Origin of the sequence: Blautia parvula (assembly GCF_020215665.1) — a bacterium.
Taxonomy (GTDB): domain Bacteria; phylum Bacillota; class Clostridia; order Lachnospirales; family Lachnospiraceae; genus Blautia; species Blautia celeris.
On the sequence record NZ_CP084061.1, the window covers coordinates 921,908 to 1,152,593 of the forward strand.

215 protein-coding genes, 3 pseudogenes and 1 riboswitch (1 of these 219 only partly in view) are annotated in these 230,686 nt (G+C 46.8%); of the genes and pseudogenes, 81 read left to right on the forward strand and 137 right to left on the reverse strand.

What is annotated here, in order from left to right:
* The first annotated feature begins 64 nt into the window (after window positions 1-64).
* The 10 genes from LC508_RS04445 to LC508_RS04490 all read left to right on the forward strand — a co-directional run bounded on the left by LC508_RS04445 (window position 65) and on the right by LC508_RS04490 (window position 10,799).
* Window positions 65-1,144, forward strand: coding sequence for a LacI family DNA-binding transcriptional regulator (locus LC508_RS04445; protein WP_103732666.1), 1,080 nt, complete (start codon window positions 65-67; stop codon window positions 1,142-1,144).
* 698 nt (window positions 1,145-1,842) lie between these two features.
* On the forward strand, window positions 1,843-2,616 hold the full coding sequence (locus tag LC508_RS04450; protein WP_103732665.1) for a DeoR/GlpR family DNA-binding transcription regulator: 774 nt from the start codon (window positions 1,843-1,845) through the stop codon (window positions 2,614-2,616).
* A 45-nt stretch (window positions 2,617-2,661) separates the two neighbouring features.
* On the forward strand, window positions 2,662-3,330 hold the full coding sequence (locus LC508_RS04455) for an AAA family ATPase (protein WP_118594132.1): 669 nt from the start codon (window positions 2,662-2,664) through the stop codon (window positions 3,328-3,330).
* A gap of 189 nt (window positions 3,331-3,519) precedes the next feature.
* Window positions 3,520-4,863, forward strand: coding sequence for a sn-glycerol-1-phosphate dehydrogenase (locus LC508_RS04460; protein WP_054353225.1), 1,344 nt, complete (start codon window positions 3,520-3,522; stop codon window positions 4,861-4,863).
* A gap of 71 nt (window positions 4,864-4,934) precedes the next feature.
* Entirely contained in the window at window positions 4,935-5,828 is an 894-nt protein-coding gene (locus LC508_RS04465; RefSeq protein ID WP_118594131.1) for an aldose 1-epimerase family protein, read from the forward strand.
* A gap of 295 nt (window positions 5,829-6,123) precedes the next feature.
* Window positions 6,124-6,798: a response regulator transcription factor gene (locus LC508_RS04470; RefSeq protein ID WP_103732034.1), complete on the forward strand. Its 675-nt coding sequence runs from the start codon at window positions 6,124-6,126 to the stop codon at window positions 6,796-6,798.
* Window positions 6,786-8,015 (forward strand): HAMP domain-containing sensor histidine kinase, encoded by a 1,230-nt coding sequence (locus LC508_RS04475; RefSeq protein ID WP_054353226.1) that lies wholly within the window; start codon window positions 6,786-6,788, stop codon window positions 8,013-8,015. The genes LC508_RS04470 and LC508_RS04475 overlap by 13 nt, the downstream gene beginning before the upstream one ends.
* Window positions 8,016-8,081: 66 nt before the next feature.
* Window positions 8,082-8,960, forward strand: a complete 879-nt coding sequence (locus LC508_RS04480; RefSeq protein WP_054353227.1) for an ABC transporter ATP-binding protein — start codon at window positions 8,082-8,084, stop codon at window positions 8,958-8,960.
* Entirely contained in the window at window positions 8,960-10,216 is a 1,257-nt protein-coding gene (locus LC508_RS04485; RefSeq protein ID WP_103732032.1) for an ABC transporter permease, read from the forward strand. The genes LC508_RS04480 and LC508_RS04485 overlap by 1 nt, the downstream gene beginning before the upstream one ends.
* Entirely contained in the window at window positions 10,179-10,799 is a 621-nt protein-coding gene (locus LC508_RS04490; protein WP_103732031.1) for a hypothetical protein, read from the forward strand. Before LC508_RS04485 ends, LC508_RS04490 begins: the two co-directional genes overlap by 38 nt.
* Before the next feature lie 25 nt (window positions 10,800-10,824).
* Here the strand turns inward: LC508_RS04490 and LC508_RS04495 are convergent, their stop codons facing one another.
* A complete protein-coding gene (locus LC508_RS04495) occupies window positions 10,825-11,571 on the reverse strand; it encodes a helix-turn-helix domain-containing protein (protein ID WP_033139588.1) in 747 nt (248 codons plus the stop codon).
* Between the two features lie 132 nt (window positions 11,572-11,703).
* Between LC508_RS04495 and LC508_RS04500 the strand changes: the two genes are divergently transcribed.
* The 7 genes from LC508_RS04500 (at window position 11,704) to abc-f (ending at window position 17,907) form a co-directional block, all read left to right on the forward strand.
* Entirely contained in the window at window positions 11,704-12,195 is a 492-nt protein-coding gene (locus tag LC508_RS04500; protein ID WP_103732030.1) for a sporulation initiation factor Spo0A C-terminal domain-containing protein, read from the forward strand.
* A 76-nt stretch (window positions 12,196-12,271) separates the two neighbouring features.
* The gene (vanR, locus tag LC508_RS04505) at window positions 12,272-12,967 is read left to right on the forward strand and encodes a VanR-ABDEGLN family response regulator transcription factor (RefSeq protein ID WP_054353234.1); all 696 of its coding nucleotides are present in this window, start codon (window positions 12,272-12,274) and stop codon (window positions 12,965-12,967) included.
* The gene (locus LC508_RS04510; protein WP_103732029.1) at window positions 12,945-14,105 is read left to right on the forward strand and encodes a sensor histidine kinase; all 1,161 of its coding nucleotides are present in this window, start codon (window positions 12,945-12,947) and stop codon (window positions 14,103-14,105) included. The genes vanR and LC508_RS04510 overlap by 23 nt, the downstream gene beginning before the upstream one ends.
* Before the next feature lie 134 nt (window positions 14,106-14,239).
* Window positions 14,240-15,202 (forward strand): D-alanyl-D-alanine carboxypeptidase family protein, encoded by a 963-nt coding sequence (locus LC508_RS04515; RefSeq protein WP_225305316.1) that lies wholly within the window; start codon window positions 14,240-14,242, stop codon window positions 15,200-15,202.
* 159 nt (window positions 15,203-15,361) lie between these two features.
* Window positions 15,362-15,565 carry a helix-turn-helix transcriptional regulator gene (locus tag LC508_RS04520; protein WP_033139591.1) on the forward strand — a complete coding sequence of 68 codons (204 nt, stop codon included), beginning with the start codon at window positions 15,362-15,364 and terminating at the stop codon, window positions 15,563-15,565.
* Entirely contained in the window at window positions 15,562-15,993 is a 432-nt protein-coding gene (locus LC508_RS04525) for a hypothetical protein (protein WP_033139592.1), read from the forward strand. Before LC508_RS04520 ends, LC508_RS04525 begins: the two co-directional genes overlap by 4 nt.
* 390 nt (window positions 15,994-16,383) lie before the next feature.
* Window positions 16,384-17,907, forward strand: a complete 1,524-nt coding sequence (abc-f, locus tag LC508_RS04530) for a ribosomal protection-like ABC-F family protein (protein WP_103731652.1) — start codon at window positions 16,384-16,386, stop codon at window positions 17,905-17,907.
* Here abc-f and LC508_RS04535 read toward each other — a convergent pair.
* Together LC508_RS04535 and LC508_RS04540 are read right to left on the reverse strand one after the other, a co-directional pair.
* Window positions 17,904-18,866, reverse strand: a complete 963-nt coding sequence (locus tag LC508_RS04535; protein WP_033139594.1) for a phosphotransferase family protein — start codon at window positions 18,864-18,866, stop codon at window positions 17,904-17,906. The genes abc-f and LC508_RS04535 overlap by 4 nt on opposite strands.
* On the reverse strand, window positions 18,863-20,188 hold the full coding sequence (locus tag LC508_RS04540; RefSeq protein WP_103731653.1) for an MATE family efflux transporter: 1,326 nt from the start codon (window positions 20,186-20,188) through the stop codon (window positions 18,863-18,865). Before LC508_RS04540 ends, LC508_RS04535 begins: the two co-directional genes overlap by 4 nt.
* 169 nt (window positions 20,189-20,357) lie before the next feature.
* On the opposite strand from LC508_RS04540, the gene LC508_RS04545 reads away from it, so the two are divergent.
* Window positions 20,358-22,805, forward strand: coding sequence for an ATP-binding cassette domain-containing protein (locus LC508_RS04545; protein ID WP_103731654.1), 2,448 nt, complete (start codon window positions 20,358-20,360; stop codon window positions 22,803-22,805).
* 59 nt (window positions 22,806-22,864) lie between these two features.
* On the opposite strand, the gene LC508_RS04550 is transcribed toward LC508_RS04545, so the two are convergent.
* From LC508_RS04550 to LC508_RS04565, 4 genes are all read right to left on the reverse strand, one after another.
* Window positions 22,865-23,515 carry an ABC-2 transporter permease gene (locus LC508_RS04550; protein WP_033139597.1) on the reverse strand — a complete coding sequence of 217 codons (651 nt, stop codon included), beginning with the start codon at window positions 23,513-23,515 and terminating at the stop codon, window positions 22,865-22,867.
* Window positions 23,512-24,375 carry an ABC transporter ATP-binding protein gene (locus tag LC508_RS04555; RefSeq protein ID WP_103731655.1) on the reverse strand — a complete coding sequence of 288 codons (864 nt, stop codon included), beginning with the start codon at window positions 24,373-24,375 and terminating at the stop codon, window positions 23,512-23,514. Before LC508_RS04555 ends, LC508_RS04550 begins: the two co-directional genes overlap by 4 nt.
* A 2-nt stretch (window positions 24,376-24,377) precedes the next feature.
* Window positions 24,378-24,755 carry a GntR family transcriptional regulator gene (locus LC508_RS04560; RefSeq protein ID WP_033139599.1) on the reverse strand — a complete coding sequence of 126 codons (378 nt, stop codon included), beginning with the start codon at window positions 24,753-24,755 and terminating at the stop codon, window positions 24,378-24,380.
* 70 nt (window positions 24,756-24,825) lie between these two features.
* Complete coding sequence (locus LC508_RS04565; RefSeq protein WP_225305317.1) at window positions 24,826-25,710, reverse strand: LysR family transcriptional regulator; 885 nt, start codon at window positions 25,708-25,710, stop codon at window positions 24,826-24,828.
* A 112-nt stretch (window positions 25,711-25,822) separates the two neighbouring features.
* Between LC508_RS04565 and LC508_RS04570 the strand changes: the two genes are divergently transcribed.
* The 8 genes from LC508_RS04570 (at window position 25,823) to LC508_RS04605 (ending at window position 34,281) form a co-directional block, all read left to right on the forward strand.
* Window positions 25,823-26,392 carry a chromate transporter gene (locus LC508_RS04570; RefSeq protein WP_054353238.1) on the forward strand — a complete coding sequence of 190 codons (570 nt, stop codon included), beginning with the start codon at window positions 25,823-25,825 and terminating at the stop codon, window positions 26,390-26,392.
* On the forward strand, window positions 26,385-26,948 hold the full coding sequence (locus LC508_RS04575; protein WP_033139601.1) for a chromate transporter: 564 nt from the start codon (window positions 26,385-26,387) through the stop codon (window positions 26,946-26,948). Before LC508_RS04570 ends, LC508_RS04575 begins: the two co-directional genes overlap by 8 nt.
* A gap of 194 nt (window positions 26,949-27,142) precedes the next feature.
* A complete protein-coding gene (locus LC508_RS04580) occupies window positions 27,143-28,594 on the forward strand; it encodes an NAD(P)/FAD-dependent oxidoreductase (RefSeq protein ID WP_033139602.1) in 1,452 nt (483 codons plus the stop codon).
* Window positions 28,566-29,234 (forward strand): response regulator transcription factor, encoded by a 669-nt coding sequence (locus LC508_RS04585; RefSeq protein ID WP_033139603.1) that lies wholly within the window; start codon window positions 28,566-28,568, stop codon window positions 29,232-29,234. Before LC508_RS04580 ends, LC508_RS04585 begins: the two co-directional genes overlap by 29 nt.
* The gene (locus LC508_RS04590) at window positions 29,231-30,241 is read left to right on the forward strand and encodes a sensor histidine kinase (protein WP_033139604.1); all 1,011 of its coding nucleotides are present in this window, start codon (window positions 29,231-29,233) and stop codon (window positions 30,239-30,241) included. Before LC508_RS04585 ends, LC508_RS04590 begins: the two co-directional genes overlap by 4 nt.
* A gap of 68 nt (window positions 30,242-30,309) precedes the next feature.
* Window positions 30,310-31,077, forward strand: a complete 768-nt coding sequence (locus tag LC508_RS04595; protein WP_033139605.1) for an ABC transporter ATP-binding protein — start codon at window positions 30,310-30,312, stop codon at window positions 31,075-31,077.
* A complete protein-coding gene (locus LC508_RS04600) occupies window positions 31,067-33,106 on the forward strand; it encodes an ABC transporter permease (RefSeq protein ID WP_158587356.1) in 2,040 nt (679 codons plus the stop codon). The genes LC508_RS04595 and LC508_RS04600 overlap by 11 nt, the downstream gene beginning before the upstream one ends.
* A gap of 77 nt (window positions 33,107-33,183) precedes the next feature.
* The gene (locus tag LC508_RS04605; RefSeq protein WP_103732431.1) at window positions 33,184-34,281 is read left to right on the forward strand and encodes a glycerol dehydrogenase; all 1,098 of its coding nucleotides are present in this window, start codon (window positions 33,184-33,186) and stop codon (window positions 34,279-34,281) included.
* Here the strand turns inward: LC508_RS04605 and LC508_RS04610 are convergent, their stop codons facing one another.
* A complete protein-coding gene (locus LC508_RS04610; protein WP_158587355.1) occupies window positions 34,282-35,490 on the reverse strand; it encodes an AraC family transcriptional regulator in 1,209 nt (402 codons plus the stop codon).
* A 150-nt stretch (window positions 35,491-35,640) separates the two neighbouring features.
* Between LC508_RS04610 and LC508_RS04615 the strand changes: the two genes are divergently transcribed.
* The 5 genes from LC508_RS04615 (at window position 35,641) to LC508_RS04635 (ending at window position 41,574) form a co-directional block, all read left to right on the forward strand.
* A complete protein-coding gene (locus LC508_RS04615) occupies window positions 35,641-36,810 on the forward strand; it encodes a glycoside hydrolase family 5 protein (RefSeq protein ID WP_103732433.1) in 1,170 nt (389 codons plus the stop codon).
* A gap of 45 nt (window positions 36,811-36,855) precedes the next feature.
* Window positions 36,856-38,253 (forward strand): MFS transporter, encoded by a 1,398-nt coding sequence (locus LC508_RS04620; protein WP_052098955.1) that lies wholly within the window; start codon window positions 36,856-36,858, stop codon window positions 38,251-38,253.
* 11 nt (window positions 38,254-38,264) lie between these two features.
* Window positions 38,265-39,899, forward strand: a complete 1,635-nt coding sequence (locus tag LC508_RS04625) for a glycoside hydrolase family 43 protein (RefSeq protein WP_103732434.1) — start codon at window positions 38,265-38,267, stop codon at window positions 39,897-39,899.
* 170 nt (window positions 39,900-40,069) lie between these two features.
* Complete coding sequence (locus tag LC508_RS04630) at window positions 40,070-41,365, forward strand: HD-GYP domain-containing protein (protein WP_103732552.1); 1,296 nt, start codon at window positions 40,070-40,072, stop codon at window positions 41,363-41,365.
* A gap of 53 nt (window positions 41,366-41,418) precedes the next feature.
* Window positions 41,419-41,574 (forward strand): hypothetical protein, encoded by a 156-nt coding sequence (locus LC508_RS04635; protein ID WP_156120802.1) that lies wholly within the window; start codon window positions 41,419-41,421, stop codon window positions 41,572-41,574.
* A gap of 46 nt (window positions 41,575-41,620) precedes the next feature.
* On the opposite strand, the gene LC508_RS04640 is transcribed toward LC508_RS04635, so the two are convergent.
* The 3 genes from LC508_RS04640 to LC508_RS04650 form a co-directional block, all read right to left on the reverse strand.
* Window positions 41,621-42,004: a BlaI/MecI/CopY family transcriptional regulator gene (locus LC508_RS04640; protein WP_033139611.1), complete on the reverse strand. Its 384-nt coding sequence runs from the start codon at window positions 42,002-42,004 to the stop codon at window positions 41,621-41,623.
* Between the two features lie 94 nt (window positions 42,005-42,098).
* Window positions 42,099-43,892, reverse strand: coding sequence for a BlaR1 family beta-lactam sensor/signal transducer (locus LC508_RS04645; protein ID WP_158587354.1), 1,794 nt, complete (start codon window positions 43,890-43,892; stop codon window positions 42,099-42,101).
* A 212-nt stretch (window positions 43,893-44,104) separates the two neighbouring features.
* Window positions 44,105-45,295, reverse strand: coding sequence for an MFS transporter (locus LC508_RS04650; RefSeq protein WP_103732550.1), 1,191 nt, complete (start codon window positions 45,293-45,295; stop codon window positions 44,105-44,107).
* Between the two features lie 540 nt (window positions 45,296-45,835).
* Between LC508_RS04650 and LC508_RS04655 the strand changes: the two genes are divergently transcribed.
* The 3 genes from LC508_RS04655 to LC508_RS04665 are packed head-to-tail and all read left to right on the forward strand — an operon-like array spanning window position 45,836 to window position 48,021.
* Window positions 45,836-46,699, forward strand: coding sequence for an AraC family ligand binding domain-containing protein (locus LC508_RS04655; protein WP_054353251.1), 864 nt, complete (start codon window positions 45,836-45,838; stop codon window positions 46,697-46,699).
* Window positions 46,692-47,615: a DMT family transporter gene (locus LC508_RS04660; RefSeq protein WP_054353252.1), complete on the forward strand. Its 924-nt coding sequence runs from the start codon at window positions 46,692-46,694 to the stop codon at window positions 47,613-47,615. The genes LC508_RS04655 and LC508_RS04660 overlap by 8 nt, the downstream gene beginning before the upstream one ends.
* Window positions 47,599-48,021, forward strand: coding sequence for a DUF2000 domain-containing protein (locus LC508_RS04665; protein WP_033139616.1), 423 nt, complete (start codon window positions 47,599-47,601; stop codon window positions 48,019-48,021). The genes LC508_RS04660 and LC508_RS04665 overlap by 17 nt, the downstream gene beginning before the upstream one ends.
* Before the next feature lie 225 nt (window positions 48,022-48,246).
* Here the strand turns inward: LC508_RS04665 and LC508_RS04670 are convergent, their stop codons facing one another.
* Window positions 48,247-49,452, reverse strand: coding sequence for an IS110 family RNA-guided transposase (locus LC508_RS04670; protein ID WP_186971215.1), 1,206 nt, complete (start codon window positions 49,450-49,452; stop codon window positions 48,247-48,249).
* Between the two features lie 473 nt (window positions 49,453-49,925).
* On the opposite strand from LC508_RS04670, the gene LC508_RS28225 reads away from it, so the two are divergent.
* Both LC508_RS28225 and ltrA read left to right on the forward strand, forming a co-directional pair.
* Window positions 49,926-50,051 carry a hypothetical protein gene (locus tag LC508_RS28225; RefSeq protein WP_255611085.1) on the forward strand — a complete coding sequence of 42 codons (126 nt, stop codon included), beginning with the start codon at window positions 49,926-49,928 and terminating at the stop codon, window positions 50,049-50,051.
* Between the two features lie 56 nt (window positions 50,052-50,107).
* Entirely contained in the window at window positions 50,108-51,499 is a 1,392-nt protein-coding gene (ltrA, locus tag LC508_RS04675; protein ID WP_225305318.1) for a group II intron reverse transcriptase/maturase, read from the forward strand.
* Between the two features lie 67 nt (window positions 51,500-51,566).
* On the opposite strand, the gene LC508_RS04680 is transcribed toward ltrA, so the two are convergent.
* Together LC508_RS04680 and LC508_RS04685 are read right to left on the reverse strand one after the other, a co-directional pair.
* Window positions 51,567-53,594 carry a HelD family protein gene (locus LC508_RS04680; RefSeq protein ID WP_103731375.1) on the reverse strand — a complete coding sequence of 676 codons (2,028 nt, stop codon included), beginning with the start codon at window positions 53,592-53,594 and terminating at the stop codon, window positions 51,567-51,569.
* A complete protein-coding gene (locus tag LC508_RS04685; RefSeq protein ID WP_033142254.1) occupies window positions 53,578-54,438 on the reverse strand; it encodes a helix-turn-helix domain-containing protein in 861 nt (286 codons plus the stop codon). Before LC508_RS04685 ends, LC508_RS04680 begins: the two co-directional genes overlap by 17 nt.
* A gap of 300 nt (window positions 54,439-54,738) precedes the next feature.
* Here LC508_RS04685 and LC508_RS04690 point away from each other — a divergent pair, with 300 nt between their 5' ends.
* The 4 genes from LC508_RS04690 to LC508_RS04705 are packed head-to-tail and all read left to right on the forward strand — an operon-like array spanning window position 54,739 to window position 59,744.
* Window positions 54,739-55,380, forward strand: coding sequence for a TetR/AcrR family transcriptional regulator (locus LC508_RS04690; protein ID WP_054352651.1), 642 nt, complete (start codon window positions 54,739-54,741; stop codon window positions 55,378-55,380).
* A gap of 1 nt (window position 55,381) precedes the next feature.
* On the forward strand, window positions 55,382-56,674 hold the full coding sequence (locus LC508_RS04695; RefSeq protein ID WP_103731374.1) for an MFS transporter: 1,293 nt from the start codon (window positions 55,382-55,384) through the stop codon (window positions 56,672-56,674).
* The gene (locus LC508_RS04700) at window positions 56,664-58,982 is read left to right on the forward strand and encodes an FtsX-like permease family protein (RefSeq protein WP_118594113.1); all 2,319 of its coding nucleotides are present in this window, start codon (window positions 56,664-56,666) and stop codon (window positions 58,980-58,982) included. The genes LC508_RS04695 and LC508_RS04700 overlap by 11 nt, the downstream gene beginning before the upstream one ends.
* A 3-nt stretch (window positions 58,983-58,985) precedes the next feature.
* Window positions 58,986-59,744, forward strand: a complete 759-nt coding sequence (locus tag LC508_RS04705; RefSeq protein ID WP_033142258.1) for an ABC transporter ATP-binding protein — start codon at window positions 58,986-58,988, stop codon at window positions 59,742-59,744.
* Window positions 59,745-59,817: 73 nt separating this feature from the next.
* Here LC508_RS04705 and LC508_RS04710 read toward each other — a convergent pair whose 3' ends face one another.
* The 4 genes from LC508_RS04710 to LC508_RS04725 form a co-directional block, all read right to left on the reverse strand.
* On the reverse strand, window positions 59,818-61,749 hold the full coding sequence (locus tag LC508_RS04710; protein ID WP_158587341.1) for an FtsX-like permease family protein: 1,932 nt from the start codon (window positions 61,747-61,749) through the stop codon (window positions 59,818-59,820).
* Window positions 61,739-62,506, reverse strand: a complete 768-nt coding sequence (locus LC508_RS04715; RefSeq protein WP_103731371.1) for an ABC transporter ATP-binding protein — start codon at window positions 62,504-62,506, stop codon at window positions 61,739-61,741. Before LC508_RS04715 ends, LC508_RS04710 begins: the two co-directional genes overlap by 11 nt.
* 94 nt (window positions 62,507-62,600) lie before the next feature.
* On the reverse strand, window positions 62,601-63,611 hold the full coding sequence (locus tag LC508_RS04720) for a sensor histidine kinase (RefSeq protein WP_033142261.1): 1,011 nt from the start codon (window positions 63,609-63,611) through the stop codon (window positions 62,601-62,603).
* A 14-nt stretch (window positions 63,612-63,625) separates the two neighbouring features.
* Window positions 63,626-64,312, reverse strand: coding sequence for a response regulator transcription factor (locus tag LC508_RS04725; RefSeq protein WP_103731370.1), 687 nt, complete (start codon window positions 64,310-64,312; stop codon window positions 63,626-63,628).
* A gap of 377 nt (window positions 64,313-64,689) precedes the next feature.
* Here LC508_RS04725 and LC508_RS04730 point away from each other — a divergent pair, with 377 nt between their 5' ends.
* Window positions 64,690-65,763, forward strand: coding sequence for a tyrosine-type recombinase/integrase (locus tag LC508_RS04730; RefSeq protein ID WP_033142263.1), 1,074 nt, complete (start codon window positions 64,690-64,692; stop codon window positions 65,761-65,763).
* A gap of 225 nt (window positions 65,764-65,988) precedes the next feature.
* Here the strand turns inward: LC508_RS04730 and LC508_RS04735 are convergent, their stop codons facing one another.
* Window positions 65,989-67,227, reverse strand: coding sequence for a chloride channel protein (locus LC508_RS04735; protein ID WP_103731376.1), 1,239 nt, complete (start codon window positions 67,225-67,227; stop codon window positions 65,989-65,991).
* A gap of 83 nt (window positions 67,228-67,310) precedes the next feature.
* A riboswitch (Fluoride riboswitch) is annotated at window positions 67,311-67,384 on the reverse strand.
* Between the two features lie 274 nt (window positions 67,385-67,658).
* Between LC508_RS04735 and LC508_RS04740 the strand changes: the two genes are divergently transcribed.
* Window positions 67,659-68,543 (forward strand): LysR family transcriptional regulator, encoded by an 885-nt coding sequence (locus tag LC508_RS04740; protein WP_103731369.1) that lies wholly within the window; start codon window positions 67,659-67,661, stop codon window positions 68,541-68,543.
* 114 nt (window positions 68,544-68,657) lie between these two features.
* Here the strand turns inward: LC508_RS04740 and LC508_RS04745 are convergent, their stop codons facing one another.
* The 7 genes from LC508_RS04745 to LC508_RS04775 all read right to left on the reverse strand — a co-directional run bounded on the left by LC508_RS04745 (window position 68,658) and on the right by LC508_RS04775 (window position 72,805).
* Window positions 68,658-69,077 carry a pyridoxamine 5'-phosphate oxidase family protein gene (locus LC508_RS04745; protein ID WP_033142265.1) on the reverse strand — a complete coding sequence of 140 codons (420 nt, stop codon included), beginning with the start codon at window positions 69,075-69,077 and terminating at the stop codon, window positions 68,658-68,660.
* Window positions 69,078-69,187: 110 nt separating this feature from the next.
* Window positions 69,188-69,544: a winged helix-turn-helix transcriptional regulator gene (locus tag LC508_RS04750; RefSeq protein WP_054352656.1), complete on the reverse strand. Its 357-nt coding sequence runs from the start codon at window positions 69,542-69,544 to the stop codon at window positions 69,188-69,190.
* Window positions 69,528-70,052: a hypothetical protein gene (locus LC508_RS04755; protein ID WP_054352715.1), complete on the reverse strand. Its 525-nt coding sequence runs from the start codon at window positions 70,050-70,052 to the stop codon at window positions 69,528-69,530. The genes LC508_RS04750 and LC508_RS04755 overlap by 17 nt, the downstream gene beginning before the upstream one ends.
* A 34-nt stretch (window positions 70,053-70,086) precedes the next feature.
* Entirely contained in the window at window positions 70,087-70,584 is a 498-nt protein-coding gene (locus tag LC508_RS04760; protein WP_103731368.1) for a GyrI-like domain-containing protein, read from the reverse strand.
* A 177-nt stretch (window positions 70,585-70,761) separates the two neighbouring features.
* Entirely contained in the window at window positions 70,762-71,544 is a 783-nt protein-coding gene (locus LC508_RS04765; RefSeq protein ID WP_118594112.1) for a class I SAM-dependent methyltransferase, read from the reverse strand.
* 250 nt (window positions 71,545-71,794) lie between these two features.
* A complete protein-coding gene (locus tag LC508_RS04770) occupies window positions 71,795-72,274 on the reverse strand; it encodes a flavodoxin (RefSeq protein WP_118743696.1) in 480 nt (159 codons plus the stop codon).
* 18 nt (window positions 72,275-72,292) lie between these two features.
* A complete protein-coding gene (locus LC508_RS04775) occupies window positions 72,293-72,805 on the reverse strand; it encodes a nitroreductase family protein (RefSeq protein WP_054352659.1) in 513 nt (170 codons plus the stop codon).
* A gap of 184 nt (window positions 72,806-72,989) precedes the next feature.
* Between LC508_RS04775 and LC508_RS04780 the strand changes: the two genes are divergently transcribed.
* From LC508_RS04780 to LC508_RS04800, 5 genes are all read left to right on the forward strand, one after another.
* Window positions 72,990-73,553: a TetR/AcrR family transcriptional regulator gene (locus LC508_RS04780; protein WP_033142271.1), complete on the forward strand. Its 564-nt coding sequence runs from the start codon at window positions 72,990-72,992 to the stop codon at window positions 73,551-73,553.
* Window positions 73,537-75,570: a DHA2 family efflux MFS transporter permease subunit gene (locus LC508_RS04785; protein ID WP_103731771.1), complete on the forward strand. Its 2,034-nt coding sequence runs from the start codon at window positions 73,537-73,539 to the stop codon at window positions 75,568-75,570. The genes LC508_RS04780 and LC508_RS04785 overlap by 17 nt, the downstream gene beginning before the upstream one ends.
* Window positions 75,571-75,677: 107 nt before the next feature.
* Window positions 75,678-76,277 carry a TetR/AcrR family transcriptional regulator gene (locus LC508_RS04790; protein WP_033142272.1) on the forward strand — a complete coding sequence of 200 codons (600 nt, stop codon included), beginning with the start codon at window positions 75,678-75,680 and terminating at the stop codon, window positions 76,275-76,277.
* Entirely contained in the window at window positions 76,274-76,681 is a 408-nt protein-coding gene (locus tag LC508_RS04795) for an FMN-binding protein (protein WP_225305319.1), read from the forward strand. The genes LC508_RS04790 and LC508_RS04795 overlap by 4 nt, the downstream gene beginning before the upstream one ends.
* A 3-nt stretch (window positions 76,682-76,684) precedes the next feature.
* Window positions 76,685-77,164: a flavodoxin domain-containing protein gene (locus LC508_RS04800; protein ID WP_033142273.1), complete on the forward strand. Its 480-nt coding sequence runs from the start codon at window positions 76,685-76,687 to the stop codon at window positions 77,162-77,164.
* 54 nt (window positions 77,165-77,218) lie between these two features.
* On the opposite strand, the gene LC508_RS04805 is transcribed toward LC508_RS04800, so the two are convergent.
* Window positions 77,219-77,839 (reverse strand): DUF4317 family protein, encoded by a 621-nt coding sequence (locus LC508_RS04805; protein WP_225305320.1) that lies wholly within the window; start codon window positions 77,837-77,839, stop codon window positions 77,219-77,221.
* Between the two features lie 102 nt (window positions 77,840-77,941).
* A complete protein-coding gene (locus LC508_RS04810) occupies window positions 77,942-80,578 on the reverse strand; it encodes an EAL domain-containing protein (protein ID WP_052099574.1) in 2,637 nt (878 codons plus the stop codon).
* A gap of 367 nt (window positions 80,579-80,945) precedes the next feature.
* Here LC508_RS04810 and LC508_RS04815 point away from each other — a divergent pair, with 367 nt between their 5' ends.
* Window positions 80,946-81,272, forward strand: coding sequence for a winged helix-turn-helix transcriptional regulator (locus LC508_RS04815; protein WP_033142275.1), 327 nt, complete (start codon window positions 80,946-80,948; stop codon window positions 81,270-81,272).
* Window positions 81,273-81,367: 95 nt separating this feature from the next.
* Here the strand turns inward: LC508_RS04815 and LC508_RS04820 are convergent, their stop codons facing one another.
* The 3 genes from LC508_RS04820 to LC508_RS04830 form a co-directional block, all read right to left on the reverse strand.
* The gene (locus tag LC508_RS04820; protein ID WP_054352664.1) at window positions 81,368-81,763 is read right to left on the reverse strand and encodes a pyridoxamine 5'-phosphate oxidase family protein; all 396 of its coding nucleotides are present in this window, start codon (window positions 81,761-81,763) and stop codon (window positions 81,368-81,370) included.
* 145 nt (window positions 81,764-81,908) lie between these two features.
* On the reverse strand, window positions 81,909-83,099 hold the full coding sequence (locus tag LC508_RS04825) for a M28 family peptidase (protein WP_033142277.1): 1,191 nt from the start codon (window positions 83,097-83,099) through the stop codon (window positions 81,909-81,911).
* 131 nt (window positions 83,100-83,230) lie between these two features.
* Window positions 83,231-87,460, reverse strand: coding sequence for a DEAD/DEAH box helicase (locus tag LC508_RS04830; protein WP_103731772.1), 4,230 nt, complete (start codon window positions 87,458-87,460; stop codon window positions 83,231-83,233).
* A gap of 226 nt (window positions 87,461-87,686) precedes the next feature.
* Here LC508_RS04830 and LC508_RS04835 point away from each other — a divergent pair, with 226 nt between their 5' ends.
* The gene (locus tag LC508_RS04835; protein WP_033142278.1) at window positions 87,687-88,502 is read left to right on the forward strand and encodes a MerR family transcriptional regulator; all 816 of its coding nucleotides are present in this window, start codon (window positions 87,687-87,689) and stop codon (window positions 88,500-88,502) included.
* Window positions 88,503-88,569: 67 nt separating this feature from the next.
* Entirely contained in the window at window positions 88,570-89,919 is a 1,350-nt protein-coding gene (locus LC508_RS04840; protein ID WP_103731637.1) for an MATE family efflux transporter, read from the forward strand.
* On the opposite strand, the gene LC508_RS04845 is transcribed toward LC508_RS04840, so the two are convergent.
* From LC508_RS04845 to LC508_RS04890, 10 genes are all read right to left on the reverse strand, one after another.
* Entirely contained in the window at window positions 89,908-92,379 is a 2,472-nt protein-coding gene (locus tag LC508_RS04845) for an ABC transporter permease (RefSeq protein ID WP_103731638.1), read from the reverse strand. The genes LC508_RS04840 and LC508_RS04845 overlap by 12 nt on opposite strands.
* Window positions 92,376-93,050: an ABC transporter ATP-binding protein gene (locus LC508_RS04850; RefSeq protein WP_103731639.1), complete on the reverse strand. Its 675-nt coding sequence runs from the start codon at window positions 93,048-93,050 to the stop codon at window positions 92,376-92,378. The genes LC508_RS04845 and LC508_RS04850 overlap by 4 nt, the downstream gene beginning before the upstream one ends.
* 137 nt (window positions 93,051-93,187) lie before the next feature.
* Entirely contained in the window at window positions 93,188-94,342 is a 1,155-nt protein-coding gene (locus LC508_RS04855) for a sensor histidine kinase (protein WP_054352705.1), read from the reverse strand.
* Window positions 94,315-94,992: a response regulator transcription factor gene (locus LC508_RS04860; protein ID WP_033142281.1), complete on the reverse strand. Its 678-nt coding sequence runs from the start codon at window positions 94,990-94,992 to the stop codon at window positions 94,315-94,317. The genes LC508_RS04855 and LC508_RS04860 overlap by 28 nt, the downstream gene beginning before the upstream one ends.
* Before the next feature lie 91 nt (window positions 94,993-95,083).
* Entirely contained in the window at window positions 95,084-95,935 is an 852-nt protein-coding gene (locus LC508_RS04865; RefSeq protein WP_054352706.1) for an AraC family transcriptional regulator, read from the reverse strand.
* A gap of 120 nt (window positions 95,936-96,055) precedes the next feature.
* Window positions 96,056-97,231, reverse strand: coding sequence for an ABC transporter permease (locus LC508_RS04870; RefSeq protein WP_054352707.1), 1,176 nt, complete (start codon window positions 97,229-97,231; stop codon window positions 96,056-96,058).
* A complete protein-coding gene (locus LC508_RS04875; RefSeq protein WP_033142284.1) occupies window positions 97,228-98,862 on the reverse strand; it encodes a biotin/lipoyl-binding protein in 1,635 nt (544 codons plus the stop codon). The genes LC508_RS04870 and LC508_RS04875 overlap by 4 nt, the downstream gene beginning before the upstream one ends.
* 14 nt (window positions 98,863-98,876) lie before the next feature.
* Entirely contained in the window at window positions 98,877-99,716 is an 840-nt protein-coding gene (locus LC508_RS04880) for a carbohydrate ABC transporter permease (protein WP_033142285.1), read from the reverse strand.
* A 5-nt stretch (window positions 99,717-99,721) separates the two neighbouring features.
* Complete coding sequence (locus tag LC508_RS04885) at window positions 99,722-100,567, reverse strand: carbohydrate ABC transporter permease (RefSeq protein WP_033142286.1); 846 nt, start codon at window positions 100,565-100,567, stop codon at window positions 99,722-99,724.
* 6 nt (window positions 100,568-100,573) lie between these two features.
* Window positions 100,574-102,934: an extracellular solute-binding protein gene (locus LC508_RS04890; RefSeq protein WP_103731641.1), complete on the reverse strand. Its 2,361-nt coding sequence runs from the start codon at window positions 102,932-102,934 to the stop codon at window positions 100,574-100,576.
* Between the two features lie 187 nt (window positions 102,935-103,121).
* Between LC508_RS04890 and LC508_RS04895 the strand changes: the two genes are divergently transcribed.
* Both LC508_RS04895 and LC508_RS04900 read left to right on the forward strand, forming a co-directional pair.
* Complete coding sequence (locus LC508_RS04895) at window positions 103,122-103,793, forward strand: response regulator transcription factor (protein ID WP_033142288.1); 672 nt, start codon at window positions 103,122-103,124, stop codon at window positions 103,791-103,793.
* The gene (locus LC508_RS04900; protein WP_103731642.1) at window positions 103,794-105,110 is read left to right on the forward strand and encodes a sensor histidine kinase; all 1,317 of its coding nucleotides are present in this window, start codon (window positions 103,794-103,796) and stop codon (window positions 105,108-105,110) included.
* A 162-nt stretch (window positions 105,111-105,272) separates the two neighbouring features.
* Here the strand turns inward: LC508_RS04900 and LC508_RS04905 are convergent, their stop codons facing one another.
* From LC508_RS04905 to LC508_RS04915, 3 genes are read right to left on the reverse strand one after another with little or no spacing between them, the layout of a single operon-like run.
* Complete coding sequence (locus LC508_RS04905) at window positions 105,273-107,795, reverse strand: peptidoglycan DD-metalloendopeptidase family protein (protein ID WP_158588602.1); 2,523 nt, start codon at window positions 107,793-107,795, stop codon at window positions 105,273-105,275.
* Between the two features lie 10 nt (window positions 107,796-107,805).
* Entirely contained in the window at window positions 107,806-108,255 is a 450-nt protein-coding gene (gene dtd, locus LC508_RS04910) for a D-aminoacyl-tRNA deacylase (RefSeq protein WP_103733114.1), read from the reverse strand.
* Window positions 108,252-109,550 (reverse strand): AI-2E family transporter, encoded by a 1,299-nt coding sequence (locus LC508_RS04915; RefSeq protein ID WP_033142404.1) that lies wholly within the window; start codon window positions 109,548-109,550, stop codon window positions 108,252-108,254. The genes dtd and LC508_RS04915 overlap by 4 nt, the downstream gene beginning before the upstream one ends.
* A gap of 135 nt (window positions 109,551-109,685) precedes the next feature.
* On the opposite strand from LC508_RS04915, the gene LC508_RS04920 reads away from it, so the two are divergent.
* Window positions 109,686-110,414, forward strand: a complete 729-nt coding sequence (locus LC508_RS04920; RefSeq protein WP_033142405.1) for a tRNA 2-thiocytidine biosynthesis TtcA family protein — start codon at window positions 109,686-109,688, stop codon at window positions 110,412-110,414.
* Between the two features lie 81 nt (window positions 110,415-110,495).
* On the opposite strand, the gene LC508_RS04925 is transcribed toward LC508_RS04920, so the two are convergent.
* The 8 genes from LC508_RS04925 to LC508_RS04960 all read right to left on the reverse strand — a co-directional run bounded on the left by LC508_RS04925 (window position 110,496) and on the right by LC508_RS04960 (window position 117,399).
* Complete coding sequence (locus LC508_RS04925) at window positions 110,496-111,131, reverse strand: cytidylate kinase-like family protein (RefSeq protein ID WP_033142406.1); 636 nt, start codon at window positions 111,129-111,131, stop codon at window positions 110,496-110,498.
* Between the two features lie 139 nt (window positions 111,132-111,270).
* Window positions 111,271-112,185 (reverse strand): RluA family pseudouridine synthase, encoded by a 915-nt coding sequence (locus LC508_RS04930; protein WP_033142443.1) that lies wholly within the window; start codon window positions 112,183-112,185, stop codon window positions 111,271-111,273.
* Entirely contained in the window at window positions 112,182-112,703 is a 522-nt protein-coding gene (gene lspA, locus LC508_RS04935; RefSeq protein WP_181014525.1) for a signal peptidase II, read from the reverse strand. The genes LC508_RS04930 and lspA overlap by 4 nt, the downstream gene beginning before the upstream one ends.
* 16 nt (window positions 112,704-112,719) lie before the next feature.
* A complete protein-coding gene (gene aroB, locus LC508_RS04940; protein ID WP_033142408.1) occupies window positions 112,720-113,811 on the reverse strand; it encodes a 3-dehydroquinate synthase in 1,092 nt (363 codons plus the stop codon).
* A gap of 16 nt (window positions 113,812-113,827) precedes the next feature.
* Window positions 113,828-114,580: a YlmH family RNA-binding protein gene (locus LC508_RS04945; protein WP_033142409.1), complete on the reverse strand. Its 753-nt coding sequence runs from the start codon at window positions 114,578-114,580 to the stop codon at window positions 113,828-113,830.
* An 18-nt stretch (window positions 114,581-114,598) separates the two neighbouring features.
* Complete coding sequence (locus LC508_RS04950; RefSeq protein ID WP_033142410.1) at window positions 114,599-115,195, reverse strand: cell division protein SepF; 597 nt, start codon at window positions 115,193-115,195, stop codon at window positions 114,599-114,601.
* A 16-nt stretch (window positions 115,196-115,211) separates the two neighbouring features.
* Window positions 115,212-115,907, reverse strand: a complete 696-nt coding sequence (locus LC508_RS04955; RefSeq protein WP_033142411.1) for a YggS family pyridoxal phosphate-dependent enzyme — start codon at window positions 115,905-115,907, stop codon at window positions 115,212-115,214.
* Between the two features lie 13 nt (window positions 115,908-115,920).
* A complete protein-coding gene (locus LC508_RS04960) occupies window positions 115,921-117,399 on the reverse strand; it encodes an HlyD family efflux transporter periplasmic adaptor subunit (protein ID WP_103732764.1) in 1,479 nt (492 codons plus the stop codon).
* Window positions 117,400-117,530: 131 nt separating this feature from the next.
* Between LC508_RS04960 and LC508_RS04965 the strand changes: the two genes are divergently transcribed.
* Window positions 117,531-117,743 (forward strand): DUF378 domain-containing protein, encoded by a 213-nt coding sequence (locus LC508_RS04965; protein ID WP_033142413.1) that lies wholly within the window; start codon window positions 117,531-117,533, stop codon window positions 117,741-117,743.
* Window positions 117,744-117,822: 79 nt separating this feature from the next.
* On the opposite strand, the gene LC508_RS04970 is transcribed toward LC508_RS04965, so the two are convergent.
* From LC508_RS04970 to LC508_RS05085, 24 genes are all read right to left on the reverse strand, one after another.
* The gene (locus tag LC508_RS04970; RefSeq protein ID WP_033142414.1) at window positions 117,823-118,248 is read right to left on the reverse strand and encodes a hypothetical protein; all 426 of its coding nucleotides are present in this window, start codon (window positions 118,246-118,248) and stop codon (window positions 117,823-117,825) included.
* A 141-nt stretch (window positions 118,249-118,389) separates the two neighbouring features.
* Window positions 118,390-119,439 (reverse strand): D-alanyl-D-alanine carboxypeptidase family protein, encoded by a 1,050-nt coding sequence (locus tag LC508_RS04975; RefSeq protein WP_033142415.1) that lies wholly within the window; start codon window positions 119,437-119,439, stop codon window positions 118,390-118,392.
* On the reverse strand, window positions 119,423-119,818 hold the full coding sequence (locus LC508_RS04980) for a methylglyoxal synthase (protein WP_225305321.1): 396 nt from the start codon (window positions 119,816-119,818) through the stop codon (window positions 119,423-119,425). The genes LC508_RS04975 and LC508_RS04980 overlap by 17 nt, the downstream gene beginning before the upstream one ends.
* Entirely contained in the window at window positions 119,815-120,945 is a 1,131-nt protein-coding gene (locus tag LC508_RS04985; protein ID WP_033142417.1) for an FtsW/RodA/SpoVE family cell cycle protein, read from the reverse strand. The genes LC508_RS04980 and LC508_RS04985 overlap by 4 nt, the downstream gene beginning before the upstream one ends.
* Before the next feature lie 43 nt (window positions 120,946-120,988).
* Window positions 120,989-121,240, reverse strand: a complete 252-nt coding sequence (gene minE / locus LC508_RS04990; protein ID WP_033142418.1) for a cell division topological specificity factor MinE — start codon at window positions 121,238-121,240, stop codon at window positions 120,989-120,991.
* 23 nt (window positions 121,241-121,263) lie between these two features.
* A complete protein-coding gene (gene minD / locus LC508_RS04995; RefSeq protein ID WP_033142419.1) occupies window positions 121,264-122,052 on the reverse strand; it encodes a septum site-determining protein MinD in 789 nt (262 codons plus the stop codon).
* Between the two features lie 120 nt (window positions 122,053-122,172).
* Window positions 122,173-125,067, reverse strand: a complete 2,895-nt coding sequence (locus LC508_RS05000; RefSeq protein WP_033142420.1) for a penicillin-binding transpeptidase domain-containing protein — start codon at window positions 125,065-125,067, stop codon at window positions 122,173-122,175.
* Window positions 125,052-125,585, reverse strand: a complete 534-nt coding sequence (gene mreD, locus LC508_RS05005) for a rod shape-determining protein MreD (RefSeq protein ID WP_081960454.1) — start codon at window positions 125,583-125,585, stop codon at window positions 125,052-125,054. The genes LC508_RS05000 and mreD overlap by 16 nt, the downstream gene beginning before the upstream one ends.
* On the reverse strand, window positions 125,586-126,443 hold the full coding sequence (gene mreC, locus LC508_RS05010) for a rod shape-determining protein MreC (RefSeq protein ID WP_033142445.1): 858 nt from the start codon (window positions 126,441-126,443) through the stop codon (window positions 125,586-125,588).
* Between the two features lie 59 nt (window positions 126,444-126,502).
* On the reverse strand, window positions 126,503-127,492 hold the full coding sequence (locus LC508_RS05015) for a rod shape-determining protein (RefSeq protein WP_054353440.1): 990 nt from the start codon (window positions 127,490-127,492) through the stop codon (window positions 126,503-126,505).
* Between the two features lie 61 nt (window positions 127,493-127,553).
* Window positions 127,554-128,252, reverse strand: coding sequence for a RadC family protein (gene radC, locus LC508_RS05020; protein WP_033142422.1), 699 nt, complete (start codon window positions 128,250-128,252; stop codon window positions 127,554-127,556).
* A 95-nt stretch (window positions 128,253-128,347) separates the two neighbouring features.
* A complete protein-coding gene (locus LC508_RS05025; protein ID WP_118594110.1) occupies window positions 128,348-129,940 on the reverse strand; it encodes an NAD(P)/FAD-dependent oxidoreductase in 1,593 nt (530 codons plus the stop codon).
* Between the two features lie 15 nt (window positions 129,941-129,955).
* Window positions 129,956-131,155, reverse strand: a complete 1,200-nt coding sequence (locus LC508_RS05030; RefSeq protein ID WP_033142424.1) for a BaiN/RdsA family NAD(P)/FAD-dependent oxidoreductase — start codon at window positions 131,153-131,155, stop codon at window positions 129,956-129,958.
* A 4-nt stretch (window positions 131,156-131,159) separates the two neighbouring features.
* The gene (locus tag LC508_RS05035; RefSeq protein ID WP_033142425.1) at window positions 131,160-132,458 is read right to left on the reverse strand and encodes a methionine gamma-lyase family protein; all 1,299 of its coding nucleotides are present in this window, start codon (window positions 132,456-132,458) and stop codon (window positions 131,160-131,162) included.
* Window positions 132,412-133,401: a tRNA (adenosine(37)-N6)-dimethylallyltransferase MiaA gene (gene miaA, locus LC508_RS05040; protein ID WP_181014467.1), complete on the reverse strand. Its 990-nt coding sequence runs from the start codon at window positions 133,399-133,401 to the stop codon at window positions 132,412-132,414. Before miaA ends, LC508_RS05035 begins: the two co-directional genes overlap by 47 nt.
* A gap of 9 nt (window positions 133,402-133,410) precedes the next feature.
* Window positions 133,411-135,762, reverse strand: a complete 2,352-nt coding sequence (gene mutL / locus LC508_RS05045) for a DNA mismatch repair endonuclease MutL (protein WP_103732161.1) — start codon at window positions 135,760-135,762, stop codon at window positions 133,411-133,413.
* Window positions 135,756-138,431, reverse strand: a complete 2,676-nt coding sequence (gene mutS, locus LC508_RS05050; protein ID WP_103732160.1) for a DNA mismatch repair protein MutS — start codon at window positions 138,429-138,431, stop codon at window positions 135,756-135,758. Before mutS ends, mutL begins: the two co-directional genes overlap by 7 nt.
* Window positions 138,432-138,437: 6 nt before the next feature.
* Window positions 138,438-139,895: a tRNA (N6-isopentenyl adenosine(37)-C2)-methylthiotransferase MiaB gene (gene miaB, locus LC508_RS05055; protein ID WP_103732159.1), complete on the reverse strand. Its 1,458-nt coding sequence runs from the start codon at window positions 139,893-139,895 to the stop codon at window positions 138,438-138,440.
* A 235-nt stretch (window positions 139,896-140,130) separates the two neighbouring features.
* Window positions 140,131-140,352 carry a DUF896 domain-containing protein gene (locus tag LC508_RS05060; RefSeq protein WP_033142430.1) on the reverse strand — a complete coding sequence of 74 codons (222 nt, stop codon included), beginning with the start codon at window positions 140,350-140,352 and terminating at the stop codon, window positions 140,131-140,133.
* 39 nt (window positions 140,353-140,391) lie between these two features.
* Window positions 140,392-141,234, reverse strand: coding sequence for a glutamate 5-kinase (gene proB, locus LC508_RS05065; RefSeq protein WP_033142431.1), 843 nt, complete (start codon window positions 141,232-141,234; stop codon window positions 140,392-140,394).
* Window positions 141,235-141,309: 75 nt separating this feature from the next.
* A complete protein-coding gene (locus LC508_RS05070) occupies window positions 141,310-141,801 on the reverse strand; it encodes a hypothetical protein (protein WP_103732750.1) in 492 nt (163 codons plus the stop codon).
* Window positions 141,802-141,913: 112 nt separating this feature from the next.
* Window positions 141,914-143,161, reverse strand: a complete 1,248-nt coding sequence (locus LC508_RS05075) for a DUF3048 domain-containing protein (protein ID WP_054353435.1) — start codon at window positions 143,159-143,161, stop codon at window positions 141,914-141,916.
* A gap of 17 nt (window positions 143,162-143,178) precedes the next feature.
* Entirely contained in the window at window positions 143,179-143,673 is a 495-nt protein-coding gene (gene ybeY, locus LC508_RS05080) for an rRNA maturation RNase YbeY (protein ID WP_033142433.1), read from the reverse strand.
* A 55-nt stretch (window positions 143,674-143,728) separates the two neighbouring features.
* A complete protein-coding gene (locus LC508_RS05085) occupies window positions 143,729-144,730 on the reverse strand; it encodes a PhoH family protein (RefSeq protein WP_033142434.1) in 1,002 nt (333 codons plus the stop codon).
* Between the two features lie 40 nt (window positions 144,731-144,770).
* On the opposite strand from LC508_RS05085, the pseudogene LC508_RS28850 reads away from it, so the two are divergent.
* Window positions 144,771-145,520 (forward strand): annotated as a pseudogene (locus tag LC508_RS28850) (helix-turn-helix domain-containing protein); the annotation flags it as partial.
* A 265-nt stretch (window positions 145,521-145,785) separates the two neighbouring features.
* Here LC508_RS28850 and LC508_RS05095 read toward each other — a convergent pair.
* Entirely contained in the window at window positions 145,786-147,324 is a 1,539-nt protein-coding gene (locus LC508_RS05095; RefSeq protein WP_054353433.1) for a PucR family transcriptional regulator, read from the reverse strand.
* Window positions 147,325-147,733: 409 nt separating this feature from the next.
* Here LC508_RS05095 and LC508_RS05100 point away from each other — a divergent pair, with 409 nt between their 5' ends.
* From LC508_RS05100 to LC508_RS05120, 5 genes are all read left to right on the forward strand, one after another.
* Complete coding sequence (locus LC508_RS05100; RefSeq protein ID WP_054353432.1) at window positions 147,734-148,723, forward strand: uroporphyrinogen decarboxylase family protein; 990 nt, start codon at window positions 147,734-147,736, stop codon at window positions 148,721-148,723.
* 25 nt (window positions 148,724-148,748) lie between these two features.
* A complete protein-coding gene (locus LC508_RS05105; protein WP_118594109.1) occupies window positions 148,749-149,996 on the forward strand; it encodes a uroporphyrinogen decarboxylase family protein in 1,248 nt (415 codons plus the stop codon).
* Window positions 149,997-150,136: 140 nt separating this feature from the next.
* On the forward strand, window positions 150,137-151,303 hold the full coding sequence (locus LC508_RS05110) for an MFS transporter (protein ID WP_158587340.1): 1,167 nt from the start codon (window positions 150,137-150,139) through the stop codon (window positions 151,301-151,303).
* A gap of 51 nt (window positions 151,304-151,354) precedes the next feature.
* The gene (locus tag LC508_RS05115; RefSeq protein ID WP_158587339.1) at window positions 151,355-152,716 is read left to right on the forward strand and encodes an MFS transporter; all 1,362 of its coding nucleotides are present in this window, start codon (window positions 151,355-151,357) and stop codon (window positions 152,714-152,716) included.
* Window positions 152,717-152,780: 64 nt separating this feature from the next.
* Window positions 152,781-153,173 (forward strand): NimC/NimA family protein, encoded by a 393-nt coding sequence (locus tag LC508_RS05120; RefSeq protein ID WP_054353425.1) that lies wholly within the window; start codon window positions 152,781-152,783, stop codon window positions 153,171-153,173.
* 453 nt (window positions 153,174-153,626) lie between these two features.
* Here the strand turns inward: LC508_RS05120 and LC508_RS05125 are convergent.
* From LC508_RS05125 to LC508_RS05135, 3 genes and pseudogenes are all read right to left on the reverse strand, one after another.
* Window positions 153,627-154,055 (reverse strand): annotated as a pseudogene (locus LC508_RS05125) (flavodoxin).
* A 156-nt stretch (window positions 154,056-154,211) separates the two neighbouring features.
* Complete coding sequence (locus LC508_RS05130) at window positions 154,212-154,592, reverse strand: flavodoxin (RefSeq protein ID WP_054353424.1); 381 nt, start codon at window positions 154,590-154,592, stop codon at window positions 154,212-154,214.
* A 243-nt stretch (window positions 154,593-154,835) separates the two neighbouring features.
* Window positions 154,836-155,423: an iron chaperone gene (locus LC508_RS05135; RefSeq protein WP_225305323.1), complete on the reverse strand. Its 588-nt coding sequence runs from the start codon at window positions 155,421-155,423 to the stop codon at window positions 154,836-154,838.
* A 366-nt stretch (window positions 155,424-155,789) separates the two neighbouring features.
* On the opposite strand from LC508_RS05135, the gene LC508_RS05140 reads away from it, so the two are divergent.
* From LC508_RS05140 to LC508_RS05160, 5 genes are all read left to right on the forward strand, one after another.
* On the forward strand, window positions 155,790-157,271 hold the full coding sequence (locus tag LC508_RS05140) for a helix-turn-helix transcriptional regulator (protein WP_103732951.1): 1,482 nt from the start codon (window positions 155,790-155,792) through the stop codon (window positions 157,269-157,271).
* Window positions 157,213-157,827 (forward strand): GyrI-like domain-containing protein, encoded by a 615-nt coding sequence (locus LC508_RS05145; protein WP_225305324.1) that lies wholly within the window; start codon window positions 157,213-157,215, stop codon window positions 157,825-157,827. The genes LC508_RS05140 and LC508_RS05145 overlap by 59 nt, the downstream gene beginning before the upstream one ends.
* Window positions 157,828-157,963: 136 nt before the next feature.
* A complete protein-coding gene (locus LC508_RS05150) occupies window positions 157,964-158,266 on the forward strand; it encodes a DUF1330 domain-containing protein (protein ID WP_054353421.1) in 303 nt (100 codons plus the stop codon).
* Window positions 158,267-158,384: 118 nt separating this feature from the next.
* Complete coding sequence (locus LC508_RS05155; protein ID WP_103732952.1) at window positions 158,385-158,807, forward strand: DUF3788 domain-containing protein; 423 nt, start codon at window positions 158,385-158,387, stop codon at window positions 158,805-158,807.
* Window positions 158,808-158,865: 58 nt separating this feature from the next.
* Entirely contained in the window at window positions 158,866-160,107 is a 1,242-nt protein-coding gene (locus LC508_RS05160; RefSeq protein ID WP_225305313.1) for an IS256 family transposase, read from the forward strand.
* Between the two features lie 228 nt (window positions 160,108-160,335).
* Here LC508_RS05160 and LC508_RS05165 read toward each other — a convergent pair whose 3' ends face one another.
* Entirely contained in the window at window positions 160,336-160,533 is a 198-nt protein-coding gene (locus LC508_RS05165; protein WP_146051841.1) for a hypothetical protein, read from the reverse strand.
* Window positions 160,534-161,039: 506 nt separating this feature from the next.
* Between LC508_RS05165 and LC508_RS05170 the strand changes: the two genes are divergently transcribed.
* From LC508_RS05170 to LC508_RS05190, 5 genes are all read left to right on the forward strand, one after another.
* Window positions 161,040-161,453 (forward strand): GNAT family N-acetyltransferase, encoded by a 414-nt coding sequence (locus LC508_RS05170; protein ID WP_054353835.1) that lies wholly within the window; start codon window positions 161,040-161,042, stop codon window positions 161,451-161,453.
* 47 nt (window positions 161,454-161,500) lie between these two features.
* Window positions 161,501-161,677 carry a DUF6440 family protein gene (locus LC508_RS05175; protein ID WP_186971213.1) on the forward strand — a complete coding sequence of 59 codons (177 nt, stop codon included), beginning with the start codon at window positions 161,501-161,503 and terminating at the stop codon, window positions 161,675-161,677.
* A gap of 210 nt (window positions 161,678-161,887) precedes the next feature.
* The gene (locus tag LC508_RS05180) at window positions 161,888-162,712 is read left to right on the forward strand and encodes a nitroreductase family protein (RefSeq protein WP_103733208.1); all 825 of its coding nucleotides are present in this window, start codon (window positions 161,888-161,890) and stop codon (window positions 162,710-162,712) included.
* A gap of 303 nt (window positions 162,713-163,015) precedes the next feature.
* Complete coding sequence (locus LC508_RS05185) at window positions 163,016-163,510, forward strand: hypothetical protein (protein ID WP_033139789.1); 495 nt, start codon at window positions 163,016-163,018, stop codon at window positions 163,508-163,510.
* 47 nt (window positions 163,511-163,557) lie between these two features.
* Complete coding sequence (locus LC508_RS05190) at window positions 163,558-163,902, forward strand: class I SAM-dependent methyltransferase (protein WP_118594232.1); 345 nt, start codon at window positions 163,558-163,560, stop codon at window positions 163,900-163,902.
* A gap of 134 nt (window positions 163,903-164,036) precedes the next feature.
* Here the strand turns inward: LC508_RS05190 and LC508_RS05195 are convergent, their stop codons facing one another.
* The gene (locus LC508_RS05195) at window positions 164,037-165,278 is read right to left on the reverse strand and encodes an IS256 family transposase (RefSeq protein ID WP_225305313.1); all 1,242 of its coding nucleotides are present in this window, start codon (window positions 165,276-165,278) and stop codon (window positions 164,037-164,039) included.
* Between the two features lie 1,084 nt (window positions 165,279-166,362).
* Here LC508_RS05195 and LC508_RS05200 point away from each other — a divergent pair.
* Both LC508_RS05200 and LC508_RS05205 read left to right on the forward strand, forming a co-directional pair.
* Window positions 166,363-166,821 (forward strand): YbhB/YbcL family Raf kinase inhibitor-like protein, encoded by a 459-nt coding sequence (locus LC508_RS05200; RefSeq protein WP_033139790.1) that lies wholly within the window; start codon window positions 166,363-166,365, stop codon window positions 166,819-166,821.
* Between the two features lie 28 nt (window positions 166,822-166,849).
* A complete protein-coding gene (locus LC508_RS05205; RefSeq protein WP_054353642.1) occupies window positions 166,850-167,311 on the forward strand; it encodes a hypothetical protein in 462 nt (153 codons plus the stop codon).
* A 121-nt stretch (window positions 167,312-167,432) separates the two neighbouring features.
* On the opposite strand, the gene LC508_RS05210 is transcribed toward LC508_RS05205, so the two are convergent.
* From LC508_RS05210 to LC508_RS05260, 11 genes are all read right to left on the reverse strand, one after another.
* The gene (locus LC508_RS05210; protein ID WP_081960136.1) at window positions 167,433-167,654 is read right to left on the reverse strand and encodes an NADPH-dependent FMN reductase family protein; all 222 of its coding nucleotides are present in this window, start codon (window positions 167,652-167,654) and stop codon (window positions 167,433-167,435) included.
* Window positions 167,642-167,971 (reverse strand): hypothetical protein, encoded by a 330-nt coding sequence (locus LC508_RS05215; protein WP_033139792.1) that lies wholly within the window; start codon window positions 167,969-167,971, stop codon window positions 167,642-167,644. The genes LC508_RS05210 and LC508_RS05215 overlap by 13 nt, the downstream gene beginning before the upstream one ends.
* Complete coding sequence (locus LC508_RS05220) at window positions 167,968-168,558, reverse strand: P-loop NTPase fold protein (RefSeq protein WP_225305325.1); 591 nt, start codon at window positions 168,556-168,558, stop codon at window positions 167,968-167,970. The genes LC508_RS05215 and LC508_RS05220 overlap by 4 nt, the downstream gene beginning before the upstream one ends.
* 101 nt (window positions 168,559-168,659) lie before the next feature.
* Window positions 168,660-169,418: a carboxymuconolactone decarboxylase family protein gene (locus LC508_RS05225; protein ID WP_103732346.1), complete on the reverse strand. Its 759-nt coding sequence runs from the start codon at window positions 169,416-169,418 to the stop codon at window positions 168,660-168,662.
* Window positions 169,419-169,469: 51 nt separating this feature from the next.
* Window positions 169,470-170,099: a TetR family transcriptional regulator gene (locus LC508_RS05230; RefSeq protein ID WP_033139794.1), complete on the reverse strand. Its 630-nt coding sequence runs from the start codon at window positions 170,097-170,099 to the stop codon at window positions 169,470-169,472.
* Between the two features lie 157 nt (window positions 170,100-170,256).
* Window positions 170,257-170,466 (reverse strand): tautomerase family protein, encoded by a 210-nt coding sequence (locus tag LC508_RS05235; protein WP_033139795.1) that lies wholly within the window; start codon window positions 170,464-170,466, stop codon window positions 170,257-170,259.
* A gap of 28 nt (window positions 170,467-170,494) precedes the next feature.
* Window positions 170,495-171,529: an aldo/keto reductase gene (locus LC508_RS05240; RefSeq protein ID WP_103732345.1), complete on the reverse strand. Its 1,035-nt coding sequence runs from the start codon at window positions 171,527-171,529 to the stop codon at window positions 170,495-170,497.
* A 94-nt stretch (window positions 171,530-171,623) separates the two neighbouring features.
* Window positions 171,624-172,211: a sugar O-acetyltransferase gene (locus tag LC508_RS05245; RefSeq protein WP_103732344.1), complete on the reverse strand. Its 588-nt coding sequence runs from the start codon at window positions 172,209-172,211 to the stop codon at window positions 171,624-171,626.
* 182 nt (window positions 172,212-172,393) lie between these two features.
* Window positions 172,394-173,278, reverse strand: a complete 885-nt coding sequence (locus LC508_RS05250; RefSeq protein ID WP_054353639.1) for a LysR family transcriptional regulator — start codon at window positions 173,276-173,278, stop codon at window positions 172,394-172,396.
* 149 nt (window positions 173,279-173,427) lie between these two features.
* Complete coding sequence (locus LC508_RS05255; protein ID WP_033139799.1) at window positions 173,428-174,000, reverse strand: DUF305 domain-containing protein; 573 nt, start codon at window positions 173,998-174,000, stop codon at window positions 173,428-173,430.
* Between the two features lie 113 nt (window positions 174,001-174,113).
* Window positions 174,114-174,815 carry a GGDEF domain-containing protein gene (locus tag LC508_RS05260; RefSeq protein WP_081960138.1) on the reverse strand — a complete coding sequence of 234 codons (702 nt, stop codon included), beginning with the start codon at window positions 174,813-174,815 and terminating at the stop codon, window positions 174,114-174,116.
* A gap of 78 nt (window positions 174,816-174,893) precedes the next feature.
* Here LC508_RS05260 and LC508_RS05265 point away from each other — a divergent pair, with 78 nt between their 5' ends.
* Window positions 174,894-175,082, forward strand: coding sequence for a hypothetical protein (locus tag LC508_RS05265; protein WP_054353637.1), 189 nt, complete (start codon window positions 174,894-174,896; stop codon window positions 175,080-175,082).
* Window positions 175,083-175,086: 4 nt separating this feature from the next.
* On the opposite strand, the gene LC508_RS05270 is transcribed toward LC508_RS05265, so the two are convergent.
* From LC508_RS05270 to LC508_RS05300, 7 genes are all read right to left on the reverse strand, one after another.
* Window positions 175,087-175,491, reverse strand: a complete 405-nt coding sequence (locus LC508_RS05270) for an ACT domain-containing protein (protein ID WP_033139802.1) — start codon at window positions 175,489-175,491, stop codon at window positions 175,087-175,089.
* A gap of 241 nt (window positions 175,492-175,732) precedes the next feature.
* Window positions 175,733-176,968, reverse strand: a complete 1,236-nt coding sequence (locus LC508_RS05275; protein ID WP_103732343.1) for a sporulation protein YqfD — start codon at window positions 176,966-176,968, stop codon at window positions 175,733-175,735.
* A 20-nt stretch (window positions 176,969-176,988) separates the two neighbouring features.
* Entirely contained in the window at window positions 176,989-177,264 is a 276-nt protein-coding gene (locus LC508_RS05280; protein WP_033143400.1) for a YabP/YqfC family sporulation protein, read from the reverse strand.
* Window positions 177,265-177,389: 125 nt separating this feature from the next.
* Window positions 177,390-177,926 carry a DUF2284 domain-containing protein gene (locus LC508_RS05285; protein WP_033143408.1) on the reverse strand — a complete coding sequence of 179 codons (537 nt, stop codon included), beginning with the start codon at window positions 177,924-177,926 and terminating at the stop codon, window positions 177,390-177,392.
* 107 nt (window positions 177,927-178,033) lie between these two features.
* Window positions 178,034-179,689, reverse strand: a complete 1,656-nt coding sequence (ilvD, locus tag LC508_RS05290) for a dihydroxy-acid dehydratase (protein WP_103732941.1) — start codon at window positions 179,687-179,689, stop codon at window positions 178,034-178,036.
* A 140-nt stretch (window positions 179,690-179,829) separates the two neighbouring features.
* Window positions 179,830-182,541, reverse strand: a complete 2,712-nt coding sequence (locus LC508_RS05295; RefSeq protein ID WP_103732940.1) for a hypothetical protein — start codon at window positions 182,539-182,541, stop codon at window positions 179,830-179,832.
* Window positions 182,538-184,655, reverse strand: a complete 2,118-nt coding sequence (locus LC508_RS05300) for an efflux RND transporter permease subunit (protein WP_186971210.1) — start codon at window positions 184,653-184,655, stop codon at window positions 182,538-182,540. Before LC508_RS05300 ends, LC508_RS05295 begins: the two co-directional genes overlap by 4 nt.
* A 241-nt stretch (window positions 184,656-184,896) precedes the next feature.
* On the opposite strand from LC508_RS05300, the gene LC508_RS05305 reads away from it, so the two are divergent.
* Window positions 184,897-185,499, forward strand: a complete 603-nt coding sequence (locus tag LC508_RS05305) for a TetR/AcrR family transcriptional regulator (RefSeq protein WP_033143403.1) — start codon at window positions 184,897-184,899, stop codon at window positions 185,497-185,499.
* A 67-nt stretch (window positions 185,500-185,566) separates the two neighbouring features.
* Here LC508_RS05305 and LC508_RS05310 read toward each other — a convergent pair whose 3' ends face one another.
* The 9 genes from LC508_RS05310 to LC508_RS05350 all read right to left on the reverse strand — a co-directional run bounded on the left by LC508_RS05310 (window position 185,567) and on the right by LC508_RS05350 (window position 193,678).
* Window positions 185,567-186,346, reverse strand: coding sequence for a GNAT family N-acetyltransferase (locus tag LC508_RS05310; protein ID WP_103732625.1), 780 nt, complete (start codon window positions 186,344-186,346; stop codon window positions 185,567-185,569).
* A 20-nt stretch (window positions 186,347-186,366) separates the two neighbouring features.
* Window positions 186,367-187,071: a 3'-5' exonuclease gene (locus tag LC508_RS05315; RefSeq protein ID WP_033143404.1), complete on the reverse strand. Its 705-nt coding sequence runs from the start codon at window positions 187,069-187,071 to the stop codon at window positions 186,367-186,369.
* A gap of 53 nt (window positions 187,072-187,124) precedes the next feature.
* Window positions 187,125-187,595, reverse strand: coding sequence for a hypothetical protein (locus LC508_RS05320; protein WP_054353632.1), 471 nt, complete (start codon window positions 187,593-187,595; stop codon window positions 187,125-187,127).
* Window positions 187,596-187,637: 42 nt separating this feature from the next.
* Window positions 187,638-188,234, reverse strand: coding sequence for a sce7726 family protein (locus LC508_RS05325; RefSeq protein WP_054353631.1), 597 nt, complete (start codon window positions 188,232-188,234; stop codon window positions 187,638-187,640).
* A gap of 2 nt (window positions 188,235-188,236) precedes the next feature.
* The gene (locus tag LC508_RS05330) at window positions 188,237-189,226 is read right to left on the reverse strand and encodes a DUF4003 family protein (protein WP_054353630.1); all 990 of its coding nucleotides are present in this window, start codon (window positions 189,224-189,226) and stop codon (window positions 188,237-188,239) included.
* Window positions 189,223-190,125, reverse strand: coding sequence for a damage-control phosphatase ARMT1 family protein (locus LC508_RS05335; RefSeq protein WP_225305326.1), 903 nt, complete (start codon window positions 190,123-190,125; stop codon window positions 189,223-189,225). The genes LC508_RS05330 and LC508_RS05335 overlap by 4 nt, the downstream gene beginning before the upstream one ends.
* Before the next feature lie 379 nt (window positions 190,126-190,504).
* A complete protein-coding gene (locus LC508_RS05340; protein WP_103733272.1) occupies window positions 190,505-191,230 on the reverse strand; it encodes an alpha/beta fold hydrolase in 726 nt (241 codons plus the stop codon).
* Between the two features lie 42 nt (window positions 191,231-191,272).
* Complete coding sequence (locus tag LC508_RS05345; RefSeq protein ID WP_118594159.1) at window positions 191,273-193,285, reverse strand: M56 family metallopeptidase; 2,013 nt, start codon at window positions 193,283-193,285, stop codon at window positions 191,273-191,275.
* Between the two features lie 3 nt (window positions 193,286-193,288).
* Window positions 193,289-193,678 carry a BlaI/MecI/CopY family transcriptional regulator gene (locus tag LC508_RS05350; RefSeq protein ID WP_033140284.1) on the reverse strand — a complete coding sequence of 130 codons (390 nt, stop codon included), beginning with the start codon at window positions 193,676-193,678 and terminating at the stop codon, window positions 193,289-193,291.
* 536 nt (window positions 193,679-194,214) lie between these two features.
* On the opposite strand from LC508_RS05350, the gene LC508_RS05355 reads away from it, so the two are divergent.
* Window positions 194,215-195,582: an MATE family efflux transporter gene (locus LC508_RS05355; RefSeq protein WP_103732806.1), complete on the forward strand. Its 1,368-nt coding sequence runs from the start codon at window positions 194,215-194,217 to the stop codon at window positions 195,580-195,582.
* Window positions 195,583-195,727: 145 nt separating this feature from the next.
* On the opposite strand, the gene LC508_RS05360 is transcribed toward LC508_RS05355, so the two are convergent.
* The 4 genes and pseudogenes from LC508_RS05360 to LC508_RS05375 form a co-directional block, all read right to left on the reverse strand.
* Window positions 195,728-196,369, reverse strand: a complete 642-nt coding sequence (locus LC508_RS05360; protein WP_103732805.1) for a Dph6-related ATP pyrophosphatase — start codon at window positions 196,367-196,369, stop codon at window positions 195,728-195,730.
* 332 nt (window positions 196,370-196,701) lie between these two features.
* Window positions 196,702-196,902, reverse strand: a pseudogene (locus LC508_RS05365) (helix-turn-helix domain-containing protein); the annotation flags it as partial.
* Between the two features lie 11 nt (window positions 196,903-196,913).
* The gene (locus tag LC508_RS05370) at window positions 196,914-197,393 is read right to left on the reverse strand and encodes a hypothetical protein (RefSeq protein WP_033140286.1); all 480 of its coding nucleotides are present in this window, start codon (window positions 197,391-197,393) and stop codon (window positions 196,914-196,916) included.
* A 259-nt stretch (window positions 197,394-197,652) separates the two neighbouring features.
* Window positions 197,653-198,177, reverse strand: coding sequence for a DUF3877 family protein (locus LC508_RS05375; protein ID WP_033140287.1), 525 nt, complete (start codon window positions 198,175-198,177; stop codon window positions 197,653-197,655).
* A 331-nt stretch (window positions 198,178-198,508) separates the two neighbouring features.
* Here LC508_RS05375 and dapA point away from each other — a divergent pair, with 331 nt between their 5' ends.
* From dapA to LC508_RS05390, 3 genes are all read left to right on the forward strand, one after another.
* Window positions 198,509-199,471, forward strand: coding sequence for a 4-hydroxy-tetrahydrodipicolinate synthase (dapA, locus tag LC508_RS05380; protein WP_054353624.1), 963 nt, complete (start codon window positions 198,509-198,511; stop codon window positions 199,469-199,471).
* 29 nt (window positions 199,472-199,500) lie between these two features.
* Window positions 199,501-199,779 carry a hypothetical protein gene (locus tag LC508_RS05385; RefSeq protein ID WP_033140289.1) on the forward strand — a complete coding sequence of 93 codons (279 nt, stop codon included), beginning with the start codon at window positions 199,501-199,503 and terminating at the stop codon, window positions 199,777-199,779.
* A 334-nt stretch (window positions 199,780-200,113) separates the two neighbouring features.
* Window positions 200,114-201,232, forward strand: coding sequence for a winged helix DNA-binding domain-containing protein (locus LC508_RS05390; protein WP_330425255.1), 1,119 nt, complete (start codon window positions 200,114-200,116; stop codon window positions 201,230-201,232).
* 5 nt (window positions 201,233-201,237) lie between these two features.
* Here LC508_RS05390 and LC508_RS05395 read toward each other — a convergent pair whose 3' ends face one another.
* Both LC508_RS05395 and LC508_RS05400 read right to left on the reverse strand, forming a co-directional pair.
* On the reverse strand, window positions 201,238-201,918 hold the full coding sequence (locus LC508_RS05395; RefSeq protein WP_103732860.1) for a YjjG family noncanonical pyrimidine nucleotidase: 681 nt from the start codon (window positions 201,916-201,918) through the stop codon (window positions 201,238-201,240).
* 30 nt (window positions 201,919-201,948) lie between these two features.
* Window positions 201,949-202,827 (reverse strand): carbon-nitrogen hydrolase family protein, encoded by an 879-nt coding sequence (locus tag LC508_RS05400; protein WP_054353623.1) that lies wholly within the window; start codon window positions 202,825-202,827, stop codon window positions 201,949-201,951.
* Between the two features lie 269 nt (window positions 202,828-203,096).
* On the opposite strand from LC508_RS05400, the gene LC508_RS05405 reads away from it, so the two are divergent.
* Window positions 203,097-204,260 carry an IS110 family RNA-guided transposase gene (locus LC508_RS05405; RefSeq protein WP_033139523.1) on the forward strand — a complete coding sequence of 388 codons (1,164 nt, stop codon included), beginning with the start codon at window positions 203,097-203,099 and terminating at the stop codon, window positions 204,258-204,260.
* 152 nt (window positions 204,261-204,412) lie between these two features.
* Here the strand turns inward: LC508_RS05405 and LC508_RS05410 are convergent, their stop codons facing one another.
* The 15 genes from LC508_RS05410 to LC508_RS05480 form a co-directional block, all read right to left on the reverse strand.
* Window positions 204,413-205,744 (reverse strand): sensor domain-containing diguanylate cyclase, encoded by a 1,332-nt coding sequence (locus tag LC508_RS05410; RefSeq protein ID WP_103732722.1) that lies wholly within the window; start codon window positions 205,742-205,744, stop codon window positions 204,413-204,415.
* Window positions 205,711-206,274, reverse strand: coding sequence for a GNAT family N-acetyltransferase (locus tag LC508_RS05415; protein ID WP_033140294.1), 564 nt, complete (start codon window positions 206,272-206,274; stop codon window positions 205,711-205,713). Before LC508_RS05415 ends, LC508_RS05410 begins: the two co-directional genes overlap by 34 nt.
* A gap of 262 nt (window positions 206,275-206,536) precedes the next feature.
* Window positions 206,537-207,016 carry a 23S rRNA (pseudouridine(1915)-N(3))-methyltransferase RlmH gene (gene rlmH, locus LC508_RS05420; RefSeq protein WP_103732721.1) on the reverse strand — a complete coding sequence of 160 codons (480 nt, stop codon included), beginning with the start codon at window positions 207,014-207,016 and terminating at the stop codon, window positions 206,537-206,539.
* On the reverse strand, window positions 207,013-207,729 hold the full coding sequence (locus LC508_RS05425) for a DNA alkylation repair protein (protein WP_225305327.1): 717 nt from the start codon (window positions 207,727-207,729) through the stop codon (window positions 207,013-207,015). The genes rlmH and LC508_RS05425 overlap by 4 nt, the downstream gene beginning before the upstream one ends.
* Before the next feature lie 61 nt (window positions 207,730-207,790).
* A complete protein-coding gene (gltA, locus tag LC508_RS05430; protein WP_103732720.1) occupies window positions 207,791-209,185 on the reverse strand; it encodes an NADPH-dependent glutamate synthase in 1,395 nt (464 codons plus the stop codon).
* Window positions 209,185-210,072 (reverse strand): sulfide/dihydroorotate dehydrogenase-like FAD/NAD-binding protein, encoded by an 888-nt coding sequence (locus LC508_RS05435; protein WP_033140297.1) that lies wholly within the window; start codon window positions 210,070-210,072, stop codon window positions 209,185-209,187. Before LC508_RS05435 ends, gltA begins: the two co-directional genes overlap by 1 nt.
* Before the next feature lie 122 nt (window positions 210,073-210,194).
* A complete protein-coding gene (locus LC508_RS05440) occupies window positions 210,195-211,322 on the reverse strand; it encodes a chitobiase/beta-hexosaminidase C-terminal domain-containing protein (protein WP_033140298.1) in 1,128 nt (375 codons plus the stop codon).
* Between the two features lie 33 nt (window positions 211,323-211,355).
* Window positions 211,356-213,890 (reverse strand): FtsK/SpoIIIE family DNA translocase, encoded by a 2,535-nt coding sequence (locus LC508_RS05445; protein ID WP_103732963.1) that lies wholly within the window; start codon window positions 213,888-213,890, stop codon window positions 211,356-211,358.
* 36 nt (window positions 213,891-213,926) lie between these two features.
* On the reverse strand, window positions 213,927-214,802 hold the full coding sequence (locus tag LC508_RS05450; RefSeq protein ID WP_033140300.1) for an undecaprenyl-diphosphate phosphatase: 876 nt from the start codon (window positions 214,800-214,802) through the stop codon (window positions 213,927-213,929).
* Window positions 214,803-214,949: 147 nt separating this feature from the next.
* Entirely contained in the window at window positions 214,950-215,654 is a 705-nt protein-coding gene (locus LC508_RS05455) for a ClpP family protease (protein WP_033140301.1), read from the reverse strand.
* 122 nt (window positions 215,655-215,776) lie between these two features.
* Entirely contained in the window at window positions 215,777-216,355 is a 579-nt protein-coding gene (locus LC508_RS05460; RefSeq protein ID WP_054351230.1) for a hypothetical protein, read from the reverse strand.
* A 528-nt stretch (window positions 216,356-216,883) separates the two neighbouring features.
* Entirely contained in the window at window positions 216,884-217,612 is a 729-nt protein-coding gene (locus tag LC508_RS05465) for a YebC/PmpR family DNA-binding transcriptional regulator (protein WP_118594087.1), read from the reverse strand.
* Window positions 217,582-218,928, reverse strand: coding sequence for a hemolysin family protein (locus LC508_RS05470; protein WP_225305328.1), 1,347 nt, complete (start codon window positions 218,926-218,928; stop codon window positions 217,582-217,584). The genes LC508_RS05465 and LC508_RS05470 overlap by 31 nt, the downstream gene beginning before the upstream one ends.
* A 150-nt stretch (window positions 218,929-219,078) precedes the next feature.
* A complete protein-coding gene (locus LC508_RS05475; protein WP_033140306.1) occupies window positions 219,079-220,311 on the reverse strand; it encodes a M17 family metallopeptidase in 1,233 nt (410 codons plus the stop codon).
* Window positions 220,312-220,411: 100 nt separating this feature from the next.
* Window positions 220,412-221,629: a helix-turn-helix transcriptional regulator gene (locus LC508_RS05480; RefSeq protein WP_118594088.1), complete on the reverse strand. Its 1,218-nt coding sequence runs from the start codon at window positions 221,627-221,629 to the stop codon at window positions 220,412-220,414.
* 161 nt (window positions 221,630-221,790) lie between these two features.
* On the opposite strand from LC508_RS05480, the gene LC508_RS05485 reads away from it, so the two are divergent.
* Entirely contained in the window at window positions 221,791-222,762 is a 972-nt protein-coding gene (locus tag LC508_RS05485) for a uroporphyrinogen decarboxylase family protein (RefSeq protein WP_158587324.1), read from the forward strand.
* Here the strand turns inward: LC508_RS05485 and LC508_RS05490 are convergent.
* The 4 genes from LC508_RS05490 to LC508_RS05505 all read right to left on the reverse strand — a co-directional run bounded on the left by LC508_RS05490 (window position 222,755) and on the right by LC508_RS05505 (window position 226,636).
* Window positions 222,755-223,105: a type II toxin-antitoxin system PemK/MazF family toxin gene (locus LC508_RS05490; protein WP_018594007.1), complete on the reverse strand. Its 351-nt coding sequence runs from the start codon at window positions 223,103-223,105 to the stop codon at window positions 222,755-222,757. The two genes, LC508_RS05485 and LC508_RS05490, sit on opposite strands and share 8 nt — an antisense overlap.
* Window positions 223,106-223,256: 151 nt before the next feature.
* On the reverse strand, window positions 223,257-224,393 hold the full coding sequence (gene alr, locus LC508_RS05495) for an alanine racemase (protein ID WP_033140309.1): 1,137 nt from the start codon (window positions 224,391-224,393) through the stop codon (window positions 223,257-223,259).
* On the reverse strand, window positions 224,390-225,892 hold the full coding sequence (locus LC508_RS05500; RefSeq protein WP_103732646.1) for an NAD(P)H-hydrate dehydratase: 1,503 nt from the start codon (window positions 225,890-225,892) through the stop codon (window positions 224,390-224,392). Before LC508_RS05500 ends, alr begins: the two co-directional genes overlap by 4 nt.
* A gap of 99 nt (window positions 225,893-225,991) precedes the next feature.
* Window positions 225,992-226,636 (reverse strand): redox-sensing transcriptional repressor Rex, encoded by a 645-nt coding sequence (locus LC508_RS05505; protein WP_033140311.1) that lies wholly within the window; start codon window positions 226,634-226,636, stop codon window positions 225,992-225,994.
* A 172-nt stretch (window positions 226,637-226,808) separates the two neighbouring features.
* Here LC508_RS05505 and LC508_RS05510 point away from each other — a divergent pair, with 172 nt between their 5' ends.
* Window positions 226,809-228,716, forward strand: coding sequence for an ABC-F family ATP-binding cassette domain-containing protein (locus LC508_RS05510; protein WP_118594089.1), 1,908 nt, complete (start codon window positions 226,809-226,811; stop codon window positions 228,714-228,716).
* Window positions 228,717-228,778: 62 nt separating this feature from the next.
* Here LC508_RS05510 and LC508_RS05515 read toward each other — a convergent pair whose 3' ends face one another.
* The 3 genes in view from LC508_RS05515 to LC508_RS05525 are tightly spaced (each overlapping or abutting the next) and all read right to left on the reverse strand, a layout consistent with a single transcriptional unit that may run on beyond the window.
* The gene (locus tag LC508_RS05515; RefSeq protein WP_181014383.1) at window positions 228,779-229,576 is read right to left on the reverse strand and encodes an ABC transporter permease subunit; all 798 of its coding nucleotides are present in this window, start codon (window positions 229,574-229,576) and stop codon (window positions 228,779-228,781) included.
* Window positions 229,573-230,472, reverse strand: coding sequence for an ABC transporter ATP-binding protein (locus LC508_RS05520; protein ID WP_033140314.1), 900 nt, complete (start codon window positions 230,470-230,472; stop codon window positions 229,573-229,575). The genes LC508_RS05515 and LC508_RS05520 overlap by 4 nt, the downstream gene beginning before the upstream one ends.
* A protein-coding gene (locus LC508_RS05525; protein ID WP_052099203.1) for a TetR/AcrR family transcriptional regulator crosses the window boundary here: on the reverse strand, window positions 230,459-230,686 show its final stretch. 432 nt of this gene lie beyond the right edge of the window; 228 of the gene's 660 nt are visible here — the last part of the coding sequence; the start codon falls outside the window, past its right edge — the gene reads right to left on this strand; the stop codon is at window positions 230,459-230,461. The genes LC508_RS05520 and LC508_RS05525 overlap by 14 nt, the downstream gene beginning before the upstream one ends.

The following is a 230,686-nucleotide window of genomic DNA, read 5'->3' on the forward strand; positions in this document are numbered from 1 at the left end:
AGACAAAGTATGACACAGAAAAGAGCACAGTATAAAAAGAGCTGACGAGTACAGAGGAAAGTTTATGAATCGAAAGAAAGTGACATCAACGGATGTGGCAAAGAGAGCAGGGGTTTCTCAGGCCACGGTATCTATGGTTCTGAATCAGAAGTATAACGTTTCTTTTTCCAGGGAGACAATTAAGAAGGTGGAACAGGCAGCAAAAGAGCTGGGATATACCAATGAGAAAAAGCCGCGTACCTCCAGAATACGCATGCGCGGTACCATATTTGTGGTCTGTCCGAACTTTACGAACCCCTACTATTTTTCTCTGATACAGGGGATTGAAAAAACGGCACAGAAAAATAAATTTGATGTTTTTTTGTGTAATACCAGAAGGGATTACCAGACAGAGGAGAAATATCTGAAAAAAATAGAAAAGCTGAATCCTTCAGGGGTTATCTATACATTTGCCCCCACTTTTCCGGAATCGCTGCAGCATGTGGCAAAGAAAATACCTGTTGTTCTGATTGGTGAGAAGGATGTGGTTTCCGGGATAGATACCGTGGAGCTCAACAGCGAAAAAATGGGACGTATGCTTGCCGAGTATTTGCTGGGATTAGGGCATAGGAAGGTTGGCTTTATTTCCACACCCTTGACAGAGCGCCAGTCTGCCAGGAGGGCAAGGATCAAAGGGTTCTGTGATGCTTTTGCAGATGCGGGCTGTTCTGATGGTGTGTATGTGAGAAGTCTTCCAAAAGAGATGGATATTATGTTCCAGGAAATTGATATGGAGTACAGGACCGGATATGAACTGACGCTGGAGCTGATTCAGCAGGTGCCCCAGATTACAGCTATTGCAGGGACAAACGATATGGTCGCTCTCGGTATCAGGGATGCACTGCTGAAGGAAAAGTACAGAATACCGGAAGATATTTCAATCATAGGCTGCGATAATCTTCTTTTTTCCGGGTTTAGAGGAATTGATCTGACGACAGTGGAACATTATGTGTCAAAGAAGGGCGAGGATGCCTGTGAGATCCTGATTCAGGAAATGGGGGAGCAAAAAACGAAAAAGAGCAGCAGTGAAGAGAATATGGTCCATCACATAGAATATGAACCAAGGCTGGTTGTGAGAGGGAGCAGTTCCTATCCGAAAGTATAGAAATGTCTGTAACTGCCTGAAAAGATTCCGTTGTTAGAATGACTATCCATATAGTAATGAATGATTCGTACATGAAATATATCTTATATTATAAATGAGCATTTTCCAAACCGGATTTTCTGCATTATATTTTATGAATGCAGAAGGGTAGGGTTGGAAGATGCTTTTTGTTTTTGGAGATTTCATATTTGTTTGGATATGGAAACAAATTATTTATACTGCAATGCGATTTGTGGTGATGGAAATCGATTGGTGATTGATGATTTACAAATGAACACGATGAATTTAAATTTTGAAAGAATTTGGGATGATTCTTATTTGTACTTGAAAACGAATAAGATAAGGCGTATGATATTCTTATAATTATTCATTAATAAGGATAAAACAGCATAAACAAGTATAAACGAGAATGCATCAATTAAAACAAGATGCAAACAAGTACAAACGAGAAAAAATACAAACAAGAATGCAAATAATAAACCAGAGCCAATTATAACAGGCAATTATAGAAAATAGCAAGTGGAATCGGTATCATATAAAATTAAGTCACTTCATTTTTTATTCTGCAGCCAGCATTACCCAGGATGTGAAGCATGTATTCAGGTATCACAGGGAGGTATCACATGTAGGTACCACATGGCAGAGATATGCCGGATATGGTTTCCTGCCTGCAGAATCACAGAAAGGAGCGGTAAGGCATGTTTATGGAAGAACGGCAAAAGCTGATTGTGGATATGGTTAATACGTCCGGTCACATTACAGTGGCGGAAATACAGGAACGTTTTCAAATATCTTCGGACTGTGTCAGAAGGGATCTGCGTTCTTTGGAAAGCAGAGGGCTTTTAAAGAGGACGCATGGCGGGGCGATCAGTGCCGGTCCCAAGGGAAAGTATCCCAAAGAGCAGTACAATCCCAAAGAGAATACAGATACGGATGAGGCATGTCTGGCGGCAGCTAAAAAAGCGGTGGAGTATATTTCGGAAAATGACGTGATATATCTGACTACCTCTGCAGTCGGCTATTACATGGCAAAATGTCTGCCCACAGAGTTTTCAATTACAGTTGTGACGAATTCCATGACGGTGGCCGATGAACTGCGGAAACATCTGAATGTGTCCACGATTTTACTTGGGGGTGAGATGTCTCACCGTGGACACTGCCATGATTACTATACAATGCAGATGATGAAAAATATAAGTCTGGACAAAGCGTTTCTGTCCCATACAGCGCTGTCCATCGAAAATGGTGCTTCCATACACAACAGTGCCGGTGTGGAGCTTGGAAGACTGATCATGAAAAACAGTTCCATGAATATAGGGGTATATCCGTCCGAGAAATTGGGAAGAAAGTCTATCCACTCAGTCTGTCCGATCACAGCCTATGATCTTCTGATCACGGATGACCAGGTTTCTGAGGATTTTGTTATGCAGGCGGAAAAGTTGAAGGTGAAAGTAGATATTGCCATGCTATAAATCGGCTGATTCACAGAAACACACTCTGATATGAGGAGGAGGAAAATGTATTGTATATTAGTGACCGGGATTCCTGCATCCGGCAAAAGCACCATGGCAGAGTACCTGTCTGAGGCTTTGTGTATTCCTATGCTGTCAAAAGATAAAATCAAAGAAATTTTGTTCGATACCATCGGATTTCACTCCAGAGCAGAGAAAGTGGCGCTGGGAACCGGGGCGATGGAAATTATGTATTACTTTGCCGAACAGATGATGAAGACCGGGCAGCCCTTCATACTGGAGAATAATTTTGAAAATGTCTCAAAGCCGGGTATCCAAAAGCTGCTCAGCAGATACGGCTGTCAAGCAGTGACCGTACGCCTTTCTGGTGACGACTCTGTCCTTTATAAAAGAATGGCAAGAAGAAATGATTCCCCGGACAGACATATGGGCCATATTGTCAATGACTGTTACCCCAGACCGGAAGGGGAAACGGGCAGTATTATCCATCCGGTCCCCGCACAGGAGGACTTTATCCGTGGAATCACAGAGCGGGGCATGGTGGATTTCCGGCTTCCGGGTCCTCTTGTGGAGATTGACACCACGGATTTTTCTAAAGTAAATCTGCAGAATATCGCAGAGGAGCTGCGGGGGATCATCTCCCATCTTTCACTGTCAGAAAACAGCAGCGAAGAAGAAAGAAGAGCCATGGGCATTAATAATTTAAAATATTAATAATACTATAAATTAATAATTTGATTCCCGGTTTGACATTCTGTTGGAATCTGCTATAGTAAAAACAGAAATGAAGTGTCCTGCAGTCTGTGTTCCGGCTGTAAAGGATGACTTTTTATCCAAAGCCCTAATAATATAGAACCAGACTTTCAAAAAAGAGAATCTGACGGAAAGGATTAGAACAAAATTATGGAAAAGACAAATTGGAAAAAATACCTGGAGAAGCCCTATCACTGTTCCTGTGGGAAGACCCATGTGTGCAGCATAGAAGATATTATCATTGAGGAGAACGCAATTGAGCGTCTGCCTGAAATTCTCGGCAGGCACGATTATAAAAAACTCTGCATTGTCTGTGACATCAATACAAAAAAGGTGGCAGGGGATAAGGTCTGCGCAGTGCTGGATGAGACCGCGTATACATATCAGACAATCGTCTTCCAGGACAGGGAACTTGTGCCGGATGAGGAGGCAGTTACCTATTTTCTGACAGAGATTGACAGGGACTGCGATTTGATCATTGGGGTAGGCTCCGGTACGATTAATGATTTGTGCCGTTTTATCAGCTACAAGATGAATCTGGATTATTATATTGTGGGTACCGCACCGTCCATGGACGGCTATGCATCCAATGTATCACCGCTTATTATAAAGCATCTGAAAACCACATATGAGGCACATACGGCCAAAGTGATCATCGGAGACCTGGATATTCTGGCTCAGGCACCTTTATCCATGATCGCGGCAGGTGCCGGCGATATCCTGGGAAAATATGTATGCCTGACAGACTGGCAGCTTGCCCATATCATGAATGGGGAATATTATTGTCCGGAAATGGCAGATATGGTGAGAGAATCTATCCAGAAGGTAGTGGACAATGCAAAAAAAGCGGCCGAAAGAGATAAAGAGGCCGTTGCAGCCATTATGGAAGGGCTTGTTCTGAGCGGTATTGTCATGAGCTATATCGGCAATTCCAGGCCGGCGTCCGGCAGTGAGCACCATATGTCACATTACTGGGAAATGATGTTTTTACTGGATCAGCAGCCGGATCCCCTTCACGGTACAAAAGTAGGGATCGGAACGGTAGCAGCCATTAAAATGTATGAAAAACTGAGAGTTCTTGGCAAAGATGCAGTGCCGGACAGTGCTCCTCATTTTGACTACAATACCTGGAGCGGTGAAATCGAGGCAGCTTACGGACCGGCAGCACCCGGTGTGCTGAAGCTGGAGCAGTCCATCGGCAAAAATAAGGATGAGGAAGTCGCAAGAAGAAGAGAGGCGTATCTTGAGAATCTGGATAAGATCCAGGCACTGATCGATGAACTGCCAAAGGCTGAAACCATCATGGATATTCTGAAGTCCATGGATGCACCGTATTATCCCGATCAGATTAAGGTGACAGCAGATGTTTTCAAGAGAAGCATCTATTATGCAAAGGATTTGAGAAACCGGTTTGGTCTTCTGCAGCTCTTATTTGACCTGGAGCTTCAGGAGAAATTCAGCAGCAGGCTGATCGAAGAAATATATCAGGCATAAATCACATTGCACGGTCCGTCCTGTTTGTGATAAACTGTAAGCAAAGAACTGGAAAAAGGAGCTTAGAGTTTATGAGACAGGTTTTAGAAAATGAATATCTGAAAGTATCCGTGGAAGACCATGGCGCTGAACTGGTCAGTGTATATGATAAGGAAAATGAAAGAGAAGAACTTTGGCAGGCAGAGCCTCCTTACTGGAATCGCCATGCCCCCATTCTCTTTCCGAATGTGGGAAAACATCATGACAATACATATCGTCTGAACGGAAAGGAATTCCGCACCAGCCAGCACGGGTTTGCCAGGGACAGAGAATTTGTATGCATCAGCAAAACAGCATCGGTTCTCACCCACAAACTGGTTTCAGATGAGGAGACCAGAAGTTACTTTCCTTTTGATTTTGAACTGTATATCACCCACCGCCTGGAAGAAAGGCAGCTTTCGGTAGAGTGGAAAGTGGTGAATACGAGCGGAGAAATCATGTATTTTACCATTGGCGGCCATCCCGGTTTTCGGGTTCCCATATGGGAGGGCAGCAGACAGACGGATTATTATCTTCTGTTTCAAAAGGGACCGGCACTTAAGTACAAACTGGTATACGGTGACAGCGGTACAGCAGACGCTGCCAGAGAATATACACTGAATCTGGAGGAGGCGGATGGATATTACAGATGCCCCATCACAGAGCATATGTTTGACAGGGATGCCCTGATTTTTGACGATACCCAAGTTGAATGGGTGGGAATCGGTTATCCTGACGGGACGCCTTATGTAGTTATGGAATGTGAAGGATTTACAAATTTCGGAATCTGGACAATGCCGGGAGGACCTTATATCTGCCTGGAGCCGTGGATGGGACGCTGCGATGATTATGGCTTTGCGGGAGATATTTCCGATAAAAAGGATGTTATCACCCTTAAAGAAGGGGAGACTTTTGATAAAAGTTATCGTATGACATTTTATAAGTAGACCCGCTTCATGAACAGACAGAACCGTAGAAAAAAGCATAAACCAGAAATGAAAAAGCTGCAGAGCAGAAATGTTCGGCAGCTTTTTTAGTCCGGCAGAAAGTGCGAAAAATTTGTAGGGATTTTATAGAGAATTTTTTGTTATCCTTATTACAATATCTGTGTATCGCGAAACGTGTTGCCGGGCATGCATTGTCTGTGCATCGCGAAGCGTGTTGCCGGGCATGCATGGAACAGTAACCATACCGGTTCCGGATGAGATACAGGCAGACAATAAGTACAGGATGGGAGGAAATATGGCTGAGAAAATTTTGATCGTGGATGATGAAAAGGATATCCGCTGTATGCTGAGAGATTATTTTGAACTGCAGGGATATGAGATTTATACTGCAGCAGACGGGGAGGAAGCTCTGGATAAAATGAAGATACAGCCGGACATGATCCTTCTGGATATCAATATGCCGGGTATGGACGGCTATGAGGTGTGCAGAAGGATCAGGGATTACGTGAGCTGTCCCATTCTCTTCCTCACAGCAAGGGTGGAGGAACAGGACCGGGTCAATGGCCTGATGATCGGCGGAGATGATTATATTATGAAACCGTTCAGCATGGATGAACTGGATGCCAGGATCATGGCGCACCTGCGGCGGGAGAAGCGTATGGCATCCAGAGAACAGCTTCGATTTCAGGGAAAACTGGTTATCAACTACTCGCAGAGAAAAGTATTTTATGACGGGGAACAGATTTCCTTCACCAAAATGGAGTTTGACCTGATAGAATTTTTGTCCATGCATAAAAAGCAGGTCTTCAGCAAAGAACGCATATATGAAGCAGTTCGAGGCTATGACGGGGAGGGGGACAGCAATATTATCATGGAGCATATCAGAAGAATCCGGCAGAAACTGAAAAAACATACAAATCATGACTATATAGAAACCGTTTGGGGAGTGGGATACCAATGGATTGGATAGAGGAATACCTGGAGAATCTGGGAACAAGGATCAGAAACCTGAATCTGAGAAAGTCTCTGCGCCTTTATATCTTTGTGGCTGTGCTGGCAATCTGCCTGGCTTCTGCCATGACCATACAGACCTGTAATGGATGGAAACGGATCATCGAGACACCATATGGGCATAAGACATCAGAGAACGTATTCAATAAAGACCAGAATGCTGTCTTTACTTTGGAATATTTTGTACCGGAAAAAGAACTGACGAAAATGGATGTCATCCTTCTTGAAATCATGAATCTTCTGCAGTATGGATGTGTGCTGCTGTATTCCGTTCTGGCTATCGCCTTTGTGTCCAGGCTGTACTACAGAAATAAATTGAAGAAGCCCATTACCATCATGACCAATGCAGCACAGCACATATCCAGAAATGATATGGGGTATTCCTGCAGATATGACAGTGCAGATGAAATGGGGCAGCTCTGCAGATGCCTGGATGACATGCGTCTGAAAATCATCTCATATCAGGAGAATCTCTGGAAACAGGCGGAAGATCAGAGAACACTCAATGCGGCGTTTGCCCATGATCTGCGCACGCCTCTGACGGTTATGCAGGGCTATGTTGACCTGCTGCTTCGCTTTTATCCGGATGGACGTCTGCCAAAGGAGAAGGTCATAGAGATTCTTAAGACCATGCAGGAACAGCTTGGACGGCTTAAAAACTTCGGCGGAACCATGAAGGAAATCCACAGTATGGAGGAGCGGGCTCCCCAGTTAAAAAAGATACCGCTTTCCCTACTTTACGACAAGACCCGTGAGACGGCAGCTGCGCTTGAAGAGACCGGCGGTATGGAGATTGAGGTGAAGCTGAAGGGAAATCCCGCAGCAGAACTGCTGGCAGATGAGTTTTTTGTGCTGGAAGTGGCCGAGAATCTTTTGTCCAATGCGCTCCGTTATGCGGATAAGAAGATAGAAGTGCTTCTGGAAGCAGAACGTGAGGAAGGACCTCTCAGGCTGTATGTAAAGGACGACGGAAGAGGATTTTCAAAAGAGGAGCTTACAAAGGCTGTCTCCCCGTATTACAGGGAGAAGACAGAGGACGACGGTCAGGACAGCAGCCATTTCGGCATAGGCTTGTCCATCAGTGCCCTGCTCTGCAAAAAGCACGGGGGAGAGCTGGAGCTTGCCAACAGCATTCACGGAGGTGCCATTGTCTGTGCAGTATTTTCCTGTATGTAGGGAAAATATAGAGATTTCTCTTTTATGATAAGACGCAGACAAGAAGAAAGGAAGTAGGGATATTGTATGGATACGAAGATCATGATCAAAAATCTGAGTAAAAATTATGGGAAAAAGCAGGCTCTGAAAAATGTGGACCTTACCATCCGCCAGGGTATGTTCGGCCTTCTGGGACCTAACGGTGCCGGCAAGACGACGCTTATGAAAATCATAGCCACTCTGCTGCAGAAGACAGAAGGAGATGTGCGCGTATGCGGCATTGATATTAACAATGACAGGGAAATCCGGCGGATCATCGGGTATCTGCCCCAGGACTTTTCCATGTACGGAAACATGTCCGTGTACGAGGCCATGGATTATCTCGGCGTATTGTCCGGGCTGTCCAGGCAGCAGAGAAAGGATCGAATACCGTCTCTGCTTGAACAGGTGAATCTGACAGATGATGTAAAAACAAAAGTGCGCGCCATGTCAGGCGGGATGCGAAGAAGACTCGGCATTGCCCAGGCGCTGATTCATGATCCTAAAGTGCTGATCGTGGATGAACCCACTGCGGGACTTGACCCGGAGGAGCGGGTGCGTTTCCGCAATCTGCTCAGTGAGACGGCAAAGGACAGGGTGGTCATCCTGTCTACACATATTGTAGGGGATGTGGAGGCTACCTGTGAGGATATCGCCGTTCTGAACCGGGGGTGCGTGCTTTTCCAGGGGACAGTCACAGAGCTTCTGGAGGAAGCCAGCGGCAGGATATACAGCGCCCAGGTGTCCAGAATGGAACTGGAGAGTATCCGGAACAATTATACAGTCACCAGTATAATGATGCAGGGAAATCATGCGTATGTCCGCCTGATCTCTGATGAAAAACCTTTCGCTGATGCACAGATATGCGATGCCAATGTGGAGGATGCCTATATGTATCTGATGCAGGAGGAGAGGAGGGGAAAATAATGTTTTTTAAACTCTTTGCCAAAGAATGCGGACAGATGTTAAAAAGCCTGATCTATTACCTGTTTCTGGCTGCAGTCGTGTTCTTCTATGTAAGTCAGGTGGGAAGCTTTACCACCTATTCGGAACCTTTAAAGGGACAGGAGGAGAGCTATGGTATAAAAGCAAGTTCTGATAAGCAGCAGATCATGGGAGCCACGCTGGCCTTACTTGCGGGAGAGTATGAGGCGAACAGTTACACGGCTTATCCGGTGGGATTTTATAAAAATGTAGTTCTGACAAAAGAAAAACAGGAGAAGATTCATCAGATTCTCATGGACTGTACCGGTCTGGAAGAAGGCTACACAGATGCCATACGTGAGTCATCAGAGGAGGCGCCGCAGACAGAGGACAGTTCTTATATACAGATCGCAGGAATCAATCCGCCGCTTCTGCCGCCCGCAGAGGATCTGTCCTATGACAGGTTTTTGAGATATATGACAAAAGCGGATAAGATCATCGGAGGAGGTTCCAGCTACGCTTCTGATAATGTGAAAAATAATGCCAAGACGTATGCCACATACGAGGATGCGAAAAAAGTATATGACGCCAGCCTGTACACGGACCGTATTTCCAGAGGAAAGGCAAGGCTGTTCTGTGATTATATGGGCATTGTCCTGGGACTACTCCCTGTATTTCTGGCGGTTACCAGAACACTCCGTGACAAACGTTCCATGGCACAGGAAGTGATCTATGCCAGGAGAGCGTCCTCTGTGACCATTATCGCGGCCCGGTATTTTTCAGCCATGTTCTTGACGATCATGCCGCTGTTTCTGCTGTCTTTGACACCTATGCTGCAGTGTATCTACTATGGACACCAGCTTGGTGTGTCCGTGGATGTGCTGGCCTTTGGAAAATATATTCTGGGATGGCTTCTTCCGGAAACCGCCTTTGTACTGGCCTGCGGATTCTTCCTGTCTGAGTCAGTGGGAGGGCCTGCAGCCATACTGGTGCAGGTGGTCCTCTGGATGGTGAGCATCAGCACAGGCGGAACCAAGCTTGTCGGCACGGTAGGATGGAATCTGATACCCAGGTTTAACAATGACCAGGCCACAGATGTATGGCTGTCCGTGTTCGGGCAGATGGTCAGGAACCGGCTTCTGTATGCCGGGCTTGCTCTGCTTTTTATGGCAGGTACGGTGTTTATTTATCACATGAAGCGGAAAGGAGTGCTGGGCGGACGTGGAAAGAATTTTATCCATAGAAATAGAACACTTTAAAAACCATTATGCGGGGCATTTGGCAGCAGCTCTTCTGCTTAGTCTGCTGGCTCCCGTGATCATGGGAATGGAGGCGCTGAACCAGTATCAGGCAGGCCAGATTCTGGATGTGTACTTTTCCCTGCTGGGGATCGTGCTTCTGACACCGCTTTTTATGCCGGAGCAGAATAAGGATATCCGGGATCTGCTGGCGAGCAGGGAGTATCCGCTGAGAAACATCCAGCTTCTGCGCCTGCTGCAGGCAGTTGTCATTCTGGCAGTGCTGAACCTGCTGGTCTTATTTCAGATGAAACTGGGGGAGTGCACCTTTCCTTTTGGAACTTATTTTTGGTGCGCCATGGCGAACTGTCTCTTTCTGGGGGGCCTTGGCATCTTCACTTACGGGATCACGGACCATCTGGTGATTGCCTATATGATACCGGTATTTTATTATATCTGCTGCTACGGCGCAGGACAGAAATATCTGGGTAAATTTTATCTGTTCTCTCTCATGACCGGTGATCTGGAAAATAAGATATGGCTGGGGACAGCAGGCATTTTGCTGACTGCAGCAGGTATTGTGATAAGAAACAGAAAGAAATAGAACTGTAAAAGCCGCTTCTGACAGGCTAATCCTGTTGGAATGCGGCTTTTTCTGTTGTCAGTTCAGGGACATCCATACATCCTACATAGCGGCCTACGCGGCGGTATTGGTAATAATCTGTGACCGAAATATCGTCAATTGTCCCGTTTAAGGATTTCAGGAGGACATTTTTATGATTTTTATAAAATCTTCCGATGAACAGCAGGCCGTTATGGAGCACCATCCATATTTCGCCGTTTTTGGGGCGGAGGCAGTCATTGCGGTGGAAGCCTAGGACAGAATTTCTGAAGAATTTAGGCTCCAGCAGATCGGTTCGTATCCAGACAAGAAAGGTGCAGTCCTCTGTCAGCGGATTTTTATCTACCGTCACGTTATGCGTCTTAACACTGTCAAATTCGGCCCAGCCGTTAACAATATTGGTGAATTCATAACACCTCAGGGTCATCTTTTCATTGGTTTTCAGACGTGTCATACGGTCGTATTCCAGATCAATGACATATTTGATATATTCCTTCTGACAGACGGGCAGTTGTTTGAAACGGCGGAGATATTCTTCGTAATCATAGGGAATGGTGACAGGCCGCCCTGAAAATTCATCCAGTGAGCAGTTGAGGGCCGTGGCTATGGCAGACATGGTTTCAAATCCCGGATTGGCGGTGATGCCGCTTATGATTTTTGAAAGTGTTCCCACAGGGATATTACTGATAAGGGACAGCATCTCAATGGTATAACCCTGTGCCTTCATGATTTCTTTGATTTTTTTATTGTTCATGTTCCGTTCCTTCCAAATATGGAATAATATGGCAGCAAGCTGCGTTGACAAGTATATGCCGGTTTCATATAATAGAAACATTCGTGTTTTACTGAGCCACTGAGAAATATTCTATTTGGGAGGAAATATACCATGAATCGTGAAAATTTTCAAGAACTGATGTCTGAGGGAAGGCTGCTGGAGATAGCTCTGCAATATCTGCTGGAGTCAGAAACCCAGGAGAAAAAGGAAAGGCATACAGAACATATAACCGGTTACATTCAGGAACGAATGGAAAAGGATGTGGGGGCATGTACAGGGGTCCTGCTGAACAGGCTGGGTATCACTCCGAATCTGAAAGGGCATACATATCTGAGGAAAGCCATCGAACTGGAGGTGGAAAGCAACAGCAGCATGGAGGGTATGATGAAATGTCTGTATCCCCAGGTAGCTGCTGACTGCAACGCGTCACCAGCCAGTGTGGAGCGGAATATCCGCCACGCCATAGAGGTGATGTGGGAGCGGGGCAACCAGGAGCTTTACCGGGAAATTACAAACCATTATGTGCAGAAACGTCCCAGCAACGGACAGTTTATCACTTCCATTGCCGCATATTTCCGGGACGGACGGATATTTATACACTGAAAGACAAAAACTTAGTATAAACTTAATAAATTCTCAACGATTTCCTGGTATGATAGCGAAAGGAGGAGGATTAGAAATGACAGAAAAGATACTGGTAGTGGATGACGAGAAAGAGATTGCTGATCTGGTAGCGCTTTATCTGGAAAATGAGAATTATCAGGTCTATAAATATTATACAGCAGAGGAGGCAGTGGCCTGTATTGAAAGGGAAAAGATAGACCTGGCCCTGCTGGATATTATGCTTCCCGGTATGAGCGGTCTGGAAATATGCAGAAAGATCAGGGAAACATACACATTTCCTGTGATCATGCTGACCGCAAAGGGGGAGGAACTGGATAAGATCACCGGCCTGAGCCTCGGAGCTGACGATTATATCACAAAGCCATTCCGGCCTCTGGAGCTGGTGGCAAGAGTGAAGGCCCAGCTCCGCAGGTATAAGAGGTACAACTCCGGTTATGAAGCGGATGCAGATATTCTGGAGCATTCCGGCCTTGTGCTGAATATCAGGACACATGAATGTACACTGGATGAAAAACCTCTTTCCCTGACACCTACAGAATTTTCGATCCTGCAGATTCTGTGCAGGAAGAAGGGAAAAGTGGTGAGCGCGGAGGAATTGTTCCATGAGATCTGGGGTGATGAGTATTTCAGCAAGAGCAATAATACCATAACAGTGCATATCCGCCACCTGAGGGAGAAGATGAATGACTCTTTTGAGAGTCCGAGATATATCAAGACAGTCTGGGGGTATGGATATAAAATTGAAGGATAAGATTTTGTTTCTTTTAAAAATTATCATTGGCGCCTGTGTGATATTTATGATATGTTTCGGTATTTTTTATGTTGTGGATATTTACGGGAACGGCCTGGTGCTGGACTGGATCGCTGACAAATTTGTATCCACTTCCGTGCAGACCAATACAACGACAGGAGCGGAGTTTTACAAACAGGAGATTTCCTGGTTCGCGGTGAAAGATTTTCTGCTGAAGTGTTTTTGTATCGTTTCGCTATTTATTTCAGCAGTTATCTATTTTACCATTCATTTCTATACAAAGCGTAAAGTGGCAGACACAGAAAAAGAAGCGGGAAAGCTGATCCGCAGGTATATGGATACTGAAAATGCCCGGGCGGAAGATGTGTTTGCACAGCAGTACGCAGAGATCGGAACGGAGATGGAGCGTGTAAAGTCGGTCATGCGGCATCACGAACAGGTATTGAAAGAGGAAAACAGGCGCAAGAGCGATCTGCTGACATATCTGGCCCATGACCTGAAGACTCCGCTTACCTCTGTGATGGGGTATCTGAGCCTACTTAACGAGGCGCCGGATATGCCGGAGGCACAGAAGGAAAAGTATGTGGGGATTGCTTTTGACAAGGCCTGCCGTCTGGAAAGCCTTTTAAATGAGTTTTTTGAGATCACCCGCTACAACCTACAGGAGATACCCCTGGAAAAAGAGACCATTGACCTGTATTATATGCTGGTGCAGATGATGGATGAATTTTATCCGATTCTCACTGCCCACGGAAATACAGCAGAGCTGCGCGCAGATGAGGAACTGAAACTGTACGGAGATTCGGAAAAGCTGGCAAGGGTCTTTAACAATATCCTGAAAAACGCTGTGGCGTACAGCTATCCGGACACAGTGATCCGGATCACTGCCCGGGAGGCAGGGGAAAATATGGAGATTTCTTTTGCAAATAGGGGAAAAACCATACCAAAGCAGAAGCTGGAATCCATCTTTGAGAAATTCTTCCGTCTGGATGAGGCTCGGGGCAGCAACACAGGAGGCGCAGGGCTGGGACTGGCGATCGCAAAGGAGATCGTGGAACAGCACGGAGGAACCCTGCGGGCAGAAAGCAAAGATGAACTGACGGTATTCTATGTGTCACTCCCTCTTCGCCAATCCTGAAAAATGGCAGCATCTTAGGATTTTCTTAGGAAAATATCAACTGAATATTAAAGTAAAGAACTCCCCGGACAGATATAATGTCATTAAGAACAGGGGAGTTCTTTATATATACGCAGAGAGGAAGTGCTGACCTAATGGAAAAGAGAGAGAAGACGGCCAAAAGGATGACAAAAAGACAGAGGAGGAGAAGGCAGAGAAGGAGGCGGATACTGGCGGCAGTGATGCTGTCCGTGGTTTTGTTAGGCTTTTCTGCATATTTTGTTTTGGGACAGGACAAAGGGGAGATGTCTTCATGGACAGAGCAGACTGATACAGAAAGCCTGAAAGGGATCAACAGCAGAAATGCCATTCTGGAGGAGCTTAAGACAGGGAAGATATTGGCGGATAAAGGGGCAGATGACAGAATCTATCCGGCATCCCTGACCAAGATCATGACAGCGGTTCTGGCAATCGAAAATATTCCGGATCTTAAGGAGAGCATAACAGTCCCGGAGAGCATATTTCCCGGCCTCTACGCGGAAGGGGCGTCCATGGCCGGGTTTTGCCCGGGGGAAGAGGCTGTGGGGACAGATCTTCTCTACGGGGTGCTGCTTCCCTCAGGTGCGGAATGCTGCCTGGCTTTTGCCGACCGAATCGCCGGTTCGGAGGAGGATTTTGTGAAAATGATGAATGATAAGGCCGGAGAGCTGGGAATGGAGCATACGCATTTTACCAATTCCACGGGGCTTCAGGATGAGAACCATTATTCCACAGTGAGGGACATCTCTGTACTGCTTCGGTACGCTCTGGAATCGGATACCTTCCGCCGGGTATTTACCAGCAGCAGCCACAGCACCAATCCATCGGCATGCCATCCGGATGGATTTACCTTTGTCAGCACCATGTTCCGGGAGATGAACAGCGCGGCAGTGTCAGGCGGCGAGATCCTGGGAGGAAAGACAGGATACACCAAAGACGCGGGACTCTGCCTTGCCAGTCTCGCAGTCATAGACGGAAAAGAGTACATTCTTGTGACGGCTCATGCAAGGGGAGACCATGAGACGAAGCAGTATCATGTGGAAGATGCGGTGAAGATATACAGTCAAATAGGGAAATGAAGTATGGTTCCCAAAGTGCAGAAAAAATCAGAGAGTGTAAATTCTCTGATTTTTTCTGCATTTCATAATTAAATAAATATGGAAAGTAAACTTGACATTGTGGGAAAGAGTGCTATAATTAATGCATGGAAAGCAAACTTTCCATATTGAGGTGATAACATGAAAAACCGGCTGGAAGAATTGAGAAAACAAAGGGGAATCAAACAGGAAGAACTGGCGGAGGCAGTGCAGGTATCCCGTCAGACAATAGGTTCTCTGGAAAATGGACGATATAATCCGTCTATCCTGCTGGCATTTAAGCTGGCAGGATATTTTGGAGTCACAATTGAAGATATTTTCATATATGAGGAGGATGCAGAATGACGAAAAAAGAAAGAAACAGACATTTTATTAACATTTCAATCGGATGTGTTCTTTTTATCCTCGGAATTACCGGAATATCGGATGAATATTATGCGTTAATGGCATGTGTCGGGGGAGCCACATTTTTTGCAAACGGAGTACTTCCCTTTTTTTCAAATTTTTATTATCGGTCGCCGAAGCGAAGAAAGAAGTATGAAGAACGGCTTCATAAAAGAAAGATTAACTACATTGACGAACGTAAAAAGTTTCTTCGTGACAAAGCAGCCCACGTGTCGTATATGTTCATGTGGATGATTTTACTTCTTCTGGCCTTCATACTCACTCTGTTGAAGGTGGAATGGTGGGTGGCGGCAATGCTGGCAGGGCTCAGTGTACTGCAGTATCTCATTGCCAGTGTGGCCTTTTTCTATCTGGAGCGAAAAATGTAAAGAAAGGCTTGAAATGTATATCCGGCTGTGATATGCTGTCACCAGTATATAAAGAGAGGTGCTACGATGAGAAAATAATCTATTTTTTAAAAACATGCGGAACTGGAAGAACGATACCATGGGTATCGGAGGTTTGTCATGTTATCAGAAGATAGATTATATTCATCCAATACAAGCTTAGCTGCAGTGACAGCAGGAGAGAAATCGATACTCTTACTGTCTGCATAAGGTTATGCTGCGCGCCTTTTTAAGATGTGGTCATATTCCGTAAATTGATTGAGCGTGTATGGAAAGCATGGATATAAAAAATCGTCTGGTAACAGGCGATTTTTTTATGGCGGCAGAATGGCAGAGAGCAGCATTCTGCGCCCACTGGGAGAGTGATCTATTATGGCAAAAATAAGCGCATCGGGATTGACTTTTTGTTACGACGGAAGTTATGACGACATATTTTATGAGGCATCCTTTATCATGGATACCAATTGGAAACTTGGCCTGATCGGACGAAACGGCAAGGGCAAGACCACACTGCTCAGGCTTTTGATGGGGCAGTATTCCTACAGGGGAAGTATCAGCAGTTCGGTTTTATTCGATTATTTTCCTTTTCAAATACAAAAGGAGGATATGGAGCGTGATACGATAGAAGTGATCGAACGCATACAGCCTGACTATGAGCTGTGGAGAATCTGCAGGGAACTGGAACTTCTGCATGTGGAGGCAGATATTCTCTACCGTCCGTATCAGACACTGAGCCACGGAGAGCGAACAAAGGTCATGCTGGCAGTGCTTTTTTCCAGGGAAAATTATTTTCTGCTCATTGATGAGCCGACGAATCACCTGGATATGGAGACCAGAGAGCTGTTGTGTGCGTACCTGAACAGGAAGAAGGGATTTATACTGGTATCCCATGACAGATGGCTGCTGGATTCCTGTATTGACCACGTGCTGGCCCTGGAGCGGAATCAGATCGAGGTGGAAAAAGGAAACTTTACTTCCTGGTGGGAGAATAAGCAGAGAAGAGACCAATATGAGATATCAGAAAACGAAAAGCTGAAACAGGAGATCAAAAAGATGGAGGAATCCGCCAGAAAGGCTTCTGCCTGGGCAGAGAAGGCGGAAAACACCAAGATTGGTTTTAATCCTTTGAAGGAACATGACAGGTTCCTGGACACAAGAGCTTACATCGGGGAAAAAGCCAGGCGCATGCAGCAGAGAAGAAAGAACCTGGAGCGCAGGCAGCAGACTGCCATCAGAGAAAAGGAACAGCTTTTAAAAAATCTGGAGCAGCCCGCACAGCTCAGACTGACACCCCTTACCCATCACAAGGAGACCTATATCAGAATAAAGGATGCTTCTGTTTCTTACGGCAGCCATCAGGTGATCCGAAACTTCAGTATGGAGCTGAAACGTGGAGAACGCATTCTGCTGCAGGGAAAAAACGGCTGCGGAAAATCCAGTATTCTGAAAATGATCCTGCGCGACGCAGGCATGCGCCTTCCCGGGGAAAAGGATTTCTGTGTACAGGGACAGCATGAGCTGGCAGCGGGGCTGGAAATTTCTTATATCAACCAGGATACTTCCTTTTTAAGGGGCAGTCTGGATGCGTATATAGAGCGGGAATCCCTGGACGGCAGCCTTTTCAGGGCAATTCTGCGGAAGCTGGATTTTGAAAGGATACAGTTTGAAAAGCCCATGGAGGAGTATTCAGAAGGCCAGAAGAAGAAAGTCCTCATAGCCTCCAGCCTTCTGAAGCCGGCCCATCTCTACATTTGGGATGAACCTATGAACTACATTGACATATTTTCCAGAATGCAGATTGAGGAACTGATCCTGGAGTATGAACCAACCATGCTGTTGGTTGAGCATGACAGGGATTTTGGAAACCGCTGTGCCACGCAGGTGGTCACAATCTAGAGCCTGAGATTCAGCTCGGCAAACTTTTCTGTGAGTATTCCTGTGGACCAGTCGTACATCTGGGTGGTTTCATACTGCCTGTAGGTGTACTCCTGGGCAACCAGTACCATCAGATAGATATCATACCAGAGGGCCCGGAGCTGTTCCTCTGGTGTTAAGCATTCCTTACCGTACCCCTGAAGAAAATCCGGGTCCTGTCCGTAGGTGCGGAAGCCCACTTCCATAAGCGGGTCAGCCCAAAGACTGCGTTCCCAGTCAATGAGGCCGGAAATCCTGCCGTTTTTCACGAAGATGTTGCCGTCCCATAAGTCCCAGTGAACCAGGCAGGGTACCGTAACCTGTTCAAACAGGGACCTGCTGTTTTCAAGAAAGCTTCTGAGGGTTGGGACGGGGATTTTCAGATCCACAGACATGGCCTTGGCGTCGGAAAAGGCCATGTCCATCATGCGGCAGAAGACCGTGTACCAGTCGTTGCCCTGCATTTGGGGCTGGCCGATATAGCCGAAGGACTCCCCGGTGATGCTGTTTATTTTGCGGTTGAGCATTCCGGTATCCCTGCGAATCTGTTTTTTGACGGATTCCGGTACGGAATCTGCCAGGGAGAAGAGACTGTTTCCTTCCAGTTTTTCCATGAAAAAATAGGGGGAGCTGCACAGGGTGAGACTGTCATCAAAAAAGAAGATTTTTGCCACAGGCACATCTGTTTTCTCGGCGGCAAGTCTCATAGCAGCCACTTCACTGTACATGATATTCTTTTCGTAGGACATGATACAGGCATCCCTTGGGGGTGCTATTTTTAAAACGGATTCCCGTCCGCTGTCAAAACGCAGAAGATAAGCCACATTAAAATATCCTTCCGTAAGTTCCAGAATCTCTGTACAGGTTTCACCGGGAAAGGCTTTTTGTGCCATTTGATTCAGCGTTTCAGCGGACTGTGTGTTTTTTGTCATACTTTTCATATTGATACCTCACATTTGTTTTTTTGGTATATCCGGACGGCCCAGGCAGCAGTCACAAGATCACCTGCCGCGCATGCAGCCCAGAGAACGGTTATATTTCCTAAAAAGCCGGCAGCAAGCAGGATGGGAAGCTGGATCAGGCAAATACTTCCGATGGAAAGAAGGAAGGCCGTCCTTGCATTTCCGGTTGACTGGAAATAAGCTGCGGCTGTCTGGACAAAGCCTTTCACACAAAAGGAAAGGCTCATGATCCGCAGAGCCTGCATTCCGATCCTGCGGATTTCTTCCTGGTCTGTGAAGAAGCGGAAGATAAGGCCTGCTCCGGCCAGGGAAAGCAGGGTGATGGCAAGGCCATAGAAAAAGTCAGCCTTCAGGGCACACCGGACCGTATCCCGGACTCTTTTGTAGTTTCTGTCCCCGTAATTGTAGCCGATAATGGGCTGGATGCCCTGCATGATACCGGTAAACGGTGTGAAGAGGACAGAGGTGATGCGGCTTAAAATAGAGTAAGCGCCAAGGGCCATGGCACCGCCTGCTGCAACCAGCATATGGTTGAATACGGCAATGATAAAGCTGCTGCCCAGGTTATTCAGAAAGGAGGGCAGGCCCACAGAGACGATTTCCCCTGCCAAAGCTCTGTGAAAGCGGATATGGCGTAGGGAAATCCTGCAGGGTGTCTTCTTCCGTATAAAGAAATAATACAGGCTGGTAAGCATGGAAACAGCCTGGGAGGCCAGAGTTGCCAGGGCAGCTCCGGATATTCCCATATGAAAGACATAGATGAAAAGCGGGTCCAGCACCATATTCAGCAAAACAGGTAGAGACCACTGCAGGGTGGAATAGGAGATGTCTCCGTTGGCCCGCATTACGCCGGAAAATCCGGTGCTTATAATGGTTCCTGCCAGCAGAATCCTGCCGTAGTCACGTATGTAGGGCAGAATCTGCCCGGAGGCGCCCAGAAGTCTGACCAGAGGCTCGAACAGGCCAAGGCCCGCAAGCGTGACCAGCCCGGCGCAGATGAGCCAGAGAAAGAACATGCAGCCAACAGCGTCGGCAGCCTTCTCCTTTTCCTTTGCACCAAGCTTTCTGGACAGCACAGAGCCGGTTCCTGAGCCGACTGTGGTGGTGATGCCCCCGATCAGGACGGTCACAGGGGAGAAGACGCCGACGGCTGCGCTTGCATACCCGCCCACACCCCGGGACACATAGAAGGCATCGGTCAGGCCGTACATGCTGTATAAGATCAGGGAAAATGTGGTCTGGGAGCACATAGTGAGCAGCAGGCTTTTCAGCGGCTGCTGTCCCAAACGGTTTTCTGTCAATCATATCACCGCCTTAATAGGATTTTTTGTAACTGTTCAGCCAGGTCTGCGCATTTACTGCGCTGACCGTGTATAAGACCGGTTACGTTCTCTTTATGGTATCAGTATACAGAAAAATATTTAAAATAGCTATAGCCTGTACAACCAATCTGCAAAAAAGGAGGTATTCATGAATACGATCAAGATAACAGGCGCCTGGGAGGGCTGCCTGAAAAACATTTCCCTGGAAATACCGAAGAATAAACTGGTGGTTTTCACCGGATTGTCAGGATCCGGAAAATCCACGCTGCTGATCGATGTCCTGTACAATGAATGTCAGAGACAGTATCTGGAAGCCATGGCCTTTCAGGGAATAAACAAACCGAAAGTGGAGCGCATACAGGGCGCGTCCCCCGCCATTGTGATACAGCAGACAGCCTCAAACCGCAATCCGCGCTCCACAGTGGGAACCATGACAGATGTCTATACTGACCTGCGGATGATCTATGAGAAGCTGGGGGTCAGGACTTGTCCCCACTGCGGCAGCGTGATCTCCTCCTCTTCATGTAAGGAGGAGACTGAGAAAAAAGGAAATGATTTTTATGTTTATATGTACTGCAGTACGTGCGGCAGAAGGATGGATAAGATCACACGCACCTATTTTTCTTTTAACACCAGGGAGGGCGCATGCCCGGCCTGCGAAGGCCTGGGGAAGATACATTCCATAAAAAAGGAACGGGTGACAGACGAGTCCCTGTCCCTGGAGGACGGAGCGGTACGTTTTTTTGAAAAACAATATGGAAAATACCAGTGCTCTGTACTGAAAAAGGCCTTTGCCCACTATGGGCTTGACCAGGACTTAAGTGTACCTGCAGAGCGGTTTAGCCGGGAACAGAAAGCGGTTTTGTACGAGGGAGCTGACAGCAGCGCGGTAAAAGCGCTTTTTCCGGACCGCGAACCGCCGAAAAGTGTCACGCAGGGCAGGTTTGAGGGGATTTACCCTATTTTGTGGAGACGTCTGGCAGAAAAAAACGGAGATACAAAGCAGCTCGGGGAATATTTTGACGTGGTGGAGTGTCCCCGGTGTAAAGGAGAAAGGCTTGGAGAGATCAGCCGGAAGGTGACTGTGCGGGGCATCCGTCTGCCGGAGCTTTCCCTCTTTTCCCTGGAAAAATTATACGGATGGGTGCAGGAGCTGCGGAGTTTACTGACAGAGCATGAAAAAGAATTTGTAGATGCCTATCTGCTTGATATAGAGACAAAGCTTGGACGTTTTATGAAGGTGGGGCTTGGATACCTGTCCTTAGATAGGCAGATCCTTACACTGTCCGGAGGGGAGATGCAGCGTCTCCGGCTGGCTGCAGCGCTGGATTCGGAGCTGTCCGGTATTCTATACATTCTGGATGAACCCACTGCAGGACTGCATCCGAGAGATACAGAGGGGCTGCTGGCAATCCTGAAAAGGCTCCGTGATATGGGAAATACGGTGCTTGTCATAGAACATGATGTGGATGTTATGGCAGGCGCGGACTATGTGATGGATATGGGTCCGGGTTCAGGGAAATACGGCGGGGAGGTGATCGCCGCAGGTACTATCGCTGAGATCATGCAGCAGAGCGCCTCTGTGACCGGAACCTATCTGCAGAACCCCCAGCCCGGGAAGATGAGATTCAGGGCGCCTGACGGAGCTGTCCGGATCGAGAATGCGGATATTTTTAATCTGAAACATGTGTCTGTGGAGATTCCCACAGGGTGCCTGGTCTCCGTCACCGGCCCTTCAGGTTCGGGAAAATCCACGCTTATCTTTCAGGTGCTTGCAAAGGGGAGAACCGATGCGCAGCAGAACCGTGTCACAGGGCTTGAGCAGTTTGACAGGATCGTGGAGACGGACCAGTCGGCACTTGCCAGAATGAAACGGTCCAATGTGGCAACATTTTCAGAGGTTTATACAGAGATCAGGAATGTTTTCGCCGGCACGGAGGATGCAAAAAAGGCCGGTTTCTCAGCAAAACATTTTTCCTTTAACACACCGGGAGGCAGATGTGAAAACTGCGGAGGGATGGGATATGTGGAGAATAACATGCTGTTTTTTGCTAACACGGAAGTGGTCTGCCCGGTGTGTAACGGCAACCGGTTTGACAGGGATGTGCTGGCTGTGACTTACCGGGGATATTCCATTAAGGATATTCTGGATATGTCCGTAGATGAGGCGCGCCATGTCTTTGCAGACCATAAAAAAATCTTAAGGATATTGGCGCTGCTGCAGGATGTGGGGCTTGGTTATCTGCAGCTTGGGCAGTCGCTGACCACCTTGTCCGGCGGCGAAGGGCAGCGGCTGAAGCTGGCTAAGGAGCTGATCGAAAACCGTGGGAATAACCGGTGTCTGTATTTAATGGATGAGCCTACTACTGGGCTTCATCCGAGAGATATTGAACATTTTTTGGTACTTTTAGAACGGCTGACAGATGCCGGGAATACTGTCGTTGTGGTGGAGCATAACCAGCAGCTCATCAGAAACAGTGACTGGGTGATCGACCTTGGGCCGGAAGGCGGGGAAAAGGGCGGATTCGTGATTTTTGAGGGAACGCCGGAGGCCATGAAAGCCTGTGCTGCCAGTGTTACGGCAAAATATCTCTGAATTAAAAAAATCCCCTGAAAGCCGGTAGAATACAGCCGGTTTTCGGGGGATATGGTATGTCAGAATTCTGCTTTTTTAAAGATGCCGAAGCTTATCCGGTACATGGCTGCCGTCCACAGAAGGAGGACAAGAGGAGAAATGCAGGTGAGCAGAAGGACAACGCTGTCTGTAAGCTCAATACCAAAACTTCTCAGAAGATAATACAGTCCCAGGCAGAGCAGTACGGGAAGCAGAAAGGCGGCGAGCATAAGTGTGCGGGCTTTTTCCGCTCCGAATTTAAAAAGCAGGGGAATGACAAGACTGCCGAGAAAGAAGGAAATCGCCACGCCCGCAAGGCAGACTGCCAGCAGTTCCTGCCATTCAGATGCGGAGGTGATATGAAATCTGCCGATTATGGCGCTGCCTGCGATTCCCAGGACACCGCCGAATACCGTGCCAAACAGACAGAAGCAAAGAAGGATCACAAATTTGCTGAGGACCAGGTCTTTTCTTGAGATTGGCATGATCATGGCGTATTTTTCCCATTTGGCGTTCTCATCGAAGCTGAATGTGGTGACAACCATCATGGCGCAGAGGATGCAGCATGTGATGACATAGGCCGCGGCGCCGCCCTGCGGGATCGTGATGAACAGAAAGATAAAGAGCATCAGGACCAGGGCTTTCATATTATGCATGATATTGTATATATCTTTTAAGATCAGACTCTTCATGACAGGACATCCCCCTTTACATACAACAGAAGTATATCATCAATAGTTGCGTTGTCTATGACAAAATCTTTATATCTGCGCGCAGCTTTCTCTCTGTCGGCAACCAGTACATCCCACTGGTAATCCTTCTTTCTGCAGGCTAAAATGTCTTCTTTATCCAGCTTTTCAAACTGGGAGGAGCTGCAGCGGATGATACCGTAACGGTAGATCAGTTCGTCCTTTTCTTTGTCGAAAATAATTTTCCCGTTGTGTAAAAATGCAATATAGTCAGCCACCTTTTCCAGGTCCGTGGTAATATGGGAGGACATGAGAATGGAATGGTTCTCATCCTGGACAAAATCCAGGAACACATCCAGGATATCATCCCGCATCACCGGGTCAAGACCGCTTGTGGCCTCATCCAGAATGAGGAGTTTTGGGTCATGGGAGAGGGCGGCTGCGATGCTGAGCTTCATTTTCATTCCTTTTGAAAAGGTTTTGATCTCCTTATCTGCAGGGAGGGCAAACTGTTTCAGGTAGTCATGGTAGGTTTGGGTATTCCATTTTTTATAGGCGGCTGCGGAAATTTTTTCAATCTTGGCCGGTGTGAGGGATTCGTGGAAATGGATTCCGTCAAATACAACCCCGATATCTTCTTTCATGTCTTTTCTGTCTTCCGTCAGCTCTTCTCCGAAGAGGCGGACGGTTCCGTCATCCTTTCGGATCAGATCCAGGATCCCTTTCAGAGTGGTGCTTTTTCCCGCGCCGTTTTCTCCGATCAGCCCCACAATGGTTCCCCTTGGAACCGAGAATGATATATGGTCCAGCGTAAAATCAGGATACTGTTTTGTCAGATTCTCCACTTGTAAAATTGGCTTCATAGTTATTCCTCCTCCTCATAAAAAATAGATAAAAGTTCGGTCAGTTTGTCAAGCGGGATCCCGCTTGTGCGTCCGATATCCGCGGCAGCCTTCAGGTGTTCCTCTGCCTGGCGCTGCTGTTCTTCCTGATAAAAATCTTTGTTTCTGGCGGACACAAAGCTTCCTCTGCCTACCGTTGTCTCAATAAAACCGTCTCTTTGAAGATCTTCATAGGCTTTCTGAACCGTAATGACACTCACATGCAGAGATTTCGCCAGTGCCCGCATGGAGGGGATCGGCTCGCCGGTCTCTAATTCCCCGCTCATGATCAGAGCTTTTATCTGGGAAGTAATCTGTTCATAGATGGGCTTGCTTGTATTGCTGCTGATAATGATCTCCATGTATCAGGTCCTTTCTGTTTTATAGTGTACTTGTTGTATAAGTACATTATAGACACATGATAACATACTGTCAAGCATTTTCTGAATCGGACGCAATACAGGATAGAAGCGCTTTCTGGGGTGCAGGCAGAAACTTGTCCCTGTGCCATACAGCAAACAATTCATTTTCCAGAGAAAGCCCATCTACGTGAAGAGGAATCAGGGTACCCTTTTCCAATTCATCCCTTACCAGAAGATCGGGAAGGACCGTGATGCCAAGCCCGGCTTTAGCCGCTTCTATGAGGGCAGGGGAATTGACGCTTACCCACAGAGGGTGTACGGAATGGCCCAGGAGCAGGAGCGTGCTGTCCAGCACATCGCGGATGGCACTTCCCTTTTCTCGCAGAAGCAGATTTTCTGAACAGAAGGTTTCCATATCCATGGAGGTATGTATACAGGGATATTGGGGAGCGCAGACGATCTGAAGCGGGTATCTGTCAAAAGAAACGTGGGAAAATGGCCCCTGGGGAACAAAGCCTTCCAAAAGAGCCAGGTCCGCCTTTCCGCTTCGCAGAGTCTCCAGTGCGTTGGCAGCGCTCACCACCTCCACCTGTACCGTCACATCGGGCCACTGCTTCCGGAAGGAGGCAAGGATGGACGGAAGCCAGTGGATCGCAATGGTGATGCTGGATACCACATGGATGGGAGCCTGTTTTTCCAGGCTTTTTATGCGGCTGTCCAGGGACTCACAGGCAGCCAGTACTGGAAGGATTTCTTCCAGAAGCAGTTCTCCGCTTCTGGTGAGCTGGACACGTTTGGAGAGCCGGTCAAAAAGTGCGGTCTGGGCGTATTCCTCTAACTCCCGGATGGCGTGGGAGACGGCGGACTGGGTGATGTATAGTTTCTGTGCGGCTTTTGTGAAATTTTTTGTTTCGCATACAGTCTTGAAGATGTAGAGATGGCGCAGTGTCATCATAAAGTGTTCCTCCCTGTTTTATCATGAATAAAATTAATGATTATGACAATATTATATCGTTTTACAGATTGCTGTACAAGGGTTATACTGTCTTCTTAGGGAGGATTTCAGTATGAGAGAGAAAATAAAACTATGGCTGTGGCTGGCCTGTATCAATCTGTTTATCAGCGCCTTTACCTTTGGAGGCGGATATGTGGTCGTGCCCATGATAAGAAAATATTTTGTTGAGAAAAAGCATCTGTTTGATGAGGAGGAGCTGATCCGCATGGCTGCCATTGCCCAGTCCACCCCGGGGGCGATCGCAGTCAATATGGCTTCTCTGGCGGGATACCGGGCGGCAGGGATGGTAGGGCTTGTCATCAGCGGTATCTGCTCTGTTATTCCGCCTCTGGTCATTTTATCGGTCGTCTCAAAATGGTATGCGGCGGTGGCAGCCAATACCGTCATAGCTGCTGTACTGAAAGGAATGCAGGCAGGTGTTGCCGCTCTTATTGTGGATTTTGTGGTGGATATGACACGGGCGGTGCTGAAGGAGCGTTCGCCGCTTTTGAGTACCATGACCGCTGTGGTATTTGCCATAAGCTTTCTGACAGATACCAATATTGCGGTGATACTGCTGGTGTGCTGCGGCCTTTGTGCCGGGCGTGTATGGTTCCGGAAGAGGGGTGAGATATATGGGTAGACTTCTGCAGCTTGCAGTGACATTTTTCCAGATTGGGCTTTTCAGTATCGGAGGCGGCTATGCCATCATTCCGCTCATACAGGAACAGGTGGTAGAGCGGTTCGCATGGGTTTCCCAGAAGACATTTACTGATATCATCACCATATCCCAGATGACACCGGGACCCCTGGCTGTAAATACATCCACATTTATCGGCATACAGATAGCCGGTATACCGGGAGCGGTTCTGGCAACCTTTGGGTGCGTGATTTCCGGCATCAGCATTTCCGCCTTTTTGTACCGGCTGTTTCAGCGCTATCATAAATCAGAGTATATTATGGAGATACTAAACGGACTGAAGGCGGCTTCTCTGGGACTGATCATCTCTGCCGCCCTGACCATCCTTCTTCTGTCCTTTACCGGTACATCAGTTATATCAGAAATAAAAACAGCGGACTGGACAGCAGCGGTAATCTTTCTGTGTTCCTTTTTCGTGCTGCGCAAATGGAAGGCAAACCCCGTAGCAGTCATGATCGGAACGGGAATCGTGGGAGGCGTAATCTATACACTTTTCTAATGCCGGGAAGAATTTTCAGACACACGCTGACGCAAGTATGATATAATGACAGCAACGAGCCAAGTGGGAGCTCGCTCACATTTGGCGACTGCGACAAGATCGTGATGCAATCACGATATAATGACAGCAACGAGCCAAGTGGGAGCCTGCTCACATTTGGCGACTGCGACAAGCGTTAGCAAGGGAGGCAGAATATGGATAAAAATTATGATGTGATCATTATCGGCGCAGGCCCTTCGGGAATCTTCTGTGCCTATGAATTAAAGCGCCAAAATCCGCGGCTCAAGGTCCTGATGATCGAAAAGGGAAGATGCATAGAAAAACGCCGCTGTCCCAAACGGACCACCAATGTCTGCGCAGGCTGCAAACCCTGCTCCATCACAACAGGGTTTGCCGGAGCAGGGGCATTTTCAGACGGTAAGCTCTCCCTGTCACCGGATGTGGGCGGCACGCTGCCGGAAATCCTGGGCTATGAAAAGGCGGAGAAGCTGATCCATGAGGCGGATGAGATCTACCTGAAGTTCGGAGCGGACAGGAAGGTATACGGAATAGATGACCAGGCAGCCATATGGGATATCCGTACAAAAGCCATCCGCGCCAATTTAAAGCTTATAGAATGCCCCATCCGCCATCTGGGTACAGAGGAAGGCTATAAGATCTATACACGCCTGCAGGAGCATCTTCTGGCGGAAGGCGTGGAAATTCTGTTTATGACCATGGTAAAGGATATTCTCATTGAGGACGGGAAAGTAAAAGGTGTGGTGACAGACAAACAGGAGACCTTTTACGCGCCCCAGATCGCAGCCGGTGTTGGCCGGGAAGGTTCGGAGTGGTTTGCAGGTGTCTGCAGCGGACATCACATAGAGACGAGAAACGGTACCGTGGATGTGGGTGTCCGTGTGGAAGTCCGGGATGAGATCATGAAGGAATTAAATGAAAAGCTGTACGAAGCGAAACTGGTCTACTATACCCCAACCTTTGATGACAAGGTGAGGGTTTTCTGTACAAACCCCTCCGGTGAAGTTTCAGCGGAATACTATGAGAACGGCCTGGCCGTGGTCAATGGTCATGCGTACAAATCCAAGGACAAAAAGACGCACAACACAAACTTTGCCCTGCTGGTTTCCAAGAATTTCACAGAGCCTTTCCGCTCTCCCATCGAGTACGGCAAGCACATTGCACAGCTCGGCAACATGTTAAGTGACGGAAAAATCCTGCTGCAGAGATACGGAGACTTTAAGAGAGGCAGGAGAACGACCGCTGAGAGGCTTACAAGAAACAATATTATCCCCACACTGAAGGATGCGGTTCCCGGGGATTTATCTCTGGTACTTCCCCACAGGATCATGGTGGCAGTGGTGGAGATGATCGAGGCGCTGGATAAGGTGACACCGGGGATTGCAAGCGATGAGACTCTGCTCTATGGGGTGGAAGTCAAATTCTATTCCAACAAAGTCCTGGTCAACACAGAATTTGAGACAAATATCAAAGGGCTGCGTTCCATGGGAGACGGCGCATCCATTACAAGAGGACTGATGCAGGCATCTGCCAACGGTCTGAGTACAGCGCGTGCCATATTAAAGACATTTGGGGAGCAGCAGGAAGGAGACAGGGCCAATGATGAGACTTCTGATCGCGGAAGATGATGAGGTGCTCAGAAGAGAGTTGTCCAGGGACCTGGAAAGCCATGGATATGAGACGGCGGTGCCTGAGCGCTTTGAAGATGTGGAGGATATTGTAAAAGAAGGGAAGGTCCATCTCGTTCTCCTGGATGTAACGCTTCCGGGAAGGGACGGATATGAGATATGCAGAAGTATCCGGCGCTTTTCCAGAATCCCCATTCTCTTTCTGACCAGCAGGGATACGGATATGGATGAGCTGTACGGCATGACCATGGGCGGGGATGACTTTGTCCGCAAGCCTTATAAAATGCCCATACTGCTTGCCAGAATTGAAGCCCTTATTCGCCGCAGCTACCCGGATGCGGGGACAGAGAGAGAAATCCTGTGGCAGGACTTCCGCTTACTGCCCGCCAAGGGAAAACTGTGCAGGGGAGAGCGGGAGGTCATACTGACCAGGCAGGAGACACTTCTCTTATCCTGCCTTTTTGCCCGTCCCGGTGAAGTGATCCGGAGAGTGGATTTTATAGAGGAGCTGTGGGACAACCAGGTTTTTATTGATGACAATACGCTCAGCGTCCATATGACCCGGCTCAGAGGGAAATTAAAGGAACTGGACGCAGGAGACCTGATCGTTACCCGGTACGGGCAGGGGTATTTGATATGAGCGGGCGTATGTATTGGCGGCAGCAGGCAGTACCTGTATTGGTGCAGGTGCTCTGCCTGTGTGCTGCCTCTTTGTATCTGCGGGCCCTTGGTCTTACATGGCTGCAGCTCATCCCTCTTGCAGGGGCCTATATGGGTGGTATTGTGCTGTGGAACCTGCTGCATTTTTTGAGAAAACGAAAGTATTTTCATAAAATGGCAGTTTTAATGGAAAGCCTGGATAAAAAGTATCTCTTTCCCATGGTATGGAAGGATGCGGATACCTGGGAGGAGGCAGGCTATTACTGTCTGATGAAAGAATGTACGAAATCCATGCTGGAGGAGACAGAGGAGGCCCAAAGGCTGCAAAAGGAATACCGGGAACGGCTGGAAACCTTTGTCCATGATATGAAGCAGCCTATTTCTGTAGTCTCTCTCATTGCGGGAAGGGAAAAGACGCAGGATAACAGGGCCATACTTCTGGAACTGGAAAAAATGAACCACCTCTCAGAGCAGATCCTGTATTTCGGGCGCAGTGAAAGCTCCCACTCGGACTTTCGGATACAGAAGGTGGATACAGGGGCGGTAATCCGGGAGTGCCTGTCCATGAACAAGCAGCTTCTGATACAAAACCGGGTTTCTCTGGATATTCCGGAGGACATACCAAAAGTCTATGCAGATGAGAAGGCACTTTTATTTGTTTTAAACCAGATCGTTTACAATGCGGTCACTTATAAAAAGGCAGGGGAGGTTCCCAAAATAGCCTTCTCCTTTCTCGCCGCCGGAGACAATAAGCTGCTCCTGCACATCCGGGATAACGGCTGCGGCATTTCTTCGGAAGACCTGCCCAGGGTTTTTGAGAAAGGATTTACAGGAAAAAACGGCAGGGAGAATCGCCGCTCTACAGGTATGGGGCTTTATCTGTGTAAAAAAATATGTGACGGGCTCGGCATTGGCCTTAGTGTCTGTTCCGAGGAAGGGGTCTATACCCGGTTCACCATCTGCCTTTCGATTCTTACGGAAAAGTAAGATTTCCGCAAGAATGTAAGATACATTGAAAAAAGCAGATATGATATTCTGTACCTGAGGTGATAAATATGGAACCATTACTGAATATTACACACGTCTCCAAATATTATGGGGAGAACGCAAATGTGACCAAGGCATTGGATGATGTCTGCTTTACGGTGGAACCCGGCGAATTTGTGGGGATTATGGGGGCCAGCGGCTCCGGAAAGACCACCATGCTCCAGTGTATCTCCACACTGGATGAGCCAACCGGCGGACAGATCCTGCTGGACAAAAAAGATATTACAAAGCTGACAGAGCGGGAGATCGCGCATTTCAGAAGCAAAAACCTGGGCTTTGTATTCCAGGAGTACAATCTTCTGGATACCCTGACTTTGGGGGAGAACATTGAACTGGCCCTGACCATACGCAGAGCGCCGAAGGAAGAGATCGGAAAGAAGGTGGAGGCGGTTGCCGGCAAGCTGGGAATCCTCTCTGAGCTGAACAAATTCCCCTATGAGGTTTCCGGAGGACAGAAGCAGCGCTGTGCCTGTGCCAGAGCCCTGGTCAATGAACCACGCCTGCTGCTGGCAGATGAGCCTACCGGGGCCCTGGATTCCGCATCCAGCGCCATGCTTTTGGAGACCATGGAGGAACTGAACCGGGATATGGGGATCACGATCCTCATGGTTACCCACGATGCATTTACAGCCAGCCACTGCAGCAGGATCCTTTTCCTTCGGGACGGGCGGATCTTCACAGAGATGCGGAAGGGGAAAAAAGACAGAAAAGCATTCTTCCAGGAAATCCTGGATGTGATGTCCATGTTAGGCGGTGATGTTGCCCATGTACGCTAAACTGGCTATACGAAATGTAAAACGGAGTATGGGGGACTATGCCATCTATGTGCTGACCCTTGTCCTGAGCATCACCCTGATCTTTGCCTATAACTCCCTGCTGTTTTCCGATGCCATAAATTCCTTCAGCAAGCTGATGCGGCCTATGATGTCCATTCTCGTATGCGTGACGGTGATGGTGGTGCTGATTCTGGGATGGCTGATCACTTACATCACTCATTTTATCTTTGAGCAGAGAAGCCGGGAATTTGCCTGTTATATGACCATGGGGATGGAGCGTCCGGCCATGAGCCGCCTTTTTCTCATTGAACAGCTTTTGATCGGCAGTGCGGCGCTGGCAGCAGGCATTCTGCTGGGAAATGTCTTTTATCTGGCACTTAGCCAGGTGATTTTTAAAATGTTTGACAGATCCTATTATATGGACCTGTCCTTTCAGTTCCCGGCGATTGGTCTGACAGTCCTGTGCTTTTTTCTTATGTTTGTATTCTGCCTTTTCAAGCAGAACCGGATTCTTAAAAAAGTGAAAATAAAGGAACTGATGAATTACAGCAGGCAGAATGAAGGCGGAGGGGCAAAAAGCGGAAAACACATCCGATTAAAAATGACAGGAGCCGTGGCCCTGGGATTACTGGGCCTGATTTGTCTGTATGTGGCGTTTACTGTAAGAATTGATGTATTTTCAGGCTTTGCCAACATGTTTCTTATGGCAGCAGGTATTATTCTGCAGGGGGCAAGTCTTATGCTTTTTTACCGGCATCTTGCCAACTGGATACTGCTTCGGTATAAAAAGAGCAGAAAGAGGCTGCATCATCTCAATATCTTTTTCTACCGCCAGCTTACGGCCCGTCTGAACACCAACGGCAGACAGTTGGGGGTCCTATCCATTTTGCTGCTGTTCACCTTTATGGGGCTGGGAGGCGCCTCCTTTATGGCAAATGCCTATGAGGACGCCCTGGAGAAAACGGTGCCCTTTGACGTGGAAGTTACACAGCATTACGGCAGACTGGATGCAGAGACATGCCGGAGTTTTGTGGGAAAACACAGCGAGATTACAGAAGACCTGGCCTATGACATCTATCAGATGGAGGACAGCACCATCATCGTGGAAATGCTCGGCCGCAAGCAGGAGGAAGTGGAGGGATTCGAGGATTGGGCGGCGGAGACCAATATGGACCGCTGCATTCGATTATCGGATTACAACAAACTCAGGGAACTGCTCGGGAAGAAGCCCATCTCTCTTTCTGAGGATGAATACGCGATCCAGACCCAGGAAACCTATTATAAAAAGAAGCTGGAGAAGGCAGAACGCACCCTTTTAACAGGGGGCAGAAAATACCGTCTAAGCGAAGTGCTGGAAGGGCCTTTTGCGCAGGCTAATATGAATGAGAGCGGATTCGGCACGAGCACTATTCTGATTCTGCCGGATGCTGCCTGTGCTTCCATGACACATTCCAGAGGATGTTATGTGGCAATGGTAAAGGACAGAGAGGACACGGATTATCAGGATGCCCTTCAGAAAACCATAGAAAAGACCGCAGGCCACGACGGCCCCAGCTTTATTATGGCGTGTACCTATAAAGGCCAGAAGCAGGAGCTGCAGTCTATCTATATGATGACAGCCTTCATCTGCTGTTATGCTGCATTTATCTGCATCTTTATCTGTGCCACAATTCTGGCAGTACAGCTTTTGAGCAGCAGCAGGAAATACCGTTATCAGTATGACCAGTTAAGAAGAATGGGGACCACAGACACCGAGATCCGAAAACTTACGGTAAGGCAGAGCGCCGTGTATTTCTTTCTTCCCATGGCACTTCCCCTGTTTTTCCTGTTTCTCTATATGGCCGGCATCGGTTTGGCCTTTCCGGTTCAGCGTAGTATGCTCATTGCCTCCTTTGGGGCAGCAGTGGCGATCTTTCTGGTGGTGTACGGGTGTTATCTGCTGGTCACCTGTCTGCAGTACCAGAAAAATGTGCTGAAAGGCACAAAGCAGTACCACCTCCGTGATTTTGTTCTGAATGACAGGAAATAGATTGTATTTTCTGCGGAAAAAAGTTATAATGAATCTGTAGTATGTTAAATTAATGACAAACAGGAGGTATGTAAGATATGGCAAAAATATTGAGCAGTCCCGGAAAATATGTGCAGGGCGCAGGAGAGCTGAAAAAGCTTGGCACCTATGCGGAAGGTCTTGGGAAAAACGCGCTTATATTGATCAGTAAGGGCGGCTATAAAAGAATCGGCAAAGAGATTGAGAAGAGTTTTGCGGATGCTGACTGTACCCTGTATTTCGACTATTTTAACGGGGAATGCTCCAAAAACGAGATCAACCGTCTGAAAAAGATCATGGAAGAAAAAGGCTGTGACCTGGTCATCGGTATCGGCGGAGGCAAGATTTTTGATACCGCCAAAGCTGCCGCGTATTATGAGAACACGCCGGTGATCATCTGCCCGACCATTGCCTCCACAGATGCGCCCTGCAGCGCATTGTCAGTGATCTATACAGATGAAGGGGTATTTGAGGAATACCTGTTCCTGCCAAAGAACCCGGACATGGTGCTGATGGATACAGAGGTCATCACAAAATCCCCGGTGCGCCTGACCGTAGCCGGCATGGGAGATGCCCTGGCTACATATTTTGAGGCCCGTGCCTGTGCCGCAAGCGATGCCCAGACCTGTGTAAATGGCAAATCCACAGGCGCAGCCATGGCTCTGGCAAAATTATGCTTTGACACACTGATGGAGGAAGGCGTGAAGGCTAAAATCGCTCTGGAGGCAGGTGCCTGCACAGAGGCAGTGGAAAAAGTCATTGAGGCGAACACACTGCTCTCCGGTATCGGTTTTGAGAGCGGCGGACTTGCAGGCGCCCATGCCATCCACAACGGATTTACCGTACTGGAAGAATGCCATTCCATGTACCACGGGGAGAAGGTGGCTTTCGGCACCATCACACAGCTTGTGCTTGAAAACATCCCTGCAGAGGAGCTGGAGATGATCATTGACTTCTGCATCGAAGTGGGCCTGCCTGTCACCCTGAAAGAGCTGGGCGTCAAAGAGGTGACTCCTGAAAAAGTCATGGCAGTGGCGGAGGCTGCCTGCGCAGAGAACGATACCCTCCATAACATGCCTTTCCAGGTAACACCGGAGACCGTGTCCGCTGCGATCCTGGCAGCCGATGCCTATGGACGCTATTTCCTGGGAGAGTGATCAGGAGGTAAACTGCCGGACACCGTATGTGTTCCGGTACTCACTGAGGGTGAAGCCGGTGAGCTTTTTGAACTGCTTTCCAAGGTGGCTCTGGGAGGAAAAACCCAGGTATGCGGCAATTTCGATATAGGAATATCCGGAATAGGTCAGCATATTTTTAGCCAGACCGATCTTCTCACGCAGAATAAAATTTTTGATGGACATTCCCTCGCATTTATGGAACAGTTCAGAGAGATAGCCCGGGTTCATGCCCAAAAAGTCAGCTATCTCCTGTATAGTGATCCTGTCGTGCAGATGGGAAAAGATATAATCTTTGCAGCGGCGGACATGGGGATTCTTTTCTTTGTTCCCTGTGCCGCTTAGCTGCTCTTTCTGTTCTCTCACCATATTGGTATACTGGTACTCAGCCTGCCGCAGCAGATGGGTGATGGAAGCCATATCAGAAGCCTCCTCCACTTTATTGATATAAATATCACTCAGGGAAAAGGAGATTTCAGGCAGGATGCCGCCGCGTATGGCCGCCCGGCTTGCCAGGGTGATCACCACGATACCGATATTTTTCCAGTTGCGCAGCTTGTCTTTTGCCAGAACACCGACATTTCCCGTGTAATCCTCAGCCCAGCTTTTTTCCAGCTGTTTTACATCTCCGTTCTCAATGCTGGAGAATTCCCGCAGCTCCTGGTCATAGGGGTTATGTCCTATGGAAGCCTCCTGATTCTCAAACAGCAGATCTGAAAAATGTCTCTGAATCTCTGTATCCAGGGTTTCGTCAATACAGTTAAATACGATCAAATCCCGCTCATTCAAAGTCTGTTCCCAGAAAAGATTATGTATAAGAAGAATATTTACCGATAACTCCGCAAAGTCACAAAACGGCACCGTATCCAGGAAACTCTCATCATAGACAGGCTGTTTATCACAGTGGATGAGACGCACCGGTGTCTTGAGCTTAACCGGGCCGATGATAAACCGGTGTCCCGGAACCGTAACTTTCGCATAGACCAGTTTATCTCCGGCAGACAACAAAAGCGGCAGCGTCCCGGAATCCCCAAAGAGCAGATATTCTTCCAGAGAACCTTCATAAAAACTGCTGTCCGTAAAGTCAGGACGTCCGCAGAATCTCTCCGTCACTTCCTCTTTTTCCCCGTAATCCCGCACGATGGTGTGCAGGCTGTATGAAACGTGCCGCATCAGATAAGGGATATTCATAACAAAGTACCTCCTGTATGGGAATCTATATCCATTATAACAGATAATCCGGGAAAAGTGATAAAAAACCGAAAAAAGTGATATATAAACCGCTGATTTTGTCATAAAATCAAGGCAAATAAAGACAAAGTCCGAAAAGGAGAATGGATTATGTATGTAAAAGGCGTAAATCTGGGAAACTGGCTGGTACTGGAAAAATGGATGAGTCCGGCGCTTTTTGAGGGAACCACAGCGGAGGATGAATACTATCTTCCCAGGCAGCTCTCCAAAGAGGTATATGAGGCGAGAATAAAGATCCACCGTGCGGAATATATCACGGAGAGGGATTTTACAAGGATCAAATCCATGGGGATGGATGCGGTCAGGATTCCGGTGCCGTATTTTATCTTTGGCGACAGGGAACCTTTCATCGGCTGTGTAGAGGAGCTGGACAAAGCATTTTGCTGGGCAGAGAAATACGGGCTGCAGATATTGATCGACCTGCACACTGCGCCGGACAGCCAGAACGGATTTGACAACGGGGGAATCTCCGGTGTCTGCAAATGGTCCCAAGAGCCGGACGAGGTGGGATTTGAGTTAAGCGTTCTGGAACGGCTGGCGAAGCGCTATGGAACCAGACCGGGTCTGTGGGGCATTGAAATTCTCAATGAGCCCATCCTGGAGGATATGTGGACGACCATGGATGTGGCAAACCGCTATAAACCGGCCGACCCGGAAAAGGCGCGGGGCAGCAGGCCGAACACCATGGAATTTATCCGCAGCTTCTATCTGGAGGCATATGACAGAATCAGAAAATACATGCCGGATGAAAAATATGTGGTGATCCATGACGCCTTTGAGTTAAAAGCCTGGAAAGAGTTCATGCGCGAAGACAAATACAAAAATGTGGTGCTGGATACACACCAGTATCTGATGGTGGCGGAGGCCCTTGGCTGTGAACAGACCGTGGAATCCTACACTGCCTACATCCGCGGGACACTGGCAAAAGACATAGAGGAAATGCAGCAGTATTTTCCGGTCATCTGCGGAGAATGGTGTCTGTTCAACTCTCTTGCCTGCGGTTGTGACACAAAGGGCGGCCAGAGTGTGTTAAACGGTGTGGAAGGAGCACCTGCGGAGGTTGTAAGCCCGGAGGAAAAAAAGCGTATCTACAGTGCGCTTGCCAAAGAACAGTTAGATGCCTGGAAAAAAGGCTCCGGATATTTTTATTGGAGCTATAAGCTTCTGGTGGATACCGTGAACGATGCCGGATGGATCGGATGGGACAGCTGGGATTTCGGAAGATGTACGGATTTCGGATGGTTTCCTAAGGAAGGATAAGCCTTTTGGATAAAATAAAATGCAGTTAAAGGAGAAAAACAGATTATGAAGACAGATATGAATCCCAATGCAAAGTTGTCATTTGTGGAGCGGTTTGGTTACGGAGTGGGAGATTATGCGGGGAACCTGGTGTACTCAGCTATCAGTGCATTCCTGCTTGTGTATTATACCAATGTAGTGGGTGCAAACGCGGCGGCAGCGGCTTCTATCATTGCTATATCGAAAATATTTGACGGGATCTCAGACCTGGTCATGGGATATATCATTGACCATACACACAGCAAATGGGGCAAGGCCCGCCCCTGGATCGCAAGACTCTGTATTCCCCTGGCGGTCTGCACGGTCCTCATGTTCAGTGTGCCTTCCTCCTTTGTGGGAAAAGCACAGCTTGCCTATATGTTTTTGACTTATAATCTGGTTTCCACCATTTTCTATACCGGAATCAACGTGCCTTATGCCACCATGAACGGCCTGATGACTACCAACCAGTATGAGAGAGGGCTTCTGGGCAACTTCAGGATGCTGCTGGCAACAGCAGGGACCATGACCATCAACACAGTGGTACTGAAACTGACCACAGCCTTCGGCGGCGGTGACGCTTACAGCCAGAAGGGATGGACACTGACCTTTGTGCTCTTGATGCTGGTATTTGTAGGGCTGAACCTTTTCATGTTCGGTGTCTGCAGAGAACGCGTGGTGGAACAAAAGAAGACAGAGCAGGCCGAAAAGGAGCAGGTGTCTTTTGTAAAAGGGCTGGCAGGCCTTGTGAAGAACAAATACTGGGTTTTACTTGTCATTGCCCTGTTTGCCATGTATTTCATGATGTCAAGCTTCTTTGGCTCCGCTGTATACTATGCAAAATACAATATGGGGGATGAGAGCTATTATGCGTCCATCTCCAACTGTCTGTCTGTGGCGCAGATCGCCACCATGTTTGTGACGCCTTTTATCATGAAAAAGACAGGGAAACGCAATGTGTTTCTCATGGGCATGCTCATATCCATGGCAGGTTTCCTGCTGACAGGGTTTACCACGGATCTGACGCTGGTATGTGTGCTTTCCGTTGTAAAAGGAATCGGGTTCGGGTTCGGCGCCGCCACTATGTTCGGTGCCCTGCAGGATGCCATCACCTACGGGGAGTGGCTGAACGGCTACGGAACAGCCGGCATGGGAAATGCAGCCTCCTCCTTCTGTATGAAGGTGGGCTCCGGTTTCGGAACCGCGGTTCTCGGATGGGTGTTAAACGCCGGCGGATTCAAGGCGGAGGCAGCCGTACAGTCTGCGGCATCACAGTCCGCGATCACCTGGTCTTTTGTATGGATACCCGCTGTATCCGTCCTGATCGCAGCCATCTGCCTGTGTTTCTTTGACCTGGATAAAAAGTACGAAAAGGCAGTAACAGACCTGGCAAAAGGAATACATAAAAGTGATTATGAAAAATAGGAGGGAATGCTATGATCCAAAATCCCATACTTCCCGGATTTCATCCGGACCCCTGTATCTGCAGAAAAGGGGATGATTACTATCTTGCGGTTTCCACCTTTGAATGGTTTCCGGGTATTCCCGTATACCATTCAAAGGACTTAAAGCACTGGGAACTGCTAACACACGTATTGACAGATGATGAGAAAGTGGATTTGAAAAAACTGCCCTCGGCAAAGGGCATCTGGGCACCCTGTCTGACTTACTGTGAAGCGGAGGACATGTTCTATGTGGTCTACGGGGTGATGAACTCCATGAATGCCAGGTACTTTGATGTGGACAATTACCTGATCTGTGCCAGGGACATAGAAGGACCCTGGAGTGAGCCGGTCTATCTGCACTCCGCCGGTTTTGACGCTTCTTTGCTGCACGATACGGACGGGCGCAAATGGATCGTCTCCCTGGAGTGGGAGACCAGAGAGGGCTATGAGAAACCGGGCGCCATCTGTCTGGCAGAGTATTCCCCGGAAAAAAAGGCAGTCATCGGTTATCCAAAACGTATCTGGAACGGCGGGACAGACAGGGGATGTATCGAAGCGCCTCATCTTACAAAAAAAGACGGGCGGTATTATATCATGTGCGCGGAGGGCGGCACGGGATACAATCACTGTGTGACTATGGGAAGGGCAGAGAATGTCTGGGGACCTTATGAGAAAGATCCTGAAAATCCCATTGTGACCTCCGCTCCCGGTGTATCCAATGAGCGTCATGACCCGGACCACTTAAAGCCCCAATACTATAACCCGGATTCCGTACTGCAGAAATCAGGTCACGGAAGCTATGTGGAGACCCCAAATGGGGAAGTGTATCTGGTGCATCTGACCGCCAGGCCGTTTGTACCGGAGCTTCGCTGCACACTGGGCAGGGAGACGGCTGTCCAGAAAATGGTATGGACAGAGGATGGCTGGCTTCGCATGGCTGACGGCGGCAGGCTGGCAAAGATGCAGGTGCCTGAGAGCGGCCTTCCAAAGTGTGAGATGCCGAAGATACCGGATTACGACGACTTTGATGCGGACACCCTTGGAAACTGGTATTACGCACCCAGGATCATGCCCCAGTCCTTTGCGGATGTGACAGCCAGGCCGGGATATGTGCGGCTGAGAGGCCAGGAATCCAGAACCTCCTTAAACCGCGTCAGCATTCTGGCAAGAAAGCTCACCTCCCTTCACGCGCGCATCACCACGAAAATGGAGTTTCATCCTGAGATTTACCAGCACAGCGCAGGTCTTATCCTCTATTATGACAATATGAACTATATCAATCTGAGAAAGTATTACAGCCAGACCCTGGGACAAAGTGCCCTGTCTGTTATTTGCCTGGAGAACGGGGAGAAGATGGAATTTACAGATACCAGAACACCTGTGGGGGAAGGACCGGTCTATCTGCGGCTGTATGTGGAGCAGAGGAAGACATGGTTTGAGTGGAGCTGTGACGGAACGGAGTTTCAGAAGATCGGCCGGGTATTCGATACCTCCCATTTTTCTGATGAATACTGCAGGTACGGGGAATTTACCGGAACCATGGCAGGTCTGACCTGTGCGGACAGGATGTTTCACAGACATTACGCGGATTTTGATTTCTTTGAATACACGGAATCCTATTCCTGATAAAGATAGATTCACTGCCACATGGGCGTCCGGTCTGCCGGGCGCCTTTTGACGGTTTTCTTTTGACTGTGTGTAAGGTATTCATTGTAATTACAGAATAATTATATTATAATAATATCATATTTTTTGGTAATGCGCGCGGTGGAGAAAGCGTATGTTGGAGGTTTTATATGGAGGCAAAAGCAGTAGTCAACAGTAATAATATCAGCGGTCTGATCGAACGGACGCTGAACTATGTGGACCCGAGGCTGGTGGACCACGGAAAAAGGGTGGCATCCCTGGTCTACGGAATGCTGGCAGTGCAGAAAAAGTATTCTGCAAAAGATATCCAGGACATTTGTATCCTTGCCATGCTGCATGATATCGGCGCTTACAAGACCGAGGAGATCAACCGGATGGCCCAGTTTGAATCCGAAGATATCTGGGAACATTCCATCTACGGATATGTGTTTCTTGATAATCTCTCTCCCTTAAAAAACTGGGCCAGGGCAGTCATGTTTCATCATGTGGCAGCAGTCCATCTGCCGGATACGCTGGAAGACAGAATAAGGGAAGCAGCCCAGATGATCAGCCTTGCTGACCGAGTTGACATATACCTTCAGGAACATCCGGATTCCCATAACCTGTTTGGATATCTTGATCGGGTAAGAGGAAGCAAATTTGACGGCAGCATTCTGGATCTGTTTTATGAGGCGGATAATCAGTTCTCTATGCTTGCATGTCTGGATGAGGAGAAAGACTTTCATAAAATCCTTCCGGATGTCCGTCTGTCAGAGCAGGAATGTGAAGATTATTTGAGAATGATGATATATGCCATTGATTTCAGGAGCCAGCATACAGTGACCCACACCATCACAACGACACGCATAAGCTGCTGTGCTGCCAGACATATGGGACTGTCAGAGGAACAGATACATAATATTTTCTATGGGGCGCTTCTGCATGATCTGGGGAAGATCGGAATCCCGGTGGAGATACTGGAGTACCCGGGAAGGCTGAGCAATCAGGCTATGGCTATCATGCGGACCCATGTGGACCGGACGGAGGAAATCCTGGGAGGCACCATAGAGGAAGGGATAACAAGAATCGCCCTCAGGCATCACGAGAAGCTGGACGGAAGCGGATATCCCAGAGGGCTTTGCGGGGAGGAGCTGACCATAGAGGAGCGGATCGTGGCGGTATCGGATATTGTCAGTGCGCTTTTGGGGACCCGCAGCTACAAGGAGGCATTTTCCAAGAACAGGACTCTGTCTATTATAGAGGAGCAGGCCCGGGAAGGAAAGATTGACAAAAGTGTGGTGGAGGTTCTGAGGGAAAACTTCGATGTGGTTCTGGAGGAAGTGGAAGAAAGCTGCAGACCGATTCTGGATACCTATTACGGCCTGCGAAAGGAATACCAGTATCTGCTTGGAAAATATCTGTATGACGGTGCCAAAACCGCAGATAAGGGCAGGAAGGAGTCATAATGCATTGGGACAGGACATAGAATATACTATTCAGAGAGAAGGAGGCACTGCCCATGTCCGTAAATTATAAAGTATCTTATTTTCTCGACCGCTTTGATTTCCCGGTTCCGCAGCAGCTTGTGGAGAAGTATTACAGGTATAAACTGGGACACCCCTGTTTTCTGATGAAACAGAACGGAAGATGGACGATCGTGCCTGTCCGGCAGTAGCAGACAAAAACGGGAGACAGCCATCAGCTGTCTCCCTTAAAATACTTTATTTTTCATGTAAAGACCGCTGTGCCAAAAGCTCCTGGAGATTTTCAATCTCCTGTTCGCTTAATCGGTCTTTTTCGATAAAATTGGCTAGCATGGAGGACAGGCTTCCGTTATAAAATCGTTTTAAAAAGGAACTGTTCTCATGATCCAGATATTCGTCCTTCTGAACCAGCGGTGTGTAGACAAATACGCGTCCTTCCTTTACATATGTCAGAGCACCTTTCTGGACCAGCCTTTTGATCAGTGTCTGGATGGTTTTGGGGCTCCAGCTTGTAGTCTTTAACAGCATTTCTGTGATTTCATTGGTGTTAATGGGAGCATTCTTCCACACAACCTTCATAACTTCATATTCGGCCTCAGATATCTGGGGTAAATCTTTCATGGTTCAGCCTCCTGGTTTGATAAAGAGATTATAAATATTATATTCTTACGGCATAAGCTTGTCAATCGCAGACGCGTATGGCGATCCTGCCCTTCTAATCCGGCAGAAGCTGCATCTGAGCCAGAATCTCAAGGGCGATCCTGCTGGCAGTTGCCCCGTCAGCGTGGTCTTCCCCCCGGATGTTTACGGCAAAGAAGCTTGGAACACCATGGGTCTCCACATAGCCTGTGAACCAGCCGTTTTTGTCTTTGCCATCAATATTGCCGGTCCCCGTTTTCCCGTAGAGCGTATAGCCGTTTTCCTCTGCAATACACAGGGCATCCTTCACTGCCTGTATGGAGGATTCCTGAAATCCGAATGTATTGTCATAGAGATCAGCAAGCAGTCTGACCTGCTCAAGGGGTGAGATTTTCAGGGAGGATTCCATCCAGAAGGTTTTGGGACCTGCCGACACATCGCTGTTTCCGTACCCGATCTGATCTAAAAAGCCCTGTATGGAAGATAGACCGGCTCTGCTGTCTAACTCCTGAAAATACCAGTTGACTGAATTTTTCATAGCAGATTTTAGATCCTGGTCCTGATTCCAGCTCTCAAAAGGATACACCTCTTCCTTCCAGGGCAGGATTGAAGAATCCGGGGTGATGGTTCCTTTTTCAAGGGCGAGCAGCGCGCTGTATATTTTGTATGTGGAATCCGGAGATATACGTGTACGGCTTTCTTCCTCCCCATAGATGCTCCAGGTATCCGAGGAGGGCTGATATAGCACGAAACTGCCTGCATAGCCTTCAAAGAAAGTATCCAGTTCCAGGGCTTTCGTTTTGCCCTTGGGGGATGTGGAAACGGTCTCTCCCCATGTGGTCACAGACAGGAAAGGCGTGTTTGCCAGTACAAGTATGGCTGCCAAAAATAAAAAGGCAGTGTTCTTTATCCGGACGGTTCCTGTTTCTTTTCGATAAGTGACAATGCCCAGGATTCTTTTCTTCATCTGCTTTTGATTCTCCGCGAATCCGGTGGTCATGGAATATTCAGAGCGGGAGGCATTTGCCGTGTGATGTAAGAGCACAGAGCCATATTCCCGGTAACACCCCTCCTGCAGGATTCCCAGCACGGACGCATCGCAGGCCAGTTCCCTGTCCGCCCGCATCTTCCTGCCTGCCAGCCATACTGCGGGGTTAAACCAGTAAATGATACAAAACAGATTCATAAAAAGATTTACCGCGTGATCCCTGCGGCGGCAGTGCTGGATCTCATGCAGCAGGATATAAGAAAGCGCTTTTGAATCTTCCTCTGACAGATACGCCATGGGAAGAATGATACAGGGGCGAAAGGCCCTGGCAGATACAGGAGATTGGATAAAAGCGCTGGCAAGCAGAGGGAACGGCCTTTTTTGGCCGCATTGCTTCAGGCATTTTTTATAAAGCGTGCGTACCGCCTTATTTTGCACAGGGAGGGCGGTTTTGAAAAGCTGATGCAGCTTTTTTGCTGAACGTGCTGTATACCAGAGTATCAGGCACGCACCCAGGAGCCAGACAGCAGATAAAACCAGCAAAAGCGTACTCCCACCGGATTTTTCTGCCTCCAGCGCGTAATCCTGTATCTGCAGGGTGCTTTTTGCTGCAGGCGCGGCAGCGGCAGTCAGAGATTCCACAGCTCTGCCTGCATTTGAAGATAATCTGTTCAGAAAGCCTGCCGGGAAAAAGGTCCGGTTCCGAAATGGCAGAAAAGGAATCGTGAGCATTATAAGATAGATGATCCAAATCTGATATTGTCCCCGTGCCGGAATCTGCTTTTTAAAAAGGCGTTTCATAAGGAAAAAGACCAGGGTGACCAGCATAATGATCACATTGCTGAGCAGAAAACGGAAAATAAATGCCTGTGATATCACCATAATTTCACTCCTTTCGGGGTGCCCGTAAATCATAACGGAATCCTGTTATATTACATTCGTAATAATAAATCTGACTCTATTATAATATAAATGCCGGAAAAGTCAAACGGCATCTGCGGCCAGGTGTTTTTTTACGGTTCAGTGCCCTCACAGTTACAGGCAGTCATCCATGCAAAACGCCCTGGTGCCATGGGATGACAGCTACACCTTTTCTACTTAAAACATCGAAAGAGTTTAAAGCAGACAGAGATGGTAAGAACCAGAGCGCCTGCGGCCACAAGAAGATACTGTACCGGAACATAATCTGCCAGAGGGCCGAAAAAGGCCATACCCAGAGGCAGCGCGCAGGAAGTGGAGATCTGCATGAAACTGAAAATCCTGCCATGCATGCCTGGTTCCACTTTTTCCTGGATGGTTACATTGATGGGGGTGTTGTAGCAGGGGGAGGTAACGCCTATCATGGTATTCATGACCAGGTATATGAAAAATACAGGCGCCGTCCCCAGACCAATCATGATCGCCCCGTACACACCTCCGGCCAGAAGAGTGGTCTGCAGATGGTTTTTAAATCCGCCCCAGGAGGCGATGAGGATGCCGCCCAGGACCATGCCGAGGCTGTAGGTCATTTCACTGACCGTGAGCCGCCATACCTCCGGTCCGAAGGTCCTGCTCACCATAAGAGGTGTGAGGAAGGCGGAGGGGCTGATCAGAAACAGGATGATGATCTGAAACAGCATCAGTCTTCTGATAAAAGCATGGTTCTTGATGTAGGAAATACCGCCTGTTATTTTCTGCAGACTGGATTCCTCCCCGGCAGATGATTTTGCGTAGGGCGGTATTTTAATGGTAAAAGTGATACTGATGCCGATCATGGCTGTGATCACGTCAATAAAAAGTGCCGCCTCCAGAGGCGCTGCGGAGAGAACGGCACCTCCGGCTGCCGGTGATAAGAACATCATGAAGGAGGACAGGGTACTGTTGATTCCGTTCATCCTCATGAGATGTTCTTTGGGAACAAGCTGCGGAAAGATGGCGTTCACCGCAGGTGTCTGGATTCCGGTGCCGGCTGAACGGATGATCAGCACAGCAAACAGAAACCAGATGTTCTTATGCCCTGACAAAAAAGCCAGAGCCAGTATAAGCGTGGAACAAGCAATAACGCCGTCTGAGAGCATGATCAACAGCTTCCTGTCATAGCGGTCAATCCATACCCCCGCAAAAAGGGAAATGATGATCTGGGGAAGGAAGCCGCAGAGGGTGGAGATGGTGAGCATTTTTCCTGAAGATGTTGTCAGTGTAATATACCAGACGATCGCGTACTGAACCAGGGAGGAACCGAACAGGGAGATAGTCTGGGCTGTTAAAAATCGAAAGGTCTTTCCTTTCCATGTATTCAAATTCATATTGTAAATACCTCTTTCTGTAAATGATAAAATCTGCTGCCACCCGCATACGGGTACTGTACAGATGCCTCTGCCGGGCAGCAAAAAAGGCAGAGGACATCATAAGCCTCTGCCTGTCAGTCTGCAGACAAAAGGCTGCGGCGAACACATCGCCGCAGCCAGATACAGAACAAGGGTATTCACGGAAAACAGGTACACAAACAAACCCATCAGATAATCCGATACGCACCATACCTGTTTCCCGGTGAATACAGCAGCTCTGCCGCTATCTGAACTCCGTACAATGTTTCACCGGAAACGTTATCTGTACGGAGCTGATTCGTCTTCTCAATTTATCAGTCAAAATAAAGTTCATAAAAGCCACCTCATTGGGATGATTTGCTTGTCCTAATGATTACTATAGCATGTAAAAAAGTTCCTTGTCAATGAAGAGTTCGTATATGTTATAATGGACGAAAACGGACACCAGGTGTCATATCGTTCAAGATTTCTTTTTTCCGAAATGCTACAATAGTGAAAATGAAAGGAGGAGGACAAGAAATGCACGCGGAACAAGAACAAAGGCATGTGTATTATGACCATGACCTGGGAATCGAAGCATATAATTTGAGCGGGATTGTCCAGAAATTTCCAAACCATTTTCATGATTATTATGTGATTGGGTTTGTGGAGGGAGGAAAGAGGCATCTCTGGTGCAAAGGAATGGAGTATGACCTGAATGCCGGAGATTTGATCTTGTTTAACCCCAGAGACAATCACTTCTGTGCGCCCATCAATGGTGAAATTTTAGATTACCGTGCGGTCAATATTAATATGGATGTGATGCAGAGAGCTGTTAAGGAAATTACGGGAAAGGATTTTATCCCGCATTTTACTGAAAACGTGGTATATCAAAGTGACATTACGCAGTCCATCGGAGATCTGTATGATGCCATTCTCGCTCACGAACCCAAACTGAAAAAGGAGGAGGCATTTTTCTTCCTTCTGCAGCAGATCCTGCAGGAACACGCAGCGCCTTTTGACGAGGCGGATATATCAGAGCCGAATCAGCAGATCAAGACGCTCTGCAGTTATATGGAGGAGCATTTTTCGGAAAATATCACGCTGGATGATCTGCTCTCCATGACCAGTTTCGGAAAATCGTACCTGCTGCGTTCTTTTACCAAACAGGTGGGAGTTTCTCCGTACCGCTATCTGCAGACTGTGCGCCTTAAGAAAGCCAAGGAGTTCCTGGAACAGGGTGTGGCACCCATTGACGCGGCAGATATGGCCGGTTTTGCGGACCAGAGTCATTTTACTAATTTTTTCAAAGAATTTATCGGATTGACACCAAAACAGTATCAGAAAATCTTTACAGATAAACCGCTGCCTGTCACTCCGGCAAAGGAGTGGCCGAATGAATAAGACAATACATGGGCATATAGCAGCCTTTCTTACCATTTTGATCTGGGGAACTACGTTTATCTCCACAAAAGTGCTTCTTATAAGTTTTAAACCGGTGGAAATATTATTTATCCGTTTTATGATCGGGTATTTTGCGCTCTGGTGTGTCTGCCCCCGCAGGCTGAAGGTACGCAGGAGAAAGCAGGAATGGTACTTTGCCGCAGCAGGACTCTGCGGTGTGACACTGTATTATCTGTTTGAAAATATTGCGCTGACCTATACGCTGGCCTCCAATGTGGGTGTCATCATCTCTATTGCGCCTTTTTTTACAGTGATTTTTTCCTGTCTGTTTCTGCATGACAGGAGGCCGAATATACGGTTCTTCGCCGGGTTTTTGATTGCCCTTGCGGGTATCTTTCTGATCAGTTTCGGAGGGGAGAAGAACCTGCAGTTAAATCCTGTGGGAGATTTGCTGGCTGTGATAGCGGCAATGATCTGGGCTGCGTTTTCGACGATCACGAAAAAGATCAGTGGGTTTGGATATAATACCATTCAGACTACAAGGCGTACGTTTTTCTATGGGCTTATCTTTATGGTCCCGGCCTTGCTTCTGATGGATTTTCATATGGAACTTCAGCAGTTTGCCAGCTTGAAAAACGTGCTGAATCTGCTGTTCCTGGGATTCGGAGCTTCTGCGCTCTGCTTTGTGACCTGGAATCTTGCGGTTAAGATTCTGGGTTCCGTGAAGACCAGTGTCTATATTTACATGGTTCCTGTCATCACGGCAGTGACGTCGGCTCTTATCCTGCATGAGAAATTAACACGGACGATCGTCTCAGGCATTGTCCTGACACTGATCGGCCTGTTCTTATCTGAGGACAGAAAAACTGAGAAGAATACAGCAAAGGAGTATAAGGCATATGCAGGCACAAAGTGATAAATGCGTCATGGTACTGGACAAGGACCTGCCCCTTGGCATTCTGGCCAACACAGCGGGAATCATGGGAATCACACTGGGAAAACACATCCCGGAGACAGTGGGGCCGGATGTGATGGATAAAAGCGGGAAGGAACATCTTGGGATCATAGAGCTTCCTGTTCCGATTCTGAAGGCAGATCAGGAGAAGATCAGAGAGATCAGGGAGCAGCTCTACCGGCCGGAATACGCGGACCTGGTGGTGGTGGATTTTTCAGATGTTGCGCAGAGCTGTAACGTCTATGAGGAGTATATAAAAAAAGCAGCAAGTGTGGCAGAAGAGGAAATGACTTACTTTGGCATCGGTATCTGCGGTGCCAGGAAGCTGGTCAATAAACTGACAGGCAGTCTGCCGCTGCTGAGATAAATAGAAGACAGAAGATAATGAGCCGGTCACGTCTGCGCGGACCGGCTCGTCTGTTATGTGCGCCTGGCGGCGCACGTTTCCAACGAGTGAAAGTCTCGAATCCGCCCGGTAGCCTGCAAAGAAAAAGTCAATAGTTATTTTTAAAATAAGTTATATTAAAAAATTGGTATCACAATAAAGCCGCCAATTATTGCCGGCTGAAAAGGGAAAGATGAAAAACTACTATTAAGAAGTCAATGATGAGAGGTATTCATTGACTCGTCCGTAATAAATACGGAGAAATTTGTTTGCACCAGCGGTCATATAAACGTAATAATCTTTGCCTTGAGCACGTTTTTTCATCATAAATCCGTATACCGGATCATCTGGAGGTGCCAGTTTCATAAGTGAGTCCATAATTAGAAATAAGGTTTTTCTGAGTTGTGGAGCTCCTCGCTTTGATGTTCGAACACTTTGTTGCTCATAGTCACCAGATTGATTGGCACCTGGATCAACCCCGGCATAGGCAGTTAGAGCACCTTTATGAGAAAAACGGGATAGATCACCGATTTCAGCTATCAGTTGCGGGCCGAGTGTAGTTCCTACCCCAGCCATATCAAGTACTATTGGGTATTCTGGAAGTTTAGCGGCAGTCTGGTTCATAAGGAGACGAAGTGATTCCACATTTTTTGAGGCTATATTTAGCTGATCAACTGCTTGCTGAATCAAAAGTTTCGTTACATTATCTTTTGACAGTGTTGCGATAAGATCGTGACTAAATTCATATATATCGTTAGGCTTTTGGGACTGAAAATTATATTTTTTCTTTTTACACCAAGATTGATACCGCTCAGAGAACGAAGAAATAGAATGTCTACGTACACAGTCAACGTGCCAGAAGATAGTGACAAAATCCACCCATTTTTGGCTTCCATCATTTCTTGCAGGGCTGTCAAAGAAGGTATTTATACCTGGAAATGTTTCATCAAGAAGAGCAATAAGATTATTCTTCATGGCTGTTTTCTGTTTCATGTAGAAATCAAACTGGCGGTTCATGTTTTTCAGTTGTCGGCGTAATTCATCCGTGTTGTTGTATGGTTTAAGTTCACACCAGTTATCAAGAGTGTAGCGTGCGATTTTTATTGCATCAGCTTTGTCTGTTTTTACTTTACGTAATGTATTATTACCAAAGTCTTTTATTAGTTTAGGATTAATGGCACTTACGAATAAACCAGCGTCTGATAACCACTGCGCCATGGGCTCATAGTATCGGCCAGTATGTTCCATAACAATTCGAGTATCGCCATTTAAGCTTTTCAACTGGCTAATTAGATATGTTATGTCAGAAGATGTGTGTTTTACATCAAATGGTTTAGCAACAATCTCTCCGAATGGGCGGAGGATAGCGATTGTACTTTTGTTTTTTGATACGTCAATACCTACTGCATTCATTGTATTCTCCTTGTTTTGTATTTTGCCAATGGTAAGGTCGGCTTTACTCATTGCTTATTCTAACTACTGGCTGACACGAACGTAATAGCTCTACCTGCGTAAAACGAATGCTGCGAATGAGGGCAGGCTGACATTCTACCGGACGGACGCGAAGTCCAAGTGGGAAGCAGTCATACCATTGTTCCCTTCATTCTAACAGCTTGAGCAATAAGAAGGATATGGACATGGTTGGTTGTCATGTACCTTATCCATAATTCTATTGTAGTAGTGGGAAGGATATAGCCGAAAGCAAGGGTGTCCGCCGTGAGACGGAATCGGAAGGAAGCTGGATATGGGGAACATACTAACCCATGGGCAAATCTCCGGTCTGACGAACAGAAATCACATAAAAGGTTATGCATGAGGGTAAGGCTGCATAACAAGTCGAAGCCCAATAACTACACGGAATCATGCATGATAAATGTGGCAGATAGATGGAGAGAAGGAAACGTGTGGTACCCAGGGAGGTCTGTGTGGAATGCTCTGAAAGGAGTAACCATAACTGTAAGGTTATGCTGAACGCACAGAAGTCAGCAGAGGTCATAGTAGTCGAAAGATGAAGGACCGAATCAATAGGAGCCTTGAGTATGACCGAGAAAGGGAGGAATGACTTACAATGACAGAAAACATGAACAATGGCTGTTCGCAAAGAGATAGTGCGGAACATGAAGGGTATGCGAAAGCGTCTAGGTCGTTCAATCGGATATGGAAAGAAAGAGACAGTGCACAGCCGAAACTCTTAGAGGCGATACTGTACAAGGGCAACATGAACAGAGCGTACAAAAGAGTAAAGGCAAACAAGGGAGCGGCGGGAATTGACGGAATGACCGTTGAAGAAGCACTCCCATATTTAAGGGAACATCAAAAGGAGTTGACAGACCGAATATTAAGAGGGAAATATACTCCGTCTCCAGTAAGGAGAGTTGAAATCCCAAAAGCAGATGGTGGTGTGCGAAAGCTAGGCATACCGACAGTGATAGACCGAACCATACAACAGGCAATAGCACAACAGCTAATGCCAATCTATGAACCACTCTTTAGCGAAACGAGTTACGGATATCGCCCGAACAGAAGCGCAAAAGACGCAATCCTTAAGGTAAAAGAGTATGCAGAACAAGGCTATACCTATGCGGTATCGCTGGATTTATCGAGATATTTTGATACGTTAAATCATGAACTGTTATTAAACCTTTTACGCAAGAATGTAAAAGATGAAAGAGTAATCCAACTCATAAAACGATATCTGAAAAGTGGTGTAATGGAAAATGGAGTGGTAATGGAAACGGAAGAAGGTTCTCCGCAAGGTGGAAATCTTTCGCCGTTACTGGCAAATATCTATCTGAATGAGTTTGACCAAGAGTTCTTTAAGAGAGGTGTGCCTTGTGTCAGATATGCTGATGACATAGTGTTGTTAGCAAAGAGCAAGCGAGCATCAGAAAGACTGTTGGAAAGCAGTACGAAATATCTCGAAGAGAAACTGAAACTAACAGTGAACAGAAAGAAAAGCCGTACTGTCAGTGTGTTTGCAATCCGAAAATTTAAGTTCCTTGGCTTTACGTTGGGAAGGAATGGTAGTGGCATATATGTCCGAGTTCATCCAAAGTCATGGAAGAAATTTAAGTCAAAACTGAAAACCTTATCTTCCCGTAAGAAGTGTCAGAGCATAAAACCGAGTCTTGAAGAGATAAAGGTGTATGCTAGGGGCTGGCTGAATTACTACGGAATGGCAAGCATGAAGAACAACATAGAAGATATCAACGGATGGCTCTATCACAGAATACGCATGTGTATATGGAAACAGTGGAAGCTGCCTAAAACGAAAAAGAGAAATCTAATCAGAATGGGAATTCCAGAATACTATGCACATATAGCGGCTAACAGTCGAAAAGGACATTGGTTCTCTTCAAATCTTACGACAGTAAAGAGAGCTATGTTAAAAGAAAGACTGATAAACAGTGGCTTTTATGATTTAGCCACAGCCTATCAGTCTGTGCATGTCAACTATTGAAACCGCCGTGTACCGAACGGTACGCACGGTGGTGTGAGAGGACGGGAGCTAGTCACTCCCTCCTACTCTATTTCGGAAGGAAACAACAGGGTTCTTTTGTATGGAGGAGTGTAAGACTGTGCATGGCTCTTGTGCAGGCAATATAGAGCAGGCTGCGGTCGTATTCCGAAAAATACGTTTCCTTTCCCGCATCCGGTATGAGGACCGCGTCAAATTCCAGCCCTTTTGACATGCGCACAGAGGTGATGGATATCCCGTTTTTAAAGCTTGTGCTGTGGGGGGATATCAGCTCTACAGGGTATGTGGGATGCAGGTGTTTAAAGAGCGCTTCAGCGTCTTTGTCCGTCTTCAGGATTATGCCCATGGAGGCGTCTCTGCCTTGTAAAAAATTTCGGATCTCCGATTCTATTTTCAGGAGTTCTTCCCCGGGAGTCTGACAGAAGATGACAGACGGAGCCTTTCCATGGCGCTTTACAGGCCGGATTTTTGTATCTTTCAGGATGGATTTGGCAAAGTTCATGATTTCCCAGGTGGAACGGTAACTGGTGTTCAGCTCGGTAAATTCTGCCTTTTCATACATGGCCCGCAGGTCATCCAGAGTATGGCTGTGGTTCGGGTTCAGTATCTGTCCGAAGTCGCCCAGAATGGTTTTGGAACACGGAAAAAGCAGATTTATCACTGCGTACTGGATGGGAGCGTAGTCCTGCATCTCATCAATCACCAGATGTCTGGTGATCCTGCTCTCTTTCAGGCCCTCAAAGGCAGCGTGAAGGTAGAGAAAGGGATATACGTCTGCCCATTCCAGTGTCTTTTTGGAAGGCATGACAAACAGATGAGGGATGCCGGAGTCTTGGCAGAATTTTTTATATAAGGCCAGTGTGCTGCGGACGGCAAGCATGGAGGTGAGGCTTTTTAGGATGGCACGCGGCTGCGGCAGTTCTTGTTCCATGATATTATCATCCTCAAAGCTGCGGCATATATCATCTGCAATCATGGGAAGCCTCTGTTTTATGGGATAGTTTCCATAGGCTGCAAAGCGTTTTGCAATCCAGTCTCTGTCTGCTTTGAAAGGACCGAACGTGTAGTCAGAAGGAAGAAAAATTGTGTCATTCAGCTTTTCTATATAGGAGTCCAGCATTCGTACAAATTCCAGCGTTGATTTAAAGCGGACTCTCCGGGACCATTTTTCATCCGGAACATCCGGAGGACTGCTTTCTTCCTCAAAACCAATAATACCTTCCAGCTGAATCTCTGCAATATCGGAAAAGCTGAGTTCATAGATAGGCTCCTCCCCAAGTTCCGGAATGACATTGGAAATGTAATCCCCAAACACTTTGTTCGGGGAGAGAATCGTCACATTTTGGGAAGAGAGACGGTCTTTGAAGCGGTAGAGCAAAAATGCGATCCGGTGCAGGGCGATGGAAGTTTTGCCGGAGCCGGCAGCGCCCTGGATGATCAGTGTGCCTGTATTTTCATTCCGGATAATTTTGTTCTGCTCCTTCTGGATGGTGGAGATGATGGATTTCATCTTCTCGTCGGAAGTGTGGGAAAGTTCTTTTTGAAGCACATCATCCTGGATATTGGCAGCGCTTTCCAGGGCATATTCCATGATGCAGTTTTTGATCTTAAACTGTCTTTTTCTGGTCAGATATCCCTCAATCCTTCCGGCAGGGGCATCATAGCCCGCCGGGCCTGTTTCATAGTCGTAAAACATACCGGATACAGGGGCGCGCCAGTCATAGATCAGCATTTCACCCCTGCAGCGGAAGGTAAAGCGGCCGATGTATACAATCATTTCTTCCCCGTCATCGCATTTAAAATCAATCCGGGCAAAATAAGGGGAGTCTTTTAGTTTTGCCAGCCTATCCCTTGAGGCTGCGGCAATGGTGCCGGTGTGGTCTGTCTGCTTTAATAGCAGTTCGTTTTGAAACATTTCATGGGGATCTAATTCGCCCCGGTACTGTGCCATATAACGTTTGGCATTCTTATAGTCTGTGTCAATCCTCTCCACATCCGCGTCGGCTTCCTGTAAAGCGGCATCCAGTTTCTGGAGGATTTCTGCAAGGTGGGCTGTTTCATCAGGAAATGGATGCATCGGGTCCCTCCTTTGGCAGGATAAAACGCTGGGTGGGATAGCCGAATTCCACCAGCAGTTCCGCTTCGGCAAATCCCAGATTTTTGATCTCCCTGCGGTGCCCGGTATCGGCCCGGTCCCCCTCCCGGTATGTTGTTATGCTGATCTCTTTACCAGCGGCAAGCTCCTGCATTACCTTATCCAGAAACGCTTTGGGAATGCCTTTTTTCCTGTATAAAGGATGGGTGCCCATAAAGTCTATGCTTCCTGTCTCCCTGGAAAAAAGCAGGATGCCGATGGCGGTTTCTTGGTCCTTCAGGATAAGGGCCTGTCTGTCGGCAATGCTTTGTTTCAACACCTGTAAGTAGTCCTCTTCCCTGAGATGCGGAAAACCGTCTATGACCAGCCGCACAAGATCCATCCAGCACGGAATGTCGGAATCCTGGGCAAATGTGATTTTTTCTGAGGCATTTTCATAACTGTCCAGCATGTGATAGCTCCCTTCTAATTCAAATTTTAACTGCAGGGGGTAGAATTTCTCATTCTCCCGGTATCTGCTGGGAGGCTGCTTGTACATGGCGGTGAATATTTTGGTAAAAGCCTGCTGGCTTTCATATCCGGCCCCAAGCGCAATGTCCAGAACCGGTCTGTCGGAGAAAACAAGAAGCTTGGCAGCCTCTGTCAGACGACGGCGCAGAACATATTCATGTATGGTCATACCCACAGTATTTGTGAACATGCGGTGCAGATGGTATTTGGAATAGTGAAGTGCTTCCGCAACCGTATCCAAATCTGTTTTTTCCATCAAATGTGTTTCAAGATATTGAATGGCTGCGGTGATTTTTTCTATGGTTTGATTTGGCATGGTGAACCTCCTTTCAGACAGCTATTATATCCTTTCCGGATGGATCATGTTTAATCGTTCTTGCGGTTTTATACTGCGTTGCGTTTGTTCTTGAAATCGCACTTAAGGTCTTGTAATTTCTTAAATTCTATGGCGCTGACTTTTCGGTTGGCGCTGTCTGTCTTTGATTTGTTCCCATGATAACATCCGCTCTATGGATTGTGAAGAAAAATATTTCCTGTTTTGGTTGACAGAACCCGCAGGGGATGATAGTATGAACATATACAGACAGACAGTCGGTCTATAGGAGGGAAGAATGGTATGCGGGTAGTAAAAGAAGCAAATGAGAGAAAAAATGAGATATTAGACGCAGCAGCAATGCTGTTTGCAGAGAAGGGTTTTGATAATACCAGCACAAATGAGATCCTGGAGGCGGTAGGGATTGCCAGAGGAACGCTTTACCACCATTTTAAATCAAAAGAAGATATTATGGACGCGATTATAGACAGACAGAGCGGGCGGATGCTGGCACGGGCCCGGCAGATTGCAGAGGATGACAGTATCCCTGTTGAAGAACGCATGATTCGTGTTGTTATGGCTCTTCGCCTGGAAGAGACGGAAGGAGCGGGAGGGAAAGACATGATTGAACATCTGCACCGGCCTCAGAACGCATTGATGCATCAGAAGTCAAAAAGGATCATTATGAATCAAGTGCCGCCTATTCTGGCGATCGTGTTGGAGGATGGCATCAAACAGGGACTTTTTGACACGCCCTATCCTCTGGAATGTATGGAGATGGTGGTGGCGTATCTGAACACTATATTGGATGACGGTCTCGTTGTACTGACAGAGGAAGAGCGTCTTATGCGGATAGAAGCATTCATTTTCCATATGGAAAGGCTTCTGGGCACAGAGAAGGGGCATCTTGATTATATTGTAAAAATGTTTGAAAGCGGGGAATAGCATGAAACAGACAGACAGCTCTTTCAGAAAGTTTCTGACACTCTGGGCAGGGGATTTTATCTCCTCAGTAGGAAGCGGGCTGACATCCTTTGGTCTGGGTGTCTATATTTTCCAGCAGACAGGGAAGGCGTCCTATATGGCGCTTGTCACTCTGCTTGCGTTTCTTCCGTCTCTTTTGCTGAGTGTACCAGCAGGCGTGCTGGCGGACCGGTATGACCGCAGGATACTGATGGTACTGGGTGACAGTCTTTCCGCAGCCGGACTGCTGTTTATTCTGGCCTGTCTTATGGACGGGGAGGCACAGGTGTGGCAGATTTGTGTGGGTGTGACGATCAGTTCGGTATTTACTTCCCTGTTAGAACCGGCATACAAAGCCACCATCACGGATCTGCTGCGGCCGGAGCAGTACAGCAGAGCCAGCGGCATGGTCCAACTGGCAGGTTCGGCGAAATATCTGATCTCCCCGGTGCTGGCAGGATTTCTCCTTGGAATCGCGGATATCCGCCTTCTGTTACTTTTAGATATGGGTACCTTTTTCGTGACAGTGGTGACGACTCTGGCGGTGCGCAGAGGAATCGAAAGCCGGGTGTCCGGAGGACGGATATCATTTCTGCCGGAAATCAAAGAAGGATGGAAGGCCCTTACGGGCAGAACAGGAATGCCTGCCCTTGTTTTCATGGGCGCACTGATTACGTTCTGTCTTGGGATGATCCAGACTTTAGCGTCCCCCATGGTGCTCAGCTTTGCAGACAGTACATCCCTTGGGACACTTATGACAGTCATTGCTTTCGGAATGCTGGTATCCAGTATGATATTGGGAGGCTTCTCCATAGAAAAAGGGTATGTCAGGCTTCTTTCCGCGTCTTTGTTCGGGGCGGGGATTTTTATGGCACTGTTCGGACTGCGTGAAAATATGGTATGGATCGGAGCGGCCGGATTTTGTTTTTTTGCCATGCTTCCCTTTGCCAATACCTGTCTGGACTGCCTGATACGCGGTAATATAGACAATAAGATACAGGGCCGCGTGTGGGGGCTTGTGGGACTGATCTCCCAGCTTGGATATGTGGCTGCCTATGCCGTTTCCGGTGTATTGGCAGATTACCTTATGACCCCGCTGCTGCTGCCCGGAGGGAAACTGGCAGGGAGTGTGGGGAAGATACTCGGAACAGGCGACGGCAGGGGAATCGGATTGCTGATCATACTGTCAGGACTGCTGCTCTGTGTGACAGCGGCCCTTCTTCCCGGTATAAAATCTATTCGTCTGCTGGAAAACAGAGGTGTATATGAATCGTAAAATTATTCAAAGAGACATTGCAGGAAATAAAGCAGTATCCTTTCTTACCGTATTATTTATTACCGCCGCGGCTATGCTTTTGTCCCTGGCCGGAATCCTTGTCACCAATCTTTTCGGTTCTATTGACCGGCTTATGGCGGATGCGAAGACGCCGCATTTTATGCAGATGCATACAGGAGATGTGGATTTTGAAGAGCTGGAAGCATTTGCGGAGGGAAACAGCGCAGTAGAGGATTTTCAGGTTCTGGAGTTTTTAAATGTGGGCGGAGAAAAAATCAGGCTGGGAGAAAATTCCCTGGCGCTAAGTGTTCAGGACAATGGATTCAGCGTACAGAGCAGCCGCTTTGATTTTTTGCTGGATGAGAACAACAGGCCCGCACAGCCAAAAGACGGTGAACTCTGGGTCCCGGTCTGCTATAACAGGGATTATACCGTACAGGCGGGGGATAAGGCTGTCATAAACGGAAAGACCTTTGTGGTAACCGGCTTTGTCCGGGATTCCCAGATGAATTCCACACTTGCCTCCTCCAAGCGGTTTGTTGTAAGTGCGGGAGATTATGCGCAGTTAAAAGAAGTGGGAAGCGTGGAGTATCTGATAGAATTCCGTCTGAAGGATTTGTCAGACTTAAGTGAGTTTGAGAGTGCCTACAGTGCATCCCAAATGCCGGCCAACGGGCCGACTCTTTCCTGGCCGCTGTTCCGGATGATCAGCGCGGTCTCCGACGGGATTATGATCGCTGTGATCCTGCTGGTCAGCGTGATCGTTATACTCATAGCCCTGCTCTGCATCCGGTTTACCCTGCTTGCAAAAATAGAAGATGACTACCGGGAAATCGAGGTTATGAAGGCAGTGGGAATCCGTGTGTCTGACATACAGAGTATTTATCTGGCGGTCTATGCCGTTCTCGCCGCAGCCGGATGTATCATGGGATTTCTTCTGTCACTGGCGCTGCGTGGTCCGCTGCAGGAGAGTATACGCGCTAATCTGGGGGAAAGCGGGAATGATGGGCTGTCTTTCCTTCTTGGTATGGCAGGAACCCTGCTTCTGTTCTTTTTTATCCTATTCTTCATCAGACGGATCCTGAAAAGATTCCGCAGGATATCACCGGTGCAGGCAATCCGCCAGGGAAGCGAACAGGAAAATGTCCGCGGAGGAAAAAGCCTCAGGCTTTCAAAGAACAGATGGTTAAGCGCCAACCTGTTTCTGGCTGTGAAAGATATAGCTGCGCGGAAGCGTCTCTATTTAACCATGCTGTTTGTGATCATTCTGGCGTGTTTTATCATGGTGGTGCCTCAGAATCTGTATCATACGATCTCGGACAGCAGTTTTGTCACTTATCTGGGTGTGGGGCGCTGTGATCTGCGGATGGATATACAGCAGACAGAGGAGCTGGAGGAAAAGGCAGGCAGTGTGGGAGAATATCTGAAACGGGATTCAGCGGTTGAGACGTATGCTGTTTTCGTAACAGAACTTTTTGACCAAGAGCAGGAAGACGGAACGACAGAGCAGATCAAAGTGGAGCTTGGGAATCACGGTGCTTTTCCCCTTCAGTATGTGGACGGAAAGCTGCCTTCCCGTGACAGTGATATTGCATTGTCTGTGTTATACGCAGAGGAGATGGACAAAAAAGTCGGTGATAAAATGATTCTGCTTACGGACAAAGGGGAAAAACAGCTCACAGTCTGCGGTATTTACTCAGACATTACCAATGGAGGAAAAACTGCAAAGGCGGCCTTCCAGCCGGGTACCCGGGAAGCCGCCTGGAGCACGGTCTGTGTGAATCTGAAACAGCCCGGTGTGCTGGCGGAAAAGACAGAAGAGTACAGCCGAAAGTTTCCGTATGCAAAGGTTTCCGGTATGGAAGACTATGTGACACAGACTTTCGGACAGACGCTTCGCGCAGTTCGGACAGCGTCGGTGGGAGCCGGTTTTGTGGCTGTTGTTGTGACACTTTTGGTCATATTGCTTTTTATGAAACTGCTGACAGCAAAGGACCGGTATTCCATAGCTGTGCTTAAGTCTGTTGGATTTACCGGCTCTGATATTTCCAGGCAGTATATATGGCGTTCGGTACTGGTTGTGATCCTGGGGATTCTTCTGGGAAGCGTACTTGCCGGGACGCTTGGAGAAAGGATAGCGGGAGCTGCCATTTCCTCTCTGGGGGCAGCAGCCTTTCAATTTACAGAAGACCCTCTGTCTTCCTTTGTCCTGTCACCGGTTGTTCTGCTCTTTACCGCGCTGGCGGCAACCATAGCAGGAACGGCAAAAGCGGGGAACCTATGTATATCACAATCAATAAAGGAGTAAGGTATGGAACAGTTATTAGACGGAAAAGAAATCGTAAAATCATATGGGGAGGGCAGGGAAAAGCAGTTGGTGCTTGACCATGTATCTCTGGAAATGGAGAGAGGAGGCTTCGTTTCCGTGATGGGGCCTTCCGGGTCCGGTAAATCCACCCTGCTCTACACACTGAGCGGCATGGATTCTGATTACAGCGGAACCGTAGTTTTTGACGGCAGCACCATGTCCGGTCTTAAGGAGGAAACTCTGGCGGACCTGCGCAGGACCAAAATGGGATTTGTCTTTCAGCAGCCGGCCTTTTTAAAGAATCTGAACCTTCTGGACAATATCATTCTGCCTGTCATGCGGGAAAACAGAAAGAATGGAAAAGCGATAACCGTAAAAGCCAGGGCGCTTATGAAAAAGGTGGGAATAGAAGGACTGGAAGAGCGGGATATCGCCCAGGTATCAGGGGGGCAGCTTCAGCGCGCGGGCATATGCAGGGCGCTTATGAGCGAACCGGAGATTATTTTCGGGGATGAACCCACAGGTGCGCTGAACTCCAGGTCTGCTCAGGAGATCATGGAGCTTTTAAAAGAAATCAATGAGGAGGGCACTGCGGTCCTGGTGGTTACCCACGACGCGAAAGTGGCAGCAAAAACAAAACGTGTGCTGTTTATGCAGGATGGGAAGATAGTCAGTGAGCTGGTATTCGGAAAAGAGGAGGGGGATGACCTGGATATACGGGCAGAAAAGGTTATGCGGCGGATGCGGCAGATTGGAATTTAAAGGCATAGTTTCCATTGGAATGATGGATTTTGCACAGGTGCACTTCTGCTGTATAGGAAGTGCACCTGTCATGCTAGAACGTGTTTTGCCGGCAGCCAACATAAGTAGCTGTAAAATATAAAAGGTAAATCAGCAGAAACAGTCCCAACCCGATGGATACGGAGGTCCAGAAAACGGCAGTCGTAATCATTTCCAACAGGATATTCTTTACACAGGCAGCAATAAATACGGACAACGGGATGGGCAGCAGCAGCGGAATTCCGAAATAAAGAAGAAGCTGACGAAATATCAGTTTATGGATCTTTCTGTCGGATACGCCTAAGTTGGACAGAATCTTATAGCGGAAGCGATGTTTGGATGCTTCGCTTAACTGCTGGACTGCCAGTATGGTTGCCGCGGTGCAGACAAAGATCAGACCAGTATAATACAGACAGAAACCAAAAATCAAAATAGAAGCACGGCTGTCAGAGACGATTTTTCCCTTCGTGTTCCAGTTGTTAGCTCTCCGATTTTGAAAATCTTCGTCACTGCTATACAGAGAGGTCAGATAGTCATAGTCCTCCACAGTTGTCTCTTGTTCTGTTTCAATCACCAGAGTGGTTTGATCTGTAGGAAGCCCGTCGATAAGATGGTCCGGGAGAACAATAATACAGCCGATACCAATGTTCCCGCTTTGTGAAAGTGGAGAATCATATACGGCCTGAAGGTCCAGGGTAGTGCCGTTTATGGTGTAGGGCAGGCTGTCTTTGGTATCCACGATTTTTTTGATGTTGGAATATGCGTGGATGATGTAATGGCCGTCTGTAAGGTTTACCGGTTCATATCCAAGCATTTTGCGGAGTCCGGCATAGTCACTGTAGGAAATGGCGTAATCGTCAACGGCATAGGACTGCTGGTCTAATGCTTCATACAGCGCCATCTGTCCGCATTGGTAAATGGGAACCTGCAGACTGGATTTTATTCCGCGTGTCTTCTTGAAATAATCTGCGGCTTCTGTGAGCACAGCCGGGTCCTCTGCCGACACCTGGGCATCGAAGGTACAGCGGTTTAAGGCGGAAAGTTCAAAAAACTTGTTGAAAAGCATAGCGCTTTGAATACAGGCCAGGGTGAGGGTTAAAAGCATAGCCAGCGTTCCCATGGTAAAACTCATGGTTTTCAATTTGGCGGATAGATTCCGATAGAGAAAGAGAGTATCCTTTTTAAATTTCCGTTCATTTTTTCCAAGGAATATTTTGATCAGGAAACCCGCCAGTGTAATATAAGCTCCATAGAGTCCGATGATGACCAGCAGAAAGCCGGCAAGGAGCAGGAACGGTGAAAAATTGGAGGTATTATGGAAAATAACGTATAAAATAATGCATCCGGCTGCCAGCAGGCCCACTGAGGCAGCACAAAATACCCAATGGCTTTTCTTGTTGGAGATGATCGCGGCTTCATTTTGCTTCTCAGCGTACATGAGATCGTATATTTTAGTCTTTTTCAGTTTCTTTCTCATCCGCAGCATGGAGAAAGTATAGATCAGGATAACATAGAGTAAAGTTAACAGGACAGCAGGAAAGGAAATATCAGCCTTGACAGAAAAACGTACTTCAAAGAGATTCATGATGATCAAGGTAAGAATCTGATAGATAAAAGTTCCTGCAAGCAGGCCGGCCAGAAAAGCGGCTGTTCCCATTATGCTGTTTTCCAACATGATCATCCGGGAAATCTTACGGCTGCTGATACCCAGAAGCATATAAGTGCCAAGCTCCCGGCTTCTTTTTTCCAGCATGAAGCAGTTCATATAATGGACCAGCCATTCGATCACGGCGATCACGATCACAGAGATGAATGAGATCATGATTGGCAGACTGTCCATCATCTGGTTAAGGCTTTTGATATCCTTAGAAAATACGACCATATTGAAAGCGTACATAAGGGAAAAGGAAATACTCACAGTGAGGAGATAGACGGCATAATCCCTCATGGAGCGTTTGGCATTGCGCAGAGCCAGTTTACTGAGCATTGGAAACATCACCTCCCAGCAGAGTTACTATGTCCAGGATCTCAGTGAAAAAAGCACGTCTGGCTTTGTTTCCCCGTGACAGTTCGCTGAAAATTTTTCCGTCCCGCAGAAAGAGGATTCGGCTGCAGTAGCTGGCGGAAAAGATGTCATGGGTAACCATTAAGATGGTTGCCTGCATTTCCCGGTTCATCTGGGTGAAACATTCCAACAGCATACCTGCGGATTTGGAATCCAGGGCACCTGTAGGTTCATCAGCCAGTATAAGGCTGGGGTGGGCGATCAGAGCCCGGGCGCAGGCACACCGCTGACGCTGCCCGCCGGATACTTCATAAGGGAATTTGGCGAGGATATCCTGTATGCCGAGACGGGCGGCCACATTTTTTACCTCGCCGGCGATTTTTTTGGGGGAGGTCCCCTGGATCACAGGTGCCAGGGCAATGTTCTCTTCAATGGTCAGGGTATCTAAAAGATTAAAATCCTGAAAAACAAAGCCCAGGTTCTTTTGGCGGAACTCTGCCAGTTTATCTTCCTTTAGCCCGGTGATATCTGTATCCCGCAGGTAAATGTGTCCTGCTGTTGCGGTATCTATAGTGGAAATGCAGTTGAGAAGAGTAGTCTTGCCGCTTCCCGAGGCTCCCATGATGCCCAGGAATTCTCCTTTTTCCACCGAAAAGCTAATATTGTCCAAAGCTTTTGTGATGAGTGTCTTTGCTCCGTAGTATTTTTCCAGTTCTTCGATTCTGAGCAGAGTTTCCATATTTTACTCCTTCTATGATGATGTTTGATTTGGTTTTTATGATGTTATCATAGCAGGGGACAGGGTATTTTTGTACTTACAAAATTGTAATGCCTTATTCTGGACGTATGTAAGTTCCGGTAGGAAAGTCAATTGTGATCTTAGTTCCCTCCCCGCATACAGAATCTGCCCGGATGGAAAGGCCCAGTTTCAGGCAGAGTTTACGGCATAGATACAATCCCATGCCTGTGGACTGCCGATTTGTGCGGACAGTGCCGGTGAATCCCTTTTCAAAGACACGGGGCAGGTCCGCGGCAGGAATGCCCCGGCCGTTGTCCTCAAGGATCAGTGAGACACTGGATCCTGTATGGGCGGCGGAGATTTTAATGCAGGCGTCCTTTGTTCTGTGGTATTTTATGGAATTGGAGAGAATCTGACTGATAATGTAAGTGAGCCATTTTTCATCTGTATAGACAATGTCATCGGTCTCTTCAATCTGCAGCGCGATTTTTTCTTCCAGAAGCAGGGACCTGTTTTCCAGAAGGGCAGGACGGATAGCGTCAAATAGTTGAAATTCTTTGACAAAGTAATCTTTTTCCACGTTCTCACTGCGGGCATAATACAGGGCCTGCTCCACCAGATAGTTGATTCGGGACAGTTCTTTTCCGATGCGTTTGTTTTCCGTTTCCGGATGGTTTTTGCAGATCAGGTCAATGGCAGTGATGGGGGTCTTGATTTCGTGAATCCATTCCTCAATGTATTCTTTGTACTGATACTGGGATTTTTTCAGGTGGTTTATCTTCTCCAGCATGGATTTGCAGGCTGTGCGAAGCGTTTGCTGGAAAAGCTGTTCGGAACAGGTCTTCGGTTTATCCAGCATCTCGCAGATAAGATATTTCTGGTCCAGCAGGTCTAACTGTCTGGTGATCTGTTCTGCTTTTTTCTTCTGTTTATAAAATCCGTTTCCCCAGACAATGAAAAGGATAACTGCCCAGATTATAAGTATGGGCAGGACAGAAGAGAAGCTGTTTCCGAGTAAAGCTAAATAGATCGTCATAGCGATCGCACAAAACAGATTCAGAAAAAGCAGCATCAGTTTTTCATATAGATAGTTTGCAGGCGTCATAGCAGTTTCCTTTCTCAGATGTTGACCATCAGTCCTTTTTTGGGGATTGTCACAATTAAATCGCCCAGGTTCAGCTCTTTCAGACGGCGGCGCAGCCTGGAAAGATTCACATTTAAAATATTCTCATCCACATAAAATTTATTTTCCCACAGATATTCGATCAATGCGTCTTTTGTCACAATGTGCCCTTTATTTAAAAAGAGATAGTAGAGAATCTTGACCTCATTTTTGGAAAGGTCCAAGGTCTGTCCCTGGTATGTGATCTGTCCCATCAGAACATTGAGTGCGGCGCCGGACGCGCAGATGGATTCAGAAAGGGCAGTATTCCGGCGGGCCATGATTCTGCCTATGCGGGCCAGAAGTATGGGCAGGTGGTAGGGTTTGCGTATAAAGTCATCACCTCCCATGAGAATTCCGGCCAGTTCATCTTCATCGTGGGTGCGCCCGGTAACAAAGATGACAGGTACATTTGTCTGCTCTCGAATATCGCGGCATAGCTCCAGGCCGTCACAGGCGTCCAGATTGATATCCAGAAGAATAAGCTCAATGGGAGATGAGAGCAGCAGGTTCTTTACATCCGCCGTTAGTTTCTCCTGGGTACAGCAGCGGCATTCCGGGCAGATGCATGGATAGCCGTTTGCCTGAAGGTAAACAGATAGTTCCTGACGGATATTTGGATTGTCTTCTATGATTAATATCATGGTATCTCCTTATATAAATTTTCTTTGTTGTGAGAGTCGCCTTCTCTTAGGTGTAATGATGTTGTATGTATACCACACTCCAGTTATTCTTAACTTTCCACAAATCACAAATGTTGATTTTTAACCATTTGACAGCATATATATATTATCACTTAAAATCTACATTTAGCAAATCCAAATCTGGAATAAATGAGAAGTGGTTTGTTTATGCGTTACCATTAATGTAAAATTATTTAAAATCGAAGGAGTCATTGAAGAGTCCACAACTATTCGCGAAATGTCCATTTTACGAATAGTTGTGGACATTTTCCTCCAAATGGGCTATAATCAGGCTAAATGCAACGCTTTATTACGAATCCTATTGAGGTGCAAAATTCATGGAGAAAAAAAATATCAGCTATCACGAGAAAAAATATATTGATAATAATATCCGGCTCAGAAATATTCTGGCGGAGCTTCCGCCGTATGTACAGGATTTCTGCAGAGGCCGTCAGACAACTTTGAGCATGCAGACCCAGATTGCTTATTGTTATGATTTAAAGATTTTCTTTCAGTTTCTTACAACCGCAAATCCCACTTTGAAAAATTCGGCGCTCCGTGACATTTCCCTTGATGTCATGGAAAATCTTCGTCCCACAGATATTGAAGAATTTCAGAATTATCTGAAAGTTTACGAAAGCCAAAATACAGGTGAGGCAATGACAAACGGCGAAATCGGCATTTCCAGAAAGATTTCCGCTCTCAGAAGCCTTTTTGACTATCTGTATAAGCATGAAATGGTAAAAAATAACCCTACTCGTATTGTGGATGTTCCGAAAGTCCATGAAAAAGCCATTATTCAGCTTGATCCAGATGAAATTGCCATGATCTTGGATTCCATGGAGGAATTCAGCGACAATTTGACACCCCACCAAAAGGGCTACTATCTGAAAACAAAAACACGTGATATTGCTATTATAACACTTTTTCTCGGAACCGGGCTGCGTGTGTCTGAATGTGTGGGGCTGGATATTTCTGATGTCAATTTTAAAAACAGTGGTCTCCGCGTGATACGAAAAGGTGGAAATGAGAAAATTGTTTATTTTGGCGAGGAGGTGGAAATTGCCCTGCTCAATTACCTGGAAGAAAGAGAAAACATGGAGACAAAGCCGGGCCATGAAAACGCACTTTTCCTCTCCCTCCAGGGAACCCGCCTGAGTGTCCGGGCAACAGAGAAAATGGTAAAAAAATATACACAGCCAATTATTACAAACAAGAAAATCACTCCCCATAAGCTGCGTTCTACATATGGCACGGCTCTTTACGAGGAAACAGGTGATATTTATCTTGTGGCAGATGTTCTGGGCCATAAAAGTGTCTCTACCACGCAGAAGCATTATGCGAAATTAAAGGATTCCAGAAGGCGTGCAGCCGCCAGTGCTGTCCGCCTCAGAGAAAAAGAAAGTGACTAGGCAGGACAGGAAAACAGCGGCCAAAACAGCGCTTCTCTCCTCTTCTTCTGTCATATAAGTAATTTTTGATACAGGCCAACAGCCGGAAAAACCATACGAGGAAGACCCGGAAGATATCCGTACAATCACAATCTCACCAAACGGGGATGCGCTTGGTGAGAACGTGTATCGTACAGATATTTTGGATATTCTAAGGCATTACGGGCCTGAAAAAATGCATTTCGTTTAAGGCTTCTGATATCTGTTATGCCCATCCATGATCTTCTGTAACGAATAGATAGATTTGTTCAGATTAAATAAGTAGGCAAATGCGCAGACCACAAAGAAATGCGGAAGGTAGGAAAAGCCAAACACCTCCGTGCCGATCAATACCGGAGCCAGAAAGGTATTCGTCGCGCTTCCGAATACGCCTGCATAGCCCAGTGCCGCGGCAATTTCTACAGGAACACCGAGGACAGGGGCAATTACAGCTCCAAGACTTGCTCCGATAGAGAACAGGGGTGTAACCTCCCCGCCCTGAAATCCCGCTGCCAGTGTTACTATGGTAAGCAGGAATTTCAAGATCCAGTCATAGCTGAGAATATCTTCCCCGTAAAAGCTGGCGTGAATCAGATTGGTACCGAGTCCTGCATATCTGCCTTGATATAGGAGGAGCAGGAGGACGCTTAAAATAAGCCCTATGATAAAAATACGAATTACCGGCTGCTTCCATGTCTGGGCAAATTTCTTTTTCATACATTTCAGAGTCCATGCAAATGCGCCGCCCACAACGCCGAACAGTATGCCCAGCAGGATCATTTTTCCCATATTAGGAAAATTCATATCTATTTTTCCTGTAAGCGCAAAGGAAAATTTCTCCAGTCCTAAGAACTGTGATGTGGCGCTGGCGGTAAAGGCGGCTGTGATTGCGGGAAGCAGAGCCTGGTATTCCAGGGCTCCTGCGACCAGAACTTCCATTGCAAAGAAAACAGCGGCAATGGGTGTTTCAAAAAGCCCTGCAAAACCTGCCGCCATACCTGTTACGAGAAAAATATGGGAACTGTTTTTCAGCGGTATTTTTCTTCCGACCCAGTGGGAAAAGGTAGCGCCGATCTGCACAGCCACGCCTTCTCTGCCGGCACTTCCCCCGAATAAATGTGTGATCCACGTTCCGGTTATAATAAATGGAATCAGTTTTAACGGAATCACTTCCTCTTCCCCATGCCCTGCTTCAAAGATCAAATTCATGCCTTTACTGCTCTTCCCTCCGAATTTCAGGTAACAAAAAGCAATAAGCGCACCTGCCAAAGCCAGAAACGGAATGAGCTGCATGGGATGCCCGTTTCTGAAATCCGTGATCGCCAGCAGTACCCTTCCGAATACAGCATCAATCCCTCCGACAACCAGGCCAATGGGAATTCCCAGCAGTCCTAATAGCAACAGTTCCTTATACGTTTGAAATGTTCTCTTCACTCTTCCGTACATATCTCTTACTCCTTCCTTTTTCGCATCCTGCATTCTCATTCGTACTTTTTCATATTTTCGCATAAAAAAAGCTGATACCCCTGTTTGAAACAGAAGTCATCAGCAAACATGCGCTTTTGGAATATTTCCACGGGAGAACCTCATTCCCTTAAAATCCTACGCTAGAATCATATCATGAGTAACGTGTCTTGTCAATGTGCTGTTTCCGTATTTTGGCTCTAAATATACAAGTATACATAGTGTACTATGGTGTCAGGAACAGCGTGAACTTGCATGTTTCCTTGAAAAGAAATATAATGAATTCCAGAGAAAGTCACTGCGAAAAATCATCCTCAGGGATGTTCAGTTTTCTCCGAAGTAAACAGAAGCGGAGCTATATGATACATTTAGACCAACAGCCGCCGACGGCGGCGTTCAAGGAGGAATATAAAATGGAATTACGCGTACTGCAATATTTTCTCGCCATAGCCAGAGAGCAGAGCATTGTGCGTGCTGCTGAATCGCTTCATCTCTCACAGCCCACCCTCTCCACCCAAATCAAAAATATGGAGCAGGAACTGGGCAAACAGCTTTTGATCCGCGGGACAAAAGGTTCCAGGAATGTAACCCTTACAGAGGAAGGCATGATCCTGCGGAAACGTGCAGAAGAAATTCTCGATCTGGTGAAAAAGGCGGAAAAAGAAGTTACCTTGTCCGACAGTGTTGTAATGGGGGATGTCTATATTGGAACAGGGGAGACAGACGCGGTCCGGCTGATCGCGAAAGCAGCCCGGAGTCTGCAGCAGACATATCCGGATATCTGCTATCATATCTCCAGCGGCAATGCGGAATTTGTATTGGAACGTCTGGATAAGGGACTGATTGACTTCGGCATTGTGTTTGGCTCCGTAGACACGGCAAAATACAATGCTCTGAAAATGCCGTCAAAAGATATATGGGGTGTACTGATGAGACGTGATTCACTGTTGGCGGAACAGGACTCTGTTTCACCGGAAGATTTGTGGGATAAACCCCTGATCATTTCCCATCAGAAAAACCAGGGCGGAGCACTGAACACATGGATGAAAAAGGAAATGTCGGAACTAAATATCGCAGCAACCTATAATCTGCTTTTCAATGCCTCACTTATGGTTGATGAGGGATTGGGCTATGCTGTCTGCTTTGATAAGATCATCAATACGGCAGATAACGGTAATCTCTGTTTTCGTCCCCTGTCTCCCAGGCTGGAAGTGGAAATGAGTATCATATGGAAAAAATATCAGGTATTTTCAAAACCTGCTGAAAAACTTTTGGAAAAGTTAAAGGAGACGTTCTGAAGATTTGCTCCGGGGGCGGTCAAACAGTCGTCCCCGGAGCCGGCTGTTAAATGACTGGGCTATGCTGTAACCACTCCCCGGCAGCCAGACACCGAAAATCTTCTGTATGGCCTGTTATCCTATGTCAAAATTTTCAGAACTGAAATTGCTGTAAAACCGTCCTTGTTCTGCAGTAAAGCGCAACACACAGTAGTCTGGATCTGTCACGCCTTCCGGATAATACATGGTATCGCCCTCCTGCCACAGCATCTCTTTACTGGCCGGATCCTCAAGCACTTCCATGGTCCCGGTCAGCATGACACCTTTAAAGAACCGCTTATCACAGAAATAAAGGCAGGCTTTTGGATTCTTTCTGTATTGCTGTACCCGCATAGAGGATGTGTTGGTATGAAAATAAATCACCCTGATACCCTCTCTTTTCCGCGGTGCCAGCATTGCCTTTGTATTTGGCATACCGTTTTCATCGACGGAGCTTATGAAAACCACACTCTGCTTATCAAGAATCGCTCCTATTGTTTTAACCGGATTTGTCATAATTTACCTCCCTATGTAATTTTCGGATTTTATTTTTCGCAGCAGCCTTTTGTTGCTGCTTTTATTATAAGCCTATATAGAGGTGTGGTAAATTAGTTACTTTTTGGTGACTATAAAAGCCCTTTGTCTCTTAAAAAGTCCTGGCGGCCGTCCTCGATCATCATTTCTATGCCAATGCTCTGCATGATGGAAACTGCTTCAAAAAGCCGCTTTCCCCGTTCTGTGAGAACATAGTCTGATTTCAGCGGATACCCCTCACCTTTTGATTTATGGATTATGCCGCATTCCAGCAGTTCGTTTAAATGCTGTATCAGCATTTTCTGGCTGATGCCGTTGATTGACTTTTTCAGTCCAGATAAAGAATGGCTGCCTTTATTAAGCTGCCATAGTATGATCGGCTTCCATTTTCCCCGGATTATGTCATGGGTCATTTCCAGTGGGCATGTATATTCATTTCTCATCTTCATTTTTTGACGCCTCATTGGTGAAAGCAGTGCAGCCTTCATTCCATGCTTTAACTTCGCTTAATAAGAACGACTGTATGAACGGATTGTTTTGAGGGCAGACCAAGAACATAAATGCACTGTTACGGCATTTTTGATAATGTTCGCCCTTTAACCAAAAATCATATCCCTTAGAACATCTGGGATTGCAGGCAGTTGGGTCAGCCAGACGTTTACAGATGGGGGCTTTCTGTATTGCACTGATCATTTCGCCGGGCAGTGTTTCCAGGAATTTTTCATACTCGTTTACGTGGACCCCATAGATACGGACAAGCATGCCTTTTTTCCGAAATACATAATTTGCGACAGTTTTTTTATGATAAAGGTAAGACACCATGTAGCCGCTTTTGGCTGTTTTAATTTCTATTTTACAGCCAAGTTCCATTAATTTGTTGTGCAGTTCCTTCACAAAATCCTGATTCTCAATCGGTACAGAAGTAATAAAATCCTGAAATTCTATTTTCTTATCCATTGTTATCCTATCCTCCGCTTTTTTCATTTTCTCTTTATTTTTCTCTTACGGCAATCCAGACTTCAACCCGGCCGTCTTTTTTGTAATATTCAATATCCGGTGCTCCGGATTTCATTCTGCCTGTGATGTACCCTTTATTTAACGGTCTGTATTTTGATTTTGGCAGCCATTTTGTGATTGCCTGGGCCTCTGTTCTCCCTATGGTTTCCCGTGTGCATGGAAAGACTGCCCAGGTCATGGCCGGAACCGTGTATTCGGCAAGATCATCCGGTGCGGCGTGGTCACTTGAGACGGCTATAATATATTCAAAAATTCTGGTATCTCCCGGGTCTGTATTATAAATATTTATGCCGAATAACCCGTCTGTCTCCCGGTCTGCCAATTTTAACAGGGATGAATCCAGATGGTTCTCCCGGAACTTTGACCAGTGCAGAGGAATCACTTTTCTGCCCTCTCCCTTCTGGTTCGTTGTCTTGATCAAATAACCGACAACGCGAAAGCTGTCTTTTTTTTCTATACGAAAAGGTTCCATTTGTTTTTCCTCCTGCTTTTTCCTATAAGACGGTTTCGTCCTTTATTGATTATATCTTATTTGCCGGAGGAATTCCTCTCTTTTGGTGCACCGTTTGGATAGCATGACTGTATGTCTGTTATCTTGCAAAAGTCTATGGCGGAGGATTGGTGAATGATTTCTGGAATGGGGATAACATCATTTTTTGCATCTTAAAAAATAATGAATCATACCTACATCATCATAGATTCCATCTTTTTTCTCTATTTCAAAATATTGTTGTAATATATTTTCAAATTCATAAGGCAATATGTTAAACATATCGGGTCTGCCTATATATTCTTCGATTTGCATCATAATACGACCGACAGAACTATTTATATTCGGAATATCTATAACAAACTTTCCAGATGGTTTTATTATCCGGTGTGCTTCAACGATTGCCTTTTGAACAAACTCCTTTTCAAAATATTCAAGAACCCCGATACATGCTCCTATATCAAAACTGCTATCTTCAAAAAGAGTTTCATGTATGCTACCGCAAAACAATTCTCCAATAGGCAGCTTTTTATTTTCCACATATTTATATAATAATTGAATGGTTTCTGGACTAATATCAACTCCATGGTACAGCGAGGGCCATGTATCATATCCCTTGAACATAAGGTTCAGAGCGCAACCAAGGTCAATAAATTTTTTATCCGCGTCAGGCTTTAGATATTCTTTGATTTCAATGTATTCACTGCCTCCTTTACCACTTTCTACTGCTGCTATGTATTTGGGATAATCAGGGTTATTTGTAATGTAATCCGGCAAGTTGTCATAATTGGGGAAATCGTGTTTCCCATGTTCACGTATACTTCTGTCGTAAGATTTTGCAATTAAATCTAATTGATTTTTCATTGTATTCAGCAGTTCCTTTTTTTGAAATATTGTATAAATAATCTCTGTTACAGTTACTAAATTCTCTCCCGGTTTCATTCAGCAATCATTCCCTGCTTTCACCTCGGTCAATTCAAGTTTGTCTTATTATACAGTATTTCAGTTCAGAAGTATAGCAATGCATATATACTTAAAAGGACTTGGCCTACAGCCCAAAGCATGCGTAAAAGAATACTGCTTATGGCAGAGCTGACACAAAAAAGACTTACTTGCTTTTATACAAATAAGTCTTTTCCACATTTAAAGTCTGTTTATCACGATAAAGAGCTGCTGGCTTTTCAAACAGGCTCTAAACTCTCAGACTTTCAAACCATGCTTTTATTTCTTTTTCACTCACATTTACATCAAATCTCTTACCATCCTTTAGTATCGCACCCGGACAGGAGGACTCCAATTCAGCGTTGGTATTACCCATACCACTGCTTCCGGATGTTGCCACCGGAATAATAATCTTGTCATTCCAATCATATTGTTCCAAAAATGTATTGATGATTGTCGGGGCTATGTACCACCAGATGGGAAAAGCGAGAATCAGAATTTTGATATTTTCTGTACTCTCCAGTTTATTCGCTATGGCCGGTCGGAATGACTTATCATTCATCTCTACACTGCTCCGGCTATTTTTATTCATCCAGTCAAGATCTGCAGCGGAATATGGTATCTCCGGATGAATTTCATGTAAATCCCCATCTACTACGTTCGCAATCTTCTTTGCCAGTTTCTCTGTTATTCCTGTTGCTGAAAAATACGCTACTAATATTTCACTCATAGTTCTATTCCTCCCTTTTTACATATATGTAACGGTTTCTGAAAGCTCCCTGCGCTGTGTATGGGTGGCAAGCGGTTTTGCATCCTCTGCTGCATAGCCGATATCCAGGATCATGAGCACTTCCTCGTTATCAGGCAGTCCCAGTTCTTTTGCCGCAGCTTCGGGGTCAAAGAAGTTGATCCAGCAGCTGTCAACGCCCACGGCTTTTGCGGCAAGCATCATATGGGTGGCAACAATGGAAGCGTCCTCGATTCCGGAATCACGCTGTTCTCCTGGGTATACAAACACGTTGTTTTTATCAAATGCCACGACTATGGCAGTGGGGGCTCCGTATCGGCAGGGTGTCACCTTATCAATTTTAGCAAGTCCTTCCTCAGATTGGACAACATAGATACGCTGTTCCTGCAGGTTCTTTGCCGTAGGTGCCAGCCTTCCCGCTTCAAGGATCACGTCCAGATGTTCTGCTGCCACCTGGCGCCCATCAAATTTCTTGCATGCATAACGGTTTTTTAATACTTCCCAAAAGTCCATTCTTTTTTCCTCCTGTTTTAGAATCGGTTCTATAATGACTATAAACCTTAAACCTAACTTCAGGTCAATACTTTTTTGACGTTTCTGACATTTTTTAATAAGAATACAAAGCATATAAGGAAAAAACTTTTACATTTGTAAAACTTTTGCAGTCGTGCTATAATCATTTATGAGGTGAAAAACAATGATCAATAAAAACGCAACAAACCCAGCAGCACTCCGTTCCCGAAAGGCTCTGGCTACAGCTTTGGTAAGTCTCCTTCTGAATCATCCGTTAAAGGATATCAAAATTGAAGATATTACCAGAACCGCCGGGTTATCCCGGCAGACTTTTTACACGAATTTCAGCCAGAAAGAAGATATCCTGGAGCATGCCTTAAATGAGCTTTTTTTAATGTTTACCGGAAGTCTCCAAAGCCTGCCGGAAACAATAAATAAAATGCTGGCAGTCTATTTTGAATTCTGGAGCGGACACAAAAAATTTCTGTCAGTACTATTTGACAATCAGCTCTCTTACATTTTCGCAGCCAATAATATGTATCTTTTCAAAAATGAGTTTTCCTTCTATGCAAAGAATGTATCAAACTCACAGGAAGAACTGCCCTATTTGGAAAATTATCTGGCCGGACTTACCTTTCATATGCTCCGTACCTGGCAGCAAAACGACTGGAATGAAGATACCGAAATGATTGTACAAATTGCCTGCCGACTTTTGAAAGGGGATATTTTTAATGGAAAAGAATTATAAAAACAGGAAACTGATTATTGGAATTATCATTATTGGAGCTTTCATCAGTTCCCTAAACCAGACAGTCATGACTGCATCACTGCCTAAAATTATGACGGAATTCAATATAACTGCAGGCGTTGGGCAATGGCTTACAACAGGCTATCTGCTGTTTATGGGCGTCATGATACCTTGTACCGGATTTCTTATGGAACATTTTTCTTCTAAAAAACTATATTTGGTATCTGTTTCTTTATTTTTTATCGGGTGTGCGGCGGCCGCCTTTTCTCCCAATGTCTATCTGCTCCTTCTCTCCCGTATTATACAGGCTCTGGGAGCGGGGATTCTTCTTCCTCTTCCACAGGTGGTAGCATTTCGGCTGTATAAACCGGAAGAACGTGGGACAATTATGGGAATCGTAGGACTTACCACGGGATTTGCACCGGCTTTCGGTCCTACCTTTGCCGGATGGATCGCAGATCTCTTCGGATGGCGGACAATTTTTTATATTATGTGCGCTCTGGCTGCTTTCGGAATTATTTTGGCCATTGTCAAACTTCCAGGTGAAAAAATGCATGCCGAAGGGAAACTTGATATTATTTCCGTTATTTTATCTACGATTGGATTCTGCGGCCTTCTTACAGGTGTATCCAACCAGGGGAATTATGGTTTTTCTTCTCCTTTAACCATCGGTCCGCTGTTAGTGGGAATTATATGTGTTGCACTCTTTGCTGTCCGGCAGTTAAAACTTTCCTCCCCCCTTCTTGAGTTAAGGATATTCAAAAGTCACAATTTCACTCTGGGCACAATTCTTTTGATCTTTGCCTATGGTTCCATGCTTTCAGTCTCCACACTGATTCCTATTTATATTCAGAATTTAAGGCATTACTCTGCCACCATATCCGGTTTGGTTCTGCTTCCGGGTGCTCTTTTCTTAGCTTTCTTAAATCCTCTCTGCGGCAGAATACTGGATAAGAAAGGCCCTTATATTCTTTCTCTTGCAGGTCTTGCCCTTTTAGGGGGTGCAACATTGGGGCTTTCTTCTATCGGAGCAGAAACACCGCTTATAACAATCATAATTATCTATGCCTTCCGCATGCTCGGTGTTGTAGCTCTTCTGCAGCCCCTGCAGACCTGGGCTGTAAATTCTGTACAGTCTAAATACGTTGCCCACGGAACAGCGCTTATGAATACAGTACGCCAGGTAGGCGGCTCGATCATCAGTGCCCTTCTGGTAACTGTTATGTCTTCCTCTGCAAAAAGTCATGGAGATATAGCTGGAATTAAGACCTCTTTTCTTGTAACTTCCATTATTGTGTTTATTTCTTTTGCTGTCTGTGCTTTTTTAATGCACCCGAAAAGAACAGCAGGGAAAGAAACCGAAAACAAAGAAAAAGTTTCCTATGCACCAAAAAATCCACCCGAACATACGATCATTACCATCGCAAGGGAATATGGAAGCGGAGGCAGGGAAATCGGGCTGAAAACTGCCCAGGCTCTCGGCATACCCTTTTACGACAGGGAACTGATTGCCATGGAGGCAAGAGAATGCGGGTTGTCTGATAATTATGTAGAATCCTTTGAAGAAGGTGTCTCTTTCAGAAATACTGCGTGGGACTGGGCTGCTCAAAGCTATGGCACTTTCGAGACCCATCTTTTTAATACCGGAAATTTAAGCGAAGTAGACCTCCTCTATCAAGCTCAGAAAAGAGTTATCCAGCGGATTAGCCAGGAAGGTTCCTGTGTTATCATTGGTCGGTGCGCAGACTATATCTTAAAAGATTATCCCGGCTGCCTCCGTATCTTCATCTGCTCAGATTTAAATCAGAAAAGGCAGCGTATACAAAGTGAATATGGAATTGCTCCTGAAAAAACAGACATAACAATGAAAATAAAAGATGGGCAAAGAGCTTTTCACCACAAACGTTACACAGGCCAGGTCTGGGGAAATCCGTCCAACTATCATATGGTACTAAATAGTTCTCTGTTGGGAATAGACAGATGTGTACGGTTGATATTGGAAGGGATACATCAATAAACCGGTCAGAAAACTGTAATTGTAAACCATAATTCCATTGACAGATTCCCAAACGTATCATATAATTACGTTGTAAATATAATTAACACTGTTAATAGGAGGCGTATATGGGAATTAAAGAACGGCGTGACGTGGAAAAAGCGGAGATGAAGCAGAAAATCATGACTGCGGCCATAGAGATCATTGAGCAGGAGGGATATGAGAAGCTGTCCATCAGAAAAATAGCTTCCAGAATTGAATACTCTCCCACTACGATTTATCTCTATTATAAGGATAAGGCGGAGATCATCAAAGATATGGCCCAAAAGCTCTACGGCAAGGTAATGGATAATCTCTCCCAACAGGATACTGTGGTGTCTGCAGACCAGAAGGTACATAAGATGATGCGGATCTTTATCCAAACGCTCTGTGAGGAACCGGAAATGGTAAAAGCTGTCATGTTCAGCGGAGTGAATGTTATATTTGCAAATGACAGTACAGATGGAAAGCCCACCAACTCCGGAATCGCCATGTTCGACGAACTTCTTGCAGACGGAATCAAACAGGCAGTCTTCAGACCTGTGACCGCCGGACATTCTTGGATGATCGTCAGTGCAATGCTGGGATTTGTCATGAGCGCCATTGAAAATCAGACATATCTGCTCGCTGGTTTTGAACAGCTTACAGAGGATTTTGTGGGAATTTTATTAGGAGGTATAAAACTGTGAAAGCATCTTCCAAAGCCCGCAGGGGCATTTTACCAAAGCTGCTTGCAGGGGCAGGTATTGTGTTCGCTGTACTTCTGGGCATAATTTTTATTGTAATGCTGACACAAAAGCCTGAGAAAATGGAAATATCAAACATGGATATCTCATCTGTCAGTGACGGTACCTATGTTGGACGCGCTGACAATGGATTCGTTAAGGCCGCTGTTTCTGTTGAAGTCAGTGATGGGAAACTAAAGAGCATCACCATACTGGAACATGATACATTGTTGGGCAGACCGGGCGAAAAAATCATCGACGACATTGTCGAACAGCAGTCACTGGAGGTAGATGCGGTCAGTTCTGCCACATACAGCAGTGATACTATACGAAAAGCTGTAGAAAATGCTTTGAAAAAAGGAGAATAAGAAATGAATACAATGATTATTTACGCAAGCAGATATGGGTGTACCGCGGACTGTGCGCAGCAATTGAAATCCAGATTATCCGGTTCTGTATCTCTTACAGATATCGACCGGGTTTCCAAGAGCCCTGCTGACCTTAAAGATTTTGACACCATCATTTTGGGAAGTTCCATTTATATCGGCGCGGTATCAAAGAAAATGAAAGCATTTTGTAAGGCAAACGAATCATTGCTGAGCAGTAAAAAAATAGGAATTTTCCTCTGCTGCGGATTCCAGGAACAGTTTGAGGAATACCTGTCTTCAAATTTTCCGCCTTCCCTCAGAAAGAACGCGGTAATAAAGTGTTTTGGCGGTGAGGCCAGAACAGAGAAAATGAAGGCTTTTGACAAGCTGATCATGAAAGCGGCCATGAAGAGACGCGGGGAAACCCTGAAGATTTCTTCTGAGAATATAGAATGCTTTTCAAAAGCCATTCAGGTCCTGTAAGAAGAATACCCGCCGCGTTCTCTAAAGAAGGCCGGAATTCTGTAGCGGCAAAGATCACAGACCTAATATTTTCAACAATTCTAAATGGGGATGTCCGGTATCTGACTGAAATACGTCAATGTGGTCCACATCTGCGCTTCTGTCTGCAAAGGCAGGGAAAAGAAACCCACACTCCGGTTTACCCGGCTCATAGTCGCCCTCTAATGGGCAGATGGCGCAGATGATGTATTCAAACACTTCTTCTGACTCCCCTACCCTCTCATGATCCGCAGCTTTTACAGGCACATCATAACGGTCGTGGTAGACAAGGACCACGTAACCGTCGTTTGATTCATAGGATTCCGCGATCAGGTCGTAGAATGTCTCCATCAGCACGTCGTTTTTCAGACCGCAGGATTTCATTCCCATGAGGAGCTGGCGCATACTGCCCGCTTTCATGGAATCCTCCGGAAATCGGTATCGCTTTAGATTTTTATTGGTGGCGGAAAAGGGAATGGCCTTTGCGATTGCCAGGTTTTTCCCTTTATCGGATGGGGAAAGCTTCAGAAAATTTGTATTAAAAGTGCCGTCTATATCACCGTCCGCATCCATATAGCTGCCGGCAGCTCTTGTCATGGACGTTCTGGCTGGTGTCATGCGTCTGGTCAGTTCCAGCATATCCTCTCTGTTTATCATTTCGGTCTCCTTGTGAAGAATATATTTTCTATATATTCATATCACAATCCTGGTTTGTTCACAAGATGTTTTTTGAAGAAAAAAAGGAAACGGTCCGCAGGGTTAATCCCGCGAACCGTTTTGCCTGTCGTTCGATGAAGCCGGCAGGCCCGACTGGTGTCTGACGCAGCAGCCGCCTTTACCGTTTAGTTTAGCCTGGTATAAGGCTTTATCGGCCTGTGATATGATATTGTCAAGGGGGACATCATTGTTCCAGATGACTGCTCCGCAGGTACAGCTTATGGGTAACTGGTCTGTAAGCGCCGCGTTCTGGAATCCGCCGCAGATTTCCTCACCTTTTTTCAGCGCTGTCTCTTCAGAGCCCATCTGTCTCATGATGACAAGAAATTCATCGCCGCCGAACCGGGCCAGAATGTCATTGCTTCTTGTCCGGGCGTGGAGAAGGTCTCCGAATTTTTTCAAAAGACGGTCACCGAGGCTGTGTCCAAGCGTTTCATTTACCTGTTTTAAATTATCAATATCGAATAAAAAGACTGCCATGGGGGCATCTTCTTTTTTCATGATCCTTACCGCGGCATTGAGACCGCGGCGGTTTAGCAGTCCTGTCAGATAATCCCGGCAGGCATCCTCATGTAAGGTCTGCCTGCTCTCGTAAGACAGAGAGCGCTCCATGGCGTTTATGAGCCGTCTTTCTATTATTTTTGCAGAACAGGGTTTATATGCGAAGTCATCGGCACCCATCTCAACTGCCTGATCTTCTGTCCGTGGATCAGGCGGGGCTGTGGCGACCACAGGGATATTCCAGACCGCCTTTTCCCTCTGCAGAATTTCCAATACGGAAAAACCGCTGAGTTCCGGTAAGGTGAGGCTTAGAACGACACCGGAAAGCTCACGCTCATAGCGGACGATAAATCCCAGAGCTTCCTTTCCGGTAACCGCTTCTATGATCTTAAATCTGTTTCTCAGCAGACTGCAGATCTGGTTTCGGTACGCATCATCCTCCTCTGCCACGAGAATATATCCGGACAGGGATGTGCTGCCGAGGGAAGACGCTTCCGCCTCTGTTTCTTCCTTCGTGCTGTCCTGTCTCTTTAAGAGGGATTCAAATTCTTCACTGGGCATGGGCCGGGCAAAATAGTAGCCCTGTACATAGTCGCATCCGATTTCCTTCAGACGCTCCAGTTGTTCCCTGGTCTCCACGCCCTCTGCCACCACCCGCAGATCCATCCAGCGTGCAAGCCCCATGATAAAACCGAGAATGCCCTGATCCATGGGCTTTGCTGTCTCGCTTTGGATAAATTTCATATCCAGCTTCAGGATATCAAGCGGGAGCTGGTTCAGCATGTTCAGGGAGGAGTAGCCGCTTCCGAAGTCATCCATCTCGATAATGAATCCCAGTTCACGCAGATGGCGGACTGTGGAGATGATCTGGTCAGGATCCTCCGTATAGGCACTCTCTGTGATCTCCAGATGAAGGCGTGAAGGCGCAAGACCGTATCTGCTGACCATCTTCAGGAGGACATCAGCCAGATCCACCTGATAGATATCTGCCCTGGATACATTGACTGAGACAGGAATGGGCGGATAACCTATGCTGTCCCATTTCTGTAAGATGGCACAGGTCTTTTCCCAGACATACTGGTCAAGGTTGGTGATAAAGCCGTTCCGTTCAAAGAGCGGAATAAATGCCGCCGGGGACTGAAAGCCCCATTTGGGATGTTCCCAGCGCACGAGAGCCTCCGCGCCGGCCAGCCGCTCTGTGCTGATGCTGTATTTCGGCTGCAGATAGACAATAAACTGCTCCTCTGCCAGCGCGTTTTCCATAACATCCGTGATAGCCTGTTCGTGGAGCATTTGGTTGCGCAGGTCATCGTCATATTTGGAATAATACTTTCCGTATTGTCCTTTGATTTTCCGCGCAGCCAGAAGGGCGCGGTCGCACATCTGTTCCACCGGCAGTAAGCGGTCTTCAACCGCATAGATACCCCATTTCATCACAATGCTGCGCATACTGCCGGTTTTACTGATCTGTGCGCCTGCCTGTATGAAAAATTCATCCCGGTAATCCTCCCGGTGTTTCATCAGACAGGCAAACTGGTCCGCGTGGAGACGGCCGCAGATTCCTTCCTCTCCCACCAGTCCTGTGTACATATCAGCCACGCTGCACAGCAGTCTGTCCCCGGCAGGTGTTCCGAATATGTCATTGACCAGTTTGAAATTCTCAATATCGGAGCATACGATATCGTACTCCTGGTCAGGGGTCTGTTCCAGGGTTTCTCTGACCCGCTGATAGAAGAATTCTTTGCTGTATAGACCGGTAAGCCTGTCGAACTGAAACTGATTGATGATAGCGGCAGTCTCCCGCAGACGGATGATGCTTGCGACCCGGCGCAGGATCGCCTGGGGATTATAGGGCTTTGTCACAAACTCCGTTGCACCGCTGGAGAGGGCCGCGATCTCATCTGTCTCGCTGTCACTCTGTGTTGCCACGATCACGGGGATGGACGCGTAGGAGGGATTTTTTTCTATAATGGAAAGGAAGGTATGCCCATCCATGACAGGCATAATGATATCCAGCAGAATCAGGGAAATCTCCTCTTTGCATTCCTGCAGAACCCCAAGCGCCTCTTGTCCGTTCTCTGCTTCCAGGACCGTATATTCAGGAGTCAGAATTTCACATAACATCATTCGATTGATAGCATTATCTTCTACTACCAGTATATTTTTTTTGGATCTCATTCCATCGTTCCTCTTACCTCTCCGGCTGACTGCCTATCACAACAGTTATTATATTAGTATTGAGCAGTCTGTGGTTTCTGCAGAATGCGGTCCACTATGCTCACGTGTGTTCCAGATTATTTTAACATGTGACCATTTCTTTATCAAGAAAATAATCAGAGGTTCTTCGTTTTGACAGCAAAAAAAGAGCGGTACTGTCCAGTAACAGTATAACTCTTTGGAGCGGGTACCGTCAATTGCGGCTGGTATCTTTTTGATACTAGAATACTTCCCGGTGCCTTCTTGCATTTTCCCGGGGGCAGTATATAATGAAAATAAATATTGATTAATGTCTGTACATACTTTTACATACCAAGGAGATGTTTCCATGAATCAGGAAAAGAAAATACCGGACTGTCCGGTGGAAATGACGCTGCAGCTTATTGGGGATAAATGGAAGGTGCTCATTATCCGGGATCTGCTGACAGGAACAAAAAGATTTAGTGAACTGATGCGTTCGGTTTCCGGTATCACCCAGAAAGTGCTGACCAGCCATCTGCGCAATATGGAGGCGGACGGGCTTCTCACCAGGAAGGTGTACCCGGAAGTTCCGCCCAAAGTGGAATATACCCTCACGGAAACGGGATACAGTCTGAAACCGATTCTGGATTCCATGGTGACCTGGGGGACAAATTATAAGAATCATCTGGATTAGGTAACTGCGTTTTTCAGAGACCAAAAAAGAGCCGTTTTATCCGAATCTTTTTTGATCTCTGTTAAGGCAAAAGCGGAGTCTTGTCAAAGAAATTTTCAGAATTCATAAGGCGGATTGCCGGAGAAGTCCGCGATCACGCCATGGGGTTCTTCCAGATAGAATACCACGAAGATCGGATTGTCCGCAGTATTGTACTGGCCTTTTACAATGGGATTGGCCATGCAGGCCTCTTTTACTTTCATATTGTTCTCAAAGACTGCTTTGCCGTGCAGGCGGAGCCAGGTGTATGACGCGTCGGAGACAGTAACCTCTATCTCAGGGTTCGCCTGCATATCTTTGTACACTTCTTTTGTAGTGTTGGTGCAGAACCAGAGTTTTCCCTTTTTCTCAAAGCAGAACATGAAGGGGCGGCATTTTGCCTTGCCGTCTCTGCCGACAGTTGCCAGATACTGTACCGGGTTTGCCTGTAAAAATTCCACTACTCTTTTCATTTTGTTCCATCCTCTCTGAAATGTTGTATTTGCCGGATTGTTCCTGTCCTTTGTTTGAAGCGGCCGCTTCTTATATGTTTATCATAAGGCAGTGAAAGGATTTTGCAAAGTATGCACTTTAAAGTGGGATAGGCACCGGGAGGTGTTATAGTATCTGTTCGATACTGCCGCCGCAAAGCAGGGTGTGGAGAAAATTTACAAGAGCCTCCAGTTTATTGGTATCAATCAAGTCCGGCGTATCGTGTTCCGTGTGAAGAATGCGCTCTGCCAGTCCGAATATGTTGCCGGAGGTAACAGAGACTGCGGGAACACCGGAAAAAGAAAACAGGGTGTGGTCTCCCTGAGGCCATGGCTCGATCTGTTCAAATCCATCAAGGTCTGCCGCGCAGCCGGAAATACAGCTCATCAGATTTTGGGGACACTCGTAAAACGAGTATGCAGTGCTCTGCCCTTTCGCGCCCACGCCGTCCAGATTGAACGCGCAGATATATTCCTTTGGAGAAGAAAGGTAAGAGGAAAGATACATCATTTCTCCGGGGGTGGAATAATAGTCTTCACCGTTAAAGAGTACAAATTCAATGCGGTATGGCAGCTCCTGCCCTGAAAGATGCTCTGCCAGTGCAAGAAGCACAGCCACTCCGGATGCGTTGTCCAGGGCACCCGGGGTTCCCGGCCTGGTATCAATATGTGCTGAGACACAGACCTTTTGTCTGCCGCCTCCGTAGACGGCAAGGATGTTGGCGGCCTTTGCGGAGTGTCTTTTTGTGTTCAGAGTCAGTGATACAGAAAGACCGCTTTTAAGCAGCGGAAGGTGTTTCGGAAGGATCACGGCACATGGAACCTGAAAGTCTCCGTCCTCAATAACCGGAACGAATTGTTCAGGGGAAAGGCTTAAGGTCAGCACAGCTTTTGCTCCGCCCCTTTCCAGCAGGGAGATAGTTTCTCTGTGCTCGTCGGGATTCCAGAACACAAAGCTTTTCGGCATCAGCGGCTCTGCTGCCAGCTCACCGCACAGTACCACTATTTTCCCGGCAGCAGGTGCGCTGCGAAGCTCATCCAGGGAGCGGATGCAGAGAAGTTCTCCCTGCACGCTGCAGGGAAGTGAAAACGGTGCCGGGGCTGTGGGGATATCTTGTCCGTCAACTGTGAGCGTACTGCCGTTTTCTGTCCAGTCCATACAGTCAAATTCCTGTTTTGTAACGTTAAGGCCGGCGTCAGCGAATACTCTGCCGGCATATGCGGCTGCCTTCTGATTGGCCTTTGAGCCTGTGGGTCTTGCGCCGATTTCTCTGCAGAGTGTGTTCAGGTGACCTTCTATCTTTTTTTGTATCTCCATTTCTGTGACCTCCTCGTTTTTCGTTTGATCCATTTGCTTTGTCAAGTGTAACATTTTCATAAAAAAATGCCTCGACTTTATTTGCTGAATCTGCCGGCAGGATAATGGTTCTAAGAGGTCAGGAATATCCCTTATCGGTATAAGACATAGTCCATCATTTCCCGGCTAAAGCCTGCATCTTTTAAAGCGTCACCTGCATATGCCGGGTATTCTTTTATGAGAAGCCTTTTCTTTTCCGGAAAGACGGCCTTTTCCCTGAACGCGCGGACAAATTCTTTCAGTACAGCAGCTATATCCGCATGCTCCAGTATCCGCAGGATTTTTCCCTGCCGTTCCAGCACCATGACGGGAATTCCGCCGCGAAGCGCCACGGCAGTGCCGGGAACATTGAGAAAAGAACGGCCCTCCGGATGCTCCAGCACCTTTCCCCAGAGCTGTGCGGGGTCTGATGCGTTCAGCCAGATGATCTGCTCTTCCGGATGTGCCAGAGCCTGTACGATCCCCTTATAATCCTGTTTTCGTATAAACTGGGCGCCGGAGAGTCCCCGCACAAAATACCCTCTTCTCACCTGGCCCGTGAACTCCCAGATACGGAGCACCTCCAGCGCCTGTTTCCAGTCAGGCGCGGATTCCTGGCAAAGGTCTGCGTGAAGAGAGAGGGAACGCCGGAAGGTTTCCCTGCACAGAATGATATTTTCACGGAAAAAGGTTTCCAGAAGTTCTTCCGTGGACGGGGTCTTCAGGGGGTGAATGATATCCCAACGTCCTGCGGACAGAGCGGTGATCCTGGCATTGACACGCTGTCTTGCCGCTGCCTTTTGGATCTTATCCCTGTTCAGCCACTGTCTTACCGGGATAAAGCTGTCCGCGCACACCAGTCCCTTTTGGGCCAGCTCCATGAGCAGGCTGCGCACATCTTTGGATACAGAGATATTGGTCAGTGCTTTTAGAAAGCTGGCACCGCGGCGGCGCAGTTCCCGGTAAAGGATTTGTTCCTCCTGGTCTTCGGAAGAAATCTCTTCAGCAGGCGGGGTGTCCCAGTCAATCTCATCATATTTGAGGAAACAGAGCATGCCCTGAGGCAGCATCTTCCAGAAGTAGTCCCCTTCTGTCAAGATACGGTCAAGAAGCCCTTCGCTGTATCTGCGGACTCTACCGGCTAGGATAATGTTCTCCCAGAAGGTGACCGGGAATCCCTGACCGCAGAAAAGTTCTATGGTCTGCTTCAGCTGCTCTTCCGGTGAGGCATTTATGAGGATTCTGCCTGCCGCCAGTGCCGCGTAATGTTCCGGCGGCTGTGTGACCGCCTCTGTGCGTAAACTGCGGATCGTAGCATTTCTGGCCCGGTCATAGAGTTTGGCGTGGTAATACAGGCCCTTGTCCTCTGTCAGCTCCTTCTGGCTGCACAGTGTTTCCAGCCACTTCAGAATACAGTCCTGATCCGGCAGATAACGCTCCTGAACCTGTGCGGCGGTCTGGGGTCCCCGGTAGTACAGCATTCGCCGGATGATATGCATCCCTTCCTCTTCGTCCAGTTCAAGGAGTGTACGTTTATATTCCTCAAACTGTTCTGCCGCAATCCACAGTCCCGGTTCCAGATATTCCGCCAGTCCCCGGGCTGCCAGCTCCTCCAGCCAGACTGATATGCTGCCGGATTCAGGTGTCCCTGTGTATAGATCATGCAGCTCAGGGGCTGTTATATCACCTTCCATCATCAGAAAGGTATGCAGCTCTGCGGCGTCACCGGGCAGTTTTCTGCGCTCCTGTACTTTTTTGAGTGCTTCTGCCGAGGGCTTCAATTTTTCAATATAGCGCAGTTCATCGTACACAGCCTGCCGGATGCCCGGTGTGGTTGGGGAATATTCGTACATCTCCTCAGCCTCCACGCGCCACTGCATGGGCAGAGACATGGGGGAAGGACTGTCCAGATATACCTCTCTTACAGCAATCTGCCCGCTCTGCACAGCATGGAGGATGTCAAGCATGCCTTGTATATCCCACTGATCCTCCAGGCATTCCCTCCGGGTTTCACGGATCAGGGGATGGTCTTTTTCCTGTATGAGAGATTCCAGCATTTCCGTACTGCGGAGGCGCTGCATCCAGAGCGGCTGCCTTCCGTTTCGTCTCATCCCCATCATCAGGGCCCTGGCCGCATTATAACGGAATGTCATGTTAAAGACAGGGGTTGCCGGAAGCATGGCCTCCAGGATCTCCCGCACCTTATTCACGTCTACGGAAAAAAGGAGTCCCTCCGGCAGTACATTTTCCCCATAGGGATACAGAAGGATGCCGTCTTCCTCCTCCACACTTCCCACAGGATTTCCCGTTAATTTCTGTGCGGTATCCTGCAGAAGAAGAGAAAGGGGGGTGTTGATCCTTTTTCCGAAGAGCGCGTGCAGCATGATCTGACAGCTTCCTGTGGAATCCCTGAAATGTTCCACTACGATAGTCTTATCGTCGGGCAGGATTCCGGTGGCTTCAAGCTGACGCTGTAAAAAACCGGAAGTATTTTCACAGGCAGCCCGGTCAAGTCCCAGATGTTCCAGTTCCTCCGTCAGTGTTCCCCTGCGCTCCGCCTCTGCCAATGTTCTCATGATCCTTCCGAATGCCAGGCTGGTCCCAAGGCTGCGTCCCCTGATCTCTCCCTTCCAGAAGGGAAGCCTTGCACCCTCCGTACCTGACTGGGTCACCACCACGGTATCCTTATCCTGGCTTACGATCTTCCAGGCAAAGGAGCCCAGCAGGAACCGGTCGCCAAGCTGTGATTCGTAGACAAACTCCTCATCCAGCTCGCCTACTTTAACACCGTCCTCCGTCCGGGCTGTGTACATGCCCTTGTCCGGTATGGTGCCTCCTGCTGCCACGGCCAGCATTCTGCTGTAGGTATCAGCAAATACCTGCTCATGCAGCCTGTCGTACAGAATCCTGGGACGCACGGGGATCTCTCTTCTGTGTTCATAATCACCTGCCAGCATGGCCAGAACGGCTTTTACGTCCTCCCTGGTGACAGAGCGGAAGGTATAAGTGCGGGCAAGGATCTCCATCACTTCATCAATAGTATACGCCGTACAGGGAATCCCGCCGGAGCCCTTGCCTGGCTCCTGATCTTTCGCTGTGGCCGCCATGGAGACCAGATGCTGTGCCAGTACATCCAGGCACATGCAGGGAGGGCTGGCCTGCTCGATGCCTCCCTGTCTGGCAGCCTGGGCAGTCATGCCGCAGTACAGGGTTTCAGAGGCAGTACGGGGGTACATATACATGACACTGACCCGCCCCGGATTGTGCCCGGCGCGGCCAAGGCGCTGCATGGTACTGGATATGGTGCGGGGACAGCCAATCTGCAGTACCTGGTCAATGTCACCCACGTCAATGCCCAGCTCCATGGAGGAGGTAGCGCAGAGCAGGCGCAGATTTCCCCTGCGCAGGGCATCTTCTGATTCTGCCCGCTGCTCTTTTGACAGACTGCCGTGGTGTACACGGGCAAAATCTTCACCCCCAAGCTGATTTACATAGTAGGCCAGCTTTTCTGCGTATCTGCGCCCTTCGGAGAAGGCAATGACACTGCGGCACTGCATACAGCGGCTGTATACCTTCTCCGCCAGTTCTTCCCAGACGGGGTCTTTTCTTCTTCCCGGGGCCTGGGTAATGCCGATCACCTCGATCTGTACCGCTTTCGGCATATGGGGCGCAACCATATGTGCCGGTTCGGGAGACAGATAATCGGCTGCCGTCTGCAGCGGTTCTATGGTGGCGGACAAGCCAATCCTCTGCAGAGGCGCTTTACAGAGACGGTCCAGTCTGGCGGCAGACAGCATCAGGTGGGCGCCTCGTTTTGTGTCAATGAGAGCATGGAGTTCGTCGATGACCAGTGCTCTGGCTGTCTTAAGAACCGTCCGCCCGGTCCGGCTGGTCAGCATCAGATACAGGGATTCCGGTGTGATGATGAGGATATGGGGCGGGTGTTTTACCATGCGCTGCCGTTCCTTCTGGGGTGTGTCCCCGGTCCGGATGCCCACGTTGATCCTGCCGGCGCCCTCGCCGCCCGTAAAAGCGCTGATGCCGTCCAGGGGTCTGTTTAAATTCTCCCGTATATCACCGGCGAGAGATTTAAGCGGTGAGACATAGATCAAGTACAGCTCCTCTTTCAATTCCCCTTTTCCTGCCAGATCCTGCAGGCGGTCGATAAATACCAGAAAAGCCGACAGTGTCTTGCCGGTACCTGTGGGTGCGCTGATCAGAACAGGACCTCCGCTCTGTATGGCAGGCCAGGCTTCCTGCTGCACTTTTGTGGGCTGTCCGAAGGCCTGTCTGAACCAGGAGGCTGTGGGCTGTGTAAATATATGCAGGCTGTCTTGTGTCATATCGTTCATCTGTTTATCCTCTCAAATCCCTGTTTTTAACCGTAAGCGTATATAAATGTATCAGTCTTCTGCTGTGATTGTACACCAAAATGGGATGCAGGTGTAGGGTTTTAGTGGCTTTTTTCTGTAGTTTTGATATATAATGGTTACGGTTCCTGTGCACAAAAGGAACAGGATAGATACCATACACGTACACGTGCAGAGAAAAAGGATAAGGAGAACAGATTTGAAAGAAGGATATTATTTGATCGGTGAGGTGAGTAAGATCACCGGAATATCAAAGGACACCCTGCATTTTTATAACAAGATCGGTCTGCTGGTCCCGGATTACATAGATGAAAAGAATCAATACCGCTATTACTCCCGCTGGAATCTGTGGCAGCTTGACATCATAACCACATGCCGTAAATTAAGTGTGCCGCTTGATAAAGTAAAGCAGATCCTGGACTTTCATGACAACGGCAGGATCACGCAGCTTCTTTTGGATTACAGAAATGAAGCCCTCCGTCTGAGCAGATATTATCAGCAGGTAGCAGAGGATATCCTGTGGTATGACGAGGAAAACAAAAGGGTTTCCGCTGCCATCCATTCGGATAAGGTACAAAAGAAGTGGCTGAAGGGGGAGACCGTGATCGCGGGCACTATGACAAGGGACGGCACCTCCTACCATGCAAACCTTCAGGCAGCCGCCAGGGATGAACTCAGGTATGCAGATACCATACAGCGGAAATACGGATATATCCTGGATATAGACGAGATGAGGGCCGGAAATATATACAAATGCAGTGAGTATCTGAAGATTGCGGACAGCAGCTATTCCCATGTAAGCCCGGAAAACCTCCATGTGATGCCCTCAGGGGAATATGCGGTCTGTATAGTCCGTATCATACGGGAGTCTGCGGATTTCGGCCCGCTTTTTTCCTGGATGAAAGAAAACGGATACACAACGGATGCGGTCTATGCAGATGAGCTGGGGCTGCAGCTTTTTGACTATATCGACGACTATTACTGTGAAATAAAAGCCCATTTGAAAAAAATATAAAATAACACTTGACTGTGTAGTTACTCCATCCTTTATTCTTTTTTTCGTTAAGAAAGGATGGTTAAATATGAAACAGACACCTGTATGGAAACTACTGCTTAAACTGTCACCCCCGGTGATGCTGGCTCTGCTGATCCAGTCCGTCTATAATATTGTGGACAGCTATTTTGTGGCAAAATATTCGGCGGAGGGCCTGACTGCCCTGTCTATTATATTTCCCATTCAGCTTTTGATGACTGCTGTGGCAACCGGAACGGGAACAGGGATCAACATTCTGGTATCGCGTATGGACGGGGCCGAGGCATCAGGGGCCCAGAATGATATGATTAAGAGCGGGTTGTTTCTCGGAATTGTGAATTTTGCCGTTTTTACGGCAGTGGGCCTGCTGGGATTAGATGTTTACTGCCGTTTTTCCTCTGACCAGCCCTTAGTGCGGGCAGGGGGAATGCAGTACGGTACCATTGTTTTTCTTTTTTCCCTGGGCATGTTCGTGGAGGCAAACTGCACGAAAATACTGCAGGCCAGAGGGAATATGGTACTTCCCATGTGCGCGCAGATATTCGGCGCGCTGATCAACATAGTGCTGGACCCCCTTCTGATCTTCGGAAAGTTCGGATTTCCTGTAATGGGAATCCGAGGAGCCGCCATTGCCACAGTGATTGGCCAGTGGAGTGCCATGGCGGTGGTCCTGCTCTCTGTGCTGAGACACTGTCCGCTGAACGGCAGGTTCAGAGCCGGAAGCTGTATACAGATCTATAAAGCGGGAATGCCGGCCATTGTCATGCAGTCTCTCTACACCCTTTATATGGTGGGCCTGAACCTGATACTGAAACAGTTTACAGAGGACGCGGTCACAGTGCTGGGCATCTATTACAAGCTGCAGACCTTCTTCTTCATTCCGCTTATGGGACTGCAGCAGGTAATACTGCCTGTCATGAGCTTTAACTATGGGGCAGGGGATTTCAAGCGCGTGAAGGAGACACTGAAATGCTCCATTGCCGTTTCTGTGACCGTGATGGTCCTGGCCTGCGGCATCTTTTTGGCAGTACCGGCGGAGCTTGTGACAGTCTTTTCCGGAAAAAAAGAGATTCTGGAGATTGGCTGCACAGCGCTTCGCATTATTTCCGTCAGCTTTATTCCCGCGGCTTTTGTGATCATGCTGACAGTCTATTTCCAGGGGGTAAATATGGGAAGAGCCAGCATCAGCGTCACTGTTTTAAGGCAGATCCTTCTTCTGGTCCCCCTGGCATGGGTCTTTCATTTTCAGGGACTTTCCTATGTATGGCTGACTTTTCCCGTCACAGAGATGATCGCCCTTCTGTTCTGTGCCCGTCTGTATGTCAAATACCCGCCGGAACATGTATGGGATAGGAAAGATACATACAACTGCAAGGCAGATGCCGTATCAGGCTTCTGAGAGCCGGATGCGTTCTATCATGCTCTGTTTCCTGAAGTTTTTCATGATGAGATATGTCAGCAGCAGCTGTATGGTCAGGATGACGATGATCAGGACCACTGTCTGCGCAGCGGGATAATGATAACTCAGGATACCGAACATCCGGTTCTTTTTCGCATAGAGAAAGACAAGGTATCCCAGCAGATTTCCGAATCCGAGAGACAGGAGCAGAGTTCCCGCTGTGTAAAAGATTCCTTCTAACTGCAGCATGCGCACCAACTGTTTTTCGGAAAGGCCGATGGCCTGCATGATGCCCAGCTCTCTTCTTCTCACATAGATACTGTTGACCATGGTGTTGATCAGGTTCATGATGCCCACACCGCCCAGAACGATCATGAAGACATAACAGAGCTGGGATAAGAAGCTTGTATTTTTTTCGTTATAAGCCACCTCATCTTCATAGCTTTTCAGTTCCAGAAGCTCGTTTGTTTTTATAAGGGATTTCAGTTCTTTTTCCACACTTTGGAGCCTTTTTTGATCAGCGGCTACGGACCAGTAGTAATCCATTTCAAGTCCTGCCAGTTCATGGATGACAGAGTTTGGAAGCACCAGAAAGGATAAGTGGTTCATGCCGTAGGGCATATCGGCAATGGCCGCGATCTCAAATTCTTTTGGGATCAGATTATTTCCGGAGCGGATCACAACACGGAGGGTATCACCGATTTTGGTGCCGGGTATATAACTCAGCATATTTTCATCAATCAGGATTTTATCTCCCTGCTGCAGTTCCTCATAGGTACAGGATCCCTCTTTGACGGTCTGCTGCATTTTATCGGCATATTCCTCCGGAATACCTATAATGCCGGTCTTCCAGGTCTCATCCCCATCCATCAGGTCGGGAAGCTCAACCTGAAGCAGGCTTGCTTTTGTTATTTTTTCCACACCCGGGATATTCATAACCTGTTTTTCAAAATCTCGGTTCAGAGGGTTGTTCTTACACAGGACGGACCACTCAAGCTCCGGATGCATCTTGTCCCCGGTGCGGCTGTTCACAGATATCTGAAATTCATCAAAGACACTGTCCCTGGCTATCTCCTCCGGGTCCGCGCAGGACAGTACCGTGGAGATGACCATGAAAAGAATGCCTGTGAGGCTCAGGGTGACAATGGTCATAACCGTTCGTTTTTTATTTCTGGATAGATTGGCTCCGGTCAGGCGGAACAGGGTCATTTCCGGGCAGCCTCTGCGGAGCTTTTTCTTTGTTTTCATACTGCCGTCGTAGCGCATGGCCTCCACAGGAGAAATCCTGGCAGCGATCTGCATGGGGCGGATCAGTGCGCATACCACGGTGAGCAGGGAGACGGCTGCTGCCATGACGTATATCCACGGCTTCAAAAGAGTGACTTCATGGTTTTCAATCAGCTCTATGACTACAGGACGCAGCGGGTTTTCGGTGCCATATGCAGATAGGAGAAAACGATACCCGATACTGGCTGCAATACTTCCGGCGATCAGGCCCAGGGGAATGGCAATACAGGAAGTCAGCATTCCCTCCCGAAAGACAATCTGACGAATCTGCCGTTTGGTGGCTCCCAGCGCTTTTAGCTTTCCGAATTCCTGTACCTTGTAGATCATGGTGATATAGTAGAGGCTGTAAATGGTCATGATACCGGCCAGGATAACAATGAGCATAATACCCGCAATGCCCGCGTATAAAGACGGGTCTCTGTAGTTGGCAGAAAGGTAAATAGAGTTATCTGCAATATCTGCCTCGCTAATCCCCATCTCCAGGGCAATCTGCTTATAAATATCTTTGATCTCGTCTGTAGTCATGCTTTCAGCACCCGCTACCCGAAGCATGACTCTGTATCTGCGGACAGACGCCGGCTGTTCCTGCTCCACAAAGTCCCTGGTGACCATGGCGGAATAGATTCCGGAATCATCGCTGTCCTTTTGGGTGGGAAGCAGGCCGGTGATGACAAATTCCTGCTTTTTCTCATATCCGACGCCATCTGCCTCCACGGGCTGATAGGGAAGCTCTATGGTATCCCCTATGCCTGCTGTGATTCCCATTGCTTTTAACAGGCCGTTTGAAACAGCAATTTCATTTCCGTTTTTCGGAAAATTCCCTTCCTCCAGTTTTGTTTTATTGAGCTTCCGGGCTGTGTCATCCATGTACACCATCCATCCGGTTCCATCCGGGACGGGAATCATGGCGGGGTCCTGTCGAAGTCCTGCGGTTTCCACTTCTGCGCGGTGGGAAATCGCCTCCGCGGTATCAGGCTTCACGTTGCGGTACATCACATGAAAGGTGGGATATACCTTGTTGGCAGCCGCCATGTCAATTTCTACAGTTCCAAGGCCAATCGCCGGAATGACAAAGATGAGAAGCGTGGTCAGAAGGATGGCTATGCCTGCCATGATATTTCTTCCCTTATTCAATTTCAGATTGGAGAATGCAGTACGGTTTATTGTGTTCATTGGCTCACCACCTTACCGTCCTCAATGACAAGGATCCTGTCAGCCATCTGGGCGATGGTCTCGTCATGGGTGATCATAACAAGCGTCTGTCCGTATTCATTTACACAGGCTTTTAAAAGGGAAATCACCTCCAGCTCTGTTCTGGAGTCCAGGTTGCCGGTGGGCTCATCTGCCAGTATAATGGCAGGTTTGGAGGCAAGGGCACGGGCAATGGCAACCCTCTGCTGCTGCCCTCCGGAGAGGGTGCTGGGAAGGGATTTCAGCTTGTCTGTGATCCCGATGCGCTCTGTCAGGTTCCTGACAAAGGTCTGGTCAACCTTCTTTTTATCAAGCCCCATGGGAAGAACAATATTTTCCCAGACATTTAGGGAGGGAATCAGATTATAATTCTGAAAAATAAATCCGATCTTTCTTCTTCTGAAGACAGCCAACTCCTCATCTTTCAGTTCAAAAACGTTTTTGCCCTCTATCCGTACCTTTCCGCTGTCCGGGCGGTCCAGAGCGCCCAGCATGTGGAGCAGGGTACTCTTTCCCGAACCGGAGCGTCCCACAATGGCAGTGAACTCTCCGCGCTGTATGTCCATGGTGGTATGGTCTATGGCTTTCACCAGATTTTCCCCGCTGCCGTAATATTTGCATAAGTCTTCTGTTTCCAATAGCATTGTTTTCATAGGGGTTCTCCTTGTCTTATCTGTTATTTTATCTTATTGTCTTTATTGTACCTGTGTATTCTTACAAAAGGATTTCAAGAAGAATAACAGATTTGTAAGAAATGTGAAACGTATTCGCCCATGCAAAAAGCTGCCCTTTAGGACAGCCTGTGACTGGTTTTGGGATATGTGATTTGAAATATACATCCCTTCCTGCCGCTTTTTACACAGATGCTCCCACCCTGTTCTTCCAGAATCTTTCTGGTTAGATACAGCCCCACACCGGAGCCGTCTGTCTCCTGGACAGCAGAGGATCTGCCCCTGTAAAAGCGTTTGAATATCTGGTTTTTCTCCTCTTTCGGGATTCCTATGCCCTGGTCTTCGATTTCAATGAGATAATAACTGACCATGGGTTCCACCCGGATCTCCACTGCGGTATTCGGCGCGGAGTATTTTACGGCGTTGTCAAGTATATTCACCAGTGCCTCCTGGGTCCAGCGGGGGTCCTGCAGGACATTCTCATCCTCAAATTCACTGACGGAAATGGCAATATTTTTCCGGTAAGCTTTCATGTAGACACTGCTGACAGCACCCTGAAGCGTCTTTTTCAGGCTTTCATATACAGGCTCCAGGCGGATCATGTTGGTTTCCAGCCGGGATAATTGTATAAGGGATTTTGTCAGGTTCTCCAGCTTGAACACCTCATTTTTCCCCTGCATGAGGAAAGAATGCTGCTCTTCTTTCGTAAATCTACTGGTATCCGCGATCTCATAGCACATTTTCAGGGAGGCAAGGGGTGTCTTCAGCTGATGGGAAATGTCTGTGACCAGTGTCTTTGTCTCCGCAGCCTCCCGTTCAATCCTGGATTTTAAAAGGCTGTTCTCCTGCGTAAGCTGGACAGCTTTGTCTTCCAGCTCGAAGAGTTTAAGTTCCGTCCGGTTTTGCAGCTTTTTCTGGTGTAAAATAAGAAATGCCAGCAGAAGGACGAAAAAGGAGGCAGCCAGTAACAATACAGGCAGAAAAGAGGCAACCGCAGGGGATATGACCGCGTATCTTCCGCTGTAACCATATGCAGCTTCTGCTGTCTGTCCGGCAGCAAGGGCCTGTTCGCGGTCAATCTCCTCTTTTCCTTCCACTGCGCTGACATAACCGCCTTCTGTAGTGGGTTTTGTGAGAAGAAGTCTTCCCAGAAGTTCCTGGTTTTCCATGTGCACCGTGTCTATCCATCGGACAGCCGTGTATAAAGTGCCGGACAGAAGCAGAACCAGCAGGCCCAGAAACACCATTATTCTTTTGTTACGTCCTTTGTCCATATGTATCCCATCCCTCTTACATTCTGTACAGCGTCTATCTCCAGCTTTGCTTTCAGGCGGCTTATATTGACCGGTACGGTATTGTCATCCACGAACTGGCCGTCAATATCCCATACCGCCTCCGCAATCTGTTCCTTTGAAAAAATCTGCTGGGGATTTTCCAGAAAGAAGATCAAAAGCTGCAGTTCTTTTTTGCTGAGTGACAGAGGCTCTCCGCCTTTCCAGACTTTCATTTCCTTAAGGGATACGCGGATGTCACTGCATTTTAAAGTGGAGGTCTTTTCTGTACCGACCCGTTTCATCAGCGCGTGAACTTTGGATACGAGGACCATCAGACTGAAAGGTTTGGTGATGTAGTCATCCGCCCCCATGTCATAGCCGGTCACTATATCAATCTCCTGGTCAAGCGCGGTCAGGAAGATAATATAAACATTGCTCTTTTCTCTTATTTTCCGGCAGAAATCAAGTCCGCTGCCCTCACTCAGGTTGATGTCACTGATAATCAGGTGGACCTCATTTTTTTCAAACAGGTCTTCCGCCCCGGAAGCGGTGAACGCAGACAGGACGCGAAAACCCTCTTTTTCCAGACGCATGGAAATCCCCCGGTTCAGGTTCCTGTCATCTTCTAGAAGTAATATGGTCTTTTTCAAGGGAGTTCTCCTTTTTCATTTGATAGTCTGATTATAGTGTACTTTCTGCCGGATTGTCAAATGAAAGGCAGCAGCCCGGAAAACAGTATGTTCACGCTTTTTTTACGATCGGTATCCAGACCTCGTACAGGGCGTTCTGCTGGTCCTGGTTTAAGTAGACTTCTATGTCCGGCCTGTCTGCGTATTCATACCCGGAGGTGGGAAGCCATTCTGTGACGATCCGCTGCTCCAGCTCCTGAATGGACAAATGGGTGCCGGAACCGGAGAAAATCGCCCAGGCGGAAGCCGGAACTTTATATTCCTCCAGATTCTCAGCTGTCGGAAGACTGCTGGCAACCGCGATAAAATATTTCCATTTTTCTTGGTCATTGCAGGCACTGACACCTAAGAGGCCCATGGGCTGCCGGTTCATCATGGCTGCCAGTTTCGGTATGGTGCCGTCGGCTGCCGCTTTGCCCCACATCCCGGGAACGATTTCAAAATTTTTTTCCACTTCCCTGTGCATGGGCTGCGAAATGCCTACAATGCGGAAGGCTTCCTTTTCTTCAATCCGATAATTCAACTCTTCCACTCCCTTTATGGTGATCGTAAAGCTGATGGGAGGATAAGATTTCAGGCAGGTGCCCGCTTTTTTGGCTGCGGAGGGTGTGATGCCGTGTACATTTTGAAAGGCACGGTTAAAGGCAGTGGGGGAAGCATAGCCGTATTTCAGGGCAATGTCCATGATTTTCGCATCGCTTCTCTGCAGGTCCGCGGCAGCCAGGGACATGCGTCTGCGGCGTATGTACTCTGAAAGGGGGATTCCTGCCATGTAGGTAAACATTCTCTGAAAGTGATAGGTGGAACAGCAGGCTATTTTCGCTGCCTGCTCATAATCGGTTTCCTCTTTGATATGTTCTTCCAGATAGCTGATGGCTTTATTGAGACGTTCGATCCAATCCATTTGTTATAGGCTCCTTTTTTTCATTATAATTGTCTCTGATTTTAATGTATTTTCTGTTGGGCTTCCTCTCCTTTTGTGCACAAAAAAGAGAGGTAATTTCAGTATAATGGAAAAACAGGTTTAGGACAATGGCGGTTTCTTCCAATGCGGCGGGGACTGGATACCGATATTCGTTTTCAGATATGTAAGCCACAGGCAGAACGGAAAAAACAGCCAGAGAATCCGTTCCTGTATAAGTGCGCTGCTGTTCTGTCCGTGCAGAATACAAAAAGAAAAGGAGAGCAGCAAAAAGAATCCTGTCATCATAAGAAGAGATGAAAGCTTTCTAAGCCGGAGGCTGCGCAGGAAAAAATATCCCGGCAAAACAGAAAAAATACTGAACAATCCGGAGATGAAAGCGGATGTAAAATAAGAAAGCTCCATCCCGCTTTTTTCGGCTTTAAAAAGCAGAGCAATCTCCCTGGCCTTTTGTTCTGCCGTCTCTGTCCAGAAAGCAAAATCGGACCATTGGGAGGGAAGCATATCTCCCGGAATCCGGATGCGGATATCTAAAATCCAGATACATGCCGCTGCACTCAGAATACCGACCAAAAGGGGGAAGAGACCGTCCGCCTTCCTGAATATGCCGGACAGGAGATAGAGCAGGAAAAACGCGGCAGTGATACGAAGCAGTGCCTCCGAAAAAATCCCGTACAGATGCAGAGGAAGCAGAGTACCCTGTATTCCCGTACTGCCTGAAAACCGGCGGACAGCCTCCTGCCTGCTTTCCTTTCCGGTAATGTGAAGTGTAACACGGTTAATGACAGCCTTTGTATCCCTGTCCGCCTGTATGAGGGCAGTGCCGCTGCTGCCGGGGAGAACTCCCAGAATTTCATATGGTCTTCCGTCAATCATCAGGCTCTTCCCCTGTATCTTTGTACTTCCGAAGAGAAGCCCGGACAGTTTTTCATCGATCATGCAGCCGCCGGTATCTGTCACTTCCAGTGTACGGCTGCCCGGCAGAATAAGGCCGGAGCTGCCTGCTGCTGTGATGAGGCCGGCATTGGCCTTTCTGTTCAAATCGGGTGCGGCAACCTGCACATTTTCAGACTCTCCCCAGAGGGTAAAAGACAAATCACCATCTTGGCTGTCACGGGACAGGGAAAGAGCCTGGTTCCCGTCTATCCGGTTTTCTGTCTGTATGACACAGGTGGTTTCATCTGCCTTTATGGTTCCATAGAACAGCGCCTGGGCAAGACATATGAAACAGACGGCTCCCAGCAGAAGCTGTTTCATATGCCCCCTTTTCCCCCTCATTCTTCCTCCGGGCGTATGCGGTCGCCTGCCTTCACGGTCTTTTGGGAGGAGAGAATGATCTGGCTGTCTGCGTCTAATCCATCCGCCTTCAGAGCTGCCATGGTATTATTTTTCTCCAGAACCTCCACATTGATGCGGACAGCAGTGAGCTCATTTCCCAGAATATTTTCCGTTTCCTGTACGGTGAGGACAAAATACTGGTTGTCCTCCATGCGCAGTGCTTCCAGAGGAACTACGCAGGGATAGACAGCCGAGTTCATTTCTGCATAAAGCACAGCGCTTTCATCTGCGTCAAATTCGCCTTTTTCTATATCTGCCGTGATGTCTGTCAGGTCAGGATTTTCTTTATTCTCAGTAATGGATTGGATGGTGAGGCCCTCCGCCGTTTTTTTACCGTCAGCGGATTTTAAAGTGACCGCATCTCCGTCTGTGATGATTTCTGCCTGTTCCTTTGGGATGGATGCCGTATATCTGTATCCGGAAGATAAATCCGCCAGGGTGACGGAACTTCCCTCTCCCGTTGCGCTGCCGGCTTCCACATGGACTTTTCTTACGATTCCCTCTGCGGGGGAAAGAATCTGTCCGCCTGCTTTTTGAAGGGCGGTGTATTTGTCCAGTTCCGTCTGCAGTGTTTTCATCTCCATCTCCGTGGTCTTCGGTGTACTATCGGGTACGGTGGGTTTCCGGGTATCCTCCATCTTTCTCTGGGCATCAGCAAGTCCTTCCTCTCTCAGCCTGAGAGCGTCCTCATAGGCGTTTTCAGCCTGTGTGCAGGCATCAGCAAGCACCTGGCGCTGTTCGCCCGCAGACTGGTTTTCCAGGGCTTCTTGGGACGCCTGCCAGGTTTCCAGGGCTTCATCGGCTGACGTGCAGGCATCTCTTGCAGACTGCACCGCGTTTTCGGCCTCCTCTGCGTCCTTTTCCAGTGCTGCCAGAATCTCCTGGGGCTTTTGCTCCGTTTTTGCCTGCTCTAAGAGCGCTTTTTTCTGGTCTGCGTCTGCCTCCGCCTGTTCCAGGAGCTGATGCTTTTCATCGCTGGCCTGTATAAGCGCCTCTTCCACAGAATCGGGAAGGTTCTCCTGCTCGCCGCTGCTTTGACTGTCAAATTCTTCCAGCCGGTTCTGCGCTTCTGCCAGGGCCTCATAAGCCTGCTGAACTTTGGCATCCAGGCTTTCTTTTGTTCTGCTGTAATCTTCCTCTGCCCTGCTTTGCTCCGTATTCTTATTTTGCTGTTCCAGACGGCTTTTTTCCCTGCTGTCCTTAAGGCTCAGCTTTAATTTCTCCAGTTCCCGGTTTTTTAACAGGATCTTTTCTTCCAGATCCTCCATGTCCACTTCAAAGAGTACGTCCTGTTCAGAGACATGGTCTCCTTCACTGACAAGCACCTTTTTTACGCGGATGCCGGGTACAGTATTGACTGCCTGCTGCTGTTTCTCCTTCACGGTCCCTGTGGCAGTCACTTTGTATTTCAGGGCTGTCTTTTGCGGCGCGGTACATGTGACTCTGGGGGTTATGATGTTGGCTGCTGCCCGCGACAGAACCGTGAGCAAAGCCATGACCACCAGAAATGCGCCCAGAGCCTTCCCGGCTTTTTTCTGAATATCAGGTAATTGTTTTTTGTTATGAATCATGGTGTCTATCCTCTCTACTCTTTGACCGCTGCTGCAACGATCCCCTGTTCCAGATAATCCTGCCCGCACAAAAAAACCATCAGGGCAGGGAGCAGGGTTACCACAGATGCTGCAAAGGAAATTCCCGCGCGCTCCGGACTGATATTGGGCAGATACAGGGAAAGCGGCCAGAGTTTTTTACTTTTTAAGAAGGTCAGGGGCTGTTCGATCAGATTCCAGGATTCCAGAAATCCCAGTACAACGGCAGACACAATGCCTGAGGAACCAAGGGGAATGCCTAAATGCAGAAAAATGTCCCTCTCCCCCGCCCCGTCTATCCTTGCCGCGTCCATGAGCGCCTGCGGAATCCCACAGAAAAAGCGGTACATGATAAACACGGGGAATGTAGAGAAAGCACCCGGAAGAATTACCGCCGGAAGCGTGTCTGTGAGCTGCATTTCGGAGAGGACCAGATAGCTGGAAAGCATGGTGACCTGGAAGGGCATCATCATGAGCAGTATGTATAAAGTAAACAGCAGCTTTTTGAAAGGGAATGCATATCTGGCAAATCCCCAGGCAGCCGGAACTCCGGCCAGTAACTGTCCGGCCAGGATTCCGGCAGTGAGTGCGGCAGAATTCCAGAACATATGAAAAAATTCCGGGGAGTCCAGCAGAAGTTGCACATAATGCCTGAGGGTAGGGGTGAGGGGAAGAAGGCTCCATGACATAGGCTGTTCTCCAAGCGACAGGGCTGCCCCCAGGTGATTTTGTAATTCCCCGGTTCCCATCAGAGAACCGGTAAAAAGAAAGAAAATAGGATAACAGACAGCGGCTCCTAAAAGAAGCAGCAGAAATCCCGCTATTTTTTTGCTCATTTTATTCACTCCTCCAAATCCCAGGAACGCTTAAGCAGAGAGACAAGCCCGAAGATGACAAGAACCATCAGCACAGCCGCTGCTGCCAGCTTATCAAAATCCATTTCCCGGAACCAGTTATTGAACAGATGCTGCAGGAGATACATACTCTCATCAGGATAATCCCCTGCAGCCAGGTATCCCTCCCGGAACACCTTGAAAGAATTCAAAAATGACAGAACTGTGATGGTATAGAGGACCGGCTTCAGGCTGGGAAGGGTGATTTTAAAGAAGCAGGTCCACTCTCCTGCCCCGTCAACCCTGGCAGCCTCATACAGATTGTATGGAATACCGGACAGTCCTGCCATCCACAGCACGATATCATACCCCAGGTTCTTCCAGATATAACTGAACACCAGCACCCAGAAAGCATATCCGGAATTCATCCAGTCCACTGCCTCATGGCCTGTACTGACAGCCAGAAGGCTGAGAAACCCGTCTTCGTGAAAGGTCACTCTCCAGAGCAGGACCACAGATGCCACCGGAACAGCCATGGGAAGCAGAAATGCTGATTTTAAAAGGCTGCCCAGTCTTTTCAGCCGCTGCAGAAATACACTGATAAAGAGTGACATGCAGATAAGAAGCGGAATGCAGATACCGGTGAAGCGCAGGGTATTTTTGACTGCCAGCCGAAAGGCCGGAGTCCGGAACAAGATACGGTAATTGTCCAGACCCGTCCATGTCCTTGTGACCGCATTCTGGAAGGAACGGAGTGTTACATCCAGAAAAGGGATGAGGACAAAGATACAGACTCCGGCAAGGCTGGGCAGTAGGAACAAAATTCCTGTTAAGGCATGTTTTCTTCTACCCATAGGATATCACTCCGCCAGGTAGAGATTGATCTTTTTTAGAATGGCATCCACAGTATCGGAAACGGACACCTCCCCGGAAAGGCATTTTACCCCTTCTGCCATGACGGTTCTGTTTATGATCTCATCTGTGACTGCAGGCGTTTTCAGTGTTTTTATCATTTCCTTGAGTGCGTCGTAATCCTCCTGGGCAGGCGGGATCATTTCCAGATCAAGTACACTACCATCCACATCACTTTCCATATGTGTCATCCCCAGAGGGAAATTGGAGGGAAGTGTAAGCCTGCCATCAAAAGCCGTCCGGCTCACCGGCCAGGAAGCCGCAGCAGAACTGTACTGCCCCTCTGTCAGAAGAAAGCTTACAAATTCTCTGGCAGTCTCTTCGCTGCCGGTCTTGGAACTGATCCCAACAGGTGACAACGGAATAAATACGTTTTCCGACTGACCCGGCGTGCTTTTATATCCGCCGCTTCCGAAATATTTTGCCATGGAGAGGATATGAGAAAGCCCCTCTGCACTCATGAGGTTGCCTATGGTCATATGGGAATCCGTATACCCCATCTCAATGGTATTGAGCTGTGCGCTTGTCATAAAGGGAGACAGTTCAAATGGCTGGGATTCTGTGTCGGAGTATTCCATACTGTCCGGCGCATTCTGGGCGTCTGCTATCTTTTTTGCGTTTTCAAAAAACGCTGTCAGTCTTTCTTCATCCAGCGTTCCGTCCTCTGCCATCCAGGATGGGGAAGAAGAAGGAATCAGAGTCAGTAAAAGTGTGGAATTCGTCATACTTCCCAGAACATGGCTGACCTCCGGACGGTTTTCCCTGTTCGCTTCCGCTGCCTCTGCCAGCTCTTCCAGACTGCCGATCCGGTCCAGCACGGACTGTTCACCTACGAGGACCGGTATGGAAAAACCGGTGGGCACTGCGCGGAGTGCGCCGTCTTTTTTGTAAGCGTTTACAATATTGTCAAAGAATTTTTCCTTCTGATCTGCTTTTTCCACCAGATCCCCAATATCCATGAGCAGCCCTTTTTCTATGTAGGAAGAAATGGGCAGGCCGTCCAGGATCAGCACATCCGGTCCCTCGCCGGCCATGATATTCGTATTCAGTGTCTTCAGCGCGTCGGATCTGGTCACAGCATCCTTTCCTGTCATGCCGGTTTCATACTCCACCATCACATCAGAGTGCCGGCCCTGAAAGGCTGTGATGGACTGGCGGATATTCGGGCTGTCATACAGTGAATACACGGTGATGGTATGCTCCGGCTGAAGAGATGCCTCGGTATCGAACATATAGCGGAACAGGCGTCCCTGCTCATCCATATAATAGGGGATGAAAATGGTTCCGTCCGTCAGGGCAGCGGATATGTCGGCAGAAAACGAATTGCTGTTCATCTGTCCCATGGAGCCATTGAAAATTTTCTCTATGGCAGTTCCGTCTGTTTTGTAGCGGTAAATACCGGACTGGCTGACAAAATACAGGGATTTGCCGTCAGCACCCGGCAGTATGGAGAAATCCATGGATCCTTCCTGCAGGAAACTGCTGAGGGCCTCCTGCTCTCCCTCGGGTTCCTGTGTCTGCAGATCGTATGATATGACTTTTATATTTTCATATTTGAGAGAGCCATCATCCAGAACACGGATATCACTGGAAAATTCAAAAAGCCTGTCGCCCACACAGGCGTACATGGCCATCCCCTGGATTTCCTGTCCCTCTGCTGTCTCCTGGCCATAAGTGTGTTTCAGCGAAAAGGTTTCACCGTCCAGTTGATAAACATTTGTGTCATCCATACACAGAACATCACCGGAATCTGTAAAAACGGCATTTCTCACTATATTGACACTGCCTGAGTCTTCAATGGACGTCTGGGGAAGTTCCGGGTCAACTGTGCGTACGCTTCCGTCCGCTGTCACCATCTTATACCGGCGCTGCTCACTTCCCATACCGTAAAAGATATCACCTTTGCCGGAGATAGCAAAAAATGCGGAGCTATCTTGGGATGCCAGATCATCCCTCAGTTCCTGAGGCGTTTCCGCCCAGGAGACCCAGCTTTCCCCCTTGTCGTCAGAGTCAAAGATCCCGTTGGCAGAAGCTATTCTCAAACTGCCGTCTTCCAGCCCCTTCATTGCCAGAAGCAGGTCATCGAGAAAAGGCGCGTCTGCGCCGTTTGAATCTGCAGGTTTTAAAATATCTGTGTCGTGGAGCTTTATTTCCTGTTCCGTATATCTGCCTTTTGCGGCGCTTTGGCTGCCTGTATCCTTCTCCTTCTCTTTCTCATCCTGCGCTTTCCCGCATGAGGCAAGCGTAAATACGAGGCAGAGGGAAAGCACGGCAAGAATCCGTTGTGTCCATCTCTTTTTTTGGTTCATTTCATCTATCCTTTCTCTCAATACTCCCTTGTAAGACCGGTCTTTTTACATGAATCAGTATAGCATAGCAAACCTCTACGTTACATCTATTCAATCTCTAATTTACCTCTAAATTACTGGAAATAGTGTCGAATGTTCCTATAAAATGTTATACTGACCAGAGCAGATATGAAAGGGGATATATATTATGCGGATTCTGATCATTGAGGACGATATACAGCTGTGCCAGACACTGGCCTATCGGCTGAAAAAAGAAGGAATTCATGCGGATCACTGCCATGACGGCGCAGAAGGACTGATGGCTGCAAGAGAAAATGCCCATGATCTTATATTACTGGACCGTATGCTGCCGTCTCTCTCCGGAACGGAAGTGCTCAGCCTCCTTAGAAAAGAGGGAAACAGCACGCCGGTGATACTGGTCACAGCTCTTGGGGAAGTGAAGGAGCGTGTGCAGGGGCTGGACTGCGGTGCAGACGATTATCTGGTCAAACCGATTGCGTTTGAGGAGCTGATGGCCCGGATACGGAGCATTGGACGAAGGCCGAGGAAGATGGACAGTGGAATGGAGCTGCATTATCTGGATTTATCTTTTGATATCCGCTCAAAGGTTCTCTCCTGCGGGGAAAATACCTGCAGGCTGTCGCGCACAGAAGGGGATTTGATGGAAGTTTTTCTGAAAAATCCCGGGCAGGTGCTGGCAAGAAAGAATATTGTCACAAAGGTATGGGGAATTGACACGGAAATTGAGGACGGCAATCTTGACAATTTTATTCATTTCCTGAGAAGAAGGCTGAAATCTGTGGGAAGCAGCCTGTCCATCCGGACCATTCGCGGCGTGGGCTACAGTCTGGAGGAATAGATGTATAAAAAACTCCGAAGAAAAATGACCCTGTTCTGTACAGCGGTCACCGGGATCATTCTTCTGGCTATGACATTTGCCGGGCTTCTGGCTTTTAAAAACCTGCTTGAGGCCAATGACGCGGCAGTGCATGACAAGGATATCAATTCTGTGCTGACTTATCTGGAAAACGGGGGCATGATCGATTATGAAAAGATCAGTGCAGTGGCAGACCCGCGTTTCTACACAATAGTTCTGTATGAAAACGGTGTGAGCTATACTTACAGTCCAGAAAAAGAAAAACAGAAGCTGATGGAAAAGGTGATTCAGAGGGCAGAGAATGCCTACGGATTTGACGTGTATGATCCGCCTGCAGGCAGAGGAAAAGAAAAACCCCTGGAATTTTCCATGAAAATAAATCATACAGAACATATGATAACGTTTGCGACAGTACCCTACCGGCACGGTACTTTCTGTGTCGCGGTCTCCTATGCAAGAGAGACACTGAATCATCAGATTTGGTACCTGTACCTTGTTTTTGCCGTCATAGATCTGACGGCCCTGGTACTTCTGCTTCTCTTTTCCTGGTTTTACACAGGCCGTATGCTGTCTCCTATTGAAAATAACAGAACAAAGCAGATGCAGTTTGTGGCATCTGCCTCCCATGAACTCCGTTCCCCGCTGGCTGTGATGCTGTCCAGCGCAGACGCCATGGCTGTGGCTGATGAGGAGGACAGACCCGGGTTTCACGAAATGATAAAGGCAGAGGGACAGAGAATGTCCCGGCTGGTGAATGATATGCTTTCTCTTGCAAGTGCGGACAATCAGTCCTGGTCCATGCATTTTGAAAAGGTTTCTCTGGATACCCTGTTCTCAGAAGTATATGGGAGGTATCATATGCTGGCAAAGAAAAAGGGTCTTAAGCTTCACATCAGCCTTCCGGAATGTGAGGAGAATCCAATAGTCCTCTGTGACGGGCAGCGTCTGGAGCAGGTACTGGACATACTGCTGGACAATGCTGTCAGTTATACACCGCAAGGCGGAACGATTTTGCTGGGATATGAAAAGGATGGGACAAAGTGGAAGTTCTTTGTGGCGGACAGCGGCCCCGGAATCCCGGACAAATGGAAGGAACGGATTTTTGACCGTTTCTTCAGAGGGGATGCCTCAAGAAAAGAGAAAAAGCATTTTGGCCTTGGCCTCAGTATTGCAGGGGAGATTGTCAGGCTTCATAAAGGAAAAATCTGGGTGGAGGACAGAAAAGGAGGAGGGAGTGTTTTTTATTTTACGGTTCCGGGATACAGAAATGGTTCAGAAAAAGCAAATGGTTTACTATAAATATATTATGTAAACTATATTGTGCTTATATAGGTAAGCGTCACGGCAGCGAGTATTTGATGATTAAAAAAACACACTGGAGAATTGTCACGGAAATCTCCAATGTGTTTTTTGTTTATATGAATAGAGATATGTCAGAGCATATTTTCTATTCTTTCTGTCTTACATGCCGTTTGGTCTGTGGATATAATCCCATGGATTTTTGTAAACACCGTTTACGCTTACGCCAAAGTGCAGATGATATCCTGTGGCAGCCCCTGTCATGCCCACATAGCCGATGAGCTGGCTTGCCTTGACTGTCTGTCCTTTTTTGACAACCGGATTGGAGATCATATGCATATAGATGGTGTGAAGGCCGTTTCCGTGGTCAATCTCCACGTAATTGCCTTCTCCGCCCCAGCCGTACCCTGCGTTGACCACTGTGCCTCCGGCAGCGGCAAGAATCCTGGAGTTGGCAGGTGCAGCCAGATCCACGCCCTTGTGATTGGTGGAACCAATTCCGCCCGGGCTGTCACGGTTCCCGAATTCACTGGATACATAAGTGATACTCGGACAGGGGAAGCACCACTCCCCGTTGCCATATTCCACTTCTGTGCGGACACCGTTTTCATCCAGGTAGTAGCCGTCCATGTAGGTATTCACAGCCATGGCACCGTTTGATTTGAAATAGTAGTAATTATCACCGATTTTCTGCCAGCCGGTCTGCATGACACCGTTTTTATTCAGATAATATTTGCTGCCTCCGACCGTAACAGAGCCGGTCTGCATGACACCGCTATTGTTAAAATAGTACCACTTTCCTCCTATTTGCTGCCAGCCGGTAAGTGTGATTCCGCTGCTGCTGAGATAATACTTCTTTCCTTTGATCGTCACCCATCCTGAGGACATGGCGCCGCTTGTGGGATTAAAGTAATAGGAGCAGCCTCCGATCTTCTGCCACCCTGTAAGCATGGCACCGCTGCCGTTCATATAGTACCAGGTATTCCCTAATCTGAGCCATCCGGTCTGCATGGCACCGCTGCCGTTAGAATAATACCAAGTTTTTCCCACTTTGTACCATCCGGTCTGCATGGCACCGCCTGAGGGATTCAGATAATACCAGGTGCCGCCCAGATTCAGCCAGCCAGTAGCCATGGCACCACTGCCGTTCAAATAATACCAGGTACCGCCCAGATTCAGCCATCCGGTCAGCATGGCACCGCTGCCGTTAGAATAATACCAGGTTTTTCCCACTTTGTACCATCCGGTCTGCATGGCACCACCTGAGGGATTCAGGTAATACCAGGTGCCGCCCAGATTCAGCCAGCCAGTAGCCATGGCACCACTGCCGTTCAAATAATACCAGGTACCGCCCAGATTCAGCCATCCGGTCAGCATGGCACCGCTGCCGTTAGAGTAATACCAGGTTTTACCTATCTTGTACCATCCGGTCTGCATGGCACCGCCTGAGGGATTCAGGTAATACCAGGTGCCGCCCAGATTCAGCCAGCCGGTCTGCATAGCACCACTGCCGTTCAAATAATACCAGGTACCGCCCAGATTCAGCCATCCGGTCTGCATGGCACCGCTTCCATTGGAGTAATACCATGTTTTACCTACCTTGTACCAGCCTGTTTTCATAACTCCGTCTGAGGGGTTGAGATAATACCAGGTACCATTCAGATTCAGCCATCCGAGAGCTGCCGCACCATTTCCCTGCAGATAATACCAGCGATTATTGATATACCGCCATCCGCCGGCTTCCATGGCACCGCTGCCGTTTAGATAATACAGACCTCCGCCTATTTTCTGCCATCCGGTGAGCATCACGCCTTTTTTGTTGAGATAATACCAGGTGCCGTTCAAATTCAGCCAGTTATTAATATGCAGAGAGCCATTTGGATATATGTAATACCATTGCTTGTTGTATTTTGTCCAGCCATTGCCGGTCAGCATGGCACCGTTTGATTTTAAAAGATATTTCTTTCCGTCTGCACTTAACAGGCCTGTCTTCATCTTTCCGTCTGTGCCCAGATAATACCAGGCACCGTTTAAATTCAGCCAGCCTTTGTTGTAAAGGGTTTGATTTTTGTTTACATAGTAATATGTCTTCCCACTTTTCAGCCATCCGGTTTTTGTATACAGACTGCCGTCGTCTGTTATATAATACAGCTTGCCGGAAAGTTTCAGGATAGTCTTTTGGTACATCAGGCCATCTTCCTGAAAGTAATATTTCTTTTTCTCTATGGTCTGCCAGCCTGTAGTTTTCAGACCCTGTTCATCCAGGTAATATGTGCCCTCTTCTAATGTAAGCCATCCGGTTGCAAGAGTACCGTCTTCCCTGTAGTAGTGAGTGCCATCCTCCTCCTCTATCCAGCCTGTTTTCACAGGAACAGCCTGATTGTTCTCATCCGTGGGGACTTCAGGTGTTGGTTCGTCAGAAGGGGAATCCGCATCCTCCTTTTTTTCATCCGGGTCCTCCGCGGCATCACTGTCCGGATTGGGATCTGGCGGCTGTTCTTCATCTTTTATGATATCTTGTTCTGCACCGGGTTCGGGGACATTTTGGGAGGCTTCCTTTTCGCCGGTCTCGGCGTTTATGATATTCTCTTCCTGGGCTGCATAAATATTCTGCTGGCTCACCATCAAAGAAGCACTCAGTATCGCTCCGCACACCGCTGTCTTGATCAGTTTCTTATTCCTCATATTCTCCCCCTTACGCAAATGTACTTTCATCCAATATAATGGTAAAAGGTCCCTCGTTTACAAGCGATACCTGCATCAGGGCACCGAATCTGCCGGTTCTGACTACAGGGACTTGTTCTCTTGTCTTCTCGATGATATATTCATAAAGCGCTTCCGCCATCTGAGGTTCTCCTGCGCCAAAGAAGCTGGGCCGGTTGCCTTTTCTGCAGTTGGCGTACAGTGTGAACTGGGATATCAGAAGCACCTCCCCGCCCACATCGGCCAGAGACAGGTTTGTCTTTCCTTCTGCATCCGTAAAGATCCGGAGATTGACCATTTTCTTAATGTACTGGTCTGCAGTCTCTTTTGTGTCCTCCCTGCCGATTCCCACAAAAACAAGAAATCCGCGGTTGATCCTGCCTATGCACTCCCCTTCCACATGGACAGACGCCTCACTGACTTTTTGAATTACAAATTTCATTTACGCAAAAAACTCCTTTTTTTCTTTTCTTTCTCGTCTTTCTCTTCCTCAGGAACCATTTTTACCGGCTCCAGGGTTTCCGGATTGATAAAATCCACATTCTGATACCTATTCTCCTCTGTAGGCAGATCCTTCTTTTTCAGCCAGGAATTGCGCAGGTATTTAAGGCCTGCCACAATAACAGCCCACACCGGCACACCGATGATCATGCCCGGAATGCCAAGCAGTCCGCCGAACAGCAGAATAGCCACAATGACCATAAAACTGGAAAGGCCTGTGGAGCCGCCCAGAATCTTTGGGCCAAGAATATTACCGTCAAACTGCTGTAGCAGCAGGATGGTGATCAGGAAGTACAAACACTGCATGGGATTGACCAGCAGTATGATAAAGGCACTGGGTATGGCGCCCAGGTACGGTCCGAAGAACGGGATCACATTGGTCACACCAACGATCACACTGACCAGGATCGCATAGGGGGTTCCGATGATGGAGGTAAGGATATAACACAGAACACCGATAATGGCAGAGTCTACGATCTTACCGTTGACAAAACCGCCGAAGGTCCTGTTCACAAAACGGCAGCCTTTGATGATGTCATTGGCTCTCTCCGCATCAAACGCAGCGTAGATGAACATTTTTCCCTGTGTGAGAAATCCTTCTTTGTCAGCCATCAGATAGACGGAAATAATGGCACCGATCAAAAAGTTCTTGATAAAGACCAGCGCGCCGAACACACCTGTGGTAAACTGCTGCAGAACCTCTTTCACCTGGGGAAGAAGCTGGACATTCATCCAGGTCTCCACCTTAGAGGAATAGCTGTTGAAGAAATCAATGGCTGTGGAACGCAGCTCCGGATTGTTCTTCAGAATGGAATTCAGCCAGTTTCCCACATTCTGCACGTATCTGGGCATGTCATTGATGATGCTGATGATACTTTCCACAATAGACGGCACAATCATGGCCATCAGGGAATAGATGATCAGCAGCGCAAACAGCAGCGCAAAAAAGACAGAGATATAGCGGACTGCTTTTTTCTTCTTTTTATTGATATCCATCTTCTTTCTCTTCATAAGAGGAAAGAAGATCTTCCGTTCCTGAAAATTCACAACCGGTGTCAGCAGATAGGCGATGACCACTCCGAAGATTACCGGCATCATGACACTGCTCAGAATACGAAATCCCCGTATGAGCACGTCCATATGAAAAATCCCAAAATAAAAGAGCATACTGGCACAAATAACTGCAAATGCTGTAACGCCCCAATACAAATATTTTTTATCCCAACGAAACTTCATGTTAAGCCTCCGATTATGCATAAACTGGAATCATTATAACATGAAATTTATTATTTGTGTCATAATTCTGTAAAAAAGTTATTTATTTTTTTAAATTTCTATGATATATTCAATTATGCTACGGAGGATAATGATATGAAATTACAGAAATTACTGAGTCTCACCAGAAAAGCGGTGGATGAGTTCTCCCTCATAGAGGACGGGGATAAGATCGCTGTGGGTGTATCAGGAGGAAAAGACAGCCTGACCATGCTCTATGCACTCCACGGGCTGATGCGCTTCTACCCCCATCCCTTTTCCATAGAAGTGATCACTGTGGACCTGGGGCATCCCGGGTTCCATGTGGAGAAAATAAAAGAACTGTGTGATTCCCTGGGGCTGCCGTTCACGGTGGTGAAGACAGACATCGCGCAGATCATCTTTGATGAGCGGAAAGAGAGCAATCCCTGTTCCCTCTGCGCAAAGATGCGGAAAGGAGCCCTCAACGAGGAGGCGAAGAAACTGGGCTGCAATAAGGTGGCGTATGCCCATCATAAGGATGATGTGGTGGAAACCATGCTCCTCTCCCTGATTTTTGAGGGAAGGTTCCACACTTTCTCGCCCAAAACCTATCTGGACCGCATGGATTTGACGGTGATCCGTCCGCTGCTCTATGTGGAGGAGGCAGACGTCATTGGATTTAAAAATAAATATGACCTGCCGGTGGAGAAAAGTCCCTGCCCGGTAGACGGATATACCAAAAGGCAGTATGCCAAGGAACTGCTCCGGGACCTTACAAAAGAACATCCGGGGACAAAAGAGCGCATGTTTACCGCCATTTTAAACAGCAATATAAACGGATGGGATAAAAGAATACCGAAATAAACACAGAAAATAAGGAGCTGTGCAGAATTTATGTTCTGCACAGCTCCTTCTAGATAGTATCGGCAGAAATCGGAATCTGCCTTATTTCGCTCTTCTGCCTTCTTTGATCTCAATGGCTCTCTTGATCATTTCCACACAGCCATCAATGCCCAGTACGCCGCTGTTCAGGCATAAGTCATAACTGGTGGCATCTCCCCATTTTTTGCTGGTGTAGTAATTATAGTAGCTGGCTCTTCTCTTGTCTGTCTTCTGGATTCTGTCTTTTGCAGCGGAATCTGTCAGTTCATGCTTTCTTGCGATCCTCTTGATCCGTTTATCCAGATCAGCATGTATAAATACGCTGATCGCACCTTCATAATCGGAAAGCGCATAATCCGCGCAGCGGCCCACAATCACGCAGGGCGCTTCGGAAGCCAGCTTTTTGATGGTGTCAAACTGTGCCAGGAATACCTTGTGGTTGATGGGCATATCGGTAAATGCCGCAGAGGAATAGCCAAAGGAATATGTATCCATGACCAGGGAATACAAAAAACTGTTGGTTGGTTTTTCATCGTTGTTCTCGAATAACTCCTGACATAATCCGCTGTCCTTGGCTGCCCTGTCAAGAAGCTCCTTATCATAACATTTGATGCCCAGTTCTTCAGCCAGACGCAGGCCCACTTCTTTACCGCCGCTTCCGTATTGTCTTCCAATTGTAATTACCGTATTTGCTGCCATAATCAAACACTCCTCTCTATTCGATAATCCCCTCTCTCTGACATTGTTGTAGCAATGCATCAGACAAATGTGGAATTATTATCTTACTATAACTATTATAATCTATTTTATCCAATCTGTATATAAAATTTATATTATTTTATCGGAATTTTATGAGAAGTTTTTCAAAATATTCCGGCAGAGGTGCTGTAAACTCCAGGTACTCTTTCGTGGCCGGATGGATAAAGCCTAAAACCATAGCGTGCAGTGTCTGGCCTTCCAGTCCGGATACCGGACATTTTCTGGGGCCATACACCAAATCTCCTAAAAGGGGATGCCCGATGCTGCTCATATGCACACGGATCTGGTGGGTACGCCCTGTTTCCAGGCGGCATTCGATATACGTGTAGTTTCCGAAACGCTCCAGCACCCTGTAATGGGTGACAGCCGGTTTGCCGTTTTTCTGGTTGACTGCCATTTTTTTGCGCTCCGTGGGATGACGGCCGATGGGGCCCTCTACAGTACCCTCATCTTCTGTCAGGTTTCCGTGTACGATCGCCCGGTACCGCCGTGTGATGCTGTGGTCTTTTAACTGCTGTGCCAGATCTCTGTGTGCCAGGTCTGTCTTGCACACAAGAAGGGCGCCGGTAGTGTCCTTGTCAATGCGGTGTACAATGCCGGGACGGAGCACGCCGTTGATACCGGATAAATTACCTCTGCAGTGATACAGGAGGGCATTCACCAATGTGCCGCTGTAATGGCCCGCACTTGGGTGCACCACCATTCCCTTTGGCTTATCCACCACAAGCAGATGCTCGTCTTCATATAAAACGGACAGGGGAATATCTTCCGGCAGAATATCCGGTTCTCTGTTGTCCGGGATAAAGACACAAATCTCGTCATCCTCAGCCAGTTGGTAGCTGGACTTTACCGGTTTATCTCCCACTGTGACATTTCCGTCTTTTAACTGCTTCTGAAGGAAGGAACGGGAGTAGCCGTCAAGTTCCAGGGCCAGATATTTGTCAATACGCTCCCCTGCCTGTGAGGGGTCAGCCAAAAGGCAGATTCTTTTCATTTTACATTCCCTTTCCATGATAAAAACGCAAAATCTTCCTCCTTGTAGAGGAACAAAAAGGAGATCAAAAATAACGCCATGGAGACTACCACATAGATATCCGCCACATTAAAGACAGGAAAATTAATGGGGGAAAAGTAAATAAAATCCACAACATAATTCAGCCGGACACGGTCAAGGAAGTTTCCGATTGCCCCGGCGGAGATGACAAAGCAGATTATCCGCAATAGCAGATACTTTCTTTTTACAGGCATACGCCAGAGGACATAGAGCACAGCGCACAGTATGACAACGGTTATAATGCCAAAGAAAATAAACTGGTTCTGGAAAAGGCCAAAAGCAGCGCCCCTGTTTTCCAGATAATGCAGATAGAGCACATTGGGGATCAGGGGAATATCCGTCTGGTCCTTCAGATGCCGGACAGCCAGGTATTTTGTCCACTGGTCCAGTCCGGTCAAAAGAGTTACGCTGATGAGAAACTGCACCAGCACAGTTATTTTTTTTGTTTTCTGATTCATGTTCATCTCCCTGCGGCTACTCCAGTATTTCCCGGATAGCGGTGAGCAGTTCTTCATCTGTCACGGTCTTATCCACCACCGCGTATCCCGGTTCTTTCATAAGAATGAATTTGATCCTGCCCTGTTCCATTTTTTTATCGGACTTTGTGACGCTTAATACTTCCTCTGCGCGCAGCCCGTCTGTGGAAACAGGCAGGCCAAAAGCCTCCAGAAGCTGCTTTACATTTTCATACTCCTCCACTGTGATCATGCCGCGCCGCATGGATAAGTATGCGGAGGCCACCGTGCCGACTGCCACGCACTGACCGTGGAGCAGGCGGAAATCCTTTAGCTTTTCAACTGCATGGCCAACTGTATGGCCCATATTCAGAACAGCCCGTTCTCCCTGTTCTGTGGGGTCATTTTCAACCACAGTCTTTTTGATGACACAGCTTCTGCAGATCATCTCGGAAAGGGTATCCGTGTCAAGGGCAAGTATTTTGGCACGGTTTTCATACAGCCAACGGGAATAGGAGGCGTCACGGATAAATCCATGTTTCACAACCTCCCCCATACCGCAGGAAAACTGCTCCAGGGGCAGCGTGCACAATGTGCTCACATTCATATATACCATGCGGGGCTGATGGAACGCACCCACCATATTTTTGTATTTTAAGAAATCCACACCTGTCTTGCCGCCGATACTGCTGTCCACCTGGGCCAGAAGTGTGGTGGGTACCTGAATAAAGTCAATTCCCCGCAGATAGGTAGCCGCCGCAAATCCGGTCATATCACCTACCACACCGCCCCCGAGGGCAACCAGAAAATCCTTCCGGTCAAAGTGCATTTCGATCAAATGCTGGTATATCCCCTGGACCTGTTCCAGTGTCTTATTCTCCTCCCCGGCGGGAAGCACATGGGAAGTCACAAAGCAGGCACACCGTTCCAGCTCTTTTTTCACGGTATTTAAATACAGCGGAGCAACCGTGCTGTCCGTCACAATGCAGAATTTTCTCCCGGAGAATTCCAGTCTCTTAAGCTGCGCGGATAAATCCGAAAAATCCTTGCGGAATATAATGGGATAGGAAAAATCCCCGTCTCTTCTAACCTGTAATATGTCTGCTGTCATTCTTTTCACTCCTGTCTTAACAATATCTGGCCAGGCTTATATGATACCTGTTCTTTTTTGTGATGCCTCCTACTTCCTCAAAACGGAATTTTCCTCTGCCGCGCACAGACACAATATCCCCTTCCTTCAGGTTATATCCGTTGGAGAGGATGTTTTTTCCGTTCACAAATACCTTTCCCCCTTCGATCAGAGAGATGATACTGCTTCTGGAAGTGGAAAATGCCAGTGCGATGACACTGTCCAGCCTCACAGAGGAAACCGTACCGGAAACTTTTTCTGTTTTCAGGACAGGCACATCCTCCAGCGCATCAAGAAGCTTTGGCACTACGTTCGTATGGCGGACGCGGCACAATTCCTGCATGAGAAACGGCGCCATGTTCTCATGGCAGAAGACATGGGCTGTCTTCCCGTCCACCAGGATATCCCCGATCTTGCTTCTCTCAATACCCAGGTTTAATATGGCTCCCAGATAATCCCTGTGCGTCAGGCTCTCTGCGAATTTCTCCGCCGCAGGCCGGATCTGGATGCAGGAGATGGGATAATCCTGCTGAAAGAAAAGAGCATCAGGGATGAATGCTGCCATCTGACGCTCTGCCAATGCATAGCCTCCGAAGGTCTCCACTTTGACCCCTGATTCATTCTTTGGCAGGCTGTGCAACATATGCAATTCATTTAAGTCCAGAAAATCAGAGAAAGTAAGAACACCGCGGTAATAGGCATTCTTACTTAACTCTTTCATACGTTTTTCAAATAAAACTTCTTTTTCCATGGTTTGTCCACTCTGTCCTTAATATTCGGTCCGTATGGACGGGATGTCAAAAGCACCGCTTAATATCTGCTGATAGTCTCCTGTAATGTCCACGCTTGCCGGTGTCAGAATAAATATGTAGCTGGACACTTTCTGCAGGCTTCCGCCTATGGAATAGCAGGAACCTGAAGTAAAATCAATGATCCTCTGTGCAACTTCCATATCCAGGCCTTCCAGGTTCAGGATAACGGTGCAGTTGGCGATCAGTGTATCTGCAATCTCTCTGGTATCTTCCATATTGGTGGGCTTGATCACGCAGACTTCCATCGCGCTGCCTGTTCTTTTTACCTGACGCATCGGGGTAACCTTGGAGGAGGAAGCGGAAGCTGAAGATGGGGACTTGACCGTCTTTTGCGGTTTGGCTGTCTTGGCAGCTTTGGGAGCAGGCTGTTTCTCCGCTCTTCTGCGCGGTTCGTAGTCATCTAAGTCGTCATCATCTTCCTCTAATTTTTTGAAGAAACGTCTCTTGGGTTTTTCGTCATCGAAGTCGTCATCGAACTCATCATCCAGAAATTCGTCATCGTCGTAATCGTCGTTCACTTTGATTGCATCTAAAAACTTATCTAAAACACCCATGATAAAATCTCCAATCTTATTTGCTATAATCTCTTTCTCCGAAGATGCCGGTTCCTACACGGACCATGGTGGCACCCTCTTCAATGGCAACCTCATAATCACCAGTCATGCCCATGCTGAGCACGGCCATAGTAACATTATTAAATTTTTTCTCTTCAATGTCAACACTTAATTTTCTTAAATTTCTAAAAACTTCCCTGTTTTCTTCAGCATTTTCAACAAATGGTGCGATGGTCATCAGGCCCTTCACCGAAATATTCGGAAGTTTTGAAATGGCCTCTGCCAGTGCTGCCGTCTCTTCCGGGCGTACACCGAATTTGCTGTCCTCACCGGCCACATTGACCTCAATGAGAATATTGGCTGTGACATTTTTCTTTCCGGCTTCCTGGCTGATTGCCTCTGCCAGGCGCAGGGAATCCACGGAGTGGATCAGAAAGGCTTTGTCCACAATGTATTTTACTTTATTTCTCTGCAGATGCCCGATCATGTGCCAGCGGATATGGGAGGGAAGTGCCTCCTCCTTGGCGGTCAGCTCCTGTACCTTATTCTCGCCGAAATCCACTACGCCCAGAGGGAGAAGCTCCTCTATCATGGACATGGGTTTTGTCTTGCTCACTGCGATCAGGGTAACCTCATCCCGGCTCCTTCCGGCACGCCGGCAGGCTTCTTTTACTTTTTCTTCCACTGCAAGATAATTTTCACATACACTCATGTTTCATCTCTCCTTACTTTCCTGTCAGTATATCTTCTTCTTTTACGCTCTCTCCGTCCTCCACAATTCTGTCAAAGGCTTCCAGACCGTAAGAAGTGTTGGTTTTTACAATACAGTATTCTTCATTCTGGTCAATGATATCAATCTGCCGGAACACCGCGTATCCTTTGTTCATGCTGTAGACGCCCTCCAGATAATCAATCTCACCGACCACAAAGGTTTCCTCTGTTTCCGGCTTACGGAGTACGTCCCCGTCCTTAAAGGTCTGCTTGTCCACATAACAATAACCGTCCTTGGAGCCGGTGTCATCGGTGTTTTCGGATACCTCTGTATCCTGACTCTCTTCCGCTGTATTTTTATAAATCGTGGCTGATACAAACTCTGTTGTCTTTTCGCCGCCCTTGGTGACTGTCTCCCGGAGAAATCCGGCGGAATCCTCGTTGCCGCCTTTCGTCAGAAAAGAAGAGGGAATCATATAGAATTCTTTGGTGACAATAGAGCTCATGGGTATTTTTAAACCGCTCTGGGTGTTGATGACCAGTTCTATCTTCAGAAACCGGTCAGCAGCATAGCGCACCATGCCGTTTTTCAGGGCGATCTTCGCCACTTTTTGGCTTCCCACATTCATTATGGAGAGCTGTCCTGTCTGTGTCTCGCCGTCCTTTAAAAACTTCACTTTGATGCTGCTGCGGTCTGCAAGCTTGGCAGCCAGTTTATCGGAGAGAGGGACCATAAGGGTCCAGTTATCATCCCGGATCAGTTTATAGACCGGGTCTCCGGCCTTGATCTCTTCGTCTGTGAGAAGGTCATTTTTCTCGTAGGCTTTCTGGCTGAAATCTTCCTCCGTCAGATCCTCCACGGTCTTTCCCTCATACCCGTCTGTGGAATACACCACAAGACCGGCATTCGGCGCTGTATGTACCACCTGGTTTCCAAAAGTCTTGGACCCCTGGATGACAGTTACGCCGCTCTCCTCTTCGTCATCCTCCACAGCGTCAGCCGGCGCTTTCTGGGAAGATAATGCCTGTTGGAAGATAAGACCCTGCATCTCATATTTGAAGCTGTAGGTATCGTAGAAATCCGTACCGCTGAAGTTGTTGGAAAAATCCGCGATCCCAGCGCGTACTTCCTCCAACTGGTCTTTGGACAGTGTGATGTCAGCCTTGACATTTTTGGTATCACTCAGAGCATAGACATTGCCGTTCTTGCGTACTTTCATTCCCTCCCTGGCATAGTAGCGCACATATCCGGGGCTTTCCGCAGTGACGATCTCCTCATCTCTGACAGCTAAGGCTGTGCTGACCGGGTTCCTGGACAAGGGTCCGGCTGTCACCTGATAGGAAGTGACATGGGTGGAGGTGATATAGAGCAGAACCGTTATCAGCATATAAATGAACAGTGCCCCGAAAAGCAGTGTGGCGATATTAAAAGTAAAAATCTTTTTTATGATTTTCAGCAGGTTTTTTATGAATGTCAATATTTTTTCTCTCAATTGGAATGAAAATCTCCTTTCATTATCGTTTTCCATTTTAACATTTTCAGCATTTAAGTACAATAGCCAATTTTATTGTATAAAAATTATAAATAATGCAGAAAATAGAAAAAGATAAAGGAGGAATTATCATGAAATCAAATGGATTAGATTATACCGCATTGGTTATTACCGTTATCGGTGCCCTCAACTGGGGATTAATCGGACTGTTCCGTTTTAATCTGGTTACATTCCTGTTCGGAGACATGACATGGCTTTCCAGAATTGTATATGTCATCGTAGGAATCTGCGGACTCTATCTGCTGAGCCTCTTCGGAAGGATCACATCTCTGGGTGACCGCTGAGCACGCACAAAAAGAAGCCGCCGCACGCCTGGTTTTTTCAGGGTGTGCAGCGGCTTTTTGCTCTTTTGTTTTGTTTATTTTATAAGGATGTAACGATCATATGCTTTACATCTTCAGGAAGATCCTTTTCGTCTTTTGAAAGGCTGATAATAAAGGAAATCTTATAAGTCTCTGAAATCTTTTCAAGGCTGGCCATAACTTTTGAAATATTCTCCGGACAGGATTCCAGTCTGGAAATCTTCAGGAAACCATCCAGGTACATCTGCTCCAGATCATGATCCTGGGAAACAATACCGCGGATAAAACCAACGAATTCATCACTGTTCTCAATACCGTATTCCATCACATCAATCAGACGGATTTTATTATTCAGCTCATACATGTGCTTTGTACTCTTATCTAAGTAAACAACTGAGCCGTTCGCGTTCTTGACCTCAGCATTAGCCTTGTCTAGAAGAATTTTTGTCTTTCCTTTACCTTTTTCACCTACAATTAACTGAACCATCGCATTTTCCTCCTTAGCCGCACGTAATATGTATATTTACTAAAAACGTGGTTATCTTGGAATTAATTATAGTGCATTTCGTTCAAAAATACAATGGTAAAATAAAAAATTTCTGCTATTTTTTGAAATTTCATTTTTTCTTCAGGAACGGTTCACTTTCTCCAGAAGCTGGTTCATTCGCTCATACAAAACAGGTTTGTTTTCTGCATCCAGAACGATGGACACATATGGTTCCCCATAGTTATTCTGTACCATTAAAGCCAGGCAGGCGCCTGCTTTTCCCGTGGTACCGGTCTTGCCGCCCAGGATGGTAACGCCCTTTGGTGCGCTGGACTCGCCTGTCAGATACTGGTCTGTGGCATCCAGCCACTTCTGCATGGCAGTTCCGTCCGCTGCTTTGTAATTAATGGTATAATTGCTTAACTGGGTGATATCTGTGAACTCCTGATGTTTCATGGCTTCATTTAACATCAGATAAATGTCGTAGACCGTGGTGTAATGGTCATCATCGTGAAGACCGTGTGGGTTCACAAAATGTGTTCCCGTCATACCGAGACGCTGGGCCTCCTCATTCATCATATCCACAAAGCTTTCCACACTGCCGCCTACGGTTCTGGCAATAGCCATGGCCGCGTCATTGGCGGAATAGACAAGAAGCGCATGGAAGAGCTGGTCCATGGATATCTGGTCTCCCTCCAAAAGCCCGCAGACCTGGGAATCTGCCTCAAGCTGGACGTCCTGTGCCTGAATGGTCACAACCTCATCCATGTTGGCCTTATCAAGAGCTACCAGTGCTGTCATGATCTTGGTGATACTGGCCGGATAGGATTTCTCATACAGAGATTTTGAAAAAAGCAGTTTTTTATCTTTGATGTCAAAGAGCGCTGCCCTCTCCTCCCCCTGAGTCTCGATCCCTTCCAGAGGTGTGTCACCTGCGCCCACGCACAAATCCGCTGCCACGCCTTCCGCCACCAGGGAATCCTCGCCTATGGTCTGACCGAATACTTCGGTGGTCAGCTTAAAAGCCATGGGTGCATCCACCGCCTGTTTTCCCTTCAGCATGAAAATCCCCAGGACACCTGCAAGAAGCAGGATGACGAAAAACATACTGAGAAACAGGGTGCGTCTGATCTTACGTTTTCTCTGTGCTTTTTTGGAAAGCCTTTTTTTCGGTTTATTTGTACATTTCACGCCAGTCTAACTCTCCTCTGTCAAGTGATTTGATCATCATTTCTGCTGTTGCAAGATTGGTTGCCAGCGGGATATTATGTGTATCACACAGATGAAAAATCCGTTTTACATCCGGATCATGCTTCTGCAGTGCCAGCGGCTCACGCAGATAAATGATAAGGTCCATCTGGTTCTGCTCGATCAAAGCGCCCATCTGCTGTTCACCACCCAGGTGTCCGGCCAGGAATTTGTGTACTGTTAGATTGGAAGCCTCCTCAATGAGCCTGCCTGTTGTGCCGGTGGCGTACAGGTCATTTTTTGACAGGACGCTCCTGTAGGCAATGCAGAAGTTCTGCATTAATTTTTTCTTAGAGTTGTGTGCGATTAATCCGATGTTCACGATTTTTCTACCTCCCTGTAGGTTCTGTTTTTCTGAAGACTGACATTTAACACCAGTCCCATACCGATATAAAGGCTTACCATGGAAGAAAGCCCATAGCTGACAAAGGGAAGCGGCGTACCTGTGTTGGGGCCAAGTCCCGTTGCCACGCAGATGTTGATAAAGCTCTGTACTGCTATTATGGAAGCCATACCGTAGCATATAAGGCTGCCGGATAGATCCTTGGCCCTCCTGCCCGTCCTCATACATTCAAAGATGATCAAAAACATAAGCAGCAGCAGCGCCGTACAGCCCAGAAATCCCAGTTCCTCACCCGCAACGGAAAAGATAAAGTCTGTCTGGCTCTCCGATACAAAGTTTCCCTTGTTGGCAGTTGCCACCTCATTGTTGTTTAATCCTTTTCCTGTCAGTTTTCCGGAACCGATGGCCATGATGGAATTCTGCTGCTGGAGGACATCGTCGGAATACTCCTCCTCCTCCGGATACAAAAATGTCATGATTCGGTCTCTCTGGTAATCTTTTATGAGCTTCTGGTCCGGCTGTATGACGATGAACAGAAATACAACCACCAGAGGTATGGCGATCAGCAGCGCCCCGCCTATAATTTTATAACTCAGTCCTGCGAGATACAGCAGTATACAGAAAAGTATAGCAATTGTGATGGTATTTTTCAAGTCCGGCTGGTTATAAATCAGAAGCAGAGGTATGGCGATCAGCACCACTGTCTTCAATATTGTCTTAAATGTATTCAAATCTTCCTCGTGTTCCATTAAGTAGCGTGCGAGAAACAGAATGATGATGATCTTCGACAGCTCTGTGGGCTGGAACTGGAAACTTCCGATACTCAGCCATCTGGCGGCACCTTTTGATTCCGTACCGAACAGCCGTACCAGAAGAAGCATGAGGATATTGCCCACATACATGATCCAGTAAAAGTTCAGGATCCAGCTGAAATCCATCAGGGATATGATCACCATGACGATAAACCCCAGCATCATACCGAAGAACTGCTTTTTCTGCAGATCCGGTTCCGCACTTCCTACCAGCAGCACTCCCATAAAGGTGAGCACAACCAGAAACAGCACCAGTCTGAAATTATAGTCGCGTAGTTTATATTGTTTAATCATGAAAACACCTAGTTTTATCCTTAAAGTCCTTTTTTACCTGTTCCTAAAAACCGGGATAGGATTCCTGTATATCTGCTTTCAGAGGAATCTTTGCCAAAACGGTGGTGGTATCCTTCAGATAACGGATTTCCACTTTCTGTTCCTGTACGGTGAAATATCTGCTCACTGCACGGATCATATCGTTTTGAAGCATGGTCATCATTTGTGGAGAACAATCCAGCCTCTCGGATACGAGGAGAAGCTTCAGCCGGTCTTTTGCTACATGACCGGAACGTTTATTCCGAAAATGAATCAACACGCAGGCCCTCCCTTACCTTATTATTTTTTAAAGATACCGGACAGCCTTTTGAATACACCCTGCTTTGCCTGGAAATTCAGGAAAGGTACATCCTCTCCCGCTATCCTGCGGCAGATGTTCAAAAATGCCTGTCCTGACATGGAATCCTGCCCGCAGAGAGGTTCCCCCTGATTCGTGGCAATGACCACAGCCTCGTCATCCGGGATCGCGCCCAGAAGCTCCACTGCCAGAATCTCCGTGACATCTTCCACGGACATCATCTCCCCGCGTCTTATCATATCCATGCGCAGACGGTTGATGATAAGCTGTACTCTTGGCATTTCATTTGCCTGGAGAAGCCCGATGATACGGTCAGCATCACGGATGGCGGAGACTTCCGGTGTGGTTACCACAATGGCCCGGTTCGCCCCTGCAATGGCGTTTTTGAAGCCCTGTTCAATACCTGCAGGGCAGTCCAGCAGAATATAGTCAAATTCTTCTGACAGATCATCTGTCAGCTTAATCATCTGTTCAGGCGTGATAGCTGTCTTGTCTCTGGTCTGGGCCGAGGGCAGAAGGCAGAGATTGTCACACTGTTTGTCCCGGATGAGCGCCTGCTTCATACGGCAGCTCCCCTCAATGACATCGATCAGGTTATAGACAATCCTGTTCTCAAGCCCCAGAACCACATCCAGGTTCCGAAGCCCGATGTCTGTGTCCACCACGACAACCTTTTTGTTGAGCTTTGCAAGTCCAAGGCCCAGATTTGCCGTAACGGTGGTTTTTCCGACCCCGCCTTTTCCGGAAGTCACTACAATAATTTCACTCATATCCTATCCTCCTAAATCCTTTTTGAAACCGCGCAACAGTTCAGACAAGCTGAACCGCTGCGAAACTGCGGTATTAACCGCCTTTACTTTTCATGCGTATTTTCAAGACTCAAAAAAGGTTTAGTCTGTCTGCTGTGTACTTCCGCCTGCGGATGCCGTTCCGGTCACGATCGCATCTTTATCCACAAGATTGTACTTATAGCTGATTACATCTTTTGCTACTGCTGCCGCATTGGTGGAACTGTAACCATTGGCAATGCGGACTGCCATGGCGATCTCCGGATTGTCCGATGGAGCAAATCCGATGAAAAGTCCGTGGCTGGGCCGGGTCGTAACCTCCTGGGCGGTACCGGTCTTACCGGATACCGGGTAATCAAAATCCTGGAAGGCATCATTGTTTTCTACTACTTCCCGCATTCCTGCGTGGATGATATCCCATTCATTATTGGGAATATCCATAGTAGCCTTCAGCTCCGGTGTGTAGTCTTCGATGAGGTTTCCTTTGGAGTCTGTAACTTTATCAAGAAGGGACAACGAATAAATGTTTCCCCGGCTTGCGATTGTGGTGGCGTAGCGCGCCAGCTGTGAGGTTGTGTAGTTGTTGGTACCCTGTCCGATGGCAGATGCCACGGCAGCCTCGTCTGTGATCTGCGGTTCGGCTTCTGTGATCTCAAGGCCCGATTTCTGGTCAAGCTGGAACAGTTCTGCATATTTGCGGAGCTTTTCAAGTCCCAGAGAATCCGAGAAATTCCCGTCGGAGTCCGTGCCCAGGTCATAGACCACCTGGTTAAAGAAGGTATTACAGGAATTCTTGATGGCCCCCTGTATTCCCAGATAGCCGTGTCCTGTATGCAGCCAGCACTTGATGGGCGGCGTAACTTTTGTAAATTCACCGGTACAGGTCACACCATAATTATCGTCCACAAGTCCCTCTTCCATTCCTGCTACTGCCGTCACAATTTTAAATGTGGAACCGGGTGCAGTCTTCTGCTGTGTGGCCTTATTAAAGAAGGGCCTTGAAAGGTCAAGGGAAAGCTTCGCGTAATAATCTACATCCATCTGATTGGCCAGACGGTTATTGTCATATCCGGGATAGGTGACACAGGCCAGCACTTCCCCGGAATTTACATCTGTCATCACAAGAGAGCCGGAGCAGGGATCAAGGGCCAGCTGTGCCGGCGTGATCTCCAGACTGCTGATCTTCTCCTTCAGAAAATCATAGGATTTCTTCTGTCCGGAGGCAAGGGCGTTATAGGTCTCCTCGTCAGCCTCAAGAATTCCCTGGTCAAAGAGAACCAGACAGAGCTGGTTTCCGGATATGGTATCCGACAGGATCATGTATTTATATATGATCTTGGAGAATTCCGAATCATTTGTCAGGGACTCTGTCAGATATTCGGAAAGTGCATTATACACTTCTGTGGAATCCAGATAATCTCCCTCCGCGTAGAACTGGGAGATATCGATCCAGTTCTGGCTTGCCGCGTAAGTCAGAAATTCTTTTAAGCTGATGGAACTGTCTTTTGTCCATGCGATATAGGTCGGGTCCGAAGCATCTATGGCGTCCAGAGAGAGGATTCCCTTTTTGTTCATAAGGAAATCGTTGACAATATAACTCTGATACTCCTGCATTTCTTTTGGAAGGTCCTTATAGGCCTCCGGTGCAGCAGCGGTCAGCTCCTGCCGGATGGATTCAAAGACCTCTGCCTGTTTCTGGGTGAACAGGCCGTAGATGGTCTGCTCAGTCTCAGAGGCATCTTCTTCCTTAAAGTGACTGGTATCTATGACGCTGTTGCCGATCAGGGCATTATATACATCATAGATCGGTGTCCGGATGTTGCTGGTATCATTGTTGGTGGAATCCTGGTCGAACTCCTTAGCCATAATAATATTATCGGAAAGGATACCTGCGATCTTCTGCTCCAGTACATGATAAGCCAGCTCCTGCAGGTCCTTGTCAATGGTCAGGTAAACATCATCACCGGATACAGGCTCAATCCTGGAATCCTCATTGATCTGCAGTACTTTGCCCAGGTTGTCAACCGTTACCTGCTCCTGCCCGTCTTTTCCCTGCAGGGTGGTCTCCATGTACTGCTCAATTCCTGTTTTGCCGATCACAGCATCTGTGGAGTAGTCCGCATTATCTTTTTTTAACTCTTCCAATTCCTCTGCGGAGGCTTTGCCGGTGTATCCGATAATGGGGGCAAAATACACGCCGTCGTCATACACGCGGATGGAGTCTTCCATAATATCAACGCCCTGCAGCTTGTCCTTATTCTCCATTACCATGGCAACGGTCTCCTCGCTCACATTGGTAGCGATGGTGGCCGGCACATATTTTTTGAAGCTGTTGGCAGACAGCGCATAACGGATGCGGACAATGGCCAGGGTTTCCTCCGGGGTGAAGGATTCCGGCAGGTCATGTTTTTTCAGCTCTTCCGCTGTGTACGGGTCATCTTTATTTACAAGGCCGAAGCGCTCCGCGCTGCACAGATAATCCATGATCTTTTTGGCGGAAGCATTCAGCTGGTCTTCTTCCAGGGAATCGATCTTAGCCTGTCCGTAGACATCGGCCTTAAAACGGTTCAGTGTGAAATCCGTGGCGTCGAAGGCATATTCCCCGTTCTCATCCACCACAATGTGAAAGGAGGTGTCCAGGGACTCGCCGTTGGCCTCCAGAATCTTCATCAGGGAATAGGCCACATAATTGAGGGTCAGGTTTTTCTCCCGGTTGGAGTCATAGGTCCCGTTATCCTCCAATATAATGGAATAGGACAACTGGTTATGAGCCAGAAGCTGGCCGTTCCGGTCACGGATATTTCCGCGGGTGCTCTTGATGGTACGTGTTTTTGTGGTGCTCAGATTAAAGTTGTCGGCGTATTCGTCTCCCTCTATGATCTGTAGTTTGAAAAGATGCTGTATCAGGATGAAAAACATAAGAATGAATACCAGAAACAGCACAGTGGTACGTTTGATACAAATTTTCTTTAAAAAGTTTTTTATTTTCTTAACCAAATAGAATCTCTCTCCTTCATTTCCAGTTCTGTCAGCCGCTTGTTAATGTTAAAGAGTAACCTGTAGAGAAGAACAGTCATAAGAACCGTATAGATCATTTCCGGGATGATGATCCTTCCGAAATAATAGTAAAATTGTACGCGTCCCCGCATCAGATACTGCATCCCGTAAACCAGGCCGCCGTAAACCAGATCGCCTGCAGCCGTGAGTATGATGGGAACACGCAGCTCCTCGTCATAAAACAGCTTGCAGCAGCAGCCTGCCGCGTAGCCGATACACAGATAGACTAAGGCGTAAAAGCCCAGCAGTCCGTCCGAGAGCAGATCCTTCAGTAAGCCACAGCAAAATCCAATCCAGATGCCGTTTTTCTTTCCCCGCATAAAGCCAAAGGAAATGGTCAGAATCAACAGCAGGTTCGGCGAAATGGAGCCGATGGAAAGGGCCTTGAAAAGGGTTCCCTGAAGGATGGCACAGATCAGAATCAGAAGGAGGGTTACCACTTTCCTTTGAATTCTCATTTATGAATCTCCCTTCTGCTGTTTCAGTTCTTTGATCACAAGTACCTCCTGCAGATGTTCAAAGTCCACCGCAGGTGTCAGAGTTCCTGTCTTAGTAAGATTGTTGGGGTCTTCTTCTATCTCACTTACATATCCTATCAGAATTCCCTTCAGAAATTTGTCGCTCACTGCGGATGTAACAATTTTTTCGCCTTCCTGTATTTTATCGTCCTGGTCTTTGAGATGGATAAACTGCAGTTTGCCCTCATCGATCAGACGCATGTCACCTGAAACAATGCAGGTGTCGGAGGTGGTCATGGTCATGGCACCCACGTTGCTGGTGTCATCAATGATGGACCGAACGGTTGCCCAGTTTTTCCCCACCTCTGTGACTATGCCGACCAGTCCGCTTCCTGCAATGACATTGCAGTCTTTCTGGATGCCGTCATCGCTGCCTTTATTGATGGTAAAGGTGGAAAACCAGTTGCCGGAATTCTTGCTGATGACCTCAGCACCTACCTTGTCGTACTCGCTATACTCTTTGTCAAGGTCGTAAAGCTTTTTCAGACGGTCCAGTTCACTGATGGACTGGGTCAGGCGGCTGTTCTCAGCGGTGAGTTCATCCACCTTGCTCTGAAGCTTTTTATTCTCCTCCACCAGCTTTTTTTTATTGCGGAAGCCGGAGGTCATATCGCTTAGGGCGGTTCCTACTTTATTGATGCCGTTCTGGAAAGGTACAACGGCGTAGCTGGCTGCCTTCCTGACCGGTGCGGCCGGAAATTTTCCTGCGAAGGTGAGGAGCATCAAACTGATGCACACCAGAATCATCACAACCAGGATGTGTTTACTTTTTATGTTCCAATCATGCTTTTTTTTCATTCTATAAAACCTCAGCTTTTTATTCATGTCAGCAGAAAGTCCACGGGATGTGCTTTCTGTTATTTCACCCATTTTCTGAGAGACTTGCTTCCTATGATCTCCTTAATACCGTATATGGTGCACAGATCATAGAACCGTGACAGACAGACTTTTTGTCCTGTCTGTCTGCTGATGAACCATTCGATATCCGGAATTTTTGTAGTGCCTCCGGTGAGATTGATGCCTTCCCTGGAAATGTTCTGGCGAATCTGGGGCGGCGTCCGCTCAAGAAAAAAGCGTATTTCCTCGCAGATAGTGCCAAGAGGCTCTAAAATGGCCTCATAAACCATTCGGGAGGACACGACACCCTCCTGGGGCAGACCCGTGAGGCTGTCCACTCCCACCACTTTCCTGGCCTCTTTTTTGTCTTCTTTTAAGTAGGCCAGGGAGAATTTCAGGCGCCTGGCAGTACGGCTTCCGATATTCAGATTGCACCGGCGGCGAACCATATTTTGTATAGATTCATTTAACTGCTTACCGCCGATCTCCACAATTTTACTCAGAACCACTCTGCCCTTTTCAATGACAGAGATCTCACAGCTCTGTGCCCCGATATTTACCACCATGGAGCCTTTTGTCTTGTTGATGGGTATTCCCAGCGCTACCGCATCGGCGATGGTCTTTTCTACCATATATATCTTATTTTTTCTGCTGGAATTTCCTATTGTATAGTAGGCCCTCTTTTCTATCTCGGATAAATCCGCGGGAACTGCAAGGTACAGTGTATTTCCGAAAACCGTACCGGCGCCCGCTTTCTCCAGAAGCGAATGCAGAACCATCTCCGTATGGTTGATATCTGCAATTTTGCCGAATGTCATGGGAGTGATGACCGAGACATTTGAGGGGTTTTTTTCAAAAATCTCATAAGCATCATTGCCTGTGGCCAGAATCTGTTTTCCGTTCCGAATGGCAATCATGTTCTTTTCCGTTAAGATGGTGTCCTGCTGGCAGGAATAGATTTTCACCATACTGGTGCCTAAATCCACACCGAACGTTTTATGAAATGGCATATTGTGCTCCCCTTTATTTATGACCAAGAAAGCCCGCTGTGCGTTCTTTCTATATATCTATTTATTCAAATAAACCCTGCTCCCGGAAGCTTATGTAACGGCAGTCTCCGATAATGATGTGATCCAGAAGCGGGATGCCCAGCATTGCGCCGGCATTCTGAACTCTCTTCGTAATGTTAAGATCCGCCTTACTTGGGGTCGGGTCTCCGCTTGGATGGTTGTGTACCAGCAGGATTCCCACCGCGTGATAGGAAAGAGCGGCAAGAAAAATTTCCCGCGGGTTTACCAGGGACATATTTACAGTCCCCTTAAAAACAGTTTCTTCCCCCAGGCGATGATTTTTGCAGTCCAGCATCATACAAAGCAGCAGCTCCTGTTCCTGATGGCGGAGCTGCTCCATGTAGAAATTGGCAATGGATGCCGGATGATCAAAGGAAACACCCTTTTCTGCCACAGAGACTGCAATCCTCTTGGAAAGTTCACCGATACATTTGAGCTGTACGGCTTTCACTGTTCCGATTCCCCGTATACTTTTTAACTGCTGGAGGCTCAGCTGGTGAAGGCCGGGCAGGCCTTCTTTGTCCCGGGAAAGGTGCAGCACCTCCCCTGCAAGCTCCAGTGAGGAGCTGCCGCTTGAGCCGGAGCGCAAAAGCACTGCCAGCAGTTCTTCATCAGTCAGTGCCTGGGCTCCAAGCTTCAGACACTTTTCGTATGGCCGGTTTTCATTTGGTATTTCTTTGATTTTTCTATTGTCATTCATATGATTTTCCACATACTCTCTTCAGCATGGTATGGGCATCATAAAAAAATTTAGCAGATTTAATTGTAGCACAGATTAAAAACGATGTATATGCCTTAACAAAAATTTATCACTTTTTTCACAATTACTTCCCCAATTTTTAAGCCGTCCATGGCTGCTGAGGTGATTCCTCCCGCATATCCGGCACCCTCCCCACAGGGATAAACACCGCGGATACTGCTCTCCATCTCTGCATTTCGCTCTATGCGCACAGGGGAGGAGGTACGGCTCTCCACACCGGTGAGAATTGCGTCATCCCTGGAAAAGCCGGGGATCATGCGGTCAAAATATGTGATTCCCTCCTGCAGGGCGCTGCTGATACCGGCGGGCAGAAGTTCTCTTAGATTGGCAAAGGACCAGTCTCCTTTCAGGCAGGGCGTGACCTGTCCAAGTCCGGTACTCTTCCGGTTCTCTTTAAAATCACCGAAAAGCTGAAGGGGAATTCTGCCTCCGCCCAGACGCCAGGCGGCCCGTTCCAGCCCTCTTTGAAATTCCACGCCGGAAAGGGGGCCGGTATTTCCGTAGTCGTCAGGTGTAACGGTGACGATTATGGCACTGTTGGCGTTTTTTGAGGCGCGGTCCTGATAGCTCATGCCGTTGACGGCCAGCATCCCCTCCTCTGAGGAGGCATTGACCACATAGCCGCCGGGACACATGCAGAAGCTGTACACCCCCCGGCCTCCCGCTGCCTTGTGAGTCAGCTTGTAGGCTGCCGCTCCTAAGGTTTCATGTTCTCTGCAGCCGTACTGGTACTGGTTGATGAGCGTCTGGGGATGTTCAATGCGCAGCCCGACTGCGAAGGCTTTGGCCTGCATGGAAAATCCGCTTTTCTCCAGAAGAGAAAACGTATCCCGGGCGCTGTGCCCCACGGCGAGGACCAGTGTGGAAACAGAAAGCTGTTCTCGGTGATTGATCTCAATGCCCGTAAGCTGTCCTTTTTCTGTATGGATACCGGTCAGTGCGCTTCGGAAACGGATCTCACCGCCCAGCGCTTCGATTTTTTTTCTGAGATTTTTTACAATCGTCACCAGAAGATCCGTGCCCAGATGGGGTTTCTGCACATACAAGATTTCATCCGGTGCTCCGCATTCCACAAAGAGACGGAGGACCTCCAGGTTTCTGCCTGCAGGGTCCTTGACCAGGGTGTTCAGTTTTCCGTCAGAAAAGGTTCCCGCACCGCCCTCCCCGAACTGCACGTTGGATTCTGTATCCAAAGCTTTGCCGTCCCAGAAGGACTGTACTTTTTTCATGCGGCTGTCCACATCGTCCCCCCGTTCGATGACAAGGGGAGAAAGACCTGCACGAGCCAGATAATAGGCACAGAAAAGACCTGCCGGACCGCTGCCCACAACTACCGGGCGCTGCAGTCTGTCTCTGTTGTCCGTGTGCAGATAGGTATAGGGCACTCTTTTGGTTGACATAACAATTTTATGGTCAACTCTTTTAAGGACAGTGCTCTCTTTTTTTACCTCTGCGTCAATGGTATATACGAAAAAAAGATCCGGCTTTTTTCTGGCATCCAGGGATTGTTTCCGGATGGACCAGGAAAGAAGCTCTTCTTTTTTTATTTTCAATGTTTTTATAATCTTTTTTTCCAGTTCGTTTTCAGTGTGTGAGACCGGAAGCTTTAATTGTTGTATGGTGAGCATGTATCTACCTTTCTGTTATAAAGCGGCATGAGTGCCTGCCATGGCTGCACTGGACCAGGCCCACTGCAGGTTATATCCTCCGCAGATACCGTCTGTGTCCACCACTTCCCCCGCGAAAAAGATACCGGGATGAAGGGAAGATTCCATGGTTCCTGCGGATAACTCCTCTGTGGAAACGCCGCCGGAGCATACCTGCGCCTGCCCGAGGGAACGAGGCCCCTTGACATCCAGTTCCAGGCATTTGATTTTCTGTACCAGAGATGCTGTGTCAGTCTTGTCATCCTGAGTCAGCACATCAATGAGTTTTTTCGGAAAAAGTCCCACAAGGCTTTCCTTCAAAGTCTTGTAGGGGCAGTTATCCATACGGGTTTTCAGAAATGCCTCCAGGGCTTCCTCTGTGAAATCCGGCATAAAGTCAAGCAAAAGCCGTACGGGCACACCCTCATCCAGAAGCCGCACCGCATAGCCGCTCAGCTGGAAGACCGGGATTCCGGAGACGCCGTATTCTGTGAGCTGCAGCTCGCCTCTCTCCTCCCGGAAAATCCGGCGGTCAACGGCAAGGGAGACGCAGCCCTCTGCGCGGACGCCTGCCCACTTTTTAAAGAAGCTGCCTTTGCAGACCAGAGGCACCAGTGCGGGGAGCGGTTTTATAAGCGTATGGCCCAGCTTTTTTGCAAGCTCGTACCCGAAAGTACAGGAGCCTGCAATCTCAGATGCCGGTGAACCGCAGGCGATGATCACACTGTCGGCGGGATACTGCCAGGACGCGGTTTTGACCAGCCATCTGCCCTGCTCCCGGTCCGGGCATGCACAGATATCTGTTACCTGTTCTCTGCATTTGATCTTCACCTTCAGATAACGGGCCTCCGCTTCCAGAACCTCCAGCACACTGGATGCCTGCAGACTCGCGGGGTAAAGGTAGCCGTCACGGTTCCTGGTGTAGATACCCAGCTTGGAAAAAAAGGCCACTGTCTGCTGCATGGGAAACTGCTGTATGACCTCCCAGGCAAATTCCGGGTGCCTGCCGTGGTAGCAGGAGGGGTGCTGGTAAGTGTTTGTCAAATTGCATCTGCCGTTTCCTGTGGCCAGAAGTTTTCTTCCCGGCTTTTCATTTTGTTCCAGCAGAATAACGGATGCGTGGTTTCTGGCGGCGAAGATGGCGCTTACCAGTCCGGCAGCGCCTCCGCCGATGATGCAGACAGTTTTTTTCTCCATGGATCTATGCCTCCTGTATTGGCAGTACCGCTATTTTTTTATCTATGAGTTTCTGTAAGGACATGAGGATTCCCAGTTTTGCGTGGTACCAGGTAAGACCGCCCTGAAAATATACGGCGTAAGGAGGCTTAATGGGGCCGTCCGCGGACAGTTCAATGGAGGAACCCTGTACAAAGGCGCCTGCCGCCATAATGACATCGCTGTCGTATCCGGGCATAGCCCAGGGTTCCGGCTCCACATAGCTGTCCACAGGTGCTGCCGCCTGAATGCCTTTGCAGAATTCTATGACGCCTTCCGGTACACCGAAGGTAACTGCCTGAATAATATCATGGCGGCTTTCCGTTCCGTTCGGTACCACTCCAAAGCCCAGGCGCTCATAGATATTGGCTGCAAAGACAGCGCCTTTCAGCGCTCCGGCCACCACGGTCGGTGCCAGGAAGAAGCCCTGGAAGAAGGGCTGGTTCACGCCAAGAGTGGCACCGACCTCTTTTCCGAGACCGGGGGAGGTGAGACGGTAAGCCGCATTTTCCACATATTCTTTTTTGCCCGCAATATAACCGCCGATGGGGGCCAGGCCGCCGCCGGGGTTCTTGATGAGGGAACCTACGATCAAATCCGCACCTACGTCAGTGGGTTCTATGCGTTCCACAAATTCTCCGTAGCAGTTGTCAACCATGCAGATGACATCCGGCTTGATATTCTTTACAAACGCGATCAGTTCTCCGATGCGTTCCACAGACAATGTGGGACGGGTCTGGTATCCTTTGGAGCGCTGGATCGTGACCAGTTTTGTCTTCTCATTAATGGCCTTTTTGATGTTTTCATAATCAAAGCTGCCGTCAGGAAGCAGGTCCGTCTGTCTGTAGGTGACTCCGTATTCTGCCAGGGAGCCTCTGGACGGGCGGATGCCGATGACCTCCTCCAGGGTGTCATATGGCTTGCCCACAGGGGAGAAGAGTTCATCACCGGGGCGCAGGTTGCCGGAAAGAGCAACCGCAAGGGCATGGGTGCCGCAGGCGATCTGGGGCCGTACCAGTGCTGCCTCCGCGTGGAATGCGTCTGCATATACATCTTCCAGGGTATCTCTTCCCAGATCATTGTATCCGTAGCCGCTGGAGGCGTAGAGACATGCCTCGCTGACTTTGTTTTTCTGCATTGCCAGGAGCACCTTCATCTGGTTATATTCCGCGTTATCGTCGATGGCTGCAAAGCGTTCCTTCAGTTCCTGTTCTATTTTATTTCCATATGCCAGTACCTCACTGCTGATTCCCAGTTCCCGGTACACTGCATTCATTTCCTGCATCACAAATTCCTCTTTCCTTACATATTTTCAGCATGTATTCCAAAATGGCATTCTCATTGTAGGAGAATTCCGGTTTGTTTACCCATATCACGTCTTTTTCCCTGCGGAACCAGGTAAGCTGCCGCTTGGCAAAATGGCGGGTATCTCTTTTCAAAATGTAGACTGCCTCCTCCAGGGTGATCTCTTCGTCCAGATAGGACAGAATCTCCTTGTATCCAAGGCCCTGCATGGAGACCATATTTTTGGTGTAGCCCATGTTTTTAAGTTTTTTTACTTCAGGGACCAGCCCGGCATCCAGCATTTCATCTACCCGCCGGTCAATGCGGGCATAAAGTTTCTCTCTGTCATCGTTTAAGACAAAGTAGGCTGTATTGTACGGGGAAGTTTTCTCTGCCTCCCGCTCATTGTGTTCGGAGATGCGTTCTCCTGTCAGTTCATAGTATTCCAGGGCACGTATGACACGTTTTATATTGTTTTCATGTATTTTTATGGCGGAGGCAGGGTCGACTTCCCGGAGGCGTCCGTGCATCCAGGCGGCTCCTTTTTCCCTGGCTTCCTGCTCAAGCTGCTGTCTCACCGGGCTTTTTTCCGTGTCCTCGGAAAAATCAATGTCTTTTACCACGGCCTGGATATAAAATCCTGTACCGCCGGTTAAAATAGGAATCTTTCCCCTGGCGTAAATTTTTGCCATGGCCTCTTTTGCCATCTGCTGGAACCGGACTACATGGAACTCCTCTTCGGGATTCAGCACATCAATGAGATAATGGGGGATGTTGTCCATCTCTTCTTTCGTGATCTTGGCGGAACCGATATCCATATGGCGGTATACCTGCATGGAATCCGCGGAGATGATCTCCCCGCCAACAGCGTGAGCCAGCCGGACAGACAGGTGGGTCTTGCCCACCGCCGTAGGTCCGGTCAGTATTATCAAAGGTTTTTTCAAGCTATTCACCTACACAATCCGTTTGAATTTCTTTTCCAGTTCGTATTTTGTCATGGAGACAATGGTGGGTCTTCCATGCGGGCAGTGATAAGGATTTTCCAGTCCCAGAAGCTCGTCGATCAGTTTGTCCGCTTCCGGGACGGAGAGCATCTGGTTGCCCTTTACAGCGGCTTTGCAGGCGGCTGTGGCGATTCTGTGGGTTATCAGTTCAGGGGTCTGTCTCCTGCCCTCTGTTTCCAGGCTGTCCAGAATCTCTATGAACAGTTCCTGAACCGTGACGCCGTACAGATTGGCCGGAACAGCGCTGATGCTGTATTCCCTGCCGCCGAAGGAAGAAATCTCAAAGCCAAACTGTTCAAATATCTCCATCTGCTCTTTTAAAAGCTCTGCCTCCTGAAGACTGAGCGCGATGATCTCCGGTGGACTTACCATCTGGGATAGGATCTCCCGCTGGTTGAATTCTTTCATGAAGCGCTCATAAAGCACTTTTTCGTGAGCGGCGTGCTGGTCAATGATGTAAAATTTCTCATCGTATTCCACCAGCCAGTATGTGTCAAAAAGCTGGCCGATGATGCGGTGGCGCAGTCTGGCTTTTTTGGAGAGAAGCCGGTCGTCAAACAGCTCCATCTGCCGGGGGCTTTCCGGTATTACGGATACTGACTCCTGTACCGCTGTGGCCGCCGGGTCTGCTGCTGCGGTTTGCGGCAATGGTTGTATTTCATCGGCGGGCTGTGCAGTATTTGATGGTGATGTTTCATTTGCAGACTGTGCGGCATTTGATGGTGATGTTTCACTTGCAGGCTGTGCGGCATTTGATGGTGATGTTTCATTTGCGGACTGTGCGTCATTTGAAGGCATCGCTTCATTCGCAGGCTGCACAGCAATTGATGCCTTGGTTCCATTTGCAGACTTTATGGCAATGGATGACGGTTCTTCTGCGTCCATGTTGGAAATGTCCTGCGCTCCATGTTCGGGTGCAGGGAAAGTTGTGGCTGGCCGCACACCGATGCCGGAAGGCGGAGTATTTACGGAAGGCCGAATATCCGCATCCGGGGAGGACGGTACAACAGCGGGGCGCACGCCTGCAGGAAGGGGAGCGGGCACAACACCTTCGGTCCCCTGTTCGGAACCGGATTTTGAAGTTTCAGGTCCCGTTCCGTACTTATACGGACGTTTTTCCTCTGCTATAAAACCGGTATTCTGCTGTGGTGTGTAAATGTGTGATTTCTGCTTCTGCGGTGTATTGGAAATGCCTGCTCTTCGTCTCTGTTCAAAGGGTTCCGGGCCGTTTGGTTTTCTGCCGCCGCGTTTTTGCTCCTCCTTGTCCTTTCCCTGGTCCAAATCAATGTCGGGGATCAGTTCCCTGTGCGCCAGCACAGAAGTGAGCGCCTCATAAGTGGCCTGATAAACAGCCTGCTGGTTCTGAAACCGGACTTCCATTTTTGTGGGATGTACGTTTACATCCACCTCATCTCCCTGAATGTTGTACTGCAGGCAGACAAAGGGGTATTTATGCTGCATCATATAGGGCTTATAGGCATCCTCTATGGCCTTCATGAGCACCTTGCTTTTTACATATCTGCCGTTAATATAATAATTTTCAAAGGTTCGGTTGCCTCTTGCAATGACAGGCTTTCCCGCAAATCCCTCTATGGAAATCCCGTTCTTTTCATACTTCACGGCGGTTACCTCACGGGCTATATCCCTGCCGTAAATGCCGTAGATGACATCCTTCAGGCTGGCATTGCCGGAGCTGTGAAGCTTTGTCTGTCCGTTTACCATGAATTTAAAAGAGATGTCCTGATGGGACAGAGCGAGCTGTTCCATATAGGAACTCACATAACCGGCTTCTGTCATGGCTGTCTTTAAGAATTTTGCCCTGACCGGCGTGTTGAAAAACAGGTTGCGGACAATTATGGTAGTGCCGCAGGGCGCGCCGATCTCCTCCAGAGACTTTTCTTTTCCGCCTTCTATGAGATAGCGCACACCTGTGAGGGCTTCCGGTGTTTTGGTTATCAGCTCCACCTGTCCGACTGCTGCAATGCTTGACAGAGCCTCACCGCGGAATCCCAGGGAGGATATCCGCATCAGGTCTTCCACCTTCTCAATTTTGCTGGTGGCATGGCGCAGAAAAGCAAGGGGCACCTGTTCCCGCACCATGCCGCCGCCGTTGTCGGTCACACGTATGAAGGAGATGCCGCCCTCTTTGATTTCCACGGTAATGGCGGAGGAACCGGCGTCGATGGCATTCTCCACCAGCTCCTTCACCACGGAAGCGGGACGTTCTACCACCTCGCCGGCCGCTATTTTATCTATGGTATTCTGATCTAAAACAGCAATTTTTCTCAATTCTATCACCATCTGTTCTTCAGTTTGTTCTGAAGCTTATAAATTGTGTTCAGCGCGTCAATGGGTGTTAAATTAGAGACATCAATATTTTTCAGTTCCTCCAGCACATCATCATCCTTCACGGTGTCAAACAGGGAAATCTGCTCTAAGTCCAGTTCGTCCAAATGTACCTGGGGCTTTGTCTTCGTCTTTTTATTTTCCGAGGCGATATCCTTGACCGCTGCAGTGATGTCCGCGCTGACCAGTTCCTCCACCAGTTCTTTTGCCCGCTCAATGACCACATCCGGCACACCGGCCAGTTTTGCCACTTGGATACCGTAGCTCTTGTCCGCACCGCCTTTCACGATTTTACGCAGAAAGACAATGTCGTCTCCACGCTCTTTCACGGCAATGCAGTAATTGTTCACGCCGGCCAGCTTGCCTTCCAGTTCGGTCAGTTCATGGTAATGGGTGGCAAAAAGTGTCTTAGCTCCCAGAATTTTCGTGTTGCTGATATATTCAATGACTGCCCAGGCAATGGAGAGGCCGTCAAAGGTGCTGGTTCCGCGCCCGATCTCATCCAGGATGAGAAGGCTTCTGGACGTGGCGTTCCGCAGAATATTGGCAACCTCGGTCATCTCCACCATAAAGGTACTCTGACCGCTTGCCAGGTCATCGGAGGCGCCCACACGGGTAAAGATACGGTCCGCAATGCCGATGTTGGCCTTTTCAGCGGGGACAAAGGAACCGATCTGTGCCATCAGGACGATCAGGGCGGTCTGGCGCATATATGTGGATTTACCTGCCATATTGGGTCCGGTGATGACAGATACCCTGTTTTTGCTGTTGTCCAGGTACGTGTCATTGGGAATGAACATGTCGTTGGGGATCATTTTTTCCACCACCGGGTGACGTCCGTTTTTGATGTCAATGACTCCTTTGGTGTTGATCTTGGGGCGGACGTAATTGTTCCTGGATGCCACCAGCGCAAGGGAGATATAGGTGTCCAGCTTGGCTATGGCCTTGGCTGTCCGCTGAATCCGCTCCACCTCCCTGGAGATGGTATTGCGCACATTCACAAAAAGTTCGTATTCCAGGGCGTAGAGCTTATCTTCTGCCCCCAGGATCATATCTTCCAGCTCCTTCAGCCTTGGAGTGATATAACGCTCCGCGTTGGTGAGGGTCTGCTTTCTGGTATAGTATTCCGGCACCATATTTTTGAAGGAATTGGTCACCTCCAGATAATAGCCGAATACCTTGTTGTATTTGATCTTCAGATTGCGGATGCCTGTCTTTTCCCTCTCTTCGGCTTCCAGTTCCGCCAGCCAGGATTTTCCTTTTGTTTTTGCCTCGCGGAAATGGTCCACATCTTCATTATAACCATCTTTGATGATGCCGCCCTCCTTCATGGCAAGAGGCGGTTCCTCCACAATGGCGGATTCCAGAAGGGTATACAGATCTCTTAAGTCATCCATATCCTCGTAGACGCACTGCATCTCTTCTGTGGAGAAGCTTTTGACAAGCTGTTTGATATACGGGATCATGGAGATGGAGGATTTGAAGGAGATCATATCCCGTGGATTGGCGGACTGATAGCTGACACGCCCGATCAGACGCTCCATATCATAAATGGGATTTAGATATTCCCTTATCTCCTCCCGGTCCATTTCCCTGGAATTGATCTCTTCCAGGGCATCCAGACGGCGGTTGATGGCATCCTCGTCAATGAGGGGCTGCTCAATAAAGGAGCGCAGCATTCTGGCTCCCATAGCAGTTTTTGTCTTGTCCAGAACCCACAAAAGGGAACCCCTCTTCACTTTCTCACGGAGGGCTTCCGTCAGTTCCAGATTCCTTCTGGAGGAACTGTCAATGACCATGAAACGGTCTGTGATGTATGGGGTGATGGCACGCATATGCTCCAGGGAGTTTTTCTGTGTTTCCAGCAGATAAGTCAAAAGGGCGCCTGCTCCGATGACAGCACATTCATAATCCTTCAGTCCCAGGCCTTCCAGTGTCCCCACACGGAAATGCTCTTTCAGGGTTCTCACACACAGGTCATCATCAAAGTACCAGCTCTCCAGCGGATACAGGGAGATGTTCAGCCGGTTCCTGATCTCTTCCAGGTCCACGCCGCTCATACAGAATGCCTCATTACAGATGATTTCCGCCGGTGAGAACTTGTATACCTCATCCAGAAGGGTTCGGATCTTATCCACCTCTGTCACCATAAAATCACCGGTGGTCACATCCGCAATAGCGATGCCGAAACGGTTGGACAGATAGACAACTGCCATAATATAGTTGTTTTTCGTCTCATCCAGTGCCTGGGTATTCAGATTGGTTCCCGGTGTGACCACGCGGATGACCTCTCTTCGCACCATCCCCTTGGCTTCCTTTGGGTCCTCCATCTGCTCGCAGATCGCCACCTTGTAGCCCTTCCCCACCAGACGGTTTATGTAGACTTCTGCCGCGTGGTAGGGGACGCCGCACATGGGCGCCCGCTCGGACAGGCCGCAGTCCTTACCGGTCAGGGTCAGTTCCAGTTCCCGGGATGTTGTGACCGCATCGTCAAAAAACATCTCGTAAAAGTCGCCCAGGCGGTAAAATATAATACAGTCTTTATTTTCCTCTTTTGTCTTCACGTAATGCTGCATCATCGGTGAGAGTGATGCCACATCCACGTCTTTAAATGTAAGTCCCATATATTGTCATCCTACTTTCGTACCCATGTAATAGAATCCTCTGCACTCATCAAGCCGCACACGGACCAGACTGCCGATCAGAGAGCTGTCTCCCGGAAAATGCACCAGTATGTTGTTGGAAAGCCTTCCTGTCATAAGGGTTTTATCGTGTTCATTCTGCTCCTCCACAAGAACCTCCTGTACGGTTCCGGTGTCCCTGGCAGACATTTCCCTGCCTATGGCCTGCACCCGTACAAGAAGCCTGTCAAAACGGTCTTTTATGACCTCCTCGGGAATCTGGTCTTCCATGACAGCAGCAGGCGTTCCGGTCCTCTTGGAATAAATAAAGGTAAAGGCACTGTCATAGCGCACTTTTTCCACCACGTCCATGGTCTCCAGAAAATCCTCTTCTGTCTCACCGGGAAATCCGACGATAATATCCGTGGTAAGAGAAATATCCGGCACTGCGGCACGAATCTTCTCCACAAGGGCCAGATACTGTTCCTTGTCATATCTTCGGTTCATCAGTTTTAAGATACGGCTGCTGCCTGACTGCAGGGGCAGATGAAGGTGTCTGCAGATCTTTTTGCTGTTTTTCATCACCTCAATCAGCTCGTCCGACAAATCCTTTGGATGTGAGGTCATAAAACGGATCCGGCGAAGCCCTTCTATCTTCTCAATCTCCTGTAAAAGCTGTGCAAATGTCATGGGTTCTTCCAGGTTCCTGCCATAAGAATTTACGTTCTGGCCCAGAAGCATCACCTCCACAACACCGTCTGCCACAAGCTGTTCAATCTCTCTTACAATATCTTTCGGGCTTCGGCTTCTCTCCCGGCCGCGCACATAGGGAACAATGCAGTAGCTGCAGAAGTTGTTGCATCCGAACATAATATTGACACCGGATTTGAAGGAATACTTCCGTTCTGCAGGCAGGTCCTCCACGATTTTATCGGTGTCTTTCCAGATATCTATAACCATACGGTCAGAAGTAAGGGCACTTACGATCAGCTCTGAAAATTTATAGATATTATGTGTGCCGAAAATGAGATTCACAAAGGAATAGCTCTTTTTCAGCTTTTCCACCACGTGAGCCTCCTGCATCATACAGCCGCAGAGCGCGATCATCATGTGGGGATTTTTCTTTTTCCTGGCATGAAGCTGGCCCAGGCGGCCATACACACGGTGATTGGCATTCTCCCGGACGGTACAGGTGTTGAAAATGACAAAATCCGCATCCTCGTCCTGCTTCTCCACATATCCGATATTTTCCAGCACGCCCACCAGTTTTTCCGAGTCTCTGGCATTCATCTGACAGCCGAAGGTATTGACGCAGAAGGTCAGAGGACGGCCCAGCGCTTCACTTTTTTCTTTCACCAGAGCCCGTGCTTTTTTCATAAAATAATACTGGCGGTCCGGCTCCTTAGCCGGCGCTTCACCGCCTGCATCTATATTTCCCAGAATTTCTTCCAAATTTTCCTGATTCATTCCTTATCCTTTCCAAAATGCAAAATCAAAACATTCACGATTCCTTGTCACTGTTCTTATACACGTTTTGAACATTCACGACTTATTTTACTATAACGGATTTTAATTTTCAATCATTAAAATTTACATAATATCGGAACAGTAACGGAAAAAAGGGCGGAATGTATCAAAATTTGTCATACATTCAACCCTTTTCTTTATGTATACGGCAGATCTGCAAGTCTGCCTGCTGCGCTTAATGTTTTGTTTTCAGTCCGTATTTCGTGCCTAAGTTAGTGACGGTTCCGTCTTTTTCCTGGATATCAATATTGTCCAATTGGGCACGCATGTTCATGCGTATGGTGGCAATATATTCTGTGCGGAGCTTTTTCTGCTCCTCTTTTTCTTCCGGGGTCAGTTCTGTGACCTTTGATTTTCTTGCAAGCTCGTTGATCCTGTCGATCTGTTCCTGTTTCATGTGTATGGTCTCCTCTCTTATGGTCTCAAAGGGGCGGCATCACAGCTTCTGGATAATGTCATCCAGGTAAAAGCCTTCTTTTTTGTCCGCTAAGAACAAAGTGCCGTGGTTTCTTCCCTGCATTATTTTATGTATCACGTGGAAATCCTCTCCGTTGGCGATCACCATGTCAGCGCCTGCGCTGGTTGCAATATGGGCGGCGGTGAGCTTGGTTGCCATGCCTCCTGTTCCCACAGAGCTGCCTGTGCTGCCTTTTGCCATTTTCTCCAGATGGCTGTCTATCTTCTCCACCACGTCAATGAATTCGGCGTCCGGGTTCTGGTTGGGGTCATCCGTGAAAAGCCCGTCAATATCGGACAGCAGGATCAGCATGTCCGCATCCACCAGGGCTGCCACCAGAGCGGAAAGGGTGTCGTTGTCACCGAACTCAATCTCATCTGTGGAGATGGTGTCATTTTCATTTACAATGGGAATGGCTCCCATATCAAACAGCTTGTTAAAGGTGTTCATGGCATTTACTCTGGTGGCTGCATTGATCATGGTGTACTTTGTCATGAGCACCTGAGCTGCGGTCTGGTTGTACTCAGAAAAGAGTTTCTGATAGATCATCATAAGCCTTGCCTGGCCCACTGCGGCACATGCCTGCTTCTCCGCCAGTTCATCGGGACGCCTGTGGATGCCCATGGCGCTTCTTCCCACCGCAATGGCACCGGAGGAAACCACGATCACATCCTTGCCCTGGTTGTGAAGGTCTGCCAGTTCCCTGACCAGAATCTCCAGCTTTGTCAGATTTAAACGTCCTGTCTGCTCATGTGTCAGGGAGGAAGAGCCGATTTTTACTACAACTCTTTTTTTATCTTTTAATTTTTCTCTTATGTTCATTATTGATCACTCCATCGTTTTCATGTTCTCTTATATTACACCATTTTTAAGAGTTCGTCCAGAGCGGCTTTTTCTTTAGCTGGAATAATTCTCAAGGAAACTGTAGAGTTCATCTGTCCCCACGATCTCTTTGCCTCCCAGCACCTCCGCCTGTTCCTCGCTTGGCAGTGCTTCCAGAGGAATGTCCGTGTACTCAAAGACTTCCTTTCCATCTTCCAGATAAACGACCAGGCTGCCGTTTTCCATACGGACACAGTAGCGTGTCTCCTGATCGGATGCGGACACATCTCCCAGCTCCTGCCGCAGTACCACCTGGTTGTCAGCGTAGGAGGATACCCGGTAACGTTCCTTCACCAGTTTTCCTGTATCCGAATTGAAGGATTCAAAGACATAGTCACTATCCCTGGAAAACGGATTGGCGGAGACCTGCTTTCCCATCAAAGCGCTCTCCTGTTCCAGCCGGTTCATCCTGTCTCTCAGAGAGGTGAGCTGATAACTCAGGAAAAACCCACAGCTCAGGAAGAAAATGGCAAAGACAAGGCCGATACTATAAAAAATTCTTTTCATGAAAGAATCACTCCTTTATTCATATAAACTATCTATGAATATTAGTATCGGCCTTTTTTTCCACTTTATTCAGTTATTCCCTGCATTTTCAAAAGCGCAGAAGAGATTTTTCTTATTGGGCGGGCACTTCGGCTGCACCGGTATCTTCCGGAGTCTCTGCGGGCACTTCTGTTCCCTGTGCCGCATCCGGGTTTTCCGCTGCGTCCGGATTCTCAGCAGCTTCCGGGGCTGCCGGTTCCGGGCCTGAGATTTCCACCTGGTCCGCATTGGTATCCTGGATAATGCAGATCCAGGTCTTTCCGGGATTCAGGGTGATCTCATTGCCGCCGGCATCGTAGTAATGGGTCGGTTCCCATTCGGAATCTTTCTTCCAGGTAATGTCAATGGCCTGGCCTTCCGTGATATACTTGCCGCTTCCTCCTGCCATCACGTTGATGTTCAGATATCCGTTATCGTCATAATTTTCCCAAGGGCAATACTGGAGGATGACATTTTTGTAGCCCAGCTGGCTGCCTGTCAGCTCGTCAATCTGCGGTTCCCCGTACTGGGAACGGTAGTAAAGCTTATCCTCCGCGTTATAGTCAAACCACGGGTCATTGACGGAGTAATGGGGCTTTATCAGGGTTGCGGGTGTGCCCCCTGCGGGAGCTGCCTCCTTGCCCACCCATGCGAACTGGAAATGTCCTTTGTACTCCGGGGAATACTCCTGGCTGTAGGCATTGATCTCAATTCCCTTCTGCAGTCCCGCAAAGCTTGTGTATGCGTTGTGGGGTGCCACACGGTCTGTAGTACGGTAGTAGACATCCGCACCGTATCCTGAGAGGCCGCTTAGATTATTGACTTCCGGCAGTTCCAGATAGGGAAGGGCGTAAGCTGCCTGTCCATAATGAGCGTAGATCGCTTCAAATTCCATGGCATAGAAAATATAGTAATCCCTGCAGCTTCTCACAGAGCCGATTTTCTCCAGATTGTCGTAATCCTCAAAAATACCCATAAGCCTGGTAATACCGCCCTCCACAGGTGCCTCATACACAACACCTGCATTGGCAATTCCCGCCTGGGGGACCGCTGCCTGGATATTGTTCAGCATAACAGCCACGGGCCTTCTCTGTCCGATGGCAGGACTTACATACTCTCCTGTCAGGTAACTTTTCATCATGCCCTCAGGGATCTGTTCCGTCTCCGGTTCTTTTGGCTGCAGTACAATCTCCTTGACCTCTTCTTTTTCCTCAGGCTCCTCTACCGTCTCCTGCGGAATCTCCTTTTTCTCAGCCTCTTTCTTTTTCCCGCATCCTGCAAGCAGTGTGGACGCACAGACGGCTCCCACCAGCAGCCATGCGAGATATTTTTTTGTTCTCATAATTTTCCTCCAATTTCTTATCTGCGGATTCCAAGCCCTTCAAGGATGGCCTCCTGTTTTGCTTCCATGACAGCAGCCTCTTCCTCTGACATATGATCATAGCCCATCAGATGCAGCATGCTGTGGGCTACAAGAAACGCAAATTCCCGTACAGCGCCATGTCCGTACTGCACGGCCTGCTGAAGCATTCTGGGCACTGCGATCATAATATCCCCTAAAATCAGCTCCCCTGTCTCAGGATGGAATGCGTCCTCGGATTCCTCTAAGAAGGAAAAATCCCCCGGTGTATCATAATCCAGCATGGGAAAGGACAGCACATCTGTCACCCTGTCTATCTCACGGAATTCCCGGTTCGTTCTTTGGATGTCCTCATCTGTGGTGAGTACTAAGCTCACTTCGGCCTCATAGGGACAGTTTTCAGAATCCAGGGCTGCTTCCACAACCTGCCGGGCAATGGACTCATAATCAAAATCCACATTTCCGGGATATTCCTTGTCAATATTCAGTGTCATACAATTTCCTCCCCATTATTCTCTTTTGTATGAGTTTCTATCGGTTATTATTCATTTATTTTCTGCGCATATGCGTCTGTCTGCCGGACGGTCCCGGCTTTTTATCCGCCTCTGCTTTCTCAAATGCCTTCACAATATCCTTCACAAGCCTGTTTCTGACCACATCCCGGTTATTCAGCCGCACTATACCGATCCCGTCAATGGAACCCAGGATAGCGGCGCATTTTTCCAGTCCGGAATCTGTGTTCTTTGGAAGGTCAATCTGTGTCACATCTCCGGTCAGGACCATTTTTGATCCTTCTCCGAGCCTGGTCAGGGCCATTTTGAGGGTTGAGAGTGAGGCGTTCTGACTTTCATCTATGATAATGCTTGCCCGGTTCAGGGTTCTGCCCCGCATATAGGCAAGCGGTGCGATCTCGATGGTTCCCCGCTCCAGATATTTCTGGACCTGTTCATTTCCCAGAATATCGTTGAGGGCGTCATAGAGAGGGCGAAGATAGGGGTCTACCTTCTGGGATAAATCTCCCGGAAGAAAGCCCAGCCGTTCCTCCCCGGCCTCAATTGCCGGACGGCTCATAATGATACGCTCAATATTGCCGTTTTTCAGATCCGCCACAGCCTGGGCAACCGCCAGATATGTCTTTCCGGTACCGGCAGGGCCGATGCAGATATTTACCGTATTTTCCTTTAGGGCTTTGGCATAGTTCTTCTGGCCGATGGTCTTGCATTTAATGGGACGGTTTCTGTGGGCAAGGACAATGACATCGGACATGGCCTTCATGGTTTCCTCAATCTCTCCTGCCTGGATGGATTCCAGCACGCGGTAGACTACATCCGTGTCAATCTTCTCTTTTCTGTCATGAATGTCCCGGAGGGATTTGAGAGTACGCACTGCACTCTGTACAGCCTGCTCAGAATCTCCGAGAATCTCCACATGGGAGTTTCTGGCGTTTATTGAAACAGACAGGGCATTTTCAATGAGCTTTGCATTGCTGTCCTGAACACCGAAAACATCCATCTGCTGATCTAGTGTAAATTCTAGTTCCTGCTCCTGCAAATAATTTCTCCTCGCTTTCCTGCAAATTACAAAAATCCAAATTAAATTATACTGCAACTCTCCGGCTTTTTCAAGCCCCGGGGATTTTGAGCTCTTTACCCTTAAAGACCGTATCTACATCGAGAATTCCTTGTGTAAAGGCTATACCTTTAAAGATATCGCCAAATACCTGGGTATAGACTCGACTACCATATCGAAAGAGGTCAAAACACACTGCTTTTCTGATTGATATCATAAAGGTACTTTTTACAATGCCAAAAACTTCTGCATCCATCGCTATTATTGTAAGAAGACCAATGCTTGCGGCAAGATCCTTCTGTGTGGCATCAAATGTACTTCCTGTCCTACCCGTAATCAAACCTGCCCTGATTTTGAGCGTGAACTTACGTTGAAATGGACACGGTCCATTCTTCGCGTGAATCAAAGAAAACGTTGTTAACCTTCTTTTTCACAAAGGAAAAATTCTTCCTGGCATTCCTGATGAACCGCTGCACGAAAGGTGCTGTACGCCTTGTTTTTGACCATCTTGAAAAACGTTTAGGAACTTACAATTTCTTATCTCTGTTTGAATATCTGCTTACAGACAGAGATAAGAAATGGGTGATCCGGAAGCACTGGAAACAGGCATGGAGGGAATCCAACGAACCAGCATTTATTATTGTGATCCTATGAGAAGCGGAAAAAGGCGGTGTGGAGCAACTCACATAATGCTCCGTATTGTACTTCCAAATGGTATTAGCCAAGAAAAAGTCTTGATGGCAGACCACCTTATGACACTGCGTTAGAATCATAATGTGGTCGGTAGAATTTAGTCCAGCACACAAAATCCCAGTGGCCCGTTTGCCATGCCCTGAAACAGGATTTTTTGTAAGAAATCAGCATAATTATAACAGATATAGAAAATCTTTGTGTTAAAAACCTTATGATTTAAGCTGTATTTTAAATAGTGATGAAATTAAGTCTTACACTGGAATTTACTTTTTCAATTCAGCATGTACAGGCTCTCCTTACTCCAAGGTTAATAGTATTCTCCTTTGTTCTATAGCAAACTCCGATTAGGTTTCCAGCATATTCAAACACATTTGGAGCAACAAGCGCACTTCCGGATTGTCCAAATCCATCTGCAGGATTTCTTCGATACGTTTAAGTCGGTAAATACAGGTATTACGGTGCATATAAGCAGCACGTGCTGTATCTGCTATATTCCTCTCGTTGTCCAGATAAATACGCAAAAGAGGGATATAACGGTCACTCTTACGTCGGTCGTGTTCCATCAATCTTAAAAGGCCACTAGGTATCAAGGCCTCTTCGATCAGTTCCTCTTTACACTTCGATAAACAATAATATAATTCATAGTTTTCCCAATGATAACTCCAGAAAGACGGATCTTGAGAACGGCCAATTTTCAGTGCGATTTGCGCCTGTTTATAATAATAGTACAAGTTCTTGAAATCATTAAACTCCAGGCTTATACCTACATAACAAAATGAATCCCGTAGCATAGGTAATAAAAATTGCAAGATTATTTCCTTGGTATTCCCATGTGCAGATAACCTGAATACTATGACCAGGGATTGGTCATAGAGTATATAGGTATCGTCAAAAGATAAAGTTGCTATTTGGTCAATTAATGAGTTTATGGTGGAACGGTCATCAGATTCCCGGAGTATAGTGATGCAAAAATAAGTATCATTTATTTCCCAATGCAAGAGTTTAAGAGCATCCGCTACTTTTTTATCGTCAACAATCTTGTGGCTCAACAGATTATCCAGTAGATAGAGAACCTCCTTTGTCTGATAAAGACGCTCTATAGTTACATGGCCAAGCTCCTCCTGTATAACATCGCCCAAGATTTTTATAATAGCAATATCAAAATCTGTGATTGGATAAAGTATTTCGTCTATCTCCAACGTAGCCACATGCCTTCCGTTTTTAAAGATATTCTGATATACCCATCGATAGTCATAATGCTTGGAAGAAAAAATACCAGGATTCAAATCAGACTTTGTTGCGAGGTAGCTGTTGTCCATGATTAAATAATCAATTTCTTCAATAGAAGTACCCCGCTGTTTATTTTTAAAATATGTGTTCAGATAGTCCTGATAGAGTTTTGAGGTCTCTTTTCCTGGAAAACCAGGATATTGAAAAAGTATCTGATGAGCACAGGTAACGAGACTAAAAGGATTTCTAATAAAAGACTGGGTGATTTTTCCATATTCTGATAACGGAAGATCTTGGTAATGAACCTTCCTCATCATTGTTTCCCACTGATAATATTTTTTGAATATAAGCTGAACCTTCCTTAAAATCTCCAATGGGGTAAAGGACGTTTCCAAACAGATATAATTACAGGACAGCAAACCTATTTCCGGGTTTATCTTTCCAATTACAATAAACGAGGGGGATGATGATGCATCAATATAAGCACGCAACTGCTCACTATAGCAGATATAGACAGCATCCGGCTCACAATGGTATTCACTGTCATACAGGATCGGATAAGCACACGGAAAAGTGGTGGGATCATCTAAATAATGAAAATCCGTACAACTTAGGTTTAGTTCTTTTTTGATAATCACTAGGTTCAAATTCATATGGGACTCCTTTGAATTGGAAAAGGATATGGCATTTGAATAATTATAACAAAAAATAAAGAGCAACACAATAATATGTACAAATTAACCATAAATCATATCATAATTTGTTTGCTGATTCACTATTATTCTGTTTTTTCCACGATATAACGCTGGATATACAACAGCGCTTTCTTTAAACTGTTTTTCTAAAAATTAAAATATAGTTAAAATAACCAAAATAGTAACTACTAATTGGTATGTAATGTAGTATATGGCTAATCTAACCATATAATATCAAAAACTACGTACATTATAAAGATTATGTAATCATAAGACAACTGGTAAAATGTTTATTACAAAGGAATCTCTATACAGCGGATTCCCTATACCCACATACAAAATGTACAAAATAAAGGAGGAATTTTTTATGTTGACCAAACGTCAAAACTTGCTGGAGACCATCAAAGGCGGAAATCCTGACCGGTATGTGAATCAGTTCGAGCCATTCGCACTGCAGTTTATGACTCCCCGCGAGGTACGTTTTCCTGAACCAGACTATGGTGGAGCCCCCAGAAGGAACTGGTTCGGTGTACTCATCCAGTGGCCCAAGGGAACTCCTGGTTCTTTTCCGGTTCACGGTAATCAGAAAGTAATCAAGGATATCACCCACTGGAAAGATTTTGTTACTATGCCGGACACCAATTATTCTGAAGAAGAATGGGCGCCTTGGGTTGCCGAGGCTGAAAAGGTGGACAGAAACGAACAGTTTGTTACCTATTTTGCATGGCCTGGCATTTTTGAGAGCCTCCATTATCTGATGGGTATGGAGGATTCTTTGGTCAATTTCTATGAGGAACCGGAATGTATGCACGAACTGATTGATTTCCTCACAGAGTATGAGCTAAGAATGGCCGATACCGTCTGCGACCATATCCATCCCGACGCTATTTACCGCCACGATGACTGGGGCAGCCAGCTTTCCACCTTTATGTCAAAGCAGATGTTCCGGGAGTTTCTACTGGAGCCAACAAAGAAGATTTATGATTATTATCGCAGCAAAGGCGTGGTGCTGGTTGTTCACCACACTGACTCCTACTGCGAGACCTTTGTTCCAGAAATGATTGAAGCTGGAATCGACATCTGGCAGGGTGCCATGTCCACCAACAATTTGCCCAAGATTCTGCAGGAATACGGCAAGGACATCACAATCATGGGCGGTATTGACAACGGCAAGATCGACCGCAAGGATTGGACAAAGGAAGCCATTAATGCAGAGACAGACCGAATCTGCGAACTGTGCGGCACCAAATATTTTATCCCCAACACAACTTATGGCGGTGTAGGCAGTGTATATGAAGGTGTATATGAAGCCGTATCCAATGAGATCAATGTACTCAGCAAAAAATTTTTCAAATAAAAATCCATCGCGAAAGAGGTAAAATATGAATAAAGAAACTGAAAAACTATATAAAGAAAGAGAAAAACGCTATAACGATGCTATTGCACTGAAAGAAACAGACCGTGTGCCGGTTATGTCTCCCGAAGGCGTTCTTCCGCTTGTTTTAAACGGAGCCACTAACAAGGATGCTTTCTATAATCATCAGAAAGCCATCCAGGCATCTGTGAATTTTTTTAAAACTCACCCCATCATTGATGCAGCCATTCCTCAGGCGCTTTACAGCGGCAAGTCCAATGAATTGGCCCAGACAATCATGATTGACTGGCCGGGACGTCCCGGAACAAAGGTACCGGATTTTTCCAATCATCAGGTGCAGGAATTTGAGTTTATGACTGAGAATGAATATCCGGAGATTCTGAAAGATTACACTGGCTTCATGTTCCGAAAGTATTTTCCCAAGGCATTCCCTGGCTTAAAGGGTTTCTCCTGTTTTGACATCAATCCAGCATTTATGCAAGGAACCATCCCGCTTGCCCCGCTGTTTGCTCCGGAAGCCGTGGAAACCTACAAAACCCTGATCAAGATGGCAGAAGAAGAGCGAAAGGTTGCCACAGGAAATGAACAGTTGGCGCAGGAAATTATCGAACTGGGATTCCCTATATCCATGGATGGCGGCGGTGAGGTCCCGTTTGATATTATTGGCGATTTCTTCCGCGGCACACTGGCTACCCTAACGGATCAGATCGACTATGAAGATGAGCTTGAAGAGCTGTGCTACCTCTTTGCTGATATGCAGATTGCCAGCTTTCAATATTATAAGGATGCAGGCCTGACGGTACGTAAATGCTGTTTCCCGATGCACAAGGGGATGGACGGTTTTATGAGCGCTAAACAGTACGAAAAGTTATACTGGAAGCCGTTCAAAAAAGTTATCAATGCGCTGGTTGACATGAACGTTGTACCATATCTGTACACTGAAGGCAAATACAACACCCGTCTGGAACAGCTAACCGATCTGCCAAAGGGTAAATGTATGATTCACTTTGAAATCGTGGATATGAAAAATGCAAAGAAGACTCTGGGCAGCAACTCTTGTATCGTAGGAAACTTCCCGGCAGCACTGCTGTTAAATGGTAGCAAAGAACAGGTAGTGGACAAGGTCAAAGAGTTGTTGGATATCTGTGCTCCCGGCGGTGGCTATATCTTTGATTTCGACGGTTCCGCCGATATAGGAAAACCGGAAAATGTAGAAGCCATGTATGAGGCGGTTGAGAAATACGGCAAATATTAATAATGAAATGCTAATGAAAATGAGGCTTCGTGCATGATTGTGAGTGTTCTCTGCCCACAGGTATCCACGAAAAACTCGATAAATCGCAGAATTTGAAAGGGGAAAATATGTGTCTTAAATGGTCTAAAGGGAAAATTGCAATGTTTTTTATCACTTTAGTTTCACTGAACGTGATTGTTATGATGGATCTTGCAATTGTTCCGGTTATCGGTTCCATCTATGAAGCATTTTCGGAACAGACGGGGGCAGTAAATGTATTTTTATCTATTCCCGCAATCATTGCCATGTTCAGCTTTCTGACTCCATTTATCGTCAAACTAACGGGCAAGAAAAATTTGATCATTATTTGTGCAGCACTCTATGCAGCATCCACTATCTTCGGTGCCGCTATTGAGAATATCTATTATATGATTGTAGTAAGATTTGTAGCAGGTCTTGCCTATGGTCTTGTAAACGTGTTGTATGTCATGATAATTGCTGATGTGTTTGTGGATGAAACAAAGCGTACCAGCTTTATGGGCATCTACATGGGACTGCAGGCCGGTATCGGCTCACTAATGAGCTTTTTCTCCGGTATTCTGGCACAGAGAGGCTGGAGAAACTCCTACCATCTGTTCTGGATCAGCATTCCGGTTTTGATTCTCTGCATCTTCTTCCTGCCAAGTGATAAGGAAACTGCAGCTGCAAATCCTGCTGCGGCTGCCCCTGCCGAAATAGTGGACAAAAAATCAAAATCAAAAGGCAGCTACGGAGGTCGTTTTATCGAACTCATGGGTATCTTGCTGATTATGCAGATTCTGTACTATGTATGTTTCCAGTTTGTTTCTGTCTATGTTGAGGAAAATGCCCTGGGAACCACGGCACTGACAGGCATCGTATCCTCCGGCCAAACGATTGCCAGTGCAATTCTGTGTTTTACCATCGGCATTGTGTACAGAAAGTTCAAAGCAAAAACCGGCAGCCTTCTGCTTTTGCTTTTTGCTGCGGGTATGCTTTTGATGTACTTCGTCCGCACACCCGGTACTGCCATCGCTGGCGCAGCCATGATGGGCGGCGCGTACGGTGCATTCTTTGCATGGCTTCTCGCCTATCTGCCAAACATCGTAGCCGCAGAAAAAGTCGAGATGGCTATCAGTGTTGCCACCACTGTATGCTTTGTCGGAATGTTCCTGACACCATATCTGGTACAGCCGTTGATTACTGTTTTGGGCGGCGTATCACCTATCTATCTTTATGGTGGTATTATCTCAACTGTAATGGTAGTATTGGAGTTTATGGCCAGCTTTAAGAGTAAAGTAAAAGCATAACCAAAAGAAAAGTACAGCGAAGCCTTGATGCCTCGCTGGGGGAGAGATGTAATGCAGAAGGAAAGAGCAAGTTTAAGAGAAAAACTCAGTTATGGAACCGGCGCGGTTGCCTACTGTATAGAAACGACACTTATTTTAACATATCTGATGCTGTTCTGTTCTGACGTACTGCGAATCAATGTAGCCATTATCGGCGTGATTATGACGGTTGTAAAGGTGCTGGACGCCATATCAGATTTGATCATTACCAGCATTGCAGACCGTGGAAATTCCCGCTGGGGCAAATATCGGATATGGATTTTAAACGGTATTCCGCTGGCAGTTTGCGTACTGCTGATGTTCTGGTCCCCTGTTTTTTTAACCTCGGAGCTTTCAAAAGCGCTCTGGGTACTTGCCATTTACCTAGTTATGACACCGATTCTGGAAACAGCTATCGTCTGTCCCTTTATGGCAATGAATGTAACCATGTCAGAGGACACCAAAGACCGGCTGGACTTCTCCAATGCCAGGGCGCTGGGCGAATCAACGGCGCAGATTATTCTGTCCCTGATTGCCATGCCAATTATTCTGTACTTTGGAGGTTATAAGAACATTTTGGGCTGGCGTGTGATGTCGGCTGTAGTTGCCGTAATCATCGTCATCTGCACTTTGAACTGCTTCTTTGGCACAAAGGAAAGAATCTACGTCTCCTATGAGGATGCCGAAGGGCATCAAATAAAATGGCGGGAAAAATTTCGTCCGATTCTGGGCAACCGACCGTTCTGGAAGCTAATGACAATTATCTTTTTCCTTATGGCCCATGCCTACGCCAGCTCTTCGCTGTTTGCCTATATCTGTATCTATAATCTTGGACATGAAGAATGGGTATCTCCTCTTTTAACTACGGGGTTTGCTGTGCAGACGCTGATTACCGGAGCCCTGTTTTATCTGGGAAGGCGTTTTGAGAAAAGAGTCATTATGCTGGCAGGAGGCCTCTGTGTACTGATTGCCAATGGCTGTCTGGTATTTGCTAACGGCTTTGCCATGGCTGCTGCATATGAAGTGCTCCTGGGTACCGGCAACGGACTGTTTATGGGTATCTCCTTTGCCATGCTGCCGGACGTAGCAGATTATACCGAATGGAAATCAGGTATTGTTCTGCCCGGTATCATCTCGGCTTTTGCCACGTTTGCTATGAAGTTCGGAGGCGCAGTGACAACCTCACTGGTGGGCGCAGCTTTGACTTTTTCTCACTATGATGAACTCCTGAGTGTACAAAGTGCGTATACCTGCCGGATACTCCTTCTTTCGCTGATTGCCATTTCCGGCGTCAGTATACTGCTCTCCATGGTGATGGTCTGGAGAATGAAAGAAATTACTAGTCAGTTAGTCACTACCTATCGGAAAGAAATCGATGCGCGCATAAAACGATAATTTAAGAGAAAGACAGTGTCTGTGGAAGAATTTAACACTGCTTATACAAAAAGGAGAATATAAATTGAAAAAAGTATATGATTACATAAAAAAATGCGGAACCTACTACATAGCGACATACGACAGCGAATATCCGCGCGTGAGACCTTTTAACACGATTGATATTTTTGAAGGCAAGCTTTACATGCAGACTGCAAAATGCAAGCCTGTATACCATCAGATGCTTAAGCATCCCAAAATTGAGATTTGTGCGTGCAAAGGAATGAACTGGCTTCGCATTCAGGCGACTGCTGTTTTTGACGAACGCATTGAAGCTGAAAAGCATTTGCTAAATGCCTGCCCGTATCTGATGCCTGATTATATGCCCGGCGACGGAAACAATGTGGTATTTTATCTAAAAAATGTTACTGCCACTTTTTCAAATTTTGAGACTGAACCGGAAATAGTTAAGTTTTAAGACATCAAACTTTGTGCGTGGTTTTACCTATGTATGTTTAAAATTCAATTCCCAGCAGCTATTCCATTATCAATATTTACTGCTTATGCTGCTTGGTGTTGCATTTCCATATTGCTGTAATTAAATCTTTAATATTAATCAGTATTTCAGTTCAGAAGTATAGCAGTGCATATATATTTCAAAGGGACTTTGCCTACAGTCCAAAGCATGCGTAATAGAATACTATAATTGATTCAGTTTTTAAACTTTAACATATGTGTACGTCATTTCTACATCTGGGTATAATCTATACTCTTCTACCTTTTATAGCAAAGCTAGCACAAAAAGACTTATCTGCTTTTATACAAATAAGTCTTTTCTACATTTAAGGTCTATTTATCACTTTAAAGAGCTGCTGGCATTTCTAAACTTTTAGACTTTCAAACCATGCTTTTATTTCTTTTTCACTCACATTTACATCAAATCTCTTGCCATCCTTAGTAACGCACCCGGACAGGAGGACTCCAATTCAGCGTTGGTATTACCCATACCACTGCTTCCGGATGTTGCCACCGGAATAATAATCTTGTCATTCCAATTATATTGTTCCAAGAATGTATTGATGATTGTCGGAGCTATGTACCATCAGATGGGAAAAGCGAGAATCAGAATTTTGATATTTTCTGTACTCTCCAGTTTATTCGCTATCGCCGGTCGGAATAACTTATCATTCATCTCTACACTGCTCCGGCTATTTTTATTCATCCAGTCAAGATCTGCAGCGGAATATGGTATCTCCGGATGAATTTCATGTAAATCCCCATCTACTACGTTCGCAATCTTCTTAGCCAGTTTCTCTGTTATTCCTGTTGCTGAAAAATACGCTACTAATATTTCACTCATAGTTCTATTTCTCCTATTTCATATGATAAACTTACTATTTGCGTTCCCATTTCAGCAATTCTTACACTGTCTCATCTATATAAACGCGATACACATATTTTTATATAATCTGTGTATGCTGTAACAAATACTTATATAATTATAACACTATACACGCTATACATCAGTAAAAACAATACTACATTTTAGGATACCCGATGAACACGATATCATAGCTTTCCATGTCGGCAACTGTCCCTCTGATTGCAGAGCGGGCAGATTATCATTCATTTTAATAGAAAATCGGCTGTTTCTGTCATTGTAATCAAGATTGGAATTGGTGTATGGCTGTTCAGGTATGATTTCATAAAGCTCAGCATCCATTGCTTCTGCTGTATACTTAGCAATTATATCTCTGGCTGCGAAGTATACAAGGTTTACTACCGCAGTCAATTCTGCTTCATTATTGTAACTGAGAAGCGGCACTTCTGTATCATGGTTCAGTTCCAGGATTTCCGACATCGTTTCCGTATCCTCTGCTAATGTAGCCCGGAGCATGCGGTCAGACTCCCATCTTTATAGGTTAGAAACCCATACACTACCATAGCTGAGAAGATTTCTTCTTTTGTCTGCAGGTTCATAGACGCTCCGCATATTCCCATATTCTTACCGGAACAGCCATTCCTGCTGCCTTCAATGCCAGGTCACCACGGACAGCTGCTGCATTGTACAGCCTCTTGCCGGATTTCGAGTAATACCCGCCATACCAATTTGATACCCCCGCAAACTAAAATAAACAAGTCAGCTTAAACACCATTTCACAATATTTTCAATCAATTTTGTAGGTAATGCTTTATCATAAGGAAAATATATTGCATTTTTCTTAGTGACAAATTCGTTTAACTCCAATGCAAACTTTCCAATAGCTTCAACCCCTACATAGAAACTGATGTGCTTTTTACAAGCAGAAAATGAGATGGATTTTCCTTCTTTCTCATAATATGGCATACTCCATAATATACGTTCATTTACACATGGAACACTGTTTTGTAATATAATCATCAGTTCTGTTAAGTGGGGGTGTGTTTCTATGGGCTGCGAATCTATATATTCTAATACTGTTTTGGGTGCTTTCCCGCAGTAATGACCTTGATTTATTCTTTTAAATTCTCTCCCGCATTTGGGGCATATCCACATATTCCGTTTCCTCCGTAAATTTAAATTTTTCAGTTTACCATACTGGGGTTCTATAATTCCATTCTTTCCGGAGTATGCCGGCCATTTTTGATCCGACAAAGAACCATCTGAATAAAATCCATTCCCCCAGGCCGATTTGAATATGCTGTATCCAATTTCGATACTGGAAATGATAGGCTCTGTTCCATCCACTGCCCCCTCCTAACACCACACTTTTAAACTTGCCTTATTATACTATATATCAGTTCAGATGTATAGGCGCTGCTGTTTTCCGGCTCCCGCTTCTTTTCCACACTATCCGGGGCATTCTTATGCGGCATGTCTTTCCGGTTTGCTTTCAATCCGCTCAATGAATTTCCCCTGTACCTCTGCGGTATACCGTTCTTTCAGTTGTTCGGCCTCATCATGTCCCGGGGTAAAACTTAAGATCATTACTTCAAATGTGGGATGACAAACGCAAGCATTTTCTGACATGGCAAATGATTTATGAAAATGGTATAATAGAAACATTATATCCTATTAGTTTCATTGCAATTTTTATGGAATCGAGGTGAACACATGGACTGGTTACAGCGCATCAACGAATCGATCGATTATATGGAAACACATTTAATGGAAGAATTAAGCATTGAGCAGATATCAAATTATGTATTCGCTTCAAAGTCTAATTTTCAGCGGGTGTTTCATATGGTGACAGGTGTGACGATTGGCGAATATATCCGAAACCGCCGCTTAAGCCTGGCCGGGCAGGATCTGCTGCTTACGGACAATAAAGTTGCTGACATAGCGCAGAAATACCGTTATGACACTTCTGAGAGCTTTTCTAAGGCGTTTTTGCGTTTTCACAGCATTTCACCTTCAGATGTCAAAACATCCGGCGCTGTGCTTCGATTTTTTCATCCTCTCTCTATTAATATTTCAATCCGTGGTGGATTCAACAGGGCTTATCAACAGATTGATGAATTTTGTTGGAATAATCTTGACGAACAAACAATTAAAACGCTGACCGATGCAGAGAAGTATCAAGAACTCGTTCATTGGGCGATAACAGCGAGAGGGAAAAACCCAGGTGTTTTTGATGCGTTGACGGAATGGCTGCTGGATGATATTGAATGGTGCGAAGATAAGCTCAATGAAAACGAACAGATTTTGATGCAGGGTGTATTCGCGCGGTTTTCAGAACAGAACAAACAGCTCCGCCGATACTTGTCGGAATTAAGACCTGCAGGGGTGGTCAACGAAGCGGTATTCAAAGCCCTGGATCAATTTAATGATCAGTTGTCAGGACAGGTTCCAGACGAGCGGCTGCAGAAAGTTGTGGCACAAGTATTGGATGATTTTTCCCTTATGAAACAGCGCGGCATCAGAGAGCAGATTGCAGGAAGCATAACAGGCCCCACCGGCACGGATCATGCGGACATATACGGCTTTATCAATTATCTGAAAGAATGTGACGCGGAGGTGCAATGGGCGCTGTTTATGCCGGATAAAGTAAAGCGACAGCAGAACGGCTTCAAAGTAGTAAACTATGAATATAAAGAAATGCCCGGTATGCGGTTCATCGGATGGGAAGACGACGATTTGACCGACAGCGAATTGCAGGGGGAGCGTTTTCGTGTACTGGATGCCATGAATGGTGATCCGTCAGGTTTTGACTATGATATTCTGCTCTCGCATCATGAGGGCTTGTCTATCGATGTGGAGCCCGCACATCTTTTTTGGGGACGGTTTATGAGGGCAGACACCCCTGTGCCAAAAGGATTTCTCTCATTTGATTTTCTGCCATATCATGATGGCAGGGCAGGTATTCCATATATTTCTCAATTTGCCTATGCGGAATTCTCGGGAGATTATGAAGCTATGCACAAAACGGAAGGATATGACATCAGTGCCATGTACGACGTCACCAGAAACATTATGCTCAGCCAGGGAATAACGATTCCGTATCCGGATAAATATTGGACAGCAGAAGTATTTAAAAATGGATACGACAAAGGCAGCACTGCTTATATGTTCAGCGCAGAGCTTATTGATACATAAAATTGTTCAAAGCGGTGTTATCAATGTCTCGTTCGGTGGTGAAGACACTCCGACAAACTTGAATTTGGAGGAAAAAATAATAATGTCAGGATTAGAAGTGAAGCTAGAATATATCGACCAGCAAACAATATACGGATTGTGGCAAAAGTCAAATGATAAAACTATTTCCAGAGATATAAAGGCTCTGTCTAAACAGTATCATGCCGTGGTTTCCATGCCGGAGGGAAAGGTGTTACCCTATTTTGTCCTGTCCAGAAATTACAATGAGCAAAGCCGCGATTTTGAATTATTTATTGGCAGTATGATTGACAAAAGCGGTTTAGAAAGCTGCATCCTCTCAGCCTGCGAGTACGCCAAAATCACAGTAAAGCCTAAATTGGGCTTTTTGTGGGGGGCTTCTATCGGAGAGGCAAAACAATATTTCTATACAAAATGGTTACCAAAAAGTTCCTTTGAAGCATTGAATTTGGAATATGAGTATCACACAGAAAGAAGCACGGAAAGGCAGCCGACGATTGACATTATCTTTGCCATTCGACGCAAAGTGATCAACTAAAATCAGACAAATCTCATTTTTTTAACTTAATGCTATTGGTAGAAAGAAAAATAAGCAATTCCCAGTTTGTTGAACTGCACTAATGCAGCCTTTTGGGATAAGGTGTATCATCAAATAGTAATTTGGAGGACTTGAAATGGCATGTTATTTTTGTGTTGATGTATATTTTAATAAAGATAATGAACGTAATGAATATGATGAATATATTGCAATGGTAAAACCAATCGTAGAAGCTTATGGCGGTAAGTATCTTGTTAGAAGTGAAAATGTAATGGCACTCTCAGAAAGCAGAACACCAAATAGAGTGATTCTAATTCGTTTCCCTAATAAGGAAGCATTGGATAAATGTTTTGGATCTAATGAATATATCTCCATTATGCATAAGAGAACATCAACAGTGGATGCAAGGGCTGTTGTGATTAATGAGGAAATATTATGAAGATACATCAAATTGTATCGCTGTTCGTTGAAATTCGGTCAGGTAGACTCTGACCGTGCCGACGGGGGTCCTCCTTGTGATAGGCCGCTCTTGTATTCTAACCTAAAGGAGAAATCGTATGTATGAAAGAATGTTAAATAAGCAAGTTGTGCCGACCATTGAGGAAATGACATCGTATTGTGGAGTAAACGCCGAATTATTTACAATGCTGAATCAGTGGTTATCAAATCAATATTGCACTTTGCAGGAAACGGTTTTCCCCTATGGCAATCATTATGGATGGGGAATTGCTCACAGATCAAAGAAAAAGCTGCTCTGCAATATTTTTCCGGAAGATAATGCTTTTACAGTAATGGTCCGGCTTTCTGACCGGCAGTTTGCTTCGGTCTATGGAAATATGCAAAAATACACGCAGGAATATATGGATCATAAATATCCCTGCGGCGATGGCGGATGGATACATTATCGTGTGAAATGCAAAGAGCATTTGGAAGATATAATGAAATTGTTGATTGTCGAGAGTGTGAAACTTTTTCTGTAAAATAGGATTTATAAGGTTCTTCTATGATAAAATAAAAATCATAGGAGGGCCTTTTATTATGGCAAGACAAAAGAAACCAGTACACAGAGTACAAATGACGGAAGGAAAGCGCAGCATTATCCATCAGCTTTTGGAAGAATACGATATTCAGACAGCTGAAGACATTCAGGATGCCCTGAAAGATCTTCTTGGCGGAACCATCAAGGAAATGATGGAGGCTGAGCTGGATGATCACCTGGGATATCAAAAATCGGAACGCTCAGACAATGATGATTACCGGAACGGTTACAAACGAAAACGGGTCAACAGTAGTTTCGGTTCCATGGAAATCGATGTGCCGCAAGACCGAAAATCTACCTTTGAACCACAGGTGGTCAAAAAACGCCAGAAAGACATTTCTGATATTGACCAGAAGATCATCTCCATGTATGCGAAGGGAATGACTACCCGGCAGATATCTGAAGCTATTGAAGATATCTACGGATTTGAGACCTCGGAAGGATTTATTTCTGATGTTACAGACAAGATCCTTCCTCAGATCGAAGACTGGCAGAACCGTCCTCTGGATAATGTCTATCCCATCCTTTACATTGACGCCATCCACTATTCTGTCCGTGACAATGGTGTGATCCGCAAGCTTGCCGCCTATGTCATCCTTGGGATCAATACAGAAGGAAAGAAAGAGGTACTGACAATCCATGTGGGAGAGAATGAAAGTTCAAAATACTGGCTGTCTGTTTTAAATGAACTGAAGAACCGGGGGGTAAAAGACATCCTCATCATCTGTGCGGACGGCCTTACGGGAATAAAGGAAGCCATTGCTGCCGCATTCCCCAAAACAGAATATCAGAGATGCATTGTCCATCAGGTAAGAAACACATTAAAATATGTTCCAGATAAAGACAGGAAGGCATTTGCTGCAGATCTAAAGACCATCTACCAGGCAGCTGATGAAAAAAAGGCGCTGGCAGCACTTGACCGGGTAACAGAAAAATGGACGCCCAAATATCCGAATTCCATGAAGCGCTGGAAGGATAACTGGGATGCCATATCCCCAATTTTCAAGTTTTCAGCAATGGTCAGGAAGGTCATATATACGACAAATGCCATTGAATCGCTGAATTCCACTTATCGAAAGCTGAACCGCCAGAGAAGCGTATTTCCAAGCGACACAGCGTTGCTCAAAGCGTTATATTTAGCAACCTTTGAGGCTACAAAGAAATGGACCACAACCATCCGGAACTGGGCTCAGGTGTATGGAGAATTAAGTATCATGTACGAAGGACGGCTTCCGGAGTGATTGAACATGAGCAAATAACAGGCGGATTTACCGCCTGCTGTTGACATGCCTTTTTGTAACTGTTATATATAAAGTAAGGGTGAAAAGCCTATTCTTAAGACTTTTCACCACTCATTATCATAGAAGAATCTTATTTACAGACTTTTCTTCATAGTCTCTGATTGTCAAATCGGAATAGAGGATCTGGAGATTTTAGACACGCTGTCTGACGGCGCTTTCATGTTCCTGTTAGACGAAAAAAGCAGATCCCATGTGAAATCTCTGCTGTTCCAGCGAACTTTGATTGGAGTCGTTGCTGTCCATGCTGACAAAATCCAATTCTGTCAGGATTTTTTGTCCGTTATTGAACACGCTTAATCCGGCACCCTCATAAATATCAACGGCGGGCCTGCACAATGATCCGCCGCTCTGAGATTTTGCACTCATATTCATCTGCCGAACAAGTATCGGTACAAATAGATGCGCCCGTGTCCCAGGTATTGACATAGCCCTGCGGGAGCTTACCATGATCCTCTGAAACTTTTTTCATTACTCCTCTGTACTGTTTGCGCATTTCTTTTCTTGCGTCTTCCTTATTCCAAAACAAATCCATCACAATAAATACTTCTGCTGTCGTCATCCTTTATGAGAGACATCAGGACAAACAATGGTTTCCCTATCTGCTTTGCGTGATTCATCTTGTTTACCTCCCATCGTCTTTTTTGTTTCATACTAAATATGCCGGATGATGAATATATGGAATAAAGAAAAAAGCCATCGGCATAAGCTGGATAGCGCCAAACTGCTATACAATCACATTAAAATACTGTATGATGAAACAAATGGAAACTGAGGAGGCAAGAAAATGATAACAGGGTACTATTGTACAAATACTTTTTCAGAGTAAGTATCCCAGTTTACCAAGCCGAAAAAATAGAATTTGGGAGTAATACATGGAATACAAAGAAAATATGCTATGCTACGAAGATTATTATAGGTTAAGAAAAAGCGTCGATTGGTTAAATTTTTCAGAACAACAGGCTCAAAAAGCTCTTGACAGAAGCTTATATACAGTAATTGCAGTTAAAAATGACCAAACTGTTGGCATGGGAAGATTGATCGGAGATGGTCTGTATTATATGATTATTGATATTATAGTCCATCCTGCCTATCAAAAAAATGGCGTGGGAAGTCAAATAATCAATATGATAATCAAATATGTTGATGATGAAACACCAGTCAACGGGCGTTCCAGCATACAGCTAATCGCGGAAAAAGGAAAGGAAACATTCTATCAAAAAATGGGATTTAAGTTAATCCCTCATGATTATTGCGGTTCTTGTATGAGAAAAGTAATTCATAAATAAATCCCGGGTTGTTGAACTTAAAAAATTAGAATTTGGAGGAATATTAAATGAATAAAAGATTTGAGTTTACAGAAAAAGAAGGGGTTTCAGAAGGAGCTAAAATCGTTGTTGATAAAGAAACGGGAGTGCAATACTTACTGGCTCATTGGACAAATGTTGAAGGGCTTACTGTACTGGTAGATAAAGACGGAAAACCATTATTAGACCCACGATATGCTAAATGATATAAATCCCGGTTTTTCTGTCTGGAAAATTTGAAATTCGGAGGGATGTATATGTATGAAAGAATGTTAGAGAAATAAAATGAGCCTACCATCGAGGAACCGCGGCACATGCAGTGAGCGGTTTGATGATATTCAAATGCTTTTATCGGTCAAATGTACATAGGCAGGTTTAGGTAACAGAAAGGCTTGGACGGAATGGAAGGAGAAATCATGGAAATATTTGAATCACCAATTTACAAGGATGATATAGGGAGACGAACCTTTCTTGAAATCCCGTTCGATGCAAGGGAGCGGTTTTGTAAACCGAAGGGTACGATCTATGTAAGCGGAACGATCAACGGCACCCCGTACCGAAGCAAATTATTATCCCGTGGCGGCGGAAAATTTCTTATGGTTTTAGATAAGGCGTTACAAAAGTCCCTTGGATTTGAAGGACAGACCATGAACGCGCATGTCACCATGTCCTCCGAAGAGCTGGAGCCTGCTGGCAAGAAACGGGAAGAGCCTGTTGCTGTCAGCAGCGGTATGGATGTACTGGCGGCGATCAAAACGCGGCAAAGCATACGAAAGTTCGCCTCAAGGCCCGTCGGGGACGATATGGTTACGACAATACTTTGCTGTGGAATGTATGCGCCTACGGCGAAAAATAAGCACCCCTGCCATTTCATCGTTATAAGGAACAAACAGCTTCTGGCAGAACTTGCCTCACAAAACTCACAGGCCGCTATGCTTGAATCTGCCGCTGGTGCCATCGTCATTTGTGGTGATAAGAATATAGAGGGAATGAAAGAGTTTTTGTATGCAGACTGTGCTGCTGCCACGCAGAACATCCTGCTCGGTATTCATGGCCTTGGGCTGGGAGGCGTTTGGTGCGGAGTGGCGTTAAACTCTGATTGGCGGAAGCGGATGATAGCTGCGTTAGAACTTCCCGCTAAACTGGAGCCCGTCGCGGTGATCGCATTCGGCTGGCCCGAAGAGGAGAAGGAATTACGGGACCGCTGGGAACCGGAAAAGATTCATTATGACAAGTGGTAAAGGATCTGCAGGAAACACAGCCCCGGCGGGCCATCACTCAGCTATTTTGATCAATCCCAGCTTGTCGGGAAGAAAAAATTGGAATTTGTGGAGGTAATAATGGTTAAAGAAGATTGTCCGTGTAAAAAGAAAAGTTGTGAACGGCACGGTAATTGTGATGCTTGTAAAGCATATCACGCAGAGTCTAAACGAAAGCGCCCGTGTGAAAGAGAAAAGAAGGCTTTTCTTTCAATTAAGCATAGAACTGATTGAATCAACAACTTTCAGTTGTTTGAGCTGAAAAATTTGAAGAGGAGGGCGACTATGCTTTTAGTAATAGAATGTATGATTTCATGTATAATCTTTGCAGTAATTGTCTTGCCTACACAGTATAAAGACCCAGTTAAATATATTATGTCTTACCCTCCGGAGATTAGAAAAAGAGTGGAGTCCTTACCAGAATATAAAAATTCTATAAAAAGGACTGAAAAAAAGCACATATTAAAGAAACTTATTGCTGTTTTTGTATGTGTTACACTTTTGTCAGCAGTGGCCTATTTTTCAGGAGCTAAAACCTTTCAAGCGGCATTTTTACATGTATTTATCTTATTCCTTGCTATTGATCTCTTTGATGTAATTGTGCTTGATATTGGCGTGTTCTGCCATAGCAAAAAATTAAGAATAGCTGGAACTGAAGATATGGATAAAGAATACAAAAATTATTTATTCCATGTTAAAGGCGGCATAAAGGGAATTATACTGGGAGTTGTGGTTTCTCTTTTATCTGCGTGCATTATATACATCGTATCTATTATATGACTTTCAGCTTGTCGGGTAGAAAATCAGAAAATGCAAGGGAGTATTGCATGAATAGTAAAGAAATAAAAACAAAATATGAAATTAGTAAGAGTATCGAAAATACAAGAAAAGGCTTTGAAGAAAGTTTTGAAGAAGGAACCCTTTATAATAGACAGACACAAGATAAAGCTCATCTTGAACGAATACTGCACTTCCTGAATATAAACGACGGTATGAAAATTCTTGACTTAGGAACAGGGACGGGATACTTGGCATTTCCCATTGCTGGACGATATCCAAAAGCAGAAATAATTGGTTTGGATATTGTTCAGCAGGCGTTGGATAAAAATCAAGACAGCGCTTTCATGTTGCTGTTAGACGAAGAAACCGAGACTATGAAGAAAAGTCTGTAAATAAGATTCTTCTATGATAATGAGTGGTGAAAAGTCTTAAGAATAGGCTTTTCACCCTTACTTTATATATAACAGTTACAAAAAGGCATGTCAACAGCAGGCGGTAAATCCGCCTGTTATTTGCTCATGTTCAATCACTCCGGAAGCCGTCCTTCGTACATGATACTTAATTCTCCATACACCTGAGCCCAGTTCCGGATGGTTGTGGTCCATTTCTTTGTAGCCTCAAAGGTTGCTAAATATAACGCTTTGAGCAACGCTGTGTCGCTTGGAAATACGCTTCTCTGGCGGTTCAGCTTTCGATAAGTGGAATTCAGCGATTCAATGGCATTTGTCGTATATATGACCTTCCTGACCATTGCTGAAAACTTGAAAATTGGGGATATGGCATCCCAGTTATCCTTCCAGCGCTTCATGGAATTCGGATATTTGGGCGTCCATTTTTCTGTTACCCGGTCAAGTGCTGCCAGCGCCTTTTTTTCATCAGCTGCCTGGTAGATGGTCTTTAGATCTGCAGCAAATGCCTTCCTGTCTTTATCTGGAACATATTTTAATGTGTTTCTTACCTGATGGACAATGCATCTCTGATATTCTGTTTTGGGGAATGCGGCAGCAATGGCTTCCTTTATTCCCGTAAGGCCGTCCGCACAGATGATGAGGATGTCTTTTACCCCCCGGTTCTTCAGTTCATTTAAAACAGACAGCCAGTATTTTGAACTTTCATTCTCTCCCACATGGATTGTCAGTACCTCTTTCTTTCCTTCTGTATTGATCCCAAGGATGACATAGGCGGCAAGCTTGCGGATCACACCATTGTCACGGACAGAATAGTGGATGGCGTCAATGTAAAGGATGGGATAGACATTATCCAGAGGACGGTTCTGCCAGTCTTCGATCTGAGGAAGGATCTTGTCTGTAACATCAGAAATAAATCCTTCCGAGGTCTCAAATCCGTAGATATCTTCAATAGCTTCAGATATCTGCCGGGTAGTCATTCCCTTCGCATACATGGAGATGATCTTCTGGTCAATATCAGAAATGTCTTTCTGGCGTTTTTTGACCACCTGTGGTTCAAAGGTAGATTTTCGGTCTTGCGGCACATCGATTTCCATGGAACCGAAACTACTGTTGACCCGTTTTCGTTTGTAACCGTTCCGGTAATCATCATTGTCTGAGCGTTCCGATTTTTGATATCCCAGGTGATCATCCAGCTCAGCCTCCATCATTTCCTTGATGGTTCCGCCAAGAAGATCTTTCAGGGCATCCTGAATGTCTTCAGCTGTCTGAATATCGTATTCTTCCAAAAGCTGATGGATAATGCTGCGCTTTCCTTCCGTCATTTGTACTCTGTGTACTGGTTTCTTTTGTCTTGCCATAATAAAAGGCCCTCCTATGATTTTTATTTTATCATAGAAGAACCTTATAAATCCTATTTTACAGAAAAAGTTTCACACTCTCAAGAAACCAGATCCCATGTGAAATCTCTGCTGTTCCAGCCATTCCATATCTATTGTGTCAGCTATCCTATACCATGCCCTTCCCGGAATATCGTAGTAAATCTTGCATTTATCGTCGCGTAGATTTGCGTAAATCCTTTTTTGCGGTCTGCTAGCGTTTCCTTCATTACCTTCTCGCGTCAATATCCAGCTTAAAGTTCCCCACGGTGTCAGATGAGATACCCATCTTCCGGGCACTCCTCTTCTGTCCGCTCGGCTTCCAACTGTTCTCTTGCAGCTCCGGTCAGCATGACCGCTTCATCCGGTTGCGAGATATCTTTTGGAAACCGAAAATACCGATGTAATCGTCCTCTTTTTGGAATACGCCGTTCCTCTGGCTGAGTTTGATTGCCGCCAGCTCAATGGTCCTGCTGCTCAGCGGATTGAATTCGGCAGTCTCCAGGTCATAAAGAAAAACGCCATCAACAAAAGCCGGATAGCGTCAAACTGCTATACATTCAAATTAAAATATTGTATGATTAAACAAACGAAAACTGAGGAGGCAGGAAAATGTTAACGGGATACTATGCCCAAATATTTTTTCGGAGAAAGCACAAGAACTTGTTGTATTCTATAGGGATATATTAGAAATACCTTTCATCAGGACTGATGTGGATGATTCAAATGGAGTTTATCTTGGCTTTATAAAAAACGCCCCCACTCTTTGTATATGGGATTGTAAAGCCATTCATGCGCAGCCAACTGGATATCAATCATTTGTTTTTCAAACAGAAAATCTCGATGCCACAATGGTATGTTTAAAGGAAAAAGGAGTCACACTATCTGATCCCATTAGATATGATTAGGGAACTTACGAAGTCCGTTTAAAAGATCCTGATAAAAACGAAGTAGTAATAGTTGAGTTTGCGTTATCAACAAATTGAATTTTGCGGGCTGGTTTCAATCTCCCGGTTAAGGACAACATTGAAAATAAAACGCAGTCTGTTTTAGGAAGGAATAGCAAATGAAAAAGTTAATTGTATCCTCCCCATGCTTTGAAGATGGGGGACTCATTCCTGTTAAATATACTGGACATGGAGAAGATGTATCTCCGGAGTTAGTATTGGACGATTTAAGTGAAATGGCAGAGTCTATCGCAATCATCATGGATGATATGGGGCATCCGATTCCGGCATATAATCATTGGGTAATCTGGAATATACCCGCCATATCTTTGATTCCTGAAAATATTCCGCATGGTGAGCAAGTTGATTCCTTGGGCGCTATACAGGGATGTGGATATGGCAAACATCGATATAGGGGGCCTAAGCCACCATTTAATTGGTCACATATTTATCACTTTAATGTCTTTTCGCTGGATTGTCGTCTTGATTTACCAAGCACTGCCAGAAAAAAAGATTTGCTGGCGGCTATGCAAGGCCATATTTTGCAAAAATCAGTATTGGCCGGTCACTATCGCTGAAGATTATTTATAATTGGAGGAATAAACAATGGAAGATTTTTTTGAAGCATTAACAAGTGAATGTAAAAACACAGCATTACCCGAAGAGTTTAATTATTTCGGAAAACTTATCGGTAATTGGGCGATAGACTATATAGAGAGTAACAATTCCCTTTCAATTAAAGGCGAATGGTATTTCTCATGGGTTCTTGAAGGAATGGCTATTCAAGATGTTATTATTCTGCCTGATTATGAGTACGGAACATCACTGCGTATCTATAATCCCGACACACACGCATGGGATGTCGCTTATGGTTATACCGGAAAAATAATACGACTTGAAGCAAGAGAACAAAATGACATGATAGTGCTTACCTACATCAACGATAAGAAAAGAAAGTGGATTTTCACTAGGATTGAGGATAATCGTTTTCATTGGAAAAATGTTACTGTAAAAGATGATGGTGAATGGAATATAAATGCAGAAATATTTGCTGAACGTATCAAGTAACCACAGTTCACAGTGTTACAACTTTCAGTTTGACGAACTAAAATATGGGAAGTTTGGAGGAAAGTTTATAAGTATATGGCTGCTCTATCCTGAAGTCTTTCTGTTGCCATATTCTAATCTTTTAATATCCGATCTCCCCCAGCCATTCCTGTATTTCCGCCTGAGCGCCGGGAATATCGTCACGGTATACGCCAATCACATTTTCTTCTATCTCACAGTCGTCCGGTAGTTCTGCCGTGATGTCCTGTACGCTGCTTGCCAGTCCTCCAGTTCCGTGGGAACAAAAAAGCACGATCTTCTTCCTGGCTAAATCGTGTTCGTCTATAAAGGTCAACACAGGCATAGGAAGAGAGTACCACCAGTTGGGATAATAAAATGTAGCCTATCCCTCTTATGCCTTGAATTTACTGGCTTTAGCAGAAAGCACAATTGTGTACTGTGCATTATTTCTGTGTACATAAAAAGCAAACTGAATTCTTTTATAGACTCCAGCTTGCTTTTTAATTTTTTCTCTTGTTCGTCTCTGCTTCCATCGCCTATAACTCTAAGAACAAATTGCTTATAAATTTCAATCTGAGGTAAAGTCTTTTCTACAAAATCGCTGTTGCCTTCTATAAATTTTTTCTTCTCATTTGCATCAACAATATCTAATAAAATCATACAAGGCTACTTCTATAAATAAGTTTATCTCTAAGTGATAAATGATAATACATCCCTAGCTCATCTGCAATCTTTGTTAACCAATATGTTTTTTCAGTATTAGTGTTACCACATTCAACAGTACGCTTTGAGTAACTGCTCATTTCTGGTAAATTTACATTTTCATCAAAAAATTTATTCAAATATCTAGTAGCATCAAATCCACTACCATAATAATTGGATATGGTATGTACCAATTGTTCTTTATTTACAGATACTACAAATATAGTGTGGTTATCTTCAAAGTAATGTTTTATCCTTTCTAACATTTCTATGGCAAATGTCGGTTTACAGCGATCTAATTCATCAATAAAAATAATTAATTTCTGTGTTCTTTCCACAATGATATTATCAAAAACATCTTTTACCCTCTCTCGAATTTCTTCTTCCGTTTGTACAATCGATAAAATATCTGTACTTTTACCTTTTATTTTTTCAACCATGCCTACCATGTTGATGGACAGTTTCTTCGTATCTTTGATAAATTGATTGATAAAGTGCGGCGCTGCCAAACTTACCGGAACTCTGTCGTGTCCGATGATTCCCACATGGGCCACCAGTGTCCAGGTTGGATGTTCTCCATTCATAGTTCCGATTACGGTTACCGGCATCACTTTTAAAGCAATGCCGGTTTTTAGTAGTCACCAAATCATCTCAATTTTCCATACTGTTCATCATTAACCGCTTCCAGCCATTCATTTGATCCGTTTTCTGCAGGCACTTCTATGGCCAGATGGGCAAACCAGCTGTCCGGCGCCGCACCGTGCCAATGCTTCACTCCTACAGGAATATTGATACAATCACCCGGCTTCATCTCAACAGGTTCTTTCCCCCATTCCTGATAATAGCCTCGTCCGCCTACACAGATGAGGATCTGCCCTCCGCCTTTGTCCGCCTGATGGATATGCCAGTTATTACGGCATCCCGGCTCAAACGTCACATTGTAAATGCCTACCTGTTCGGAAGAAACCGGGGCCAGATAACTCTGTCCGGTAAAGTACTGTGCAAACCCATCATTTGGCATTCCTACAGGGAAAAAGATGGTATTCTGGAACTTGTCCTTCTCCGTCTCTTCCTTTTCCGTCTCATTCCATACTTCTTTCGCCAGCTTAAATGCCGCCCATCCTTTTGGCCATCCTACATAAAAGGCAATGTGGGTGAGAACATCTGCGATTTCTTCCTTTGTCACTCCATGTGCTTTTGCATTCTGCAAATGATAGATCAGAGAGGAATCGGTGATCCCTGATGACACCAATGCTACCACAGTAATCATGCATCTTGTTTTCAGATCAATGGACTGGCTGTTCCATTCCTCACCAAATAAGATGTCATCATTGAAATGTGCAAATGACGGAGCAAATTCTCCTAATTGATCTCTTCCTGCAGTCTGTACGATTTTTTCTGACATTGTTATCCTCCTTGCTTGTAATTAAATTTTTCACTCAGTTTATATGTGTTTTTATTTCTTATCCGGAAGCAGCTGCATCAGGCACTGAAAGGTGATCTCATAAATGGATTGATATACATAGTTGACCCCAGCCTGTTCCATGGCCTCCTTTTGTTTTTCCGTCACTCTTGTGTACGGATAAATGCCATAGATAAAAGGGAAAAATTCGTAAATAAAATCCTGCTGCTCTTTTAGTTCCATATCCGGGAAAAACTTGCTCATGCATCTTAACATTGTTCTCATAGATTTTCCGTAAGCCTTCTTAAAATCCACCAGATTTTCCAGGCGGCTGTTTTCTTCCATGTCATACATATTCATGGACATGATTTTTAAGAGCTGCTCCCGATGCTCCAGGCTTTTTGCTATCTGGCCTGCAAAATCTTTCTTTGAAAGTGTCTCATTCCCTTCTATGATCTGCTGAAGTTCATCAATCCATAATTCATATTCCCGTTTCAGTAACTCCAGAAAAATCTCCTCTTTCGTCTGAAAATAATTATAGATTGACGTTCTGGTAAAGGATGTCACTTTTCCAATCTCTTTTAAGTTGATTTCCCGAAAACTCATGGTCTGGTATAGCTGTTCACAGGCCTTTACAATTTCTTCCTTTCTGGCGGAAGTCCGCTCCGGCGATCCTTTTGGCATTTCCTGCTCCCCCTCTCAAGTTGTTCATCTAATTTTCTGACACCGTGTCACTATAATAGTTATAGCATTGTCCTGACATTGTGTCAACATTCAGTTAGAATCTCTCCATTTTCTCCGAGGGCATGCAGATTTCTCCTGATGGCAATCCTGTTTCGTTCTACACACCGGGCTTTACATACATGATATCATCCGTTAACTTTTCCATAGACTGATTCCAGTTTTCTTTCAAAATATCTTCCACTGAAACCGATACATACTTACCATCAATCTGAAGCTCTGCAGTAATGAACTCATGTACCCTCTCCGCTAATTTCTTTTTTTCTTCTGCAGTTCTGCCCGGAATCATTGTGATTGCAATATGCGGCATATTTCTTTTCTCCTCTCTGATTGTGGATTTATATTCTCTGATCTCCTGTGGACCACACTGGTTTCTTCTGCATATTCGCCTGGTTCTGGGCCATAACGCCGGCCAGTTTATGGGGAACGTACGTCTTCTCAAGATACTTCATTTCTTCTTCTGTCAGTTGTATGTCCACAGCATGTGCAGCTCCCTCGATATGTTGAAATTTTGTGGCGCCCACCACCGGAGCCGTTACTTTGGACAGAAGCCAGGCCAATGAGATTTCTGTCATAGACACACCCCTTTTTTGTGCCAGCTCTGCTACCCTGCTTATGATAACTTCGTCCTGTTCCTTTGTCCCGTCATATTTAAGCCTTGCATAGTCATCTTCCTGCAGGCGCTTTGATGTCTCCCCCGCCTGTTTGGAAAGGCGTCCGCCAGCCAGCGCACTGTACGGTGTCAATGCAATATTTTCTTCCCGGCAATAAGGAACCATTTCCCGTTCCTCTTCCCGGAAGATAAGATTATAATGTCCCTGTACAGAGACAAACTTTGCGAATCCTTCCCGCTCCGCTAATGCGTTTGCTTTGGCAAGCTGCCAGGCGAAGCAATTGGAAATACCGATATATCTGGCTTTTCCGGCTTTTACCACACGGTTCAGCCCCTCCATGATCTCATAAAGTGGGGTCTTAAAATCCCACATGTGGTAAATATAAAGATCCACATGATCCATGCCCAGATTTTTAAGGCTCTGATTTATCATACGCTCAACATGCTGTTGTCCGGTAATTCCAGCCTTTATTTCTTCCTCTGTCCGGGGGAGGAATTTTGTGGCGATTACCAACTCATCCCTTTTGGCATAATCCCGCAGTGCTTTTCCTACATATTGTTCACTGGTTCCGCTCTGATAGGCGATGGCTGTATCGTAAAAATTCACCCCCAGCTCCAGGCCCCTTTTTATGATCTCTCTGGAATGCTCTTCATCCAATGTCCATGAATGCTGTCCCCTCTTTGCATCTCCAAATCCCATGCATCCCATACAGATGCGTGATATTTTCAAATCCGAATCACCTAATGTTATATACTTCATAATTATTTTCCCTTCCTTTCCCGGCACATATATCAAGTTTTTTCAGCCATTTGGATATCTTTTCCAGCAGCTCGGCGCCGCCGTCCGGTTATCATCAGATATCTGCCTCCCTCCTCTTTTTTACCTTACATGGATTCCCACAGGCTACTGCCCCGGCCGGTATGGACTCTGTTACCACACTTCCGGCTCCGATCACTGCATGATCTCCGATGGTAACTCCCGGCAGCAGGATCGCGCCTCCGCCGATCCATACCCCATCCCCTATGCGGACAGGCTGTGTCCATGTTTTCACATATACGGCACCGTCATCTTCTTCCCAGAACCGTTCGCTTGTTTCTTTTGCATGTACAGCCGTATAGATTTTTACATCCGGTCCGATCAAAGTGTTTTTTCCTATGGTGATTTTCCCTGTATCCAGCAACGTGCAGTTCAAATTGATAAAGCTGTTGTCCCCGATGAAAATATTGCTTCCGTAATCCACATAAAATGGCTGGTTCACACGGACATTTTTTCCGGCCGCTCCCACAAGCATGTCTAAGACCCGTTTTTTTTCATTTTCGTTTGCCGCAGGAATCCTATTATACTCCCGCATCAGATCTTTAGCCCTATACTGCAGCGAACGAAGTTCAGAGTCACGGGCATCGTATATTTTGCCGGACTGTTTCTTTTCAAACTCAGTCATCTTCCAATACCTCCTTTAGCTATAGGTCTATTATAAATTCACAGTCCGCTTTTCGTCCAATGCTTACATTTTATCGTTTATCATACGCTGAGCGTATGATTCCGGGCATAAAATGAGGGTGTCCCCAAAGCCAGGAAGACTTGAGGAACACCCTCTGTATTTAAAAAAAATCGTATTTATTGTTACTCGCCCCATTTATGAGTGTGCAGCATTTGAATAAACAAGGATGCCGCCGGCTGGAACAGGTGATTCTTTTTCCAAAGCAGGACGCTCCGCGTTGTATGTTCCGGATAGACCGGGCAAAAACAAATATCCGGACTGCAATGAACAGACAGTGCGCCGTCCAGACATACCGCACAGCCGATACCTGCTTCCACCAGAAGTGCCACATTAGAAAGCAGATTATAATTTACAGGGATGTTCAGATGGCTTTCTTCACACTGCAGCCAGTTCAGCACTTCATTTCTTGCATTTTCCCTTTTTGGCAGAATTAAGGGATATTCTCTTAGATCCTGCACATAAATCTTGTCTTTTTTTGCCAGTGGATGATCTTTGCGAAGCAGTATGCCCCAGCTCTCTTTCTGTGACAGGCGGAGAAATTCATATTTTTTGGTATCAACCGGTTCCAGCAACAGGCCCAGATCCAACAGCCCTTTTTCCAGTTTGTCTTTGATATTGTCAGCCATCTCGTTATATAAATCGAATCTGACATCCGGATATTTTTTCAGAAACTGCTTCATATATCTTGCCAGGACACGGCCTCCCAATGCCTCTGATGCGCCAAGTGAAATCACTCCGCTGATGGCTTCATTTTTCCCTGTAAAGGTCTGTTCTGCCTTATCCGCCAGTTCTACAATCTCCTCTGCCTGTTGTTTGAACAGCATTCCGTCATCTGTCAGAGTCAGGGAGCGTTTTCCCCTGATGAGCAAGGTAGCGCCCAATTCATTTTCAAGTTCGATGAGCTGCCTGCTGAGTGTAGGCTGCGTCACATGCAGAATATCTGCGGCTCTGGTGATATTTCCCTCATTGACTGCTGTCAGAAAATAACGAAGTACCCTTAATTCCATACGCCTGCCTCCCTCAATGTCTCTTATCGTTATCGTGGAATTTGTCTGTGTCTTAATTCATTGTAACATATTTGATATGCAATCGGCAGGATATTTTCGGGGCGCAGGCGATAAAAGGTGGGGACACTGTCTTACGGTGCCCCCTGAACTTATTTTTGCGTGATCTCCCCTAGAAGCTGCTGCATCTCCTGAACACCCTTTTCCTGGGAATCAATGATCGACTCCAAAATCGGTTTTAATTCCGGACAGATACAAAACTTAAGTGCATTTTGGGACATAAGGACAGCACCCCTGTGGTGGGGAATCATTTCACGCATGAAATTTGCGTCAATGCAGTTGTCGGTGCAGGCCGTGTGCATTTCCCTGAACATATTCCGAAGGATGCACTCATTGCTGCGCTGGTAGTAATTCAACGCCCGGGGTGTATTTCTCCGGCGGCTGCATTCGGAGCAGATGGCCTCCATACTGCAGATACTTTCTTTCTGGGAGCATATGATATTCTGGGCAATGTTCTGAAGCGGTATGCATGTCGTAAAGCGCAGCAGATTTTCCGACATTTCGATGGCTGCCCGGTGGTGCGGGATCATCTGTTTGATAAAGTTTGCGGAAATACTGTCGGTAAGGCAGACAGATGTCATGTTCTCGATCATTGTATCTAGGATGCACCGGTAACGTTTCACATAATCTATAGTGTTATTGCTCAGCTGGCATGTATTTGTCATTTTTATTTCCTCTGTGCGCCTGGTGCGCACTTAAATCAGCTCATTATACATTATGCCGGCTTATGCGTTGCGTGAATTTATCCGAAATGCGCTTCTCCCTTTCCTATCCCGGTTCAAAAGAGTCTCCAGATACCCGTAGTCGCAGAAGTTTTCAAACTGCAGCCGATATTCAGCTTTTCAATACGGTTGGCATTAAGGCGCAGGGCTTCGCTGAATTTATCCTTTGTCTCCTCAAGCAGCTCCTGAAAATAGGAAGGGATAAATAAATGACGGATGGCATCGCCGCTTAAATTGACAAAATATACTCCGTTAAAACCAGGTGCCCAAACAGACAGGAATGTATCCGCATCCTGTTTCTCCAAAAGTATCTGTTCTAACTCCTTGTTTAGAACACGTAACTGACGTTCTTTTCCGTTCATCCTGCGGAAAACTTCCGGCTTATCCTGATTCAGGCAAAAGGCTACGAATTCATCACCGCCAATGCGGTATACATATTCCGGACCAAACACCTGCCGGAGCACCTCTGCCAAATCCTTCAGCATTTGATCTCCTGCTGCATGCTCCATATGATTGTTGATCTCGTGAAGCCCGTTTGCATCCATATAAACACAGGCAAATGTCCGGTAACTTCCGGCTGCAAGCATCTCTGCATCGGAACGAAAGCAGTTTCGGTTTTTAATACCGGTGAGAGGGTCACGGTTTGCACTGATTTCCAGCCTTTCATTTTCTTTCGAGCTCTCTTTCAGACTCAATATGATCCATATAATAATTGCCGCGGTAAGCAGTAAAAATGCTGTGATACACATGCAATACATCTGGCCCCCTATCACGCGGTCAGGAACGTCTATACCTCACTCTTTTATCAGCTTATGTGGGGATACCCTATCCGAAATATGCGGGGAAATCGTGAAACCTTAAACAGATACTATCTCCCCCGCCTCACTTCCCTGCTGGATCGCCTTAACAAGGAAGATATGGAAGGGTTTGCGGCAGAGCTGGAGACTGTTTTAAGTTCTGATGTTGAATTTTCAGTCAAGAAGCTTATTGATCTGGGAATAGCAGAGGCATCTGTAATCCTTTAAACACTTACAGGACACAGTGTCCTTTGGCCTGCAGGCAGTTTTTCACCTCATTGATGCAGTCCACATGGAGGATCATGATAGGCATTCCCGAACTGCGGTTGAAGGAAAGGTATAGATAGTCCACATTGATATTGCTGTCCAAAAGAGAGACCAAAAGCCTGTCCAGGGCACCGGGATTGTCATCCAGCTCCACGCCCAGAACATCCGTGTCGCGGCAGATAAAACCTTCTTTGGAAAGGGCCTCCAGCGCCCGCTGCGGATCAGAGACCACCATTCGGATGATGCCGTATTCGGCACTGTCGTTTGTGACAGATCCCATAATATTAATATTTTCCCGTGCCAGGATACCGGTGACAGACTGCAGCATCCCTTTCTTATTTTCTGCGAATATGGATATTTGCTTTAACATATATTCCCCTCCTGTAAGTAAAAACGTTAGTAGAATCCAACACAAGTATATGTTCTCTTCCACGGTTCTGTCAATACATTTTCCCCAAGGCAGGGTGCGTGAAAATTGTCCCCGGCAGGTTTTACATCTGTCGGGGACGGAAGGATTCTAAACGCAGCCTTTTCACAGCCGCACACAGAGCGTTTTCTTTCCTGATTCAGGCTTTCATGACCGTTCCCGCGTTCCACGGGCAGCAGTAATTTTAGTTTTCCTCTGCCTCTTCTGCATTTTGGGCAGGCTGTTCCAGAATCTCCACCGGCTGTTTTTCCGTGGATTTTTCTATGATTGTCAACTGGCCTTTTGCCACGCAGACATTGTTAAGCACCTGTATTTTTACATGGTTCTCTTTTACCTGTACTTCTTTTTCGCGCAGGGTATCAAGCAGAAGTTCAAGCTGTTCCTGCGCTTTTTTCTCAGCGCCTTCCTTTGTGTATTTGAAGGGCTTTGTGACACTCTCGTAATCTGTGCTGCTTCCGTAGAAAATGGGAAGGCGGAAGTTCTCTGTCAACCGGACCTGATGCAGCTTGGTTACGGTATCAAACTGGTCAAAATGATTCTTCCCTTTCAGATTGATAAAGTAATCACCTAACTGCAGGACCGGGCCTTTCTTGGCTTCCCCGGTATAGACATTCTTCTGAAAATGTATGTCGAATTCATGGTAATACTGCATCTGGGACTGAATATAGATGTCAGCATCGGATTCTGTGTATTCATACCCCACCACTTCCTTGCTGTCGTTCATAATATCCACCCTGCCGGACACCAGAGTCTCGCCTTTTTCGCAGGTCTCTCCCACTTTTTTGCAGGGCGTGCCTTTTCTGGTGATCATGGAGACAATGGTTCCTGATTTTCCGGCAATTATGCTGCTGGGATTTTCCTCGGTCTGTTTTATTATCTTGTTTGCCGTGGCATTTTCTTTTACTTCCAATATGAGCCGGGTGCCGGATATTTTTGCGGATACCCAGGTGATGTCAGGAAATTCCCTGCGCATCTGTTCCGCTATGTAGGAGCAGTCCACATCTTTTTTTAAGATACCGTGATGGATTTGGATCTCATCCAGATAATTGAGTATGGTCTGCGTGCTGTTGTGGCGGTTTCCCTCCACATGAATGTTCCAGATGTGCTGGGACAATACCATGAGCAGAAAAAATCCTGCCAGAATGCCGATAAAAAATGCCTTTCTTTTTTTGTTCCGGTAAAAAAAGAAGGGCAGTCCGTATTTTTTTATGATTTTCACACGGGAACCGGTCTTTCGGCATATGGGTTTCATCTGGTAAAACCCGGAGATACTCACATTCATTTCGTAGAACCCTTCCCGGTTCTGCAGATCCCAGACAGGGATATTATGGTGGGCACACATATTCAGGAAACGTTCCGGGCCGCCGCTTTGCAGACGGATGCGGACATAGCCTTTGCAGTAATAATTCCAAGCCTTCAACTTTGTTACCTCCCATTTTCTTATAGAAAGGAAACACGACAGATGCTTCCTGTGATCTTCATCTCTTCGTTGGTGTAGTAGTCAATGGTGAGGTGGGTTCCCTCTATTTTTATAGCATCGTGTTTGGTGAGGAGAATAATGCAGGTGTCCTCATACTGGCGGATGCATTTGTAATTTTCTATAAAAAGCTCCCTGGAGCCGGTCATGGTGAAGATGGCTTCCCGGTATGCCAGGTCTTTGGGGATTTGAAGGGAGTCGGCGATGCGGCCGGTGATGGGGGTGGATTTTTTGCGCATGGGGGTGCTCCGGGGTGATGTCTTACTATTATGAGTATGCGAAAAGTGGAGAATTGATGACAAAAGGGGGCGGGAGTTCCCGGTATGGGACGGTTCCGCCCTCCTGATCTTTGATACCTTGCAATCTATTCGATAAAAAGAATGCCGAACCAGAGAATCTGGTTTGGAGACAGGGTAAAATCCAGATTATATTTTTCAGCCAGTTCACTGACGATGATGCCGTGGCTCTCCACACAGGGATGCATTTTCTCCGGGAAACGGCAGGGGGCATCCGGATACGTGCAGGTTTCACAGATGTCACAGGATTCTGTGGAGAGAGCCATACACCCGGTTCCCTGGGACTTTATGAACTGTTCGATGGCGGCTGTTATGTTTTCATGTTCCCTGCGGGTGGACAGCATCTCCTCAAAATTGATGACATCGGAGACCTCCGCTATGGTGGAGAACAGAAAGCATTCTTTGTAGGCAAGACAGCGGTGCCTGCACTCTTCCACACTTCCCACAGCCGGCGGACAGGCCCAGGTGGACTGGAAACGATCGCACTCTTTTTCGCAGATCCATCTGACGCGGTAGGAAAAATCAATTTCCTCCGGACTGAAGAAGGCATATTGATAAACCGGATACTGACAGATGAACTCTTCTATTTTTTCGTGTGATATCATTGGTAAATCCTCTTCTTTCTCTTTTCTTTCCTCTGCAATATGTCTTTTATTATACAGGAAATGCCGCATTATGGCAATGCGGCATTTCTATGGTGTACGGCAGGGCCTCAGTCCAGGACCGCCCCTCTGCTGCCGGAGGAAACACTTTTGGCATATCTTCTCAGATATCCTTTAAGCGCTTTTTCTTTTGGTTTCCAATCGACCCTTCTGGCCGCCAGTTCCTCGTCGGAGATGAGAATATTGATCCGGCAGTCTAAAATATCAATTTCAATCAGATCTCCATCCTCCACCAGCCCGATATTCCCCCCGTCTGCCGCCTCCGGGGACACATGACCGATGGCGGCTCCTCTGGTTGCCCCGGAAAACCGTCCGTCAGTAATCAGCGCCACCTTGTCACCGAGGCCGCTTCCCATAATGGCTGAAGTCGGATTGAGCATTTCCCGCATTCCGGGGCCGCCTTTTGGACCTTCATAGCGGATGACGACTACATCGCCTGCGTGGATCTTTTCTGCATAGATGGCAGACAGGGCCTCTTCCTCTCCGTCAAAGACGCGGGCCCTGCCTGTGTGCCGCATCATTTTCTCGTCCACGGCAGATTTTTTGACCACACAGCCCTCCGGGGCGAGGCTGCCTTTCAGCACAGCGATACCGCCCCCGGCGCTGTAGGGCCGGCTGATTGGACGGATGATGGAGGTGTCTCTTATCTCATGTCCGCTTATATTTTCTTCTACGGTTTTCCCTGTACAGGTAAGCAGCTCTGTATGCAGGAGGTTTCGCTTACTGATTTCATGCATCACGGCAGGGATGCCGCCTGCTTCTTCCAGTTCCTCTATATAGTGGTTTCCTGCGGGAGAAAGGCGGCACAGATTCGGTGTTTTCTTTGAAATTTCATTTGCCAGATCCAGGTCAATCTCTATCTCACACTCATGGGCAATGGCCGGAAGATGAAGCATGCTGTTGGTACTGCAGCCAAGGGCCATATCTATGGTCAGGGCATTTTCAAATGCCTCCCTGACCATAAGATCCCGGGGCTTCACATCCTCTTTGACAAGTTCCAGGATACGCCGCCCGGTCTCTTTTGCAAGACGCAGCCTGGCGCTGTAGACAGCCGGGATGGTTCCATTTCCGGGAAGGGCCATCCCCAGCACCTCTGTCAGGCAGTTCATACTGTTGGCAGTAAACATGCCGGAACAGGAGCCGCAGGTGGGACATGCTTTCTTCTCATAAGTACAGAGCGTTTCCCCGTCTATGCGGTTTGCCTTAAAGGAACTGACCGCCTCGGACACGGTGGAATAGCTGATGCGCTCTTTTTTGGAAATGCCGGCGAGCATAGGCCCTCCGCTCACAAAAATGGAGGGAATGTTCAGGCGCGCGGCTGCCATGAGAAGGCCGGGAACATTCTTGTCACAGTTCGGCACCATGACAAGGCCGTCAAAGGGATGAGCCATAGCCATGGCTTCTGTGGAATCTGCGATCAGCTCTCTTGTCACAAGGGAATACTTCATTCCCTCATGTCCCATGGCAATTCCATCGCACACTGCGATCGCCGGAAATACAACAGGAACGCCGCCTGCCTCAGAGACACCCTGCTTAACCGCTGCAACTATCTTATCCAGATTCATATGCCCCGGCACAATCTCGTTTTGTGAACTTACAATTCCGATCAGCGGCTTCTCCATCTCATAATCTGTCAGTCCAAGTGCATAGAGCAGTGCCCTCTGCGGCGCGGCCTCCACTCCTTTTTTGATTCTGTCACTACGCATTTTTTATACCTCCTGGTTTTTCTGTATTATATCGCAGTAGTTGTATACTGTCAATATAGTTGTATACTCTATTTGCAGATGACAGAATCAAAAAAACGGTACAGCCACAATGTGCTGTACCGCCTGATCAAAGATTTATCTTATTCTTCTGTCTCGATCGCGTCTGTTTCAATGATAAATTTCACGTTGCTGTTCATGTTGTCTGCTTTTCCGCTGAAGGTATCATAAGTGCAGTTTTCAGAATTGAGGGCTTTTAATCGGTCCAGGACATCGCCCAATTCATCTTCTATGGTGTCCTTCATCTTTTTTGTGCCTTTTTCGTCGAATTCCTTCATGCCGTCCTTCAAGGTTTTGGCGCCGTCTTTGAGCTGGGAGATGCCGTCCTGCACCTGGCCGCTGGCATCCTGCAGGGTGTTGCTGCCGGTCAGCAGTTCGCCGGTTCCTGAGGTAAGAACGGAAGCTCCTTCCCGCAGTGTGCCGCTGTTTGCGGAAAGCGTGGAGGCTCCGGAAGAAAGCTCTGTGCTTAACGCGTCAAGGCCCTGGCTGAGCTCTGAGGTGCCGCCCTGTAATGTTCCCACACCCTGTACCAGTATGGGAGCCTTTTCTTTCAGCTCGGCTGCGCCGTCCAAAAGCTGCCGGTTCGCGCCTCCCAGGTTCTGGAAACCGTCCAGAAGCGCCTGAATCCCTTTGCCTGCCTCGGGAAGTACGGAGGTCTTCTGATCCAGAAGATTCACACTGCCTGAGAGCTGGCCGATGCCTCCTTTTAACTGCTGCATGCCTGTGTTGAGAGCAGATACACTCTCCTTTAATGTCTGCATGGAAGCTGTGGGAATCTGGTCCTTTACGGCTGTGATGCCTTCCAGCTTCTTCTGGATCGACGGCAGTTCGGTGCCGCAGAGTTCATTTACTGTGGATTCGACTGACTGATAAGAGCCTGCCATCTGTTCCATGGCCCCGATAATTCCGGAGGGATCAAACGCAGGAAGGTTCACCTCCACTGCAGGCGTCTGGATATGCTGCAGTTCCTCTACATTTTCTGCGGACACGGATACATTGCCGAGCTGGCCTTTTGCTGCTTCCAGAGCACTTTTAACTGCCTCATCATCTGATGCGGCGATCTGCGCGTCCAAAGCGTCTCTTGCTGCCTGGAGCTGGGCGTTGGCGGCATCCTCCGCATTTTGGGCTGCGTTTTGTGCTGAAGACTGAAGCTGAGCGTTCTTCTCATCAATACTGCCGTTTACAGAATCCGTTATCATCTGTTCTGCCTGGGCAACGGCTTTTGCCGCCTCTGTCTGGATTGTGGTCAGATAAGACTGCAGAGAGCCGAGACCTGCCTTGAGGTTTTCGCCTGCCGCCATCATTTCACCCACCGGTTTGGCAATCTTTTCCTGCATAACAGAGGAAAGGCCCTCTGCCTCCCCGATCAGCTCCTGTCCGGTGCCTGTCATCTGGTCTATCAATGCCATCATGTCATTGATCTCTTCAGTATCCAGAGTATCCTTTAACTGCTGTGTTCCTGCAGCAAGTGTATCCGCAGCAAGGCGGATGTCATCCTTGGTGCTTCCTTTTCCGTCCAGAACACTGTTCAGTTGTTCAATGGCACCCTTGATCTCCGTCAGGCCCGATACAAGGGGTCTGAGTCCCTCTGCTCCGGCTGCAAGCTGCTTTTCTCCGCCGATATAGGCCGCTGTGCCGTCTGCAAGCTTTACTGCGCCGTCTGCATACTGCTTAACGCCATTCACCACTGTGCTGACACCATTTACATACTCTGTGACCTTGCCGGTCAGGACACCGTTGCTTCCCAGGTAAGTCTGGATCCCGTCATCCAACTGGTCTACGCCGTCGGTATAACTGCCGATTCCGTCAGCAAGCTGTGCGGCACCGCTGTCCAGTGTTTCGATTCCGCTTTTCAGGGTGTTGACACCATCATCAAATTCTTTGTATTTGTTATCCAGCGTGCCGGCCCCTTTGGAAAGCTCTGCGGAACCGTCTACCAGTTTCAGTGCGGCGTCCTCCAGATCATTTAAGGCATCCTTTAGTTTATCCATATCTGTGATGTCATCGGTTTTCAGTTCCTTCATAACATCTGTCAGCGCTATGGTAAAGGTGGGATCCATGGAGAAATTCTTTACATCCGCGGACACTTCCAGGTTCTCCGGCAGATTTATGCCTTCGCTGTCACTGTCTTTGTTCAGTTTTTTGTCAAGGCCCAGGCTTTCTTTCAGGCCGGGCGTGGCAATGCCGAGTACAATGTTTCGGTTGCCGTCTGAAATCACCTTGCCGTTATCGATCACAACATTTGAAAACGTCTCCTCAGGCAGGATCAGACCTGTCAGCATCACAAAGGGACTATAGAGTGTCTCTTCTTTTCCGTCCACCTTTACGGTCTGCTTTGCATGGTTTTCGTATTTGATCCTGATCTGCAGGTGGCCGCTTTTGCCGGCCAGATCCTCCGGGTTCATTTTCTTTCCGTCCAGGTAATACGTGAAGTTCACGGTTACGGGAAGGTCCTTTCCTGTTTTGCCCTGATAATAGATATCCTGCCCTTCGGTATTCCATGTGACAGAATTTCCGCTTTCGGTATAAGTCTCATCGCCCTTTACGTTTTTTATGTCTTTCAGATCCGTCCGGTCCTTTAATGTCTTCTTTGTGCCTGCATTTTTCAGCCAGTTAGACACGGTCACGTTCTTTTCTTTCCCTGCGGCATCCGCGTTTACATAGACGGTTTCTTCCTTGGATACTTCTTTCTCATTTTCCCCTGCTGCGTAGACCGGCATGGCACCCATAACAGCAGCCATGCTCACGGCAAGTCCTGTCATCATCTTATTCTTCAGCTTTCTGTTCCTGTTCATTCCAATACTTCCTTTCCTGATGAGCACTGTTTTTTTGTCTTCTTTCCCAGAAATCCTATGGATGTCTTACAAATCACTTTGTCAAATATCATAAACATGGCCGGAAGGACCATGATAACTACTGCCATACTGATAAGAGCGCCTCTTGAAAGCAGTGTACAGATAGAACCGATCATATCCACCTTGGAGTAGCAGGCAACACCGAACGTAGCGGCGAAGAAACTGCATCCGCTGGTGACAATGGAGAGCATGCTGGCCTTATGGGCAATGGATATGGCCTCCTTCTTGCTGTGTCCTCTCTGGCGTTCCTTCTGGTACCGGCTGGTCATCAATATGGCATAATCCACAGTGGCACCCAATTGAATGGTACCTATGACAATACTTGCCACAAAGGGAAGGCTGGTTCCCTGATAGAAGGGCACTGCCATATTCACAGCTATGGCAAACTCTATCACCGCCACCAGAATAACAGGGAGGGACAGGGACTTAAATACCAGCATGATGATAATGAAAATGGCAGCAATGGAGATAATATTTACATTGCGCAGGTCCACATCCGTTACATCCTGCAGATCCTTCATCAGCGGCGCCTCACCGATCACCATAGCGGAGCTGTCATAGGATTTTACGATCTTATCGATAGCCGCAATCTGCTTATTGACCGTAGGTGTGGCTGACTCATATTCGGAGCAGACAAAAGCCAGCTCGTACTTGTCACTCTGCAGCATCTTTTTGATATCCTTAGGTATCATGGAATCAGGAATGGACGGGCCGAACAGGGAGTTCATGCCGATGGTCCATTTGATGCCGTCCACCCGGTCAACCGCCTCCATCATGTCGCGTTTGTCTTTGCTGTCCATGTCCTTGTTCATAAGGATCATATGCATGGTACTCATATCAAAATCTTCCTGCAGCTTCTCATTTGCCACATTGCCCGGAAGGGATGCCGGCAGAGACTGGGCGATATTGTAATAGACCTTTGTATGGTTGTTTCCGTAGATGGCCGGGAAAAGCAGAACCAGAAAAACGACCAGCCACAATTTATAATGCTTTGTAATGAACCGGGAAGGTTTCTCCACATTTCGTATGAGCGGTCTGTGTCTTGTCTTCTCAATGGCCTTGTCAAAGATAAGGACCATGGACGGAAGCAGGGTGACACAGCATACCACACCGATCACAACACCCTTTGCCATGACAATGCCCAGGTCCCTGCCCAGGGTAAAGGTCATGCAGCAAAGAGCTGCAAATCCGGCAATGGTGGTAACTGAGCTGCCCACAATGGATTTGAAGGTATTGGAAATCGCATGCCCCATAGCCCTGTTTTTGTCTCCCGGAAAACGAAGTTTATTTTCCTCATAACTGTTCAGAAGGAAAATGGAATAATCCATGGTAACGCCAAGCTGCAGCACAGCGGTCAGTGCCTTGGTAATGTATGAAATCTCCCCCAGGAATATGTTGGTTCCCATATTGTATAAGATAGCGCAGCCGATGCTGAGCAGGAAAAGCACCGGAACCAGGAAGGATTCCGTGGAAAGCTCCAGGACCAGAAATGCCAGACATGTGGCAATGACCACATAGATGGGCAGCTCCTGCAGGGATATGTTCTTAATGTCTGTGACGATTCCTGTCATACCGCTGATAAAGCACTGCTCATCTGCCGCTTTTCTCATCTGCGTCACAGCTTCCATAGCCTCATCGGAGGATGTGGTGTTGTCAAAAAGCGCCAGCATCATGGTGGCATCTCCCCGGAAGAAGGCTTCCCGCAGGTCTTTTGGAATCATCTCCACCGGAAGACTGATATCTGCCACATCATCATACCAGAGCACATCTTTAACATGCGGTATCTCACTGAACTTATCCTCCAGCTTCTGCGCATCCTTCAGGTCCATATTTTCCACAACAACCATGGAAAATGCGCCCATTCCATACTCATCCACCAGAATATCCTGCCCCTTTACGGTTTCCAGGTGTTCCGGCAGATAACTGAGCAAATCGTAGTTAATTCTTGTTTTAGCCATACCTATTACGGATGGAACCAGCAGAAGGATTCCCAGCAGCAATATGAGAACCCGGTGTCTGGCTATCCACTTACCCGTTTTGACCAAAGAAATCATCCCCTATTCTGTTTATTTCTCGTTTTCATTTCAACCTTCATTATATATGAAAATGACCAATAGTCAATATTTAAAAGTCACAAGAATCTACGAAATAACAAAATGAATTTTGGTCATTTTTTAGATATTGACTTTTAGTCATTTCTATAGGATAATAAAACTAAAATCGAAATTCAGGTGTGATAAAAGACGTAACTGCCAGGGTAGTGGACAGTTGCCGCATATGAAAGGTGAGAGAGCCATGGGAAAACTGGAGATAAACAAAAAGCAGAAAAAGAATGCACTTTTCCAGACAGCATTTGATCTGTTTACGAAAAAGGGTTTTGCCAAAACAACGATCTCTGATATTGTAAACCAGGCCGGTCTGGCAAAAGGAACATTCTATCTGTATTTTAAAGACAAATATGATTTGAGGGATAAGCTGATCGCCTACAAAGCCGGGCAGTTATTCGCAGATGCCCATAAGGCCCTGGCCACCAGGGAAGTTTCAGGCTTTGAAGATCAGATGATGTGGATGATGGACTATATCATTGAACGGTTTCAGAAGGAACATGCCCTTCTTCAGTTCATTGCAAAGAATCTCTCCTGGGGAATCTTCAAAAATGCCTTTGAAAGAACCGTGCCGGAGGAATCACAGAAATTTTATGAATACTATCTGGAAATGATGAAAAAAAGCGCAGTGACCTGTGAGGAACCTGAGCTTATGCTTTTTACTTTTATCGAACTGGTGGGGTCCACCTGTTACAACTGTATTTTATTTGAACAGCCCGTAACCATGGACAAATACCTGCCGTATCTTCACAAAGCCATCCACCAGATTTTTCTTGCCTATACAACAAGCTGATATGACAAAAGGGCCGGCGGCTGTCTGCATCAATGCAGTACATGCCTCCGGCCCTTCTGCCATGTATCTAAAGTGCACCGTCCCATTCTCCGGCCCCGGATTCCGTACAGTACAGAATCCTATCCTGTCCATTCTCCTCCAAGACCCTGAAATGTACCAGACCGGAATATTGTTCTCTCAGCCTTTTCTCGATCTGAACCATACGGGAATCCCAGATCTCTTCATACGGCACCGGCTCAAAGCCTGCAAGCGCCGGATGATTCGTCAGGGTTTTCAGGATTCCGTACCCTATTTGGCTGTCCACCGCATTTTGGGGAACAGGCCGAAATCCAAAATCCAGATAGAGCCTGGCAGCAACCCAGGTATTTGTCTGTGTGGGTATTTTGATGGAGGGATACCCCAGTTCTTTTAAGCGGTGCAGGGTATGGGAGATCAGGGCCTTTGCAATGCCCTTCCCCTGGTATTCCCTTTTTACCGCAACCCAGTGCAGCCATCCGGCACCGGAAAGGTCACGTGGCTCATAGAAGGCTGTGGCTGTGGCAACCTTTTCTCCGTCAGTGGTCTCCACAAAAAACATTCGGTTCTCCAGTTCTTTTTCCTTTCCGGCATAATATCTCTTCCAGGCAGACTCTCCCTCTTCAGGAAGGATAAATTCTCTGGCGGAGGTCTCTATGGCGATCCAATCCTTTTTATCCCCCTCCCGGTAATACACATAACGGTACCCCTCAGGCAGAGGATAACAGGGAAGCTCAGCAAGACCTCTGCTCTCCAGAATCAGTTCGTAATACTTCAGACGCATATCATGGTTATCGGGTTTTAATGTGATTCGTTCTTCTCTGTTTTCCATACTCACTCCTTGTGCGGGAATCAAATGGCCTGACCGGACAAAATGCTGTCAATCAGCCTGGACGCCTCATTTCTGGTCAGAGTCTCCGGGTCAAACGCCGGCTTTACACCCTTCTGTTTTACCAGACGCATGAGAAAATCCAGCTGCTTTTTCGTGGCAGGCGGGCATTTCTTTGCGGTGCAGACCAGAGGGCACGGCTGAAAGACCTGCGGTTCCTTCTCTTCAAAATAATGTGCCATCGTCTGATACAGTTTGGCAGTAGCCAGCGCGTCATGATAAGCTCTGTGGGCCGCCGCATTATTGATCCGGTAATGCTCACACAGTTCTCCCAGACTTTTGGAGGGCAGATCCCTGTGGACCGTTCTGGCAATCTTCAGCGTGTCAATGCCATCCCTTTCAAAGGTATACCCGAGAGATTCTGCGCTCCGTTTGACAAAACTGTAATCAAAGAGCACATTGTGCCCGATCAGGATATCCTGTCCGCAAAACTGCAGGAAATCAGGAATCACCTGCTCCCGGCCTCTTGCGTCTTCCACCATGTCATTGGTGATGCCGGTAATGCCGGTGATATTGGCCGGAATCGGCAGTCTGGGCTTTATAAATTCCATAAAGCGCTCCTGTACCTTTCCGTCACGCACCTTTAAGGCGCCTATCTCTATGATCTCATTTTCTTCTGGACTTAGACCGGTGGTTTCAATGTCAAAAGCTATGTACGACTTCAACATATCGCTCTGTGTCTTCCTCGCTTTCTCTTATGTTTTTTCTGTTCACAGTGCTGTCAGGCTCTGAATTTCCAGTCATAGAGGCCTTCCGTACGCACCATGGACTGCAGCATCTCCCGCAGAGACTCACTTTCATTGTAGACGGCGATACTCAGGGTTCCGCCGCTGATGCTTATCATGGAATTTTCCCTGGTCAGGAGAATATCAATCTGTCCCCTTCTTTTCAGAATGGTCTTTTTAATGAGCTTTACTATGGTATCGCAGTGTTTATCCTTCAGCCAGCCCTCTCTTGTACGGATGAGCGGAATATGCTCCTGCACATACATTTCAAAAGGATAGTAGCACAACAGCTTCAGCACTATGGCGATCACCTTGTCACAGAAGATCTGAAGCTGTTTGTCCTGCATATAATACTGTTCTGCTTCTTCAAATAAGGTTCCGGCTTCATCGGGAACCCTTCTGGGCAGAAAATCAATTACCCGGTAATCCTCATTGAAAAGCTGACTCATTTTCTCGTATCTTGTCATGTAACCCCTTGCTCCTTTCAGCTTTGTAATTGTATCTCTCCCCTATAAGTTATGCTTTTTCTGTTTTCTGTACTCCGTTATTTTCTCCTCTATGGTGGTATAGTCCCGCTGGAACAATTCCTCGCTGATCTGCAGCGTCAGAATCTCCTGCGGAACCTTAAGCAGTATTTTGTCTATTACAAATGCCTTGCTTTTTTCCCTGTATTTCGGCATTTGGTTCAGCTCCTGTATATGGGCCAGTTCAGGGCGCCATAACAGGCCGAGTTTTCTTTTCATATCCACTTTCGGATTAGGTCCCGGCTCACGCAGAGTATAAAAATCCATAGTACCGCCCAGCTTCTCAGCCGTGAGAATCCCCCACCAGGCAGGCACATGGTCCTTTATATGGCGCGCGTGCGTGGAACCGACCACCACAAGGTTGGTATCATAATAACGGTTATAATCTCTTACCTGTCTCTGCAGCCTGACATACGTGTCCGCGTCACTTTTTATCTCAATGCCGGCAACGGCGTCCGGCAGAACCATCACGATATCCGCACGGGACTTTCCCATCTGTTTCTCTTCTATGATTCTGATCTTTCCGTACCGCTCTTCCAGAAAATCGAACAGCGGCTCCCGGATATCCCTGTCATATAACATGATCAGGAGCCTGAAGAGGACGCCGCCGCGGCTGCACTTGCTGCTGCCGCAGACGCGCAGATAGCAGCCTGCTGGGCAATGACCAGTGCCACCACACCGTTTAATGCCGCAGTCTGCATGGAATGCAGGTCAGGAACATAGTCACAGGATGCCATCATACCGGCATACATAAGCCTCTGCCTGGAGCCTACACCGAAGGCCCCGAAGCCTTTCTGCCCTTTCAGGAAGGCTTCCGCATCTGTGATATCCTGTATCAGTAAATTCCTGTCCACATCCAGAAGGGTCAGAACACCCAGCGTTGCCAGTTCATAGCCTGTACCGTATTTCAGTCCCCGCGCTTTCAGTGCGTCAAAGATTTCCAGGGCTTTTCTGCATTTCTGTTCCGCGGCCCCCTCACCAAGTGCCAGAATATGACTCAGAGACTGCACCGAATTCCCGGAGAAAAAGTAGGGTTTCAATATGGAATAGCACTGCTCCATCTCCCTTTCGATACAGGAGTCATCCAGCTCGGACATGGCAAGAAGAGCGGCAAATGCACTGTCCTCCCCGGAAGTGAGGAAGGGATGGGCAGTTTTCATGCGGTTGTAAATACTGCTTGTTTTGTTTATGATCTCATCATATCCGGAAGGCTCTGCCATCTCCGCAATAGTGGCTGCTGCCACAGTCAGATATTCGGAGCCCCAGAAAAATTCTTTTAACTTCCCGTATAGTTCCAGCATCTGCGCCATCATAAGCCCGGCATCTGCATTAAGAGAAAGCATGGCAATGACAGCCAGCCTGGAAACACCTCTGAAATTGGAGAATACTCCGGTATTGGTCTTTAAAATATCGCGGCACTCCATCAGGCGCTGTGTATCCGCACGGACACCTCTTGCCGTCAGGATTCCGGAACACATGGGATAGACATAGGCGCTCTCCCAGGCAAATGCAGATTTTATAATATCCCTGTTTTCAACAAACAATTCACAGCGTTTTCTCAATTCTTCTCTCATGACCCATCCCTCCCAAGGCTTCTGTCATTGACAAACACACCTTTATACTGCTCCAGACCGAATCTGTTTACGAACCAGGAACATTTGCAGAGAAACATATAGTAAATATTCAGCCCGCTGTTATTCAGAGTCTCAAAATTACCCTGGCCTTTAGAAAGGATCACGTCTGCATGACGAATCAAATCTCGGGCCTCATCCGAAATATCCTTCAGGCTTGTGCCCGCTATTTTCGTGCCGTTGCCCATGACAGGCACAAGATCCGCAAGCCCGGTCATTTCGGCATCCTCTATGGTGGCATCATTGATGACCGGTTCTCCCCGCACGATGACCGTGATATGTATCTGCGGATACTTCTTCATGAGCTGTTCGATCAGAAGCTTGTCAAGAACAATCTCACCACAGTTATCTGTGAGATATACCAGGTTTTCTGCAGTTTTCATCTGCTCTGTGAAGCGGCTGTATTCAACAGGGTCCAGGGTCTCCTCCTCGGCTTTTGCTATCAGTTCCCGCAGTTTTTCATCGCTGACACTTCCCATGGCTCCAAAATCAATGTAATTTCCCACCCTGGCATACAAAATTGCATGGTACACAGGGTCTTCTGCCTGAATGATCCGGCTGCGTATTCTTTCCTCTGCCTCCAGCATCATTTGGTTGTACTCTTTTTTCAACTGTTCAAAACTGTAGGCATGTCCGAAATATTTCTCATGGAGCACATTGATTTTTGCTATGAGAACCGGTGCAGTATCCTCCGGTCCGGCTGCGCCGATGATCTGAAACACCTCCCTCATGTAAGCGGATTTGATCTCCTCTGAAGCTGTGTCCTTAAGATTTTCCATCTGGCGTGTGATCAGACAGCTCATACACTGGGCGCTTAACTTTACATTTGTAGATATTTTCATAGTATCTCCGTTTCTATCTGCAGGATATAAATCCTTGTTGGTTTTTCATTGATATACGGTAACTATTCAGCCAGCTGAATAGTTACGGGTATTCGCCCATTAAAAATCGCTTCGCGATGGGGCGAATACCTGCCGCCACTACTCTTTTGCACGGTCAGCGCAGTAAATGCGCAGACCTGACTGAACAGTTACGACTACGTTCTTATTATACCCTATTGTATGGCGATTTCCAATAGTAAAAAGAATCCGGTTACGACGCACATGGAAAACAGAGACAAAAAAAGCAGGGCATTTTTATGCAAATGCCTCTGCTTTTTAAGAGGGAAACGGCCGCAGGCGGCTGCGCTTTGGCGGAGAGTCAGGCAGGCCGGACTCTTTGTCATGGTGCATCCGATGCTTCAAAAAATTCCAGAATATAAGAAGCAGTTGTATCCCACTGTTCCTCCCTTGAAATCTCTGCCGTGTTATCTTTTTTCTGCTCCCCGTAATTACCGAAACCTGCGTGGTTAGCTCCCTGAATTATGATCTCACTGCAGATTTCCGCGTCTTTGATGGAGTCCTTGTACTTCTCCCGGTTCAGAACTCCGTCCATGCTGCCGTAGATGGACAGGACCGGCAGGGCGGACAGGGTATCTGTGGGATAAGCAGCCAGCAGAACCAGCCCTTTTAAAGAATCCTCATGCTTCTGTGCATAGGAGGAAGCCATGGCACCGCCCAGAGAATGTCCGCCAATATACCAGCGTTCCATATCCGGAAAATCCCGGATCACCCTGTCTGCTGCGCCGGAATCAAAAACTGCCAGATGAAAAGGCATCTTTACCAGAACACAGCAGACGTCTTTCTGCGCAATTTTGTCAAGCAGCGGCGCATAGCTTTCGGCCTCCACCAGTCCGCCGGGATAAAAGATAAAACCTGTGCTGCTGTTTTTATCTCCGTATACAATGTAATCTTCTGAATCGGCAGATACTGCCTCTGCCTGATACGCCTTCGCATGGTAATAATCAGAAACATAGACAAAAAAGCATAGGACCATGAGCAGCACTGCAGTCAACAGACTGAGAAGTATTTTTTTCCATAACGGCCGGGGCCTTTTTTTATGCTGCATTTTCACTCTCCGATTTTAATAATTTTTGTTGATATGCCGGACTCAGAACGTCCAGAAGGTATTGCCCAATGCAGTGGCGTCATCAAATCCAGACAGAACGATAAGTCCGTTTTGAGAACAGTCAAAGGTCAGCGTGTACTGCTGCCCGCGGAATACTGCAGTTGCGGAATCTGTCTCCTCAAAGACTGCTATATTGTCCATGAAGATCTGCTGATTCCCTTCCCCTTCTGTATATCTGTAAATGGAAAAATAAAAACTGTAGTCATTGATTCCAGTGATTTTTATGGTGGAATATTCTCCGTCGTTGGAATTTCTGTAATCTCCGTCAGCAGGCATGTATTGGGTCGTGACAGGCGCGAAGTCGCCCTGCGGCCAGTTCAGCCAGAACCACGAGCTTATGGTATCCCCTGCTATATCAAAACCTATGATTATATTTTCCGAATCAGATATGTACTCTTTGTGGTCCGGATTACTATCACCCATATTTCGGTAACCGCTCTGCAGAAGTCCGGCTTCCGCTTCCTTGTAGGGCTGCCCGCAGTAAAATCCCTCCATACTGACACTGCTGTTATTATCGCATTCGATCGTAATGGGGGTGCGGCCTCCGATTCCTTCTGTATCAGAATGCCACTCAACCTGAATGCCGTCTCCTTCATACCGCTGACCTGATTCACCAAACAGCATAGCCTGTGTTTGATGAAGTCCCAGATTCTGTGCCATGGAAGGCAGAGAATCCCGATTCATAAATCCGCTCAGTTCCGTGCGTTCCTCCTTTGTGGAAGCCGGATCTGCCGCCGGTGTTTCAGTGGGCCCTTCTTCCTGTTCGGGTTCGACAGGCGTATCTGCCTTTTCCTTTGTATCTGTGACGGGATTGACCGTACTAGTTCCCTTGACCACCTTCTCTTTTTTGTCTTTTTCCTCATTGCCGGCGGGTGTATCTTCATCCCTGTCAACGCCGCTGTCAGTGGTGGCTTCCGTATCCGCATCTTTCTTTTTTTCACCGGAGTCTTTTAAGGAACAGCCGGTAAATACATTCGATGTAACTAAAATGATGGTAAAGCAGATAACAGGAAGGATTCCCCGTTTCATTTTTCCTGCCTTCATAATATTTACCATCCTTTTTTTGAATGTGAGAAGGCCGTCATTCAGACTGGTGGACAGCTCATAGGAAGGTCTGCCCAGTGCTGCTGTCTTCAGAAGCAATTGGTTATACCGAAGCTTATCCTCACGGTTCCTGCCTTTCATGACTTTCTCATCACATATAAACTCTATATCACGCTCCGCCTCTTTTTTCATAAAGTAAACTGCCGGATTGAACCAATAAACCGTTGTTATGCATATCATGAGCAGTTTATACCACAGATCCCGGCTGCGGTAGTGGCATAGCTCATGCCGGAAGATCATTTCACATTCCTCTTTTGAATACTCCCGTACAGGGAGATAGAGAAAGGTATTCCTGATCCCTGCCAAAAGCGGCCCGGAAAGCCTGCTGTTTGCCACAAGCTTCGGTGCTTTTTTCAGATGCATTTCTTTACACAGTTTATCATATTCAGCGATCCTCTCACGGTTCGTAAAAGGAATCCTCCAGCGGCGCAGGTACTGTCTTCCTGCTCTCAAAACAAACACTTTATATACCGCTGCTGTGCAAATACCCGCTCCCCAGATAATTGCCATGATCCATGCCACGGTATCCATAGTTATATTCTCCTGTCCCGTGCTGCCCTGCAGGTCTGCATTTTTGTCCGTATCCTTCTGCAGATCACTGCTGCTTTTCGCGGTGTCTGCAGGAGACTGCAGATTCTCCGCGCCGGACGTATTCGTACTCCTGCTTGCTTCTGCCCGGACAATTTGTTTTGGTACTTCTATATTCAGTCCTGCGGCAGGAGATGGAAACCTGACCGGAATGAGAAGAAATACGGAAACAAACAGCCAGATAAGATATTTCCACCTGGAGGAATATTTCCTATCCAGCAGTCTTGATACTGCCAGCACAATAAAAATGATGAAAGCTGACAAAACATTCACTTTAATTATGTGCAGCATAAACTCTGCCATAGACTATTCCCCCTTCCGCTCCAGTTCCTTCAGGAACTCCTCCAGTTCCTGTATATCTTCCTCGTGAATCTGTTTTCCCTGATAAAGAGACGCCACAAAGTTCTTCAGCGAATTTCCATACAATTTTTCCAGCACGCTTTTCCCTTCCTGCTGCTGGTATTCGCTCTGCGTCACAACCGCGCTGTAGAGATTTGTCTTCCCTTCCCTTTTTACAGAGACAAACTTCTTACTTTCAAGCCGGGTGAGCATGGACAGGATCGTGGTGGGTGCCAGTTCTTTTTTCTGGTTTACAAAAGCCTCCACCTCCAGCCGGGTCATATCCGGATGACCGTTCCACAAAGCAAGCATCACATCCAGCTCCGAATCAGGCAGTTTCTGAATACGCTTTTTCATCTTATCACCTCCTGTACTGTCTGCAGATACCGAATCATTATATTCCGGTCAGGTTACAGAGTTTTTCTACAATTGTAGTACCTGATTTTATTTTACATTAGTAGTAGATAAATGTCAATCATCTTTTGGAGGATTCATATCCCGTGCGACAGAATATTGACAGTATAACCCTGACTGTTTATAATGAGGTAAAAGGATGAACAGAAAGGGTGGGCACAATGAAGTTATATGGGAAATTCTGTATTGACAACAGCTCCGAACAATTGTATATAACAAAACATTGTGCGGAGCCTGATAGAGTATTTATGATATTATAAAAGGCAGATTCCAAAACAGATTCATGATTTGGGATTTGTTTTTGTATGCGATTTGGGCAGGAGGCAATGTTTTGTCTGCTGCCTTTTGTATTTGAACTGTTATTGTTATACAAGCAGAGGGAGCACATTACCGTGGCTGCCCTCTGTTTTTTTATTATGCATGTTCCGGTGCCGGGAAAAGGCATGCCGGACTTATCTATGAAAGGAAGAAATGATTTGATGAGAAAAGAACAAGATCTGACAACGGGAAATGTCTCAAAAAAACTGATAAAGTTTGCTGTCCCCCTGCTGCTTGCCAATTTACTGCAGTCCTTTTACAGTATTGTGGATATGCTTGTTGTGGGAAGGTTTGTGGGGGAAACAGGACTTGCCGCGATCAGCAATGCGTCTATGATAAGTTTTATCATTAATTCCATATGTATCGGCGTTACAATGGGAGGTACTGTGCTGGTTGCCCAATACAAAGGGGCCGATGATGAAGAGGGACAGAGTGAAACTGTCGGGACATTATTTTCCCTCTCCTTCTTTGCCTCATTACTAGTCACAGTGTCAGGGCTGCTTGTTTACCGGCCGCTTTTTCAGATACTGCGTGTTCCTGCCGGGTCCATGCAGAACGCCTGCGATTATATGAGAATTATCTGCTGCGGCACAGTGTTCGTGTTTGGCTATAATGCTGTCTGCTCTGTTATGAAAGGATTGGGAGATTCCAAAAGTTCACTTTACTTTATCGCAGCCGCGGCAGTCGTTAATATCCTGCTGGACCTTCTTTTAGTGGGACCTTTCGGTATGGGGACTGCAGGCGCAGCTTATGCCACCGTTTTCTCACAGGGTATCTCCCTTGCAATATCCATATGCTGTCTGAGAAGGAAAACTTTTATCTTTCCGTTCAGGCTGAAAAATTTTGCTGTTCAGCCTGAAAAAATGGCTGCTGTCTTAAAAGTCGGACTGCCCACAGCGGTTCAAATGGCAGTTGTGAATATCTCTTATCTTATGATCACAGGCATGTTGAATCAATTCGGAGTGTCTGTTGCTGCAGCATCCGGGGTGGGACTGAAAGTCAATACCTTTGCAGGAATGCCCTGCTGGGCAGTCGGCCAGGCTGTAACCGCCATGGCCGGACAGAACATGGGCGCAGGCAGAACAGACCGGGTCAAAAAGACAACGGAAACCGGGCTGCGCTTAAACCTTTTGATCACGCTAATGGCAGTGGTTCTTGTACAACTATTTGCAGGGCAGATCATCATGCTGTTTGAACCCCAAAATAAAGAGGTGATTGCAGACGGCATCCTTTATTTGAGGATCTGCTGCGGCATAAACAGTCTGGTTTACGCTGCATTGTATACCTTCGATTCCTTTGCTATCGGCATAGGCGCCGCAAACATTGCCATGGTAAATGCACTTTTGGATGCGGCTGTTGTCCGGCTGCCCGTAAGCTGGCTGTTGGCATTTACGGCAGGTATGGGATTCCCCGGTGTATATGTGGGACAGGCCCTGTCCCCTCTCCTGCCCTTCCTCGTCGGCTGGCTTTATTTTAAAAACAAGGGCTGGGAAAGCAAACGGCTGATACAGCCCGCGGATCATACATAAACGAAAAATCATGAATCAACCAAACAAGCCGGTGTGAATTTCCGGCTTAAAAAGGGAGCGCTGCAGATGAAAGAATAGGTGCTGTCAGTGAATGCTGACAGCACCCTTTTTTAATTCTTCAGATTACATTTTTAAATTTGCCAATTCATCTGAGATCAATCACTGACCGCTCACCGAAATCAAGAATACTGCCTGTCTGTATTTCCAGCTTATGCCTGAAAATCGGCCCGTCCACTGCGATGGTATGGTATTCTCCGTTTTCTCCGCAGATATCAATACCCCTTGCCGCCATTATCTCCAATGTTTCCGAATCTAACTGTTTTCCCAGGAGTTCTTTTGGCAGAAGCTGATTGTCTATGGATTTGATAATACAGCAATAGCCTTCTGAAATAATCTCCTGCACTATCTTCTCACGTCCCTGCTGCCACAGCGGGAATGCAGCTTTCAGGCCTGCCGCGCGGCACCGCTCTTCGCACCACCTGCGGTTATTTTCAATATCAATATCGCCGAAACCGGCCATCTCTGCCCCAAGTTCCATGGCTCTTTTCAGGCCTTTTTCAAATTCCAGATGATACTCGTCACCTCCGGAGGGACAGAGAAGCAAGGGAATCTCCAGTGCCTTTGAAAACTTTTCCAGCAGCCTGTGATCCGCACCGTGAAACCAGGAACGGTCCATATCTTTATTGACCATAACCAGCAGGCCCACCGGCTCATGTCCGGCTTTTATCAGTTTGTGAAGTGCAAGGGTACTGTCCTTGCCGCAGCTGTAAGACATAACAAATTTCATCTCTATACCTCTCTTTTTTTTGATCGGCTCTTTCTTTTTTGCGCCGTTTTCTATATAATGATCTTGTACCCGGTGTATTTACCTTATGTTATACAGGAGTATTCTTATGGAAAAACAAACAAAAGACGATGAACATACATATACGATAGTGAGCCACGCAACATGTCCGAAGGACAGCAGTAAGGCTGCACATACTGTAACATATAAAAAGGCTACCTGCACACGTGTTGATGACATTATTTTGAATTTTTGCTGCAGTCGGGATGTGCAGTGTCAGGAATGTCAGCGGGATTATCTGTAATATTTTTTGCCCGGTACTCCGCCCCGGAAGTTCTGCGGTATTCTATAATATCTCCCGGCTGACAGTCCAGTACATCACAGATTGCTTCCAGCGTGGAAAAACGGATTGCCTTCACTTTTCCTGTCTTCAGGTTGGATAAATTGACATTTGATATCCCTACTTTTTCCGATAATTCATTCAGGGACATTTTGCGGTCAGCCATGACCCGGTCTAATCTTAATATAATCGCCATATGCTATGCTCCTAAAGGATTTTATCCATTTCTTTCTGCATTTCCAATCCTTCTTTTATCAGGCTGCTGAAAACCAGAAACAAGATGCCCAGAGTCAGCATTCTTCCATCTGCCAGTATAAAACTTCCGTACTGCATGATTGAAAAACCACTTGAATGATAAGTGGAAAAATGTGTGATGATAAACGCTCCGCATATAATCATCCATCCCATGATCAAAATGTTTTTTTGCAGGGATTGAATAAAAAATTGTTTTCTGGCGTAGATTCGGATCAGTGAAATGAAGATCATGCAGTCAAACAAATATGAAATAAGACTGTAGGCTGTAATTGTAATATTCTCTTCTTCCTGCAGCATTACCATTACACTGTAAAACCCGCAGACAGCAATCATACCTGTCAGGAAAATCGCAAGTATCAAAAGAAATTTTAATTTTTTTGAAAACTTCTTTTCCGTCACATTGACATCTGTTGTAAAATCGCTTTCACCCATATCTGCACCCTCCCATTTTCAAACTTTTCCCTCTTCTATTTCTAATTCCGTTATATCACACAGGATAGCTTCCGTCAATGTATTTTAATGTTTATCATTAAATAATATTCAATATTCATTATAAAGTTAATAAAAAAGCACCTCTGCATTCATAGTATATCAGCAGAGGTATTTTGTCTTTGTTTGAAATGCTTCCGCAAATCGGTGCATTTCCTGCGCCGGAAAATCCCATCGCCAAAGACGATTCTGCATGGACAGATCAATGACTATCCTTTAACGCATCATAGGCCTGCCTTGTAAACCGATGATACTGCAGACCGAACGCATCCTGCTCCAGATAATACACGTAAGGATCTATTTCCGGATTTTGAAAAGAGATTCCCCATTCCTGTTCGTCAACCTTTTCTATAATAATATCCTGAGAGAAGGATTGGAATATCTTTATCATATCCTCCACAGTATTACCGGGTTTAAATATTTCCGCCAAAAAGGCTTTTAAAAATGGGCTGTCCTCCAGATTTTCATGGACATATTTTACCCCTGCGGATGGGACATGAATACAATACCGGCCTTTTTCCTCTGTCTCTTTTATGGTCAGTTTTCCAAGCTCCGGTTCTGCGGTCCTGCAAAATGCAGCAAGCGCCTCGGACAGATTTTCTTTTTCGGCAGGAAGCAGTTCCAGTAAGGATGCCTGCGGATAATACAGGTTCATATCTTCCTCCCGATAGCCGATCTTTATCTCACATTCTTTGATATTATCACAGATGTTTTTCTTTAAATCCATAATATTATGCTCCTGTTCTTTGATTTTCAGCGCGCTGCCGGAAGAAACGAAGGCCTTTTCCGGTTTCTGCGCAAACCTTCCGGGATTCTACAGACTGTCCACCACTTCCGCCGGATGTTATTGCAGACAATTCGTCTGTTCCCAACGGTTTTATACCGCTCACAGGCTTATTATATATGATATTGAAATGTATGACAATCGATATATTACCACAGCCGATTCTTACATTTATTGAAACTTAATGCCTCTGCCCGGAACTTCACTCCCATTTAATAACCAAACTGCTATAATTTCCATAATCTAAATTACAAAGGTTTGGGAGGATTCAAATTTGAAAAAGATAGTATTTAAAGGTGTGGGAACTGCTGTTGTCACTCCGATGAAGGAGGATTATTCGATTAACTATTCTGTCTTTGACGAGCTGCTGGATATGCAGATCGCAGGCAGCGCAGATGCGATCGTAGTTGCAGGTACAACAGGAGAAGGCTCCACCCTGACAGATGATGAGCATATAGAACTGGTACGCCGCGCAGTCAAACATGTCCGTGGGCGCGTTCCGGTCATAGCCGGGGCAGGAAGCAACAATACCGCACATGCCGTATACCTTTCAAAAGAATGCGAAAAAGCCGGGGCCGACGCGCTTCTCCATGTAACACCGTATTATAATAAGGCATCACAGCAGGGCTTGTTTCTGCATTTCAACGAATGTGCCAGGTCTACCCGTCTGCCGGTCATATTATATAATGTACCGTCTCGCACCGGGGTGAACATTTACCCGGCCACCTATAAACGGCTCAGCGAAACAGAAAATATAGTGGCTGTAAAAGAGGCAAGCGGCAACTTTTCCCAGATGGCCAAAATAGCCAGTCTGTGCAAAGAGGATTTGGCCATTTATTCCGGCAATGACGATCAGATCACATCTTCTCTGGCTCTTGGAGGAAAGGGTGTGATATCTGTTCTGTCCAATCTTGTTCCAAATGAGACCCATGCTATCTGCACTTCCTATTTCCGTGGAAACAGCGAAGAAAGCGATAATCTGCAGTTAAAATACCTGGAGCTCATTGAAGCGCTGTTTTTAGATGTAAATCCGATACCCGTAAAACAGGCGATGCGCGCCATGGGTTATGATGTAGGCCCCTGCAGGCTGCCGCTTTGTGATATGGACCGCACCATGGCAGAAAAACTGTACGCTGTACTGGAAAAATATGACCTGACGGAATCATCAAAACGCCAGGGTTCTGTCACGGTTCACATGCCGGGCAACACCGGTACGGTTCTAAAACATAATGTATGATTTTTTAAAATACCGAAAGGAGATTCCATATGAAGGACGCATATATTATTTTCAGAAGCCAGCATCCACAAACAAAGGAAGAAATCACAGATCTGATCAAAGAATTCTGTCAGAAACATGATTTAAAATATTGGGGGACGATTCTTACAGAGACTATGACAGTAAACATTGAGGGAGAGAGTTATACTGTGGATGTAAGGGAAGAGAAAGAAGATTCGGGAGATGTCTACTGGATCATTTATTGCCTGCGGAAAAAACATCTGTACCTGTTCCGGAATATTCTGGAGTCGAATCAGACAGTGGTTTAAAACGCCGGCTTGGTATTCTCTCTTGCGATTCACCTATTTTCAAAGATTCAAAAATTTATAGCCGTTCAGAAATGGACGGCTTTTTAGCTTCCGGACACAAAGTTATCTCTGACGGTGTTGCAGTCTATAAAGAAAAAGAGGTATAATATCCCTATCAGCTCCCCAGTATACTGCTTACACAAACTGGGCAGATTTATCGAAACTATACTGTCTGTATTTTCATAATTACACATAAATCGAAGGGAACTACTACATGGCCGAAATAAGCATTGAGCAAATAAGAAATTTCAGACTGGGTGCTCACCATCTGGATAAGGAGTATAAAAAAACGGATATGGAAAAGCTGACGGGTGCGTGCGGAATGCAGAATACACCTCCGGGCGCCTGGGAAACTGCTCTTTTTAACCGGATTCCTGACTGCAGTTTGACAGAAATGGAATATTTGCTGTATAAAGAGAAAACGCTTCTGCAGACCTGGAGCCTGCGGGGTATCCCTGTTGTATTTCCTGCTCTGGAAAGTGATGTATTTTTATCTGCGCTTATACCGCAGGAGGATGAGCCATGGATCTATACTGCCGGAATTACTCTGGCACTTGATTTTCTGCAGATGGGTTTCCATGAATTATTTGAAATATTACAGCAGGTAATTCCACAGCTTGATCACTGTACCGTAATCAGCAAAACTTCCTTGGATCAGAACCTGGCAGAATGGATGCTGCCGCTGCTCCCGGAGAAAAAGCGCGCGCTATGGACACAGCCCTCCATGTATGGAAGTCCTGATAAACAGACCGTCGGCGGTGCCGTAGTGTCTTTTCTTCTGCGGCCCTGCGCCTTAAAAGGTCTGGTCGTTTTCGGTGGACGGCAGGGAACCAGCCCGGTTTTTACCTCTTACAAAAACTGGACCGGCTATTCGTTTACGCCAAACAAGGATGCCTGTAAAAAGTTAATGCGGAAATACCTGCACTGTTACGGCCCGGCAACACCGAATCATTTTGCAGCCTGGCTCGGATGTTCCGGTAAACAGGCACGGCGTATGTGGAAAACGGTTTCGGAAGAGACAGAACCTGTCATGGTTTTTGGCAAAAAGGCCTATATCCTGTCCTCCGACAAGGAACGTCTTCTGTCTCCGGATTCACTGCAAAGAGAACTGCTGCTGCTCGGCGGACATGACCCCTTTCTCGACCAGAGAGACCGGGCGGTTCTGCAGCCCGACAAAACACTGCAGAAACAAATATGGAGATTTGTAAGCAACCCCGGTGCTGTCCTGTACCGCGGTGAGATCATTGGCATCTGGACAGGGAAAAAGAAAAATAAAGGGATGGAAATTAAGATCACCTTATGGAATACCGTTCCCGAAAAACAGAAGCTTCAAAATCTGGCAGAGGAATACACTGCCTTCCGGAATACGAACTTATCCGGCTTTGATATTATCCTTACTCCCGGCTCCATGTAAGATTCTCACAGAAATTCAACCTCATTCAGATCATGTATCAGGTAATCAATCTTTACATTTGTATTATTTTCCTTGTCCTCCGGATTATACCAGCAGCAGCGGATACCTGCATTATTTCCGCCCTGCATATCGCTGGTCAGGGAATCCCCTACAATGAGAACGTCATCTTTCTCATAAACACCTGTCTGTTTCCAAATGTGATCAAAAAACCGGATGTCCGGTTTTTCATATCCTATCTGGTCGGAAATAAAAATACCGTCAAACAGAACGTCAAGTCCTGAATTTTCAAGCTTGCGTTTCTGTGCCACATAAGTGCCATTTGTGACTGCGTACTGCTTTGCTTTTCCTTTCAGCCTTTCCAGAAGAGACTTGCTGTCATCATTAAAAAATATTTTATCGCCCAAACGCACCTGGTATTCATCGTTGAACTCTTTGATCTTGTCACAGCGGATATGTTCCTTTTGGAAAAATTCCGAAAATCTCTCCAGAAGTACCTGTTCTTTTGTGATCTCCCCGGCCTCCAGGCGTTTCCAATAACGTTTGTTTATTTCCGCATATCTGGAGATCATGGCATCCGTACATTCCTTCAGGTCAAATTTTGCAAAACACTGCCGCAGGGCATATTTCTCTGCTTTGTCAAAATTGAGCAGTGTTCCATCCACATCCCATAATATTACTTTAAACATATTGATTACTCCATTCCTATAACTTTTTCTCTATTTTCGATAACATTCTCTGATAAACGGTTCCTCAATTCCTTCTGAGACGAGCAGACCGTATTTACCGGGATGGCGAAATGCGTTTCCGTGGACTTCCGTTCTTCGATAGACTCTGATTTCATCTAAGGGAAAATCAGCTATATAGATTCCTTCCCGTTCGCCTGCCTCTATGATCAAAGTGTCCCTGGAACCCGGCTCACCTTCCCTGTATGCAATCCCGTCAAAGGCAGTTGAATGTCCATTGCAGTCAGGCTTTCCAAAGGGATAATTGACAGTAGCAATACCTGTCATATTTTCATACGCCCTTGCGCGAAGCTGGGAAATACGATTGATTTCCATGGGACAGGCATTTGGGACCAGAATGATCTCAGCACCTTTCAGCATGAGGATTCTTGCGCTTTCCGGAAATTCCCTGTCATAACAGATCATGGCGCCAATCTTTACCATTCCCTGTTCTGTATCCAGCTCTGCAGTATAAAAATCATCTCCCGCCGTCAGTCTGCACTCATCACCAAAGTCACAGGTATGAACCTTGGCATAGGTCAGAACTCTGCTGCCAAAACGGTCAAAAAGGCAGAGTGTGTTGCGCGGCAGCGGTTCAAACGCTTCAAGGAACGTGATACCGATTGCCATACCCAATTTTTTGGCAAGCTCGCCGAAAGAACAGACAAAATCACTGTCAGAGGATACCGCATCTGTTTTTAATTCCTCTATATTTTCCGAAATTTTATATCCACTGCTCCACATTTCCGGAAACAGGGCAATATCAGCACCCATTTTCTTTGCTTTTTTACAGGCATCTGCTCCCTTGGCTAAATTTTCTTCTAAAGAATTCCCCGGCATTAGCTGGAGTAATGCAATTTTAAGATTTTTCATATCCTTCTTGTATGATGTTTATAGAAGCTAAAACATCACATTTTCCTTTCTTTTAGTGATGTGACATAATACATTCAGATGCTGTGGACTTTTGATTTTCTTCTGTAGTCCAACTACTTAAAGGAGTGTATTGCCACGGTTTTATCTGAATCATTTATAAGCTGGATATTGCCACGAGGGAATTCCTTCCCGAGCACTTATTTCAATCAAGTCTATGAGGGTAAACACCTGTGGAATTGTCACAGTATCACACTCAGAAAGGAGATCTTATGATTTACGTAGGCATTGATATTGCCAAACTCAACCATTTCGCCTCTGCCATTTCTTCAGATGGTGAAATTATGCTTCAACCGTTCAAATTTACAAATGACTATGATGGCTTCCATCTGCTGCTTCACAAGCTCGATTCTTTCGATCCTGACAGCCTCATCATAGGTCTTGAATCAACGGCTCACTATGGCAACAACCTTCTTGAATTCCTTGTCAAACATAACTACAAGGTCTGTGTCATAAACCCTATCCAGACCTCTGCAATGCGAAAGAACAACATTCGCAAAACAAAAACGGATAAGGTAGATACTTACATAATTGCTAAAACTTTAATGATGGATCCTCACCGTTTCTTTTCGCAGCATGATCTTTCAATCATGCACTTAAAGGAATTGGGGCGTTTCCGCATGAAACTAATCAAGAAACGTACCCAGGGCAAGATTCAACTAATGTCGTATGTTGATCAGGCTTTCCCTGAACTGCAGTATTTCTTCAAATCTGGCATCCACCAGAAATCTGTGTATGCAGTTCTTAAAGAAGCACCTACGACCAAAGACATTGCTTCTATGCACCTGACCCATCTGTCACACTTGCTTGAGGTTTCCTCCCACGGTCATTTCAAGAAAGACACAGCGACTGAATTAAGGATTCTGGCACAGAAGTCTGTCGGTTGCAACGACAGTTCTATATCTACTCAGATTACTCAGACCATTGAACTGATCGAGTTACTGGATAGCCAGGTTCATGACGTTGAATCTGAAATGGAATTGATTGTCAATTCTTTGGCTTCCATCATTATGACCATTCCGGGCATTGGTTTTATCAATGGCGGAATGATACTGGGCGAGATTGGCGATATTATGCGCTTCTCCAGCCCATCAAAAGTGCTTGCATTTGCTGGTCTTGATCCGACTGTCTATCAGTCTGGAAACTTTAACGCCAGCCATACCAAGATGTCCAAACGTGGGTCTTGTCCCCTTCGCTACGCTTTGATAAATGCAGCACATAACGTTGTCAAAAACAACAAAACCTTTAAAGATTACTATGATCAGAAAATCTCAGAGGGAAAGTCCCATTACAATGCCTTAGGTCATTGTGCCGGGAAGTTGGTTCGCATCATTTATAAAATGCTCACTGACAACGTTTCGTTTAATTTGGATTAATATCTGACCGTTCATATATATTTTTAAAAAGCACCCTATGGGAGCTCTATTAAAGTTAGCCATTTTTCCGGTCAGAAAATAAATATAATCTTTTGCTAATTTAGGGTTGACTTTTCATAGCTGGTCTCCGTTTTATAATGAATCTGTTGACATTAATGATGAATCTGTCTCTTCTCCTCATACATCCGCTGGTCTGCCTGGCGAATAAGCGCCTCCGCATTTTCCTGTTCCTCAGGGTAGCGCGCATACCCGATACTCACATGGGGATGCAGGGTACATTCGGGCAGTATATATGGACGGCCAATCTCCTCTTTCAGTCGTTCTTTTAGTTTTTCATAGAATTCGTCGCCTTTTCCACCGGCAGCCAGTACCGTAAATTCATCTCCGCCGGTACGAAATGCCAAATCCTCTTCAGAGAGGCATTTTTGCATACGGGCTGCGGACTCTTTTAAAAACTTATCGCCGATATCGTGTCCAAAACGGTCATTGATCTGTTTAAACCTGTCCATATCCAGATAGTATAATACGCAGGGACGATTCTGCAGGACGAATTCCTTTAAGCAGTTCATAAAATATCTGCCGTTATGCAGGCCCGTCAGCGGGTCCGTATTGACCAGCTTTGCCAGCTCCTTTTTTTGCTCTGCGCTGGTCAGTATGCCGTTGATGACCATGACTGCCAGAACGAGTATGAGACTGCAGACAATGGATTCTATCCATATGTATTCCATGGGAACCCATCCTTTTTTGGGAATTATGCTCAAATGCCATGTACCGTTTGGAACCTGAATCACATCCTCCACGGCATCCGTCACAGAAAAGTCCGCGTTCTGTATGATATTCTGCACCTTGCCTGTATCCGGATGGATCCGCCATATTTTATATTTGTATCCCTGTCCATTCAATGCCTTTAAATTTATCTCGTCAAATATCTCAGGCACATTGAGCACAACAATGCTGAATCCCCAGAATGTTTTCTGCCCATCCTCATCTGTCAGATATATGGGATTTCTCGCCACAATTCCCATGCCGCCCTGTGAAAGTTCATATGGGCCTGCCAAGGTCATTTTTCCTGTGTCCCTGGCATACTCTGCCTCTGTTTTCCTGTCAGGATCACTGAACAGGTCGCCGAAGGCTTCCTCGTTTCCCTCCAGGGGATATACATAGGTCACATTTCCATCCGGTGCCAGCTGCAGGCTTCTGATAGAGGCATCCTTTTCGTAAAGACTTTCAGCTGCCTTATCAAAATTTACCACCTCGCCATGGTTGCTGGTGACGATCACTTCCAGTGCTTTTGTGGTAAACAATTGAGAATCAATGGCATACTGCAGTTTACTGATTTCTCCCCTCAAAACATATCTGGCATTGCGCATGCTGCTGTTCTTCTGATACATGTACAGACATACCACCATGCAGACAGAAGCAAGCGCCAGAGTAACGGATATTCCTGTAATCATCCATCGTTTTTTCTTACTGTGTTTTTCCATCTTTTTCCCTTCTTCAAGGTGACATCCGGATCTGTTTCGTAAATATTACTTGTATTGTTCCATACGCCTGTTAAGACAGCTCCGTTTTTTTCAAATATCTTATTGGACGCTGCATTATCCATATGTACAAAAGATTTCACTTTGGTATAACCGAGGGACTTACATTTTTCTAAAATATTGACAAACAATATATTGCCATACCCCTTCCCTCTATACTGTTTTGCGATTCCATAACCAAAGTTTCCTACACCCTGTTTTTCTAAAATCTCACTGGAATGATGACGTATCCTGGCGATTCCTACCGGTTTTTCCTCCACATAGAGAAAATATGTGGACTGAGGTATATAATTTTCCGGCAGATTTCGCGATTTGGAGTAATCATCCTGCTGTATGAGCCAATTTCTGTACTCGCCATAAGAGATACCATAAACTTCATTTGGAAAACCGTTTTCATTGCTTCCTAAATCCTGAAGCATTTCATATTCGGCCATGCCGTTTAAAGGGGAAAGCTGTTTTAATTCAATTTTCATTTTCACTCTCCTATTCATGAACTGTTGCCGTTTACTAATTATTTTCCAGTTCAGCAAGGATCTCCTCAACCGTATAGTACGCACCGGTTTCATATCCCTGTTTTTCATCTCTTAGTCCATATTATACCCATAATCTGTATCGGAAACAACTACCATTTCTCGTATCATATAACTATCGTCCGGCAAAAAAAGTATCCAAATCTGAGAAAAGGAATAACAGACCGCTTAGTCTGCCATTCCTTATATGCTGACCGTTCAAAATTCATTTGTGATAAGGCTGCCCACTCATGATCCGGTAACTCCTGTAAATCTGTTCCAGCAATATTACCCGCATCAACTGATGCGGAAATGTCATTTTGGAAAAGCTGAGCGCAAAATCCGAGCGTTTCAGCACCTCTTTTCCAAGTCCGATGGAACCGCCTATGACAAAAGTGATATGGCTCTTCCCCTGTATTCCAAGACTCTCTATCTTTTGGGAGAGTTCAACAGAGTCCAGTATTTTTCCATTGATCTCTAGTGTAATGACGTAGGCATCTTCCCTGATGCATTTTAGAATGCGCTCGCCTTCTTTCTGGCGGATATTCTCCTCCACAGTCTCGCTGGCGGCATCCGGTGTTTTTTCGTCTGCCACTTCCAGGATTTCCAGCTTGCAGTATTTGCTCAGACGCTTTGTATATTCGGCAATGGCGTCACGATAGAACTTTTCTTTGATCTTTCCAACAGTAAGTATGGTGATCTTCATTTTCCTGTATCCTCCCGCTTCCATTTCAAAAGTCTGTCCTTTTCCTCTCTTGACACCCGGTAGGATTCCCTGATCTTCTGAATGGATTTATTGTGTGTAAAGGTATCCATGGTATCTGTCTGCAGAAATGCGGCGGTCTTCTCCGGAAACTTCACATAGCAGACAGAGACTGCCCAGGCTGCCGCCATCTGCACATAATAGGCATCACTGTCTAAATGGTTGCATATATCCAGCAGACGGTCAATATAATCCTCTGTCACAAAATGGTCAAGCATAGATACCAGAGCAAAACGAATCTCATATTCTCTTTCTGAGCTGAGATATCGCTCCAAAAAGGCGAACCAGTAAGCAGAATCCTTTCTCATAAACTTATAAGTAATACAACTGCAGTCACAAATGGCCCAATTATTGATTTTGGGCACAAAACGCGCCAGTGCCTGCGTCTGCTCCTCCCGCTCCATTTTCGCATATCCGATCACAATACCCTGGAGCATCAGTTCTTCATAACAGCTATCATCCGCTTTCTCTAAAAAACCGGCATAGTCCTCCCCTGCGATCTTCTTTGCCATTTTCCGGAGCTTTGGCAGCCGGACCCCCATCATGGTCGTCAGGCCCGGTATCAGGGATTCCTGAAATTTTTTGTAGTCCTTATCAGCCGACTCTCTCAGTTCCTCTCTTATTGCTTCTATCATGATTTCCCTTGTGTTCTCCATTTTCCTCCATACAACTGAAAAAAGAGCCGCCACGTCCGGTGACGGCTCTTTGTATGTTTAATTAATTATTTTTTCCTTTGATGAATTCGTCGATTCCCTGTGCAGCGGATTTTCCTGCGCCCATGGCCAGGATAACCGTTGCGGCACCTGTCACGGCATCACCGCCGGCGTAAACACCGTCTTTGGTTGTTTTGCCATTTTCCTCATCAGCGATGATACATTTTCTCTTGTTTGTATCAAGGCCGATTGTGGTGGAAGAAATCAGCGGGTTCGGGGAAGTTCCCAGGGACATGATAACTGTATCCAGTTCCATCTCAAACTCAGAACCCGGAATCTCTACAGGACGTCTTCTTCCTGACGCATCCGGCTCGCCCAGTTCCATACGAACACACTTCATGCCTCTTACCCAGCCGTTTTCATCTGCCAGGATCTCTGTAGGATTGCACAGAAGGTCAAAGATAATTCCTTCTTCTTTTGCGTGATGTACTTCTTCCGCTCTTGCAGGAAGCTCTGCTTCACTTCTTCTGTATACAATATGTACCTCAGCGCCGAGACGAAGAGCTGTTCTTGCAGCATCCATTGCCACGTTGCCGCCGCCTACAACGGCTACTTTCTTGCCCATTTTAATAGGTGTGTCATGGTCGTCGCGGAAAGCTTTCATCAGGTTGCTTCTTGTCAGGTACTCATTGGCAGAGAATACACCGTTGCTTATCTCACCCGGAATGCCCATGAACATGGGGAGTCCTGCACCGGAACCGATGAATACAGCTTCAAAGCCTTCTTTTTCCATGAGCTCGTCGATCGTGGTGGATTTACCGATAATCACGTTCGTCTCGATCTTAACACCTAACGCTTTTACATTTTCAACTTCCATTTTAACTACTTTGTCTTTCGGAAGACGGAATTCAGGAATACCGTATACCAGTACACCGCCCGGCTGATGAAGTGCTTCAAAGATCGTTACATCGTAACCCATCTTAGCCAGATCTCCGGCGCAGGTAAGACCTGCAGGTCCGGCACCAATCACTGCAACCTTATGTCCGTTTTTCTCCTTCGGAGGTTCCGGTTTGATTCCGTTTTCTTTTGCCCAGTCAGCAACAAAACGCTCCAGCTTACCGATAGAAACCGGTTCGCCTTTGATACCGCGGATACACAGACCTTCACACTGTGTTTCCTGGGGGCAGACACGTCCGCAGACTGCCGGAAGGGCGCTGGACTGGCCGATCACTTTGAATGCTTCTTCAAAGTTGCCCTCTTTTACTTCTTTGATAAATCCGGGAATGTCAATGTTTACAGGACATCCCTTGACACATTTTGCATTTTTACAGGTTAAGCAGCGGGCTGCCTCTTCCATTGCTTCTTCTTTGTTATATCCATAGCAAACTTCTTCAAAGTTTGTTGCTCTCACCTTCGGGTCCTGTTCTCTTACAGGAACTTTCTTTAATACGTCACCCATTATTCGTCACCTCCGCAGTTTCCGCATCCGCCGTGATGGGTATCCCCCTCACGAAGTTTTAATAATGCTCTTCCTTCTTCTGTCTTGTACATCTGCTGTCTCTTCATTGCCAGATCCCAGTCAATCAGATGACCGTCAAATTCAGGACCGTCCACGCATGCGAATTTCACTTCACCGCCGACGATAACACGGCAGGCTCCGCACATACCGGTTCCGTCAACCATGACCGGATTCATGGAAACGATAGTGGGCAGATTCAGTTTCTTAGTTGTCAGGCAGCAGAATTTCATCATGATCATGGGGCCGATCGCAACACATTTTGTATAGGTCTTGCCTTCAGCAGTCAGGTCTTCAATTACTTTTGTTACCATTCCGTGACGTCCATATGTACCATCATCTGTGGTGATGTATAAATTTCCTGCTACTTCTTCCATTTCCTTTTCCAGGATGATCAGGTCTTTGGTCTTGGCACCTACAATGACATCAGCGTCAATGCCGTGCTCGTGCAGCCATTTTACCTGCGGATATACCGGTGCGGTTCCAACGCCGCCGGCTACAAATAAAAGTTTTTCTTTCTTTAACTCTTCCAGATCTTCATTTACAAATTCAGATGGACATCCTAACGGACCTACGAAATCTTCAAAGAAATCTCCTGTCTGCATTTTAGCGAATTTTTCGGTGGAAGCACCTACCGGCTGGAATACGATCGTAACAGTTCCTGCCTCTCTGTCATAATCACAGATGGTAAGCGGAATTCTCTCCCCTGCATCGTCTTTTTTCACGATGACGAACTGTCCGGGTTCACAGTGTTTTGCAACCCTTGGTGCGTCAACAACCATGAGATATACTATCTCATTGAGCTTTTCTGCTTTCAGAATCTTGTACATAATGTCCTCCTCACAACTCCAAATATGGTAATTCTATTGCTATAGTCGCTCTTTTTAGTATAGAGCAAAAGTAACAAAAATTCAATCCGAATTTTAGAAAAATTTCCAATTTACTTTATAAATCATTGATAAATGACATAAGTTGCACTTGCCGGACTGCTTATTTTTCCGTTTTCATCCACTAAGATGGCGGAAAATATATTCTCTCCCACAGGCATGGCAACCGGGCCTGTATATTCTGTGCTTTCGGTGGTAGGTGTTTCATTAAATTCATAATATGCGGTACATCCCTTCGGCACATATACTTTAATTGTCATGGAGTCCTCATACTGACCGGAGGCGGGTGTGATTCTGGGAGCGTCCGGCGCCTTGAATTCTATGGTGTAGGTCATAAGGCCGATGTCACTGGGAATGCCTTTGGCGTTATACGCCACATATTTCAGGGTATACTCTCCCTCCTCCTCCAACATGATCCCGCTGGCGGAGTCATACAGTTTGCTGGTGGTATCCGGGTCTTTGCCGTCCAGAGTATAATATATTTTGGTTCCGTCTTCAATGGCGCTGAAATCCACTTCCTCTTTGCTGTCATAGGTTCCGCCGTCCAGTGAGATAACCGGAAGGGTACTGATATAGGAAGAATAGCGTTCCTTTACCTCTGTGCTCTCACAGTCATCCATCAGCTCCTTGATCTTTTTGACCTCCCCCTGTTTCTCGTACAGGCGGAGCAGTTCCCCATAGGCACTGACACTGTCGGGAGCCTTGGCGATGGTGGCAATGAGAATCGCCAGCGCTTTCTCCTCCTCCTCATTTTTCAGATATATCTTTGCCTGCAGAATGTTGGCTTCTGTGCTGTCAGGCTGCAGATTCAGGGCACGTTCCAGGTATTTCAGAGCTGAGTCATAGTCCTTGTTGCTGAACTCAGACTCAGCTTGGGCCATCTGGAAATCAAAAGAATTGTACTGCTTCTGATAGAAGATCACACCTGCGCCCACAGCCAGCACACATACGCCGGCCACAGTAAATCCCACAGCCATACGCCTTTTCTTTCTGCGCTTCATCTCCTGTTCCTGGCGTCTCTTTTCCCGGAGCGCATGCTCCTCTTTTTTCTTCTTCTCTTTTTCCTGTATCTCTCGCTGCTGGATAATCGTCTCCAGCGTATTATATTCCGGCACCCATTGAACTTCTTTGCCGCATACGGGGCAGAACAATATGCCATCTTCAAATTCTGTACCGCAGTTCGCACACTTCATGTAAATACCTCATTTCTCATCTATATCAATATTTTACAAATACTCTTCTATATACTGTTCAAATTCTTCCTGGGACATAAGGACTTTTCTGGGTTTGGTACCTTCCTCCTCGCCCACTACGCCGGCTTCACAGAGCTGGTCCATGATTCTTGCTGCCCGGTTAAAACCAATCTTAAATACACGCTGGAGCATACCGATGGAGGCCTTGTCCTTCTCAATGATGAACTTGCCGGCGTCGGTAAAGTAGGCATCCCGGTCATTTCCACCGGATGCCGCTCCTGCCTGATTGGCGGAAGCATCTTTGGCTGCTTCAATTTTGTCCTGGATCTCCTGGCTGTAGACATGGGCAGGATTCTGCCCCGCTAAGAATTTCACTACAGCCCCCACTTCCTGGTCACTGACAAAAGCGCCCTGTACACGGGCCGGCTTCTGGTAACCCTGCGGGTAAAATAACATGTCGCCTTTGCCCAGCAGTTTTTCCGCGCCGTTCATATCAATAATGGTCCGGGAATCCACACCGGAGGATACGGAGAACGCGATTCTGGAAGGCATGTTTGCCTTGATCAGGCCGGTGATGACATTGACGGAAGGACGCTGTGTAGCGATGATCAGATGGATTCCCGCTGCACGGGCAAGCTGTGCCAGGCGGCAGATCGCATCCTCCACCTCACCGGGCGCTACCATCATAAGATCTGCCAGCTCGTCCACAATGATAACGATCTGCGGCATCTTTTCCGGCTTTCCTTCCTCTTCAATATCCTTAATTTTGTCAACTTTTGCATTGTATCCTTTTAAATCCCTGACATTGTACTCTGCAAATTTATTATAACGGTCTGTCATCTCCGCAACTGCCCAGTTCAGGGCACCTGCCGCTTTCTTGGGGTCAGTGACCACAGGGATCAGCAGATGGGGAATCCCGTTATACACACTCAGCTCCACAACCTTGGGATCTATCATGATCAGCCGTACCTCTTCCGGGGTGGCTTTGTAAAGGATACTCATAATCAATGTATTGATACATACGGATTTACCGGAGCCTGTGGCGCCTGCGATCAGCAGATGGGGCATCTTGGCAATATCGGCAATGACCGGCTGTCCTGCAATATCTTTTCCCGCCGCAAATGCCAGCTTGGATTTGCACGTGGAAAAAGCCTCGGACTGTATCAGTTCACGAAGCATAACTGCACTGTTTGTGGCATTGGGGACTTCGATTCCGACGGCGGCTTTGCCGGGAATGGGTGCCTCAATACGGATATCCGTTGCTGCCAGATTCAGTTTGATATCATCGGTCAGGCTGACAATTTTGCTGACTTTAACGCCCTGTTCCGGCTGCAGCTCATAACGCGTAACGGTCGGACCGCAGCTCACATTGGTCACTGTCACATTGACCCCGAAATTGTGCAGTGTCTCCTGCAGTTTTTTGGCTGTGCTGCGAAGATGCGTGTCAGAATCACCTTTTCCGCCGGTTCCCTTTTTCAGCAGTGAGACGGGAGGAATTTCGTATTCCTTTTTTATCTCCTGTTCCTTGTCCGCGATCTCACCCTTTATGTTTTCAATACCATCCTCGATCTCATCTTTTGAGGAACGCGTTTTTTTCGCGGAACCTGCTTTTCGGGGCTTTTCCTCCACAACAGGTTCTGCCGGTATATCTTCCACAATCTCTTCCACCTCTGCCGGCGCTGTGTCGGAACGGTGGATAGGGAAAGCATTTTCTGGTTTCAGAAGGATATCATCTGCAGGAATCTCCTCTGCCGGTTCCGTCAAAGCTGCCTCAGCCGCTGCTGCTTCCTTCCGGATAACACTTATATTTTCAGCAGCCGGATTGGCTGCAATGCTGTCTTCGTTCTTGTTTCTTCTTGTTTTCAATTTTAAAGGTTCGGATTCTTCGTTTTTCTCTCCGTGTTTTGCTCTTCTTCCTGTGACAGGTCTGTCTTTCTGCTCTGCCGCATACTGTTTTCTGCGGGCATGTCCTGCCTTCGCACTGCCGTACACGTGGGTGCTGCCCTTCTTAAGAAGCGCGAACATGGATTTTTGTGTGATCAGTATCAGAGCAATGATCATTGCAATGATAACGATCACATAAGTTCCGACCGTGCCAAACGCTTTTCCGAAGATATTGCAAAGAAGTCCTCCCAGAATACCTCCGCCGGTCTGGTACGTGGACGAAATTTTATAATAATCCATAATGGAAGTTCCGCCGAAATAGCCGTCCGTTAAAAGCTGCATCAATGCGCAGGCAGAAATGAACAGCAAAAGAAAGCCTGCCATTTTCCGGTAAGCTTTCGGATTTCTGTTATTTGATATGACAAAGGATACGGCAAGGAATAAAAAGATAGGGAATATGTAGGCAACCAGGCCGAACAGTCCGAAGAAGACTCCGCTGACTGTCTTTCCTACCAGGCCTCCCATGCCGAAATTGCTCAGTAACAGCAGGATGGAGCCTGCCAGTGTGATCCATAATATTATCTCAGTATACAGGCCGATGCCCTCGTCCTGTTTTTTCTTATTTCTGCTTCCAGAGCGGGTGCCCGTCTTTTTTCTTGTGTTGTTTTTTTTCGTCGCTGCCATTTTCCTGACTCCCCTTATAGTTCCTGCGGTTTGCACCTACAGGACAAAATTACACGTTACAGCAACAATTCCGATGATAAAACAGTAAATACTGAAATACCGGAATTTTTTGCGCTGTATCAGCCGCAGCATTGTTTTGATGCAGAAGTACCCCGCTGCTCCTGCAAGAACGGCTGCCGCCAGATATTCCCCAAACACGGGAAGTGTGACTCCCGAGCCGGGTATGTCCTTCAATTCCAGGACTGCTGCCCCCAACACAGCCGGAATGGACATGATAAATGAATATTTTACTGCAAATTTTCTGTTGAGACCGCAGAGCAGACAGGCTGCTATGGTCATACCGGACCTGGAGATTCCCGGAAATACGGCGATTCCCTGAAAAAAGCCGATAGCCAGCGCGATCCAAAAGGATACATCTTTCGGTATTTTGTCACCTGCCGGGAAGAAGTCCACCACCAAAAGCAGGATGCCGGTGATAAAAAGCCCAACCCCGGGTGCCAGCAGATTGCTGCCGGCTGTTTCCACAACATTCTGCAGAAGCAGGCCCACAATCGCAGTGGGAATTGTAGAAACCGTAATAAGCAGGATAAATTTACGATAATTGGAGGACACGATCTTCCTATAACGCCTGGCATCGTGTTCTCTTCTGTTGTGTGACCATATTTTAATATTCTGAATGATATCATAAATCATTCCGCAGCCGTCCAGGATCAGCTTCTTAATGTCCTTCCAGAACGCGATAAAAATAGCTGTCAGCGTTCCCAAATGTAAAATCACATCGAACAACACGCCTGTATCGGTATTGATGTTTAATAGATTCTGCATAATAGCCAGATGCCCGGAACTGCTCACCGGAAGGAATTCTGTGATTCCCTGCACCAGTCCAAGCAGAAGTGCCTGTAATAATGACATGTGGTCAACCTCTTCATATGTATTTTCTCCATCTGATTCCTGTGTACAGCGCACAGATGGAGTGATAAACTTTATCAAATGTTTATTTTATCATAAAATTGCATTTCACACAACTTAAAAGTCTTTACAAAATTTAAGAATTTTCGATCAGGCGTCTTTTTTCTTATTTTCTTCTATGAGTTCATACAGTTTTTCCAGAGACTGGGAAATGCCGCCCACTTCATCTATGAGACCTTCTTTTACGGCCTCTTCGCCCTCCAGCATAGTGCCCACATCCTTGACAAGCTGGGTGGGATCCAGCATCAGTTCTTCGATACGCTCCTGGGTCATTTTGGAATGGGAAGAGACAAAGCCTGTGATACGGTCCTGTATCTTTTCTATGTTTTTATAAGACTGCATCACACCGATGAACATACCGTTGCTCCGGACCGGATGGATCACCATGGTGGCAGAGGGCACAATAAAAGAGTAATCCGCAGATACAGCCATAGGCACACCGATGGAGTGACCGCCTCCAAGCACCAGGGAAACGGTCGGTTTGCTCAGGGACGCGATCATCTCCGCGATCGCCAGCCCTGCCTCCACGTCTCCGCCCACCGTGTTCAGCAGGATCAGCAGGCCGTCCACGTCCTTGCTGTCTTCAATGACAGCGAGCTTTGGAAGGACATGTTCGTATTTGGTTGTCTTACTGTTGTTCGGCAGGGATTCGTGGCCTTCCACCTCACCTATGATGGACAGAAGATGGATGTGATACTGTTTTTCATTATCCGATAAATCAAGCTGCCCCATATCTTCTATCTGTTCATTCTGCTTTTCTGTTTTCTCCAGTTCATTTTTCTTTTCTTCAGACATAAAAGTACCTCCAAGATTTTATTCCTGGAGGTAGGATATGTAATTTGGTGATAATTATGCATAGCCCGGGTCAGAGCAATGTGCTGCATTTTATTCTGTTGATATTGCAGGCTGTGGCAAAATCATTTTTTCTTTTTTCTCTTATCACGGGCCGGGTCAAACCATAATTTGGAAGGATATCTTTTTAGATAGCGGTTAATACTGGGTTGGAAATTCATGATGATACAGCAGATATATGCCATTATAATAAAAAATGCTGTAAGCCATGTTGAAATCTGCATATTCGGATATAACAGTATATATTCCTTTGTGATCCAAAGCGCAAAGGCACCACCCAATGTGGTAAAAACAGTACCTCCGATTTTACTCAGTCCACCAATATATTCGCCCATCATCACAGCAACCGGCATAATTATAGGCGTGAGAATACGTCTGTCTCTTCCGAAACGGATTGAATGATTGGTTAGGGGATAATGCATATACAGTTCAACAATACTGATTATAAAGCTGATAAGCCAGGCTATAAGAAGTATGTTCTGAAACACATTAAATACTGAGATGATTTTACACGTTTTCTCTGAATGCAGGTCTTCAAATTCTATCTGCTTCTGTCTGTTGTACTCCTCTACCATCCGCTTGACTTCTTCTGGCTCATAGGCCAGTCTGTCTTTTAAATCCTCGGATTCCTTTTTATCCTGCATTTACACACCTCCGTTCAAACTTTTACAAAGTTCTACCACCCCTGGCGAAGATGTTCCAGACATTTTTCATACATGTCTTTTGAATACTCAAATTCTACATAGGAGAATATGGCATTCACGAAACAAAATAATATGAATATGGTTTCTATCAGTAATTCCCTGTCCTCCCAAATAGATTTTTTCTTTTTCCGCAATAGGATTATTTCTATAATATGAAAAATACTCAGGCTGCCATAGATGAAAAATGCCACGTAATAGCATACTTCTCGGTTCCAATTCTGCCCGCTACTCAGATAATAAAGAAGCATTGTCGGAGGAATAAAGAAAAGCAGCCCTACAATCCTTTTAAATATTTTTTTCTGTTTTGCTTCCATAGACTTCACCTGTCCAAAATTCCATTTACTGATTCGCCTATTCCTATATTGATATCATACCATTTCCGCACAATAAAGTCCAACAGATGTAAATGCAAAAATACCCCTCTGCACAGTTCCCTGTGCAAAGAGGTATCTCATATTCAGCGTATTTTTACTCGTCCCAGTTATGCCATACATACTGTACGTCATCGTCATCCTCAAGCAGATCCAGTGTTCTCTGCAGGTTCTTCACATCCTGCTCATCGGAGAGTTCCACATAGGTCTGGGGGATCATGGCAACATCGGCTTCTGCCATGGGGATGCCCTCTTTTTCCAGGGCTTCGCGGACAGCACTGAAATCATCCGGAGCTGTGAGGACCTCAAAGCTGTCCTCCTCCTCGGAAAAGTCTTCTGCGCCTGCGTCCAAAGCGATCATCATCAGGTCGTCTGAGTCCATCTCACACTCTTCTTTGTCGATGATGATCTGGCCTTTTTTATCGAACATAAAGGATACGCATCCCGGTGTTCCGATATTGCCGTTTCCTTTTGTGAAAGCACTTCTCACATTGCTGGCTGTACGGTTCTTGTTGTCTGTCAGGGTCTCCACAATGACAGCCACACCGCTTGGGCCGTAGCCTTCGTAGGTAATGTATTCGTAGTTGTCCGCATTGGCATCGCCTGCTGCTTTCTTGATGCCGCGGTCAATGGTGTCGTTTGGCATGTTGTTTGCTTTTGCCTTTGCGATCACATCGCGGAGTTTACTGTTGTTTGCAGGGTCCGGGCCACCCTCTTTTACGGCTACCACGATTTCCCTGCCGATCACGGTAAAGATTTTACCTTTTTTTGCATCATTTTTCTCTTTTTTATGTTTTATGTTTGCGAATTTTGAATGTCCTGACATTTCTCTTCTCCTTCTTTTTTGGGCAGTTTTTCCACCCTTACTTTTTGTATTGTATTATTTTCCACCCCAAGGATGGTAAATAAATATCCATTTGCCCTGACTTCCTTATCCTCCTGCATATTCGGTATATGCCCGAGTAAAGAGGTCAGATATCCATTTAATGTCTCATAGTCTTCATCCTCAAAATCAATGTCCAGCACCTCTCCCACCTCTTCCAGCGGAGTAAGTCCTTTCATCAGATAGGAGTCATCAAGCTGCTCCACAATAAAATGGTCGTCTTCGTCATATTCGTCCAGGATATTGCCCACAATCTCTTCCAGAATATCCTCCATGGTCACAATGCCTGAAGTCTGTCCGTATTCATCCACCACCACAGCCATGTGGATCTTCTTGGCCTGCATCCGTTTGAACAGATCATTGATGCTTCTGGTTTCCGGAATATAGGAGGCCTCCCGGATCAGATCCGGTATCTGGCCCACGGGCACATCCCCTTTGTTCTCAAAGGTCATCTGTTTCATGGCATCCTTCAGATGCAGAATGCCGATAATGTCATCAATATCCTCCCTGTATACCGGATATCTGGAATTGCTTCCGTTCAGCATATAGGAAAGCGCTTCTGCCAGAGGCGTATTTACCTCTATGGCGCTGACATTTTTCCGGTGAGTCATAATATCCTGGGCTTCCTTGTCGGAAAACTCCATGATATTCTGAATCATTTCCGCTTCATTTTCTTCAATCACACCCTGTTCATGGGCATCATCCACCATTGAAATGATCTCTTCTTCTGTCACATCTTCTTCGTTATGATGGGGATCCACACCCAGCAGGCGCACCAGTCCGTTGGACAGCTTCATAATCAAAAACGTAATCGGATAAAACAGCTTCACGATCAGCCGTACCAGTCCGGCTGTGCGGTAAACCCATTGATGGGGATTACAGGTAAACAGTTTCTTGGCGGAAATCACGCCCACAGCCACAAGCAGGATCAGCACCAACAGCACCACGATCACAACACAAATGCCGCGCAGTAAAGCGTCCGGTATGTAGGAAAATGCAGATACCCCGTTCAGTGCCGTATACATGTATGGAACAATCTCACGGATTCCCACATACCCGGCCAGGATACTGAGAAGCGTACCGACCGTAAGGATGGTATTGACCACCATAACCGGGTTGTTCACCACATCCAGGAGCCAGCGGGATTTTTTGTCACCCTCCTGCTGCCTTTTCTCCACTTCACTTTCGCTTACTTTCTGTATGGCAGAGCCAAATCCATATAAAATTCCGTTAATGATGATGAATAATAGAAAAACCATTACCGCCCATAAAGGACTACTCCCGTCATCCATATGATTAAAAAATTCCTTCTTTCTTCCCTCATATTTGCCCTTTTTGCAGGGCTGTCCTATATTAAGATACCATTTTCGTGCACAGCAGTCAAGAAAAAAAGAATCCCCCGAAGAGGTTCACATCATGAACTCTCCGGGCAATTCTTTTTCAACAAAGGCCGCGATCGCGGCTATATCCGCCCCGCTGGCTCCCTTTTCCATGTAAAGCGTATCCTCCCGGTTCACAGAAGGGCCTGCTGCGTCCAGATGGATCCAGCGCACGCCTTTTCTCAATATATTCCGCTGAAATGCAAGCGCTACGCTGAGATGCTTTTTCCGGCATTCCGGCCACGGCAGTTCATGGTAGATATGGTCCAGCGGCAGTGCGAATGCCGGCTCTCCCAATCCCTGGGCAGTAAAACGGAACCGTTCCCCCGTCTCCTTGTCATTGCTGAAAATACCTGTGACAAAATCCCCATATTCCGCTCTGCAGGCATAGGTAAGGGAGGACAGGTCGATCAGCCACACAGCGCCCATATTCTGGGCCCGAACCATGGCGTCAGCCAGCATGATCCGGCTTTTTCTCCGCGCGGCGCAGAGTTTATTTTGACGTCTGTCCCATACCCCCTCATCGGAGGCAGTTTCCGTAAAACTCAAAACCGCGATGATGTTTTTTCCTGTCTTGCTTCCGGCCAGGATCTCAAAAACAGACAGCATGTCCGCAGCTCCGCACAGGTCAAAACAGATATCCTCCTGGGCGTCGTGATAGGCATGGTACAGCTCCTCTTCTATTCCGTAAAAAATGCTTCTTCCGATCAAAGCCACAGCCCCCATACATGAGCCGCAGTTATAATGCAGGGTAACGGTACGCACCCCTGCCTCTTTGACCGAATCGCAGGGCACGCCAAGGGATTCGGCCAGCTCCTCTGCATATCGGGCCATCTTCTCAACATTGATATGCCGGAAAGGAAGGTTGCCCAGGGTTCTGGCATGACCGATACAGACAGCCTCCCTCTTTCCCTCTGTGACGGCGGACAGTAAATTTTCTGATGAAATAATATAAAAGATACCATCACCATAGTCACACAGCCTGTCCCTGCACTGATATACCGTAGCCGTTTCCAATTCTTCCAGCGCATTTTCGCAAAAATGGTAGGCGCCCTGATACAGACATCGTATGATCACCTTCACCAGCTCCCGCTTTCTCTGAAAGCTCAGACCGCCGGTATCCATAAATATGCAGTGGCAGCCCCTGCGCTTTCTTCCGAGCTGTTTAAACTGCCTGCACAGCGCCGGGATGCTGGCATATCTGGGAATGACAAAATCTTCCCAGACCGCACTTTCAGATCGCTCCATATACGTGATTTCCATCTCTTATCTCCCCGTGACTCATCCATAACCAAATATAACTCATTATATTTTCTAAACGCTTTGCAGGCAATGGACAAATCCCACATATCCGGTGGATTATTTACACAGTATCGGACTGCCGGTACTGCATGGGTGTCATTCCTGTGATTTTTTTGAACACACGGAAAAAGTAATGACAGTCTTCATACCCCACTCTCTCTGATATTTCCCTTATATGCAGATGCGTTTCCTTTAAATACTCCTTTGCCTTCTCCACACGCAGCCTGGTAATGTAATCCACCGGGGAATGGTGCATTTCCTTTTTAAAGATCGCGGAGAAATAATTGGGATTCATACCGTAGCGCTCTGACAGCAGATTGATGGATATCTCTTCACAGTAATGCTTTTTTATGTACTCCTCTGCCAAAAGGACCTTGTCTCTGGCCCTGGAATCCGAACGCCTGCGGCCGTTCTGGAATTCTGCGGCTATGTTCCAGATATAGTCAAATATCTCATCCATGGTGTACATTTTATCCAGCACATAATAGCTCTTCAGAAGCATATCCGCATCAATGGCGCCCCGGATTTCCGGTTCATAATACTGCATGAGAATGCTCAGGGTCCTTACCCATAGAATCCTGATATAGGACATGCCGTACTTCTTGACCATATCCTCGGAAAAAAGGGTGTGCAGCATTTTCCTGCTTTTCTCTGACTGCCCCTGCTCCAGATATTTCTCCAACATGTGAAACCTGACAGCGGGCAGCTTCTTTGTCCGGAAAATGTACTCATCCTCGTAAAAATATAAGTTGGAGCACCCATATGCGATTCTGCGCTCCAAAGCAATTCTGGCCTCCTCCAGATTCTGCAGGCAGACCCTGTCGGTCAGACTGCTGACACCTACAGTCAGATATACACCTTTCTGTTCTCCGAGAACGGTCTTCAGCCGGAGAAAAATCTGTTCAGTCTCCCTGCGCAGACTTCTCTTGTCTCCTCTCTCATAAAACACCGCGTAAATCTGGCTGGAACAGGTCAGGCTGTTGGCAGAAAGTATCCCACACTGCGCCGGCATCCTGGTGACAAGTTCCCTTGTGTAGTCTCTCAGTCTCCTTTCCTCTTCCCACCAGCTCTTGCTGCCGCACACTATGACACAGATGTCGAGAACCGCAAGATAAAATGCCAGGTCTTTGCCGCCGGAAGTCAGTTGGGAATATAAAGGATACTTCTGTCTGATAAAAGGACCTGTTTTGGGTTCATGAACCAGCAGGTTCACCTCCCGGTCCAGTTCAAAACCATACTCTGCACCTTTGGCTCCCGTATCTTTATGGATCGTTTTCATTTCACTCCCTCCTTCCCGCTCTTACAGTCACTTTATTCTATATCTATTATACCATGGAATGCAGCAGAAAAAGTTCCAAAATCAAATTTTGAATAAATCATTGTTTTTATAAAATTCTGGTGTATAATGTAAGTAACCAATATTGGATGGGAGGTTTTTATATGACACCAAAAGAAAATTTCAGAAAATTTTTTCAGCACGAACGCGGTGAATGGTTTCCCAGTTTTTTTACAGACGCTAACCTGTCTGTCTTTATAACGGGAATGGATGAGCGTGCGCCCCATAACCAGTCCGGAAAAGATTTCTTCGGATGTACCTGGGTGTATGATCCTGTGGGAAATGCAGCCGTGCCTGACACCAGTGTTTTGCCGGTTCTGGATGATATCTGTGACTGGAGAGAAAAAGTAGTCTTCCCTGATTTGGACGCCGTAGACTGGGAGGCAAGCGCAAAGGCAGACAAGGTGGACCAGTATGACCCGGACAAATTCAATTATTCCATGCTTCTGGAAGGCCCCTTTGAACGTCTGCACACACTCATGGGCTTTGAAAACGCCCTCTGCGCCATGCTGACAGACCCGGAGGAGGTAAGCGCCTTTTTCGACCGGCTTACAGAGATGAAATGCAGAGAACTGGACATTCTGAAAAAGTACTACCTCACAGAAGCCGTATGCTTCCATGATGACTGGGGCACGCAGAAAAACATGTTCTTCTCCCCGGACATCTGGCGCAGCCTGATCAAACCGCAGATTAAAAAAATCGCAGCCCACTGTCACTCTCTCGGCATGTTCTTCGATATGCATTCCTGCGGCAAAATGGATCAGATCATAGCGGAGTTCCCGGAGATCGGCATAGATTCCTTCCAGGGACAGGGCATCAACGACATTGTGGGGGCAATGAAAAAGACAGGCAGAAGCCTGTCCTATAACATCACACCAAAGTATCAGGACCTGGAAGCCCAGGCGGCAGCAGGAAACCTGACAGAGGAGGAAGTCAGAAGCCATATCCGGGAAGAAGTTTTATCCTGTGCAAAGAACGGAATCTATACAACTGCCTTCGTCCCGGTAAAGACCTGGTGGTTCCCCATCGCCATGCAGGAGGCGAAAGCCTGCGAAAAGGAAATTTTCACTATGTAGTGGGAAGTTCCAGGCTCACGCACAGGGCATGATTGACTTTCTTCAGTATTTCCGCATCCAGATGGCATACCTTGTCTTTTAATCTTCGTTTATCAATTGTGCGAAGCTGCTCTAACAGGATCACGGAATCCTTCACGATCGCGTAGGAGGATGCGTCAATCTCTATATGGGTGGGCAGCTTCGCCTTGTTCATCTTCGATGTTATGGCCGCACAGATCACTGTGGGGCTGTGTTTATTTCCGATGTCATTCTGAATGATCAGCACCGGACGGATTCCGCCCTGCTCACTTCCGACCACCGGCCTTAAATCCGCGTAAAAAATATCACCTCGTTTGATAACCACACATTTCACACTCCGATTTTTTTCTGTTCAGATATAATTCTTCCCAATTCTCTCGTGTGTATTCCATGGTTTTTCTTGTTTTTTACTTTTCTGAAACCAAAGTCCTCCAAACGGCTGAAAAAACGGTGCGCAGGCACGTCCACACGGCCGGCTACTGCCCGGAAACGTACAGACGCGGCACACGTTTGTTGATGCAGCAGGCAAACTCATAATTAAAACGGCCGGATATCTCCCCCAGCTCCTCCATTGTGATGCACTCCTGCCCGTCTCTTCCGATCAAGGTCACTTCATCTAACTCTTCCGCTTCCGGAATATCTGTCACATCTGCCATGAACTGATCCATACAGACGCGTCCGATAATAGGCGCGCGCCTGCCTCGTATCAGCACGCTGCCCCTGCCTGACAGCCCTCTGCAGTACCCGTCCGCATACCCCACGGGAATCGTGGCCACCCTGGTCGGGCGTGTTGTGACAAAGGTACCGCCGTAACTGATCTCCACGCCGGGTTCCACTGTCTTTATGTATACAACTCTGCTTTTGAGAGCCATAACCGGTTTTAAAGGCACCGGCTCCTTTTCCACCTGGTCGGATGGATACAGGCCGTACAGAATAATGCCTGCCCTCACTGCATCCATGTTCGCCTCGGGAATACGGATGATACCCGCGCTGTTGGAACAGTGCTTCAGAGGCACATGCAGCCCCTTCTCCTCCAGTGCATGGACAAATTTCAGGTATCTCTCAAGCTGCACATACGCCGGTTCCCTGTCCGTCTCATCGGCTCTGGCAAAATGTGTGAACAGACCTTCCACTTCAAGGCCGGGCATCTCTGCGATCTTCAGAATCTCCGGTACATCATGCTGTAAGTCGCGATAGCCGATACGGGTCATACCTGTATCCAGCTTAATATGTATCTTTACTGTTTTGTTCAGCCGCTTTGCCGTATCCGATAAATCCTCAGCCATCTTACCGGTAAAAACGGTTGGACGGAAATCATTTTTGATGATCGTCTCGTAATCTTCCAGAAAGGTATATCCAAGGATCAGAACAGGCTTTTTGATGCCGCCCTCCCGAAGAGCAAGTCCCTCTTCCACACAGGCCACTGCAAATCCCCAGATATAGGGCAGTGATTCTATGTGTTCGGCAATGGGAAGCGCTCCGTGTCCATAGCCGTCCGCTTTGAGTACGGCTATGATCTTCGTGTCCTCATGGATATTTTTCTTCATATTTTCCAGATTATAGGAAACCGCATCCAAATCTATGGAAACGTAAATCCTGTTTGGTGTCTTCATAAAACTGCTCCTCTTTTCTTCAAGATCTCCGCTGTCTGTGTAATGATATCCCCGGCAATCATGCTGTACTCACCTTTTTGGGCGGCGGCCATATCCCCTGCCATACCGTGGAAATAAACGCCGAGAGCTGCCGCCTCCCTGGCTGAAAGTCCCTGGGACAAAAATCCCATGAGGATGCCAAAGAGCACGTCCCCGCTTCCCGCTGTTGCCATACCGCTGTTGCCGGAGGTGTTGATAAATATCTCCTCGCCGCCGTCGGAAATGACGGTACGTGAATCTTTACACACGGCTGTCAGGTGATATTTCCCGGCAAAACGTTTTGTCAGGTAAAGAGGCGCTTCCTTCCACTCCTCCACAGATACCCCGGAGATTCTGGAAAACTCACCCAGATGCGGTGTCACAAGGACCGGTGCCGGATACTGGGACAGCACTTCCATTCTGCCGGCCAGCAGATTCAGGCCGTCTGCGTCAATCAGCAGAGGTTTTCTGCCCTCCGCCAGTATGGTATACAAAATATCTTCCGCCTGCTGTCCTGTGCCGAGTCCCGGTCCTACCCCGATCACATCAGCCCATGCAAGCCCTTCCCGGATCTGTTCTTTTCGGATCTCTTCATCGTCATAAAAGCTGTACATGGCCTCCGGCAGCATTGTGGTCAGTGCCTGACGGTTCTCTTCCCTGGTATGTACCTTTATCATGCCTGCGCCGGCCCTAAGAGCCGCACAGGCGGAGAGATATGCCGCGCCGCTTATATCCCGGCTGCCGGCTGCCAGGAATATTTTCCCGAAAGTTCCTTTGTTCCCGTCCGGCTTCCTCGCCGGAATCCGGCACAGATCCTTCTCCTCACAGCTCTGTATGGACAGTTCAAAATCATTCTGAGGCAGCCTGTAGATTCCGATATCAGCCGTCCTTACCTTGCCCGCGCAGGATGCGCCCGGGTAGAATAAAAGACCTGCCTTCTCATAAGCAAAGGTGACTGTCACATCAGCCTTCACTGCGCAGCCCAGCACTTTCCCCGTATCAGCACTGATACCTGAGGGAATGTCCACTGCCATGACCTTTGCCCCTGACCGGTTCAGAGCTTCGATGGTGTCCCTGTATTTTCCGCCCACTTCCCTGGACAGACCTACACCAAAGACAGCATCTACTATAGTAGTATATTCAGCAGGTACTGCATTCTTGACAAAGGATATATGATAATTTTCTGCAATTTTCACTTGCTTTCTCATTTCTTCTGTATAATGGTCCTTTTTTCCAAGTATACAGATATCTGCCGAGACACCTGTCATATGGAGCATACGGGCCACCGCTACGCCGTCCGCACCGTTATTTCCGGTACCGCAGAGCACCAGAACTCTTTTCAAAGGAAAATTTTCCTCCCGAAGTGCCTGACAGACACTCAGAGCTGCCCGCTCCATAAGTACCAGGGAGGGAATTCCAATCTCGTGGATCGTGTATTCATCCAATAGCTTCATCTGTCCGCCGGTTACGATTTGTTTCATATCATACACTCCTCTCTTATTCCGGTATGAATCAGGGACGTCTGTCAAACCTTCCTGCAGAGCAAAAGGCCGCCGCAAAAATTCCGCAGCAGCCTTTTCTTACTTTTTATGTTCGGTCACATAACAATTCAGGTTATAAGACAATCGCATGAGGCTCTCAGAAAGGTGTACATTTTCCACGATGACATCCTCCGGGACCTCCAGATCCAGATGTGCGAAATTCCAGATGGCTTTGATTCCGTTTTCCACCAGCAGGTTGGCTGTCTCCTCCGCGTTATTCTTAGGCAGAGTCAGCGCTGCTATCTGAACATCATTATCCTTCAGATACTGGGGAAGTTCATCCATCATAAGAATTTCGTTCCCACGGATAGAGATACCTTTCAGAACCGGATTCACATCAAATATACCCACCACTTTAAATCCGCGCTTTTCAAACTGTACATAATTGGCCAGTGCCTGTCCCAGATTGCCGGCTCCGATGATGATCATGTTGTGGGTCCTGTCGAGCCCCAGAATCTTGGCGATCTCTGTGTACAGGTACTGCACATTATAGCCGTATCCCTGCTGCCCGAATCCTCCGAAATTGTTCAGGTCCTGGCGGATCTGGGATGCGGTCACGCGCATCTTGCTGCTCAGCTCGTTTGAGGAAATACGTTCCACACCATCTTCCAAAAGTTCTCCTAAATATCTGTAATATCGGGGAAGTCTTCTGATGACTGCTTTCGATATGCATTTTTCGTCCACGACTTTACCCTCCTTATGTCTAAGTTTTCTGTTTCATATAGGAATATTATATATAATTGTTAAAATAAAGTCAAATACAATTCCAGTTATTGTTGTTTTTATCTGTTGTCAAATTCTGAATTTCCGATATAATAGGAAGGGTGAACCAAAAGATAAAGGAGATTCGTATAAAATGATACTGGCATGTCAAAACATTGAAAAATCGTTCGGAGGCATGAATCTGATCCATGATGCCTCCTTCCATATAGAAGAACGCGAAAAAGCCGCCCTGGTGGGCATCAACGGAGCAGGAAAATCCACACTGCTGCGCATCATCATGCAGGAGATTCCCGCGGACAGCGGAGAGGTAATCTTATCAAGGGGCAGGACCATCGGCTATCTGGCCCAGCATCAGGAGTTGGACAGCGCGCTCACCATCTATGACTCTCTGCTCCAGGTCAAACAGCATATTCTGGATATGGAGCTCCATATGCGCAGAACCGAAAAACAGATGAAGCACGCCCAAGGGGAGGAGCTGGACCGCCTGATGGAGACGTATTCCCGGCTGACCCATGAGTTTGAGATGGAGAACGGCTATGCGTATAAAAGTGAGCTTGTGGGCGTACTGAAGGGACTCGGCTTTCCGGAGAGTGACTTTGAAAAAGAAATCTCCACCCTGTCAGGAGGCCAGAAAACCCGTGTGGCCCTTGGCCGCCTGCTGCTGTCAAAACCGGATATCATCCTTCTGGATGAGCCTACCAACCATCTGGATATGGACTCTATCTCCTGGCTGGAGACGTACCTTTTGAATTATCCAGGAGCTGTCCTTATCGTATCCCACGACCGGTATTTTCTGGACAGGATCGTGACCAAGGTGATTGATATTGACAACGGAAAGGTAAGCTCCTTCAGCGGAAACTATTCCGCCTACAGTGAGAAAAAGGCCCAGCTTCGCAGAGATGCCTACCAGGCCTACCTCAATCAGCAGCAGGAGATCAAACACCAGGAGGAAGTCATTGCCAAATTAAAGCAGTTCAACCGGGAAAAGTCCATTAAGCGGGCTGAGAGCCGGGAAAAGATGCTGGATAAGATTGAAGTCATAGAAAAACCGACTGAGGTAAACGCGTCCATGCGTATTTACCTGAAGCCCCGCATAGAGAGCGGCATGGATGTGCTGACCGTGGAACATCTCTCTAAATCCTTTCCCTCCCTCCCGCTGTTTTCTGATCTGAACTTTTCCATCAAACGCGGGGAGCGTGTGGCCATCATCGGGAATAACGGAACCGGAAAAACGACGATACTCAAAATACTGAACGAGCTGGTCCCGGCCGACGCCGGCGTCTTCCATCTGGGAAGTAAAGTACACATCGGCTACTATGACCAGGAGCACCACGTGTTGCATATGGAAAAAACCATCTTCGAGGAGATTTCGGATGATTTTCCCAAGCTCACCAACACGGAGATCCGCAATCTTCTGGCTGCCTTTCTCTTTACCGGGGATGATGTCTTTAAGAAGATCGCATCCTTAAGCGGCGGGGAACGGGGTCGCGTATCCCTGGCAAAGCTCATGCTCTCAGAAGCCAATTTCCTGATCCTGGATGAGCCTACCAACCATCTTGACATTATGTCAAAGGAGATCCTGGAGGAGGCCCTGCGCAATTATACGGGTACGGTGCTGTATGTATCCCATGACCGTTACTTTATCAACCGTACCGCCACCAGGATCCTGGAACTGACCAACCAGAGTATGGTAAACTATATCGGCAACTATGATTATTACATGGAGAAAAGGGAGGAGCTCACCCGCATCTATGCTCCGGGCCTTGAGGAGGAACAGGCCGCGGAATCCGTATCCGCCACGAAACTGGACTGGAAACAGCGCAAAGAAGAACAGGCACGCCAGAGAAAGCGTGAAAATGATCTGAAGAAGACAGAGGCAGAGATTGAACGCCTGGAAACCAGGGACAAAGAGATCGACAGTGAGATGGAAAAACCTGAAGTTGCCGTCAATGTGGCTGAATGCGTCCGGCTTGCCAATGAAAAAGCTGAGATCGCAGAAAAGCTGGAAGAACTGTATGAAAAATGGGAAGAGCTGGCATAATGCCTGCTCCTCCCGTTTTTTATATCCGGCTGCTATCCTTCGGCCGTCTGCGATTTCATCTCTTACAAAGGCAGATCCCGTTTGCTGAACCGTATGATCCCGATTCCCATAAGCAGGATTCCTGCCAGATATAAAATGCCGCACATGATCCACGCCTTCCCGTCACCTGCAGCCAGCCCGTCAATGTCAAAGAGGGTTATGGGGGTGGCGTATTTTACTTTCTCGAATTTATCCCCCACCTGTGATATCATCTGCAAGAGAATGGAATATACCACCACGGTTGTGCTGACCGCGGAGGAAGTCTTTGTCTCATTGCTGCAGCAGGATGCACAGAAACATGTCCCGCCGAAAAATACAAGGATACCCAATAATCCCACATTGATCCGAAGGAAGGCACCTGTCTCCATCTCTCCCGGAAAAAGCGCCTCACTGAAAGCAAGAATCAGGCAGGTCACATATACCACCATGACAACCAGGCAGGTCAGCATGAAGACACACTGAGTCAGCATGATCTTCCAGCGTTTCTGTGGTACCGCCAGCAGGTAGGCCATGGAACCGTTATCTACATATCTGGATACCAGTCTGTTGGATAGGATAATGATAAATACCCCGGGGAAGGCCACATACAGCATTCCGTATAAATATCCGGATACAAATTCCAGCAGCGTCTGGCCCACGTCAGCCATGCCGAATGCCGCAAACAGATCCGGCATACTGTCAGCCATCATTTTCAGGCTGTCTCCCATCTCGGGGTTGAACATCATGGTGATCATACTTCCGTATACACTGAGCACTGCAAGAAAAATGACGAGCAGCAGCCAGTTGGATTTGATCTCTTTTTTAAACAGTGTAGCATTCATGATTTTGCTGCCCCCTCTCCGTAGAAATGCATGAAGAACTCTTCCAGGCTCTGTGTGCGCACGTCGAAATCCGTGACCGTATAGGCGCCTGCTTTTTTGATAAAGGCATCCAGGTTTTTTCCAACCTTGGCCGTTACCGTTTTACTGCCGGGCTGATAGACTGCCTCCGGGAATGCGGCAGCGAATGCCTCTGCCATATCCGCCTCCCGGAAGGTGATATCAATCACCTTCTGCCGCCCCTCTTTCAGTTTCTCCATCTCCTCCACTGCAACCAGCCGTCCGTCTCGGATAATGGCAGCGCGGTCACAGGTGCGCTCAATTTCCTCAAACATATGGGAAGACATCAAAATGGTCTTTCCCTTTTTCTTCTCGGAAAGGATCAGCTCCACAAAACGGTTCTGCATCAGAGGGTCCAGTCCGCTGGTGGGTTCATCCAGGATCAGGATGCTGGCCAGCGGGTTCATAAAGGCACAGACGATTCCTATCTTCTGCTTCATGCCCTTTGACATTTTCTTCAGTTTGCCGGACGCGTTCAAGTCAAACATCTTCATCAGTTCCTGTGCCCGGCCCATATCTCTCATATTTTTCATTTTAGCCACAAAGCGGATAAACTCCATCCCTGTCATGGAATCAATAAAAGCGATCTCTCCCGGCAGATACCCAAGAGATGTCTGGATCTTATCCGACTCTTTGAAGCAGTCCATATCCAGAATGGACAGTCTGCCCTTATCCGGTTTGATGAATCCCATCAACTGCCGGATCGTGGTTGTCTTACCGGCACCGTTTGGTCCTAAAAACCCCAGTACCTCTCCCTGTTTTACAGAAAAACTAACATCAAAAACGCCGCGGTTCTGCCCATAGTCTTTCGTAATATGACTGATTTCAATCACGTTCATTTTTTTGCCTCCTTCCAACCATTTCGGTTAGATACTCTTCTTTGTATGCGATCCGCTTCAGCATTTCTGACCATTTTCTGAATTGACGCATCAATTCATCCGCATCCACCGTATCGGTATAAAACATTCTCTGGTGCAGATATCCGTCAGTGAGCCAGAGAAGCATGTTCAGTATTTCTTTGGGATCTATGTCCTCCCTGAATTTAGTCATATC

What these genes read in the sequence shown, in the direction of transcription:
- LC508_RS04445 (WP_103732666.1), top strand. Translation starts at nt 65, where the DNA reads ATGAATCGAAAGAAAGTGACATCAACGGATGTGGCAAAGAGAGCAGGG.
- LC508_RS04450 (WP_103732665.1), top strand. Translation starts at nt 1,843, where the DNA reads ATGTTTATGGAAGAACGGCAAAAGCTGATTGTGGATATGGTTAATACG.
- LC508_RS04455 (WP_118594132.1), top strand. Translation starts at nt 2,662, where the DNA reads ATGTATTGTATATTAGTGACCGGGATTCCTGCATCCGGCAAAAGCACC.
- LC508_RS04460 (WP_054353225.1), top strand. Translation starts at nt 3,520, where the DNA reads ATGGAAAAGACAAATTGGAAAAAATACCTGGAGAAGCCCTATCACTGT.
- LC508_RS04465 (WP_118594131.1), top strand. Translation starts at nt 4,935, where the DNA reads ATGAGACAGGTTTTAGAAAATGAATATCTGAAAGTATCCGTGGAAGAC.
- LC508_RS04470 (WP_103732034.1), top strand. Translation starts at nt 6,124, where the DNA reads ATGGCTGAGAAAATTTTGATCGTGGATGATGAAAAGGATATCCGCTGT.
- LC508_RS04475 (WP_054353226.1), top strand. Translation starts at nt 6,786, where the DNA reads ATGGATTGGATAGAGGAATACCTGGAGAATCTGGGAACAAGGATCAGA.
- LC508_RS04480 (WP_054353227.1), top strand. Translation starts at nt 8,082, where the DNA reads ATGGATACGAAGATCATGATCAAAAATCTGAGTAAAAATTATGGGAAA.
- LC508_RS04485 (WP_103732032.1), top strand. Translation starts at nt 8,960, where the DNA reads ATGTTTTTTAAACTCTTTGCCAAAGAATGCGGACAGATGTTAAAAAGC.
- LC508_RS04495 (WP_033139588.1), bottom strand. Translation starts at nt 11,571, where the DNA reads ATGAACAATAAAAAAATCAAAGAAATCATGAAGGCACAGGGTTATACC.
- LC508_RS04500 (WP_103732030.1), top strand. Translation starts at nt 11,704, where the DNA reads ATGAATCGTGAAAATTTTCAAGAACTGATGTCTGAGGGAAGGCTGCTG.
- vanR (WP_054353234.1), top strand. Translation starts at nt 12,272, where the DNA reads ATGACAGAAAAGATACTGGTAGTGGATGACGAGAAAGAGATTGCTGAT.
- LC508_RS04510 (WP_103732029.1), top strand. Translation starts at nt 12,945, where the DNA reads ATGGATATAAAATTGAAGGATAAGATTTTGTTTCTTTTAAAAATTATC.
- LC508_RS04515 (WP_225305316.1), top strand. Translation starts at nt 14,240, where the DNA reads ATGGAAAAGAGAGAGAAGACGGCCAAAAGGATGACAAAAAGACAGAGG.
- LC508_RS04520 (WP_033139591.1), top strand. Translation starts at nt 15,362, where the DNA reads ATGAAAAACCGGCTGGAAGAATTGAGAAAACAAAGGGGAATCAAACAG.
- LC508_RS04525 (WP_033139592.1), top strand. Translation starts at nt 15,562, where the DNA reads ATGACGAAAAAAGAAAGAAACAGACATTTTATTAACATTTCAATCGGA.
- abc-f (WP_103731652.1), top strand. Translation starts at nt 16,384, where the DNA reads ATGGCAAAAATAAGCGCATCGGGATTGACTTTTTGTTACGACGGAAGT.
- LC508_RS04535 (WP_033139594.1), bottom strand. Translation starts at nt 18,866, where the DNA reads ATGAAAAGTATGACAAAAAACACACAGTCCGCTGAAACGCTGAATCAA.
- LC508_RS04545 (WP_103731654.1), top strand. Translation starts at nt 20,358, where the DNA reads ATGAATACGATCAAGATAACAGGCGCCTGGGAGGGCTGCCTGAAAAAC.
- LC508_RS04550 (WP_033139597.1), bottom strand. Translation starts at nt 23,515, where the DNA reads ATGAAGAGTCTGATCTTAAAAGATATATACAATATCATGCATAATATG.
- LC508_RS04555 (WP_103731655.1), bottom strand. Translation starts at nt 24,375, where the DNA reads ATGAAGCCAATTTTACAAGTGGAGAATCTGACAAAACAGTATCCTGAT.
- LC508_RS04560 (WP_033139599.1), bottom strand. Translation starts at nt 24,755, where the DNA reads ATGGAGATCATTATCAGCAGCAATACAAGCAAGCCCATCTATGAACAG.
- LC508_RS04565 (WP_225305317.1), bottom strand. Translation starts at nt 25,710, where the DNA reads ATGATGACACTGCGCCATCTCTACATCTTCAAGACTGTATGCGAAACA.
- LC508_RS04570 (WP_054353238.1), top strand. Translation starts at nt 25,823, where the DNA reads ATGAGAGAGAAAATAAAACTATGGCTGTGGCTGGCCTGTATCAATCTG.
- LC508_RS04575 (WP_033139601.1), top strand. Translation starts at nt 26,385, where the DNA reads ATGGGTAGACTTCTGCAGCTTGCAGTGACATTTTTCCAGATTGGGCTT.
- LC508_RS04580 (WP_033139602.1), top strand. Translation starts at nt 27,143, where the DNA reads ATGGATAAAAATTATGATGTGATCATTATCGGCGCAGGCCCTTCGGGA.
- LC508_RS04585 (WP_033139603.1), top strand. Translation starts at nt 28,566, where the DNA reads ATGATGAGACTTCTGATCGCGGAAGATGATGAGGTGCTCAGAAGAGAG.
- LC508_RS04590 (WP_033139604.1), top strand. Translation starts at nt 29,231, where the DNA reads ATGAGCGGGCGTATGTATTGGCGGCAGCAGGCAGTACCTGTATTGGTG.
- LC508_RS04595 (WP_033139605.1), top strand. Translation starts at nt 30,310, where the DNA reads ATGGAACCATTACTGAATATTACACACGTCTCCAAATATTATGGGGAG.
- LC508_RS04600 (WP_158587356.1), top strand. Translation starts at nt 31,067, where the DNA reads ATGTACGCTAAACTGGCTATACGAAATGTAAAACGGAGTATGGGGGAC.
- LC508_RS04605 (WP_103732431.1), top strand. Translation starts at nt 33,184, where the DNA reads ATGGCAAAAATATTGAGCAGTCCCGGAAAATATGTGCAGGGCGCAGGA.
- LC508_RS04610 (WP_158587355.1), bottom strand. Translation starts at nt 35,490, where the DNA reads ATGAATATCCCTTATCTGATGCGGCACGTTTCATACAGCCTGCACACC.
- LC508_RS04615 (WP_103732433.1), top strand. Translation starts at nt 35,641, where the DNA reads ATGTATGTAAAAGGCGTAAATCTGGGAAACTGGCTGGTACTGGAAAAA.
- LC508_RS04620 (WP_052098955.1), top strand. Translation starts at nt 36,856, where the DNA reads ATGAAGACAGATATGAATCCCAATGCAAAGTTGTCATTTGTGGAGCGG.
- LC508_RS04625 (WP_103732434.1), top strand. Translation starts at nt 38,265, where the DNA reads ATGATCCAAAATCCCATACTTCCCGGATTTCATCCGGACCCCTGTATC.
- LC508_RS04630 (WP_103732552.1), top strand. Translation starts at nt 40,070, where the DNA reads ATGGAGGCAAAAGCAGTAGTCAACAGTAATAATATCAGCGGTCTGATC.
- LC508_RS04635 (WP_156120802.1), top strand. Translation starts at nt 41,419, where the DNA reads ATGTCCGTAAATTATAAAGTATCTTATTTTCTCGACCGCTTTGATTTC.
- LC508_RS04640 (WP_033139611.1), bottom strand. Translation starts at nt 42,004, where the DNA reads ATGAAAGATTTACCCCAGATATCTGAGGCCGAATATGAAGTTATGAAG.
- LC508_RS04645 (WP_158587354.1), bottom strand. Translation starts at nt 43,892, where the DNA reads ATGGTGATATCACAGGCATTTATTTTCCGTTTTCTGCTCAGCAATGTG.
- LC508_RS04650 (WP_103732550.1), bottom strand. Translation starts at nt 45,295, where the DNA reads ATGAATTTGAATACATGGAAAGGAAAGACCTTTCGATTTTTAACAGCC.
- LC508_RS04655 (WP_054353251.1), top strand. Translation starts at nt 45,836, where the DNA reads ATGCACGCGGAACAAGAACAAAGGCATGTGTATTATGACCATGACCTG.
- LC508_RS04660 (WP_054353252.1), top strand. Translation starts at nt 46,692, where the DNA reads ATGAATAAGACAATACATGGGCATATAGCAGCCTTTCTTACCATTTTG.
- LC508_RS04665 (WP_033139616.1), top strand. Translation starts at nt 47,599, where the DNA reads ATGCAGGCACAAAGTGATAAATGCGTCATGGTACTGGACAAGGACCTG.
- LC508_RS04670 (WP_186971215.1), bottom strand. Translation starts at nt 49,452, where the DNA reads ATGAATGCAGTAGGTATTGACGTATCAAAAAACAAAAGTACAATCGCT.
- LC508_RS28225 (WP_255611085.1), top strand. Translation starts at nt 49,926, where the DNA reads ATGGAGAGAAGGAAACGTGTGGTACCCAGGGAGGTCTGTGTGGAATGC.
- ltrA (WP_225305318.1), top strand. Translation starts at nt 50,108, where the DNA reads ATGACAGAAAACATGAACAATGGCTGTTCGCAAAGAGATAGTGCGGAA.
- LC508_RS04680 (WP_103731375.1), bottom strand. Translation starts at nt 53,594, where the DNA reads ATGCATCCATTTCCTGATGAAACAGCCCACCTTGCAGAAATCCTCCAG.
- LC508_RS04685 (WP_033142254.1), bottom strand. Translation starts at nt 54,438, where the DNA reads ATGCCAAATCAAACCATAGAAAAAATCACCGCAGCCATTCAATATCTT.
- LC508_RS04690 (WP_054352651.1), top strand. Translation starts at nt 54,739, where the DNA reads ATGCGGGTAGTAAAAGAAGCAAATGAGAGAAAAAATGAGATATTAGAC.
- LC508_RS04695 (WP_103731374.1), top strand. Translation starts at nt 55,382, where the DNA reads ATGAAACAGACAGACAGCTCTTTCAGAAAGTTTCTGACACTCTGGGCA.
- LC508_RS04700 (WP_118594113.1), top strand. Translation starts at nt 56,664, where the DNA reads ATGAATCGTAAAATTATTCAAAGAGACATTGCAGGAAATAAAGCAGTA.
- LC508_RS04705 (WP_033142258.1), top strand. Translation starts at nt 58,986, where the DNA reads ATGGAACAGTTATTAGACGGAAAAGAAATCGTAAAATCATATGGGGAG.
- LC508_RS04710 (WP_158587341.1), bottom strand. Translation starts at nt 61,749, where the DNA reads ATGCTCAGTAAACTGGCTCTGCGCAATGCCAAACGCTCCATGAGGGAT.
- LC508_RS04715 (WP_103731371.1), bottom strand. Translation starts at nt 62,506, where the DNA reads ATGGAAACTCTGCTCAGAATCGAAGAACTGGAAAAATACTACGGAGCA.
- LC508_RS04720 (WP_033142261.1), bottom strand. Translation starts at nt 63,611, where the DNA reads ATGACGCCTGCAAACTATCTATATGAAAAACTGATGCTGCTTTTTCTG.
- LC508_RS04725 (WP_103731370.1), bottom strand. Translation starts at nt 64,312, where the DNA reads ATGATATTAATCATAGAAGACAATCCAAATATCCGTCAGGAACTATCT.
- LC508_RS04730 (WP_033142263.1), top strand. Translation starts at nt 64,690, where the DNA reads ATGGAGAAAAAAAATATCAGCTATCACGAGAAAAAATATATTGATAAT.
- LC508_RS04735 (WP_103731376.1), bottom strand. Translation starts at nt 67,227, where the DNA reads ATGTACGGAAGAGTGAAGAGAACATTTCAAACGTATAAGGAACTGTTG.
- LC508_RS04740 (WP_103731369.1), top strand. Translation starts at nt 67,659, where the DNA reads ATGGAATTACGCGTACTGCAATATTTTCTCGCCATAGCCAGAGAGCAG.
- LC508_RS04745 (WP_033142265.1), bottom strand. Translation starts at nt 69,077, where the DNA reads ATGACAAATCCGGTTAAAACAATAGGAGCGATTCTTGATAAGCAGAGT.
- LC508_RS04750 (WP_054352656.1), bottom strand. Translation starts at nt 69,544, where the DNA reads ATGAAGATGAGAAATGAATATACATGCCCACTGGAAATGACCCATGAC.
- LC508_RS04755 (WP_054352715.1), bottom strand. Translation starts at nt 70,052, where the DNA reads ATGGATAAGAAAATAGAATTTCAGGATTTTATTACTTCTGTACCGATT.
- LC508_RS04760 (WP_103731368.1), bottom strand. Translation starts at nt 70,584, where the DNA reads ATGGAACCTTTTCGTATAGAAAAAAAAGACAGCTTTCGCGTTGTCGGT.
- LC508_RS04765 (WP_118594112.1), bottom strand. Translation starts at nt 71,544, where the DNA reads ATGAAACCGGGAGAGAATTTAGTAACTGTAACAGAGATTATTTATACA.
- LC508_RS04770 (WP_118743696.1), bottom strand. Translation starts at nt 72,274, where the DNA reads ATGAGTGAAATATTAGTAGCGTATTTTTCAGCAACAGGAATAACAGAG.
- LC508_RS04775 (WP_054352659.1), bottom strand. Translation starts at nt 72,805, where the DNA reads ATGGACTTTTGGGAAGTATTAAAAAACCGTTATGCATGCAAGAAATTT.
- LC508_RS04780 (WP_033142271.1), top strand. Translation starts at nt 72,990, where the DNA reads ATGATCAATAAAAACGCAACAAACCCAGCAGCACTCCGTTCCCGAAAG.
- LC508_RS04785 (WP_103731771.1), top strand. Translation starts at nt 73,537, where the DNA reads ATGGAAAAGAATTATAAAAACAGGAAACTGATTATTGGAATTATCATT.
- LC508_RS04790 (WP_033142272.1), top strand. Translation starts at nt 75,678, where the DNA reads ATGGGAATTAAAGAACGGCGTGACGTGGAAAAAGCGGAGATGAAGCAG.
- LC508_RS04800 (WP_033142273.1), top strand. Translation starts at nt 76,685, where the DNA reads ATGAATACAATGATTATTTACGCAAGCAGATATGGGTGTACCGCGGAC.
- LC508_RS04805 (WP_225305320.1), bottom strand. Translation starts at nt 77,839, where the DNA reads ATGATAAACAGAGAGGATATGCTGGAACTGACCAGACGCATGACACCA.
- LC508_RS04810 (WP_052099574.1), bottom strand. Translation starts at nt 80,578, where the DNA reads ATGAGATCCAAAAAAAATATACTGGTAGTAGAAGATAATGCTATCAAT.
- LC508_RS04815 (WP_033142275.1), top strand. Translation starts at nt 80,946, where the DNA reads ATGAATCAGGAAAAGAAAATACCGGACTGTCCGGTGGAAATGACGCTG.
- LC508_RS04820 (WP_054352664.1), bottom strand. Translation starts at nt 81,763, where the DNA reads ATGAAAAGAGTAGTGGAATTTTTACAGGCAAACCCGGTACAGTATCTG.
- LC508_RS04825 (WP_033142277.1), bottom strand. Translation starts at nt 83,099, where the DNA reads ATGGAGATACAAAAAAAGATAGAAGGTCACCTGAACACACTCTGCAGA.
- LC508_RS04830 (WP_103731772.1), bottom strand. Translation starts at nt 87,460, where the DNA reads ATGACACAAGACAGCCTGCATATATTTACACAGCCCACAGCCTCCTGG.
- LC508_RS04840 (WP_103731637.1), top strand. Translation starts at nt 88,570, where the DNA reads ATGAAACAGACACCTGTATGGAAACTACTGCTTAAACTGTCACCCCCG.
- LC508_RS04845 (WP_103731638.1), bottom strand. Translation starts at nt 92,379, where the DNA reads ATGAACACAATAAACCGTACTGCATTCTCCAATCTGAAATTGAATAAG.
- LC508_RS04850 (WP_103731639.1), bottom strand. Translation starts at nt 93,050, where the DNA reads ATGAAAACAATGCTATTGGAAACAGAAGACTTATGCAAATATTACGGC.
- LC508_RS04855 (WP_054352705.1), bottom strand. Translation starts at nt 94,342, where the DNA reads ATGGACAAAGGACGTAACAAAAGAATAATGGTGTTTCTGGGCCTGCTG.
- LC508_RS04865 (WP_054352706.1), bottom strand. Translation starts at nt 95,935, where the DNA reads ATGGATTGGATCGAACGTCTCAATAAAGCCATCAGCTATCTGGAAGAA.
- LC508_RS04870 (WP_054352707.1), bottom strand. Translation starts at nt 97,231, where the DNA reads ATGAGGGGGAAAAGGGGGCATATGAAACAGCTTCTGCTGGGAGCCGTC.
- LC508_RS04875 (WP_033142284.1), bottom strand. Translation starts at nt 98,862, where the DNA reads ATGATTCATAACAAAAAACAATTACCTGATATTCAGAAAAAAGCCGGG.
- LC508_RS04880 (WP_033142285.1), bottom strand. Translation starts at nt 99,716, where the DNA reads ATGAGCAAAAAAATAGCGGGATTTCTGCTGCTTCTTTTAGGAGCCGCT.
- LC508_RS04885 (WP_033142286.1), bottom strand. Translation starts at nt 100,567, where the DNA reads ATGGGTAGAAGAAAACATGCCTTAACAGGAATTTTGTTCCTACTGCCC.
- LC508_RS04890 (WP_103731641.1), bottom strand. Translation starts at nt 102,934, where the DNA reads ATGAACCAAAAAAAGAGATGGACACAACGGATTCTTGCCGTGCTTTCC.
- LC508_RS04895 (WP_033142288.1), top strand. Translation starts at nt 103,122, where the DNA reads ATGCGGATTCTGATCATTGAGGACGATATACAGCTGTGCCAGACACTG.
- LC508_RS04900 (WP_103731642.1), top strand. Translation starts at nt 103,794, where the DNA reads ATGTATAAAAAACTCCGAAGAAAAATGACCCTGTTCTGTACAGCGGTC.
- LC508_RS04905 (WP_158588602.1), bottom strand. Translation starts at nt 107,795, where the DNA reads ATGAGGAATAAGAAACTGATCAAGACAGCGGTGTGCGGAGCGATACTG.
- dtd (WP_103733114.1), bottom strand. Translation starts at nt 108,255, where the DNA reads ATGAAATTTGTAATTCAAAAAGTCAGTGAGGCGTCTGTCCATGTGGAA.
- LC508_RS04915 (WP_033142404.1), bottom strand. Translation starts at nt 109,550, where the DNA reads ATGAAGTTTCGTTGGGATAAAAAATATTTGTATTGGGGCGTTACAGCA.
- LC508_RS04920 (WP_033142405.1), top strand. Translation starts at nt 109,686, where the DNA reads ATGAAATTACAGAAATTACTGAGTCTCACCAGAAAAGCGGTGGATGAG.
- LC508_RS04925 (WP_033142406.1), bottom strand. Translation starts at nt 111,131, where the DNA reads ATGGCAGCAAATACGGTAATTACAATTGGAAGACAATACGGAAGCGGC.
- LC508_RS04930 (WP_033142443.1), bottom strand. Translation starts at nt 112,185, where the DNA reads ATGAAAAGAATCTGCCTTTTGGCTGACCCCTCACAGGCAGGGGAGCGT.
- lspA (WP_181014525.1), bottom strand. Translation starts at nt 112,703, where the DNA reads ATGAATCAGAAAACAAAAAAAATAACTGTGCTGGTGCAGTTTCTCATC.
- aroB (WP_033142408.1), bottom strand. Translation starts at nt 113,811, where the DNA reads ATGACAGCAGACATATTACAGGTTAGAAGAGACGGGGATTTTTCCTAT.
- LC508_RS04945 (WP_033142409.1), bottom strand. Translation starts at nt 114,580, where the DNA reads ATGGAAAAAGAAGTTTTATTTGAAAAACGTATGAAAGAGTTAAGTAAG.
- LC508_RS04950 (WP_033142410.1), bottom strand. Translation starts at nt 115,195, where the DNA reads ATGGGTGTTTTAGATAAGTTTTTAGATGCAATCAAAGTGAACGACGAT.
- LC508_RS04955 (WP_033142411.1), bottom strand. Translation starts at nt 115,907, where the DNA reads ATGAGTGTATGTGAAAATTATCTTGCAGTGGAAGAAAAAGTAAAAGAA.
- LC508_RS04965 (WP_033142413.1), top strand. Translation starts at nt 117,531, where the DNA reads ATGAAATCAAATGGATTAGATTATACCGCATTGGTTATTACCGTTATC.
- LC508_RS04970 (WP_033142414.1), bottom strand. Translation starts at nt 118,248, where the DNA reads ATGGTTCAGTTAATTGTAGGTGAAAAAGGTAAAGGAAAGACAAAAATT.
- LC508_RS04985 (WP_033142417.1), bottom strand. Translation starts at nt 120,945, where the DNA reads ATGATTAAACAATATAAACTACGCGACTATAATTTCAGACTGGTGCTG.
- minD (WP_033142419.1), bottom strand. Translation starts at nt 122,052, where the DNA reads ATGAGTGAAATTATTGTAGTGACTTCCGGAAAAGGCGGGGTCGGAAAA.
- mreD (WP_081960454.1), bottom strand. Translation starts at nt 125,585, where the DNA reads ATGAGAATTCAAAGGAAAGTGGTAACCCTCCTTCTGATTCTGATCTGT.
- mreC (WP_033142445.1), bottom strand. Translation starts at nt 126,443, where the DNA reads ATGAAAAAAAAGCATGATTGGAACATAAAAAGTAAACACATCCTGGTT.
- LC508_RS05015 (WP_054353440.1), bottom strand. Translation starts at nt 127,492, where the DNA reads ATGCCATTTCATAAAACGTTCGGTGTGGATTTAGGCACCAGTATGGTG.
- radC (WP_033142422.1), bottom strand. Translation starts at nt 128,252, where the DNA reads ATGAATGACAATAGAAAAATCAAAGAAATACCAAATGAAAACCGGCCA.
- LC508_RS05025 (WP_118594110.1), bottom strand. Translation starts at nt 129,940, where the DNA reads ATGCTCACCATACAACAATTAAAGCTTCCGGTCTCACACACTGAAAAC.
- LC508_RS05030 (WP_033142424.1), bottom strand. Translation starts at nt 131,155, where the DNA reads ATGGAGAAAAAAACTGTCTGCATCATCGGCGGAGGCGCTGCCGGACTG.
- LC508_RS05035 (WP_033142425.1), bottom strand. Translation starts at nt 132,458, where the DNA reads ATGCAGGAAATGAATGCAGTGTACCGGGAACTGGGAATCAGCAGTGAG.
- mutL (WP_103732161.1), bottom strand. Translation starts at nt 135,762, where the DNA reads ATGGTGATAGAATTGAGAAAAATTGCTGTTTTAGATCAGAATACCATA.
- mutS (WP_103732160.1), bottom strand. Translation starts at nt 138,431, where the DNA reads ATGGGACTTACATTTAAAGACGTGGATGTGGCATCACTCTCACCGATG.
- miaB (WP_103732159.1), bottom strand. Translation starts at nt 139,895, where the DNA reads ATGAATCAGGAAAATTTGGAAGAAATTCTGGGAAATATAGATGCAGGC.
- LC508_RS05060 (WP_033142430.1), bottom strand. Translation starts at nt 140,352, where the DNA reads ATGAAACAGGAACAGATCGACAGGATCAACGAGCTTGCAAGAAAATCA.
- proB (WP_033142431.1), bottom strand. Translation starts at nt 141,234, where the DNA reads ATGAACATAAGAGAAAAATTAAAAGATAAAAAAAGAGTTGTAGTAAAA.
- LC508_RS05070 (WP_103732750.1), bottom strand. Translation starts at nt 141,801, where the DNA reads ATGAAAAGAATTTTTTATAGTATCGGCCTTGTCTTTGCCATTTTCTTC.
- LC508_RS05075 (WP_054353435.1), bottom strand. Translation starts at nt 143,161, where the DNA reads ATGAGAACAAAAAAATATCTCGCATGGCTGCTGGTGGGAGCCGTCTGT.
- ybeY (WP_033142433.1), bottom strand. Translation starts at nt 143,673, where the DNA reads ATGACACTGAATATTGACAAGGAATATCCCGGAAATGTGGATTTTGAT.
- LC508_RS05095 (WP_054353433.1), bottom strand. Translation starts at nt 147,324, where the DNA reads ATGAATTTGAACCTAGTGATTATCAAAAAAGAACTAAACCTAAGTTGT.
- LC508_RS05100 (WP_054353432.1), top strand. Translation starts at nt 147,734, where the DNA reads ATGTTGACCAAACGTCAAAACTTGCTGGAGACCATCAAAGGCGGAAAT.
- LC508_RS05105 (WP_118594109.1), top strand. Translation starts at nt 148,749, where the DNA reads ATGAATAAAGAAACTGAAAAACTATATAAAGAAAGAGAAAAACGCTAT.
- LC508_RS05110 (WP_158587340.1), top strand. Translation starts at nt 150,137, where the DNA reads ATGTTTTTTATCACTTTAGTTTCACTGAACGTGATTGTTATGATGGAT.
- LC508_RS05115 (WP_158587339.1), top strand. Translation starts at nt 151,355, where the DNA reads ATGCAGAAGGAAAGAGCAAGTTTAAGAGAAAAACTCAGTTATGGAACC.
- LC508_RS05130 (WP_054353424.1), bottom strand. Translation starts at nt 154,592, where the DNA reads ATGCTCCGGGCTACATTAGCAGAGGATACGGAAACGATGTCGGAAATC.
- LC508_RS05140 (WP_103732951.1), top strand. Translation starts at nt 155,790, where the DNA reads ATGGACTGGTTACAGCGCATCAACGAATCGATCGATTATATGGAAACA.
- LC508_RS05145 (WP_225305324.1), top strand. Translation starts at nt 157,213, where the DNA reads ATGGATACGACAAAGGCAGCACTGCTTATATGTTCAGCGCAGAGCTTA.
- LC508_RS05150 (WP_054353421.1), top strand. Translation starts at nt 157,964, where the DNA reads ATGGCATGTTATTTTTGTGTTGATGTATATTTTAATAAAGATAATGAA.
- LC508_RS05155 (WP_103732952.1), top strand. Translation starts at nt 158,385, where the DNA reads ATGTATGAAAGAATGTTAAATAAGCAAGTTGTGCCGACCATTGAGGAA.
- LC508_RS05160 (WP_225305313.1), top strand. Translation starts at nt 158,866, where the DNA reads ATGGCAAGACAAAAGAAACCAGTACACAGAGTACAAATGACGGAAGGA.
- LC508_RS05165 (WP_146051841.1), bottom strand. Translation starts at nt 160,533, where the DNA reads ATGAGTGCAAAATCTCAGAGCGGCGGATCATTGTGCAGGCCCGCCGTT.
- LC508_RS05170 (WP_054353835.1), top strand. Translation starts at nt 161,040, where the DNA reads ATGGAATACAAAGAAAATATGCTATGCTACGAAGATTATTATAGGTTA.
- LC508_RS05175 (WP_186971213.1), top strand. Translation starts at nt 161,501, where the DNA reads ATGAATAAAAGATTTGAGTTTACAGAAAAAGAAGGGGTTTCAGAAGGA.
- LC508_RS05180 (WP_103733208.1), top strand. Translation starts at nt 161,888, where the DNA reads ATGGAAATATTTGAATCACCAATTTACAAGGATGATATAGGGAGACGA.
- LC508_RS05185 (WP_033139789.1), top strand. Translation starts at nt 163,016, where the DNA reads ATGCTTTTAGTAATAGAATGTATGATTTCATGTATAATCTTTGCAGTA.
- LC508_RS05190 (WP_118594232.1), top strand. Translation starts at nt 163,558, where the DNA reads ATGAATAGTAAAGAAATAAAAACAAAATATGAAATTAGTAAGAGTATC.
- LC508_RS05195 (WP_225305313.1), bottom strand. Translation starts at nt 165,278, where the DNA reads ATGGCAAGACAAAAGAAACCAGTACACAGAGTACAAATGACGGAAGGA.
- LC508_RS05200 (WP_033139790.1), top strand. Translation starts at nt 166,363, where the DNA reads ATGAAAAAGTTAATTGTATCCTCCCCATGCTTTGAAGATGGGGGACTC.
- LC508_RS05205 (WP_054353642.1), top strand. Translation starts at nt 166,850, where the DNA reads ATGGAAGATTTTTTTGAAGCATTAACAAGTGAATGTAAAAACACAGCA.
- LC508_RS05210 (WP_081960136.1), bottom strand. Translation starts at nt 167,654, where the DNA reads ATGCCTGTGTTGACCTTTATAGACGAACACGATTTAGCCAGGAAGAAG.
- LC508_RS05215 (WP_033139792.1), bottom strand. Translation starts at nt 167,971, where the DNA reads ATGATTTTATTAGATATTGTTGATGCAAATGAGAAGAAAAAATTTATA.
- LC508_RS05225 (WP_103732346.1), bottom strand. Translation starts at nt 169,418, where the DNA reads ATGTCAGAAAAAATCGTACAGACTGCAGGAAGAGATCAATTAGGAGAA.
- LC508_RS05230 (WP_033139794.1), bottom strand. Translation starts at nt 170,099, where the DNA reads ATGCCAAAAGGATCGCCGGAGCGGACTTCCGCCAGAAAGGAAGAAATT.
- LC508_RS05235 (WP_033139795.1), bottom strand. Translation starts at nt 170,466, where the DNA reads ATGCCGCATATTGCAATCACAATGATTCCGGGCAGAACTGCAGAAGAA.
- LC508_RS05240 (WP_103732345.1), bottom strand. Translation starts at nt 171,529, where the DNA reads ATGAAGTATATAACATTAGGTGATTCGGATTTGAAAATATCACGCATC.
- LC508_RS05245 (WP_103732344.1), bottom strand. Translation starts at nt 172,211, where the DNA reads ATGACTGAGTTTGAAAAGAAACAGTCCGGCAAAATATACGATGCCCGT.
- LC508_RS05250 (WP_054353639.1), bottom strand. Translation starts at nt 173,278, where the DNA reads ATGGAATTAAGGGTACTTCGTTATTTTCTGACAGCAGTCAATGAGGGA.
- LC508_RS05255 (WP_033139799.1), bottom strand. Translation starts at nt 174,000, where the DNA reads ATGACAAATACATGCCAGCTGAGCAATAACACTATAGATTATGTGAAA.
- LC508_RS05260 (WP_081960138.1), bottom strand. Translation starts at nt 174,815, where the DNA reads ATGTATTGCATGTGTATCACAGCATTTTTACTGCTTACCGCGGCAATT.
- LC508_RS05265 (WP_054353637.1), top strand. Translation starts at nt 174,894, where the DNA reads ATGCGGGGAAATCGTGAAACCTTAAACAGATACTATCTCCCCCGCCTC.
- LC508_RS05270 (WP_033139802.1), bottom strand. Translation starts at nt 175,491, where the DNA reads ATGTTAAAGCAAATATCCATATTCGCAGAAAATAAGAAAGGGATGCTG.
- LC508_RS05280 (WP_033143400.1), bottom strand. Translation starts at nt 177,264, where the DNA reads ATGCGCAAAAAATCCACCCCCATCACCGGCCGCATCGCCGACTCCCTT.
- LC508_RS05285 (WP_033143408.1), bottom strand. Translation starts at nt 177,926, where the DNA reads ATGATATCACACGAAAAAATAGAAGAGTTCATCTGTCAGTATCCGGTT.
- ilvD (WP_103732941.1), bottom strand. Translation starts at nt 179,689, where the DNA reads ATGCGTAGTGACAGAATCAAAAAAGGAGTGGAGGCCGCGCCGCAGAGG.
- LC508_RS05295 (WP_103732940.1), bottom strand. Translation starts at nt 182,541, where the DNA reads ATGAACAGGAACAGAAAGCTGAAGAATAAGATGATGACAGGACTTGCC.
- LC508_RS05300 (WP_186971210.1), bottom strand. Translation starts at nt 184,655, where the DNA reads ATGATTTCTTTGGTCAAAACGGGTAAGTGGATAGCCAGACACCGGGTT.
- LC508_RS05305 (WP_033143403.1), top strand. Translation starts at nt 184,897, where the DNA reads ATGGGAAAACTGGAGATAAACAAAAAGCAGAAAAAGAATGCACTTTTC.
- LC508_RS05310 (WP_103732625.1), bottom strand. Translation starts at nt 186,346, where the DNA reads ATGGAAAACAGAGAAGAACGAATCACATTAAAACCCGATAACCATGAT.
- LC508_RS05315 (WP_033143404.1), bottom strand. Translation starts at nt 187,071, where the DNA reads ATGTTGAAGTCGTACATAGCTTTTGACATTGAAACCACCGGTCTAAGT.
- LC508_RS05320 (WP_054353632.1), bottom strand. Translation starts at nt 187,595, where the DNA reads ATGACAAGATACGAGAAAATGAGTCAGCTTTTCAATGAGGATTACCGG.
- LC508_RS05325 (WP_054353631.1), bottom strand. Translation starts at nt 188,234, where the DNA reads ATGTTATATGACAGGGATATCCGGGAGCCGCTGTTCGATTTTCTGGAA.
- LC508_RS05330 (WP_054353630.1), bottom strand. Translation starts at nt 189,226, where the DNA reads ATGAGAGAAGAATTGAGAAAACGCTGTGAATTGTTTGTTGAAAACAGG.
- LC508_RS05335 (WP_225305326.1), bottom strand. Translation starts at nt 190,125, where the DNA reads ATGAAAATATCTACAAATGTAAAGTTAAGCGCCCAGTGTATGAGCTGT.
- LC508_RS05340 (WP_103733272.1), bottom strand. Translation starts at nt 191,230, where the DNA reads ATGCAGCATAAAAAAAGGCCCCGGCCGTTATGGAAAAAAATACTTCTC.
- LC508_RS05345 (WP_118594159.1), bottom strand. Translation starts at nt 193,285, where the DNA reads ATGGCAGAGTTTATGCTGCACATAATTAAAGTGAATGTTTTGTCAGCT.
- LC508_RS05350 (WP_033140284.1), bottom strand. Translation starts at nt 193,678, where the DNA reads ATGAAAAAGCGTATTCAGAAACTGCCTGATTCGGAGCTGGATGTGATG.
- LC508_RS05355 (WP_103732806.1), top strand. Translation starts at nt 194,215, where the DNA reads ATGAGAAAAGAACAAGATCTGACAACGGGAAATGTCTCAAAAAAACTG.
- LC508_RS05360 (WP_103732805.1), bottom strand. Translation starts at nt 196,369, where the DNA reads ATGAAATTTGTTATGTCTTACAGCTGCGGCAAGGACAGTACCCTTGCA.
- LC508_RS05370 (WP_033140286.1), bottom strand. Translation starts at nt 197,393, where the DNA reads ATGGGTGAAAGCGATTTTACAACAGATGTCAATGTGACGGAAAAGAAG.
- LC508_RS05375 (WP_033140287.1), bottom strand. Translation starts at nt 198,177, where the DNA reads ATGGATTTAAAGAAAAACATCTGTGATAATATCAAAGAATGTGAGATA.
- LC508_RS05385 (WP_033140289.1), top strand. Translation starts at nt 199,501, where the DNA reads ATGAAGGACGCATATATTATTTTCAGAAGCCAGCATCCACAAACAAAG.
- LC508_RS05390 (WP_330425255.1), top strand. Translation starts at nt 200,114, where the DNA reads ATGGAAAAGCTGACGGGTGCGTGCGGAATGCAGAATACACCTCCGGGC.
- LC508_RS05395 (WP_103732860.1), bottom strand. Translation starts at nt 201,918, where the DNA reads ATGTTTAAAGTAATATTATGGGATGTGGATGGAACACTGCTCAATTTT.
- LC508_RS05400 (WP_054353623.1), bottom strand. Translation starts at nt 202,827, where the DNA reads ATGAAAAATCTTAAAATTGCATTACTCCAGCTAATGCCGGGGAATTCT.
- LC508_RS05405 (WP_033139523.1), top strand. Translation starts at nt 203,097, where the DNA reads ATGATTTACGTAGGCATTGATATTGCCAAACTCAACCATTTCGCCTCT.
- LC508_RS05410 (WP_103732722.1), bottom strand. Translation starts at nt 205,744, where the DNA reads ATGGAAAAACACAGTAAGAAAAAACGATGGATGATTACAGGAATATCC.
- LC508_RS05415 (WP_033140294.1), bottom strand. Translation starts at nt 206,274, where the DNA reads ATGAAAATTGAATTAAAACAGCTTTCCCCTTTAAACGGCATGGCCGAA.
- rlmH (WP_103732721.1), bottom strand. Translation starts at nt 207,016, where the DNA reads ATGAAGATCACCATACTTACTGTTGGAAAGATCAAAGAAAAGTTCTAT.
- LC508_RS05425 (WP_225305327.1), bottom strand. Translation starts at nt 207,729, where the DNA reads ATGGAGAACACAAGGGAAATCATGATAGAAGCAATAAGAGAGGAACTG.
- gltA (WP_103732720.1), bottom strand. Translation starts at nt 209,185, where the DNA reads ATGGGTGACGTATTAAAGAAAGTTCCTGTAAGAGAACAGGACCCGAAG.
- LC508_RS05435 (WP_033140297.1), bottom strand. Translation starts at nt 210,072, where the DNA reads ATGTACAAGATTCTGAAAGCAGAAAAGCTCAATGAGATAGTATATCTC.
- LC508_RS05440 (WP_033140298.1), bottom strand. Translation starts at nt 211,322, where the DNA reads ATGAAGTGTGCGAACTGCGGTACAGAATTTGAAGATGGCATATTGTTC.
- LC508_RS05445 (WP_103732963.1), bottom strand. Translation starts at nt 213,890, where the DNA reads ATGGCAGCGACGAAAAAAAACAACACAAGAAAAAAGACGGGCACCCGC.
- LC508_RS05450 (WP_033140300.1), bottom strand. Translation starts at nt 214,802, where the DNA reads ATGTCATTATTACAGGCACTTCTGCTTGGACTGGTGCAGGGAATCACA.
- LC508_RS05455 (WP_033140301.1), bottom strand. Translation starts at nt 215,654, where the DNA reads ATGTCTGAAGAAAAGAAAAATGAACTGGAGAAAACAGAAAAGCAGAAT.
- LC508_RS05460 (WP_054351230.1), bottom strand. Translation starts at nt 216,355, where the DNA reads ATGCAGGATAAAAAGGAATCCGAGGATTTAAAAGACAGACTGGCCTAT.
- LC508_RS05465 (WP_118594087.1), bottom strand. Translation starts at nt 217,612, where the DNA reads ATGTCAGGACATTCAAAATTCGCAAACATAAAACATAAAAAAGAGAAA.
- LC508_RS05470 (WP_225305328.1), bottom strand. Translation starts at nt 218,928, where the DNA reads ATGGTTTTTCTATTATTCATCATCATTAACGGAATTTTATATGGATTT.
- LC508_RS05475 (WP_033140306.1), bottom strand. Translation starts at nt 220,311, where the DNA reads ATGGAAATCACGTATATGGAGCGATCTGAAAGTGCGGTCTGGGAAGAT.
- LC508_RS05480 (WP_118594088.1), bottom strand. Translation starts at nt 221,629, where the DNA reads ATGAAAACGATCCATAAAGATACGGGAGCCAAAGGTGCAGAGTATGGT.
- LC508_RS05485 (WP_158587324.1), top strand. Translation starts at nt 221,791, where the DNA reads ATGACACCAAAAGAAAATTTCAGAAAATTTTTTCAGCACGAACGCGGT.
- alr (WP_033140309.1), bottom strand. Translation starts at nt 224,393, where the DNA reads ATGAAGACACCAAACAGGATTTACGTTTCCATAGATTTGGATGCGGTT.
- LC508_RS05500 (WP_103732646.1), bottom strand. Translation starts at nt 225,892, where the DNA reads ATGAAACAAATCGTAACCGGCGGACAGATGAAGCTATTGGATGAATAC.
- LC508_RS05510 (WP_118594089.1), top strand. Translation starts at nt 226,809, where the DNA reads ATGATACTGGCATGTCAAAACATTGAAAAATCGTTCGGAGGCATGAAT.
- LC508_RS05515 (WP_181014383.1), bottom strand. Translation starts at nt 229,576, where the DNA reads ATGAATGCTACACTGTTTAAAAAAGAGATCAAATCCAACTGGCTGCTG.
- LC508_RS05520 (WP_033140314.1), bottom strand. Translation starts at nt 230,472, where the DNA reads ATGAACGTGATTGAAATCAGTCATATTACGAAAGACTATGGGCAGAAC.